General features: G+C 35.6%; 160 protein-coding genes, 17 tRNA genes and 1 riboswitch. Of the genes, 151 read left to right on the top strand and 26 right to left on the bottom strand.

The features are described from left to right. Window positions 1-135: 135 nt before the first annotated feature. The 27 genes from BUB90_RS08255 (at window position 136) to BUB90_RS08130 (ending at window position 21,320) form a co-directional block, all read left to right on the top strand. A tRNA-Glu gene (locus BUB90_RS08255) sits at window positions 136-207 on the top strand. Window positions 208-276: 69 nt separating this feature from the next. Beyond that, a tRNA-Thr gene (locus BUB90_RS08250) sits at window positions 277-349 on the top strand. 37 nt (window positions 350-386) lie between these two features. After that, window positions 387-460, top strand: a tRNA-Ile gene (locus tag BUB90_RS08245). Window positions 461-509: 49 nt separating this feature from the next. Continuing rightward, window positions 510-583 (top strand) — tRNA-Asp (locus tag BUB90_RS08240). A gap of 67 nt (window positions 584-650) precedes the next feature. Next, window positions 651-723: transfer RNA gene (locus tag BUB90_RS08235), tRNA-Val, on the top strand. Between the two features lie 5 nt (window positions 724-728). Beyond that, window positions 729-814 (top strand) — tRNA-Leu (locus BUB90_RS08230). A 17-nt stretch (window positions 815-831) separates the two neighbouring features. Continuing rightward, a tRNA-Arg gene (locus BUB90_RS08225) sits at window positions 832-905 on the top strand. 351 nt (window positions 906-1,256) lie between these two features. Next, complete coding sequence (locus tag BUB90_RS08220; protein ID WP_073285818.1) at window positions 1,257-1,730, top strand: DUF1700 domain-containing protein; 474 nt, start codon at window positions 1,257-1,259, stop codon at window positions 1,728-1,730. A 460-nt stretch (window positions 1,731-2,190) separates the two neighbouring features. Beyond that, a complete protein-coding gene (locus BUB90_RS23240) occupies window positions 2,191-2,373 on the top strand; it encodes a hypothetical protein (protein WP_139241722.1) in 183 nt (60 codons plus the stop codon). Window positions 2,374-2,612: 239 nt separating this feature from the next. Further along, entirely contained in the window at window positions 2,613-2,915 is a 303-nt protein-coding gene (locus BUB90_RS08215; protein ID WP_170865461.1) for a rhodanese-like domain-containing protein, read from the top strand. Between the two features lie 219 nt (window positions 2,916-3,134). Next, window positions 3,135-4,289, top strand: a complete 1,155-nt coding sequence (locus BUB90_RS08210; protein ID WP_073285812.1) for a THUMP domain-containing class I SAM-dependent RNA methyltransferase — start codon at window positions 3,135-3,137, stop codon at window positions 4,287-4,289. Window positions 4,290-4,320: 31 nt separating this feature from the next. Then, a complete protein-coding gene (locus tag BUB90_RS08205; protein ID WP_073285809.1) occupies window positions 4,321-4,911 on the top strand; it encodes an XTP/dITP diphosphatase in 591 nt (196 codons plus the stop codon). Between the two features lie 16 nt (window positions 4,912-4,927). Then, a complete protein-coding gene (locus BUB90_RS08200) occupies window positions 4,928-5,416 on the top strand; it encodes a metallophosphoesterase family protein (protein WP_073285806.1) in 489 nt (162 codons plus the stop codon). A gap of 476 nt (window positions 5,417-5,892) precedes the next feature. Then, window positions 5,893-5,967, top strand: a tRNA-Pro gene (locus BUB90_RS08195). 7 nt (window positions 5,968-5,974) lie between these two features. After that, window positions 5,975-6,045 (top strand) — tRNA-Gly (locus BUB90_RS08190). 31 nt (window positions 6,046-6,076) lie between these two features. Then, window positions 6,077-6,148 (top strand) — tRNA-Gly (locus BUB90_RS08185). A gap of 390 nt (window positions 6,149-6,538) precedes the next feature. Then, complete coding sequence (locus BUB90_RS08180) at window positions 6,539-7,447, top strand: AraC family transcriptional regulator (RefSeq protein WP_073285803.1); 909 nt, start codon at window positions 6,539-6,541, stop codon at window positions 7,445-7,447. A 20-nt stretch (window positions 7,448-7,467) separates the two neighbouring features. Beyond that, window positions 7,468-7,959, top strand: a complete 492-nt coding sequence (locus tag BUB90_RS08175) for a pyridoxamine 5'-phosphate oxidase family protein (protein WP_073285800.1) — start codon at window positions 7,468-7,470, stop codon at window positions 7,957-7,959. Window positions 7,960-8,297: 338 nt separating this feature from the next. Further along, window positions 8,298-8,705, top strand: a complete 408-nt coding sequence (locus BUB90_RS08170; RefSeq protein ID WP_073285797.1) for a GNAT family N-acetyltransferase — start codon at window positions 8,298-8,300, stop codon at window positions 8,703-8,705. A gap of 422 nt (window positions 8,706-9,127) precedes the next feature. Then, window positions 9,128-9,907: a lysophospholipid acyltransferase family protein gene (locus tag BUB90_RS08165; protein WP_073285794.1), complete on the top strand. Its 780-nt coding sequence runs from the start codon at window positions 9,128-9,130 to the stop codon at window positions 9,905-9,907. Window positions 9,908-9,924: 17 nt separating this feature from the next. After that, window positions 9,925-10,761 (top strand): phosphotransferase family protein, encoded by an 837-nt coding sequence (locus BUB90_RS08160; protein WP_073285791.1) that lies wholly within the window; start codon window positions 9,925-9,927, stop codon window positions 10,759-10,761. A 217-nt stretch (window positions 10,762-10,978) separates the two neighbouring features. Beyond that, window positions 10,979-13,141, top strand: coding sequence for a methyl-accepting chemotaxis protein (locus BUB90_RS08155; protein ID WP_073285788.1), 2,163 nt, complete (start codon window positions 10,979-10,981; stop codon window positions 13,139-13,141). Between the two features lie 211 nt (window positions 13,142-13,352). Then, window positions 13,353-14,831 (top strand): ABC transporter substrate-binding protein, encoded by a 1,479-nt coding sequence (locus BUB90_RS08150; protein WP_073285785.1) that lies wholly within the window; start codon window positions 13,353-13,355, stop codon window positions 14,829-14,831. 153 nt (window positions 14,832-14,984) lie between these two features. Continuing rightward, window positions 14,985-15,866 carry a carbohydrate ABC transporter permease gene (locus BUB90_RS08145; protein ID WP_073285782.1) on the top strand — a complete coding sequence of 294 codons (882 nt, stop codon included), beginning with the start codon at window positions 14,985-14,987 and terminating at the stop codon, window positions 15,864-15,866. 13 nt (window positions 15,867-15,879) lie between these two features. After that, window positions 15,880-16,791, top strand: a complete 912-nt coding sequence (locus BUB90_RS08140) for a carbohydrate ABC transporter permease (protein ID WP_073285778.1) — start codon at window positions 15,880-15,882, stop codon at window positions 16,789-16,791. A gap of 11 nt (window positions 16,792-16,802) precedes the next feature. Continuing rightward, window positions 16,803-19,121 carry a glycoside hydrolase family 65 protein gene (locus tag BUB90_RS08135; RefSeq protein WP_073285774.1) on the top strand — a complete coding sequence of 773 codons (2,319 nt, stop codon included), beginning with the start codon at window positions 16,803-16,805 and terminating at the stop codon, window positions 19,119-19,121. Between the two features lie 3 nt (window positions 19,122-19,124). Beyond that, window positions 19,125-21,320, top strand: coding sequence for a glycosyl hydrolase family 65 protein (locus BUB90_RS08130; RefSeq protein ID WP_073285771.1), 2,196 nt, complete (start codon window positions 19,125-19,127; stop codon window positions 21,318-21,320). Here the strand turns inward: BUB90_RS08130 and BUB90_RS08125 are convergent. Next, a complete protein-coding gene (locus BUB90_RS08125; RefSeq protein ID WP_073285768.1) occupies window positions 21,315-22,325 on the bottom strand; it encodes a LacI family DNA-binding transcriptional regulator in 1,011 nt (336 codons plus the stop codon). The genes BUB90_RS08130 and BUB90_RS08125 overlap by 6 nt on opposite strands. Before the next feature lie 214 nt (window positions 22,326-22,539). Here BUB90_RS08125 and pgmB point away from each other — a divergent pair, with 214 nt between their 5' ends. From pgmB to BUB90_RS08105, 4 genes are all read left to right on the top strand, one after another. Further along, on the top strand, window positions 22,540-23,190 hold the full coding sequence (pgmB, locus tag BUB90_RS08120; protein ID WP_073285763.1) for a beta-phosphoglucomutase: 651 nt from the start codon (window positions 22,540-22,542) through the stop codon (window positions 23,188-23,190). 128 nt (window positions 23,191-23,318) lie between these two features. After that, complete coding sequence (locus BUB90_RS08115; RefSeq protein ID WP_073285759.1) at window positions 23,319-24,872, top strand: glycosyl hydrolase family 28 protein; 1,554 nt, start codon at window positions 23,319-23,321, stop codon at window positions 24,870-24,872. Window positions 24,873-24,985: 113 nt separating this feature from the next. After that, complete coding sequence (locus BUB90_RS08110) at window positions 24,986-25,603, top strand: discoidin domain-containing protein (protein WP_073285753.1); 618 nt, start codon at window positions 24,986-24,988, stop codon at window positions 25,601-25,603. 200 nt (window positions 25,604-25,803) lie between these two features. Beyond that, window positions 25,804-26,850, top strand: coding sequence for a hypothetical protein (locus BUB90_RS08105; protein WP_073285749.1), 1,047 nt, complete (start codon window positions 25,804-25,806; stop codon window positions 26,848-26,850). Between the two features lie 25 nt (window positions 26,851-26,875). Here BUB90_RS08105 and BUB90_RS08100 read toward each other — a convergent pair whose 3' ends face one another. Then, complete coding sequence (locus BUB90_RS08100; RefSeq protein ID WP_073285746.1) at window positions 26,876-27,757, bottom strand: AraC family transcriptional regulator; 882 nt, start codon at window positions 27,755-27,757, stop codon at window positions 26,876-26,878. Window positions 27,758-27,950: 193 nt separating this feature from the next. On the opposite strand from BUB90_RS08100, the gene BUB90_RS08095 reads away from it, so the two are divergent. Next, window positions 27,951-29,504: an alpha-amylase family glycosyl hydrolase gene (locus BUB90_RS08095; protein WP_073285743.1), complete on the top strand. Its 1,554-nt coding sequence runs from the start codon at window positions 27,951-27,953 to the stop codon at window positions 29,502-29,504. Between the two features lie 104 nt (window positions 29,505-29,608). Here the strand turns inward: BUB90_RS08095 and argC are convergent, their stop codons facing one another. Next, a complete protein-coding gene (gene argC, locus BUB90_RS08090; protein ID WP_073285741.1) occupies window positions 29,609-30,556 on the bottom strand; it encodes an N-acetyl-gamma-glutamyl-phosphate reductase in 948 nt (315 codons plus the stop codon). A gap of 328 nt (window positions 30,557-30,884) precedes the next feature. On the opposite strand from argC, the gene BUB90_RS08085 reads away from it, so the two are divergent. The 11 genes from BUB90_RS08085 to BUB90_RS08035 all read left to right on the top strand — a co-directional run bounded on the left by BUB90_RS08085 (window position 30,885) and on the right by BUB90_RS08035 (window position 39,072). Next, a complete protein-coding gene (locus BUB90_RS08085) occupies window positions 30,885-31,205 on the top strand; it encodes a PadR family transcriptional regulator (protein ID WP_073285738.1) in 321 nt (106 codons plus the stop codon). Then, entirely contained in the window at window positions 31,206-31,748 is a 543-nt protein-coding gene (locus BUB90_RS08080) for a DUF2812 domain-containing protein (RefSeq protein WP_084139146.1), read from the top strand. 251 nt (window positions 31,749-31,999) lie between these two features. Then, window positions 32,000-32,299, top strand: coding sequence for a hypothetical protein (locus tag BUB90_RS08075; RefSeq protein WP_073285734.1), 300 nt, complete (start codon window positions 32,000-32,002; stop codon window positions 32,297-32,299). A 340-nt stretch (window positions 32,300-32,639) separates the two neighbouring features. Then, window positions 32,640-33,689 carry a bifunctional glycosyltransferase family 2/GtrA family protein gene (locus BUB90_RS08070; RefSeq protein WP_073285884.1) on the top strand — a complete coding sequence of 350 codons (1,050 nt, stop codon included), beginning with the start codon at window positions 32,640-32,642 and terminating at the stop codon, window positions 33,687-33,689. Between the two features lie 30 nt (window positions 33,690-33,719). Beyond that, a complete protein-coding gene (locus BUB90_RS08065) occupies window positions 33,720-34,805 on the top strand; it encodes a phosphodiester glycosidase family protein (RefSeq protein WP_139241721.1) in 1,086 nt (361 codons plus the stop codon). Between the two features lie 18 nt (window positions 34,806-34,823). Continuing rightward, on the top strand, window positions 34,824-35,021 hold the full coding sequence (locus tag BUB90_RS08060) for a hypothetical protein (protein WP_073285731.1): 198 nt from the start codon (window positions 34,824-34,826) through the stop codon (window positions 35,019-35,021). A gap of 122 nt (window positions 35,022-35,143) precedes the next feature. Then, the gene (locus BUB90_RS08055) at window positions 35,144-35,644 is read left to right on the top strand and encodes a flavin reductase family protein (RefSeq protein WP_084139144.1); all 501 of its coding nucleotides are present in this window, start codon (window positions 35,144-35,146) and stop codon (window positions 35,642-35,644) included. Between the two features lie 300 nt (window positions 35,645-35,944). Then, on the top strand, window positions 35,945-36,496 hold the full coding sequence (locus BUB90_RS08050; protein WP_073285728.1) for a PadR family transcriptional regulator: 552 nt from the start codon (window positions 35,945-35,947) through the stop codon (window positions 36,494-36,496). A 2-nt stretch (window positions 36,497-36,498) separates the two neighbouring features. Next, a complete protein-coding gene (locus BUB90_RS08045) occupies window positions 36,499-37,176 on the top strand; it encodes a flavodoxin family protein (RefSeq protein WP_073285725.1) in 678 nt (225 codons plus the stop codon). A gap of 76 nt (window positions 37,177-37,252) precedes the next feature. Next, a complete protein-coding gene (locus BUB90_RS08040; protein ID WP_073285722.1) occupies window positions 37,253-37,831 on the top strand; it encodes a hypothetical protein in 579 nt (192 codons plus the stop codon). A 155-nt stretch (window positions 37,832-37,986) separates the two neighbouring features. Further along, window positions 37,987-39,072 (top strand): PRK06851 family protein, encoded by a 1,086-nt coding sequence (locus BUB90_RS08035; protein WP_073285720.1) that lies wholly within the window; start codon window positions 37,987-37,989, stop codon window positions 39,070-39,072. A 159-nt stretch (window positions 39,073-39,231) separates the two neighbouring features. Here BUB90_RS08035 and BUB90_RS08030 read toward each other — a convergent pair whose 3' ends face one another. Together BUB90_RS08030 and BUB90_RS08025 are read right to left on the bottom strand one after the other, a co-directional pair. Continuing rightward, complete coding sequence (locus tag BUB90_RS08030; protein ID WP_073285717.1) at window positions 39,232-40,032, bottom strand: GNAT family N-acetyltransferase; 801 nt, start codon at window positions 40,030-40,032, stop codon at window positions 39,232-39,234. Window positions 40,033-40,242: 210 nt separating this feature from the next. Continuing rightward, the gene (locus tag BUB90_RS08025; protein ID WP_073285714.1) at window positions 40,243-40,518 is read right to left on the bottom strand and encodes a CD3324 family protein; all 276 of its coding nucleotides are present in this window, start codon (window positions 40,516-40,518) and stop codon (window positions 40,243-40,245) included. Window positions 40,519-41,047: 529 nt separating this feature from the next. Between BUB90_RS08025 and BUB90_RS08020 the strand changes: the two genes are divergently transcribed. The 4 genes from BUB90_RS08020 to BUB90_RS08005 all read left to right on the top strand — a co-directional run bounded on the left by BUB90_RS08020 (window position 41,048) and on the right by BUB90_RS08005 (window position 47,812). After that, window positions 41,048-41,539, top strand: a complete 492-nt coding sequence (locus BUB90_RS08020; RefSeq protein ID WP_073285711.1) for a QueT transporter family protein — start codon at window positions 41,048-41,050, stop codon at window positions 41,537-41,539. Between the two features lie 370 nt (window positions 41,540-41,909). After that, window positions 41,910-42,971, top strand: coding sequence for a metallophosphoesterase family protein (locus BUB90_RS08015; RefSeq protein WP_073285708.1), 1,062 nt, complete (start codon window positions 41,910-41,912; stop codon window positions 42,969-42,971). Window positions 42,972-43,002: 31 nt separating this feature from the next. Continuing rightward, the gene (locus BUB90_RS08010; protein WP_073285704.1) at window positions 43,003-44,964 is read left to right on the top strand and encodes an ATP-binding protein; all 1,962 of its coding nucleotides are present in this window, start codon (window positions 43,003-43,005) and stop codon (window positions 44,962-44,964) included. A 346-nt stretch (window positions 44,965-45,310) separates the two neighbouring features. Continuing rightward, complete coding sequence (locus tag BUB90_RS08005; protein WP_073285699.1) at window positions 45,311-47,812, top strand: transglycosylase domain-containing protein; 2,502 nt, start codon at window positions 45,311-45,313, stop codon at window positions 47,810-47,812. Window positions 47,813-47,871: 59 nt separating this feature from the next. Here BUB90_RS08005 and BUB90_RS08000 read toward each other — a convergent pair whose 3' ends face one another. The 4 genes from BUB90_RS08000 to murC all read right to left on the bottom strand — a co-directional run bounded on the left by BUB90_RS08000 (window position 47,872) and on the right by murC (window position 52,955). Beyond that, window positions 47,872-49,041, bottom strand: coding sequence for a ribose-phosphate pyrophosphokinase (locus tag BUB90_RS08000; RefSeq protein ID WP_073285696.1), 1,170 nt, complete (start codon window positions 49,039-49,041; stop codon window positions 47,872-47,874). Window positions 49,042-49,145: 104 nt separating this feature from the next. Continuing rightward, window positions 49,146-50,138: an ATP-binding protein gene (locus BUB90_RS07995; RefSeq protein ID WP_073285693.1), complete on the bottom strand. Its 993-nt coding sequence runs from the start codon at window positions 50,136-50,138 to the stop codon at window positions 49,146-49,148. Between the two features lie 15 nt (window positions 50,139-50,153). Beyond that, window positions 50,154-51,272, bottom strand: a complete 1,119-nt coding sequence (locus tag BUB90_RS07990) for a DnaD domain protein (RefSeq protein WP_073285690.1) — start codon at window positions 51,270-51,272, stop codon at window positions 50,154-50,156. Between the two features lie 291 nt (window positions 51,273-51,563). Further along, a complete protein-coding gene (murC, locus tag BUB90_RS07985; protein ID WP_073285687.1) occupies window positions 51,564-52,955 on the bottom strand; it encodes a UDP-N-acetylmuramate--L-alanine ligase in 1,392 nt (463 codons plus the stop codon). 343 nt (window positions 52,956-53,298) lie between these two features. Between murC and BUB90_RS07980 the strand changes: the two genes are divergently transcribed. The 12 genes from BUB90_RS07980 (at window position 53,299) to rpsI (ending at window position 60,599) form a co-directional block, all read left to right on the top strand. Continuing rightward, entirely contained in the window at window positions 53,299-54,570 is a 1,272-nt protein-coding gene (locus BUB90_RS07980) for a glucose-1-phosphate adenylyltransferase (protein ID WP_073285684.1), read from the top strand. Beyond that, complete coding sequence (glgD, locus tag BUB90_RS07975; protein WP_073285680.1) at window positions 54,570-55,691, top strand: glucose-1-phosphate adenylyltransferase subunit GlgD; 1,122 nt, start codon at window positions 54,570-54,572, stop codon at window positions 55,689-55,691. Before BUB90_RS07980 ends, glgD begins: the two co-directional genes overlap by 1 nt. 291 nt (window positions 55,692-55,982) lie before the next feature. After that, the gene (spoVG, locus tag BUB90_RS07970; protein WP_073285677.1) at window positions 55,983-56,264 is read left to right on the top strand and encodes a septation regulator SpoVG; all 282 of its coding nucleotides are present in this window, start codon (window positions 55,983-55,985) and stop codon (window positions 56,262-56,264) included. A gap of 181 nt (window positions 56,265-56,445) precedes the next feature. Next, a complete protein-coding gene (locus BUB90_RS07965) occupies window positions 56,446-58,071 on the top strand; it encodes a Na/Pi cotransporter family protein (RefSeq protein WP_073285674.1) in 1,626 nt (541 codons plus the stop codon). A 598-nt stretch (window positions 58,072-58,669) separates the two neighbouring features. Then, a tRNA-Gly gene (locus BUB90_RS07960) sits at window positions 58,670-58,740 on the top strand. A 53-nt stretch (window positions 58,741-58,793) separates the two neighbouring features. Further along, window positions 58,794-58,867: transfer RNA gene (locus BUB90_RS07955), tRNA-Arg, on the top strand. A gap of 32 nt (window positions 58,868-58,899) precedes the next feature. Next, window positions 58,900-58,973 (top strand) — tRNA-His (locus BUB90_RS07950). A gap of 20 nt (window positions 58,974-58,993) precedes the next feature. After that, a tRNA-Gln gene (locus BUB90_RS07945) sits at window positions 58,994-59,065 on the top strand. Between the two features lie 55 nt (window positions 59,066-59,120). Further along, window positions 59,121-59,193: transfer RNA gene (locus tag BUB90_RS07940), tRNA-Lys, on the top strand. A gap of 80 nt (window positions 59,194-59,273) precedes the next feature. Further along, window positions 59,274-59,353: transfer RNA gene (locus BUB90_RS07935), tRNA-Leu, on the top strand. A gap of 386 nt (window positions 59,354-59,739) precedes the next feature. Continuing rightward, on the top strand, window positions 59,740-60,180 hold the full coding sequence (gene rplM / locus BUB90_RS07925; protein ID WP_073285668.1) for a 50S ribosomal protein L13: 441 nt from the start codon (window positions 59,740-59,742) through the stop codon (window positions 60,178-60,180). 26 nt (window positions 60,181-60,206) lie between these two features. Continuing rightward, entirely contained in the window at window positions 60,207-60,599 is a 393-nt protein-coding gene (rpsI, locus tag BUB90_RS07920; protein WP_073285665.1) for a 30S ribosomal protein S9, read from the top strand. A 271-nt stretch (window positions 60,600-60,870) separates the two neighbouring features. Here the strand turns inward: rpsI and BUB90_RS07915 are convergent, their stop codons facing one another. Both BUB90_RS07915 and BUB90_RS07910 read right to left on the bottom strand, forming a co-directional pair. Next, on the bottom strand, window positions 60,871-61,926 hold the full coding sequence (locus BUB90_RS07915) for a tyrosine-type recombinase/integrase (protein WP_073285662.1): 1,056 nt from the start codon (window positions 61,924-61,926) through the stop codon (window positions 60,871-60,873). A gap of 80 nt (window positions 61,927-62,006) precedes the next feature. Next, a complete protein-coding gene (locus BUB90_RS07910) occupies window positions 62,007-62,441 on the bottom strand; it encodes a helix-turn-helix domain-containing protein (protein ID WP_073285659.1) in 435 nt (144 codons plus the stop codon). A gap of 154 nt (window positions 62,442-62,595) precedes the next feature. Here BUB90_RS07910 and BUB90_RS07905 point away from each other — a divergent pair, with 154 nt between their 5' ends. The 5 genes from BUB90_RS07905 (at window position 62,596) to BUB90_RS07885 (ending at window position 67,905) form a co-directional block, all read left to right on the top strand. Next, window positions 62,596-62,838 (top strand): hypothetical protein, encoded by a 243-nt coding sequence (locus tag BUB90_RS07905; RefSeq protein WP_029503033.1) that lies wholly within the window; start codon window positions 62,596-62,598, stop codon window positions 62,836-62,838. A gap of 171 nt (window positions 62,839-63,009) precedes the next feature. Further along, entirely contained in the window at window positions 63,010-63,921 is a 912-nt protein-coding gene (locus BUB90_RS07900; protein WP_330393765.1) for an AAA family ATPase, read from the top strand. A 531-nt stretch (window positions 63,922-64,452) separates the two neighbouring features. Beyond that, complete coding sequence (locus BUB90_RS07895; protein WP_073285656.1) at window positions 64,453-65,646, top strand: hypothetical protein; 1,194 nt, start codon at window positions 64,453-64,455, stop codon at window positions 65,644-65,646. 170 nt (window positions 65,647-65,816) lie between these two features. Further along, on the top strand, window positions 65,817-67,082 hold the full coding sequence (locus tag BUB90_RS07890; RefSeq protein WP_073285653.1) for an AAA family ATPase: 1,266 nt from the start codon (window positions 65,817-65,819) through the stop codon (window positions 67,080-67,082). Further along, window positions 67,057-67,905, top strand: a complete 849-nt coding sequence (locus tag BUB90_RS07885; RefSeq protein WP_073285650.1) for a DUF4435 domain-containing protein — start codon at window positions 67,057-67,059, stop codon at window positions 67,903-67,905. Before BUB90_RS07890 ends, BUB90_RS07885 begins: the two co-directional genes overlap by 26 nt. 679 nt (window positions 67,906-68,584) lie before the next feature. Here BUB90_RS07885 and BUB90_RS07880 read toward each other — a convergent pair. After that, window positions 68,585-69,175, bottom strand: coding sequence for a TetR/AcrR family transcriptional regulator (locus BUB90_RS07880; protein ID WP_073285647.1), 591 nt, complete (start codon window positions 69,173-69,175; stop codon window positions 68,585-68,587). 198 nt (window positions 69,176-69,373) lie between these two features. Between BUB90_RS07880 and BUB90_RS07875 the strand changes: the two genes are divergently transcribed. After that, the gene (locus BUB90_RS07875) at window positions 69,374-70,573 is read left to right on the top strand and encodes an MFS transporter (RefSeq protein ID WP_073285644.1); all 1,200 of its coding nucleotides are present in this window, start codon (window positions 69,374-69,376) and stop codon (window positions 70,571-70,573) included. 177 nt (window positions 70,574-70,750) lie between these two features. Here the strand turns inward: BUB90_RS07875 and BUB90_RS07870 are convergent, their stop codons facing one another. From BUB90_RS07870 to BUB90_RS07845, 6 genes are all read right to left on the bottom strand, one after another. Then, entirely contained in the window at window positions 70,751-71,137 is a 387-nt protein-coding gene (locus tag BUB90_RS07870; RefSeq protein ID WP_073285641.1) for a hypothetical protein, read from the bottom strand. A gap of 74 nt (window positions 71,138-71,211) precedes the next feature. Further along, on the bottom strand, window positions 71,212-72,462 hold the full coding sequence (locus BUB90_RS07865) for a methyl-accepting chemotaxis protein (RefSeq protein ID WP_073285638.1): 1,251 nt from the start codon (window positions 72,460-72,462) through the stop codon (window positions 71,212-71,214). 75 nt (window positions 72,463-72,537) lie between these two features. After that, window positions 72,538-72,621, bottom strand: a riboswitch (cyclic di-GMP riboswitch). 228 nt (window positions 72,622-72,849) lie between these two features. Then, a complete protein-coding gene (locus BUB90_RS07860) occupies window positions 72,850-73,587 on the bottom strand; it encodes an SDR family NAD(P)-dependent oxidoreductase (protein ID WP_073285635.1) in 738 nt (245 codons plus the stop codon). Window positions 73,588-73,599: 12 nt separating this feature from the next. Further along, a complete protein-coding gene (locus BUB90_RS07855) occupies window positions 73,600-75,225 on the bottom strand; it encodes a thiamine pyrophosphate-binding protein (protein WP_073285631.1) in 1,626 nt (541 codons plus the stop codon). Between the two features lie 15 nt (window positions 75,226-75,240). Beyond that, window positions 75,241-75,675 carry a GAF domain-containing protein gene (locus tag BUB90_RS07850; RefSeq protein WP_073285628.1) on the bottom strand — a complete coding sequence of 145 codons (435 nt, stop codon included), beginning with the start codon at window positions 75,673-75,675 and terminating at the stop codon, window positions 75,241-75,243. A 591-nt stretch (window positions 75,676-76,266) separates the two neighbouring features. Then, window positions 76,267-77,898 (bottom strand): PucR family transcriptional regulator, encoded by a 1,632-nt coding sequence (locus BUB90_RS07845; protein ID WP_242952502.1) that lies wholly within the window; start codon window positions 77,896-77,898, stop codon window positions 76,267-76,269. A gap of 170 nt (window positions 77,899-78,068) precedes the next feature. Here BUB90_RS07845 and BUB90_RS07840 point away from each other — a divergent pair, with 170 nt between their 5' ends. Both BUB90_RS07840 and BUB90_RS07835 read left to right on the top strand, forming a co-directional pair. After that, entirely contained in the window at window positions 78,069-80,879 is a 2,811-nt protein-coding gene (locus tag BUB90_RS07840) for an oxidoreductase (RefSeq protein ID WP_073285623.1), read from the top strand. Between the two features lie 214 nt (window positions 80,880-81,093). Next, window positions 81,094-81,870 carry an SDR family NAD(P)-dependent oxidoreductase gene (locus tag BUB90_RS07835; protein ID WP_073285620.1) on the top strand — a complete coding sequence of 259 codons (777 nt, stop codon included), beginning with the start codon at window positions 81,094-81,096 and terminating at the stop codon, window positions 81,868-81,870. 161 nt (window positions 81,871-82,031) lie between these two features. Here the strand turns inward: BUB90_RS07835 and BUB90_RS07830 are convergent, their stop codons facing one another. Beyond that, complete coding sequence (locus BUB90_RS07830; protein ID WP_073285617.1) at window positions 82,032-82,955, bottom strand: LysR family transcriptional regulator; 924 nt, start codon at window positions 82,953-82,955, stop codon at window positions 82,032-82,034. Window positions 82,956-83,198: 243 nt separating this feature from the next. Between BUB90_RS07830 and BUB90_RS24095 the strand changes: the two genes are divergently transcribed. The 7 genes from BUB90_RS24095 (at window position 83,199) to BUB90_RS07775 (ending at window position 95,328) form a co-directional block, all read left to right on the top strand. After that, window positions 83,199-83,333 (top strand): hypothetical protein, encoded by a 135-nt coding sequence (locus BUB90_RS24095; protein WP_278277264.1) that lies wholly within the window; start codon window positions 83,199-83,201, stop codon window positions 83,331-83,333. 129 nt (window positions 83,334-83,462) lie between these two features. Further along, window positions 83,463-84,662, top strand: a complete 1,200-nt coding sequence (locus tag BUB90_RS07825) for a sodium ion-translocating decarboxylase subunit beta (RefSeq protein ID WP_073285878.1) — start codon at window positions 83,463-83,465, stop codon at window positions 84,660-84,662. Between the two features lie 459 nt (window positions 84,663-85,121). After that, window positions 85,122-88,733, top strand: a complete 3,612-nt coding sequence (locus BUB90_RS07820) for a X2-like carbohydrate binding domain-containing protein (RefSeq protein ID WP_073285614.1) — start codon at window positions 85,122-85,124, stop codon at window positions 88,731-88,733. A gap of 362 nt (window positions 88,734-89,095) precedes the next feature. Then, window positions 89,096-92,995 (top strand): fibronectin type III domain-containing protein, encoded by a 3,900-nt coding sequence (locus BUB90_RS23070; protein WP_139241720.1) that lies wholly within the window; start codon window positions 89,096-89,098, stop codon window positions 92,993-92,995. Between the two features lie 222 nt (window positions 92,996-93,217). Next, complete coding sequence (locus tag BUB90_RS07785; protein ID WP_073285611.1) at window positions 93,218-93,703, top strand: GNAT family N-acetyltransferase; 486 nt, start codon at window positions 93,218-93,220, stop codon at window positions 93,701-93,703. A gap of 30 nt (window positions 93,704-93,733) precedes the next feature. Continuing rightward, on the top strand, window positions 93,734-94,405 hold the full coding sequence (locus BUB90_RS07780) for a YkgJ family cysteine cluster protein (RefSeq protein WP_073285608.1): 672 nt from the start codon (window positions 93,734-93,736) through the stop codon (window positions 94,403-94,405). 158 nt (window positions 94,406-94,563) lie between these two features. Continuing rightward, complete coding sequence (locus BUB90_RS07775; RefSeq protein WP_073285604.1) at window positions 94,564-95,328, top strand: tRNA threonylcarbamoyladenosine dehydratase; 765 nt, start codon at window positions 94,564-94,566, stop codon at window positions 95,326-95,328. Window positions 95,329-95,419: 91 nt separating this feature from the next. Here the strand turns inward: BUB90_RS07775 and BUB90_RS07770 are convergent, their stop codons facing one another. After that, window positions 95,420-96,316, bottom strand: coding sequence for a GNAT family N-acetyltransferase (locus tag BUB90_RS07770; protein WP_073285601.1), 897 nt, complete (start codon window positions 96,314-96,316; stop codon window positions 95,420-95,422). A 230-nt stretch (window positions 96,317-96,546) separates the two neighbouring features. On the opposite strand from BUB90_RS07770, the gene BUB90_RS07765 reads away from it, so the two are divergent. The 17 genes from BUB90_RS07765 to BUB90_RS07685 all read left to right on the top strand — a co-directional run bounded on the left by BUB90_RS07765 (window position 96,547) and on the right by BUB90_RS07685 (window position 117,098). Then, the gene (locus tag BUB90_RS07765; RefSeq protein WP_073285598.1) at window positions 96,547-97,368 is read left to right on the top strand and encodes an oxidoreductase; all 822 of its coding nucleotides are present in this window, start codon (window positions 96,547-96,549) and stop codon (window positions 97,366-97,368) included. A gap of 11 nt (window positions 97,369-97,379) precedes the next feature. Next, a complete protein-coding gene (locus tag BUB90_RS07760; protein ID WP_073285595.1) occupies window positions 97,380-98,036 on the top strand; it encodes a TetR/AcrR family transcriptional regulator in 657 nt (218 codons plus the stop codon). 189 nt (window positions 98,037-98,225) lie between these two features. Next, a complete protein-coding gene (locus tag BUB90_RS07755) occupies window positions 98,226-99,023 on the top strand; it encodes a prolipoprotein diacylglyceryl transferase (protein WP_073285592.1) in 798 nt (265 codons plus the stop codon). A gap of 196 nt (window positions 99,024-99,219) precedes the next feature. Then, window positions 99,220-101,079 carry an ABC transporter ATP-binding protein gene (locus BUB90_RS07750; RefSeq protein ID WP_242952501.1) on the top strand — a complete coding sequence of 620 codons (1,860 nt, stop codon included), beginning with the start codon at window positions 99,220-99,222 and terminating at the stop codon, window positions 101,077-101,079. Next, window positions 101,072-102,910 (top strand): ABC transporter ATP-binding protein, encoded by a 1,839-nt coding sequence (locus BUB90_RS07745; RefSeq protein ID WP_242952500.1) that lies wholly within the window; start codon window positions 101,072-101,074, stop codon window positions 102,908-102,910. Before BUB90_RS07750 ends, BUB90_RS07745 begins: the two co-directional genes overlap by 8 nt. 66 nt (window positions 102,911-102,976) lie before the next feature. After that, window positions 102,977-103,705, top strand: a complete 729-nt coding sequence (locus BUB90_RS07740) for a MerR family transcriptional regulator (protein ID WP_073285589.1) — start codon at window positions 102,977-102,979, stop codon at window positions 103,703-103,705. Between the two features lie 48 nt (window positions 103,706-103,753). After that, window positions 103,754-104,581, top strand: a complete 828-nt coding sequence (locus BUB90_RS07735) for an endonuclease VIII (RefSeq protein ID WP_073285586.1) — start codon at window positions 103,754-103,756, stop codon at window positions 104,579-104,581. Between the two features lie 515 nt (window positions 104,582-105,096). Then, a complete protein-coding gene (trpE, locus tag BUB90_RS07730; protein WP_073285583.1) occupies window positions 105,097-106,554 on the top strand; it encodes an anthranilate synthase component I in 1,458 nt (485 codons plus the stop codon). Window positions 106,555-106,568: 14 nt separating this feature from the next. Further along, a complete protein-coding gene (locus tag BUB90_RS07725; RefSeq protein ID WP_073285580.1) occupies window positions 106,569-107,132 on the top strand; it encodes an anthranilate synthase component II in 564 nt (187 codons plus the stop codon). Window positions 107,133-107,367: 235 nt separating this feature from the next. Beyond that, window positions 107,368-108,378 (top strand): anthranilate phosphoribosyltransferase, encoded by a 1,011-nt coding sequence (gene trpD / locus BUB90_RS07720; protein ID WP_073285577.1) that lies wholly within the window; start codon window positions 107,368-107,370, stop codon window positions 108,376-108,378. A 34-nt stretch (window positions 108,379-108,412) separates the two neighbouring features. Next, entirely contained in the window at window positions 108,413-109,240 is an 828-nt protein-coding gene (gene trpC, locus BUB90_RS07715; protein ID WP_073285573.1) for an indole-3-glycerol phosphate synthase TrpC, read from the top strand. A gap of 5 nt (window positions 109,241-109,245) precedes the next feature. Next, window positions 109,246-109,905, top strand: a complete 660-nt coding sequence (locus BUB90_RS07710; RefSeq protein ID WP_073285570.1) for a phosphoribosylanthranilate isomerase — start codon at window positions 109,246-109,248, stop codon at window positions 109,903-109,905. Window positions 109,906-110,009: 104 nt separating this feature from the next. Continuing rightward, on the top strand, window positions 110,010-111,194 hold the full coding sequence (trpB, locus tag BUB90_RS07705; RefSeq protein WP_073285567.1) for a tryptophan synthase subunit beta: 1,185 nt from the start codon (window positions 110,010-110,012) through the stop codon (window positions 111,192-111,194). Next, complete coding sequence (gene trpA / locus BUB90_RS07700) at window positions 111,187-111,948, top strand: tryptophan synthase subunit alpha (RefSeq protein WP_073285564.1); 762 nt, start codon at window positions 111,187-111,189, stop codon at window positions 111,946-111,948. The genes trpB and trpA overlap by 8 nt, the downstream gene beginning before the upstream one ends. A gap of 530 nt (window positions 111,949-112,478) precedes the next feature. Then, window positions 112,479-113,804, top strand: a complete 1,326-nt coding sequence (gene aspS / locus BUB90_RS07695; protein ID WP_073285562.1) for an aspartate--tRNA(Asn) ligase — start codon at window positions 112,479-112,481, stop codon at window positions 113,802-113,804. Window positions 113,805-114,183: 379 nt separating this feature from the next. Continuing rightward, entirely contained in the window at window positions 114,184-115,608 is a 1,425-nt protein-coding gene (locus BUB90_RS07690) for an MBOAT family O-acyltransferase (RefSeq protein WP_073285560.1), read from the top strand. A 35-nt stretch (window positions 115,609-115,643) separates the two neighbouring features. After that, a complete protein-coding gene (locus BUB90_RS07685) occupies window positions 115,644-117,098 on the top strand; it encodes a DHHW family protein (protein WP_073285559.1) in 1,455 nt (484 codons plus the stop codon). Between the two features lie 248 nt (window positions 117,099-117,346). On the opposite strand, the gene ymfI is transcribed toward BUB90_RS07685, so the two are convergent. Continuing rightward, entirely contained in the window at window positions 117,347-118,078 is a 732-nt protein-coding gene (gene ymfI, locus BUB90_RS07680; protein ID WP_073285558.1) for an elongation factor P 5-aminopentanone reductase, read from the bottom strand. Between the two features lie 296 nt (window positions 118,079-118,374). Here ymfI and BUB90_RS07675 point away from each other — a divergent pair, with 296 nt between their 5' ends. The 10 genes from BUB90_RS07675 to BUB90_RS07630 all read left to right on the top strand — a co-directional run bounded on the left by BUB90_RS07675 (window position 118,375) and on the right by BUB90_RS07630 (window position 129,537). Next, a complete protein-coding gene (locus BUB90_RS07675) occupies window positions 118,375-119,199 on the top strand; it encodes a CPBP family intramembrane glutamic endopeptidase (RefSeq protein ID WP_073285557.1) in 825 nt (274 codons plus the stop codon). 260 nt (window positions 119,200-119,459) lie between these two features. Then, window positions 119,460-120,605 carry a LytR C-terminal domain-containing protein gene (locus BUB90_RS07670; RefSeq protein WP_170865460.1) on the top strand — a complete coding sequence of 382 codons (1,146 nt, stop codon included), beginning with the start codon at window positions 119,460-119,462 and terminating at the stop codon, window positions 120,603-120,605. Between the two features lie 133 nt (window positions 120,606-120,738). Next, complete coding sequence (locus BUB90_RS07665) at window positions 120,739-121,473, top strand: WecB/TagA/CpsF family glycosyltransferase (RefSeq protein WP_073285553.1); 735 nt, start codon at window positions 120,739-120,741, stop codon at window positions 121,471-121,473. 11 nt (window positions 121,474-121,484) lie between these two features. Beyond that, window positions 121,485-122,360 (top strand): YitT family protein, encoded by an 876-nt coding sequence (locus BUB90_RS07660; protein ID WP_073285550.1) that lies wholly within the window; start codon window positions 121,485-121,487, stop codon window positions 122,358-122,360. A 190-nt stretch (window positions 122,361-122,550) separates the two neighbouring features. Beyond that, entirely contained in the window at window positions 122,551-123,663 is a 1,113-nt protein-coding gene (locus BUB90_RS07655) for an ABC transporter ATP-binding protein (protein ID WP_073285547.1), read from the top strand. A gap of 238 nt (window positions 123,664-123,901) precedes the next feature. After that, window positions 123,902-124,990, top strand: a complete 1,089-nt coding sequence (locus tag BUB90_RS07650) for a PucR family transcriptional regulator (RefSeq protein WP_073285544.1) — start codon at window positions 123,902-123,904, stop codon at window positions 124,988-124,990. A gap of 227 nt (window positions 124,991-125,217) precedes the next feature. Next, window positions 125,218-125,904, top strand: coding sequence for a cell division ATP-binding protein FtsE (gene ftsE, locus BUB90_RS07645; RefSeq protein WP_073285866.1), 687 nt, complete (start codon window positions 125,218-125,220; stop codon window positions 125,902-125,904). After that, on the top strand, window positions 125,894-126,802 hold the full coding sequence (gene ftsX / locus BUB90_RS07640; RefSeq protein WP_073285539.1) for a permease-like cell division protein FtsX: 909 nt from the start codon (window positions 125,894-125,896) through the stop codon (window positions 126,800-126,802). Before ftsE ends, ftsX begins: the two co-directional genes overlap by 11 nt. Window positions 126,803-126,852: 50 nt before the next feature. Next, a complete protein-coding gene (locus BUB90_RS07635) occupies window positions 126,853-128,190 on the top strand; it encodes a murein hydrolase activator EnvC family protein (protein ID WP_073285536.1) in 1,338 nt (445 codons plus the stop codon). A 96-nt stretch (window positions 128,191-128,286) separates the two neighbouring features. After that, complete coding sequence (locus tag BUB90_RS07630; protein WP_073285862.1) at window positions 128,287-129,537, top strand: S41 family peptidase; 1,251 nt, start codon at window positions 128,287-128,289, stop codon at window positions 129,535-129,537. A 68-nt stretch (window positions 129,538-129,605) separates the two neighbouring features. Here BUB90_RS07630 and BUB90_RS07625 read toward each other — a convergent pair whose 3' ends face one another. Then, window positions 129,606-130,310, bottom strand: coding sequence for a FadR/GntR family transcriptional regulator (locus tag BUB90_RS07625; protein ID WP_073285533.1), 705 nt, complete (start codon window positions 130,308-130,310; stop codon window positions 129,606-129,608). A 299-nt stretch (window positions 130,311-130,609) separates the two neighbouring features. On the opposite strand from BUB90_RS07625, the gene BUB90_RS07620 reads away from it, so the two are divergent. The 8 genes from BUB90_RS07620 (at window position 130,610) to fba (ending at window position 143,850) form a co-directional block, all read left to right on the top strand. Further along, the gene (locus tag BUB90_RS07620) at window positions 130,610-131,590 is read left to right on the top strand and encodes a DUF5692 family protein (protein ID WP_073285529.1); all 981 of its coding nucleotides are present in this window, start codon (window positions 130,610-130,612) and stop codon (window positions 131,588-131,590) included. Window positions 131,591-131,622: 32 nt separating this feature from the next. After that, window positions 131,623-132,291 carry a hydrogenase nickel incorporation protein HypB gene (gene hypB / locus BUB90_RS07615; RefSeq protein WP_073285526.1) on the top strand — a complete coding sequence of 223 codons (669 nt, stop codon included), beginning with the start codon at window positions 131,623-131,625 and terminating at the stop codon, window positions 132,289-132,291. 17 nt (window positions 132,292-132,308) lie between these two features. Continuing rightward, complete coding sequence (locus tag BUB90_RS07610; protein WP_073285520.1) at window positions 132,309-134,990, top strand: FAD-dependent oxidoreductase; 2,682 nt, start codon at window positions 132,309-132,311, stop codon at window positions 134,988-134,990. Window positions 134,991-135,009: 19 nt separating this feature from the next. Beyond that, entirely contained in the window at window positions 135,010-135,354 is a 345-nt protein-coding gene (locus tag BUB90_RS07605) for a hydrogenase maturation nickel metallochaperone HypA/HybF (RefSeq protein WP_073285518.1), read from the top strand. 493 nt (window positions 135,355-135,847) lie between these two features. Beyond that, window positions 135,848-137,833 (top strand): excinuclease ABC subunit UvrB, encoded by a 1,986-nt coding sequence (uvrB, locus tag BUB90_RS07600; protein WP_073285858.1) that lies wholly within the window; start codon window positions 135,848-135,850, stop codon window positions 137,831-137,833. An 84-nt stretch (window positions 137,834-137,917) separates the two neighbouring features. Beyond that, window positions 137,918-140,770, top strand: coding sequence for an excinuclease ABC subunit UvrA (uvrA, locus tag BUB90_RS07595; RefSeq protein WP_170865459.1), 2,853 nt, complete (start codon window positions 137,918-137,920; stop codon window positions 140,768-140,770). 271 nt (window positions 140,771-141,041) lie between these two features. Then, entirely contained in the window at window positions 141,042-142,748 is a 1,707-nt protein-coding gene (locus tag BUB90_RS07590) for an NHL repeat-containing protein (protein ID WP_073285515.1), read from the top strand. A 238-nt stretch (window positions 142,749-142,986) separates the two neighbouring features. Next, window positions 142,987-143,850, top strand: a complete 864-nt coding sequence (gene fba, locus BUB90_RS07585; RefSeq protein ID WP_073285514.1) for a class II fructose-1,6-bisphosphate aldolase — start codon at window positions 142,987-142,989, stop codon at window positions 143,848-143,850. A 133-nt stretch (window positions 143,851-143,983) separates the two neighbouring features. On the opposite strand, the gene BUB90_RS07580 is transcribed toward fba, so the two are convergent. The 4 genes from BUB90_RS07580 to BUB90_RS07565 all read right to left on the bottom strand — a co-directional run bounded on the left by BUB90_RS07580 (window position 143,984) and on the right by BUB90_RS07565 (window position 147,661). Then, entirely contained in the window at window positions 143,984-144,979 is a 996-nt protein-coding gene (locus BUB90_RS07580; RefSeq protein ID WP_073285513.1) for an SPFH domain-containing protein, read from the bottom strand. Between the two features lie 28 nt (window positions 144,980-145,007). Continuing rightward, a complete protein-coding gene (locus tag BUB90_RS07575) occupies window positions 145,008-145,808 on the bottom strand; it encodes a TPM domain-containing protein (RefSeq protein ID WP_073285501.1) in 801 nt (266 codons plus the stop codon). Beyond that, window positions 145,805-146,872 (bottom strand): TFIIB-type zinc ribbon-containing protein, encoded by a 1,068-nt coding sequence (locus BUB90_RS07570; RefSeq protein ID WP_073285499.1) that lies wholly within the window; start codon window positions 146,870-146,872, stop codon window positions 145,805-145,807. The genes BUB90_RS07575 and BUB90_RS07570 overlap by 4 nt, the downstream gene beginning before the upstream one ends. Window positions 146,873-146,986: 114 nt before the next feature. Further along, the gene (locus BUB90_RS07565; protein WP_073285498.1) at window positions 146,987-147,661 is read right to left on the bottom strand and encodes a PspA/IM30 family protein; all 675 of its coding nucleotides are present in this window, start codon (window positions 147,659-147,661) and stop codon (window positions 146,987-146,989) included. A gap of 374 nt (window positions 147,662-148,035) precedes the next feature. On the opposite strand from BUB90_RS07565, the gene BUB90_RS07560 reads away from it, so the two are divergent. From BUB90_RS07560 to nifJ, 42 genes are all read left to right on the top strand, one after another. Beyond that, window positions 148,036-148,899 (top strand): class I SAM-dependent methyltransferase, encoded by an 864-nt coding sequence (locus BUB90_RS07560; protein ID WP_073285497.1) that lies wholly within the window; start codon window positions 148,036-148,038, stop codon window positions 148,897-148,899. Window positions 148,900-149,739: 840 nt separating this feature from the next. Then, the gene (gene rpsJ / locus BUB90_RS07555; RefSeq protein WP_073285496.1) at window positions 149,740-150,057 is read left to right on the top strand and encodes a 30S ribosomal protein S10; all 318 of its coding nucleotides are present in this window, start codon (window positions 149,740-149,742) and stop codon (window positions 150,055-150,057) included. A gap of 163 nt (window positions 150,058-150,220) precedes the next feature. Beyond that, complete coding sequence (gene rplC, locus BUB90_RS07550) at window positions 150,221-150,853, top strand: 50S ribosomal protein L3 (RefSeq protein ID WP_073285494.1); 633 nt, start codon at window positions 150,221-150,223, stop codon at window positions 150,851-150,853. A 27-nt stretch (window positions 150,854-150,880) separates the two neighbouring features. Further along, the gene (gene rplD, locus BUB90_RS07545; protein WP_073285491.1) at window positions 150,881-151,501 is read left to right on the top strand and encodes a 50S ribosomal protein L4; all 621 of its coding nucleotides are present in this window, start codon (window positions 150,881-150,883) and stop codon (window positions 151,499-151,501) included. Continuing rightward, on the top strand, window positions 151,501-151,800 hold the full coding sequence (gene rplW, locus BUB90_RS07540) for a 50S ribosomal protein L23 (RefSeq protein ID WP_073285488.1): 300 nt from the start codon (window positions 151,501-151,503) through the stop codon (window positions 151,798-151,800). Before rplD ends, rplW begins: the two co-directional genes overlap by 1 nt. Before the next feature lie 124 nt (window positions 151,801-151,924). Continuing rightward, the gene (rplB, locus tag BUB90_RS07535; RefSeq protein ID WP_073285485.1) at window positions 151,925-152,767 is read left to right on the top strand and encodes a 50S ribosomal protein L2; all 843 of its coding nucleotides are present in this window, start codon (window positions 151,925-151,927) and stop codon (window positions 152,765-152,767) included. Window positions 152,768-152,786: 19 nt separating this feature from the next. Continuing rightward, window positions 152,787-153,065, top strand: a complete 279-nt coding sequence (gene rpsS / locus BUB90_RS07530) for a 30S ribosomal protein S19 (RefSeq protein ID WP_073285482.1) — start codon at window positions 152,787-152,789, stop codon at window positions 153,063-153,065. A gap of 70 nt (window positions 153,066-153,135) precedes the next feature. Further along, entirely contained in the window at window positions 153,136-153,522 is a 387-nt protein-coding gene (rplV, locus tag BUB90_RS07525; protein WP_073285479.1) for a 50S ribosomal protein L22, read from the top strand. Between the two features lie 41 nt (window positions 153,523-153,563). After that, window positions 153,564-154,220, top strand: coding sequence for a 30S ribosomal protein S3 (gene rpsC / locus BUB90_RS07520; protein ID WP_073285476.1), 657 nt, complete (start codon window positions 153,564-153,566; stop codon window positions 154,218-154,220). Further along, window positions 154,220-154,657, top strand: a complete 438-nt coding sequence (gene rplP / locus BUB90_RS07515) for a 50S ribosomal protein L16 (protein ID WP_073285473.1) — start codon at window positions 154,220-154,222, stop codon at window positions 154,655-154,657. Before rpsC ends, rplP begins: the two co-directional genes overlap by 1 nt. Next, window positions 154,647-154,856 carry a 50S ribosomal protein L29 gene (gene rpmC / locus BUB90_RS07510; RefSeq protein ID WP_073285469.1) on the top strand — a complete coding sequence of 70 codons (210 nt, stop codon included), beginning with the start codon at window positions 154,647-154,649 and terminating at the stop codon, window positions 154,854-154,856. Before rplP ends, rpmC begins: the two co-directional genes overlap by 11 nt. Window positions 154,857-154,877: 21 nt before the next feature. Next, window positions 154,878-155,132: a 30S ribosomal protein S17 gene (gene rpsQ, locus BUB90_RS07505; RefSeq protein WP_073285464.1), complete on the top strand. Its 255-nt coding sequence runs from the start codon at window positions 154,878-154,880 to the stop codon at window positions 155,130-155,132. A gap of 23 nt (window positions 155,133-155,155) precedes the next feature. Then, window positions 155,156-155,524 (top strand): 50S ribosomal protein L14, encoded by a 369-nt coding sequence (rplN, locus tag BUB90_RS07500; protein ID WP_073285459.1) that lies wholly within the window; start codon window positions 155,156-155,158, stop codon window positions 155,522-155,524. A gap of 13 nt (window positions 155,525-155,537) precedes the next feature. Further along, on the top strand, window positions 155,538-155,855 hold the full coding sequence (gene rplX / locus BUB90_RS07495) for a 50S ribosomal protein L24 (protein WP_073285456.1): 318 nt from the start codon (window positions 155,538-155,540) through the stop codon (window positions 155,853-155,855). A 22-nt stretch (window positions 155,856-155,877) separates the two neighbouring features. Beyond that, entirely contained in the window at window positions 155,878-156,417 is a 540-nt protein-coding gene (gene rplE, locus BUB90_RS07490) for a 50S ribosomal protein L5 (protein WP_073285453.1), read from the top strand. 17 nt (window positions 156,418-156,434) lie between these two features. Further along, window positions 156,435-156,620, top strand: a complete 186-nt coding sequence (locus tag BUB90_RS07485) for a type Z 30S ribosomal protein S14 (RefSeq protein WP_073285450.1) — start codon at window positions 156,435-156,437, stop codon at window positions 156,618-156,620. A gap of 24 nt (window positions 156,621-156,644) precedes the next feature. After that, window positions 156,645-157,046 (top strand): 30S ribosomal protein S8, encoded by a 402-nt coding sequence (gene rpsH / locus BUB90_RS07480; RefSeq protein WP_073285447.1) that lies wholly within the window; start codon window positions 156,645-156,647, stop codon window positions 157,044-157,046. Between the two features lie 212 nt (window positions 157,047-157,258). Beyond that, window positions 157,259-157,801: a 50S ribosomal protein L6 gene (rplF, locus tag BUB90_RS07475; protein ID WP_073285444.1), complete on the top strand. Its 543-nt coding sequence runs from the start codon at window positions 157,259-157,261 to the stop codon at window positions 157,799-157,801. Window positions 157,802-157,820: 19 nt separating this feature from the next. Next, window positions 157,821-158,189, top strand: a complete 369-nt coding sequence (gene rplR, locus BUB90_RS07470; protein ID WP_073285440.1) for a 50S ribosomal protein L18 — start codon at window positions 157,821-157,823, stop codon at window positions 158,187-158,189. A 17-nt stretch (window positions 158,190-158,206) separates the two neighbouring features. Beyond that, window positions 158,207-158,716: a 30S ribosomal protein S5 gene (gene rpsE / locus BUB90_RS07465; RefSeq protein ID WP_073285437.1), complete on the top strand. Its 510-nt coding sequence runs from the start codon at window positions 158,207-158,209 to the stop codon at window positions 158,714-158,716. Window positions 158,717-158,731: 15 nt separating this feature from the next. Beyond that, window positions 158,732-158,914 (top strand): 50S ribosomal protein L30, encoded by a 183-nt coding sequence (gene rpmD / locus BUB90_RS07460; protein ID WP_073285434.1) that lies wholly within the window; start codon window positions 158,732-158,734, stop codon window positions 158,912-158,914. 26 nt (window positions 158,915-158,940) lie between these two features. Continuing rightward, on the top strand, window positions 158,941-159,381 hold the full coding sequence (gene rplO, locus BUB90_RS07455) for a 50S ribosomal protein L15 (protein WP_073285431.1): 441 nt from the start codon (window positions 158,941-158,943) through the stop codon (window positions 159,379-159,381). 2 nt (window positions 159,382-159,383) lie between these two features. Continuing rightward, window positions 159,384-160,727, top strand: coding sequence for a preprotein translocase subunit SecY (secY, locus tag BUB90_RS07450; RefSeq protein ID WP_073285428.1), 1,344 nt, complete (start codon window positions 159,384-159,386; stop codon window positions 160,725-160,727). A gap of 114 nt (window positions 160,728-160,841) precedes the next feature. Further along, window positions 160,842-161,486: an adenylate kinase gene (locus BUB90_RS07445; RefSeq protein WP_073285425.1), complete on the top strand. Its 645-nt coding sequence runs from the start codon at window positions 160,842-160,844 to the stop codon at window positions 161,484-161,486. A 2-nt stretch (window positions 161,487-161,488) separates the two neighbouring features. After that, the gene (gene map, locus BUB90_RS07440) at window positions 161,489-162,244 is read left to right on the top strand and encodes a type I methionyl aminopeptidase (RefSeq protein ID WP_073285422.1); all 756 of its coding nucleotides are present in this window, start codon (window positions 161,489-161,491) and stop codon (window positions 162,242-162,244) included. A gap of 10 nt (window positions 162,245-162,254) precedes the next feature. Beyond that, on the top strand, window positions 162,255-162,530 hold the full coding sequence (locus BUB90_RS07435; protein WP_073285419.1) for a KOW domain-containing protein: 276 nt from the start codon (window positions 162,255-162,257) through the stop codon (window positions 162,528-162,530). Window positions 162,531-162,589: 59 nt separating this feature from the next. Beyond that, window positions 162,590-162,808 (top strand): translation initiation factor IF-1, encoded by a 219-nt coding sequence (infA, locus tag BUB90_RS07430; RefSeq protein ID WP_073285414.1) that lies wholly within the window; start codon window positions 162,590-162,592, stop codon window positions 162,806-162,808. 254 nt (window positions 162,809-163,062) lie between these two features. Further along, window positions 163,063-163,176 carry a 50S ribosomal protein L36 gene (rpmJ, locus tag BUB90_RS07425; RefSeq protein ID WP_073285411.1) on the top strand — a complete coding sequence of 38 codons (114 nt, stop codon included), beginning with the start codon at window positions 163,063-163,065 and terminating at the stop codon, window positions 163,174-163,176. A gap of 576 nt (window positions 163,177-163,752) precedes the next feature. After that, on the top strand, window positions 163,753-164,121 hold the full coding sequence (gene rpsM, locus BUB90_RS07420; RefSeq protein WP_073285408.1) for a 30S ribosomal protein S13: 369 nt from the start codon (window positions 163,753-163,755) through the stop codon (window positions 164,119-164,121). A gap of 58 nt (window positions 164,122-164,179) precedes the next feature. Further along, window positions 164,180-164,575 carry a 30S ribosomal protein S11 gene (gene rpsK, locus BUB90_RS07415; protein ID WP_073285403.1) on the top strand — a complete coding sequence of 132 codons (396 nt, stop codon included), beginning with the start codon at window positions 164,180-164,182 and terminating at the stop codon, window positions 164,573-164,575. A gap of 157 nt (window positions 164,576-164,732) precedes the next feature. Further along, window positions 164,733-165,326: a 30S ribosomal protein S4 gene (gene rpsD / locus BUB90_RS07410; protein WP_073285400.1), complete on the top strand. Its 594-nt coding sequence runs from the start codon at window positions 164,733-164,735 to the stop codon at window positions 165,324-165,326. A gap of 141 nt (window positions 165,327-165,467) precedes the next feature. Further along, complete coding sequence (locus tag BUB90_RS07405) at window positions 165,468-166,427, top strand: DNA-directed RNA polymerase subunit alpha (RefSeq protein WP_073285396.1); 960 nt, start codon at window positions 165,468-165,470, stop codon at window positions 166,425-166,427. Between the two features lie 164 nt (window positions 166,428-166,591). Next, window positions 166,592-167,128, top strand: coding sequence for a bL17 family ribosomal protein (locus BUB90_RS07400; RefSeq protein ID WP_073285393.1), 537 nt, complete (start codon window positions 166,592-166,594; stop codon window positions 167,126-167,128). Window positions 167,129-167,412: 284 nt separating this feature from the next. Continuing rightward, window positions 167,413-168,663: a DUF6709 family protein gene (locus BUB90_RS07395; protein ID WP_073285390.1), complete on the top strand. Its 1,251-nt coding sequence runs from the start codon at window positions 167,413-167,415 to the stop codon at window positions 168,661-168,663. 212 nt (window positions 168,664-168,875) lie between these two features. Further along, window positions 168,876-169,724, top strand: coding sequence for an energy-coupling factor transporter ATPase (locus BUB90_RS07390; protein ID WP_073285386.1), 849 nt, complete (start codon window positions 168,876-168,878; stop codon window positions 169,722-169,724). A gap of 15 nt (window positions 169,725-169,739) precedes the next feature. Then, on the top strand, window positions 169,740-170,603 hold the full coding sequence (locus tag BUB90_RS07385; RefSeq protein ID WP_073285383.1) for an energy-coupling factor transporter ATPase: 864 nt from the start codon (window positions 169,740-169,742) through the stop codon (window positions 170,601-170,603). A gap of 9 nt (window positions 170,604-170,612) precedes the next feature. Further along, entirely contained in the window at window positions 170,613-171,419 is an 807-nt protein-coding gene (locus BUB90_RS07380) for an energy-coupling factor transporter transmembrane component T family protein (RefSeq protein WP_073285381.1), read from the top strand. A 114-nt stretch (window positions 171,420-171,533) separates the two neighbouring features. Beyond that, entirely contained in the window at window positions 171,534-172,274 is a 741-nt protein-coding gene (truA, locus tag BUB90_RS07375) for a tRNA pseudouridine(38-40) synthase TruA (RefSeq protein ID WP_073285380.1), read from the top strand. Between the two features lie 372 nt (window positions 172,275-172,646). Then, window positions 172,647-174,353: a methyl-accepting chemotaxis protein gene (locus tag BUB90_RS07370; RefSeq protein ID WP_170865458.1), complete on the top strand. Its 1,707-nt coding sequence runs from the start codon at window positions 172,647-172,649 to the stop codon at window positions 174,351-174,353. Window positions 174,354-174,657: 304 nt separating this feature from the next. Then, window positions 174,658-176,364, top strand: coding sequence for a methyl-accepting chemotaxis protein (locus BUB90_RS07365; RefSeq protein WP_073285376.1), 1,707 nt, complete (start codon window positions 174,658-174,660; stop codon window positions 176,362-176,364). A gap of 167 nt (window positions 176,365-176,531) precedes the next feature. Further along, window positions 176,532-176,603, top strand: a tRNA-Gln gene (locus BUB90_RS07360). A 461-nt stretch (window positions 176,604-177,064) separates the two neighbouring features. Beyond that, entirely contained in the window at window positions 177,065-180,601 is a 3,537-nt protein-coding gene (nifJ, locus tag BUB90_RS07355; protein WP_073285374.1) for a pyruvate:ferredoxin (flavodoxin) oxidoreductase, read from the top strand. Window positions 180,602-180,807 lie beyond the last annotated feature (206 nt).

The following is a 180,807-nucleotide window of genomic DNA, read 5'->3' as shown; positions in this document are numbered from 1 at the left end:
GATAGCTCAATGGTAGAGCACACGGCTGTTAACCGTGGTGTTGCAGGTTCGAGCCCCGCTCGGGGAGTTAACAACAATAGTTGTTCAAAACAGAACATGTGGAACTGATTAGGTTTACATGATACAAAAATAATTGGCTCCATGGTCAAGCGGTTAAGACACCGCCCTTTCACGGCGGTAACAGGGGTTCAAATCCCCTTGGAGTCACTCAAGTCTTTCAATTAAGATTTGATGACATATTTATGTATAAGCTAAGGTTTTAGCTTAGATTTATATGCCGACGTGGCTCAATTGGCAGAGCAGCTGACTTGTAATCAGCAGGTTATCGGTTCAAGTCCGATCGTCGGCTTATATTAGCAATAAGTACGTGCTAGTATTTAGAGTTTGGACCTTTAGCTCAGTTGGTTAGAGCAACCGGCTCATAACCGGTCGGTCCTGGGTTCGAGTCCCCGAAGGTCCATTTAGTTATGAAATGAATTTTTATTAAATTGTATTAATGATTTTAGTTTGGCCTAGTGGCTCAGTTGGTTAGAGCGCCGCCCTGTCACGGCGGAGGTCGAGGGTTCGAGTCCCTTCTGGGTCGTCACATAAGTATAGTGTGAAGATATTTAAAACTTGCTTATTATAGACGACAGTTTATAATATCCCATGGGATCATAGCTCAGCTGGGAGAGCACCTGCCTTACAAGCAGGGGGTCACAGGTTCGAGCCCTGTTGGTCCCATCTATGCCGGCGTGGCGGAACTGGCAGACGCACAGGACTTAAAATCCTGCGGGCCTAATCGCCCGTACCGGTTCGATTCCGGTCGCCGGCATATCAATTAAATATTATGTGCGTTTAGCTCAGCTGGATAGAGCGTTTGGCTACGGACCAAAAGGTCGGGGGTTCGAATCCTCTAACGCACGGAACATGAACCTAGATAGTAATATCTAGGTTTTTTTTGACGTTTGTGGACGTTTTGTCAACATGATAGGAAGCTGGACTTAACTATATTTTATATAATGTAGAAACATCCTCTTTGGTAAGTGATATAATTTGTCATATATCGAGCTTAATAATACCGGATATATTTAAGAAACTGAACAATAGGTGCAATGATATATAGAATTTAATAGAAAATTAATTATCGTCTTATTTACCTAATAATTATAGTATGTTAGAATAGTAAATAATTTAACGAGAACACTTTATAATATATAATGTTCTTAGATCAAATGAAGAAGCCTTTATTATATGTAAGAAGGGAGTGAATTTATATGACAAAGGAAGAATTCATCAAAGAATTAAGAGAAAGTCTATATACAGAAATTCCAAGCATAGAAATAGAAAATAATGTCCGTTATTATAATGAATATATAGATAATCAAACAAGTAGCGGTAAGACAATGGATCAGGTGATGGAAGAGTTAGGGGATCCGAGATTAATAGCAAGGACAATAATTGAAACTTCAAAACTAGGTAAGGCTAATTATAACAGTGTACACAATAATACGTATCAAGAGACATATTCAGATACAACTGATGCGTATAGCAATAATGCAGATTATAACCACACTTATACTTTCGACGGAAAAATACCATTACGATACCGTATATTAGGCATTGCTATATTAATATTCTTTGTAATGCTTCTTATATTCTTGGGTAGCATAGCTATTAGATTGTTTATTAGCATTGGTATTCCAATTTTGTTAGTGTATCTATTGGTGAGGTTAATTACTAGAAGGTAAAAGAAATGATTTTATTAGAAATATAGTTTATATTATGTAATATATTCATTTTATATTAAAATGAAACACCGCCGAGGGGGAGCCAAGGCGGTGTTTCGATGAGGGGAGTATAAATAATTAATAAGGGGTTATATAGTGTACTAAAGAGTCCTTTTGAAGGATGAACTCAATTAATACATTCATATTATATAACAATCATTATTAAAAAGCAACAGTTAAAAACGTAAAAAGCCTTGTATTTACTAGGAAAAATATGCTAGATGGAAGCATATATAACTAATATAGTAAGTAAGTGGAAGAGATAAACAAGAGAAAAAGTCACAAATATGTAAGCGCTTACACAATTTGTTCTTTGGCTGAAATAGATTTAATAAAAATGTTAAAAAGATGAATAATTTTATTTTTTTTGAAGATACTAGTACCTGTAGTTAAAATATTTTCTTTTTAGGAGGAACTAAAAATGAACAATTACCAAAACAGCAAAAATTCTTCAAGTAATTCATCAAGCAACTCAAGCAACTACCAAAATACTAGCAGCCAAAATACTAGCAGCCAAAACACAAGCAGTCAAAACAAAGCATCAAATGCTAGTAAAGAAAAAAACTCAACAAAAAATTCTAACAGTCAAAACTACAATAAATAGTATTACTTAAACAGTATTACGTTTCTTGTATATTAGATTTTAGAAGGATGAGCTATCACATATGGTATCTTATAGGTACCGATGTGATAGCTCATTTCTTTTGATACATAGCCAAACAATATGTAATAAAGAAATAAATTTTGACATAGATATGGTCGTAAAACATAGAAATATAGTGAAATTTAATTCACCAAATGACGTTTTATGGAATAAAATATAATAGAATGGTTGGTGATATTATGTGTTTTGAAACAATCTCAGCTAAAGCGCTGAACACTTATATGCAAAGTTCTAGCTATATATTAATTGACTTAAGGGATTATGCAGATTATAGAAGAGGGCATATACCGACAGCCAGAAGCATTCCTTATGATGATTTAATGAATAATATAAATCAATTGGATAAAGGCAAGAAATACATCTTATACTGCGATAGAGGTAGCATGAGCATGCTAATGTCAAAAGAATTATGCACATTAGGATATTCTGTAATAAATATATATGGGGGAATACATGCGTATAGAGGTGTTTTGGAAAGATAATATGGAATGTTTATAATGTAAATAAAAAGATGGAATTTTGTTGACTACGGTTAAAAAGTGATTTAATATTAAGTACTAGGATATACTAAGGAACAGACAAATATATGATTTGGGCTTGCCCATTTTGTCTTTTATGGAATATATGTACTATAGAGCCCCTTGCTTAAAAACGTTAGTGTAGGGGCTTTATCTGTATGTATAAGTTAGAAGGAGATTATAATGAACCGATATGAATTTATTGCGCCGTGTCATTTTGGTATGGAAGCAGTTTTAAAACGAGAAATCATGGACTTAGGGTATGAAATTGTACAAGTTGATGATGGTAGAGTAACATTTGCAGGAGATGAAAGTGCATTTTGTAGAGCTAATATATTCTTAAGAACGGCAGAGCGTGTATTACTAAAGGTAGCTAAGTTTAAGGCAGAAACATTTGATGAATTATTCGAAGGAACAAAGGCAGTTCCTTGGGAGAAATATATACCTGTGGATGGTAAGTTTTGGGTAGCAAAAGCTACATCTATAAAAAGTAAGTTATTTAGTCCATCAGATATTCAATCTATTATGAAGAAGGCAATCGTAGAGCGTCTAAAAGGCGTTTATAAGGTGAATTGGTTCGAAGAAGCAGGGAATTCCTATCCAATCCGTGTTACCTTCTTAAAAGACGAAATAACAATAGGGATTGATACATCAGGGGAATCACTTCATAGAAGAGGATATCGTAAGTTAACAAGTAAGGCACCTATCACAGAAACACTTGCCGCAGCACTTATACTTCTTTCACCTTGGAATAAGGATCGGATCTTAGTTGATCCATTCTGTGGTTGCGGAACGATACCAATCGAAGCTGCACTCATTGGAGCGAATATTGCTCCTGGTATGAATCGTTCCTTTATTGCGGAAGACTGGACGGAGATGATTCCTAAGAAGTGTTGGTATGAAGCAATTGAAGAGGCGAATGACGTAATTAGGCATGACGTAGAGATGAATATCCAAGGCTATGATATTGATGGAGAAATCGTTAAGGCAGCGAGAGAGAATGCACAGATGGCAGAGGTAGATCAATATATACATTTCCAACAAAGAGCGGTTAAAGATTTAAGTAATCCTAAAAAGTATGGTTTTATTATCACAAATCCACCTTATGGTGAGCGTTTGGAAGAGAAGGCGATGATGCCGCCTCTATATAAGGAGATGGGGCAGGCTTTCAAGAATCTTGACACATGGACGGAATACGTAATTACAAGTTTTGAAGATGCAGAAAAATATATAGGTCGTAAGGCAGATAAGAATAGAAAAATCTATAATGGTATGTTAAAGACGTATCTTTATCAATTTATGGGCCCAAGACCACCAAAGAGAAGTAGAGAAGAATAAAGAACTGCAAAATTGGAGGGTAGTGATAATTATGAGTAAAAGAATAATCTTTGCGACAGGCAATGAGGGAAAGATGAAGGAAGTCAGAATGATTTTGGCGGATCTCGGATATGAAATCCTTTCGTTAAAGGACATTGGTTATGATAAGGAAATCATTGAAGATGGCAAAACCTTTGAAGAAAATGCGTTAATTAAAGCAAGAACAATTGCAAATGAGAGAAATGAAATTGTACTGGCAGATGATTCTGGATTAGAGGTTGATTATATGGATAAACAACCAGGCATCTATTCTGCAAGATTCTTAGGGGAAGATACCTCGTATCGTATTAAGAACCAATATATAATTGACCAATTGAAAGATGCAAAACTAGAAGAAAGAACAGCACGATTCGTTTGTGCAATCGCATGTGCATTTCCAGATGGTAAGACGCTTACAACTCGTGGTACGATAGAAGGTTATATTGGATATGAAGAGCGTGGAGAGAACGGATTCGGATATGATCCAATTTTTATGGTGCCTGAATTCAATTGTACAACGTCAGAACTTGACTTAGAACAAAAGAATAAGATTAGTCATAGAGGTAAAGCATTAGAGGCTATGAAAAAGCTAATATCTGCTTAACGAAGTGGAGGCTTATATGAAAGTATTAATCGTTAGTGATTCCCATGGAAGAACTTCTTATTTGGAGTGGGTTATTAATAAAGTGGGACATATTGATGCATTCGTCCACTTAGGAGATTTTGAGGGACAGGAGGAATACATTCGTAGTCTCGTTACTTGTGATACTTATATTGTATCTGGAAACAATGATTATTTTACTGATGTAGAGAGAGAGAAGATCGTTACATTGGGTACTTACCGAGTATTATTAACACATGGACATCGTTATCATGTTAATTATGGTACTGACTATTTGCTTGAGACAGCTCTAGAGAATGGATTTGACATTGTAATGTATGGACATACGCATATACCAAGTGTAGAGTATCGAAGAGAGACATATCTGGTTAATCCAGGTAGTATATCCTTGCCAAGGCAAGATGGACGTACTCCTTCCTATATGATTATGGAAATTGATCGTAGAGGAGAGATATGCTTTAATATCAATTATTGTAAATATAATTAAATTGGTAGCTATTCTGAACGGACGTAAGAAAGAGTCGGTACCGGAATAGCTATTGTTATGTAATTGTAGATTTGATATTTATTTCTATAAAAACTCTCATTGTAGGTAAATGAAAAGTATTATTATTTATTTATGAATGAAGATATTAGAGTTTGGAGAGAATAGTATAAGTAAATTCTTTTGAATTTTAAATCCAATTTCCAGTTGTAAAAGAATGGATTGTTAGTAGGAAAAACATTAAAATCAAGGGTTTGCAGGTTTAGATGTGACCTATAATAGTTACAAATGAATTTTTTATATTGTTTGAAAAAATAATATTTTTGAAAAAATTAAAAAAAATTAAAAAAGGTGTTGACTTTTCTTTTTGCTTATAATATAATAATTCTTGCGTTGAGGCGATACAGTAAAACAACGGATAACAAGTTACAAAATGAAACGAAGTATTTAATGTTTTTAAGTCTTAACTAAATAGAATACGGGGTGTGGCTCAGCTTGGCTAGAGCGCTTGATTTGGGATCAAGAGGTCGCAGGTTCGAATCCTGTCACCCCGACTTATATGCGGGTGTAGTTCAATGGTAGAACACTAGCCTTCCAAGCTAGATACGTGGGTTCGATTCCCATCACCCGCTTTGTATATGAATTAAATATACGAAGTAATACGCGCGAGTGGCTCAGTGGTGGAGTATCGCCTTGCCAAGGCGAGGGTCGCGGGTTCGAATCCCGTCTCGCGCTTACGAAAGAAAATCGCTAATCCTTATAAATCAGGGGTTAGCGATTTTTTGTTGCTTGTAAAACATGTATGCAGGAGGCGTGCAAGGTCATTTTTCGTTGATTCATATTATAATGACCTGTTCTTGTATGAGCGGTTCTGCTCGGTTTATGGTATTTGTTGATATAACAACGGGTAGTTTCAATATCCTCATGCCCCTGATACTGTACTTTTTTATTAATGATAAGATTTCTGTATTTTACAATGTATTGTCCATGATGAGTATGGTATAATATGGTTATGATTTATAAAGTGTAACAGTAAATGTGTATATTTTGTATTTTTGAAAAAAGAGCAGACACGGTCAAGCGCTTGCTTATTATTTTTGGTATGCTTTTTACGAGGGGGGTTATATGCATGCATGGGAAGCTATACAGAAAACGCTGAACCACATTGAGGAACGAATCGGCGAAGAAATTAAAATAGAAGAGTTGGCGGAAATCTCCGCACTTTCTTTGTTTTATTATCAGCGATTATTCACGCGGCTAGTCAAAAAACCGGTGCGGGAATACATTAAGCTGCGCAGGTTAGCTAGAGCCTGCGATGCGCTTCGTGATAAACAAAACCGTATTCTTGATGTTGCGATGGAATATGGATTCGGTAGCCATGAAACATTTACTCGGGCATTTAAGGATGCTTACGCTATTACCCCGGCGCAATACCGGGACAAGCCTGTCGTCTTAAACAATTTTGATAAGCCTAATTTATTGTTGAGCTATGTTATGGTCGATGAGGGGGTTCCACTAATTAGCGAAGGATTGGTGCTGGAATATAACCGCAAAATTCTTGACGAGCCAATAAACTTTCTCGGAGTACAAGATTTTTGGCAATTCAAGAGGGGTAAAATGCTAGGTGAAAGAACCGAAGTATCCGAACCTTCCACTATTTGGAAGAGGTTTCTCGACGTCCGTAAAGATATTCCGTGCACACCTGGTGGCCGCTGGATTAGTGTTTCATATCATGGTGATGCACCGGAGGGTTTTTCCACTTATTTTGCTGGCGCGGAGGTAGAATCGGACACGGAGGATTTTCGCTTTGCAAGCTGGCAACTGCCTGTAAGGGAATATATCGTTTGTAAGTTTGAGGCGGAAGATTTTAAGCAGTTATCGGCTTCTTTAGGTAAGATGATGAAATTTACACGATTTTGGCTCAAGAAGCATGGTTTGATTGCGGACAGTTTTTTTCCGGAGATTTATTATCAGAATTCGTACGAGATGGCGTACATGGAAATGTGGTTACCATTCAAAAAAAGAGAAAAATAATATTTTAGGAGGAAATGAAAATGAGTAGGTATGAAGAAGGATTAAAATTAATAGAAGTGACGTGTGGCAATAACAAAGACAATATGATTTCCCTCGCAACCATCGCGATGGAACTGAATGCTGACGGAAAACCTCGACCTTATGCACGTGATGTGGATGCTTATTATGAGGACGGTGTGTTCTATATTGTTACTTACGCAAAAACAACTAAAATGCAACAAGTTGAGCAAAACCCCGAAGTTGCGTTTACAGTTTGCGGGGGATGGATCTCTGGTAATGGAATAGGTGAAAATCTCGGCTGGGTTTTAGACCCGAAAAACGCCGAATTAAGGACAAAATTACGTGAGGTTTTTGCTGCATGGTACGACTATGCGAACAATGAAAATGACGAGAATTGCTGTATTTTAGCAATCCGCATCACCAAATGCACGGTAGTGAAAGATCACGGCGCTGATCGTTATTATATGGATTTTGTGAATAAAGTAGAGATGAAAGAGGGATCTATTTTATAAAACATAAAAATTTTCTAACATGTTACCTAATTGTTTTATGAACATACATTTCAGATTTTAATACATATAAATAACTGGTGCGAAATTAAGGTTTAAATCCCGCACAAGCAAACTAATTTCGTCAGAAGTTCTTATTTATAAGACTTCTGGCTTTTTTTGCTTTTCTATGTTTTTGAGTACCCTTGATCATTTCGCTTCCGTTCATCTTTGAATACCATTTGTAATAGCATTTGTTGTCTACTCCATCCCCTGATTATTTGTATATTTGGATTTATATATGTTATTTGATATGATATTATTTATTGTATTAGTAAATAAACAAGTATGTGGGGGGGCTTATGCAGATAGTATATGATACAAGAAAAGACTTACCATGTGAAGAATTACATGAATTGTTTATGGCAGTAGGGTGGTCTGATGGAACAGTAACTCCGCTCATGCTGGAGAAGTTTAATGTACCTTTTATAAATTCAACAATCGTCATTTCTGCTTGGGCGGAAGAGAAATTGGTTGGATGCGTTAGGGTACTTAGTGACAGGATGTTTAGATCTATAATATATGATTTAGCGGTTATGCCAGAGTTTCAGAATCAGGGGATTGGAAAAGAGTTGTTGAGAAGATGTAGGGATGTTTTTCCTGATTCAGAGTGGTTGGTCGAAACTAAAACAGCGACAGGATTTTATGAAAAGATAGGATTTGAGCCCAATAAAGATGTCTTTTTAAGTATTCCTTGTAAATGGTTTTAACGATAGCTCTAGATATAATTATTTTGAACTGGAGGTGAAATAGGGCTGAGATAAAACAATTTCAAGATGCTTATTGAGCACAATATCACAGAAGATTTGACATCTTACTAATCCTTAAGGGTTGGCGATTTTTAGTTGCATAAAAATGTGTGTAGGAGGTAAACTTTCGTGTTTGACTTTTTACATACAGATAAGTATAATTAAGGAAATTTATTATATAAATGTTAAAAGTTGTGAAGCTACATACATTTTGTTCCGGTTATAGGTTATGATGAAGAGAATTTTATATTGCAGAATCTCTTGAGGCGCTTAATCATACGAGAAGGCCAGAGCGATTATATGAGAAATGTGGATTTGCTAAAGAGGCACAACAAGAAGATATAATTCTTATGAGAAAAGTACTATGAATTAGGAGGAATATTATGCATTTGTTTAATGCAAGTTCATTAGTTAATGAAGATGGAATAAAAGAGCTATTAAGTACCTGGAATAAACCAGGAGAATTAAGAAATAAATTAATTGAAGCAAAGAAAATGCTTTTGAAAGTATACAATTTTAGAGCATATAATATACCAGAGGATTTTACGACTACTTCTTATGTAATCGCAGCGAATCATCTAACGGATTCTGATGGTCCGCTTATAATAAGTTTTTACTATGAACTTATGCATGAAGTTAAAGATACATATCCGGAGTTATTTGTATTTGCTAAAAAAAACTGTTTTAATGGTGTTTCCATACCGAAAGAATTAGCACCGATATTAGAGTTCGAAAAAGTTTGTTCGGTTGATCGGGAAAGTTCTGAAGGATCTATGACGGCTTTAAAAGATGCTGTAAAGTGGTTTGAGGAGGGGGAAAAACCAAAGCACTTTTTGATTTTCCCTCAAGGAACAATCTATGACATAAACAAAGATAGTTCAGAGGATATTGAGCGAGGAGCGTTCTGGTTAGCAAAATTACTTGGGATTCCCGTTTTACCAGCTTTTATTGAGCAAGCGGTGGAAGGAGACGAGAATCGTTTGGTGTTTGGAAAACCAATTGTAATACCAAAAGGATGCCGAGATTTTGATGAACATAAAAGATTATGGTTAGAAAGTGTAATTGAAGCGCAGAATGAATTAGGAATTCTTACAGGGACTCCAGCAAGAGAAGTCGTGCTTGATGAAGAACATCAAACGAGAAAAAGATTTAAACCAAAATAATAACGGGGTAAACTGAGATGATGGAATTTAATAAAGAAAAAATGATAGGTCAAGGTAATACTGCAGAGATATATAAGATAGACGATAAGAAAGTATTAAAGTTATTCAGAACTGGACTTCCGAAAGATGTCGTGGAAAGAGAATATCAAAATGGGATTATCGTGCAGAATATATTGGATTGTGTTCCAAAAGTATATGAAATGGTTGAGATGGACGGCAGACATGGAATTGTTTATGAAGAAATTAAGGGAACAGATCTGCTGAAAACGATGCTTGTTTCATTTGGGAAAATTAATCATTATGCAAAGAAATTAGCCCATTATCATCTGGATATACAAAAACCTGTTAATGATACATTGAATAGTGTAAAAGATAAATTAGAAGAAGATTTGAATCGGGTTGATGTGCTTCCAGAAGAATATAAAAAAATTATACGAAACTATTTAAAAGAATTACCAGAGGGTAATACGCTATGCCATTTGGATTTTCATCCAGGGAATATAATGATAGCAGGTAATAAGGCAGTTTTTTTGGATTGGATGACGGCTTGTAGAGGAGATGCATGTGCGGATGTTGCGCGTACATGTATTATGCTAAAGTATGGTGGAGTTGAACATGCACCTTGGATTATGAAAAAGTTAATATCGATTACTCAGCATCGTATATACAAGGTATACATAAAAGAATATCTTATGATTTCCAATAGAAGAATAGAGGATATTAACAGATGGGAATTGCCAGTTGCAGCTGCAAGATTAAGCGAATGGATTCCAGAAGATGAAAAGCGGATATTAGTTCAATTGGTAAAAGAACGGTGTGATGAATTTGAAAAAAGAGCGAGAACCTTACAGTAAGAGGTAACTCGCTTTTTCTTATGTAGTTGTTGAGGAAAGGCGAAGGCCGTAGATATTGGCTAAAACAGCACGTCGTAATGATGAGTGTTGTTTGGAGGCTTTATACATGTTTATCTTCTTTGGGAAGAGTTTCATATATTCCTATTTTATTTCCAATAAGCTCATGGTATAATCAGTAGGTGTAACGTTAAACTAAATACTTTTAGGAGGAATGTATATGGGAGTTAAGCTAGGAAAAAGAAGTCTACTAAGGAAAGCTAGTGGAAGTAAGAGGGGATTGATCCATAGTCTATTGGTTAAGATGTTAATAGCGTTTTTCATACCAGTTATCTTAATTATCATACTTGGTAGAATATGCTATAACTATGCGTCAGATACTATAATAAAGGATTATAAAGAGAATTCCGCTAATACAGTAAAGGCAATTAGTATGTATATGGATCTTTCCATGGATATGGTTTTATCAAAGACACAAGAATTGAGTAATGACTCCGATGTTGTATCTTATCTAACGAAGGGACAATTAATGGAGAAATCAAAATACTCACTTCTCTACCGAAATATTATGTCAGACTTGGTAGCAATGAAAAGCAATAATCCTAATATATTAGACTTGCATATAATTGCGGAAGGAACTACTGCAAAATCAGAGGCCAATTCCTCCAATTCTAATGTTAGTGGTACTTCTAAAACTATTTACGAGACCTATCAAATCAAACCACTTTCAACCAAGGGGGAATTATCAGTTAATATATATCAGGATTTGATGAATAGCGGGGAGGGAACAGCTTGGAGTAATGCCAAAAATCCCAACCAATGGTACGGATATCATAGGTTTTTAGATGAGCAGTTAGAAACGAATAATTTGGACTATGCATTAACACTGGTTCGCAGACTTAGCAAAGGAAAAGGCTTTATTATTGCGGATATGAAGTTAACTACCCTATATGAAATATTGGATAATATGAAATTAGGGACAGGAGCAATCGTTGGAGTAGTAACTAATGATGGAAGAGAGATTTATGCTTCTAATCAAGACGAGAAAACTACGAATATATTCAGTTCAATATCATATTCTCAAGAAGTTAATACAGGTACGAAGACTGATGGCTATGAAGAAATAGAGTATCAGAATAACAGTTACCTTTTTGTATATTCACAAGTAGGAGATTCTGGGGTAATGATCTGTAGCTTGATACCTAAGAGTACTGTGTTAGCAAGAGTAGCAGATATAAAGAAAGCGACGGTATTGGTAGTTATTATTGCATGTGTAGTAGCATTAATTATAGGACTGGGAATGTCATTTGGAATCTCTAAGGATATATCAAGTAAGAAAAAATTACTCTCGGAAGTTGCCATGGGAGATATGACAGTTATATTCAAAACCAAGAGAAAAGATGAATTAGGGCTTTTATCCAAGAGTCTCAATGAGATGACAGGAAAAGTACGGAAATTAATAGGGGGTATATTCCATGTTAGCAATGATGTAGCAGGTATCTCAGAATTGGTTATGATAAATTCAAATAATATGTTAGAAGCAACACAAAATATCTTTTACTCTATTGATGGAATTAGGCAAGGAACCTCTAAGCAGGCGGAAGATGCACAAAATTGTACCTATCAAATGAACGTGTTATCAGACAAAATTGAAGAAGTTACAATGCATGCAAAGGGGACTGAAAAAATTGCTTCCGATACAAAAGGTGTTGTATCTGAGGGAATTATATTAGTAGATGATTTAAGCGACAAAACCAATCATATTACTGATATGACACATACAATTGTAGATGATATTGTTAAATTAAAACAACAATCTGCAAGCATATATAATATCATTGATGTTATTAATGAAATATCAGAACAGACCAATCTGCTATCATTGAATGCATCGATTGAGGCAGCCAGAGCTGGTAAAGAAGGCAGAGGGTTTATGGTAGTTGCTGGTGAGATAGGTAAATTAGCAGATCAGTCAATACATGCAGCAAGCAATATAAGGGATATTATTAAAAAGATTGAAGAGCAGACAAATAATACAGTTAAATCTGCACAAAAAACAGAAAAAATGGTAGAATCGCAGAAGTTAGCATTAGAAGAAACCGTACATGTATTTCATTCCATTAACCAGAAGGTTATAAAACTTACAGATCAAATTGATTTAATTGCCATTGGTGTGGATAATATGGCTGGATCTAAGAATGATACATTAAGTGCAATAGGAAGTATTGCAGCGATTTCTGAGGAAACAGCAGCAACCACGGAGCAAATTAGTGAGACAGGACTAGTTCAAATCAATTTTGCACATGAACTAACAGATATTACACAAAAGTTAAATGAAACGGTAATCGCTTTAAAAGCCAATTTGGATAGTTTTAGTATATAGTTATACAATAGCAACATAAAATAATAAAAAAATAGCCACTTGACAAACATATTTGCTAGTGTTATTATAAGTTTAACGTTAAACCAACTGTAAAACTAGAACAAAGTAAGAGGTTTAATTAGTTTATATTAACTAGATAATAATACCTTACTAGATATATTTTAACAGAGTTTTAACGTTAAATCTAAACAGATTTTGAAGGGAGAAGTTTATGAGAAAAAGCAAAAAGTTACTTAGTATGGTACTTGTAGCTACGATGGCAGCAAACTTAATGGTAGGTTGCCAAAAGACTGACAAACAAGATGGGAAGAAAAACAACACTAATGCAACATCAACAGAAGCCAGTGATAATTCAACAACAGATACTGTGAAAGAAGATGAACCAAAGGCTGAACCAGTATCAGTTACACTTGGTATCTGGCCTGAAGATACACTTACAGAAGATATCAAAGTGTATGAGGGATACGTAGAAGCTTTGAAGGCAACAAACCCTAATGTTACTTATAAGCCAGCCTATTATAAGTATGCAGCAGATACATTTATGCCAATGGTACAATCAGGAAATACTCCTACTATTTTTGAAACATGGTTTACTGAACCACAAAAATTAATTAAAGCAGGTGCTGTTGCTGATATTACTGATGAATTACAGGCACGTGGTTGGTTAGATAAGATGAATCCAGCGATTAAAGATATCCTTTCAGATGAAAATGGAAGAGTTTATGGAGTTCCTAGAGATGGATATGCACTTGGTATGATGTTAAATGTAGAATTATTCGAAGAAGCAGGTCTTGTAGATGCAGATGGTTATCCAATTTATCCAAAAACTTGGGCAGAACTTGCTGAAACTGCAAAGACAATCAAAGATAAAACAGGCTCCGCAGGACTTTGTTTACTTGCAAAAGATGGAGCGGGTGGATGGCACTTCTCTAATATAGCATGGGCATTTGGAGCAACTTTAAGTATAGCAAACGATGATGGTACATATAAAGCAAATTTAAATTCCCCAGAAGCAATTAAAGCAATGGAATATGTTAAATCATTAAAATGGGATTATGATGTATTAACAGCAGATCCTACGAATGAAGATTGGGGTACAGGATTTACTCAAATTGGAACAGGAAATGCAGCTATGTACATTGGAGCAAACGATGCAGTTGCTCAACCAACTCAAGTAAATGGTTTACCAGTTGATAAATTGGCTATGTGTCCAATTCCAGCAGGTGATGGCGGTCAATTCTCATTATATGGTGGAACACCATATATGTTCTCTAAAGATGCAACTTCAGAAGAAATCAATGCAGCTTTAGATTTCTTAGAAGTAATGGGTAGAGCTCCAGAAGTTAATGACAATGTTATTGCAGGCTTGAAAGCAGATGCTCAAAACAGAGTTAACAATGGTGTACCTGTAATTCAACCTTTCCCAAGTTGGACAAATCAAGATTATATTGATGCACAACTTGCAGTAGTAAAAGAGTTCCAGAATGTAGATCCTAAGATGTTCCAATCATATTTTGATGCTACTTCTTCAGAAGGATTACGAGTAGAAGAACCAGGATTAACTCAAGAAATGTATGGCGAATTAACGAATGTATTACAAGCTGTGCTTACAGATAAGAATGCTGATGTAAAGGCTCTTATGGATACTGCTAATAAAAATTATCAGTCTATGTTAGATGCAGCACAATAATATTAAGTATAATGTAGTGATATAATAATTTGTGTGACTGCCATGAATGAAGACGATAAATTCTAAGTGGCAGTCACATTCATGATTTAATCAATAGAACATTCCGTATCGATATAAAGAAAGGATTCAAAAGCGTCAAGGAGGTGTCTGGCAGTGAAGGATAAAATAAAATGGAAAAAGCGTGATACGATAGGTTGGTTAGTGATGGTGCCTACACTTATCTTGTTTGCTTTCTTTGTGTGGGAACCACTTATAGAGAATATCAGACTTTCACTTCATAGTGCAGTTGGATATGAAATAAAAGAATTTGTTGGATTTGAAAATTATATAAAGGTACTAAATAATCCTACGTTTATTAAAGCATTTAAAAACACATTTTCCTATACATTATGGTCTTTAGCAATTGGGTTTATAGTACCTATTATTTTAGGTATATTAATATCAGAAACAGTACATTTAAAAGGGTTTTTTAGAACAGGTATCTATTTCCCTAATATTGTTCCAGGGTTGGCAACAGTATGGATATGGAGCTACTTTTTTATCCCAGGTAAGACAGGAGTGTTAAACATAATGCTCTCTAAGATAGGAATTGATGCACAGGCGTGGCTTACAAACCCTAAGTGGACAATTCCTCTAATTATTCTAACGATGACATGGAAGGGAGCTGGAGCAACAGCATTGATATATATGGCTAATATTAGTGGCATTAGTCCTGATTTATATGAAGCAGCTACAGTGGATGGAGCCGGTATATGGAAGAGAATCCGTCATATTACAATACCAAGCATAGCTGGAATTGGAAAGACAATGATGATACTTCAAATTATTTCAGTATTTCAGATTATGTATGAACCTATGGTAATGACCAATGGAGGACCAAATGGTGCAAGTGTATCTTTAATGATGTTAATGTATCAGTATGCGTTCAGAGACTTTAATTTTCCAGCGGCAGCAGCATTATCGGTTATGATATGTATCATATTGGTAATCTTAAGTGGATTATATATGAAACTTACCAAATCATCTGAGGAATAGGAGGTGGTGTAATATGAGTAAAAGAGATCTAGGTAAAAAACATAATAAGTTTTTCGGAAAGTATGAAGATAAAAAAGATGGTGTGATTAGAGGATTTGATGTTCATTCCACTAAAGTTAAGATTCTGTGTATTATAATTATGATTCTTTGTCTAAGTTTTGTGGTTGTTAGTGTATTCCCAATTCTGTGGGTATTCTTAGCCAGTTTCAAAGATATCAAGGAATTTACAAGAGAAGTATCTATAATTCCAAAAAGTTTTGATTTGTCAAAACTACAGGAGAGCTGGAATGCTTTAAAATTCCAAAGGTATTATATTAACTCCTTTATCAGTGTAGGAGGTAGCGTAATCTGTGCAGTAATCTTCAACGGCCTATTGGCTTATGGATTTGCTGTATTACGTCCGAAGGGATACAAGATTGCCTATGGTCTAGTTATGTGGAGCTTGTTAATACCAGCAACTACTAGTATTGTTGCAGTATTTCGAAATATCAACCTAGTTGGTTTGAATGGTACATTTGTACCACTGTGGTTAGCATTTGGTGCCAATGCATTCTATGTAGTAATTTTCAAAGAATTCTTTCAAGAGATACCAAAAGAAATTTTGGAGGCAGCCAAACTCGATGGAGCAGGTGTCTTGAAAGTATTTAGTACTATCATGATACCATTATCCAAACCAATTATTATGGTAGTAGTTATCTTTGCAATTACGGCGGCTTGGTCAGATTTCTTATTACCATACCTTGTACTGAATGGTTCAGGTAAGGAAACAGTAATGGTTAAGCTATTCTCGTTTAAAGATACGCCAACAGATGCGGTCAGTGTATTACGTGCAACGTTATTTGCGATTATACCACCTACCGTATTATTCGCATTATTTCAAAAACAAATTACAGATGGAGCAACAGCAGGTGCAGTAAAAGGATAAGAGAGGCTAGTATGGGAAAAATAGCAGACAAATATTTCAGGGTAGATCCATGGAAGATTGTAGAAGATGGATTTGACAAAAACTACAGTAAAGTAGCAGAATCGGTATACTCATTAGGAAATGAGTATATGGGAATTCGTGGATATTTTGAAGAAGGATATTCAGGAGATACGCTTTTAGGAAGTTATTTTAATGGCGTATATGAGAATGAGAAATTAGAAGGATCTTCTTACAAGGGGATTGTTGATCAGACAGATTTCATGGTGAATTCTGTAGATTGGATATATACAAGAATCTTAGTAGATGGAGAATATTTAGATCTCAATCAATCTAAGATACGTAATTACCAAAGGATTCTTGATATGAGAACTGGAATTCTTACAAGAAATCTGGTATGGATTACCCAGAGTGGAAAAGAGATTGAGATAAAGTTTGAACGATTTTTATCAATGGTTAATGCTCATATTGGAGTGCAGAAAATCACAATCAAAGCACTTAACTTTAGTGGAAAACTAGAAGTAGAGTCAGGAATGGATTTTTCTATTATCCATCAATCAAGACAAAGAAATTTCTGGGATTGTAAAAAGGTGGTAGATAAGGAAGAGTATCTAGCATTGCGAGGAACTACACTTCAATCAAAACATCAAGTGTATTCGGGAGCACGTTTTATTCCATCGGCTAATCAAGTTGAAACTCTACATAACGAGACGGTAGATTCGAAGGTTTTAACCAATACATTTGTATATGAGTTACAGCAAAATGAGACAGTAAGTCTTACTAAAATTGTAGATAACGTTGTGTATCGTGCTGAAACGGATGGAGAAGAGAGTGAATTCCAAAGAGAATGTAAGGATGTGGAGAATTACCTTCAAACGCTTACTTACGAGAAGTTATATGAGGAAAGCGCAAGTTGGTGGGAGCAGGTATGGAAGAACTCTGATATTAGAATCGATGGAGATGAAGAGAATCAACAAGGAATCAGGTTCTGTATCTTCCAGATGTTCCAGACCTATCATGGGGCTAGAATGGGAAACAACATTGGAGCAAAAGGATTAACAGGAGAAGCGTATAACGGCAATGCATTCTGGGATACGGAGACCTATTGTTTACCGTTCTTCTTGTTCAATAATCTACAAGCTGCGAAGAATCTCTTGTTGTATCGATACGTAACATTACCAGAAGCAAGGCAAAGGGCTATGGATTTGGATTGTAAGGGAGCCTTCTATCCGGTAGCAACAATTAGTGGAAGAGAATGTTGTAATTTGTGGCAGCATGCAAGCCTTCAATTACAGGCATCAACTGCAGTAGCATATGGAATTTGGTTGTATGATAAGATAACGGCAGATAAAGATTTTCTGTATGAGAACGGAATTGAAATGCTTGTGGAAGTGTGTAGAATGTTAGCAACAAGAGGAAGTTGGTCAGCAGACCAAACTCGTTATGGCTTTTATAGTGTTATGGGCCCTGATGAATTCCAGATGATGGTTAATCATAATTGTTATACCAACTATATGGCGAAATTCACGTTATCATATACCATAACAGTATTAGAGCAGTTTAAGGAAATCCACGAAGAACAGTATAGTAAAGTAAGAGAAAATCTACAAGTTACAGATGATGAATTGTCTGAGTGGAACAAGATGTGGAAATGTATGTACCTTCCGAAAGATGAAATGACAAGAATCTATGAACAACATGAAGGATTTTTTAATTTGCCTCATGTAGATGTAGATACAATACCAATTGAGGATTTTCCGCTGTATGATCACTGGTCATATGACAGGATCTATCGAAACGATATGATTAAGCAACCAGATGTTTTGATGTTTATGTTATTGTTTAACAATAACTTCACAGAGGAAGAATTAAAGGCAAATTATGAGTTCTATGAACCAAAATGTATTCATGAAAGTTCCTTATCGCCTTCCGTTCATTCCATATTAGCATCTCAATTGAAAAAACATGAGGAAGCTTATGAGCTCTTTCAATTTGCAACAAGAATGGACTTAGATAATTACAATCGTAATAGTGGGCAAGGCTTACATACAACATCAATCTCAGCAGCTTGGATGAACATTGTATATGGTTTTGGAGGTATGCGATCAGATGGAGAGCATCTAGAGTTAAATCCTTCTATACCAAAAGAGTGGCAAGGATATTCATTCCATATTACGTATAAACAACAAGTAATTTCAGTTGAAGTTGGAAAAGAGAGAATTCAGTTGTACACATTAGAAGATATACCAGTAACAATATGTGTTTACGGTAATATCTATGAAATTAACCAAAAAGCAACAGAAATCACAATTCCAGTAGAATGGAGAGGATAGCTTATGATTGCCGATTTGAAGAATTGGACCATCAAAGAAAGTGGCTTTTCAGAAGATAAAGTTACAAGCAATGGGAATAAATTCTTATGTGGTAATGGGTATCTTGGTATAAGAGGTACCCTAGAGGAATTTGATAAGGAGTATCTGCCATCTATTAACTTAGCAGGAATATACGATCAGGTTGGTAATGGGTGGAGAGAGCCTCTTAACGCACCCAATGGCTTATATACTAGAATAAAAATAGATGGAGTTTATTATGACTTGCCAAAGAATGAACCAGTAAATCATGAACAAGAAGTAAACTATCGTCACGGGATCGTCACCAGAATTACAAGGTGGGAAACGAGGCGAGGGAATATTACGGTTACTTGTGAAAGGTTTGCCCATTATGATAAGGTGCATCTTATCTGTATGAGGTATAGTATTCTTGCGGATTTCCATGCAGATGTTGAGATTCTAACTGGAATTGATGGAGATGTATGGGATATTCACGGCCCTCATTATGATCAATTGCTTTTTGAGGAAGAAGATATATTTACCGCCACAGGAATTACCCATGAGAATAAAGATCGGGTTGCTGTAGCAGAGGAGATATCTGTTAATCATCCATATGAGAGAAAACGTAAGAAAGAAGGACGTAAATTGCTACATCGGATTTGCCTTATAACAGAGGCAAATAAAAAGATAGATTTAGATAAGATGGTAGCGATATATACCAGTAAAGATTGCAAAGAGCCAGAAGAGGCAGCGAAAAAAGAAGTAAGAGAAGCTTTACAAAGAGGATATGAGGTTTGTAAGTCGACTCACATGAATATCTGGGAAGAGCATTGGAAAACAGCAGAGATATATATCGAGGGTGATCCAGAAGCCATGGAAGCACTGAATTACTCGTTATATCATCTACAATGTATCGCTCCAAGGCATAGTGATAGTTTATCAATTGCAGCAAGAGGGTTATCTGGACAGACATACAAGGGGGCAGTGTTTTGGGATACAGAAATGTTTATGCTAGATTACTTCTTATATACACAGCCAGAAGTAGCTAAAACTTTATTACGTTATCGCATTGATACTCTTGAGGGAGCAAAAAAGAAGGCTGAAAGTTATGGATATGAAGGTGCCTTTTATGCATGGGAAAGTCAAGAAGGTGGTTACGATGCATGTAGTGATTACAATGTCACGGATGTGTTTACTAAGCGCCCAATGCGAACACATTTTAAAGATAAGCAGATACATATATCTGCTGCCATTGTTTACGGAATTATGCGTTATGTTAAGATTACAGGAGATCAACGTTTCCTTGAACAGGGGGGAATTGAAACCATATTAGAATGTGCTAAGTTTTACGACTTCTTATTAGTAAAGAAAGTCCATTCTGATCAATATGAGTTACACGATGTAATTGGACCAGACGAATATCATGAACGAGTAAACAATAATGGTTATACCAATAGAATGGCGAAGTTCACCTTTGAAACCGCAGCAAAATTGTTAGATGATCTAATGAAATTCTCGAAAGAGACAATTGAGAAGATAGAAGACAATTATGATGTAGAACGTTGTAAGATGGATTATAGAGAAGCTGCAGAACGAATCTTTATACCTAAGCCAGATGAGAATGGAGTATTAGAACAATTTGATGGATATGGAAAGTTAGAAGATGCGTCTGTGGAAGAAGTTAAAGGAAGACTTCTTCATGAAAAAGAATACTGGGGTGGTGCATATGGTGTTGCCTCACAAACAAAAGTTATTAAACAGGCCGATGTAGTAACTTGGCTGACTATGTTTTCGGAGGATTTCTCGGAAGAAGTAATGTTAAAGAATTGGAGATACTATGAACCGCGTACAGAGCATGGTTCTTCGTTAAGCGCATGTATGTATGCGCTGCTGGCTTGCCGCTGTGGAATGCCACAGAAAGCATATTCTTTCTTCATGAAATCAGCAAGTGCAGATTTGCTTCCAGGAGGTAAAGAATGGGCAGGGTTAGTATATATAGGAGGTACGCACCCGGCAGCGGCTGGGGGAGCATATATGACAGCAATACAAGGATTTGGTGGAGTATATGTCGAGGATGGAGAGCTAAAAGTAAAACCTCAGCTTCCTGAACAATGGAAAAAACTGAGGTTTACGATCAAATATCAAAATCAATTATATGAAATAATAGAAACAAAGGATAGTGCAGTAATAAATCCATTATAAGGTGCGAACGCTGTTTCGCTCAACCAGATGTATGGGCAAGACGATTTCCGTTTGTGAAAGAGTCTTGCCTTCTAATTTTTGTACCATAAAATCCACGGCGACACTTCCTTTAAGATGCATATCCTGATGAATGGTAGTTAGCGTTGGTGTAATGAGTTGACAGATATTCAAGTCGTCAAATCCAATAATAGAGATATCTTCTGGAACGCGAATACCATTAGCACGTAGCCCTCTAATAATACCGGCTGCCATAATATCTGCAGAGGTAACTATGGCGGTAACTTCAGGATATTGTATAAGCTCATTACTAAGTTCTTGGCAAGAAGCAAGATCCATTTCATATTGAAAAACAATGGATTTATTGAAGGGAATTCCACCTTCTGTAAGAGCTGCTTTATAACCTAGGAACCGCTCCTGTAATACGCCACCGTCTTTAATAGAAGGTGAGGCAAAAGCAATGTGCTTATGGCCGTGTTTAATCAGATATTGGGTTGCTTGATAACTGCCCTTGAAATCCTCCAAGCCAACATTACAAAAGTTTGGATGATGAACATAACTGTCTATAAAGATAATTGGAAGATCAAGAGTAGTAAGGGCATCAAAAAAATTATCACGAAACATACCTGTGATAAAAAGCCCATCTACATTCCAGGTTTGTAAAAAGGCAAGCAACTCGTCACTGGTTTCAACAGTACGAACCATAAGATAATACCCATGTTCACGTAATACGGACTCAATGATGCCAACAAAAGTGGCTTGAAAAGGGTCGTCCATAAAATTAAGCTCTTTATCTGTAACGATATGATTAATAAGAGCAATTACCTTGGAGGAACTTGAAACGAGTGCTCTTGCAGACATGTTTGGAATATAGCCAAGTGTTTTAATGGCTTCATTAATTTTGTTCTCCGTTTCGGGAGAAACACGTGTAGATCGTCCATGAATTACATTGGAAACTGTTGTGCAACTAACGCCTGTGTATGCAGCGATATCTTTAATGGTTGCCATATTAAGAACCCCAACCTTTCACTAGTTTTGTGTTAAACCTATTTAATACAATAGCATGTAATTGGTGAATTTACAACATAACTTTAGTGTTGATAAGAATTTAGGATGAAAGAATCTGAGTGGAAGGAAAGAATGCAAACATAACACTTTCATCCCTTTTGTTTGCGCCTCAATAGAGAACGTTAGAATTTCTGCTAGAGGCAAGGTGAAAACAATGATTAAAGGAATTATTTTTGATTTAGATGGAGTTTTAGTATCCACAGATGAATTACATTATCAAGCTTGGAAGAGATTAGCGCAGGAGTTAGGAATCAAGGATTTTACAAAAGAAGATAATGAGAAACAACGAGGAGTTAGCCGAATGGAATCTTTAGAAATTGTATTAAATAAAGGGGATAAGGTTTATTCCTTGGAAGAAAAGGAGGAGTTAGCAGAGAAAAAGAATGCTTATTATGTGGATTTACTAGAGACGTTGGATAATAATGCGGTACTATGTGGAGTAGTTAAAACGATTCGTTATTTAAAACAATTAGGAATGTTAATCGGTATCGGATCAGTAAGTAAGAACACCCCAGCCATCTTACAAAAAACGGAATTAGATCAGTACATAGATAAGGTTAGCTGTGGACTAGACATTACGAATTCAAAACCAGATCCAGAAGTATTCTTAGTTGCAGCAGGAAAACTTGGATTAGAACCTGAGAACTGTTTAGTGGTAGAGGATTCTGCAGCAGGAATTGTAGCAGCAAAAGCAGCAGGAATGAAGTCATTAGGGGTAGGACCATATTATCAGAGTCTTAGTGCAACGTATGAGGCAACAGGGCTTGATACGGATATTCCATGGGAAACTATTTTACAAAATTAACTGTTTGATGATGGACATTAATTTTTTAAGATTTATTTAATAAGGATTCGGTTATCCAAAGTTTTAATGAAAGTTATTAATTATGGGGAAAGGAAAACTATCGTATCTGTGTGATAGTGGGCGTATGTATGATAAAGAAAGCAAATAAGATAGAGAATCTAATGATTATTATATTAAGTATTGCAATTCTTATCAGTATTAGTGTTATTGGTTATAGTAAAGTAAAAGAAAATAAACAAGACACCACAAAAGGAAAACTTGTATTGTATGAGGGACCAAAATCCTTAAAGGATGCAACAAAGGAGGATTTGGTCGCAACATCAGAGCAGGAACGAGATTTGACCCTAAAACATTGCGTGGATACCTTAATTACAGTTGATGGTGAAGACTGCTATGTGTACGATACGAATGTAAATCATACGAGAAAATGGGTAAGTAATTATTTGCCTCCAATCTCTCGAACACCAATTACTTATTTTGATTTTGAAGGTAGAGCAGATATTGTTATCACAGTGCTTGAAAGGGAGATTGAGAATGTTCAGATAAGCCCTCTAAGTTATGGAATTAAGCCTAAGATAAACAAGAAGGATCATACGGTATCATTTTCCATAACAACACCAGATACCTATACCATTCAATTTAATAATTCTCCAGAACGCGCGGTGCATATCTTTGCTAACGCAATTGAGCAAGATATACCAGATTTTAACGATGAGAATGTAGTATATGTTGGACCAGGGGAATGGGATATTGAATCTATATCTTTAGAAAGTGGCCAAACGTTATATATTGCAGGCGGGGCAGTCGTTCATGGAACAATTAATGCAAATTTTGTAAAAGATGTAAAGGTATGCGGTAGAGGAATCATTGATGGTTCAAAATATGAGGGCTGGAAAGGAGCGACAGCATATATACCTCTAAAATTTGACCATAGTAGCAATATTGTAGTTAAAGATGTTATCGTGCTGAATGCCAATGCGTGGGTTTGCCAGGCATTTGATTCAGAGAATGGTGTAATTGATGGTGTGAAGATTATCTCTCCAAGGCCAAATGGAGACGGAATTACGTTACAGTCTTGTAAGAATTTTGAGGTGAAAAACAGTTTTGTTCGTAGTTGGGATGATTCACTTGTGGTGAAGAATTACAGTGGGAATTCAGAAAAGATAACATTTTCTAATATGCAGTTATGGACGGATTTAGCACAATCTATGGAAGTTGGATATGAGACAAACAAAGGAAATAAAGAGAATGCGTCCATAAATGGTGTCACTTTCGAAAATATCTGCGTATTGAATAACTTTCATAAACCCGTAATATCAGTGCATAATGCGGATGATGCCATTGTGTCTAATATAACGTTCCGTAATATAACCGTAGAAAATGCACAGATGGGAAGTGGAGATGGCGATATAATGCCATATCTGATAGATTTAGACATTACACAAAGTTCCAACTGGTCAACAACAAGAGAGAGAGGACAAATCAAAGATATCCTAATTGAGAATGTAAATGTGTTATCTGGTAAGAATGCACCTTCCCGTATTAAGGGTTTTGATGAGACACATATCGTGGATGGCGTAACAATTAATAATCTTGTAATTTTAGGAAGCAAAATTAAAGATTTCTCAGAAGGCAATTTTGAAATTGACGGTTTATCTACCAATAATCTAACGATTGAATAAGAAGAGAGAGCATAGTGTGAAAGATAAATCTTTCACACGGCGATTTGGTGCCCAAAGTCAACAAGTTGACTTGCACAAAGTCGCCAGACTTTTGAAAGGTCATGGTGATTAATATGAATAAGAGAAGATTTGTGGTTATTATTTTGGCTGTAATCTTGGTGGGGTTAATTGGATATGGAGTTAGTCAGAAAAAGAAACCAAGTAAACTAATTGCTGAAATTACGAAAGTTGAAGCTCCTGATCAGACACAGAGTGAAGAAAACCCAGCATTTATAAAAGAAGAATATGTATCAGTTTTACCAGAAGGAACGAATATTGCACCAGAAGGAAAGATTGATGCCAATGGATTTAATCAAACATTTACTCCACGTAAAGCAGTTGATGGAATGACCGGAGCTGCCTCTTACTGGGAGGGAAGTCCTGATGCATATCCTAATGAATTATCAGTAACGTTCAAAGAGGATAAAACGATTCATGCCATTCGTGTTGCAATCAATCCAGATAGTGTTTGGGGAAAAAGAACGCAAACTTTTTCTGTTAAGGTAACATATGATGGTGAAGTATATGAAACCTTCCTTGATGAAAAGGCATATGAGTTTGATCCTACCACTGGGAATGAAATTATTCTTGAATTTGATGATATGCAAGTAAGAGGGGTAATGCTTAGTGTTACCTCAAACACCGGAGCTACTGGTGGGCAGGTAGCAGAATTTGAGATTTATAGTAGATAGAAGATAATACAAAAAGATGTAGGAAGAGCCTCTACGTGGTTACTTCCTACATCTTTTTATATAGTAATAGAATGAGAATCGTTGTGTTGGAGTATCCGCTTTATTACAATTAAATTAGAAAAATCAATAGAGATTGACTGAAATTGGTATATTTAGTATGATATACCTTGTGAGTATAATAGAAAGGGAGCGAATATAAAATGAAAAAAGTATTGTTTGTTATGATGGCTTTAGTAACTTCGGTTACTATAACTGCATGTAATGAAAGTAGCACATTAAGAAATACCGAGACAACAAGTAATCAAGTAACAGATGATAAACAAGTAGATGATTCTTCTAATGAGAATACAGAGGGAAAGAGTGAGGATAGTTCTGAAAGTGACAAGTTAGAAGTTGATCTTAAAAAGAAAAATTCAGTAGAAGATATTATTGAATATACTATCAAAACTATTGAGACAACATCTAAACTAGAGCCAAGTAATGTAAGTAGCTTTTATACTTATTATGAACCAGATGATGGGAATACATTATTACATATAGAGATGGATGTTAAAAACCTTTCCGATAAGGATATTGATATTGATGATGTAATGAAGGTGACTTTCACTATTGATGGTAACAAGTATAGTGCACAGCCGGTTTTAGAAGAAGAGGATGATTTTGCCTACACAACATCGATCAAACAATTAATGACAGGAAGAATACATTTCTTCACAAATATCCCTACAGATCTTGCGACAGATGAAATCAATCTAAACATTAAGATAAATGACAAATCATATGAGACTACATTTGATTTAGAGGAAGTAAAGCCAGAAAAGAATTATGTTAAAAAGGGCGATAAATTATCAAAAAAAGACTTGTCAGAAGTTACGATTAAGAGTATTAAGTTCACTGATAAAGTGGAACCAAGCAATCCTTCAAGTTACTATACTTATTACGAAGTTAAAGATACTTCGAATACTTATTTGGCTCTAAAGATTAATGTGAAAAACCTTAAAGGTGACAGTTTGGATGCTGATAAGGTAATGAATGCTAAGTTGATTTATAACGATAAATATACCTATGATTGCTTTTCAACTATTGAGAAAGATGGTACTTTTACCTATACGAATATTACATCTATAGATCCTTTAAAGAAATCGGTAATTTACTATTTGTTCGAAGTACCGAAAGAAGTGAAGGACGGAGACGTTGAATTACAGATAAATTATGCAGGTGATAAATATTTCGTAAAAGTAAAGTAAAATAATCAATTATACAATACATGAACTACTCTTCACTCTGAACTTCAGCACGATATTTAGCGGGTGTAATACCGACAATACGCTTAAAAGTTCTTATGAAATAGCTGAAGTTCTCATAACCAACTGAAAATCCAATTTCCATTACAGATAAGCCTGTATTCTTTAGTAGAATGCGGGCTTTTTCTATACGATATCGTGTGACATATTCAAGAAATGTCATGGAGAAATTCTGTTTGAAATAATGACAGAAATACTTTGGAGACATATGATATATCTCGGCAAGATCTTCAAGACTAATTGGATTAGCATAGTTCTCTTGAATGTAAGATAGAATCTGCTTCTTAATATCTGATTTTTTTGAGGTGTTAGATTGGATTAATAATGTGGGAGTGTATAGTAGTTTGGCTTGAATAAGATAACCAATTATCTTATAGATACATGCTTTGGTAGTGAGTTCATAGCCAAGAGTTTTGTTTTCATTTACATGAATAAGTTCTCGAACTTCATTTAATACATTCCCATAGATAGGGGAATCCATTGGAACAAAGGCTGGAAAATGCAACGTGTGCTTAAGAAGTGGCTCTACAAGTGTTTGACTATAGTCAGATAAAGCAAATTGTAGGGATTCTAATGGAAATACATAAGCATAATAGCAAGTGTCCTTCTCTGCTGAAGAAAACTGGTGAAGCATCTCAGAATTAATAAAATAGATATCGCCAGGTGTAAGATGGTACTCCTCTGATTCAATCCATAGAGTAAGGGAGCCAGAGTGCAGATAGATTAGTTCCACTTCTTTATGCCAATGAAAGGTAACGAATAGATTACCTGTTGTATTGAGCATATAATATTGTTCAAACGGGAACAAAACATTACCACGTGGGCGTTTCTCTTCAAATTGTTCTTTCATTAGAAGTCCTCCTCCTATAAGCGAATAGTCTTAATTTCGTAAATCTGAATAGGAAAACTTAGCATCTCTATCAATTGTGGATTTTGTGCTATTATTAGTGGATTTGATACAAGTATAACATGAAAGATAAGGATATACTACTATTATAAATAAAACTTAACAATAACATAGAATACAGGAAAGAGGGATAAATATGCCAGCATGGTTAGATAACGCAATATTTTATGAGATTTACCCACAGAGTTTTCAAGATACAAATGCAGATGGTATTGGTGACTTTAACGGAATTAAAAAACGTTTGGATTATATTAAATCTTTAGGGTGTAATGCAATCTGGATGAATCCATGTTATGAATCTCCATTCAGTGATGCCGGTTATGATGTTGCGGATTATTATAAAGCAGCACCACGTTACGGTACTAATGAAGAACTTAGAGAACTGTTCGAAGAAATACACAAAAGAGATATGCATATTATTCTGGATCTAGTTCCAGGACATACTTCAATTGAACACGCATGGTTTAAAGAGTCTATGAAAGCTGAGAAGAATGATTTCACAAGTCGTTATATATGGACAGATGATATCTGGAAAGGATTCGAAGGGTACAATAATATAGCAGGTTGCATTCGTGGAATTTCAGATAGAAATGGCTCTTGCGCGGTAAACTTCTTCTCCACACAACCGGCGTTAAACTATGGATTTGCTAATCCATCAGAAAGTTGGCAAGTAGGACCAGATTCTGAAGAGGCAACAGCGTCTAGACTTGCTATGCAGGATATTATGGCATTTTGGTTAGAGATGGGCTGTGATGGTTTCCGAGTAGATATGGCGGGTGCTATGGTGAAAGGGGATACCGATGGTGAAGCAACGATTGCATTTTGGCAGAAGGTAAGAACCTTCTTAGAAGGGAAATTCCCAGAGGCAGCTATGATTTCAGAATGGGGAGAGCCAGAAAAATCCTTAAAAGGTGGATACCATATGGATTTCTTATTACATTTTGGTCCATCTCATTATCTCGATTTATTCCGCGTTGAGGAACCTTATTTCTCAAGAAGAGGAAAAGGTGATTGTAAAGCCTTCGTGGATACGTATATGAAGAATTATGAGGCAACGAATGGAAAAGGATTGATCTGTATCCCAAGTGGTAATCATGATATGCCACGTATGCGTAAGTGGTTAGATGAAGAGGAGATGAAGATTGCCTTCGCATTCTTATTATCCATGCCAGGGGCACCATTCATCTATTATGGTGATGAGATTGGTATGCGTTATCTAGAAGGTTTAACGTCTGTAGAAGGTGGATTTGACCGTACAGGGGCAAGAACACCAATGCAGTGGGGAGATGGTGTGAATGATGGATTCTCTACGGCTAGTCCAGAGCTATTATATATTACTATGGACGAAGATGAAAATCGACCAACCGTTAAGAAGCAAGAAAAGGTTGACACCTCGCTATTAAATTGTATTAAGACGTTAACCAAGATTCGTCTTGATAATGAAGCACTACAAAGTAATGCATCTGTTACCTTTGAATATGTGGAAGATTATGCTTACCCTCTTGTTTATAAGAGAACAGGAAGAGAGCAGACAATACTAGTTGCTTTGAATCCATCTGGCAATGAAGTAACATGTAAGATTCCTACGAAAGTGGTTGATAAGGTGATATATTCTTATCCAGAGGTGGCTACTTTAGAAGATGGTAAGCTTACGGTTCCTGCAGGTAGTGTTACATTCTTTGAAGTATAGAAATAGTAAATGGTGTAGGAAGCAACCACTTATGGTTACTTCCTACATTTTTTAATCTAAAGTTATGCTGATATCAATTCGTAATAAATCATTAAGACACTAAGTTACACACTTAACCCCTTATCATCTTCACAGCCAAGCATAATATTCAAGCATTGAATGGCTGCACCAGAAGCACCTTTTCCAAGGTTATCAAACTGGGAAGTTAGAAGGATACGATCTTCGTTACCTGTTACGTAGATATTCAGTCCATCATAGCCAGTTAAGTGATTACCACTTAGAAAACCATTCGTTTCACTCTCTGCACCAAAAGGCATAACGTGAACTAGGGATTGATTGGCATAGTATTCGGTTAGATAAGTATGGACTGATTCAGGCGTTTGCTTTCCATTTAATAAATGTGTATAAAGAGGTACAGTTACAATCATGCCACTATAGTAATCTGCAACAATAGGAGAGAAGAGAGGTTCTCTGTCAAGCCCTGCTATCCATTTCATCTCCTTAAGATGTTTGTGTTGCTGTGACATAGCATATTCTCTTGGGGCAGAAAAATCAGCATGTCGATTTGCATCTTCATATTCACCAATCATCTTCTTACCGCCACCGCTATAACCAGTTAGAGAAAAGCTACTAATTGGATAATTAGAAGGTAGAATATCACTAGCTGTTAACGGATAAACAAGAGAAATAAACCCAGTTGCATGGCAGCCGGGGACAGCAACGAAACGACCTTCTTTAATTGAGTTACGATGATTTACTGATAGTTCAGGAAAGCCATATGCCCAGTCGCTCTCTGTTCGATGAGCAGTCGAAGAATCAATAATGCGAACATGGTCATTCTCTACTAATTGTACTGCTTCTCGTGCAGCTGCATCGGGTAAGCATAGGAAAGTAATATCAGATTCATTGATCTTCTTTTTACGTTCCGCTAGGTCTTTTCTAAGGTCTGGATCAATTGTAATTAGTTCGATATCGTCACGGTTCATAAAGCGCTCATTAATACGTAGGCCAGTAGTTCCTTCACTGCCATCGATAAATATCTTTGTTTTCATATGTATAACCTCCTATTAGATATGTTGCTTGTGCACAATGGCTTAGCACGAGTATGTGCAATCAAACACATTCTGTATTCTAAGCTCCTTGAATAATTATATGGATGTTGTTAATAAAAATGCATAAATACAGAATAATTATACATAATTATAACTCTATATGTTTAAAAATACAATATATAATTATTTGTGGAGATGTAAAATTTATTCATATTCTAGGATTGACAACTATAACGGCCACCGATATAATAATACTATATCGGCAGCCGTTATAGTTGTTGTCATGTGATGATAATTAGGTGGCAGAATTTAATAGGGGTACTTAAGTATGGGAAATAACGATTCAGTGGCATTAACGGAAGCAGTGTATTATATTCTACTGATATTATATGAACCAATGCACGGTTATGGTATTATGCAAAAAATTGAGGAACTCTCTAGTGGTAGAGTAAAATTAGCAGCAGGAACCTTATATGGAGCAATCAATACTATGCTAGATAAGGATTGGATTCAAGCATTACCAGAAGTCAGCAGTAGTAGGAAGAAAGAATATATTATTACGGAGCGAGGAAAACAGGTGGCAGCATCAGAATTAATACGCTTGCAAGAACTTGTATTAAATGGAGAGGAAATAATAGGAGGGGAATAGATGTCAATAATTAAGTATAAGTGGTTCTGGGCATGGGATTTTAATAAGGAAGAAGAATGGCTGAATGAAATGTCTGAAAAGGGATTACAACTTACGGATGTTAAGGCAATACGGTATAAGTTCGAGGAAGGAAGAAAGAACGAGTACACGTATCGCATTGAGATGCTAGATGAGTTCCCAAGTAACAAAAAAAGCAGAGACTATATTAGATTCTTAGAAGAAACAGGGGTAGAGATGATTGGTTGTTACCTGCGGTGGATATACCTTCGTAAGAAAAAGTCAGAAGGAGAATTTGATTTGTTTTCTGATTTAGATTCTCGTATTAACCATCTTACTAAGATACTATATTTGCTTGCATTTATTATGCCATTAGAGTTGCTTGGTGTGATAAATCTATGGCGTAGCTATAGTAGTGTTAATGATGCGTTTGGCCTAATAGTTGCCATATTAAATAGCATACTAGCAGTGACTATAATTATGGGGGGTTCTAAAATCTATAATCATCGTAAAAAACTGAAAGAGGAACGTTGCTTGCATGAATAAGATAACATAAAATCCCTTTCTTGCTGTATAACTTGTAGAATAATTCCATAGAAACTTAGGTCAAAGAGAGGTACCATGTAACTTAGATTCGTTTTGTAAGAAATGAAGTTACCGGGTACTTTTTTTATTTATATAATAGTGGTTTTAGGAGCATCGACAGTGAAAAATAGGTTATGTAATTAGCAAGAATACATAGGAGAAAGGAGTAGGTTTATACTAGTGTAATCTCTCCAAGATATTCATCTGATTAGATGCAGTTGGTATCGGAGGTTAAGGGAGAATGGTCGCAAGATATCGAGAAAGAGCAAGCTGGAAGGATCTTAGACTATATTGCTAGGAAAGACTTTGTACAATTGACTAATGAGGAGAGATATCTGTTACAATTTCGATTACGTGCAGTTTTGTATGTTCTACAAAAGAGTCATATACTTGTGCCGAAACTAAGAGAAATTAGTCTAGAGAAGATGCTACTTATGGCAAAGGATTTCGCGTATGAGAACTATGATATATATGAAGAGATGAAAGCGTTAATACAAGGGGTATTGTTATAGTGGTTTTGATAAGGATGCCAAAAGCCTATTTTAGAGCCTAAGTCTTAATGATTTCATACTTTGCTCATCGAACTATGTCCGCTATAACATTATGTAAGCTTTAAATGTGTAAATTGGCGAGGGCAAGTTTTATTCGAGGCTTTGGTATCTGAATCAATATTATATACAACAAATGGAAGATTTCACAAAATGTTCGCAGTTTAAACAAACTCCGAACATTTTTTTTCGTTATAGTAGTAGTCAAAAGTATAGTAAGGAGAGGAGACATGTGTGGCCCTTCTTTCGGCTTATTAATTGGGGCAGTATCACAGGAAAACTTGTGATATTCACGAGTATAAAAATGAGAGAAAATCCAGTGGCAATCATTATTCCAGCTTATGATCCAGATGAAAAACTATTACTATTATTAGAGGAGATTACAATTAGAATGAATAATATCCATCTAATTGTTGTGAACGACGGAAGCAAAGAAGAGAAACATGAAATATTTCGCAGTGCCGAGAAGTATGCTGTTGTGCTGAACCATAGAAAAAATTATGGGAAAGGCCGTGCGATAAAAACTGCATTAGCCTACATTCAGTTAGATGAAGCAAAAGATACCATTGTAGTAGTTGCTGATGCAGACGGACAACATACCGCCGAAGATATTGATAAGGTTGTAGAGCAAACAGGAGAAGAACAGACCTTGATTCTAGGAAGCCGTGCTTTGGTAGGCCATGTACCAGCACGTAGTCGGTTTGGGAATATGTTGACTAGAGGAATCTTTCGTTTGGCAACAAAGGTTTCCATTAAGGATACCCAGACAGGGCTTCGTGCATTTTCATACAGTATGATTCCGTATCTTATAGATATCAAAGGGGAACGATATGAATATGAGATGAATGTATTATTACAGTGTGCAAGAGATGGTATTGATATGAAAGAAATACCGATTGAAACAATTTATCTAGAGGAAAATCAATCGTCACATTTTCGAGTGATTAAAGATTCTTATCGGATCTATAAAGAAATTATACGATTTTCATGTTCCTCTTTGCTTTCATTTTGCATTGATTATGGGTTGTTTACCTTTTGGAATCTTCTATTTGGAGCATTAGGCATGCATCAAGTCGTTGCAGTAAGTAATCTAGGCGCCCGGTGCATAAGTTCTATATGTAATTACGCCATGAATAGGAGATATGTGTTCAAAGATAGAGATAGTATCCATAATTCTGCAGTTAAATATTTTGCTTTAGTTATTGCAATTTTAGGAATGAATACTATACTGCTGATGATACTCGTACATACAATAGTCCCAAATCCTTATATAGCGAAGGTAATTGTTGAAATTATGATGTTTTTGGTAAGTTATTATGTACAGAAACATTTTGTGTTTCACAGCTTGCAATGACTATTAAGGAAAGAAAGGAAATAGATCAATATGGTGAAGTTAATTCGGGTGAAGAGAAAACCTCATAAAGAAATGTCTATTCCAGCAATGATTGTGATGGATGTTGTGTTGTATCTAGTATGTATGGGAGGATTTTTGTTGTATTTTTATATATTACCACATCATTATAACGATTCAGGAAAAGTGGTCGCATCTACAGATACAAACTCACAGCAATTTACATTATCGGAGGTAGAAGATTCAACAAGCAAGGGAGAACTACGAGGCGAAAAGCCAAGTGGAAGTATGTCAGAGAGGATACCTAGTGGAATTAGTAATGAGAATACCAGCGAACAACAAGCTGATAGAAGTGCTGGTGATAGTATGAAAGGGAGTAACAAGACGAGTAAAGAGATACAAAGTTATGCAGATGATAAAGTAAGCCTAACAGTTAATCAAGTCACCGCAGGTACGGGAGCGGATAAAGTTACGTATTATGTGGCAGATGTTAAAGTTAGTAACATTGCTTATCTTCGTACGGGTTTTGCTTCTGGGGAGTACGGTAAGAATATTAGAGAATCAGTTCAAGATATGGCAGATGATAATAACGCAATCTTAGCAATGTCTGGCGATTATTATGGAAACAGTGATACCAGTGTTGTTATACGTAATGGGGTATTATATCGAGATGATATTACAGGAACGGATATATGTGTTCTATTCACAGACGGGACAATGAAAACATATTCTCCAGACGAATTCGATGTTGATGAAGTAATCGCTGCTGGGGCATGGCAAGCATGGAACTTCGGACCTTCTTTATTAGATGATAATGGAGATGTACCCTCCGCCTTCAATACAACTTCGTATCTGAATAGTGAGAATCCAAGAGCAGCTATCGGATATATAGAACCAGGTCATTATATCTTCGTAACGGTGGATGGTCGTAATGAGGGGTATAGTAGGGGGGTTACATTAAGTGAATTAGCTGGAATTATGTCCTCTTTAGGTTGTAATGTTGCCTATAATCTGGACGGAGGCAAATCATCGGCTATGGTGTATGAGGGAGAGTATGTGAATCAACCAGCAGATGGAGGAAGAACCATCAGTGATATTATCTATATTGGGGATGAATAGAAAGGTAGGTAAGAAAGAATGAGTGGAAAGATACTACCTCATATTGTCATTGTTTTGGCAGCAATGTTTATTACATTTTGGATTCTAGATCAGTTGAATCCCATTATGAACTTTATTAATAATTCCATATCAAATGTATTGCTATTATTATTTAGTATCACATCATTAGTAAATGCAATCTTTTCAATTGTTTGGTATCGTAGAAGTAAGAAGTAGTTGATGAATAGAATAGTAGCAACTTACCAATAGTATAGTATCGGTTGACAAGCTGGTAAATCTATTATACATTTGTAATAATTACTATTATTATTATTATGAAGTACGAAGGGAGAAAAGAAATGAATAAGAATGTATTCTTTAATTTATCGTATGGTGTCTATATTATCTCAACATGGGATAATGGAAGAGCAACTGGTTGTGTCGCTAATAGTGCTATGCAAATTACTTCAGAACCAGCAACAATTGCAATAAGTATAAACCATGATAATTATACTAACAAATGTATCCAAGAAAGTGGTAGATTTGCAATCTCTATTTTAACAGAAGAGGTTGATCCACAAATTATAGGAACGTTTGGTTACCAATCTGGTGAAACGGTAAATAAATTTGATTCGATTGATTATGAAATCAAAGGTATGCTACCTGTAATAAAAGATTCCTGTGGTTATATTACCTGTGAGGTTATTAATAAGATGGAGACAGATTCTCATACTGTATTCTTAGGTAAAGTTTTAGATGGCGATGTTATGGGAGAGGGTAATCCAATGACATATTCTTACTATCATAAAGTGAAAAAAGGCAAGAGTCCAAAGAACGCTCCGACCTATATTGCGGATTAACTAGTGTAATAAATTAAACAATTAAACATCGTACTCGAAGATTCTTTGGAGTAGGAAACAGCTATAGTAGGCGAAAAACCGCTCTTGCTTAGCTTCACACGTAGCAGTACTAAGAATATAACGCCAGTAAAGGGTAGAAGGTATCCTTGCTGGCGTATTTTTGTGTATATTTTACAATAAAGAAAGGGAATATTTGTTGATATAGCCGTTGTTTATATTATACAAGTGGAATATAATACTAATATAATATAAAGGATTTTACAAACCCTATATAATGATTCATCATAAGGAGGTTCTAGTATGTCTTTAAAGCACGGGTTATTAGGTTTGCTAAACTATAATAGTATGACGGGATATGATTTAAGTAAGTTCTTTTCTGATTCGCTTTCATTTTTTTGGACCGCAACAACAAGTCAGGTTTATAGGGAACTTACAACTATGGAAAGAGACGGTTGGGTAACATCGGAGGTCGAAGTACAGTTTAGTAAGCCAAACAAAAAAATATATTCAATAACAAAAGTGGGAAAGCAAGAACTGCAAGACTGGTTAACGAACCCGAATATAGAACAAGATAATCCTAGTGAACGGAATCCTATGCTAATGAAGGTTTTCTTTGGTGCGGAGGTATCTAAAGAAATTATGATGGATTACATGGCAAAGACCAAGGAATATTATGAAGGGAAATTAAAAGAGTTACATCAAGCAAAAGAAATTATAGCTTATAATGACGTGGAAAGTAGTAAAGATAAGATACTGTATTGGAGACTTTGCGAAAGTTATGGGGAGTATTGCTGCAAAGCTATTTTAGAATGGATAGAAGAAGCAGTACATAGTATTAAGGAGGAGAGTTAAGTATGAAAGTATTGGTATTGAATGCAAGTCCTAAGGGGAACGATAGTGGTACAATGAAGATTACGGAATCGTTCCTAGAAGGTCATAAGAAGATACATGAATGTGAAGTTAATACCATTGATACCTATAGTTTAGATATTAAGCCATGTAGAGGTTGTTTTGAATGTTGGCATAAGACACCGGGGATCTGTGTGATAAGAGATGATATGGCAGAATGTCTTGAAATATTAATTGAAGCGGATTTGATCATATGGAGTTTCCCTCTTTATCATTTCTCTATGCCAGCGAAAGGGAAGATGTTTCTTGAGAGGACCTTACCTACAATCCTACCGGAATTAGTAAAGACACCTAATGGTTGTGTGCATCCGGGCCGATATGACAAGGAACAGAAGGTTGTACTAATATCATCCTGTGGATTCTATAATACGGAACATAATTATGAAGGATTATTAAAGCAGTTTGAGTTACTGTATCAAGATTATACGGCAATATTATGCGCGGAAGGACCGTTGTTAAATGTTCCAGAAGTATCTTATTTTAGTGAGCAATACCTTGAGTCTGCTAAAAAAGCAGGAGAGGAGTATGCGAAGGAAGGAAAACTAAGTGAAGAGACCAAGAAGTCACTAGCTGAACCGATGATGCCAATTGATATGTATCTGGAGAATACAAACAGAAAGTGAGATCAAATTTGATTGTAAGAAAGGAAAGATAATAGTATAATAATGGTAATTGGTTTGGGGAAATGAGGTTATCATTATGGTGGAATATGTTAGCAGTAAGGACTTAATTGAAATGGGTGTTCTTTCAATTGTACTAATGATTATGTTTATATTTAGTTTAAAGGATTTCATTAAATTTATGAAATGTAGAAGAAGGTTTTATGAAGACTATATCTCCTGCTTTCAGCTGGAAGAGCATAACTTGGGGGTTAAGATATTAGGTCTTGTAATGTATTTCCTAGCTGCAGTTATAGCAATATTTAGGGGAATTCAATTATTACTACGAATAGAAGATGTATATTATCTAGAATTAATTATATATGTCACCAGTTTTACAGTAATAACATGTTCTCTGGTTATAAACCTAATTTCGGAGTTTATACATATAAGAACAACTACGGGTTTAAGTCCGGAATATATGTCGATCAATTCTTTACTTATACCAAAAGATGAGATTGTTTATGAAGAATATGAGAATGAGATTATAATATATCGAAAGAGTAAGAAGAAAATAAAGGGAAGACAACTTGCTTCTCAAGTTTATTATATCGATAAGGATCAGAAGTTTATTGACTATGTACATAGGTATTATCAAAAAGTAAAAGATACTATTTAATAGCCAAGTAGTTAAGATGCTTATATCTTCTTGACTACTTCTTTTACTAATCAAAGAAAAATACTTTCGATAATAAAGTCAAAAGTGCATAAGCACTATAAAAAATAGTCATCATACTATAGATAGAGACGTTATGAAAGAAGGATGTTTTAAATATGGCAGATAAGCATTATTTTGCATGTGGAAATACAGCAAAGGGATTTCAAAATATGTTCGATTCCAATTTACAAGGGCTTAAGAAAATCTATATTCTAAAAGGCGGACCAGGTACTGGTAAATCCACTTTGATGAAGAAGGTTGGTAAGAAATATGTGGACAAAGGTTATGATGTAGAGTATATCCACTGTTCCTCAGATCCAGATTCTTTAGATGGAGTAATCGTACGTGGAATTAGTGTAGGAATTGTAGATGGTACCGCACCACATGTAATTGAGCCAAAAGTTGCGGGGGCTATTGAAGAGTATGTGAATCTTGGAACTGCTTGGAATGTTGAATTGCTAGAGAACAAAACGGACGAGATTAGAGCATTACAAGAGCAGATTAGTTTATGTTATCCAAAAGCATATGAAGCGTTTGATAAAGCATTGAAGATTCATGATGAATGGGAAAAGATTTATATTGAAAATATGAATTTTGAAAAAGCAGATGCTTTTACAGAGAAGGTTTGCAAGAGGTTGCTTGGAAACATTGAAAAGCAAGAGAGTGGAATAGTAAGGCATCGGTTTTTTGGCGGTTCAACACCAAAGGGTGCAATGGATTATGTTGAGAATATTACGTCTAATTGTAAGAAACGATATTTTATTAAAGGTAGACCAGGTTCAGGCAAATCAACCATGCTGAAGAAGATATTACGGAGAGCAGAAGTCCTAGGTTTAGAAGTGGAAGTATATCATTGTGGTTTTGATCCAAACAGTTTGGATATGATACTTCTTCCTGAGCTTGAATTGTGTATCTTTGATTCCACTGCACCACACGAATACGAACCAAGTCGTGAAGGTGATGATGTAATTGATATGTATACAGAGTTAATTAATCCGAATACGGATGAACGTTATGAAGATGAATTGAAGGATATTAAGAAACGTTATAAAGAAACCGTTGCAGTAGGGACTTCTTATCTTAAAAAAGCTAAGGATTTACACGATGAGTTGGAGAAATATTATATAGCAGCAACAGATTACGATATAATAGAGAAAACAACGAATGATGTAATGGCACGTATAGCAGCAAGAGAAAGATAATACTTAGTATAGAAGTGAATTATGTCCTTTGGTACCTGTATCAACGATTGAATAAAATACGAATACTGTAAGCGCGAGACAATAACTTGAAGCTTACAGTATTCGTATTTTTTTATTTGTAAAGTAAACTGCGAGTGTCCACGTACGACAAAGGAAGAGTTACTCTCGAATTATATCAATCTGCCCCTCGTCTTCGCTATAGGAGAAATCGAATTGTTGATATAATGATAATGCATTGGTATTCAACACATCGGCCATTAAGAATGCTTTCCCAGCTTTGTATCTAGCACCATAAGCAAAAGCCTGGGATAATAACTGTTTACCATACCCGCTATGTTGGAATTCTGGTCGTACGGCAACTTCCCTAATCCAAAGTGTTGGACCTTCCGGTTTATCAAAGGAATAGAGAGTGACTGCAACAATTCCAGTAATAATATTCTCGTGCTTCGTTGCTAGAATTGCGCTATGTTTGCAATAACTTGCATTCGGATCTTTACCTAGAATCCAACTTTCGGCCCATTCTGTTGTTTCGCCAAGAAATCCCCTACTTTGTAGGCGACAGGATCTGGTAACGGCAGCAGCTTCTTTTGCATCTTCTATAGAAAGGACATTAACAGGACATTCCCTGTGTATATCATAGCTATACATATCTCTAAAATGAGCAAAAGACTCAAATCCATGAGAACGAAATTCATCTACATAGGCATTAGGAACAAATTGCATATAAAGAGGTTCTTTAATAGTATCAACCGCATTAAGAAGTAGAGGAATAGAATTGGTACAAAAGTAAAGTTCTATCATAGAAAGTTCTTCGTTTCTACCTAGAATCAAGATTAAATCATTTGTTTGAAGAAGAATTGTACAATCAGCAATATATTCATAAGGTGTATAGGTCAATGAGGTATAGGTGAAAGACTCCAGTTGATCGGTTATTTTATTATATTCATTTTCTGTAATCATTTAAAATGTACACTCCTTACTAATTAAGATTATGTATTACAATATTGAGTATACTTTATGTGAGGTTGCTACGTATATAGCTAGAACGGATATAGATATACTATACAGTGATATAAAGCAGAAAAAGACGGTTACAAAATGTGGTATTTCGTAACCGCCTTTTAACTTTATAGAAAATTTCGAAACTCTTCGCCGTGCATATTGGCATTACTATGCAGCTAATTTGGTTGTATAGACTATTTTCTTAACGGTCTCTACAGAGAGGGCATAGTCTGAAGAAAGTTGTTCAAAACTATGGCCATCTATATAGCGGCGTTTAATTTCTTGGTTTCTATGTAACAATTCTTTACGGATACCAGAACATTCGCCCCATTTCTTTCGGGTGGATTCTCCGTTAGGTATATAGAGCAATTCTCCCTTAAGATATTTTTGGATTTCTCGAACTAATTCTGTTGGTAATATTTCGTTTGCATTCTTATAATTCATTCTAACTCCTGCTCCTAATCATTAATAACTTAAAAGAAGTCATTAACCTATTAAATCATGACAATAAAAGTATGTAAGCTAGTATTGTCGTGGTTACAAGTTACGATTATAGGATGCAAGTGTGCAAAACCATTATGTTAGAATAAGTTATGGCGATTTATATATTTGACCTCCATGAAACTATCGCCATCTGTTACGCATACAAAGCAGTATGGTTTTGCAGACATTGCATGGAGTTAAGACTTAAATGATTTAATGTAACCATGATGGTACCTCCTATTTCTTTTTTCTGGTAATACCTAAAGTTTAACAAAAGTGGGGGGAAATGTAAAGATAGAAGTCTAGATAATACGGAGTACTCCTTTTGAAGAAAAATTGTTATAGTAAAATTATTGTTTGGGTTGAATTTTTCTTCCCATTATGTTATAGTACTAACGTTGTAAACCCTAACAAACACAGGGTTTCAAGGCTATTTAATCGTGTGTTCGAGACCTTCCACACGTTAAACAAAACTAAAGGAGAATAGAATATGAAGAGATCAAAGGTTCAGTTTTTAACGCAAGCGGCTATGATTGCCGCGATTTATGTTGTATTAACATACCTATTCCAACCGTTTGGATTCATGGATGTTCAAGTACGTGTTGCAGAGGCATTAACAATTTTACCATTCTTTACACCAGCAGCAATTCCAGGATTATTCGTTGGTTGTCTACTTGGTAATTTGCTTGGCGGTGCAGTCCTATTGGATATTGTCATAGGTAGCTTAACAACGTTAGTAGCTGCGTGTCTTTCTTATTTATTAAGAAAGAACAAGTACTTTGTAGCACTACCACCAATTATCGCCAATGCGATTGTGGTCCCATGGGTTCTAAGAATTGGATATGGCTTGGCAACGCCTATTCCCCTAATGATGGTAACCGTCGGAATCGGTGAAATTATTTCATGTGGAATATTAGGAACCATATTATTACAAGCACTTATCAAGTACAAGAATGTAATCTTTAGACAAAAAGTAGCATAGTTAAATACATTATAATTGTTTAGAACAAAAACAAGGTCAATACACAGAAGAGTGTGAGGAAAAGTACATGGCGAGTAAAATCGTTATGTACTTTTTCCCTTTTCAGAAGATACTTTGATGATGGAGGTTAATTCGTATTGATGCCACAATCTAGTTGCTAATTATTAATGAATGGTAGCTTAGTAAAGAAGCCACAGAAATAACATATTTTAAGAGTAAAATGAGTGGAATTAAGAAAATATTAAGGGAATATTAAGGAAACAAACGTTCGCTTTGCATTGTCAGTCACTTCTTAGTATGGTATAATTCTATGCATATATAGAAGATGGGAGTTACTATCTCCCAATGATATAAGTAGGGGAGTGATAGAATGCGATTTATTCATTTGGCAGATGTGCATCTGGGGATGCAGCCAGATCTTAGGAGAGATTGGAGTCAAGACAGAAGTAAGGAGATTTGGAGAACATTTGAGAATGTTGTAAACCAATGCGAGGAAGATTCCATTGATTTATTATTAATCGCTGGTGACTTGTTTCATAAACAGCCCTTACTAAGAGAGTTGAAGGAAGTGAATTACCTTTTTAAGCGCCTAACAGGGACACATGTGGTATTGATGGCAGGTAATCATGATTATATAAGTCAGACTTCTAATTATATGAATTTTCCTTGGGCAGACCATGTGCATATGTTTTATCAGGAAGAACTTACTGATTTCTATATCAAAGAGTTGAATACTAGAGTATTTGGCTTAAGCTATTTTACAAGAGATATTACAGAGCCCAAATATCATCAATCTGTTTTAATTAATAAACAAGAGATATCAATTCTATTAGCGCATGGTGGTGATGAAAAGGATATACCTATTGATCGTAAGATAATTGAATCACAGGGATATACGTATGTTGCGTTAGGTCATATTCATAAACCAGCTTTGTTTACGAATCAGATGGCATACCCAGGTTCACTAGAGCCACTAGATAAGACTGAAACCGGAGAACATGGCTATATACAAGGTGAGATTAGTAAGTTTGGGGATGAATATCAGACGGTTATAAAGTTCGTACCATGTAGTAGGAGACAATATATACCAATTGAATTTGAAGTTCAACCACATATGACGCAGCTAGAAGTTATAGATGGTATCAGGGAGCAGATTCGCCTTAAGGGAACGAATCATATATATAGTATTACGTTAGAAGGTTCTAGAGGCGTTGATATCACTTTTGATGAGGAGGAGTTTTTAACACTAGGACATATAACCCAGGTAGAGGACCACACCATACCTGATTATAATTTTGATGAGTTATATTTAGAGAATAAAGATAATATTATTGGAATGTTTATAGACAAGATTCAGAGTTTGGAGTATGACGATGAGGTTATTGATAAAGCGTTATATCTAGGGGTAAAAGCCTTAATGAAATTGAAATAGAAGGCGACTTTAGAAGGGAGCATATATTCATATGATTATAAACTCATTAGGGCTAAAGCATTTTGGTAAATTTCAGGATGAAAAGATAGAATTACAAAATGGTATTAATCTTTTGTATGGAACGAATGAGGCTGGTAAAAGCACGATACATACCTTTATAAAAGGAATGTTATTTGGTATTGATAAACAAAGAGGCCGAAAAAGCTTTGATGTATATACCAGATATAAGCCGTGGGATACACCAACCTTATATGATGGAGAATTAGAAATAACCGTTGAAGAAGTCCCGTATCTTATTAAACGAAATTTGTACAAAGAAGAAAAATCGGTTCAGATTATCAATATAGATACTGGGAGAGAAGTTCCATATAAGGAGCAGCGAGGCGGTTGTTTTATAGAAGGATTAACAGAAAGTAATTACAGTAATACGGTCTTCGTAGCGCAACAACAAGTAGCAACAAACAAAGAGCTTGCGTTTCGTATCAATGACTATATAACAAACATGTCAACGACAAAGTCCAGTGAGATTAATGTTAATCAAGCCATTAAAGAGTTACAGGCGAGAAAGAAAGAGATTGAATTAAGGCAAACGAAACAGCAAATTAAAGAATTGAATATAGAATTACACCAGATTCAGACAACAGATTTTATGTTGAAGGAATTAGAGAGGCAGATTGTTGGGTTTGATAAGGAGATACAAACGTTAAATCTAGAAAAAGAAAATTCTAAGATAGAAGGGGGATATCTTCAAAAACTGCAAATTCTAGATTCTTATATAAAAGAATATGATATAATTGTAGAAAAATATCAAAGTCTTAGGGATTGTCGAGATTATTATTACCAAGTTATGCAACATATAAAGGCTTGGGATAGTGTTAAGGTAAAGCAAGACAATCCGCTACCGATGGAGAATAGCCCTCCTAATCAGATGGACCCGAGACATAAACCAAAGAGTTACAAAGGCTATCTATTAAGTGTATGTTTATTAGTTATTAGCTTCCTAATATGTATTCTTGTGCCACTCAAGGGATTGGATAAGGGATTTATCATGGTAGCAACGGCGATCCTCTCGATTAGTATTCTACTTGTACAGTTAATTGTGAATAACAAGAAGAAGATTCCTATTGAAGAAAGGTTAGCAGAACAGCCGTTAACTGATCAAGAGAAGCTACATGTAAATCAATCGATAGAAGAATATCACGAGATAAGTAAACGTCTTCTAACAAGAATGCAAGCACAAGAAGAAGATATACTAATGTACGCAAACAAAGTTGTTGCTATGAATGAGGTTAATTCAGAAACGATGAAAGTGATGCATCAAGAAATTGATAAATTAGCAAGCCAACTTAATAAACAAAAAGATGTGATACAACAAAAGCAAGCGAGAGAAAAAGAAGTGATCCGTCTAATAGAAACTGCTTCCGCTAAGAAAGAAAAGTTACGATGGGAATTCTCTAGATTAGAAGAGAGTATTGCAGATTATGCTAAGAAAAGAGCCTTGCGTGACGAACTCATGGAGAGACGAAAGAAGGAAGATGTTGAAGTAACCGCTATTGACATCAGTATTCAGACGATACAAGATTTAGCTGCGGCTATTCATGATGATTTTGGAGAGAAGTTAAATAGATCCATATCAGAGATTTCGACTGCATTTACACTGGGTAATTGTTATGATGTAAAGGTCGATGAAAAACTAAATATGAAGATAGTGAAAGGCAGTGATTTTGTTCCTATGGAGTACTTAAGTACAGGAACCGTGGAACAATTATATCTAGCACTACGTCTTGTGGCAGCTGACCTTCTTCTGAAGGATAAAGAGATGCCCCTAATTCTAGATGATGCTTTCGTATACTATGATGATGATCGATTAGAAGAGACGATATGTGAACTAGCAGCAAGGACATCAAGACAGATTCTTATCTTTACTTGCCACAATCGAGAACGGCAAGCATTAGATAAACATCAGATACCATATAACTATATAGAATTATAAAGGAATGATAGGTAATTGCGAAACTCTTTTCCGTTCATAAAGTATACCTGTGTTTTAAGGCTGTCTACTACAGTTTGCATATAATTGTATGACTTACACATACAACAGAAAACGTTGTATGTGACGTACACACAATTCAGCAAACAGTAACGACAGACATAAAACACATTGGTATACCTTGTATGAACTACAAAGAGGTTAGCAATTTCCTATTAAAGCAATAATGTAGAAAGGAATATGCTTCAAAGTATCTTAGTGAACAAAGGGTCTAGTGTGAGAATAGTTTCACACATAATTATTGGAGCAGTATCGCGGGAATACTTGCGATACGCAAAAGGGTATAAGTATGAATAACGATAGTAGAAACAATGGAAACAAAAGCAACGGTACTCGGGGGACAAACCGCTCTACAACAAGTGGGGGGACGGCAAATCGCACTTCAACTGGCGGGAAAAAACCACCGAAAACCAAGAAACAATTAAAGAGAGAAAAAGCAATTAAGTTCAGAAAGAAACATCCTGTGCTGCATCATATGAAATTTGCAGGTAAAGTGTTATGTTTAGTACTTCTAATTGCAGTGTTAATCTTAATCCTGTTGTTTTATAACAAGTATGGTAAGAAGGTTTTGAACATGCAATCAGAGGCAAGAAAGTTTGTTAGTGAATCAACGTTAGATACGTTTCGATCCACGGAGACTAGCATTGTTTATGGTGCGAATGGAAAGATTATATCAGAATTAAAAGGAGAGAAGGATCTATATTATCTTGATTATTCTGATATACCAAAAGAAGTTGTGGAAGCTTTCATAACGATTGAAGATAAGAACTTCCTTAAACATAAGGGAGTGGATCTTAAAGCGAATTTAAGAGCGGTATTGGCATTAGTCAAGAATAGGGGTGCTATAAAGCAAGGAGCAAGTACAATAACCCAGCAGTTAAGTCGTAACATTTTCTTGACGCATACAGTCAGTTGGGAACGTAAGATTGAGGAAATCTTCATTGCAACAGAATTAGAGAAGAAGTATGAGAAATGGCAAATCCTTGAGTTTTACATTAATAACGTCTATTTTGCGAATGGATATTATGGTATTCAAGCGGCAAGTGAGGGGTATTTTAGTAAAGAGGTAGATGATTTAACATTATCAGAAATTGCCTTCTTATGTGCGATACCAAACAATCCAACGGTATTTGATCCTATGGATAATTATGATAATACGATTTCAAGAAGGAATAGGATACTTAAGCAAATGTATGAGGATGGTAAGATTTCAAAGTCAGAGTACCAGGAAGCTTATGATCAAGATATAACTTTAGATGTTAAGAAGATTAAGAAGAAAGACTATGTAGAGACGTATGTTAACCATTCTGCAACGAGGGCTTTAATGCAAGCAAATGGATTTACGTTCCGTTATGATTTTGAGTCTGAAGAAGATGAAGCAGATTATAAGGAGAGATACACAAGTCTATATAATGAATGTCAACAGTCACTATATAGATCAGGTTATCGTATCTATACATCAATCGATATGACACAACAAAAGCTTCTTCAGAATTCAGTAGATGAGGCATTAGCCAAGTTTACAGATGTAACAAAAGATGGTGTGTATAAGTTACAAAGCTCAGCGGTATGTATCGATAATGAAACTGGTTATGTAACAGCTATCGTAGGTGGAAGAAAGCAAAAGAGTACGGGGTATACTCTAAACCGTGCATTCCAAAGTTATAGACAACCAGGTAGTGCAATTAAACCTTTAATAGTATATACACCTGCCCTAGAGAATGGTCATTATCCAGAAGAAACAGTAAATGATCAGAAGTTCGAAGGAGGCCCTAGCAATTCTAATGGTGCTTATTCTGGTAAGATAACTCTTCGAAAGGCAGTAGAACAATCTAAGAATACAATAGCTTGGAAGTTGTTTGAGGAGATTACGCCAAAGGTCGGATTACGTTATCTGAAAAGAATGAATTTCGCAAAGATTGATAAGAATGATTACTACCCAGCATCAGCATTAGGCGGTTTTACAAATGGTGTCAGTGCAGTAGAGATGGCGTCTGGGTTTGCTACACTTGAAAATGATGGAATCTACCGTGAACCAACATGTATCGTAAAAATCACAGATGCAGAAGGTAAGGTAATTGTAGGTAGCGAAAAGAGTGATTATCAGGTATATGATAAGAACGCAGCAAGAATGATGACAGATATACTTACTGGAGTAGTTAAATACGGAACTGGTAGGGGATTAAGTATTCCTGGTATGGCTACTGCAGGTAAGACCGGAACAACGAATGAAAGAAAAGATGGCTGGTTTGTTGGTTATACACCATACTACACAACAAGTGTGTGGGTAGGTTATGATATGCCACAGACACTAGATGGCTTGATGGGTTCCACATATCCAGGACAAATATGGTATAACTTCATGACGCAAATTCATGAGGGACTTGAGAGTATGACATTCCCTAAATATGTGGATACAAGTCCAAAAGAAGACATCTTACAAGGGGAAACTGAGGAAGTTGTACCTGAAGAGGAAGAAGAAGATGAAATCACAGATGACCAAGGTGGAGTGATAGAAGATCCTGAGGATAATCAAGATAATGAGGATACGACAGATACACCGGATGACACACAACAACCAGATAGACCAGGTAAACCAGATAAACCAGGCAATGGAAACCAAGGTTCATCAGGAGGTTCTGAAGGTACAGATGAAGACGACGGGATAATCGATGACGGTGATGATGGAATGGATCCAGATGATGAAGATGGAGTCGTAGACGAACCAGAAGAGCCGCAACTACCGAATGATGGGAATAATGGAGCAGTTAATCAGGGATCAGGAACTTAACAGAGGTTAATAAAAGGAAGGTTGATAATTCAACCTTCCTTTTATACATTTATATGGAATTATTTTTTATATTGATTAATGATGTTTTGAATTCTTTCTGTTGGGTTTAATAAATCACTTATAGATGCATCATGATTTAAGGTATCGATTAATAGTGCAACATACTTACTCATATCTGCAGAGATATAATATTCTTTTGTTAACAATTCAGCTGGTTGATAAACAAGGTTAGTTGTAATAACTCTATAGATTAAGCCTTGTTCGTAAGCTTCATCAAATTTATCGAATCCACTAGTGAATAAACCGAATGTTGCAGCTACAAAGATTCTGCCAGCTTTTCTTCTCTTAAGTTCAGCAGCTACGTCAAGCATACTTTCACCAGAAGAAATCATATCATCAATAATAACAACATCTTTACCTTCTACATCAGTTCCTAAGAACTCATGTGCCACAATTGGGTTACGTCCATTCACGATTGTAGTATAATCACGACGTTTGTAGAACATACCCATATCTACGCCAAGAACGTTAGCAAAGTATACCGCACGTCCCATAGCACCTTCATCAGGGCTGATAATCATCATATCTTTAGCGTTTACCTTTAAGTCAGATACATTTTGAAGTAAAGCTTTGATAAATTGATAAGTTGGTTTAATTGTTTCGAAACTCTTTAAAGGAATTGAGTTTTGAACACGAGGGTCATGTGCATCAAAAGTGATAATACTTTCAACACCCATATTCGTAAGTTCTTGAAGTGCAAGTGCACAGTCTAAAGATTCTCTAGAGCTACGCTTATGTTGTCTACCTTCGTATAAGAAAGGCATAATAACGGTAATTCTTCTAGCTTTTCCACCAACGGCAGCGATAATACGTTTTAAATCTTGGTAATGATCATCTGGAGACATATGATTAACATGGCCACTCATATTATAAGTAAGGCTATGGTTACATACATCAACCAATAGATAAAGGTCAGTACCACGTACAGATTCATTGATAGAACCTTTCGCTTCACCAGAACCAAAACGTGGGCAAGATGCGTTGATTAGGTAAGAGTCTCTTTGATATCCAGCAAACGCTATTGTAGACTTGTGTTCACTCTCTCTTTCTTTTCTCCACTTTACAATGTAGTCATTTACTTTTTCTCCTAGATCTGAGCTACTTTCTAAAGCGATGATTCCCAGCGTTCCTACTGGAATTGTTTCAGTTAATTTTTCTTGTTGTGGCATTACTTCGTCCTCCATAAAATGTAAACGGTTGTATACACGTGTCATAAAATGTCCACTAAATTTATACCATTATGTTTCAAGCAAGTCAAGGCATATAATAAAAATTAAGTAGAAAATGCTTTCTTTATTCGTATATCATCTCCGACAATCTTCAAAAGACGATAATTACTTGCAAGTCTAGAGAAAATACGCTCACTGTAATTCGTATTTAGATTATCCCAAGAAAGGTTGGTTGATATTATAGTTGATTTTTTACGTAGATGACGTTCATTAATACATAAATATAATTGAGAAGTTACAAAACTATTATTAAGTTCTGTACCAAGGTCATCTATGATGAGTAAATCGCAATCTAAGATATACGCAAATTGTTCATTTGCTTCGCTTTTTTCTTGATCCTTATTAAACTTGTTTTTCTCAAGAATATCGAAGAGTTGAAAGGCGGTAAGGTAAATAACCGTATGGGAACGATCTAATAATTCTTTCGCAATACAATTAGCTAAGAACGTTTTACCCACTCCCGCATTACCATACAATAGAAGATTAGAATAAGTAGAATCAAAAGTGTCAATGTATTCTATGCAACTTGAAACTACTTTCTTAATATTGGCTAGCGGCGTTAGATTTGTTGTCTCTTCTATATAGGAATCTGTATAGAAGTCATAACGAAAGGTTGAGAAATTCTCTTGCTCCATAATTCCTTTAATATTGGATTGCGAATAGAGAAGATCAACAATGGCTTGTTTAAAACAGTGGCATTTCTCGTTTTCAATATATCCGGTATCTTTGCAATCTTTACAGTGGTAGGTTGGCATAAGATAATTGGAAGGATATCCGTTTTCAGTAAGTATCTCAATCTTGCGCATGGATAAATCCAGATTGCGGTCTGCTAATGAGTTTAGAGACTGATCATCACCCATTAAAGATAGTTTAGCACTTTGAATGGAGTTTGATACAATCTGGTCATCAATTTCTTTAAGTTCAGGCAGAATGGAATAGATGTGTTTCACACGTTCCTCTAATTCGTGTCTGTTTTCTAATTGACGTTTATCATACTCTCTAAGAATTTTATTATATTGAAAATTCTTTAATTGCATTCATTTCATCCTCCTTTATTGTTTATTTAATAAACGTTGTTCAAGAGAAGAGTAATCCGTAGCTGTATATGTTCTCTGTGGGAATGCATTGAATTTGTTGTTTGTCGGTTTAGCTGCCGAAGATTGCTTTGAGGAAGAAGCACTTGATTTTGCGTGTGCTAAATCAAGTTTTTCAACATCAGATAGATGGTGAACGCCTTTTTTAAACCAACTTTCGAGAATCTTATCCGCATATTTAAAATCTGGCTTTTGGGTAGCTAAGATTGTTCTATTACATGCCTCAATAATGATATCAATACTGAAGGCGTAATTATTGATCCAATTAGTAATGAACTTCTGTTCAATGGCACCAGGCATACGATTCATTCCAAAGGCCTTAGAAACCGCATTAAAATTAGCATTGTACGCAATAGCAGTAGCTTCTGCTTTTTCTACAGTATCAATGCCTTCTTCTGCCCATTTAAGTGCAACTGCCTCGATATAAGAAGAATTTTTCTTATTCTTTGACACACAGTATTCATATAGATACATAATTAATTCCACTGAAAAACCAACATTTTCGTATAAAAAGAGAATCAATTGAATATCAGTGGGTTTTAATAATCGTTCCAAATAGATTTCAATTATATTCATAAGCCACTTGATTTCATCGTTCTTCGTTAAAGCTTCAACTTGGGAAGGTGAATAAGTTGGCTTCTCAAATGTCTTAGGTTCTTCCACGTTGTCTTTTATAATAGTAGAAATCCGGGTAGAGTCTTCTGAATCTAAACTGTTAATATTCTCATCAATAAGAGAGGAAGATGCAGCAATTTCATTGGAAGCGGTTAGGTCAATATTTGTTAAGTCATTCAATATAATACCAATAATAGTATCTTTTCTATCTTTCTCTAATGTAAGAGCTCCAGCTTTGTCCCAGTAATTAAGCGCACGAATAATATCCTTTTCAGAATCTTCAAGGAAATCAGCAATTACTGAAACGGATACGATTTTGTCTGAGCTAGATAGGAGACGAAGGAGATAGAGATATACTTTTACAAAAGAACCACTTGCTTTTGGCATATATTCATCAATGAAGATATTTGAGATTATAGTTACATCGTTCATGTGATTGGTATGTAACGTAATAGGTTTCATACGAGCTAATCCTTTCTAAAATATATTAACAGGGGGGAGTGGATCTCCGTTGTCATCAATGTTTAAACATTATAGCATAATCCAAATATAATGCAAATAGGGGATTTTGGTATTTGTTTTTTTGACGAATGTGGATATATTTTGTGGATAATGTGGATAACTTGCAAGAGGGGAGGGATAGTACAAGGTAAGGCCTATAAATAGGGCATCCATATTGATCAAAGAGCAAAAAAATAATCCACAATCTTATCTTAAGAAAATTGTTGATAAGATTGTGGATAATGTGGATAACTATATGCCTAATAAGGATTCTCCAATAGAAACAACGTCTCCGGCGCCCATAGTTATCAACAAATCGCCGTTATTACAATTTTGTAATAAAAAGTTTTCGATTTCTTCAAATGAGGAGAAATAGTATACTTCTTTACCAAGTTGCTGTAATTCTGCTTGGAGATTCTTTGAAGATATCTCGCCAGTGTTTACTTCACGAGCAGCGTAGATATCCGTTAATACGATTTTGTCAGCTAAGGTAAGAGCCTTTGCGAAATCTTTTAAAAATGCTTTCGTACGAGTGTACGTATGCGGTTGGAATACACACCAAGTTGATTTGTGTGGATAACGTTTTGCAGCCTCTAATGTTGCTGTGATTTCTGTCGGGTGATGTGCGTAATCATCAATAATTGTAATACCAGCAACTTCACCCTTATACTCAAATCTTCGCTCTGTTCCGTGGAAAGCAGTTAAACCTCGCTTAATAACTTCTAATGGAATTTGACGTTCAAGTGCTAAACCAATCGAAGGTAACGAGTTTGATACATTATGCATACCAACTACTCCTAAAGTAATATGGTCTACAAACTCACCGTTGTGCATTAAATCATACTCACCGTATCCGTCAGCGTTGAATGAGACGTTTGTTGCACTGTAAGTGAATTGAGTCTCCGGCGAAGATGGAATACCATATGATACTACCTTACAAGGTAGGTCACGTGTGATCTCTTCATAGTTTTCAATTTCACCGTTGATGAATAATACACCATCTTCCGGAAGTCTTTTAGCAAACAAATGGAAGGAATGACGTATATCAGTGATATCTTTGAAGAAATCAAGATGATCTTCTTCAATATTCAAGATAATGCTATATCTTGGATTAAACTTGAGAAAACTGTTGGTATATTCACATGCTTCTGTAATGAAGTTATCGGATTTACCAATACGTATGTTACCATCAATCGCTTTAAGTATTCCACCAACAGAGATGGTAGGATCTAAATCGCCTTCAAGAAATATTTGTGAAATCATTGAAGTAGTAGTGGTTTTGCCATGAGTACCTGATATAGCGATTGCATTTTTATAGTTAAGCATAACTTGCCCAACCATCTCGGCACGGTCCATTCTCGGTATATTTCGCTGCAAAACAGCCTGCATTTCTGGGTTATCTTGATGAATAGCAGCAGTGTATACAACTAAATCTATATCCGGAGTAATATTACTAGCCTTTTGACCATATAATATAGTAATGCCTTTTGCTTCTAGGTGCTCTGTGATTTTGCTCTTTTTGGAATCAGAACCGCTAATTGTAAAGCCTGCTGTATGTAACAGTTCGGCAAAACCACTCATACTGATTCCGCCAATTCCAATAAAGTGAATGTGGATTGGTTCATTAAAATTGATTTTATACATGGAACGACACTTCCTATTCTAAATTAGTATATGATAATATATTGTTATTATAACCATTTCTATGAAAAAAACAAATAGAAAATCGACTATGGTTAAATTTATCAGTATTATCATAGATTAACAATACTGCAATAAGTGCTGTTTCACTGTCTGTTTTAGTAGAAAGATTAGAGGAAATGTAAGGAAAAGGAAAGAAGAAGGCAAATAATACAATGGATAGGAGGAATACAACAACTAATTAGTTGATAAGTCACAAAATAATATTTAATATTTGGGAAATTTTGTTCACATTTGAATGGATCCATGATATAATAGTAAACATAAAACAACAAGAGGTGATTACGTGATTAGAAAAGAAATGATAGCAATGTTACTTGCTGGGGGGCAAGGTTCAAGACTAGGAGTTCTAACATCGAAAGTTGCGAAGCCTGCTGTTGCATTTGGAGGGAAATATCGTATTATCGATTTTCCGTTAAGTAATTGTATTAATTCAGGAGTTGATACAGTTGGTGTACTAACACAATATCAACCATTAAGACTTAATACACACATTGGAATTGGTATTCCATGGGATTTGGATCGTAACATTGGAGGGGTATCCATTCTACCACCTTACGAAAAGAGTAATTGTAGTGAATGGTATACAGGAACTGCTAATGCTATTTTTCAGAACTTAGAATATATGGAATATTATAATCCTGAATATGTATTGATTTTAGGTGGAGATCATATTTACAAAATGGATTATGAGGTAATGCTAGAGTATCATAAATCCAACCATGCTGATGTAACAATAGCGACAATTCCGGTACCGATGGAAGAAGCAAGTCGGTTTGGGGTAGTAATCACGGACGAGCATGGGCAAATTACAGATTTCCAGGAGAAACCGAAAGTTCCGAGAAGCAATTTAGCTTCTATGGGGATATACATATTTAGTTGGAAGATTTTAAAGAATGCTTTGATTAAGCTATCAGATCAACAGGGGTGTGATTTTGGTAAACATATCATTCCATTTTGTCACGAGAATGGTAATCGTATCTTTGCTTATGAGTACAACGGTTACTGGAAAGACGTTGGCACACTAGGTGCCTATTGGGAAGCCAATATGGAATTAATTGATTTAATTCCTGAGTTTAATTTATATGAAGAGTTTTGGAAGATATATACCAAGAGCGATATTATTCCACCACAATATATTGCAAGCGATGCCAAGATCGATAGAGCGATTATTGGAGAAGGTGCGGAGATTCATGGGGAGGTATATAACTCTGTGATTGGATCGGGTGTATATATTGGAGAAGGAACTGTTGTTAGAGATTCCATTATTATGACCTCGTCTAGAATAGAAAAAAATTGTACTATCAACAAAGCTATTATTGCTGAGAATGTAGATATTGGCAATAATGTTGAACTTGGAGTTGGTGAGGAGGTACCTAATATTGTAGAACCGAACATATATTCATTTGGTTTGGTTACAATAGGAGAGAACTCTTACGTACCTGATAATATTAGGGTTGGCAAGAATACTGCTATTTCAGGAGCAACGAAGCCAGATGAATATCCTAATGGATGTTTAGCTAGTGGTGAGACTTTAATTAAGGCAGGTGATATATAATGAGAGCAATAGGAATTGTTTTAGCGGGTGGAAATAGTAGTAGAATGAAGGAACTATCAAACAAACGTGCAATTGCAGCAATGCCTGTTGCTGGTGGTTATAGAAGCATTGACTTCGCGTTAAGTAATATGTCAAATTCCCATATACAAAAAGTTGCCGTGTTTACACAATACAATGCAAAATCTTTGAATGAACATTTGAATTCTTCGAAATGGTGGGATTTTGGTAGAAAACAAGGTGGTTTGTTTGTATTTAATCCGACAATTACAGTAGATAATAGTTTCTGGTATCGTGGTACTGCAGATGCGATGTATCAAAATCTCAGTTTCTTAAAAAACAGTCATGAGCCTTATGTAATAATTGCATCAGGAGATGGTGTATATAAGCTTGATTATAATAAAGTTTTGGAGTATCATATAGCTAAGAAAGCTGATATTACAGTTGTGTGTAAAAAGCTAGATGAAGGTGAAGATGCAAGTCGGTTTGGTGTTATTAAAACCAATGAAGATGGTAGAATCGAAGAATTTGAAGAAAAACCAATCGTAACGACTGAAAACACAGTATCAGCAGGGGTATATATAATCAGAAGAAGACAGTTAATTGAGTTGATTGAAAAATCGGCACTTGAAGAAAGACACGATTTTGTTAAAGATATTCTCATACGTTATAAGAATCTGAAAAAAATCTATGCTTATAATCTTGAGAGTTACTGGAGCAACATTGCAACCGTCGAATCTTATTACAAAACGAATATGGATTTTCTGAATAAAGAAATTAGGGATTATTTCTTCAAAGAGTATCCTGGGGTATACTCGAAAATTGATGATTCACCACCAGCTAAATACAATAAAGGAGCTGTTGTTAAGAATAGCTTAGTGTCGAGTGGTTGTATAATTAATGGAGAAGTTGAAAATTCAGTCTTATTTAAGAAAGTGTATGTTGGGAATAACTGTGTAATTAAGAATTCAATCATATTAAATGATGTACATATTGGAGATAATACATATATCGAAAATTGTATTGTTGAAAGTAGGGATACGATTCGTTCAAATACAAGGCATGTAGCTGAGAAAGATGAAATCCAGATTGTCATTGAAAAGAACGAGAGGTATGTATTGTAAAAGTATTTTAGTTAAGTCGCAAAAAGAATCGTTTCTATAACGTAAGTAATTGGTAGTGGCAAGTATTTATCTGTTTAACAACTCTTACTACTTATATGCATCTGTTTCATGATGGTACAAGCTGTCGTAAAAACAGGAATATATAGTGGTAAGAGTTATGTGCTGTAAATTAATAGTTACTATTTTAATTAAGTACTTATATGGGGTATGAATTGATTCTTATAAAATAAAGCGAAAAATGTATGACTTATTAATTGACTTAAAAGTTCAAACAAAAGGGGGTTTACTCTAATGCAGATTACAGACGTTCGAGTAAGGAAGGTAAGCAAGGAAGGCAAAATGAAAGCGGTAGTGTCTATTACACTTGATAATGAGTTTGTAGTTCATGACATCAAAGTTATCGAAGGTGAAAAGGGATTATTTATCGCGATGCCTAGTCGAAGAGCTGGAGATGGAGAGTACAGAGATATTGCACATCCGATTAATTCAGAAACAAGAGATCGTATTCAAAAGATTATTCTTGAAAAGTATGAAATAGCAATATTGGAAAACGACACAGTCGACGAAGATTAATAAAGAAGCTATTGCTTCACTAGGCCTATCAGTGAAGCAATAGCTTCTTTAATTGTGAAACAGGTGGTGCTACTACAAATGAAAAATCTTAGCAGAATATTAACGTTACTTGTGCTAAGAATCCGCTATAATTGACAATGGAGTATTACGTTTATACTAGTATAAGAAAAGGAAGGTAATTATGAATATTACACAGTTTTTATCACTACTGGGTGGTTTGGCATTATTCTTACTCGGAATGAATATGATGAGTGATGGCCTAGAAAAGGCTGCCGGAAACAAGATGAAGAAGATTCTTGAGAAGCTAACAACCAATCGTTTTTTAGGAGTAGCAGTAGGTGCAGCAATTACAGCTGTAATTCAGTCCTCTTCAGCTACTACAGTTATGGTAGTTGGTTTTGTTAATTCAGGACTTATGACATTAAGACAAGCTATATGGGTAATTATGGGGGCGAATATAGGGACTACAATAACAGGGCAATTAATTGCACTTGATGTTGGAGTAATTGCACCGGTGTTTGCGATTGTTGGTGTTGTGTTTATCGTATTCTTAAAATCAAAGAAGCTATATCATATAGGACATATTATAGGAGGACTTGGAGTCCTGTTTGTTGGTATGGAGATGATGAGTGGAAGTATGAGTGGATTAAGAGATTCACAACTATTCATGGATACGGTAACGAATCTATCTAATCCATTACTCGGTATTGCTGTTGGTGCAATATTCACAGCAATTATCCAATCTTCTTCAGCTTCAGTTGGTATATTACAAGCTTTATCAATGAGTGGCGCCATAACATTGAATAACTCAGTGTTTGTTTTGTTTGGGCAAAATATCGGGACATGCATTACTGCAGTGCTTGCATCAATTGGTACAACACGTAACGCAAAAAGAACAACAATTATACATTTAATGTTTAACATAATAGGAACTGTAATATTCACATGCATATGCCTAGTACTTCCGTTTACTGATTGGATTATTAAGCTTACACCAAACAATTCGGCAGCGCAAATTGCTAACGTGCATACGATATTTAATATTGTAACAACATTTCTATTATTACCAGTAGGAACATATCTAGAAAAAATTGCGAAGAAAATCTTACCTGAACGAGAAGATGAGAATAATGGAGAGATGAAATTACAGTTTATATCTCCAACAGCAGTGATAAATCATTCTTTTGGTGGAGCAAGCGTTGCAATTTCTCAGATTCATAAAGAAGTAAATCGTATGTATGATCTAGCTGTTTATAATGTGCAGCTATCTTTTGACCAGGTATTGCACTGGGAAGAGAAGAAAGTTGCTATAGTAGAACAGAATGAAGAATATATAGATTTCCTCAATGCAGAGATATCCAAATACATTTCAAGTATCATATCAGCAGAGATGTCAGAGAAAGATGGAAAAGCAATCGGAATGTATCTGGGGATAATTGGAAATGTTGAACGTATTAGTGATCACGCTGTAAATATATCAGGCTATGCTGATTTATTAAAGGAAAAGGGTTCCATGTTGGCTGAGACAGTAGAGATGGAAGTTAGAGATATGAAGCGTGTTGCATTAGGCAATCTTAAGAATATTAACATGTTAGAGGATAATATAACAGTAACGGATCTAGATAATGTAATAGAGACAGAAGATAAGATAGATGAGATGGCAGTTATATATAGAGAAAATCAATTATGTAGATTACTAAAGAACGAGTGTAAAGGCGACATAAGTGTAATATATTCAGAACTGATTACTGATTTCGAAAGAATAGGTGATCATATCATGAATATAGCGGAATATATGGCAGACTAATTTGATGGCATTATTAAGATAGGCTAGGGGTGGAGCATACATTTAGATATGCTCCACCTTTTTCTATATGATATCTAATATAGAATTAAAGTGTTTGCAAGGGGGATATTGCTAATAAAATTTATGAAATAACCCCTTTACAAACGAATTCAACTCTGTTATACTAGTCCAAGTCAGCTGATGAGTTGTAGAAAATGAACAAACAATTCTGAAAAAAGTAAGAATTAAAACAACTCAAAAAATAATGAAAAAACATGTTGACAAACGTCGAAAGATGTTATAAGATATAACAGTCGCTTCTGACAAGAACAGAAAACAAAGATTTGAAATGAAAAATGTTTGAAAAAAGTGCTTGACAACAAGGAAGCAACATGATAAACTAGATAAGCTGTCGCAAACGACTGAGAGATGTCGAAAAGCGGTACAACTTATAGAAACATTAGGAAACAAGATTTCAATGTATTGAAATTTGTTAAAGATATTACACAATGAACATTGAAAATTGAACAGTGAAACAACCCTGAAAATTCTAAACGTGTTCACAAGTTTTACTTGATAGAATGCGAAAAAAGATTTTCTGTCGACGATAATTTAATATGCGGGTGTAGTTCAATGGTAGAACACTAGCCTTCCAAGCTAGATACGTGGGTTCGATTCCCATCACCCGCTTAAGTTTAGCAAAACTTTAGTGAAGTTAAACTGGCAATGGAAACGTTGCATGTGTGCTACTAGCTCAGTTGGATAGAGCAACGGCCTTCTAAGCCGTGTGTCGGGGGTTCGAATCCCTTGTGGCACGTTTAAGCGGGACAAGCTTATTAATAAAATATGGTGGGTATAGCGCAGTTGGTTAGCGCGCCAGATTGTGGCTCTGGAGGCCGAGGGTTCGAATCCCTCTATTCACCCTTGCTTGTATAAGCAGTATTGGGCTATCGCCAAGCGGTAAGGCACAGGACTTTGACTCCTGCAGTCGCTGGTTCGAATCCAGCTAGCCCAGTTTGAAATGAATATTTCAAAACATTTTGTAACAGACTAGTATTGTTACTGAATATGGGATATTAGCTCAGTTGGTAGAGCACTTGACTTTTAATCAAGTTGTCCGGGGTTCGAACCCCCGATGTCTCATTTGAGAGTTAGAGATAGAAAGAACCCGTGGGTTTGATCTATTGATCCCTCATCTAGAAGGAAACTTCTTAACTGAATATGCGGATGTGGCGGAACTGGCAGACGCGCTAGACTTAGGATCTAGTGGGAGACCGTGCAGGTTCAATTCCTGTCATCCGCAGTACCAATGAAAAACCATGCTTATTCAAGCGTGGTTTTTCTGCTGTAAATCATAAATTTAGTCAGTTTTCCTTTATAGGTGCTTATAAATATAATCACCGTATTAAACTAAATTTTTATAGAAGAATATTTTTTAAAATATTAACAAAACAGCTTGACACATAGAATATTAACGTCTATAATGTTTAAATGTGACGTGCTGCAGTTATGTTCAAAATTAGACATGCTAAGCACTTACAGAGCGAAAAAAGTGTGATAAATGCCTACCAAAGCCCCGGTAATGGTATTTTAACATATAGAAGAGGCTATTATAAAATAGCTGACATTAAAAAGACTATGAGTAACCAATATGTTTGGTTGTTGAAGATTATTCAAGGAGGTAAACCAATGAAAAGTTTTATGGCTAGTCCATCTACAATTGAAAGAAAATGGTATGTAGTTGACGCTACAGGACATACATTAGGTCGTCTATCATCAGAGATAGCATCAGTATTAAGAGGTAAGAACAAACCAACTTACACTCCACACGTTGATACAGGAGATTATGTAATTGTAATCAATGCAGATAAAATCAAAGTTACTGGTAAGAAAATGGATCAAAAGATCTATTACAATCACTCTGAATATGTAGGTGGAATGAGAGAAACTACATTAAAAGAGATGATGGCTAAAAAACCTTGTGATGTTATCACTCTTGCTGTTAAAGGCATGCTTCCAAAAGGACCTTTAGGAAGACAAATGCTTACTAAGTTACATGTATATGCTGGTGCAGAACATGATAATGCAGCTCAAAAACCAGAAGTATTAGAAATCAAATCTAGATATTAATCGGAAATTGAAAGGAGGAAATCACAGTGGCTAAAGCAAAATTCTACGGAACTGGAAGAAGAAAAAGCAGTATTGCTAGAGTATACTTAGTACCAGGTACTGGTAAAATTACAATCAATAAAAGAGACATGGATAACTATTTTGGTCTTGAAACATTAAAATTAATCGTTCGTCAACCACTTGTATTAACAGAAACAGCAGATAAATTCGATGTACTTGTTAACGTTCGTGGAGGTGGATTCACTGGTCAAGCTGGTGCAATCAGACACGGTATTTCAAGAGCATTATTACAAGCAGATGGTGACTACCGTCCAGCTCTTAAAAAAGCAGGTTTCTTAACAAGAGATCCAAGAATGAAAGAACGTAAAAAATACGGTCTTAAAGCAGCTCGTAGAGCACCTCAGTTCTCTAAGAGATAGTCTGTGCCGTTTGTGGAATCGTGCAAAACCGCATATTTACTGGCTTCTTGAAGTTTTGGAATGTCGTAAAATGGTGTGGATTTAGTACGGTAACTAACACACAACTAACAAGTAACTAACAAAAATATAGGATGTTTTAAGTGCTAATCAGTGCTTAGAACATCCTTTTTTGATATCGTTTTTTAGGCAAACTTCTAGGAATAAATATATTCTTCATTTTGCTCTCCTTAATTTTTCAAGTTCCTTGTGATATGGAACTTGTATTTCGGGATTAAATTTGGTTGATTGCTTTTACCAGTTCCTGTACATCAAAGTGGGTATACACTTTTTCTGTCAGAGACATGGCTCCCGAATGTCCTGCAATCTTTTTAATAATCGTTTGGTCAACTCCTGCTTCTGCAAGTAAGGAAATGCAGGTGTGTCTGCAACAGTGCGGAGTCTTTTCAATGTTTAAGTTCTGCATGAGTGGTGTGAAATAGCTGTCATAATAATTTCGGTATAGAAAATGCTTGTTATCTTCTGTATGAAGCAGATATTCACAATCTGGAGCAGAATCAAACCATGACTGATAAAATGGAAGAACTTTATCGGCAATTGGAACTTTACGGATTCCATTCTCGGTTTTGCTATCCACTACATCGAAATATTGTTCTTCCAGATGAACGTCTACTTTCTTCAAGTCTAAAAATTCTGAAATTCTTAGTCCGTTGTAAATGAGCATTAGGACAATCTGATAATACTTATCATCCTTTAATTCCCATAAACGTTTGATCTCATCTTTTGAAAATTTCTTTCGGTCATATTTATTTGGATTACGCTCCTTATATCTTACGATATCTACGAATTCTGAGTAATTCTTATTGCAGATATCATTCTTTATCGCATAATCATATAGCTGGTTAAATAAGACCTTCAGCTTTCGCAGTGTGGGATAGTTCTTGCCACAAGTGTCAACGACATGTTGTAAATCAACAAGTCGTAAGTCTTTGAATAACTTATCATTCAAAGAGGTGCATAAGCTGTAAGAAGCGGTATAACCATTTACATTAGATTTCGATACAGTCGGATATTTCTCTGCCGACCATTTCTCATAAACTTCTGCAAAGGTAACTTTGGAAGCTTCCAAGTCATAAGGATTGGTATTATAGTCTGCAAGCATTTGCAAGCCTTCCGCTCGATTGGCTGCATAACCGATAATTACATAATCTTGAACCTGTTTATCCTTCTTCTCATCAAAGTGCCATCCAACAGTCTTTTTGACGATATAAGGATTTCTTCGTTTCCCGCTTAGCTTATACACAGTGCCATAGCCATTTGGTAATTTCAATAAAACATCATCCTTTCTTTCATATAGTATTCTTCTTATTGGCTGGTAAAAAGAGTACGTTTGTCAATGTACGATGATTTCTAATCTTCGTGGGTAACTTTGGTAACACTTGGGCGAATCGTCTTCCAGATATTATAGTTATCCATGGTCTGACTTCCCATCGCTAGCAATTCTTTCATTGCTTGCCAATCCTTAAGAAATTGAATCAAGCTCTTGTCTTTAAAGAAAATCCCTGGTTCACCGTCGATATCCTTTAATTCTACGGAAAACACTTCGTCGATTGCAAAGAGAAGTGGAAGAACATCACCGTCTGCCTGAATATCAAATTCAGCTAAGGCATTTACATTCACATTCAATGCGTCTGCTATTTTCCTTAACTGGTCTGGTTTTGGAAGATTCTTTCCCAATTCATATTTACGAATTGCAACTTCATGAATTCCAGATTTGTCACCAAGTTCCTTTTGTGTTAAGCCTCGAAATGTTCGTATTAACTTAATCTTTTTACCTGTGGTCAAAATAATCACCTCCTATAGGAAAGAATATAACATACTAAAAATGAAAAGTAAACATTAAATTATTATATATTGACAGAGCATTAAAAGCACTGTATAATACAAAAACATAACAGAGCAATACTTGCTCTATATAGATATTGGGAGGTGAAGTTTCATGGGAGAAGTAAATTACCAGATTGAGCTTCCGTCATTTACTGGGCGAAATGTTCCGATTGCTGAAATAGCAAAAGCCATCGGAAAAGATGCGCAATATGTAAGAGTCGGATTGCAAAAAGGGATTCTCAAATTTGGATATGCATTCAAGATGGAGAATTCCTCAGAGTATAACTACTTTTGCCCTGACAAGAAGGTATGGGAAGAAATTGGATATTTCAAAGAAGTACCAAGGGCAGTGTAGCAAGAAGTAAAGAAGGGAGTGATTTTATTGGAATTCCAATAAAAAAGTCCTAACCCATAGGGAAAGGACTTAAAGACAACCAGCAGAGCGGATATATCTTATCTCGCAAATATTATTATATCAAAAGCTTCTGCTGGTAACAACGATATTATTTTATCAGGAGGACGATGAGTGAGTGAACAAAGGACAGCATTAAAATTAATCCATATGGAGGATGTGCAGACAAGAGAAGTGAATTGGCTTTGGTATCCGTATATCCCATATGGAAAGATAACAGTAATAGAAGGAGATCCAGGGGAAGGAAAGACAACACTTGCACTGACATTAGCAGCACTACTTAGCAGAGGCCAACCGCTTCCATGTGATGACGACATACCATATGAGCCTATCAGTATTATTTATCAGACTGCCGAAGATGGGATTGACGATACGATAAAGCCAAGACTTGAAAAGGCAAATGCAGACTGTAGTAAAATCCGTGTTATTGATGAAACGGAGAAAGAACTGAGTATGACCGATGAAAGACTAGAGCAAGCAATCGCTGAAACAAATGCAAAGCTTGTCATTCTAGATCCGATTCAAGCCTATATCGGTTCTGATGTCGATAATGCACAATGCCAACAAGTTGGCACAGCTAATGAGATAAGACCCGTATTAAAGAGATTGGGAATAATTGCCGAAAAGTATGGATGTGCCATTGTTCTTATCGGTCATATGAATAAAGCTTCTGGTTCAAAGTCAACGTACCGAGGACTAGGTTCTATCGATATTCAGATAACGGCAAGAAGTGTATTACTAGTAGCAAGAATACCAGATAAACCTAACATCCGCATTATGGCACAAGATAAATCAAGTCTTGCGGCGGCAGGAGATTCCGTTGGTTTTGAAATTTCAGAAGACAGAGGATTTGAGTGTATCGGACCATATGACATTACCGTAGATGAATTACTTGCTGGAAAAGAGGGCAGAGGGCGAGAGAAGTTAGATGTAGCCATTGCTTTTATAAAGGGATACATCGGTGCGGAAAGTGAAGTTCCTTCTAAGGATATCGAAAAGGAAGCTGCTAAAAAAGGAATAAAGTGAAAAACCTTATTATCTGCAAAGAAGAAGCTGGGGATTATGGCTGGAAATCGTGAAACTACAGATGGGACTATGTATTGGACTTGGATATTGCCTAAGAAAGAGTTTAACAATTTGACTTCTTAAGATGGCAGATTCTTAAACTCTGGCGAAGGCTTGTGAAGCGAAGCTTCACATATAACGTGATTAAGCGGCGTAACGCTTGCCCCCTAAGTTTGGGATTTCCCAAACTGATAGGGGGACATTACTTTCGGAGCAGTGCTATAAAATTCTTACGAAGGAAAGTAAAGAAGAACATGATAGCAGCGCTTTTAAAGAAGAGAAAGGAAATTAACAAATGACTGACGGATAAATAGAAAGGATGATTAGATGGGGAAATGAAAAACAATATCGGGTGCATTACACCGAATCCCAAATCTGGAACATAATAATCGTGACCACTGGCCACCCAATGCAACGCATGATAGAGAAGATAGAAATGTCTATTATGTAAATGGCACAAGAGATTTTACCATTGAGCAGGCATATGACAAATTGTTTGAAGTTTCTTATCAAGAGTGGAGACAGAAGGAGATTAAGAAAAGTCGTGGGGAACGATGTCCCGAAACTTATTATGAGAAAATCAAACAGGATAAGCAGAAGCATGAGCAGTACGAAATTATTTGGCAGATTGGAGATTTGCAAGATACGGGATATGAAAATAATTTCTATGATTCGCTATTTGCAGAACGAGCGTTGCTGGACTTTGCAGAACATATGCTGACAGAAATTCCTAATGTAACATTTCTGACAAAGGAGCGAATTGCTGATCCTGATTGGAAACCACCCTTTGAGGAAGGAATTGTAATCAATAATATGGCTTTTAACGGTGATGAATCAACACCACATCTGCATATGACATTTATCCCTTATGTGAAGAATTGTAGTCGAGGACAAAGTGTACAGAATGCTTTTTCGCAGACATTTAAGCGAATGGGATATGTAACTACCATGAAGCAAGCGGTTGATGAATCAGATAATCTTGTCTGGCAGGACACACCGCAGGGCAAAGTGCCACAAATGAAAAAAGTGGAGTATGGGGCGGTAACTTGGATTGAAGAGCAGAAAGAGTGGATTGCAGATTATATGCAAAAAGAACTTGAGTGGGAGCGTTTCTTTAAGGGTAAGAATGAACGTGGCGATTTGTTATTATCGGATTATCGAAGAGAACGAGCTGCGGAACGAGCCAAAGAAGCGGAGAAAAAAGTTGTTCTGGTGGAAACTGATTTGAAAGTGAAAGAAAAAGCAGTTACGGAGAAGGCTTCTACTATTTTTAAGCTAGATGAAATGCTGACAGATAAAAAGAAGAATTTGGAGCAGTTTGATGATACGGTTCGGTATTATGATCGAAAGTTGGATTCTGTAAAGAAAGAACTTGCAGTTGTTGAGGATGATTACAAAGTAGTTTCTGATAAACTGGAAGTGAAAAGCAGAAAGGCTGAAATAGCGGAAGAAGTATATTTCATGTATAGTGGTGCTGGTTCTGACAGGGAACATGACTTGTTTGAAGAAGTGGTTCAGCTTCGGTATGAGAATGAGAAGAAGGATGGAGAAATTAGAGGCTTAAAGCAGAAGTTGAATGAAGCCTATGAGTTTATGAAGCGGTTTATGATTGGTGAAGTGACTTTGTTTGAGAAGTTTATGCAGGGGGTGAAGGAGAAGGTAAGAGATTTTGTGGGAATAAGGTAGAAAGTCAAAAAAGAGTCTGAAAACTAGACTCTTTTTGTTTTATGTGGAATATTATGTTTATTTGTTATATAATAAATGATAAAGTTACCTCCATTTGACATTGTTTTTATCGAAAAGATAGTATATTGATGTTGGAGGTGATTAAATTGACTAAGATGAGGAGTGTACGTATGATAGCAATATCGATAACAAGACTATTTGGTCGCTTTAACTACGATGTTCGTTTGAAAAGTGATGGGTTAACAATTATAACAGGTCCAAATGGATATGGAAAATCAACAATATTGAAATGTATTGATGCCTTAAGCAGAGAGCTAGAAGGTATGTTATTTTTTTCAGCCCTAGATTTTGAATCTATGGTTATAGAATTTGAAAATAAAAAAACAGAAATAAAAAAAACACCTAAAGAACTACTTATAAATGGAATTCCGTTGAATATTCAGTTTCAGATGCAGCAATTAAAACGTAGACCTTATTTTCATCAAATAGATGAAAATAGATGGATTGACGTGAGACGTGGGGAAGAGATTGAAATTGGAGAATATTTAAGTAGAAACTTTCTTAAAGAATATGGAGAGCCGGATTTTGACAATAATAAAAAAACAGTAACTAAAAAGATATTAGTAGAGTTGAAAAAAATAAAAGAAAGCTTGGGTAAAATATACTTTATTAAAGAGCAAAGACTTATTCGAGAGCAAATCAGCTTTTCCTCTGATAATAAATTAGTAAATGTAATTGAAGAATTGCCAATCAAATTTAAGACTGTAATGTCTGATGTTATGTCTAAATATTCTTCAGTATCAAATGAATTGGATAGTTCATATCCAAATAGACTTTTTTCAAATGAAGGCGCGATAACAAAGGAAGAATATCAAAGAAATATAGAAATAATGAATACTAGATTTGAGAAATTGAATAGGTATGATTTGTCTACAATGCAAAATTTGAATAATGTTCTATTTAAAGATGAACATGCTAAGGCTTTAAAAATATATTTTGATGACTTTGAGATCAAATATAAAGTATATGAAGACTTTATAAATAAACTAGAAATGTTTACAAATATAATTAATGATAGGCTTTCTTTTAAAAGAATTGTTATTTCTAGGGAACTGGGTATATCTATTGAGGATACTGAACAACCTCAAAAAGATTTGAGTTTAATGCAATTGTCATCAGGTGAAAAACAAGAAATTGTACTTTTTTATCAACTAATATTTGAAACCGAAAATAATATTCTTTTACTTATTGATGAACCCGAAATTTCTTTGCATATTACATGGCAGAAACGATTTATGGATGATTTGATGAAAATTATTAAATATAAAAATATGAACGTAATTGTTGCAACACACTCACCTCAGATAATTAATAATCATTGGGAAAATCAAATTGACTTAGGAGAAATTTATGCAGAACAACTCGATAAAGAGTAATCTGACGAAGGATGACATTATCTCGGATATCAGGTTAACGTTAGGTGCAGATATTCATAGAAGTTTTGTATATATCATTGTTGAAGGTGAGGATGATATTAAATTTTGGAAATCTGAGTTAAATGATAATGTTTATCTATATGAATCATATGATGGCAAAAATGGTGTTGAAAAAATTGCAGGTGAAGTTTTTAAAGCAAATAAACGTGTAATTGGAATTAGAGACAGGGATTATTCTGATCTTGAAACTGGTACAGATCAAGTTTTTGCATATGATAATTCGTGTATGGAAATGATGTTTTTAGAAGATGAGGGAGCTTTGGATAAAATATGCTGTGAATTTTACCAAGGTTCTATGAAGAATCAGGAGCTTAAAGAACACGTATTATCGGAACTATGTTTTTTGAGTTGCGTAAGAAAACTTAATGAGCAAAAGAGTTGGGAACTGATTTTAAAGGGAGTCTCAGTTTCTAACGTTTGTGACAAACATACACTTAAATTATGTACTGAAAAGTTAAAAACTGAAATTAATAAAATGAATAGATCTAAATTCGATTCGGTAAAATGTAGTGAGGTTAATTCGGAAGTTATTACAAATAATTCAATTGAGGATTTCCTGTTGATTACACAAGGACATGATTTTGCGAACTTATTTGCGACAATTTGTAACTTTATCAAACCTAAATCTAAAGGGATATCGGGTAAAAATGTTGAAGAGTGTTTGAGATGTGCTTTTACGCATCAATCATTTATAAAAACGAAATTGTATGAAATGTTGGCAAGACATCAAGAGAATATTAATATAAATTTTCTGGTGGCATAAATACATATTTATAGAAACTGAATTAAACGATGTCAAGGTCTAAGAGTAACAAACACGTAACTAACATCCTAACTAAAGAATCCAGCATTCATGCGGTTCTACAGTTCTCAAACACCTATCAAAGAGATAATTGGAAACGTCATACAGAAATATTCAAACCCTTGCAAATATTATATTTGCAAGGGTTTTTTGCTTTTATTTTTTGCATTAGCAGCTACCTTCTCCCATGATTTAGGCGAACACTTCATCAATATTAATTGTTCCGACAGCATTAATTATTTAATGGTATAACCGAGGTATTAGAAAGTACGAGAAAGACTTTTCATGAATCTGATCATGAAGAGTATATAGAGATTTTAACAGCGGTTATAAAATATCTTGAAGAAAATAAGAAAACTTGTTTGAGAAAAATTTATTATACTATTATGTGAGCCTTTACGTAAAAGAAAATGATTCCTATTTAGAACGCTATATTTTTATGTATCATGCTATAGGGAGTTCTCTTGTTAGTCAGTGGTTACAGGATGAGATTCCTTATCCATCGGTAAAATTGGCAAAGTTAATTTGCGAAATGTTGAGTAGTGCAAGAAAATATCAAGATAAGAATAACTTCTAATCAAATCTTAAAACACAATATTTATTATAGGATTATATTGGAGTAGAGCATTTTAATAATGTTCTACTCCTGATTATTATCTTTTATTAGAGAGGATAAAGCAGTATCAATAATTCTTAAAATATCATTAGAATGTATTACATCACCTGTAATTAGTAATCGATAAAAAATTGGTGCAAAAATAAGATCAGTGTATAGTTCAATGTTGGTATCCTCGTATATCTCGTCACGCTGTATTCCACGTTCAAATATTTGATGTGATATTAATCGACGAGGTACAAAGTATCTGGATCTGTATTCCTTGGCAAATTCAGAATCATATTGCCCTTCTGCTATGAATTCAGCGATTATTTTCCCTTTCGGACTATTAATAAATTCGGATAAATTTTTCACCTGCTGAAATAAATCTTCTTTAATTGAACCTGTATCAGGAACAGGTAAAATGGTTTCAGTTGCATCAAAAAAGGCATCAAGTGCCAGAGAACTTTTGTTTTGCCACCATTTGTATATTGTCACTTTGCTAACGCCTGCTTTTTTTGCAATTCCTTCAATAGTCACTCCCGCAAATCCCTGTTCAAGAAGCAACTCATAGGTAGCTTGCAGAATTGATGTTTTTGCTTCCTCACTTCTTGGTCGTCCACTTTTTGGATTCATAGATAGAATCTCCTTTATAGTTGTTGTTTATTATAACTTTATTTTAGTTTGAAATGTAAGTGATGTAAGTTATGTGAAATGCTACGTTTATTATACAATATAAATTATAGAAAAAGAAGATTGACATTACTGAACGATGAGTATATTATATAAAATGAACGTAACGTTCAGTAATATATTGAAAGGTTGTGATTGTATATGAACAAGAAAATAATAGCAAAAGAAGAAATTTCAAGATGGTTAGTTTTATTATTTGCAGGTGCATGTGGGATTATAGTGGCGAATTTATATTATGCTCAACCACTGGTGGGACTAATTAGTAGTGATATTGGGTTACCACCTGATTCGGCAGGTATGATTGTCACAATGACCCAGCTAGGTTATGCATTTGGTCTTTTGTTCTTTGTTCCGTTGAGTGATTTAATAGAAAACAAGAAACTAACAATTGGTATTCTGTTAATTGCAATAGCGGGATTACTTATAGTAATAACAACGCATAATGTGCTCATCTTTTTAATAGCGATAACTATGATTGGCCTTGGTTCTGTATCAGCCCAGATTCTTGTCCCGCTAGCATCATTTTTAGCATCGGTTGCACAAAGAGGAAAGATGGTGGGTAATGTTATGAGTGGACTGTTACTTGGAATTATGTTGGCTCGTCCGATTTCAAGTTTTCTGGCAAGTATTTTTAATTGGAAGTTTGTATTTATACTTTCAGCTATTTTACTTTTGATTTTAATTTTTATTCTACAAAAGAAACTACCTTCTAGACAACCGATTCAAAATGATAAATATTCTGACATTATTAAATCTATGGGAAGATTGCTACGAGATGAAGAAATTCTTCGAAGAAGAGCACTATATCAGGCTACTTTATTTGGCACATTTAGTTTGTTTTGGACAGTCACTCCACAATGGTTAGGATCTAATTTTCACCTAAAACAACAAGGAATTGCACTATTTGCATTTGTAGGAGTAGCAGGTGCAGTAGCTGCACCTATTGCAGGGAGATTAGCTGATAGAGGAGTAACAAACAAACTAACGGGTATAGCATTTGTTACAGCATCATTGTCGTTTGCGATACCACATCTATATAATGGTAATAAATTGTTTTCGCTTATGTTACTTTGCCTCTCAGCAGTAATTCTGGATTGTTCTGTTTCCGCGAATCTAGTGCTTAGTCAGCAAAAAATATATGGTTTGGATGCCGAAAAACGGGGGCGTATGAATGGATTGTTCATGGCTATATTTTTTATTGGTGGTGCTGTCGGATCGTCAGTGGGTGGATACATATATGTACATTACGGCTGGAAGGGAACGTCTCTCTTAGGATTTGTATTGCCCTTGCTAGGATTGTTATATTTTTTAACAGAATTAAAAAGTGTAAATAGAATTTAAGAATATATTTTTAAAGCTATTTTGGTAAACAAAGCTGTCTCTCAGTCTTCTACTATACCTATTAGCGTTTCAGATGTTACTATAAAAATAAATAGGATTCATCTAAAAAACTAGATTACAACACTACATTTCTCTGTTGTAACCTAGTTTTCATCAATGTTTATTTTATTGATAGTCTTAGAATCCTTTTGATTTTAACCATACATCAGCTTCTTCTTCAGTTAAAAATGCTTGTTGTTCAAATTTAGAAGAAATTGCTCTATTTATCTGCATTTTTACGATAGCGCTATCTACGATAACTGCACCATATTTTAAGTTATTATTAGCTAGCCAGTCTGTATGTTTAGCCATAATTTCACCAAGGTCAGATACTTTGTATTTTCTTAAGTCAGAGCAAATTGCCCAAGGCTGATTGCCTAATGCAGGTCCAATTTTATTTTCGAACTGGCTATGATACTCTGCATAATCTTCTTTGGTCCAAAGACCGACTGGTGCTTCCTTAACAAGTTTTTTAACAGGGTCATAATTAATAGTGTATAGACCCTTTGGGTTTGATATTAACATTATAATATCCTCCTAATTATGTTATATTTGAGATGGAGTATTAATTCCATGATACTCTAAATGAGTTATATTTTCTAAATTCTAAAGCTTTCTATTTCTTTTTTGAGATTATCGGCAATGGAGAACATTTCGTTAGAGCATTCTGCAACCATTTGGATGAGAGTATCCTGCTCTTCAACAGATGAGGAGGCCTCCTGCGTGGCAGCAGCAGTTTCCTCAGAGATGCTTGCTATTGTAGCAATCATATCTTCGGCCTCTTTTGCATCCACTGTCAAACCAGATGTTGCATCTGAAACAGCTTTTACTTTACCAGCTATCGAAACAACTTTATCAGATATATCTCCAATCGCGACTACTGTAGAATCCAGCGCTTTTTCCTGTTCCGTTGATAAGGTGTCAGCTCTCTTAATTTGCATTACTGTATTCTCAATGCCATTTTGTACATCTTTAATAATATCGGTAATCTGCTTACTAGATTCACTTGATTGTTCTGCTAATTTACGAATTTCTTCGGAAACAACCGCAAAACCTCTACCATGTTCACCAGCTCGAGCAGCCTCAATTGCAGCATTTAATGCTAAAAGATTTGTTTGTTGTGCAACACCTTTAATTACCTCCAGAATCTTACCAATTTCTTTGGATTTTTCCATTAAATCAGATGTAGCAACTCTCATTTCCGCTGTAATCACTTTATTTTCAGCCATTTTTTCTTCTTGATAATGAATGGATTCCTTTACGCTAGACATTGCTGTAATTGCATCTTCTGCGATTCCATCAGAGGCAGTCATATCTTCACCAATACATATAATCATTTCAGTAATGCTGTTAATTCTCAAGCTACCTGTTTCTATGGATTCAGCTTGTTGGGTAACACCTTCAGCTAGTTGTGAAATTGACTGTGTAACTTTTGAAGATATGTCGCTCATATCTTCAGAGGAACGCTTTATCTCACTGGCTGAAAAAGTTACGATATCCACTGATTCACGTACAGTGCCTATGAAGTTATCAAATTTTTCATGGTCGATTGTGTTGGTATGTTCATGTAATTTTATAAAATTATTATCATAATTATCTGTTGATTTTATCTTAGATGGTAAAATAAGAAATAAACAGACCGCACATAGAATTAATACAATAAGACAAAATACTACCATGAATACTATGAAGCTACCCATTGTAACATCATTAGTGCTATTTTGAATTACAGATTTAGCCCTAATTCCCACTCCTATAGAAAAAATTACAAATCCAACTAGCATAACTAATAGTTCAGTAATAATTATATTAGTCGGGGAACCCTCTTTTTTTATTTTTAGTATTTTCAATTGCAGTACCTCCTGATTTGGAAAATTTGGTAAAAAAAATAGCAGCAGTAGTTTACCACTAACGGCTGCGCCAACTACTGCGACCCGACTATCATAGGTAATACCCTTAGACTCGTAGCTTTGCGTCCCTATTTTTCAATAGGTTTGCCTTTTAAGTTTTGATTATGATTCCTCCATTAACTGCAACGAAAATGTTATAATTTCAATACTAGATCATAAAATTAAAAACTATTTAATTAACATTTGTGCTAGTCCATTGTTTGATAAGAATCAAAAATGTTGATTTATGTCTTTTTTTGTCTAATCTGATTATACACTATAATAATTTAAAGTCAAATAAAAAAATGCACAAATTACCATAAATGAAATATTAAGTAAATTATTGTACTATAAAGATAATCCACCATCAATAACGATTGTTTGTCCAACTATATATCTAGAGATATCTTGGCATAAAAAATATGCTAATTCAGCAACTTCACTGGCTTCGCAGAATCTTTTAGCTGGAATTGATTGTTCATAAAAATCTTTTGCATCTCCTAAAGATTCTAACATATCTGTTTTTATAACTCCTGGTGCAATAGCATTTACACTAATGTTATTGCCAATTAATTCAGTACTTAGTACACGTGTAAATGCGGAAACACCTGCTTTGGTAGCCGAATATGCATAAGAAGCAGGAAGATTCTTTATAGCAGATAGAGAACTGACATTAACTATTTTTCCGTAGTTTTGTTTAATCATATAAGGAGTAACTAATTGACATAAATTAAATAATCCAGATAAATTAGTGTTAACTACATCGTTCCAATCAGTAGGATTCATATCTGTAATTGTTCCATATTTAACGATACCAGCATTATTAATAAGAATATCAATCTTACCAAATTTTTCGATAGTATATTCAACCATTTGTTCTAGTTCATCTTTTTTAGCAATATCACATTTAAATGCATAAGCTTTTCTTCCAAGTCCAGTTATTTCTTCTACTACCTTATTAGCTGCAGCTTCATTGTTTACATAATTAACTAAAACGTCTGCTCCTTCTTCTGCTAATTTCAATGCGATTGCTCTACCAATCCCTCTTGAAGCTCCTGTTACTAATGCTATTTTTTTTTCTAACATGCTTTTACTCCTTTAGTCTTGTTTTGATAATGCTTTTAATCTGTCACCATTAGGTGAGGCTTCACTTCCGTCAGTAATTAATTCAATTACAGCTGGTCCATCTAAATCCTTTAATAATTCTGTAATACCCGACATTTGTTTAATATCATTGATTTCCATTGTTCTGATGCCACATGGTGCAAGCATATTTGCAATGCTAATTCTTTCTTGCTTAAATTCTGATACTACTCTGTTAAATAGGAACTGATGTCCGTGGTCAACAAATCCTAACATGGCATTATTAACAATAAAATATATGATTGGATAGTGGAATTCTTTTGCTGTTAATATCTCCATACCATTCATAAAGAAGTCGCCATCTCCTGCAATAACGGCTATTTTTTTACCAGTGTTAGCAACATGAACACCAACTGCGCCACCAATAGCGCAACCCATGGCTGCATAATTTAGATTCGTTTCGAAATCACCTTCTGCAGGTATATGAAGATATTTAAAAACAAAGTTCATGAATTCTCCCATATCTGCCATATAGTAAGTCTCTTTTGGCATATATTCTGGAAGCTTTTCCATGAATTCTTTTAAGCTTAGACCGGTATTAGTTTTAAGTATTGGTTGATTAATGACTGGTTTTATAAAACCAATATCCCCTACAGCTTTTGTATTCTTAAGAAGTTGTGGTAATGCATATTTTAAATCCATACAGATAGTTACATCTGTTGTATAAACCTTACCTAATTCTTTTGCGTCGAAATCTATATGAATGACTTTTTTTCCTTTTATCAAGGCTTTACTAAAATTACTAGTTGCATTTTCACCCAAACTGGATCCCATTACTAATAAGCAATCTGTATTAGTATTAGTAACATAGGCATTAGCAGCCTCTGTGCTTGCAAAACCGTAGTTTCCAAGATTAAAAACAAATTCGGCTGGAATAACACCTTTACCCTCTGGAGTAGTTACGATTGACCATTGTAAATGCATACTTAATTCCATTATAGATTTTGAAAATCCTCGTGCACCTTTACCGACTAAAATTAAGCCTCTTTTTGCATTATCAATAATTTCATAAGCTTCTTTAGGAATCGGAGTATATTCTTTTTCTAGTGTAATTACAGATTCATATACAGGTATTTCACCTTCAAATTGATTCAGTTGGATGTCAATTGGAATAGATAAATGTACAGGTCCTTTTGGAACGGTATTAGCAAGTTTGATAGCATAAGCAAGTTCTTTCATAACATCTTCTTCTTTTAGAATTGTTTTACTGTATTTGGTGACTGGTTTTAGGATATCTTCGGTATTTAACTCCTGTATTGCACCTTTACCAATTTGCCATCTATGAACATAACCTGTAATTACTAAAACGGGTGCTTTAGTTCTGTATGCATCTGCAATACCATTAAGCATATTATTAGCACCAACGCCACCGGCACCCAATAACAACGCCATTTTTCCACTCACACTTGCATATCTAGCTGCAGAATAAGCAGCTCCACCCTCATTTTTAAAAACGATTGGTTTAATATCTACATCGTTTAGGGCATCCACTAGAGGACTGATGGTACCTGCAGGAATGCCAAATAAATAATCAACATTTGCAGATTTAATGTATTCTAATATTGCGTTTGCAAATCTCATCTTTTGCTCCTTAGATTAATATTGTTCTTGCAGATATTCATCTGCTAAGTCACAGCACACTTTTATTTCTTCATCTGTAAATTGATGAAGTTTTCCAATAGAGGCAATGCAAATGATTGCATTTACTTCATCATCTCTGACCACAGGAATTATCATAATGCTCTTAAGTCCAAAAAGAAAAAAAGCATCAGCTGATCTACTATCATTATCTATATCATAGATTTCGACCGGTTGCTTTTTCTCTGTAATTTCTTTTAATATATAGGTATCTTTTACATAGACAGGGTTTTGTCCATGTACAGTTATCCATTTTTCAATTCCTAAAACATCAGTTTGTGTTTTATAAACAGGACTTAAATGACCGTCTACAATATGATGGTAACCTATATCCATGACTTTTGTTATATCAGAAATTTTTTGAAATAAATTTGCTAAAATTTGTTTATCCATATTTTGTCTCCTTTCTTCGAACTTAATTAGCAATAATGAGTCAATGATACAATTAATTATATTTAATCATTTTTCGTAATTGCTTATTAATTTCATTTAAAAATAAAAATACATATTTAACCTATTATGGATAAATATGGACTCCAGATTAACACAAATTATTGGGTTTGTAAATACTTACTTATACTTACTCTCATTAATTATTACATAAAATAGCCAATAAGCAACGACAATTTGGGCACAATTTCATTTTAGTTATAAATGTAACCATTATATTTAACAAATTTTTGAAATTTTTTTGTGCTCTTTTACTCTGTTGCTTTACTCGTATACAGCGAAAAAATTTTGAGAATTTATAAATAATTTCTTATAACCGCCTAGTAAAGCAGACACTTACAAGTGATAATTATGACTTGTAAATATGGAGAATAGATGGTGAGGAAGAGTTTGTACTTAACTGGGGGAGGTCTCACATCTTATACCCATTACGTATAGGAATATAAGAGTAAGATGTGAGAAACCAATAGAAACCTAGTAGTGATAACTACTAGGTAAACTTAGAAGGAGTAAGGCTAAACAATACATATTCGATTACCAAGTCTTAAGCGCATTCAACCCGTTATAGCGATCAATTAGAAAAGACAGACGAAGTAGGAAGAGTGTATTAACATCTTCAAGGTTAATATCACATAGTTCTATAATACGATTTAAGCGATAGACTAAAGAATTACGATGAATATAAAGGCTTTCTGAAGTCAATTTAATGCTGCATCCCTTGTCTAGGTATATACATAGAGTTTCGTACAGTTGTGTGTTATTCTGATGATCATATTGCCTAAGAGTTACTAAGCATGGATGGCAAAACCGTCCTAATAAATCTGGATTCTTTACCTCAGAGAACAAATCGTAAACTTGGTAATCAAGATAACGGCAAATGAATTCCTCTGGGTTTAATTTTTGCCCAAGTTCTAAGGCTACATATGCTTGTTCGTAGTGACTGGCAAAGTTCTCTATGTTAGAGAAAGGATTACTGATACCTATTCGTACATGTTCTTTTTCTGTGAAGTCTTTTAATATGTCAAGTAGTTCGTAATCTGTTTTTGCATGTTCTTTTAATGGAATCATTGCAACAATCCCGTTTTTATGATATGTAACATGTGCTCCCGGTAACTGCATCTTCAAACTTAGATGTACAAACTTTTTTAAGTATTCGCGTCCTAGAAATCTTGTAGGCCGAATAAATAGTACTAACATGTTATCAGGGAAATGAAGTTCTGTAAGTCTTGGTAGCAGGTCCTTAGAAGGGGCTCCAATCAGTAGGTCATATAGTAATTGTTGATACAAACTACTTTCTTCAAAGAGATCTGACCTATAGTAAGCAATGGTATAACTGATAATATGACTCACTGTACTGAGCATTTCATAATGATAGGGAAGAAATTTATTCTCACTCTCTATCATCAATAGAAAACCAACTTGCATTCTATTATGAAAAACCTTACTACTTAATTTGCGATAGGGAGATACAGAGCAGGTAACTTCTACAGCAGATGTAGTTGGGGCGGCATTCTTAATCGAATCCAGTTCTTTCACTTCTTTTATAAATTCATAAGAACAGTAACCTTGCTTTATATTTTCCTTCCAAAGAGGGTCAAGGACGGGGATAGAGCTAGAACTGGCGATGATTTTGAAATTCATATCACAAAAAAGCAAAGAATTCCCTAATCTTACAGACGCGGCATCTAAAACGGTTTCAATACTATTTGTCTGATCTGCAAGGGCAGTAAGTTCCTCAAAAAGTCCTTTACTGTAGGTGGTTTCAATCAATATTTTTGCTTCGTTAAATAAGGTAAACAAAGAAGATTCTTCTACTAAAGCAAGGTTTTCCACTGAAGCAAGGTTTTCTGCTAGAGTAAGGTTTTCTGCTAAATCAAGGCTCTCTATTAAATCAAAGTTCTCCGTTACAGTAAGATTTTCTATAGAGGAAGCATTTACCCCATTGGTTAAGAGCATAGACTTGTCCATATGTGCGAGAATACATTGCGATGGAAGAGGAATTCCGTCTTGTAATTGTTTAACGTAACCAAAATAAAGGGTGCTCTTACGTTTATCATGTTTGTTGTCAATCAAAGCAATATCTTGTATCTCGAAGTCCTCTCCTTGGGATAAAATGTCTATCCTATAGTCGTTCGACAGTATTTCTACTAATTTTGAAAAGGTCATATTTTTTCCTCATTATTAACAAAAATGTTGTTGTGATATTATTACTATAGTGCATAGTAAACAAATTGTCAAATTTTTATCATTCATCATACACATTGTAAAATTAGGTGTTTCAGTGTATTCTAAGGACATAAAAACAGAAGAGTATTCCGTTAAATAAGGAGGAGAAAATGTTTAATAAATTGTTTGAACCAGGAAAAATAGGAAAGGTAGGCATTAAAAATCGTTTGGTCATGTCTCCAATGGGCTGTGGACTTGCAAATCTTGATGGAACACCATCAGAGGATATGATCGCTTTCTATGAGGCGAGGGCTATTGGTGGTGCAGGACTCATTATCCCAGAAATCACCCGTGTAAATGATGTACATGGTGCAGGTCTTATGAGACAGTTATCAGTTACAAAAAACAGACATATTGAACCACTATCAAAACTTGCAGAAGCAGTACATAAACACGGAAGTAAGATTTTTATTCAGTTGCATCATCCAGGACGTGAGACAGTTTCAGCACTCCTTGGTGGACAGCCAGTAGTTGCACCATCTCCAATTCCATGTAAATATCTCAAACAGGAAACACGTGAGCTTAAGACAGAAGAAGTAAAAGAGTTAATTAGTCAGTTTATTGATGGTGCAGTCAGAGTACAAAAAGCAGGCTGTGATGGTGTAGAACTGCATGCAGCTCATGGATATTTGTTACAACAATTTCTATCTCCATATACGAACAAAAGAGAAGATGAATATGGTGGAAGTTTTGAAAATCGTCTACGAATGATTCAAGAAATTATCGTTGGGATTCGTAAGGCATGTGGTCCTGACTTTCCTATTGGTGTAAGACTTAGTGTAGAGGAGTTTCTAGAAAAGACAGGAGTGACAGAGGAGTATATCCATATTCAAGATGGTATTAAAATTGCCATGGCATTAGAAGAAATAGGTATAGATTTTATTGATGTCAGTTGTGGATTATATGAAACAGGAATTACTAGCGTAGAACCAATTTCTTTCCCACAAGGTTGGAGACGCGATATGATTATGGCAGTTAAAAACCATGTAAATATTCCTGTCATTGGTGTTTCTGCAATAAAAGAGCCTACAGTGGCAGAGAAGTTCTTAGAAGATGGAGTAGAAGACTTTGTATCCATGGGAAGAACTTGGCTCGCTGATGAGAATTGGGGCAAAAAAGTACAGGAAGGTAGAGAAAAGGAAATACGCAGATGTGTTTCTTGTCTACGTTGTTTTGAGAGTTTGAATCAATATAATGCGGCAGGATTACCACCTGAATGTTCCTTGAATCCAAGACTTGCCAAAGAACGTAGATATGGAGATCTAATTCATGATACAAAAGGTCATACTGCAGTTGTAGTTGGCGGTGGACCTGCTGGAATGTGTGCAGCACAGACACTTGCCTCACGTGGAGTAAAAGTGACACTTATAGATCGCCAAGGTGAACTTGGAGGAACCGTAAATCTTGCTAAGAAACCACCATTAAAAGAACGTATGCAGTGGATAGCTGAATATTATCAGAATGAATTTGAGAGACTAGGAGTAGAAGTAAAACTTAATACAGAAGCTACTGCAGATATGATTATGTCTTATAAACCAGATGCAGTAATTGTTGCAACAGGTTCTACTTCCATTATTCCTAATAAAATACCAGGAGTTCATGGTAACGCAGTATATACAGTAGAAGATGTATTAACGGGAGAAGCTGTGTTACAAGGGAAAAAAGTAGCGGTAATTGGTGCTGGTCTTACCGGGCTAGAAACAGCAGAATATCTTTGTACGAATGAAAATCAAGTTGTAGTGATTGACATGCAAGAGAAAGTAGCACCAAATGCAAACCATACCAATGTTGCTGATGTCTGTGGACGGTTAGCCAAATCTGATGTACAATATATGTTAGGATATGCATTAAAAGAGATTCATGAAGATTGTGTAATATTAGAAAAACCAGAAGAACACATGGAAGAGAAGGTATCTGTGGATGCAGTAGTGTTATCTCTTGGATATCGTCCTGATCAGTCTTTAGTTTCTGAGTTAGAAGCAAAAGGAGTGGTTGTAAAACTAATAGGAAGTGCTATACAAGATGGAGCAATTGCACCAGCAGTACGAACAGGGTATGAAGTGGGACGTGAATTGTTTGTAGAGAAACATATACCAAGTTTTCGAATTAGGAAAGAAGAGCTTGCAAACTTTGGTAAAGTTTCGCTTATGGATAATCAGGAAGGCATCTATATCAGTTATTTAACTGATCCAGCGGCAATTGCAAGAATTTTACCTCCACCATTGAAACCATTTTCTATGCCAGTAGTTACGTTGTCTGTCTGTCATGTAAATAATCCTACTTTTGCAGATGATTACTATGAAGCTATATTAGGTGTTTATGCAACTTATGGAAAGACACTTGGTTTATATCCAGTAGGACTTGTGTTAGGAGGACCCGGAGCTGAGATGGCAGTGCAATGTGGTCGTGATAACGGAAGCATTCCAAAGAAGCTAGGTGCAGAGTTTGTTATTAGAAGAAATGGAGATACAGTAACAGCGGGAGTGACTAGAAGAGGAACACAACTTGTAGAGGCAACGATGAAATTAGGAGAATACAACAGTCCTCTTACAGCAGCGCTCTATCAGTTCCCAGCAGCAGGAAAGCAGACATTTGGAGGAGGTTTTTATTTTCATATTGACCGTGAACCAGATGAAGAGGGCGTATCGCATTTTAAAAACGCTTCCTTGTTGATGAATCAGTGCGAGTATAATTATCAGTCATGGGAACCAGGACTTGCAGCATTGAATCTAAAATCAAGTGTGGACGACCCATGGGCAGAATTACCAATCAATACCATTATCGGTGGTGCATATTCTAAGAACAGTTTACTAGTACATAAATTAAATTTAGTAGAGAAATTGGAAGCTGATGAGGTAGTACCATATCTATTAACAGGTCGCTATGATCGTACTGCATTCATGGAAACTGGACGAATCTAATTAAATATAATTTGATAATCACCTAAGTTATTATATTCAATTACGAAACTCTTTGTAATGGAAACAAACATATCAATATATTTTATGACTGCTGTCATAATCTGAATTGTGATTACGTCACATACAATGTTTTGGTTGAATGATATGCTATCAACATGGAAAAGAGTTTCGCAATTGACTAACTATATTATAAAAAAGAAAGGAAGTATAAAAGATGGAGAATTTATTTGATTTAACTGGAAAAGTAGCAGTAGTAACAGGTGCAAGTTCAGGCCTAGGAGCAGACGCGGCTTTGGCATATGCAAAAGCTGGAGCAGATGTTGCAGTATTAGCAAGACGTGTTGATAAACTGAATGAAGTGAAAGCAGAAATCGAGAAAACAGGTCGTAAAGCGATTGCTATCGGATGTGATGTTACCAATGAAGAGAGTGTAAAAGAAGCAATGCAGACAGTTATTGATACTTTTGGCCATATTGACATTTTATTAAATAATGCAGGTATCGCTGTTCGTGGTGGTGTAGATAGCATGACAGAAGAGGATTGGGATAAGTCCTTCGATATTAATGTAAAGGGAATCTTTTTAGCTAGTAAGTATGTTATTCCTCAAATGAAAGAAAGAGGATATGGTAAAATTGTAAATATTGCTTCTGTCAACGCAGTGATTGCAGATAAGCATGATATGTTTATCAGACATTCCTATAACGCATCTAAGTCAGCGGTTCTTGGCTTAACAAAAGGTATGGCTTGTTCTTACGCTAGATATGGAATAACAGTGAATGCTATCGGACCAGCACTTTTTGAATCCGAGATGACAGCAGGAACATTATTCAAATCAGAACAGTTCCTTAATACTTATAATGCAGTGAATCCAGCAGGACGTCCAGGCAACAAGGGTGAATTAAATGGTACTGTCTTATATCTTTCAAGTGATGCTTCTAGCTACGTACAGGGCCAGTTTATAATTGTAGATGGTGGTGGAGCTCTCGTATAAGGGTATGAGATAGATTAAGTATAAGTAAATAAAATCTTTAGGGAGTTTCAAAAACTTCTATAAGAACAAATAGTTGATATTGTAACGAATAGAGTTATACTCTACTAGTTACGATATCAACTATTTTTTATCAAGATATGTAGAAGATAGAAGATATTCTATTATGGGTTGGTGTTATCCATAGCATCAAACGTATAATTATTGATACTGGACCGAACTAATTCGATGAATTTCTTAGAAGTCGCAGAAAGCGATTTATTCTTATTGTAAATAAGGCTATAAGGATAGCTAGGGTGTTGAACAGGGAGATTCAATAGTTTTAGCAAGCCATATTGTAACTCAAATTTCACTGCAACATAGGGCATAAGAGAAACCCCTAGATTAGAGCTAACGGCTCTTTTAATTGCATCAATATTTCCTAAACACATAGTGATTTTTTCTGGAATGTTGATAGCTCTGATAAAATCGACGTAATAAGAATATAATTGGGAATCGGTTTTATGTACAATAAAATTCATTTCTCTTAAGTCTTCAACTTCAACCACTTTGAGACTACAATAGGGGTTTTGAGGAGATGCAACAATAACTAATTGATCATCAAAGAGCTTTTCTACATAGATATTATTATGATAGAAACAGTTTCCGCCATTTAGCGCAATATCTATAGTACCGCTTGTAATCAAATGAGAAATCTCTGAAGTATTTCCTATATGTAAGTTAAATTTTAAATTGGGATACTGTTTATTAAACTCTCCGATTATATCAGGAAGAATGTAAGAGCCTGGAGTATTACTTCCACCGACATTTAGGGTTCCACCGATAAAGTTCTGTGTAATAGAAATTCTATTCTCAAGTTCATGAATAATATCAAATATTCTGTTGGTATATTCTTGAAGCATAAGTCCATTTTCATTCAAAAATATTCTATTTCCAATCTTGTTAAATAGCTTTAGTCCAATTTGTTCCTCAAGTTTTTTTATTTGAATAGAAAGTGCAGGTTGACTGATATGAAGAATCTCTGAAGCTTTTTTGTAGCTTTCATACTGAGCAACCGTATTAAATAATTCAAGGTAATGTAAGTCCATGATTAACCTCCAACTTAAGTAGTTACTACCTGTTTTTATCAATAACTTTGGTATATGATTTATATTTATATATTGTATTTGAAATAAATTTATAAAAGGATACTATTTAATTACAAGGAAAAATATCATAATGGATTTTACGAATGTCTAGATAGTCAATTGCAAAAATCACAGATATGTTATTGTCATGGAGAAGAGTTGTGCAATTGCCTACAAATTCTTAAAATTAAAAGGAGAGTTAGTATGCTATTAAGTATCGGTGTTCCACTTAAAGTGATGGGAATAGGAATTGTTATATCGTATGGAATTGCGTTTCTAATTAAAATTTTATTGGTATGTATTAGAATGTTTAATAAAGGTCAAAAACATAATAACTAAAGGTATATCTGAATTATACATCATAATGTACAGAACAGGGGATAGAGTTGAAAAAACAATAGTTTTTTAGCAAAAACTTAATGTAAACATTAGATTCTCCAGATATCAGAAAGGGGTATGTTTATTGATATGAAAATTATAGAGTTGTTTCAGGGCATTAGTACAATGTTTCAACAAGAACCAAAGGTTGTTATATTGCGAGTTGTTTTAATATTTTTAGGATTTTTGCTTGTTTACTTAGGGAAAAAGGGTACATTAGAGCCGCTTATTATGATACCGATGGGGCTTGGTATGTCAGCGGTTAATGCTGGAGTTTTATTTATGGAGAATAATCAAATTGCTAATTTAATTATCAATCCGTTGTTAACTACCACGGATGATTTAATGAAGTATATGCAGATTAATTTTCTACAACCAATATATACATTAACGTTTAGTAATGGACTTATTGCTTGTTTGGTCTTTATGGGAATCGGAATTTTATGCGATATTGGTTACGTGTTAGCCCATCCGTTCATTAGTATGACCATCGCTTTATTTGCGGAACTTGGAACGATTGCAACCTTTCCAATTGCGAAACTTATGGGGCTATCTGATGGGGCAGCGGCAGCAGCTTCTATTATTGGTGGGGCAGATGGACCAATGGTGCTATTTGCAGCATTAAAACTAGCACCAGAATATTTCGTACCGATCTCGATTGTTGCATATCTATATCTAAGTCTTACATATGGAGGGTATCCATATTTAATCAAGCTTCTAATACCGAAGGAGATAAGAGGACAGGTAATCGTAGATAAAAAGCCAAAACATAATATTACATCCTCTGAGAAGTTGATCTTCGCTGTTATTGCGAATGCCTTACTTTGCTTGTTGTTCCCTGTTGCAGCACCACTGTTTTTGAGTTTCTTTATTGGTATAGTAATAAGAGAATCCGAAATTAGTAAGTATGTAAAACTTATTGAAGATGGATTTTTATACTTTGCAACATTTTTCTTGGGGTTAATGCTAGGTGTTTTATGTGATGCAAGTACGTTATTAAATCCTGTTGTACTTAAATTATTGGTTCTTGGTATTGTGGCATTAACGCTTTCAGGAATCGGTGGTATATTGGGTGGATATGTTATTTATCTATTAAGAGGGAAGAACTTTAACCCGGTGGTTGGTATTGCAGGAGTTTCCTGTGTTCCATCAACTGCTAAGGTAGCACAAAAAGAAGTACAAAAGGTTAATAAATGTGCATTCATTCTGGATTATGCGCTAGGAGCTAATATTTGTGGTGTAATTACTACGGCTATTCTTACAGCTATATACGTTACACTTTTGCAGTAATAGTAGTTATTTTTTGTATAAATAGTATGTAAATAGAGACGGACACAGTAAATTTTACCGTTTAGGCGGAATGAATTTGTTGTGTCCTTTTCATTGTGTCCCGAGATAGGACGGTTCTAAGGATAAAATAGTATGAATAGCTAAAGAAAGATTAATAAAAGAATAATAAAAAGAAAATAATAACTAATATAAAGAATTATGTTGACTTAAATAATTATAAATGATATATTAAATTTAACATAAAAAATAACAAATTAAGGTAAAAATCACTAAAAATATAAATTAATATGACTTCTAGATAAACAAGCTTGCATTGATTAAAATGAATAGCTTGTTTTTTATTAAAAATTCTTGGAAGCTTAATAACATGATTTGAGAGCTTACCAACAAAAATATATATAAATTCAATTCGTATTATTGACTTCTAAGAGTTTACTATTTTTTAAGGAGGGTATTTTTATGTTTAAGGTTCAAAAGAAACTAACATCATTGCTATTACTATTTATTATGGTGTTGGGAAGTATTTCGGGGCACTTAGTTACTGCGAAGGCGGCAGACTCAAGACCGGAAGGATTTGTCTATGCGCAGGGAACAAAATTCATGTGCGATGGCAGTCCGTATTATTATGGGGGAACAAACTGCTATTATCTAATCTACAAATCAAAAACGGAGGTAAACAATGTAATTGAAGATGCATCTGATATGGGCATTAAAGTAATCAGAGCATGGGGGCATCTAGATGTAGGTACTAAAACAGGGAAAACCAATTCTCAAGGATATCAAGTGTTTGAGAATAACAATGATGGATCAGGTGAAAAGGACGGGGTGTATTTTCAATATTTTGATTCAAAATTAAAGAAACCGGTAGTTAACGAGGGTGCAGACGGATTGCAAAGATTAGACTATGCAATCGCAAAAGCTGAGAAAGAGAATGTAAAGCTTCTTATTACCTTCACAAACTATTGGGAGGCATTTGGTGGAATGGGTCAATACGCCAAATGGGCGAAAGAAGCAGGAATAGCATCTAATCTGACAGGGGATGATTTCTATACCAATGAAACCTTAAAGGGTTGGTACAAGAATTACATATATACTTTGCTTAATCATACAAATCCTTACACAGGTAGAAAATTAAAGGACGAACCAGGTGTTTTTGCATGGGAACTTGCGAATGAGCCAAGATGTAAAACAGATGCAGGCTGTAAGAATGATGTAATATACAAGTGGGCAAAAGAGATGTCTGCATATGTAAAATCAATTGATCCCTATCATATGGTTTCTGTTGGAGATGAAGGATTTTATAATCTTCCATATAACTCAGTACAAGAATCGAGCTGTAGCTATATCTGGTATGGAGCGGAAGGTGTAGATTTTGAAAAGTTGATGACAATTGATACCATTGATTTTGGGACTCCTCATATCTATGTAGATCAGTGGGGGATGAAATATACTGGAGATGGTCAAGATGACATGCTTTGGTTAAAAAAACATGCCGAGACAACGAAGGCAAATAATAAGCCTGTTATATTAGAAGAGTTTGGTATTAAGGATAAGTCCTTAAGGGATGCTGAATATACACAATGGTACAATGTTATTGAAGGAAATACTTATGATGGGCTTGAATATGCTGGTTCTAACTATTGGATGATAGCATCGTATCTTGATGATGGAACCTTATATCCTGATTATGATGGATATACAGTTTATGGGCCTTCTGAAGCAACGCAGACAGCAACAACAAGAAGATTAATTATGAATCATAATCAAGTAATGAACAAGAAAAATATAGCGAATAGTGTAAATGTTTCGCAGGTGAATTTCGACAGAAGTAGTCCAACTGATATTGTTGTAAAGGCGGTAATGAAGACGGGAAGTATTACTGGACTTACAAGCAATGATGTAGAGATGAAGCTAGGTACAGATTATACAATTAATTCAGACACAATTACAATTAAGAAAGAATATTTCGCTAAGAAAGAACTAGCAAAATACACGTGTAAAGTATTAACTTCTGCTGGAAACAAACCAACATTTACAGTGAATGTAACCGATAGCAAGGTAGCAAACCCAGAATTATCTACCTATACAATTGCAATCGATAAAAACACAAAAGTATGCAAAGACGTTCAGGTGACAATGACACCAAATGGTAGTGAGTTCCGTGGGATTAAAAATGGTTCAAAAACATTAGTACAGGGAAGTGATTATATAGTAGACGGGAATACGGTGACTATTAAGAAATCCTATCTTACATCACTTGCTACAGGTAATGTGGTACTTGCTTTTGATTTCTATGAAGGAATTGACCGTGAACTTACTGTTAGTGTAACAGATTCCACAGGAAAAGATTCTTTTGATACATTCGATGGCTATACTTCTGTAGATGAATTGAATACAGCATATAGTAAGAATTCCAGTGGTAATAGTGTAGGTCTAAATCTAGTTACGAAGAATGGTTCACAGGCATTATCATTTGCCTATAATGTTGGAAGTCCCAATTATTGCGGTGTGAATAAGGCGATGATAAACAAAGATTTTGCTTCGTTTCTAGGTATTGAATTATGGATAGAGGGTGATGGGTCAGGTAATGAAGTGACCATTCAATTTAGAGACGACAATGACCATTACTGGGAATCCTATATTAAACTTGATTTTACAGGTGGTAAGACTGTTCAACTTCCATTTAGTGGATTCAAAGCACCAAGTTGGCAATCAGCAAGTGCAATTCCTAATATAGCAGCAATTAATCAGTTTTCTATCTATGTTGGTTCTATATCATCTAAGACAACAGGAACGATATACCTCGATGAAATTGTTGCTTATAAAAATCAGGTAGAGATTACAACACCATATATACAGAACTCCGAACTAGAATACAATATACAACAACCTTCAGATTTAGTAACAGACGTAGTTTTTTATGGAACTACACTTAAATCTATAACATATAACGGAACAGCTTTAGCGCAAGGAACAGACTATTCGATTAATGGAGGTCAGATAAGAATAAATCAGGTATTTTTAAATACTTTGGTAGAAGATGGCCAATATAAGTTAGTATATACTTTCAGTGATAACACTACGGCAGTACTTACTATAACGGTTACGGGAAATGGGATTGTTATACCAGGAGAAGAAATAGTAATTGATTCTTTTGATAACTTGGTTTCTTCTAATTATGTGAGAAATAGCAATGGGAATAGTATTACCGTTACTTCATCATCAGGTAAGGCGAAGATTAGTTATACCGTAGGTAATCCTGAATATGCTGGTATTACTAAAACATTTTCCTCTGCGATGGATTGGTCGCAAGGCGGTAAGGTTAAAATAGATCTAGTGAACGATATAGCTGGAAGAAATCTTGTAATACAATTCCGCGATCAAAGCGGTAATTACTTTGAAGCAAGAAAAAGCTTATCAGCTGGTACTTCAACCATTGAGATTCCAATAAGTGATTTTAAGACTCCATCATGGACACAAAGTGCAGTAGCTGATTTATCAAGAGTTACAGAATATTCAATCTATATAGAAAAGGGTAGTGCAAGTGCGGGAAGCGGGACCTTATATATGGATAATCTAGTACTTGTGAAAACAGACGATGAGCCAATTGTTAGCAAGATCGTAATTGATACCTTTGATAATATCAACTCATCAAATTATAGAAGGAATGAGAATGGAAATGCGATATCCATTACCTCTGAGGGAGAAAGAGCAAAGGTAAGTTATACCGTAGGTAATCCGGCTTATGCTGGTTTTACGAAAGCTTTCTCTAGTGGGATGAACTGGACTACTGGTAAGACGATGAAACTAGAGGTTACTAGTGATGCTGCGGGTAGAGATCTTGTTATACAGTTTAAGGACAAGGATGGGAGTTATTTTGAAGCAAAGAAAACCCTCTCAGGGGGAAGTAATACAGTAACAATTTCTCTATGTGAGTTCAAGACACCATCATGGGTACAAAGTGCAACACCTGATTATTCTATGATAACGGAGTATTCCATTTATATTGAAAAAGGAACAGCAGTAGAAGGGGTAGGGACTCTTTATCTAGATAATCTGATTCTTGTATAAAATTGTAATAATCTTCTTCATGGAAGATAAAAACTATAAAATTTGACCATTAGACAGGCTTGAGTATATAAAAAGGCAACAAGCCTGTCTTTTTCCTCAAATAGCACTATTATGATATAAAGCGGTAAGGTGTTAAAGCGATTAGGATAGGGGATTTTGAAAAACTTATACGGGAAAACTTATTAATTTAGGTTTCTATATTTCTTTGTTACTATAGAGAAATAATGAAATAAATAAAGTACCTTTATTAGAGGGGATTTGGATAAATCCAATTGCTCAAATTATAACAATAGAAGGGAGGATATAAGCATTTTGCTAATAAAAGGACTGAAAAAACTATAATAATATTAGGAGGTTTAAGTATGAGAAGGGGTATGTCTGTATTAATGTCAACCATCATGGTAGTTTCATTAATACTCCCAGTAAATGTAAAAGCTAAAGTGGATGCTAACTCAGTTGGGGTAACGAGTACATCAGAAATTGTTTCAAATGAGGTTTATAAGATTACCGCAAAACATAGCGGAAAGGCACTTGATGTAGAGGGGGGTTATACTCATGATGGTGCCAATGTTCAACAATGGTCAGATAATGGGAACATGCAGCAGCAATGGAAAGTAGTAAGTACTGGAGATGGGTATTACAAATTAATAGCAACACACAGTGGAAAAGCACTTGAAGTATCCGGCTGGAATACATATGACGGTGCCAATGTTCAACAGTGGACAGAGAATAGTGGGACTAATCAACAGTGGCAGATTGTAAGCGCTGGTGATGGCTACTACAAACTCATATCTAGATCTAGTGGCAAGGCACTTGATGTAGTAGGCGGTTATGCCAATGATGGTGCGAATGTTCAGATATGGTCGGATAACGGGAATGATCAACAAAGATGGAAGTTTACTCTAATTTCAAGTTCAAATGAAGATACAGACAGTCCTTCCACTCCAAATGGTCTTAGTACAGTTTCTACAACTAAAAATTCAATCACTATAAGCTGGAATGCTTCTAATGATAACGTTGGAGTAGAAGGTTATGATATTTACGTAGGTGATGAAAATAATAGTGTTGGTTCAACTACAGCAACGAGTTACACTGTAACTGGTTTAGAAGCAGGCAAAACATATACGATTTATGTACAGGCGAAGGATGCTGCAGGTAATAAATCAGGAAAAAGCAGTGTTAGTGCTACAACATCAAAGGATGAAGTTGTAGATACACAAGCACCAACTGCACCAACGAATCTTAAAGATACAAGTAAAACAGCTAACTCAATAACTCTTGGCTGGACAGCATCAACAGATAACGTAGGAGTAGTAGGATATGATATCTATGTTGGTGATACTTATGTGAGTACAACTACTGCAACAAATTATACTGTAACGGGTTTAGAAGCAGGAAAAACATATATAATCTATGTACAGGCGAAAGATGCTGCAGGTAATAAATCAGGAAAGAACAGTGTTAGTGTAACAACATCAGAGAATGAAGTTGTAGATACGCAAGCACCAACTGCACCAACGAACCTTAAAGATACTAGTAAAACTACTAACTCAATAACTCTTACATGGACAGCATCAACAGATAATGTAGGAGTGGTTGGTTATGACATCTACGTTGGCGACTCATTAGTAGGAACTACTACAAACACTAGTTATAAGATTACGGATTTAAAGGCTGATACTACATATAGCATCCATGTACAGGCAAAAGATGCTGCTGGCAATAAGTCCAATAAGAGCTCCATTACATCTACAACTAGCAAAGAATCACAACAAGTTAGCGAAGGATTCTATATTGATGGAACAACACTTTATGATGCCAATGGCAAACCTTTTGTGATGAGAGGTATTAATCATGCGTATGTCTGGTATCAAGGAGACGAAAACATTGCTATACCTGCTATTGCAAAAACAGGAGCTAACTGTATTAGACTTGTACTTGCTAATGGCCAACAGTGGACAAAAACGTCTATATCAGAATTACAGAATTTAATTCAATTATGTGAACAAAATAAATTAGTTGCTATCGTAGAAGTACATGATGCTACAGGTTCAGACAGTATTGCAGATTTAGAAAAAGTAGCACAGTATTGGATTGAAGTTAAGAATGCATTAATTGGACATGAAAAAACAGTTATCCTTAACATTGCCAATGAATGGGGCGGCAAATGGGACGGAGAAAACTGGAAGAATGGATATGCTTCTGTTATACCAAAACTTAGAGATGCCGGAATTAAGAATACTATTATGGTCGACAGTGCTGGTTGGGGACAATATCCACAATCCATCTTCGATTACGGTAAAGAAGTGGCACAATCGGATAAACTTAAAAACACAATGTTCTCAATCCATATGTACGAATATGCGGGGGGTACTGCAGCTGTTGTAAAGAGCAACATCGATGCTGCTTTAAATATTGGATATCCAGTATGTATTGGAGAATTTGGAATTAAACATACTGATGGTGATGTTGATGAACATACTATTATGAGCTATTCTGAAGAAAAATCTGTTGGATACTTAGGATGGTCATGGAAGGGTAATAATGAAAGTCTTAAGTACTTAGATATGGCTGAAGATTGGGCTGGAAATACGTTGACAGAACAAGGTCAAGCAATTGTTAATGGACAATATGGCATTAAAGCGACATCAAAAATATGTAGCGTTTTCGAGACTGAAGAAGCGGATGATTCAGTTGCACCAACAGTACCAGAAAACTTATCAGGAAAAGCAATCAGCTATAATTCTGTTGAGTTAAACTGGAGTGAATCAACAGATAACGTTGGAGTAAAGGCGTATAATATTTATCAGGACGGACAATTAATTGATATCAGTCAATCAAATAGCTATACGGTTAAATCTCTAAAAGCAAATAAAGAATATGCGTTTTCAGTTAGTGCACTAGATGCAGCTGGAAATGAATCGGCTAAAAGTAGTACAGTTACAGTTAAGACTCTGGATAGTAATGATAAAGAAGCACCTACTACACCAACTAGTCTAAGTGGTACAGCAGCTGTAACAACAGCAAGTTTGTCATGGAATGCATCTACTGACGATATTGGAGTAGAAGGCTATATTGTTTATGTGGATGGTGTTAAAGTAGCTATTTCAACTAAAACAAGTTATATTGTATCTGGGTTATCACAAAACACAGAATATACATTTACTGTTACTGCATTTGATGATGCGGGAAATGAATCTGTTGCAAGTGATGTACTTGTTTTAACTACAGGTGATAAGAGTGAGTTTCCTACAATTGATCCAGGTCTCATTGATGATTATGATGACTGGTATGTAGGTATCAATGGTAACGACGAACCAGCAACCGGTACAGTTGCAGAAATTACAACTCTCGAAACTGGTGGACTCAATATGGCATTCAATCTTCAAGTAGAGAACTATCCTTGCTTCCAAGTTGATCCAGCAACAACATTGAATTGGAATGCATACGAAAGTATAAATATCGTTGTAACGAATCCTAATGAAAAAGAGATTCAACTTCAAACAATTATTAAAGATGGTGATTGGAAATGGGTAGAACCAGGACTATATACTAAGATTCCTGCCAAAACTACAATGATGATTACAGTACCATTAACTTCTATGACTTCAAAGACAGCAAATAGAGTTATTTTCCGTGTTCAATCTGGTGGTGGCGGATTTGCAGGTAGCATTCAGTTGCATGCAGTTGATTTTGACTTAGAAGCAGGTGCTTATGCTTCAACAATTGCAGAAATGAACAGACCAAAAACTGCTAGTTACTATACTTGGAATTTTAAAGATTCTGCATTTACTCAAAACATAGAAAGTGGTTTACAAGGCGAGACTATGTATGCTACATTTTCTGACGTAACAGTTAGTAAGAATGCAGGTATTTCTACAGAAACGCAACCTGGTTTAGGAACAGGTCAAGACTGGTCTTCATACTCTAGTCTATCATGTACACTAACAAATAAAGGAACTGAGCCTATTCATGTGTCTCTAGTTTTACGTACTGGTGGTGGCTGGGTATGGCAAGAAACTGGTGGACAAACAGCTACTGATGAAACAGTAGAAAGAATAGTAGAACCGGGCGAATCAGTTGATGTAATCTATGATTTCAATGCTCCAATTTGGAAATCTGCTCTTACTGAATGGGTAAATAGTGATGCTTTGCAAACATCTACCGATGTAAAAGGCATTCAGTTTAAGATCTATACAGGTTCAGATCAAGAGTCAGTTGATGGAAGATTAGAAATTACAAACTTTAGTCTTAATTTTTAATAATAAGTAAATTTCTACAGTTCTAACTGTAAGTAATAAAAGCTCTTTGTACTGATAATGGTAAGGTCCATTAGGATTAAACCAAATGTCATGCAAAGGGCTTTTATTTATTGACATAAGGTAGATTGAGGAACTATTATGTAATAAGAATAAGTAGTGGGGATTTAACTTAGGCAATTGCATAGGAAATTTAACTAAGTAAAAGAAAAAGGGCGTGAACATATGTTAATTGAGAGAGAGATGTCTTATGAGCAATTAAGAAGCTATATCATAGATACCACTAGTTTTGGTATTGAAGAATTATCAGATGCAGAGAGAGAAGAACGCGAATTATGTGTTAAACAAGCCAAAGAAGATATGGATAAACTTCTTCCAGAAGGTATGAACACAGTAAACAATAAAATTAAAGAATATGTGGATGAAGATGGGGAAGTAGTTGGAGCGTTGTGGACAACTGTTCGAAAGGAAGAGGATTATCTGTTGTTAGCTATGATCCATGTGAAGGAAGAACAAAGAGGCAAGGGTTATGGTAAGAAATTAATGGATTTGGTTATCGAAGAAGCAAAGGAAAAAGGTCTTGAATTAGTAGCACTTGGGGTATACAAAACGAATGAGACAGCAATTTCCCTATATAAAAAATGTGGTTTTATTATCTTTGATGAAGAAGATTTACGTTATGCTATGTTACGACAATTGAATGAAGACTAAGGTAATTAGATAAAGAAGTGAGGAAATAAGATGGAAAGAAATTGTAGTTTAAATGAGATATCAGATGGGAGATTTTATGAATTAAATGATATGGTGAAGGCAGGTTGTGATGATTGTAAGGGGTGTTCCGCTTGCTGTCAAGGAATGGGGAATTCATTAGTACTTGACCCGTTAGATATTCATCGTCTTTTAATAAGCTTGAATTGTAGTTTTGAAGAATTGTTAGTAGATAAGGTTGAACTTAATCTGGTAGATGGAGCAATCTTACCGAATCTTCTTATGGTTGGGGAACAAGAGCGATGTGTATTCTTAAACCAGGAAGGCAGATGTAGTATTCATGCATTCCGTCCGGGTTTTTGTCGAATCTTCCCTTTGGGAAGATATTATGAAGATGGAAGTTTTAAATATATCTTGCAGGTAAATGAGTGTATAAAACCGGGTAAAACAAAAGTTAAGGTAAACAAGTGGATTGATACGCCTGATCTGAAAAGAAATCAGGAGTTCGTTAATGAATGGCATTATTTTTTGAAAGATGTGCAGGCTGCAATGACGACCGCACAAGACGAAACGCTTAGAAAGAAAATCACCATGTATGTGCTTCAACTATTCTATGTAACACCATTTTCAAAAGAAAAAAACTTCTATGATCAATTTGCAGAGCGATTGGAGATTGCGAAAAAAGAGTTAAGCAAGAAGAATTAAGAAAAATGAAAATCCTGTTATTAGATTAGAGGATATCTACATAAATGATTTTATAAGTACTACCAGTTGACAAAGAATAATAGACACGCTATCATATAAAACATATAGAACTAATATGAATTTGCAATAAAAGATTTTATCTATTAAGGATGGTATATATGTTAAACGAGTTTTCAAGAGCGCAATTATTACTAGGTGAAGAGCATATGCAAAGTCTTAAAGATGCAAGAGTAGCCGTGTTTGGAATTGGTGGTGTAGGTGGATATACAGTGGAGGCGCTTGCTAGATGTGGAGTGGGTGCATTTGATTTAATTGATGACGATAAGGTATGTTTAACGAATATTAATCGTCAAATCATAGCAACAAGAAAGACCGTTGGTAAATATAAGGTTGATGTAATGAAAGAGCGTATTCTTGACATCAATCCCAAGGCAGAAGTAACCGTTCATAAGTGTTTCTACCTACCAGAAACGGCGAATCAGTTTGACTTTACACAATATGCATATGTTGTAGATGCGGTAGATACGGTAACAGCAAAGCTTGACATTATCATGAGAGCCAAAGAAGCAGGGGTACCTGTGATTAGTTGCATGGGAGCGGGGAACAAATTAGATCCAACAAAATTCGAAGTAACGGATATCTATAAGACAACCATGTGTCCACTGGCTAAGGTTATGCGTAGAGAATTAAAAAAGAGAGGCGTTAAGAAATTAACAGTGGTTTATTCAAAGGAAAAACCAACTAGACCATTGGAAGATATGTCAATGAGTTGCAGAAGCAATTGTATCTGTCCACCAGGTGCACAGAGAAAATGTACGGATCGACGAGACATTCCAGGAAGTTTATCTTTCGTCCCTTCTGTTGCAGGGCTTATTATGGCAGGGGAAATTGTTAAGAATTTAGGTATTGAACAAAATATTTAGATATTCTATTTCTTTAGAAAAACTAACTATAAACTATAGTATGAAACGACGGCTACACTATATTTAAGATAGTGTAGCCGTCGTTTCTGTTTTATGGAGTATAATGCATCTCAAACAAATTATAGAATACTTGATACCCCATACCTAGGTACAAGGATATTGCAGGAATGTTTTCACCAACTACACTAAGAGTAGCTTGGGTTTCTCCAAGTTCTTTCAGGTACCTAAGTGAAGTTGCGATGGTTTCACGTGCAATATTCTTATGTCGATAGTCAGGAATGGTAAATATATTCTCTGTAGCACTTCGTCCATCACCGATTCCCCAAACGGTAACGGAGGATACAACTTTGTCGCTGTCTTTTGCAACGAAAACTTTAGTAGTATCACCATTTAGACGAAACCAAAGCTCGTGCTCACTATCCCTGACATTGTCAAAGCCCAGCTCATTAGCTTCCATATACTGCTTCATTCCATCAGCCTCAAAAGAATGAATACCGATAGAAATCGATTCAGGGATTGTATAGCTTGGAATTTCACCAGTTAAATCAAAGGATAGAACAGGAGTGATACCATGAGCAGTAAATTGTTCTTTTAATAATTGTTCCATATCTTCTAAGCTAGAATCCTCGCACCAACAACGCATAACGATTTTTTTGTCTGAGTATTTCTCTTTGTAAGTAGCAAAATGCTTCTTCAAGGCATCAATAAGAAGATGCTTTACTAACCTGAAATCGGGACGATTCTCCTGAACATGACATTCAAATTGCATATAGTATTCAGGAATATGTGTAACGTTACTCTCAATGTAGTACCAAGTGCCACCATAGGAAAGTGCTGCCACACCGATGACAGAATCATATTCATCGACGGCGACTATGGCATCTTCCTTATGAAAATCTTTTTGCCATTGTAGTTGAAGCCACATAAAAAAATGAATATTCTTAATGGACTCCAAATCTTTTACTTGAAACTCTCGTATTGATATCATAATAACAATCATACTCCTCTCAAAAGCATAGATATTTATTATCAATATTTATTATATAAGTGGGAATAATCTGATTGTATCAGAGACAAATATGAAATTCAATTCAAGGGGAGCTACCAAAACAGATATAGTTATAGTCGCCAGTTATTTTTCTTTGGTTTTTATTTGACAAATTACTTTGGCAGGAATATAATTGACTCAGAGTCAATTAAAAAGGAGCGTGTAATAGTATGAGTAAGAGAGTGGTATTGATAACAGGTGCATCATCAGGGATTGGTAGAGACACAGCGTTAGTTTTAAAGGATATGGGATATACCGTATATGGTGCTGCACGTCACATGGATAAGATGAAAGACTTAGAGAGGAAAGGAATCTATACCTTACCAGTGGATGTAACGGAGGAAGAATCCATGGTTAATTGTGTAGATAGCATATTGAAGAAAGAGGGAAGAATTGATATACTTGTGAATAATGCAGGTTATGGATTCTATGGAGCTGTTGAAGATGTTCCTATTGATGAGGCAAGAAGGCAATTAGAGGTGAATCTATTCGGCCTTGCACGTATGACACAATTGGTACTTCCTACTATGAGAAAGCAACATACAGGTAAAATTGTTAATATATCTTCGATGGCAGGTAAGATCAGTACGCCATTCGGAGCCTGGTATCATGCAACCAAGTATGCGCTAGAAGGTTTCTCGGATTGCCTTCGTATGGAGACAAAACCATTTGGAATTGATGTGATACTTATTGAGCCAGGCGCAATTAAGACAAATTGGGGTACTATTGCCGCAGACAATCTAGCTGAAGTATCAGCCAAGGGAGCATATGCAAAGCAAGCAAATCATGTCGTTAATTACTTAAGAAGATCATACACATCAAACAAGATTTCAAAACCTGAAATTATATCAAAAACAATAGCAAAGGCTGTTAGAGCTAAAAAACCAAAGACGAGGTATCTAGTTGGTTATGGTGCTAAACTTTCTGTATTTTCAAAACGTGTATTATCGGATCGAGCATTTGATAGAATGATTCAGAAGGTTATGAGATAAGGAGTGAAAACGTGGCAAAGAGAGCAAGAAGCCAAGAGGCGAAAGAAGAGAAGGCAGGAGCAATTCTTGATATGGCAGCTGAGATGTTTGCTACTAAAGAGTTCGAAAGAATTAAGATGTCGGAGATTGCGAAAGCACTAGGAATATCCAATGGAATCTTGTTTGTGTATTTTAAGACGAAAGAAATGCTGTTTTTTCAATTATTGATGCGTGAATACGCAAGGCGTCTAGAGAATATGGAACAACGAATAGAGAAAGCAGATATCGGTAATTACGACTTATTTAAGAAGTTGGTACTAGAGGAGATGGCAGTCATAATTGAAGATTCGGATATGTATATTCGCTTAGTATCTATTCGCGGGGCCATCCTTGAGAAGAATATTGATTTAGAGGTAATGATTGAATCAAAACAATGGTTTTATAATCGATTTAAGGAAGTGGCACTGATTATCTATGAACGTTGCAAGGTGTTTAAACCCGATGAGATTATGGAGATTTTCTTAGTGCAGGAATCGATTTTAGTTGGATGTAAACTATGTTCAAGTTTACCAAAGGATGTACTAAACATTATAGATAAATATCAGATGGAAGGCTTTAAGTTTGCATTTAAAGACAATGCACTAAAAACAATGTCTTATTATCTTGATGGAATGCATCAACATGATTAAATATGCAAGGTATATTCCTTGAATATACTAGTACCATGAACCAATATATGATATAATGTAAATGTTTGTATGTGGTAAAATTTACAAAACGCTTTCGAAAAGGTTGGTGATGTAGCTAAACTGCTACTGCCGGCCTAGGCTTTCTAGGAATTTCATGCTAATAAAAAAGCGTACAAAGGAGAATAGCATATGTTAAAAGATATTATTACCATTGGCGGACTTACGGTACATGGATACGGACTAATGATTGCTATAGGTTTTATGTTGGCAGTTTTTGTAGCGATGCATCGTGCCAAAGGTTATGGGTTGAACCAAGAGTCTATTATAGACATTGCATTGATAGCAATTATCTGTGGGTTCTTAGGTGCAAAACTATTATACATAATTGTTGAATTCAAAGACTTTGTCAAAGACCCAATTGGTGTAATTGGTTCAGAAGGATTTGTTGTATATGGAGGACTGATCACTGGAGTACTTTCCTGCATGTTGTATTGTATTAAGAAAAAGCTTAGCTTTATGAGCTATTTTGATATTGTGATGCCATCTATATCCATTGCGCAGGGATTCGGAAGAATTGGTTGTTTCATGGCTGGGTGTTGCTATGGTAGAGAGACAGATTGTGCAATAGGGGTAGTATTCCCAGCAGATAGTATGGCACCTGCAGGAGTGAGAGTATTACCTACTCAGTTATTCTCGGCAGCAGGAGATTTTTTAATCGCAGGAATTCTTGTGTTATATGCTAGAAGAGCCAAGTACAAAGGAAATGTTGCTGCTCTATATCTTGCTTTATATGGTGTAGGGAGATTCTTAATTGAATTCCTTAGAGATGACGAACGTGGGGCAGTTGGATTCCTTTCAACGTCGCAGTTTATATCAATTTTCTTTGTAATAATTGCCGGAGTTTTATTCTATGTGAATAAGAAGAGAGGCGTAGAAGCGGATCGATTAATAGATAAAAGTAATGAGCAACAAGAAGGTTCTCTGTAATGGAGAGCCTTTTTTATTGCTCATTGGTTATAATAGAGAGAGGTAAAGATGCTGAGGGGGAGAAGGAGGAAGAGATAGATTAAAAAAATGTTATTTATAAGCAAAATATGTAAAGATGTCTTCGGGCTTAACTGGTATAATACATCCATAATATGGACCAATTAGGGATTGGTTGATAAAAAGAGGGGGATGCAAATTGAAGGATCAGAACAAAATGGGTGTTATTCGTAGTATGAAATATACGTTACGGACCATATGGGAAGCTGATAAGGGAGCGGTAATATATTCATTCTACAAGAACTGTACAGAAGAAGTGTTTGCAACATTTTTCTTTATCTATCTACTCCAGTATATCTATTCTGCCATCGAGGAAGGGAAATCCTATGAGGGCTTAGTAAGAATGGTGGTGATTTTCTGCGGGTTACATATTGTAATCCATCTTGTATCAGCGGGGTATGCATATTACATACGACTGAGAACACCGAAGATATATGGACATGTCTTTCGAAAGGTAATAACGAAGGCAAAAACAATAGAACTAGCAAGATATGAGCAACCTGATTTCTATGATCGTTTTTCTAAAGCATTAGACGAATGTCTGTCAAAGGCAATTGAAGGAATGCAGAATTTAACCTGGGCAATTGGCTGTTTTCTAGCGGCAGTAGCTGGTCTGGGATTGGTAGCCAGAGTAGATCCTGTCTTGTTACTGTTTGTGGTACCACCTGTACTATCTTCCTTCTGGATTGGTGGAAGGCTGAATAAGTTACAGTATCAACTACGAGAAGAAGAGACAAGAGATAAAAGAATTAACGAGTATGTTAAGAGAGTTTTTTATGAAAAGAAATATGCAAGTGAGTTAAGACTTTATGATATTAAAAAATTATTATTTAGAAAACATACAAAAAGTTATGAAAATCGATTTGAAATCAATCGAAGAATCAGCCGGAAACTTAGTTGGTATTCTTTCTTACAATCCGCATTGTTTTTTGGCTTGACACTTCTTATGGCGTATCTCTATGTTACGGTTGTTCTTAAAACAAGTGGAGCAACTAAGATAGGTGCTTATGTAGCAATTCTTTCAAGTATTGAATACATCTGTTGGCGTGTTAAGGAAACCGTTAAGTTTATGAATCTAGCTGGGAAGTCCTGCATGTATATGAACAATCTCAAAGATTTCTTAGAGTATGAATCCAAGGAGCAACAGGTGGGAACTCGTGACGTGGATCAACCACTTGGTGATATTGATATGAAAGATGTTACGTTTACCTATGCAGGTGCCAAAAATCCGGTAATTAATGGATTATCATTACATATAAAGCAAGGAGAGAAAATTGCATTGGTTGGTGAGAATGGCGCGGGCAAGACAACCCTTGTAAAACTATTGATGGGGTTATATGAGATTCAGCAAGGATCAATTACAATCAATGGAATTGATATTAGGGAGTTTCAACAAGATCAGTTTCATCAACATTTTGGAACAGTCTTTCAGGATTTACAGATATTTGCACTACCGCTATCTCACAATGTTTTAATGCGAGAGCCAAAGGACGAGATGGAACGTAAGTTAGTGAAAGATGCTCTTGAAAAGGCGCAATTTGGGGATAAATTAAAGAGGCTTCCTAATGGTATAGATACGATGCTTACCAAAGAATTTGATACAGATGGTTTCGTAACTTCAGGTGGCCAAGCACAAAAAATTGCGATTGCCAGAGTATTTGCTAAGAATCCAGATATTGTTATATTAGATGAACCATCGAGTGCCCTTGATCCAATTGCAGAGTATCTTATGTACGATAATATGCTTCATGCATCGAAAGGTAAAACTGTGTTTTTTATTTCTCATCGTTTATCCTCTGCAAGAATTGCAGACCGAATCTTCTATCTTGAACATGGGCAAATCAAGGAATGCGGAAGTCATGATGAATTGATGAAGAAAAACGGAAACTATGCGAATATGTTCCGTGTACAAGCAACGCAGTACAAAGAAACGATCTCAAGTGATATTCTTGATGAATTCAAGGAACAATTCGAAGGAGAGGGGGAGTTCGATGAGTAAGAGTAAGATGGAACAAGAAGAGAGGGTTTCAATCAAACGTCTATTTTCCAATGTAAGATATAGTATCGCCTATGCATGGAAAGTTGATAAAAAGGTAGTATTAACAATCTATATTGCAATTATAAGTGGATATATCATCTACGCCTTGTACAGTACTCTCTTTTTAAAATGTTTCATAGAGATGTTATCTAATCATAATGTGTCGCTCTTTAAAACTATATTGTTTGTTTTAGGAGGAACAGGCTTAATGATCGTGGGACAGGCGTTAGAGAGTCCTACAGAAAACTGGGCTAGAGCTAGATTTGTCCGAGTAACTGGTATTATACAAAGAGAATTTATCAAGAAGGCATCAAATATTGATTTGCTATGTTATGATCAGAAGAAATACTTCGAAGATTTTGTTATAGCAGCTTCTCAATCAGATGAAATGATTATAAACACGGTAATGTGTACGGCAGAGATGGCTGGTATCATTACTGGTATTGTAACGGTGGGAACTTTAATTCTTACCATTAATCCTATTATAGCAATCTTTCCAATTGTGGGATTTTTAATTAATATGATGACTCGTTTCCGTATTACGGAATTAGAGTATCAGTATGATATGGAATATAAACGACTGATGAGGAAGGCTGATTATTCAAAACGTGTGTTTTATCAACCTGAGTATGCAAAAGAAATCAAATTATCAAGTATCGAAACTCCACTTCGTATGCAATTTGAAGGAGCACTTACCGAGATCGAGGTGAGTGCAAAGAAGATAGGAATTAGGATTGCACTACTATCACTGGTTAATTGGATTAGTGTCTTCACCATACTATCCAATGGATGTGTGCCGCTTTATCTTGGATATCTTGCATTGATTAAGAGAACTATTGCGCTTGGTGATGTGGCAGCTATGAACAACGCGCAGGGAGCTGTCAGGAATTTCTTAGATGGGATTAATTATGCCCTAGTTCAGTTCCAAAAGGTTGGTCAATTTGCAGAACGTTTTCGTAGGTTTATGGATTATGAGATACAGATTGAGAATAGTCAAGGAACGAAAGAACTGACAACGTCGAAGGAGGTTTTGGAGATTAAGGATATCTCGTTTCGTTATGAGGGAGCAGAAGAGGAAACTCTCAAACACGTATCCATGACAGTTAAACCGGGGCAGAGAATTGCCATTGTTGGAGAGAATGGAGCAGGTAAGACAACATTTGTTAAGTTATTAATGCGCTTATATGACGTAACAGAAGGACAGATTACATATGGTGGAACAGATATACGCGAATTCAATACGAAGGAGTATCGAGACAGTATCGGGGCTGTGTTTCAGGAATTCCAATTGTATGGTGTAACCCTTGCAGAGAATGTTATGATGGGTGAATATCACAAGGAACAGGAGCGAATCGTGTTAGAAGCTCTTCATCTTGCAGATTTTGATAAGAAACTTAGTCGTTTGCCAAATGGTATCCAGACACAGATGACCAAGGAATTTGCAGAAGAGGGAACGATGTTGTCTGGTGGAGAGACACAAAAAGTTGCCATTGCAAGAATGTTTGCTAAGAACAAAGATATCTCGTTAGCTATCTTAGATGAGCCATCTAGTGCACTTGATCCATTATCAGAAGCAACCTTAACAAAGAATATGATGGACAATGCAAAAGAAGCAGCAGTTATATTCATATCGCATCGTTTATCTACGACAAAGGATGCGGACCATATCTATATGTTTGAGAATGGTACCATAATCGAAGATGGAACCCATGAGGAATTGATGAAGTTGAACGGTAAGTATGCATATATGTTTGAGAAACAAGCGCATTATTATCAGGATGAGATCGCATAATACCCCTTGACTCTTACGTTACGTTATAGTATATCATGAGGTAGAAGGAATGAGGAGGTCAACACGATGAAGATACATGAAGTAGCTGAGCTTTCCGGTGTAACCGTTCGTACTCTACAGTACTATGACCAAATTGGATTGCTAATACCTAGTGAAGTAACAGAGGTGGGGTATCGCATCTATCATGAGGAAGATTTAGATCGATTACAACAGATTCTATTCTTTAGAGAATTAGAGTTTCCATTGAGAGAAATTAAAGACATCATGAATAATCCTAGTTATGATCGGTTGGAAGCGTTACGTAATCAAAAGGCTATGTTACTTGAGAAACGAAGTCGTATGGATCGATTAATCCGATTAGTAGAAGAACGATTAGGAGGACAACAAGATATGAGTTTTGAGGAATTTAGTATGGAGAGTATTGAGAATCATAAGAAACAGTATGCAGAGGAAGTAAGAAATCGCTGGGGAGATAGCGATGCATATGCAGAGTATGAGAAAAAGACAAAGGGATATTCTAAGGAAGATTGGAATTCCATCTCACAAGCCGGTGATAGTATTATGGGCGAGTTTGCAAAGCATAGGGATTTGTCACCAGAGGATGAAACAGTACAAGAATTAGTTGCTAGATGGCAAAACTTTATTACTACACATTATTATGAATGTACGAAAGATATCCTAGCAGGATTAGGTAATATGTATGTAAGTGATGAGAGATTTAGAGAAAATATTGATAAACATGGAGAGGGAACAGCTGAATTGATGTCAAAAGCAATTGAAATTTATTGTGCTTAGGGAGTAATATGTAGCCAATGAAGTTGTAATCTCAGAGGGGAGTATCTTATGTTAGAATTATCAGAAAGTTATAACATCGCAAAGCAGATGAGAGATATACTTAAGGACAAAATTGTGAGTGAGGTGGTTGTTTTGCAATCACCCCATAAGTTTACGTGGATTTGGGGCGAAAAAGATTCATTTGAGGAACTTCTAGAGGGAAAGCAGGTAACTGGAGCAAATTCTTATGGCGGAATTATTGAATTGGAACTTGAAGATGTAAGAGTGACATTTGCAGATGGTGCTTATCCAAGATATTATGATAACCCTAAGAAATTTCCTAAAAAGAGTCAACTTTTAATTCTATTTGACGATGATACATCAGTTGGAGTATCGGTGCAGATGTATGGATTTATTGGAATATTCAAAGAAGGAACTTGTAAAGAAGGCTATTATTTTGGGTCAAAAGCGAAGGTATCACCTTTAAGTGATGCATTTACGTATGAATATTTCAAGCAAGTATATGAACAAAGTAAAGGGAAAAAGGTTTCTGCAAAGGCATTCTTAGGAACGGAGCAAAGATTTCCCGGGATAGGAAACGGAACCTTACAAGATATCTTATATCAAGCAGGATTGCATCCAAGGTGCGATATGGAAAGCTTATCAGAAGAAGAGTTTCATAGATTATACACTTGTACTTACGATATCGTTCGTCAGATGTGTGAGGAAGGCGGACGTGATATAGAGAAAGATTTGCTTGGCAATCAGGGAGGATATCAGACCTGGTTAAGTAAGAAGACAGTGTGGACACCATGTACGAAGTGCGGTTATGAGCTTCGTAAGGGAAGCTATCTCGGAGGAACCATTTATTATTGTGAGCATTGTCAGAGGGAATAATTGATCATTAATACTGTATAATATTAATTCTTTACTGTGATAAAGAAAAAATCAAAAAAAGCATTGACATTTTTAGTCACATGAGTATAATAGTATTAAATTACCAGTTAAAACAATTTCATAAGATTAAACCGTTGAGGTGGAGATAAAAATGATACATGCGCTTACAGAGAGTGAGGGAGGGTGAGAACCTTACAGAGATGCCGTTCATTAAATGGACCACTGAGGGCATGGTCAAAGTTGTTCGTAAGGACTTCGAGTATTCCATGACGTGAGGGCATACGTAAGTTGCCGGGAATATGATAGTATTTCGCAGAGAGTTTGGGAAACCATAAATCAAGGTGGCACCGCGGTATAAGTATAATTATAACCGTCCTTGACTATTGCTATAGTAATAGTCAGGGGCGTTTTTTTGTACAAATTTTTATATTCATGCGTATCATAAGTTTACTTGCGATACTGCACACTTATTACCACTCCATGCGAAGATGGCAGACATGAAAAGGAGGAATACTATGATCACATTAGCAGAAGCTAAGCAATTTGCAAAAGGGTACCAAGTCGTTCCAATCCATACCGAGATTCTATCAGATATTCGGACTCCAATTGAGGTGCTACGAGCATTGAAGAAGGTGAGTCATCATTGCTATCTGTTAGAGAGCGTTGAGAATCAAGAGATTTGGGGCAGATATACGTATCTTGGTTATGATCCTAAGATGGAAATCAACTGTGTCGATGGAGTGGTAACTGTGAAGAAAGACAAAGATGTTAGGCAAATGAAAGGAAACCCAGGAGACTGTATCAAAGAAATCTTACGTCAGTATACAAGCCCAAAGATTGCTGGAATGCCAACATTTACAGGTGGGTTAGTTGGATATTTTGCTTATGATTATGCAAAATACAAGGAACCGAAGTTGAAACTGACAGCTAATGATGAAGAAGAGTTTCGGGATGTTGACTTGATGTTGTTTGATAAGGTAATTGCATTTGACAATGTGAAGCAAAAGATTTTTGTGATTACAAATGCAAGAACAGAGAATCTGGATAATGAGTATAGCCGTTGCATCGATGAGATTGATGAGATGGTTGAACTAATTAAGCATGGAGAACAGCTTATAGACAATCCAGGTAAGCTTACTTCGGAGTTTACACCGTTATTCTCAGAGAATGAATATTGCGATATGGTTACTAAAGCAAAGAGGTATATCTATGAGGGAGATATCTTTCAAGTGGTATTATCGAACCGTCTAGAAGCAAAGTTCGAAGGTAGTTTACTGAACACCTATCGTTTGCTACGTACCACGAATCCTTCTCCATATATGTTTTACTTTAGCAGTGACGATATGGAAGTGGCAGGGGCATCACCAGAGACATTAGTGAGGTTAGAAAACGGAATATTACATACATTTCCTTTGGCAGGAACAAGACCAAGAGGGAAAGATAAGGCCGAAGATGAGGAACTAGAGAAAGAGTTATTAGCCGATGAAAAGGAACTTGCAGAACATAATATGTTGGTTGATCTAGGACGTAATGATTTGGGAAAGATTAGTAAGTTTGGCAGTGTTAAGGTTGAGAAGTATATGCAGATTCAAAGGTTTTCACATGTCATGCATATTGGTTCAACAGTAGAATCGACGATCAAAGAAGATGGATGTAGTCTTGATGCTATTGACGCTGTATTACCAGCAGGAACATTGTCCGGAGCGCCAAAGATACGAGCAATGGAGATTATCAATGAACTAGAGAATAACAAGCGGGGTATCTATGGAGGCGCAATCGGATATATTGATTTCACTGGAAACATGGATACCTGCATCGCAATACGAATTGCGTATAAGAAGAATGGTAAAGTATTCGTTCGTTCAGGAGCTGGAATTGTAGCAGACAGTGTTCCCAAAAAGGAATTTGAAGAGTGTATTAATAAAGCGAAGGCAGTAATGAATGCTGTGAAGAATGGGCAGCAGGAACTGTAGAAGGGAGGGAAAACATGATTGTACTGATTGATAATTACGATAGTTTTTCCTATAACTTATATCAACTTATAGGAATGATGAATGAGAACATTACAGTTATTAGAAATGATGAAAAAACTGTAGAAGAAATCAAAGAAATGGATCCCTCACATATTATAATTTCTCCCGGACCAGGAAGACCAGAAGATGCTGGTGTGTGTAGGAATGCAATACGATACTTTGCAGGAAAGGTACCAATACTTGGAGTATGTCTAGGGCATCAAGCAATTTGCCAAGAATTCGGAGCAACTGTTTCCTATGCAAAACAACTGATGCATGGAAAACAGTCAGAGGTTCAGATAGATACCGATTGCAAGATCTTCAAAGGATTATCAGAGTATACTAAAGTTGCAAGATACCACTCATTAATTGCTACAAAAGACACCATCCCAGAAGAACTAGTAGTGACAGCCAAGACAGACGATGGTGAGATTATGGCAGTAAAACATAGAGGTTACGAAATATATGGCTTGCAATTTCACCCAGAATCCATTCTTACGCCAGATGGATATCAGATGATAAAGAATTTTTTGGGATAGTAGATAGTATCAATAGAGATTACAAGGATAGTAATTATGGAAATAGCCATAGTGTAATAAGGGATTACAAAACTCAACTTCCGAGTATATCTACATACTTCTTGTCTTGAAAGCTATGCTAAGAAACACTTAGGTGTGCAGTGTGTTTCGTGCATAGATTACAAAGAAAGAAGTATGCTTGAAAACATAGGGAGTTTTGTAATCACTTCAACAAAGTGTAGAAAGGGGATTTTATATGATTAAAGATGCAATTGCAATTTTGAGTAAGAAACAAAATCTTACACAGGAGATGACAGAAGCGGTCATGAACGAGATAATGACTAATCAAGCAACAGATGCTCAAAAGTCAGCCTTCTTAACAGCAATGGCAATGAAAGGTGAAACCATTGACGAAATCACGGCAGCGGCTAGAGTTATGAGGAAGCATTGTGAAAGATTCTTGAACGATATGGACGTATTAGAGATTGTGGGAACGGGCGGAGATGGATCAAACACATTCAATATATCCACAATGGCATCTATAGTAGTATCAGCAACTGGGATACCAGTTGCAAAGCACGGAAATCGTGCGGCATCTAGTAAATGTGGTACGGCAGATTGTTTAGAGGCACTTGGTGTAAAGATTGATATTGAGCCAGAGAAAAGTGCAGAGCTTTTGAAGGAAATAAACATCTGTTTCTTATTTGCTCAGAAGTACCACACGGCAATGCGGTTTGTGGGTCCGGTTAGAAAAGAGATGGGAATACGAACGCTATTTAATGTGTTAGGACCTTTAGCAAATCCAGCAGGTGCTAGTATGCAACTACTAGGGGTATATAGTGAAGATTTAGTAGAGCCACTTGCTCATGTATTACACAATCTTGGTGTTAAGAAAGCAATGGTTGTTTATGGAGAGGATAGTATTGATGAAATCTCTATGAGTGCTCCAACTAAAGTATGTGAATTCAAAAATGATAGGTTCAAAACATATGAGATTACTCCTGAACAATTTGGATTTACACGTTGTGAGAAAGCGGAATTAGTTGGGGGAGAGCCCAAGGAAAATGCAAAAATTGCACTTGATATCTTGAATGGTATGAAGGGGCCTAAAACAGACGCGGTTATCCTTAATGCAGGAGCTGCCATTTATGTTGCATCGGACGACTTGACGATAGAAGAGGCAATTGAGATTGCAAGAAAAACAATTGCTAATGGTACCGCAAAAAAGCAGCTAGAAAGATTCATAGCAAAAAGTCAGGCAGAGTAGAGTACATAAGTCCATATTTGTTTATAAGGAGGAGATACATGTGAATATATTAGAGGAAATAGCAGAGAAGACGAAGGTTCGAGTGGCCGCTCAAAAAGAGAGGATATCTCTAGAAGAGATGAAACAAAGAGCAATCGAATGTGTAAAAATAGATTCAGATTCTGACGGTATTAATAAAGTACAACATACACCATTTGAAGAAGCAATTGCGAAGAAAGGATTATCTTTTATCTGTGAAGCAAAGAAAGCCTCCCCTTCTAAGGGAGTCATTGCAGAAGATTTTCCTTATCTGGATATAGCAAAAGATTATGAGGCAGCAGGGGCTAGTGCAATATCGGTATTAACAGAGCCATATTACTTTCAAGGTGATAACGCATTTCTTAAAGAGATTACAGAGAATGTATCCATACCAGCACTAAGAAAGGATTTTACGGTTGACGAGTATCAGATCTATGAGGCAAAGACTATAGGAGCAGGTGCAATTTTATTAATCTGTGCCATACTAGACGATGATCAATTACGAACCTATAGAGAAATAGCGGATTCCCTCAATATGGCTACGTTAGTGGAGGCACATGATGAAGAGGAAGTAAAACGTGCCTTAGAAACAGGAGCGAGAATTATTGGAGTTAATAATAGAGATTTAAAAACCTTCCAAGTCGATATTCAAAACAGTATTCGCTTGCGTGCTTTAGTCCCGAAAGAGGTATTGTTCATATCGGAAAGTGGAATTAAGACAGCAGACGATATCAAAGAATTAGTTGCAAATGGGGTAGATGGGGTTTTAATTGGTGAAACGATGATGACAGCAACGAATCGTAGAGAACAGTTACAAGAATTGATACAGAGTAGTAGGAGGTGACTCGTTTGTCAACAACAAAAATCAAGATTTGTGGATTACGTCGACTAGAAGATACCACGTATGTGAATAACTATAAGCCCGATTATGTTGGTTTTGTGTTTGCTAAAAGCAAACGACAAGTTACTAAAGAATTGGCAGAGATACTAAAGAACGAACTTGATCCCGCTATTATTCGAGTAGGAGTATTCGTTAACCAACCGTTAGATTGGGTAGCAGATCTAGTTAACCGAGATATTATTAACTATGCACAGTTACATGGGGATGAAGATCATGAGTATATTACGAAGTTACGGTCAAGTATTAGCAGTAACGTTATTGGTGCTGATAGGGATAGGAAAACTGGAATTATTAAAGCTGTGCGAGTGCAAGAAGAATTAGATATTGATAGGGCCAATTCATATGATTGTGACTATATACTATTGGATACCTATTCCGTGGAATGCGAAGGCGGGAATGGAAAGACCTTTGACTGGAGTATGATTAAGAAGATGAATAAACCCTTCTTCTTAGCAGGTGGTATTAATGAAACGAATGTATTGCAAGCAATACAAACTGTAAAGCCATATGGAATAGATGCCAGTAGCGGTCTGGAGACAGATGGTTATAAGGACGTAGGGAAGATAAGAAACTTTGTAGAAAAGATTAGGGAGTATACCGAGAAATAAAAACATTTTGTAAAGGCAATCTTATAACACAGATAAGTTGTCGATATGGAGAAGTGTTTTGCCATTGCCTAAAGTAATAGAGTAGAAGAGGAGTGAATGAAATCATGAGTAAAGGAAGATTTGGTATTCATGGGGGACAATATGTTCCAGAAACCCTAATGAATGAATTGATTAAGATTGAAGAAGCGTATGAATTCTATAAGAACGATAAAGAATTCAATACGGAATTAACAGAGTTATTGAACGAGTATGCAGGAAGACCATCCTTATTGTATTATGCAGATAAGATGACGAAGGATTTAGGTGGAGCAAAGATTTATTTAAAAAGAGAGGACTTAAATCATACAGGTTCTCACAAGATAAATAATGTTCTTGGTCAGGCTTTACTTGCGAAGAAGTTGGGAAAGACAAGAATCATTGCAGAGACAGGTGCGGGGCAACATGGTGTTGCTACAGCTACAGCTGCAGCTTTACTAGGACTTGAATGCGAAATCTTCATGGGGAAAGAAGATACGATTCGTCAAGCCTTGAATGTATATCGGATGGAACTACTTGGTGCAAAGGTTAACCCCGTTACAACAGGAACAATGACCTTAAAAGATGCGGTTAATGATTGTATGAGAGAATGGACGAGAAGAGTGGAGGATACCTTATATGTGCTTGGTTCTGTTATGGGACCTCATCCGTTCCCTACTATGGTAAGAGACTTTCAAAGCGTTATTAGTAGAGAAGCGAGAGAACAAATAGTAGAGGTAGAAGGCAAGCTTCCGGATGTAGTAATGGCTTGTTGTGGTGGCGGAAGTAATGCTATGGGAATGTTCTATAATTTTATTAATGATGAATCGGTTCAATTAATTGGCTGTGAAGCAGCAGGCCATGGTGTGCATACTAGTGAAACTGCTGCAACGATAGCGGTTGGCACACAAGGTATCTTTCATGGTATGAAATCTTACTTCTGCCAAGATGAATACGGTCAGATTGCCCCTGTATATTCCATATCAGCAGGACTTGATTATCCTGGAATCGGGCCAGAACATGCATATCTACATGATCTTGGCAGAGCTAAATATGTTCCTGTTACGGATGAGGAAGCAGTAAATGCATTCGAATATATAGCAAAGCAAGAAGGAATTATTGCAGCGATTGAGAGCTGTCATGCCGTAGCTTATCTTATGAAGCTTGCACCCACTATGACAAAGGACCAGATTATTATCTGTTGTTTATCAGGTAGAGGTGATAAAGACGTAGCAGCTATCGCAAGATATAGGGGGGTGGATTTACATGAGTAGAATTAAGAACGCATTTGAGAATAAAAAGGCATTCATTGGTTTTTTAACAGCAGGTGATCCAAGTCTTGATAAGACAGAAGAGTTCATATTAGAGATGGAAAGAGCAGGGGCAGCTTTGGTTGAGATCGGTATTCCGTTTTCTGATCCAATAGCAGAGGGACCTGTCATTCAAGAGGCGAATATTCGTGCTTTGAGTGGGGGATGTACTACAGATAAAGTGTTTGATATGGTTGCTTCCCTTCGCAAAAAGACAAATATTCCGTTGGTCTTTTTAACATACCTAAATCCAATCTTTAAGTATGGTTCTAATCGCTTTTGTAAGAGATGCGAAGAAGTCGGGATTGATGGATTAATTATACCTGATATGCCATATGAGGAAAAAGGAGAGCTAGCCAAGATAGCAGCAGAATATTCTATCGAGTTAATTTCATTAATTGCTCCGACTTCAGCAAGTAGAATTGAGATGATAGCAAAAGAAGCGCAGGGATTTATCTATGTAGTTTCCTCTATGGGGGTTACAGGAGTTAGAAGTGATATTAAGACCAATGTAACAGAAATAGTGGAGAGTATCCGTGCGGTTACAGATACTCCCGTAGCAATTGGTTTTGGAATTCATAAAAGAGAACAAGTTAGAGAATACTTTAAAGAAGCAGATGGAGCAATTATAGGTAGTGCGATTGTTAAAATCATTGCACAATATGGTAATAAGGCTGGCGAGAAGATTTATGAGTATGTGCAGGAATTGCTGGCTTAATAAATTAAACATAATAAGCGGTTGGGAAGTAGTATTCCTAGCCGCTTTATAATTACAAAATCCCTAAAAAAGTCGTTTAAACTTTATTATTCTTACTTGACATTAAGGGAGTAAAGTGTTAAATTATAGAGAATATTTTCGTAAATTAAAAGTTTGTTTTTAGAAAAGAGGAAAATATATGACGAAGCTTAATTTTAATAAGATCAATAGGGACGACGATTTTTAGCGCTTGTAGCTGTGAAGAACCATAGGTACAAGCGCTTGTAGTGTTGTACCTATGTGGAGATTATAGATTTATAGATAAGAACCGCATTGGTAAATTATAGTTTACCCTTGTGGTTCTTTTTGCGTTTTTCGCTGGATTAATGGAACTATATATTACTTAAGGTGAAATTATATTTGTGTGTTTGTCCTATGAAGGGTGGTGATACTTTGAGACATATAGACGATGTCTTCATGGATTCATTAAAGGAACCCATAATCCGTGAAGAAATAAGAAAGGACCATGTCAGATGGTGAAGGTAAATGTTATGAAAGAAATGACAGGAATAATTGAAGAAAAAACAATAGAGCCAGAACAATTTTGTGAATATATAGGAAATACAATTAAGGTGCATGGAAGCATCTATAAGATTCGAAAAATGAGTGGATTTGCTTTTGTATTACTACGCACTAAGAGAGATATAATTCAATGTGTATATGGAGAAGAGTTTTCTAGTTTTTCGTTAAGTGAGATTGTGGAAGAATGTTGTGTTATCATTACTGCTGATGTAGTGAAAGAGGAACGTTCAAAAACAGGAGTTGAACTACGATTGGTTGATGTTGAAGTATTATCAAGACCAGTTATGGAATCTCCAATTGTAATTAATAACAAGAAGGTAGATACCTCAATAGAAAATCTTCTTAATTATAGACCAATCACATTACGTAATGAGAAAGAGAGAGCCATATTCAAGATTCAAGAAGGATTATGCCAAGCATTTCGGACATATCTTACAATGCAACGATTTACAGAAATTCATACACCTAAGATTGTATATGCGGGTGCGGAAGGGGGAGCTAATATCTTTCAGTTAGATTACTTTGGAAAAAAAGCTTACTTGGCCCAAAGCCCGCAATTTTATAAACAGATGATGGTAGGAGTGTATGAAAGGGTGTTTGAGATTGCACCGGTATTCCGAGCAGAAAAACATGATACTTCAAGGCATATTAATGAGTATACAAGTGTTGACTTTGAGATGGGATATATACAGAGTTTTGAGGATATTATGCAGATGGAGACAGGTTTAATTCAATATGCAATGAGATATCTTGAGGATGAGTATCATTATGAGCTTGAACTTCTTAAAGTAAAACTTCCAAAAGTGAGTGAGATTCCAACCATTCGATTTATGGAGGCTAAGGAATTGATTGCGAATGAGTACCACAGAGAAATGAAAGACTATGAAGATTTCGAACCAGAGGAAGAAAAATTATTATGTGAGGCAATTAAGAAGAAGACAGGAAGTGAATTCATCTTTGTTACTCACTACCCAACGAAGAAGCGTCCATTCTATGCATTTGAAGATCCAGAAGACCAAGAAGTGACATTAAGTTTTGACTTACTATTCCGTGGTCTTGAAGTTACAACAGGAGGCCAGCGAATTCATAATTATGATATGCAAGTAGCGAAGATGAAAGAGCGTGGAATGACAGTAGAATCATTCGAAAGCTATTTAATGATGCATAAGTATGGTATGCCACCTCATGGAGGATTAGGTCTGGGACTTGAACGGTTTACTAGTAAGCTTCTTTTACAAGATAATGTAAGATTATCAACATTGTTCCCAAGAGACATCAATCGAGTTACGCCATAGAAACTTGCGCTTTAAACTTGGGCTACTGTTCTTTCGATGTTACTATATAATAGGAAGTAGTATATTATTTTTATTATACTAGGTCGACGGTGCCGCCGACCTAGTATAAAATGGAAAGCAATTTCAAATAGCTGGTCTGAAACATTTACATAAGATGGTAAAAGAGTATGTCGAATTATAAATTAACTTGTATTCCCTCTTGTTTTCTTTCTTTGACTTTGCTATATTTGTAAATTGAGATAGTCAAAAATTAAGTTTATAATATGTGAAATACATATAGAAGACACATATAATAAGGGGGGGATTGGGTATAACATTCAAAGTTTTTAATAAAGTATGCTACAGAACATTAAGTAGTAAGTAGAAAAGGGGAAAAACGATGGTATTTTCTAGTTTGATATTTTTATTTTTATTTCTACCATTGTCGTTAATTGCGTATTATTTTAGCAAGAATAAAAATTGGGTCTTATTAATAAGTTCAATGATTTTTTATTCTTTTGGTGGTATTAAGTTTATATATGTGATAATTGGATTGACTTTTATTAGTTATATTGGAGGATTGCTAGTTGACTCTTCGAAGACCAATCTGACACGTCGCTTATCTTTGGTGGGGACGATCTCTCTACAATTAATAATACTAATTTTATTCAAGTATACGAATTTTATCATAGATATTATTAATAATATTTCGAATTTTGATTTAAGAGTTGTTAATATCGTATTACCAATTGGTATTTCGTTTTATACATTTCAATTGATTAGTTACGTAGTTGATGTATATAGAGAAGATTGCGAAGTGCAAAAATCTTTTGCAAAACTACTTTTATATTCAAGTCTTTTTCATCAGTGTATCGCAGGTCCAATTGTTCGTTATCAAGATATTGCAGAGCAGATGGAATATCGAAAAGTGACAGCTGGAATGATTAATAGAGGAATCAATCGATTCTGTATTGGTCTTGCAAAGAAGGCAATTTTGGCAAATCATCTTGCATCGTTAGCGGATACGCTATTGCCAACAACGATGGATGGAATGAAGACTTCGAGTGTTGTTGGTCTTTGGCTAGGTCTAGCAATGTATATGTTACAGATTTACATGGATTTTTCAGCCTATTCGGATATGGCAATCGGTTTAGGATTAATGGTAGGTTTTAAGTATAGAGAGAATTTCGACTATCCGTACATGTCGAAATCAGTGAGTGAGTTTTGGAGAAGATGGCATATCTCTTTAGGATCATTCTTTAGAGATTATGTATATATCCCAATGGGAGGCAATCAATTAGGACTAGGCAGAACGATATTAAACTTGTTCATTGTATGGGCACTAACTGGATTGTGGCATGGAGCTGCTTACAATTATCTATTGTGGGGGTTATATTTCTTTATCTTTATTACGATTGAGAAGTTATTCGCATCAAAGAGAGTTGGCAAAAGAGGAAAGGGAATTTCTCATATTTACTTGCTTATAGTAGTACTCTTCGGTTGGTTACTATTCCGTTATTCCGATTTAAACCTTATGTTTGGGGTATTGAAAGGAATGTTTGGAGCAGGCGATTTACCATTTATGGATCTTAGAACTTCATTATTATTACAGAATAATGTATTCTTTATCATGGTGGCTATAGTAGGCTCGACGGCAATTGTTAAATTATTAGATGATATACTGTCAGATCTTTCTAATAGATATGGTTGGATTGCCAATGTGACGATGACTTTTGAGGTAGTGGCTATGCCTGTAATCCTAATTGTATCGGTAATATCTTTAGTAGGAAACAGTTATAATCCATTCATCTATTTTCAATTTTAAGAGCAAGAAATTGTTGAAAGCGTAAGGGTGCTAAGATGAATTATAAAAGAAGATATATATATCATGGAATTAAAATACTTAGTTTTTTAGTTATTTTATTTGTTGGGATGGTCTTGGGAGCTATCTTTACCCTTCGACCAAAGTATTCAGAGATAGAAAAAAGAAAGTTACAAGAACTACCTAAGCCTCAATTAGTAGAGATGTGGAAGGGGCAATATTTTAGCGAATTATCAACATGGTATGCAGATACGTATCCCTTCCGTGAGAAATTAATAGAGGCAAATGGAATGTTTGATAGTCTGTATGGTTTCCAGACGGAACAAATTACAGGTTCTGCTGTGGTGGCAGATGATATACCGGAAGTTGGGGAAAGTGGAGATGTACCAGAGGATAATGTCGATTCAACAACAGAGGTAGATGATAGCCAAGCTACAGATGAAGGGGAAGTTGGTAATCAAGATAATAATCAGGATAGTAATCAAGAAACTACGCAAGAGGAGAACGAAGATAATTCTCAAACGGATAGCAATGATGAAACGGAACCTTCAGTAGACGTAACAGAGAATAATGAGGAGACCATTAGTAAGAATGATATCAATAATGGACAGACATTTGGTAGTATATATGTAACAAAAGAAAGAGCTTTTAGTTTGTATTATTTTAGCTTATCAGCAGCAAATGCTTATGCTAAGTCAATTAATAAAATTGCTAAAGATTTAGATGGTGTGGCAAATGTTTATGACTTACTAGCACCTACTAGTGTCGCGATTTATTTGGATGATGAGAAGAGCAAGATGATAGGTACGAGTGATCAAAAGGCGGCTTTTGAGTATATCCATTCTAAGCTTGGTAATGGCGTTAAAGTAATTGATGCTTTTGATCATATTAAGTCACATAATAAAGAGTATTTATATTATAGGACAGATCATCATTGGACTGCTTTAGGCGCGTATTATGCATATGAAAAGTTCTGTGAGAGTAAGGGAATAACCCCAAATCCGTTATCAAGTTTTGAAAAGAGAGAGTACCCAGGCTTCTTAGGGTCTTTTTATGCGGCGACCGATCAATTAAATGCAGTCAAAAAGAATACTGATACAATTGAAGCGTATGTGCCAAAAGGTACCAATACTATGACTTATACAGATAAAGATGGGAAAGAGTACAAGTGGCCAATCGTAAATGACGTTTCAAAATATAAAGATAACGCGAAGTACAGTACGTTTGTAGCGGGAGATAATCCTTATTCGGTTATAACGAATGAGAATAGTGCTAGTAATGAATCTTGTGTAGTCATTAAAGAGTCATATGGAAATGCCATGATACCGTTCCTTGTTGACCATTATAAGAATATCTATATAGTTGATTACCGCTATTATAAAGGAAATATTATTAACCTTGTTAAGAAGAAAAAGATCAATGATGTGGTTTTCATCAATAATGCGGAGGCAATTAACAATACGGTTGTATCATTAATCGATAAGATTAGCTAAGACAGATACAGGCCATTGTTGATAGTTTGAGTTTGATTGGTGTAATCGATTAAGCCAAACTTTTACAATATATCAAAAGCACTATAAAAAAGACAATCTTCATGGTTTTATGTGGATTCACGGATATAACATATCTGTGCTCCACACATAAAACATTTGAAAGATTGTCTTTTTATGTTGTATTTCATTGAATAATCTGAGAATTGACTTAAGTTAACCAAAGTGTTTCGGAACAGCTATTTACGTTGTTATAGCCAGGCCCCATCAAAAGGAATGATCTGACCTGTTAGATATGTGTTGCCAGTTGCAATTGCATAAACAAACTCAGCCACGTCTTCAACTTTACCAAATCGGCCAGAAGGGATCTCAGCTTCTAATTCCTCTTTGTCTTCCTTTGAGAGAAATTGGTTCATCTGTGTATCAATAGCGCCACAGGCCACTGCATTTACTTGAATGTTGCTTGGAGCAAGTTCTTTGGCTAATGCCTTAGTGAAGGAATTAATACCACCTTTTGTTGCGGAATAAGCAACCTCACAAGAAGCTCCTGATATTCCCCATACAGAAGATATGTTAACAATACGGCCAGATTTTTGATGGACCATACTTGGGATTACGGATCTAGAGCATAGGAATACAGAAGTTAGGTTGGTAGTTACAATAGAATTCCACTCGGCAAGAGAGAGATCACTTAATAGTCCAATATGGGATATCCCTGCATTGTTAATGAGAACGTCGATGTGACCAAAAGCCTCTAAGGCGCTAGCACATAATCTCGTGGCATGTTCCTCCTCGCCAATATTACCAACATAAGAGATACAACAAACCCCATGGGATTCAACTTGTAGTTTAACGGCATCTAATAAGGAAGCGTTAGAATGGCAGTTAATTGCAACGTTATAGCCAGCTTTGGCAAACTCTATAGCAATCGCTTTACCAATACCCCGAGAGGCACCAGTAACGATGACGGATTTTGGAATCATAGGAAGTTCCTTTCTATTAGACCTTATTAATTAGGATTTTAGGGTACTCCACCCGCTAGCACGTAAACATTTTGTTTGTAATTATTCTATCAGAGAATGTTTTGATATACAATTACTTTTTATTGGCTTAATTTCTGAATAGTCGTATATTATTCGATTGTGGAAAAATACCAAAATATTGTGTCATGTGAATAAATATGGTATTATATGGTATATCTTATCTGCAGAGTCATATTAAAACTTAGATGAGTAAGTTAGTTTTAGTAATAGTAAATGCGGTTAATATGGAGGGAAAAATGGAGTACACTGATAAGAGGGAACAGAATAAGAGAGAAATAGCTTTGTTAATCGTATATGCATTGGGGCTAAGTTTGTTGGCAAATATCTTTATCTTGCGAGTACTGCCTAAACTTGTATCAAATATGTCGAATTATTTTGGATATGAATTAAAGTCTTCCGATTTATTAACAAAATATTGCATGGGTATTGGGGTTAGAGTAGTTGGTATATTGATATTTCTTTATATTATTAAGAAATTTGACTTTTATAAATTGTTTACGTTCAAAATTAGTAAGCAATATATCATAATCAGCTGGTTGTTTATTGGATATATTATTGCTAATATAGAATTAGGTGATTTTAATAAGGTAAATGTCGTTACTATTATATGTATGATTATCGAAGCAATGTCAATAGGATTCTTTGAAGAGATGGTCTTTCGTGGTACCATATTACCTCTGTTTCTTGAAAAATGGGGGAAGAGTAAACGTGGAATACTTTTTTCGGTTTTAGTGAGTAGTGGTATTTTTAGTATTCTTCATTTGAGTAACTTATTTACAGGAGAACTACCTATTGCTGTGTTTTCACAAGTAATTTATACCTGTATAATAGGGATTGCTTTTTCTGCATTATTTCTTAGGACAAACAAGAATTTACTTTGGTGTTGCCTTTTGCATGGTTTCTATGACATGGCAAGTGGATTTGGTGATTTTTCAAAAGTACTAAATGCTAATCAAGAGGTATCGAAGGAGTTAGTTTCTATTGTACCTTATTTAATAAATATCTGCTTATTTATACCCTTGTTAATTTATAGTTTGTTTTTATTAAGGAAGGTTGAATAAATACGAATACAAGAAAGTGCTGCATTCAATTAGCACTTTCTTTTTGGTTTTAATCTTATATGTATCACATAGAATCATCCTAATATTAACTTCCTTAAAATGCAAGGAGCAAGAAGAAAATTCCATAGTTGATACTTTTTACTGTATCTGCTATACTACATGGTGCAGGATATGAAAACGAAACGAAAGGAATCACTATAGACGTTACGTAACTGTCTATGGTTAGCGCATTAATCAGTACGCTAGGGAATAAAAATACTATGAAACGAAATAAACATTTGCATGCATTTATAAGAGGATTTATTCGGACGGGATGTATGATGGTACTAATGTTTATTGTTGGATTTACAACATACAAACTAACTATTGGTGTCTATAAATTAACACATAAAGATGGAAAACAAACTAGTACTGAAAATAACTTGATTGCTAATGATGGTACTGCAGATAATATCTGCAAGAATTTATTATATATAACGGATGAAGATGAGAATATACAAGGTGTTATATTAGAAATTCTGAATACGTATACCAACAATTTGGATTATGTTACAATTCCAAATGATACACAGTTCCCGTTATCAACAGACTTGTATCAGAAATTGTATGCGAAGAATAAACAGATTCCTCAAATTCTATCTCTAAAGAATTTGAATACGTATTTTGATAAATCAACAAGATTTGTATTTGGGAAGCTCATAATGAATGAGCTCCTTGGAACAGAACTTAGTTGCTATACTATAATAAATAGTGAGACTGCAGATGCTATTTTCAATGAAGAAACAAGAACAATATTATTACAGACGGGAGAGCGAGTTGAGGGCTCCGTATATGTGTTGAAAGATAGTATAATTGAGTCTGTAACGGAAGATGAATCTTACTCGATGAAAGAGTACTTAGCAAGATTTTATGAGGTAGCAAAGTCCAATCTACCTTTGGAATCGAAACAAAAGTATGCATCCACATACCGTAATGTGAATAGGGATTATATATACTATCACATAATTCCTGGAGCACAGCAAATGGATTATTACGATGCGGATTTGGAACTAACGAAAGAACTTATTATGCAATTGGTTAATAATGAGGCATATACAAATACACAAGATGCAGAACAAGAAGCCGAGTCAATTTCATCCGTTGGATTAAGGATTTCTTTATTAAATGGAAGTAATATTACTGGTTTGGCAAGTAAATATAGTGATATTATTCAGAATGCGGGTTTTGGAGTTGCAGAAGTAGGTAATTATACAGATGAAATATTACAGAATACAAAGATTATTGTAGCGCAGGAAGGAATGGGAAGAGATTTATTGCCATTATTTCAAGATGCGGTAGTTGAAGTAGGAACGGTACCAGTAGGTTTTGATATACAGATTATATTAGGAGTTTCGGAAAATAGATAGGTATACCTTTTTATGTCTTACGTGCATATTTGTTGCTATGAAAGAGGTACGGTTAATAAGAACTTAATAGAAATAACCCATTAGAAATCTCAATTTAGTGTAATGATCACTAATAGTGAGTATGGAGGTTAAAATGAAAAATAAGACTAATGTAATGGGAGTTGGACTGGATGTTATATCTGTTCTAGCCTTCAGCCAAAAATTGAAAGAGTTTCTGCTTAATGATTGCTTAAATGTTGTATTCCTCATTACTGCAAAAACTCTTGAATATGCCAATGAAGAAGAAGAATTTAGAAACAGCCTTGCGTGTGCAGATTATATATTGCCGTCACAAGAGATGCTTCTAGACCTTGCATATCCACACATATATGAAAATGCTAATTATGTTAGTGACTTTCACAAATTACAGTTAAGTCTAAGAAATATGGATTGTACTAAGAAAACAGTTTTCGTTGTATCAGACATGGTTAACCAAGTGGAGAGCTTTCTTAACTATAAAAGAAGGACAGAGGAACGTTTCATCGTTGTTGGTTCTTACATGGGAGATATAACAGAGAATGAGGATCTTGTTATTAACGAAATTAATGCAGCTGCACCAGATATCTTAGTGCTTGCATTAGAAAGTCCGGAGCAAGAATTATGGATTGCAAGAAATAATACGAAGTTGAATGCAAAGCTATGTCTTGTGTTAGCAGACATTAAAGATGGTATGTTGAAAGAGTATAATGAGATTCCTACTATAATAAAGAGACTTGGTTTACAAGGGATATATCATCATGTAAAAGCATGGAAACCGCTTAAGCAGGTTAATGCAAGCCGGACATTCAAAAAGAAGCTAGAGAACTATAATAACAATAATATAAAATAGTGGGGCCGATTATGGAAGTTACGAAAAGATCTAGGGGTAAAGATTGCTTACTGATTATAATAGGTACTTTGCTAGTAGCGGTATCGGTTAATGTTGTATATGAGCCCCTCGGTATGGTAACTGGAGGGGTATCAGGTCTAGCAATTGTTATTAAGTATTTTACTAGTAATGTAATAGACGGCGGAGTTCCTATTTGGTTTAGTAACCTTGTAATTAATATTCCATTATTTATAGGAGCTATATTATTAAAGGGAAAGAAATTCGTCGGGAAGACATTGTTTGCAACGGTATGTTTTACCGTTGCTTTATACGTTGTACCTAGTTTTAATATTAATTACCAAGATTATCTGTTGGCAGCGGTATTTGGTGGTGTTATTGGTGGTGTTGGATTAGGGCTGGTATTCGTCACTAGTGCAACTACTGGTGGAACAGATTTGTTTGGTATGATAGTGCAAAAATATTTTAAACATTATACAGTACCTCAGTTACTTATTGTAATTGATGGTGCTATCGTATTAACAGGTGCTGCTGTATTCGGTTTGAACAAGGCATTATATGCAGTTATTGCTGTATATATTAACTCGAAAGTGATGGACAGTATCTTAGAAGGGCTTAAGTTTGCAAAAGTTGCGTACATAATCTCGGATCATTATGAAGAGATAGCGAAAGAGATACTATATACGATGGAGAGGGGAGTCACAGGAATATCTGCGCGTGGTATGTACTCGAATAAGGAGAAGCAGATGTTGTTTTGCGTCGTATCAAAGAAGGAGATAGCACCTGTGGTAGAAATCGTTTCTTCTATTGATAAGAAGGCTTTTATAATTGTTAGCGATGCTAGGGAAGTTATGGGAGAAGGCTTTATAGAATATAGACAAGAAAAGTAGAATTTTTCAGCTAATTTATTAACAAAACAAACTATTTTAATAAGCGTTATACAAATTATACAAAAGTCTTTTTTTTAATTTGGTAATATGGAGTATGGTTTTTAAAGGACAAATGGTGTATCATTAGCTTATCGAATTAGTGTAATATTGGTTAATAAAAACAAGAAAAATTCTAGGGAGGAACTGTTTAATGGCAAGTTTATCATTAAAAAATATCAATAAAACATATCCTAATGGTTTTGTAGCAGTAAAGGATTTCAACCTTGAAATCGCAGATAAAGAATTTATCATCTTCGTAGGTCCATCTGGTTGTGGTAAATCTACAACTCTTCGTATGATCGCAGGTCTTGAAGAAATCTCTTCAGGTGAATTATGGATCGGAGACAAATTAGTTAACGACGTAGAACCAAAAGATAGAGATATCGCGATGGTATTCCAAAACTATGCGTTATATCCACATATGTCAGTATATGACAATATGGCATTTGGTCTTAAGTTAAGAAAAACTCCAAAAGATCAAATTGACAAATTAGTACATGAAGCAGCTAAAATTCTTGATATCGAACATTTATTAGATCGTAAACCAAAAGCATTATCAGGTGGTCAAAGACAACGTGTTGCCATGGGACGTGCTATTGTTCGTGATCCTAAAGTATTCCTTATGGATGAGCCTTTATCAAACCTTGATGCTAAACTAAGAGTTCAAATGCGTATCGAGATCTCTAAATTACATCAAAGACTTGAAACTACAATTATCTACGTAACACATGATCAAACAGAAGCTATGACACTTGGTACAAGAATCGTAGTTATGAAAGATGGTCTTGTTCAACAAGTTGACTCACCAATCGCATTATATAACAAACCAAACAACTTATTCGTAGCTGGTTTCATCGGTTCACCTCAAATGAACTTCATCGAAAGCAAAGTTGTTAAATCTGGATCAGACGTAATCTTAACATTTGGTGCTTTATCTATCAAATTACCAGAAGTTAAAGCTAAATTATTACTTGAAAAAGGTTATGAAAACAAAACAGTTATCCTTGGTATTCGTCCAGAAGATATTCATGATGAAGAAATCTTCATCGAATCAAATCCAGGAAGCGTTGTTGACGCAACAGTTAAAGTATATGAATTACTTGGTGCTGAAGTTTACTTATACTTCACAATCGATCAATTTGAAGTTACTGCACGTGTTAACCCACGTACAACTGCAAGACCTGGAGATACAATTAAAGTTGCATTTGATTTAACAAAAATCCACGTATTTGACAAAGAAACAGAACAAGTTATCTGCCACTAATCAGATATTACGAAGATGCTGCTATACTGCTGATAAAAATCAGCAGTATACAGCATCTTTTTTATTATTAGGGAAAATAAATTAGTTTAGTGATTAAACTAAATAGGTTTAAGCCTGATTTGATTAAAATTGCTAAAATTTATAGTAACTTTGTAGGGATTTAGTTTACATTTAATAAAAATAGTGATAATATTAGTATAAGTTAGTTTATGAAATGTAAAAACAGAGGAGTGAATATATGATATCAAACCAAATTCTTCAAAATACAATAGAAGGCTTAAAAGTAATTACTCGTATTGACATATGCGTGATGGATACAGAAGGTAAAGCGTTAGCGTCTACTATATCAAACGCAGAAGACTATGAGAATGCTGTACTAGCATTCGTTGATTCTCCAGCAGATAGTCAAGTTGTCCAAGGATATCAATTCTTTAAAGTTTTTGATGAACATCAGTTAGAATATATTATCCTTGCCAAAGGTGATAGTGAAGATGTATACATGATTGGAAAGATTGCTTCTTTCCAAATTCAGAATCTATTAGTTGCATATAAAGAAAGATACGATAAAGATAACTTTATCAAGAATCTGTTATTGGACAATCTGCTATTAGTGGATATCTATAACCGTGCTAAGAAGCTTCATATTGATACCGATGTTAGACGTGTGGTTTTCATTATTGAGACTAAGAATGAAAAGGACATGAATGCACTTGAAACAGTTCGTGGATTATTCTCTGCGAAGACTAAGGATTTTATCACTGCTGTTGACGAAAAGAACATTATTTTAGTAAAAGAATTAAAACCAAACGAAACATACGAGGATATGGAGAAGACAGCAAAAGTAATCCTTGATATGCTTAATACGGAAGCTATGACAAAGGTTCATGTTGCTTACGGTACGATTGTAAATGAAATTAAAGATGTTTCTAGATCATATAAGGAAGCTAAGATGGCTCTTGATGTAGGAAAGATCTTCTACAGTGGCCGCAATGTAGTGGCATACAACAACTTAGGAATTGGACGTCTTATCTATCAATTACCTATGCCTTTGTGTAAGATGTTTATCAAAGAGATTTTCGATGGCAAATCACCAGATGATTTTGATGAAGAGACGTTAGCTACAATTAATAAATTCTTTGAAAATAGTCTTAATGTTTCAGAGACTTCAAGACAGCTATACATTCATCGAAATACGTTAGTTTACCGCTTGGACAAATTACAAAAGAGCACGAATCTAGATTTACGCGTATTTGAAGATGCTATAACATTCAAGATTGCTCTTATGGTAGTTAAGTATATGAAGTATATGGAAAGTCTTGAGTACTAATTAATTAAGATGTATAATAATAGAGCACCGATTTGCTCCAGTAGAGTGGTTATGCTACGGGTTCCAAATACGGTGCTACATTTATAATGAAAAGGATACATTTGTGGAAGAAGGATCTTTCCCAGGCAACTTTGAGCCTGTGACCAAAGTTTGCAGGCTGTGAAAGGCATGGTATTATTATGAAAAACGAAGTAGATGAATTATTAAAGGAGTCTATTGAGCCTCCTATTATTGTATTAGAAAACGTATCGAAATCGTATCAAAAGGACGTAGATGCAGTGAAAGATGTTAGTATAAAGATAAGAAAAGGTGAGTTTGTTTTTATCGTTGGTAGTAGTGGTTCTGGAAAATCGACTTTGATTAAAATGTTACTAAAGGAGATTGAACCTACATCGGGAAAGATTTTTGTGAACGGGAGAGATATAACAAGACTTAGAAGAAGGTTAGTACCGAAGTTCAGACGTAATCTAGGAATTGTGTTCCAAGATTTCCGTTTATTAAAGGATCGGAATGTTTTTGAGAATGTTGCTTTTGCGCAACGAGTAATTGAAAAACCAAGTCGAACGATTCAACGTAATGTACCAGCTATGCTATCACTTGTTGGACTTTCCGATAAGCTTAACGCATTTCCGAGAGAACTTTCTGGTGGAGAGCAACAAAGAGTTGCATTAGCAAGAGCACTTGTGAACAATCCTCTCATATTACTAGCAGATGAACCGACTGGAAATCTAGATCCTAAGAATTCTTGGGATATTATGTCCTTATTAGATGAGGTTAACAAAAAAGGTACAACAGTAGTGGTCGTTACACATAATGTAGAAATCGTAGATGCTATGCAGAAGCGTGTTATAACAATGAACAAAGGTATATTAGTCAGTGACGAACAAAAGGGTGGTTATTCAAATGAAAATTAGTTCAATTTTATATAGTTTTAAGCAGGGAATAAAGAATATTCACCGTAATAGAATGTTTTCTCTGGCTTCTATAGGAACAATAGCGACATGCTTATTCTTGTTTGGTATATTTTATTTCATATTAGCAAATTTTCAATATACAGTTAAGATTGAGGAAAAATCAGTTGGTGTATCCATTTTTTTTGATGAGAATATAACTGAGGAGCAGATTGAACAGATTGGAAATCAAATCAAACAGCGTGAGGAAGTTGCTACACTGGAATACATATCAGCAGATGAAGCATGGGAAAAGTATAAACAAGATACATTTGCAGATGAACAGGAGCTAATCGATACATTTGCAGAGGATAATCCGTTAGAGGATTCTGCATCATACGTGGTGTATCTAGATGAGGTTGCAAAACAACCTGAATTCGTTGAGTTTGTTCAAGGGATAGATGGTGTTCGTAAAGTCAATAATTCAGACAAGCTTGCACAGGGATTGAGTGATTTTAATCTCTTACTAGGTTACGTATCAGGAGCAATTATTATATTATTGTTAGCTGTTGCGATTTTCTTAATCAATACAACTATAACAATGGGTATATCGGTACGTAAGGAAGAGATTTCTATCATGAAATTAATAGGAGCGACAGATTATTTTGTACGGTCTCCGTTCATTGTAGAAGGAATGCTTATTGGATTGATGGGAGCCATATTCCCATTGATTTTACTATATATTATCTACAATCAAGCAATTATGTATATTGGGCAGAAATTTAGCATCTTATCAAATATCTTACATTTCTTGAATGTAAATCATGTATTCGCCACATTAATACCATTATCACTAGCGATTGGAGTGGGAATTGGTTTTATTGGAAGTATGATTACAGTGAGAAAACATCTACACGTATAAAGTAAGTAGAAGATTGCTTATTATAACGATGAGAAAGGTATGGTAACAATATGAAAAGAAAGAAGCGAATGCGACGATTTGGGATGTTGATGCTTGTATCCCTCTTAACTTTCACTTCTGTATACACCGTCTTTGCGTCAGGAATCAACGATGCTAAGTCAGAGAAGAGTGATTTAGAGAAGAAGAAAGAAGAGACAGAAGCTAAGATAAAAGAACTTGAGAAGGAGAAAGGTGACATTGTTACGTACATCGAAAAGATGGATGTACAGTTGAATGATTTGAATAAAGAAATCACTAGTTTGAATAGTCAAATTGATACTGCTAATACAGATCTTGATAAAACGAAAAAAAATCTGAAAGAAGCACAAGAAACTGAAAAAAACCAGTATGAGACGATGAAGAAAAGAATAAAGTATATGTATGAGAATGGTAATGCAAATTACATAGAAATTATTCTTGGTGCGGCAGACATGTCTGACATGTTAAATCGTGCGGAATATATAGAAAAGATAATGCAATACGACCGCACTATGTTAACGAATTATCAAGATACAAAGAAGCAGATAGAATTAACGAAAAAAGACATAGAGAATAAGATTGTCGAATTAGAGGAATTAACAGAAGAAGTTAATTACGAAAAAGACACAGTTGAAAAACTTATTGACAACAAATCAAAAGAAGTTGAAAAGTATAATGCTAACATTCAGCAATCAGAGTCGATGGTTTCTAATTATTCTAATGCGATTGTAGAACAGGAAGCCTTAATTGAAAAGCTTCTTGAGGAAGAAAGACGAAGAGTCGAGGAAGAAGAGAGACGACGAAAAGCCGAAGAGGAACGTAAAAGAAAAGAAGAGGAACGTAAGAGAAAAGAAGAGGAAGAGAAGAAGAATCAAGAGCAGAGTAATAATTCGGGGAATTCTAGTAATAATAACTCAAATGGTAATAACTCGTCTGATAATTCTTCGAATGGCTCAGATTCTTCCAATTCAGGAACACAGGGAGGATTTACATGGCCTCTACCTGCTAGTCATACGATTACCTCATATTTTGGTAACCGTGGGCAACCAACAAGTGGTGCTAGCACCTACCATCAAGGTATCGATATCGGAGCTCCTACGGGAACTTCCATTGTAGCAGCAAGTTCAGGAACGGTTGTAACAGCTTCTTATAGTGCAGGTGCGGGTAATTATATTATGATTTCTCATGGTAATAGCGTATACACGGTATATATGCATTGTTCTCAGCTGTTAGTATCGGCAGGTCAAACGGTTAGTAAAGGCGAGAAAATTGCATTAGTTGGTTCTACAGGAATCTCCACCGGACCTCATCTGCATTTTGGCGTTTCTGTTAATGGTAGTTATGTGGATCCATTAAATTACGTAAAGTAAGAATTCGTTAATTTGGTAGAAGTCTTCTGTGACTTTGAACTGGGTTAGTAAAGTAATATCGTTATAAACAGACAAAGAAAGGATATGACAGCTTTTATGAAAAATCGTTATTTTCAAGGTATGCTGGTTGGTTTGTTGGTTTCAGCACTTTTCTTTAGTGTTTTGTTTGCTGGTTATGTTAGGAGCAATTCTATACAGAGTGCAGAAGGTAATAATGGAAGTACAAATCTAACTACAGAAGCCGATTCTGATAACTCGCTAATGAGTAAAGCAGTTAAGTCAAAGCTTAATCGGATAAAATCGATTATAGATACGTATTATTTGGATGAAATAAATGAAGATAAGATGGTAGAAGGTATGTACAAGGGGTTGGTTAGTAGTTTAGAAGATCCTTATTCCGTATATTATACCAAAGATGAGTTTGCGGCTTTAATGGAGTCTTCATCAGGAAGTTATTGTGGCATTGGAGCTTATGTTAGTCAAGATGTCAAAACTGGAGTAATAACAATTGTAAAACCTTTTGAAGGGGGACCTGCGTATAAGGCAGGAATGTTGCCTGGAGATATTATCTATAAAGTCTCCGGTGAGGAGGCAACAGGGAAAGACCTTTCAGAAATCGTAAGTAAGATGAAGGGTGAAGAAGGGACGACAGTTGATCTTGAGATTATTCGTGCGGGAGAAAGTGATCCAATTAAGTTAACAATTGAAAGGCGTACGGTTGAAGTTCCAACGATATCCTATGAGATGTTAGACAATAAAGTTGGTTATATCCAGATAGCGGAGTTTGATGAAGTAACAGGACCACAATTTAGAAGTGCCATAACGGATCTTGATAATCAAGGAATGAAAGGTTTGGTAATTGACTTGAGAAACAACCCGGGTGGATTACTTGATACCGTTTGCGACATGTTAGACCGTATGTTACCAGAAGGCTTAATTGTCTATACGGAGGATAAGAATGGCACTCGTACTGAAGAGGTGAAGTCAACAGCAGAAGAATCCTTTGACAAGCCACTTGTTGTTATGATTAATGGTAACAGTGCAAGTGCATCAGAAGTATTTGCTGGAGCTATCCAAGATTATGGAATAGGAACAATTCTTGGAACAACAAGCTTTGGTAAAGGTATCGTTCAATCTGTAATTCCTCTATCTGATGGAAGTGGAGTTAAAGTAACGGTATCAAAATACTATACACCAAAAGGACGTAACATCCACGAAATTGGTATTGAACCAGATGTGGTAGTTGAATTAAAAGATAAGTTGAAGACAAAGGTTGTAATAGATAAATCTGAAGATAATCAATTGCAAGAAGCAATTAAGATTATTAATGAAAAGAGTAGTAAGTAAGACCTATTGTAATAGTGCGAGAATAAGAATCGCTCAAGTTAATTTTTCAGCTTGAGCGATTTTTATGCTTAATAATAGATTTGTCTATTCCCGTGAATGGTATCATTGATAGAAGTATTCAGCCATTCGATTGCTTTTGATGAATCTCTTTCTTCAATACATTGATATAACGTGAGTGTATTTTCATAAAGTGTTTCGATGCCGTACAGACGGCAAAACCGTTCCCAAAGGGTAATAACAGGAATTCGAAAGCTTGAAAAGATTAAGGGCATCAGCGTATTTCCTGATAGGTAAGCAAGCTCATGTTGGAATGCAAAGGCTACTGTAGAAGCTTCCTCTGGGGTTTGCGCTATCAATAATGAATTAACTTTTTCTTTTAAGCTGTGAAGCTCATCATCAGTAATCTTTGGAATACATAAGTTAATTGCTAAGGAATCTAATCCAAGTCTAAGCTCTAATATAGAGCGAATCTCGTCATCTCTCAAAATTCCACCATTATAGTTCATAATAGAAATCAGAGTATCGATAGTCCCGTTTCTACGGTAATCAGCGACAAAGGTACCTACACGTGGTTTGATTGTAAGAAAACCTTTGCGGGCAAGTTCAGCAATCCCCGCATTAATAACTGCACGACTAACTTGCATTGTTTCGGCAAGTTCACGTTCCGCTGGGAGTTTTTCTCCTACTGGTAATTTCCCTGAAAGAATCATAGTTTCTAATTGCTGAATGAATAGTTCTTTTAACGAAGGTGCGCATAATTTTTCAAATTGCATAGAGGAATCTCCTTTTTAGTATGTATTTTAGTTGATCTGTTATGGAATAAAGTTTATCAAGTGTTGTTAAAAAAAGTAAAACCATCAGTATATATGTGGTATAACCACAGACCACAAAGATATTATAATGGAATATTGACCAAAATTCAACATTTTTATTGTGCGAATAGCTGAAAAAATAAAGTAATAATGATACAATGTTGACATATTGCATATAAAAGTGTTATGTTTTTAACAAAGAGAAGTGTGTTCATCTGGTATGACCAGATGAACAGGACACTATAGGGAGGGTTATTTGTATGTTTACTTTTAATTATGCAGAAGGTGCAAGTTTACTTAGTGTTTGGCTTGTATGGCTTGCGGTATTTGTTGTTTTATTCGGTCTTAATGAATTAACAAGAAGATCGACAATAGCTGGTTTTGCTTGTTTTGTTGTATTGCCAATTGTTTTATCAGCCTTATGGTTCACGGTGTTAAGTGATACCACGTACACAGATTGGTTCCATCTTGCGAAAGTGTACTCATCCACGGCAGGGTGTATTGGATTTTGGTGTATTCGTCATCTGCATGGTAAGAACAAAAAGACTGGTAAGGAGTGGGCATTAAGGACGAACAAGATTGCATTATGTTTTCCACCACTTATTCTTGCAATTAATATATTAGAAGCAGTAGCCCGTGATATAGAAGTTGGTTTAAACTATGCAGGCGGTGGAACGCTAGCTGATGAAGCTATGTATGTTCTCGGCGGACCATGGAATTTCATGAACGCGGCTGCGGGAATTCTTAATATTATTACGATTACAGGTTGGCTTGGAATTTGTATTCGTAAGAAAACAAAGAAAGATGGAAGTCAAGATATGTTATGGCCGGATATGCTATGGTTCTGGATTATCGCATATGACTTATGGAATTTTGCTTATACATATAACTGCTTACCAGGTCATGCTTGGTATTGCGGATTTGCATTATTATTAGCACCAACGGTTTGTGCCTTTACAATTGGAAAAGGTGCTTGGTTACAACATAGAGCACAAACATTAGCATTGTGGTGTATGTTTGCTCAAACGGTACCAGCCTTTATTGATAAAGGGAGATTTGCAGTAGCATCAACATATAACGAAACGCCACTTTTTGTGTGGAGTTTGCTATCATTATTAGCTAATGTTTCAGTTTTTGCTTACATGATTTACAAAACGGTTAAGACAAAGAGAAATCCTTACAAGGGTGAGTTGTACATAGATTTGAAGAAGTATCAAGAGGTTAAGGAACTAGCAGAGTAAGTAACTAATTATTTTAAAAGAGAGAGGTATTTATGGATAAATTTAAAGTGATTGAGATCAAACAAAGTGTTTTCGAAGACAATGATGCAGATGCAAATCGATTAAGAGAAGAGTTGAAACAGGAGAATACATATTTGCTTAACTTAATGTCGTCTCCGGGATCGGGAAAGACTACAACCCTTACTAAGACGATTAATGAGCTAAAAGATGAATTTAGAATTGGTGTTATGGAAGCGGATATTGATTCCGATGTGGATGCGCAGACAATTTCGTCAACAGGTGCCAAGGTTATTCAACTACATACAGGAGGAATGTGTCATTTAGATGCGGATATGACAAGACAAGGAATTAAAGAACTAGGAACAGAGAATGTTGATCTTGTTATCTTAGAAAATGTAGGTAACTTAGTCTGTCCAGCGGAATTTGACACAGGATCTACAAAGAACGCTATGATTCTAAGCGTACCAGAAGGTGATGACAAACCACTTAAATATCCTCTAATGTTTTCTATCTGTGACGTGTTACTAATTAATAAAATTGATGTTTTAGAATATTTTGATTTTAATATTGATCTATGTACACAAAGAGCGAAAAAGTTAAATCCTAATATTAAGGTAATACCGATTTCTGCACGGACCGGAGAAGGTATTTCAGAATGGACAGATTGGCTTAGAAATCAAGTAAAAGAAGGTGTTAAGTAGAAAGGGAGAGTGTGCTTATGGAGACTAAGAAGAAGGTATTAGAGTTTGCAAACAAAGTTAGTAATAAAAAAGTTGGTGCAAGAGGGGCAATTACTGTAGATGATGCAAGATATAGAATTCTAGAACCAGTTGTTACCGATGAGATGGCGGAAGTAGCACTTGTGATGGAGTTTAGAAAACCTCAGAATGCCGAGCAATTAGCTGCAAAGTGTAATAAATCTCTAGAGCGAACGAAAGAGCTTTGCTGGGAGTTAGCAATGGCTGGTGTTTGTTTTATTAATGAGAGGGACGGAGTAGATGTATATTGGTATGATACTTGGGTTCCTGGTATCATGGAGATGATGGTAAACAACAAGGAAAATGTTGTGAAATATCCTCAAATAGCAGAAGCTTTTGAAGCATATGGCCGTGAAAACGGACCAAGATCAATAGGTAGCTTTCCAGCTGGAACAGGACTAATGCGAGTTATTCCAATTGAGATGGCAATTGATGGAGAAACAAGAAAAGCATCATACGAAGAGATATCTAAATATTTGAACGATAGTCATATCTTCTCAGTATCGGATTGTTCTTGCCGTACCTCTCGTAAGATTATGGGAGAAGGTTGTGGTCACTTAGCAGAAGATATGTGTATTCAACTTGATCATGCAGCAGAATACTATATAAGAACTGGTAGGGGGCGTGAGATTACAAAAGAAGAAGCGTTTGAAATCATTCGTAAGGCAGAAGAGAATGGTCTTATGCACCAGATACCAAACTTAGATGGGGCAGGTAAGACGCATGCAATTTGTAATTGTTGCGGTTGTTCTTGTTTGGCACTTCGTACAGCAGAGATGTTTAAGAATGTTGATATGTCACGTTCAAACTATCAAGCTCAAGTAGATGCTGAGAAATGCGTAGCTTGTGGAGAATGTGTAGAACATTGTCCAACCAATGCCGCTCAGTTAGGTCAGAAGTTATGTACAATTAATCCTCTTCCGAAGAAAAAAGTAGAAACTCCAAGAGACACCGAATGGGGACCAGATAAATGGAACGCGGATTATCGTATTAATCGAAAGAATGTTGTGGACACCGGAACAAGTCCTTGTAAGTCAGAATGTCCAGCACATATTGCAATACAAGGGTACATAAAATTGGCGTCACAAGGAAGATATAAGGAAGCTCTTGAGCTTATCAAACATGAGAACCCATTCCCAGCGGTATGTGGTCGTATCTGTCCAAGAAAATGTGAATCGGCATGTACCCGTGCTGATATAGATGATGCTATTGCAATTGATGAAATTAAGAAGTTTATTGCGGATCAAGAATTAAAATCAGAAAACCGATTTATCCCAAAACAAAGACATGAATATGGAAAGAAGATTGCTATAGTAGGAGGCGGACCAGCTGGCCTCTCCTGCGCATTCTATTTAGCAATCGACGGCTATAAAGTAACGGTATTTGAAAAACAAGAGGTGCTTGGGGGCATGCTTACATTAGGAATTCCAAGTTTTCGTCTTGAAAAGGATGTTGTGAATGCGGAGATCGAAATCCTTAGAGAACTAGGAGTAACCTTCCAAACGGGAGTAGAAGTTGGTAAAGATATTACCATTAAAGAGTTGAGAGAACAAGGATACAAAGCGTTCTATTTGGCGATAGGAGCACAAGGAGGAAGACAACTTGGTATTGAAGGGGAAGATGCAAGCGGAGTAATTACGGGTGTTGATTTTGTGCGCAATGTAAACCTTGGCAAAGCGGAACCATTACATGGTAAGGTGGTTGTAATTGGTGGTGGTAACGTAGCAATCGATGTTGCTCGTAACGCAACCAGAGTAGGTGCAGAAGCAGTTAATTTGTATTGTCTTGAAAACCGCATGGAGATGCCTGCATTAGAAGAAGAGTGCCTAGAAGCAGAAGAAGAAGGAATTGTTCTTAATACTAGCATGGGACCAAAACGTATCCTTACTGAGAATGGTAAGGTGGTAGGTGTTGAATTCATGAAATGTAAATCTGTTTTTGATGATAACCATAGATTCAACCCAGTATTTGATGAGAAAGAAACCTTGATTGTTGATGCGGATTATGTATTAATATCAGTTGGTCAATCCATTGAATGGGGAGAACTTGTTGCTGATTCGAAGGTTATGTTAAATCAAAACAAAACTATTCAAGCCGATCCATTTACCTATCAAACAGCCGAACCAGATATCTTCGCGGGCGGGGATTCCTTTACAGGTCCTAGATTTGCAATTGACGCTATTGCAGCTGGAAAGCAAGCAGCTATCTCGATTCATCGGTTTGTACAACCAGGACAAAATCTAATCTATGGTAGGGACCGCCGTGCATACCAATCGCTTGATAAGAGTAATATTGATTTTGAAGGTTATGATCGTATGCCAAGACAAAAAGCAGAACATGATCATTCTAAGGGAAAAGATGTATTCGCTGATATTCGTGTTACATTTACAGAAGAGCAGATGAAGAAAGAATCGCAGCGATGCCTTGGCTGCGGAGCGACAGTGATTGATGAGTTCATGTGTGTAGGTTGTGGCCAATGTACGACAAAATGCAAGTTTGATGCGATCAAGTTAGTTCGTGTATACGACAAAGCAGGTGTTGGATATGAAGACTTAAAACCTGTTGTCGTTAAAACCGTAATTAAGAGAAAGGCTAAGATTGCAGTCAAAAAAGTAAAAAATGCGTTTTCTAAAGCTGAGTAAAAGAAAGCGGGTATGAAAAATGCATGAATTAGGGGTATTGTTAGAAGTTGTTAAACAGGTAGAGACCATAGCGTTAGAGAATGAAGTCAATCAGATAGAGACGCTAGTACTTCAAGTTGGGGAACTGTGTTCGATGGTGCCGAAGTATCTAACAAAGCTGTATCCTGCCGCAGTAGAAGGAACCGTCTTAGCTGATTCAAAATTAGAGATTGAAATCATCCCTGGAAACGGGAGATGCAAACAGTGTGGGCAAGTATATAACCTGATCGACAATAAAGGAGCTTGTCCAGAGTGTAAGGTGATGGATTTTGAGATGTTAAGTGGGAAAGAGTTCTTTATCAAAGAAATCGTCGCATGTGAATAATTCGGTAATATAGACAAATGAACAGAGCCAAAAGTGCAGTTAATATAATGCACTTTTGGCTCTTTCTATTGCAGTTTGTGTATGAAGTTGATTTATTGGTGAATAGTATTAAGTGGAAATTATTAAATAGACTAGAACGATTGTTTTAGTATTTCCTGATTGAGGAAACAGAACAGACATTCGGAAATATGTTGATTTTAGGAAATGCATATGATATAATTGGCATCAAAGTAAGGAAACGGTCATTAGTCAATTGTGAAACTAATTGTAGTGCATACAAACGTACCAGTGTGTTTTATGTCTGTCGTTACTATTTGTTGGATTGTGTGAACGTCACATACAATGCCTTGTTTGTATGTGTAAGCCACACAATCTTAAGCAAATTGTAGTAGACAGCCTTAAAACACAGGTATGTTGTATGCACGGAGAATAGTTTCACAATTGACTAGGAAGCGGTTATGTCTATATATTGCCACAGAAGAAAGGGAAAGCCATGGATCATTTTAATTTAGTATCGGAGTTTGCTCCTACGGGAGATCAGCCAGAGGCGATACAGGATTTGGTGAAAGGTTTTGAAGAGGGCAACCAGTTTCAAACCTTGCTTGGAGTTACAGGATCTGGTAAGACATTTACCATGGCAAATGTAATACAAGCATTGAATAAGCCAACTCTTATAATTGCCCATAATAAAACACTAGCGGCGCAATTATATGGAGAATTCAAGGAGTTCTTTCCGGAGAACGCAGTTGAGTATTTTGTTAGTTATTATGATTATTATCAACCGGAAGCCTATGTTCCATCAACAGATACTTTTATAGAGAAAGATTCTGCCATTAATGATGAGATAGATAAATTACGACATTCTGCCACAGCAGCGTTAACAGAGAGAAAAGATGTAATCATTGTTGCCAGTGTATCTTGTATCTATGGTTTAGGTGCACCGGTTGACTATCAGAATATGACCTTGTCATTGAGACCTGGAATGGTTAGAGATCGTGATGACATTTTAAGAAAATTAGTAGATATCCAATATACAAGGAACGATATGGACTTTAAGCGTGGTAGCTTTCGTGTTCGTGGAGATGTCGTGGAGATTTTCTCAGTTTCTGCTACAGATACAGCCGTACGTGTTGAATTCTTCGGCGATGAGATTGAGCGAATCACAGAAATCGATGTATTAACTGGCGAAGTGAAATGTGAGCTAGAGCATGTGGTTATGTTCCCAGCCTCTCATTATGTTGTTCCACCAGATAAGTTGAATGAAGCAATTAAGAAGATTGAGGACGAATTAGAAGAGAGAGTTTTATACTTTAAGAGAGAAGGAAAACTCCTTGAAGCACAAAGAATATCCGAGCGAACGAATTTTGACATCGAGATGCTTCGGGAAACGGGATTTTGCTCTGGCATTGAGAATTATTCGGGACCGATGTCTGGACAAGCACCAGGAAGTACACCATATACATTAATGGATTACTTTCCAGATGACTTCTTGATTATCGTAGATGAATCGCATATAACGATACCTCAGGTAAGGGGTATGTACTCGGGTGATAGAGCTCGTAAAGAAACGCTTGTTAATTTTGGATTTCGTTTACCATCTGCGCTTGATAACCGCCCACTTAACTTTGGAGAGTTTGAAAGTAAGATTAATCAGATGATGTTTGTATCGGCAACTCCGAATGTTTATGAGAGAGAGCATGAATTGCTGCGTACAGAGCAAATTATCCGACCTACGGGATTACTTGATCCAGTTATTGAGGTTAAACCAGTGGAAGGTCAGATTGATGATTTGATTGGAGAGGTCAACAAAGAGGTTGCTAAGAAGAATAAGATTCTTGTTACAACATTGACTAAGCGTATGGCAGAAGATTTGACGGACTATATGCGTGAAGTTGGTATACGAGTGAAATATCTTCACTCCGATATCGATACACTAGAACGTTCTGAGATTATTCGTGATATGCGACTTGATGTATTCGATGTTTTAGTAGGAATTAATTTATTACGTGAAGGTCTTGATATTCCGGAGATCACACTTGTAGCAATCTTAGATGCGGATAAGGAAGGATTCCTTCGTTCTGAGACATCATTAATCCAAACGGTTGGTCGTGCAGCACGTAATTCAGAAGGTAGAGTAATCATGTATGCAGATAAGATTACAGACTCCATGTCGAAGGCAATATCAGAGACGAACCGTCGTCGAGAGATTCAACAAAGATATAATGAAGAGCATGGTATTACTCCGACAACCATTAATAAGAAGGTACGTGAGTTGATTAGTATCTCGAAGAAGGTTAGTAAACAAATGTATGACATGGAAAAAGATTATGAATCTATGTCTAAGAAAGAGTTACAAGCAGTAATTAAGAAGATTACCAAAGAAATGCATACGGCAGCTGCAGAGCTTAACTTTGAGATGGCAGCACAATTGAGAGATAAGTTACTTGAATTAAAGAAACATTTAAACGAGATAGAGTAGCTATCTAGCTACAAATTAGATAACGAAGTGTTTGTTCTGAGAGAACAATCTACAGTTATATTATAGAGGGAGCATGTGTTTGACATGATAAAAGAAGAGAAAGACCATAAAAAGTATATTAAGATACGAGGAGCAAAGGAACATAATCTAAAAGATATCAGTTTAAATATACCTAGAGATGAGTTTGTTGTATTAACAGGATTAAGTGGTTCAGGGAAGTCCTCGCTTGCTTTTGATACCATTTATGCAGAAGGGCAGAGAAGATATATGGAATCTTTGTCATCTTATGCTAGACAATTCCTTGGACAGATGGAGAAGCCCAATGTGGAGAGCATAGAGGGTTTGCCACCTGCAATATCAATTGATCAAAAATCAACAAATCGAAATCCTCGTTCTACCGTAGGTACAGTAACAGAGATTTACGATTACTTCCGTCTTCTATATGCAAGAATCGGTATACCACATTGTCCTAAGTGTGGTAAGGAGATTAAGAAACAAACAGTCGACCAAATGGTAGATGAGATTATGAAGTTGCCAGAGCGTACGAAGATTCAGCTACTTGCGCCTGTAGTACGTGGGCGCAAAGGAGAACACGTTAAGTTGTTTGAGCAAGCAAAGAAAAGCGGCTATGTACGTGTGATGGTTGATGGTTCTTTGTATGAACTTAATGAAGAAATTAAGTTAGATAAGAACAAGAAACACAACATTGAGATTATTGTAGACCGTCTTGTAGTGAAGGAAGGTATAGAAAAACGTTTATCCGATTCCATTGAAAGTGTATTAAAGTTGGCGGATGGTCTGCTGATTGTAGATGTTATTGATGGAGAATCATTGAATTTTAGCCAGAACTTTGCTTGTTCTGATTGTGGTATCAGTATTGATGAGATTGAACCAAGAAACTTCTCGTTCAACAATCCTTTTGGAGCGTGTCCAGAGTGTTACGGTATTGGAATTAAGATGGAGTTCGATGAAGAATTGATGATACCGAATAAGAAACTCAGTATAGTAGATGGTGCTATTGTTGTTATGGGATGGCAATCAGCAACGGATCCAAGTTCGTATACACATGCAATCTTGAAGGCATTGGCAAAAGAATATAAGTTCAGCTTGGACACACCATATGAAGAATTATCAGAAGAAGTTCGTAATATAGTAATCTATGGAACGGGTGGAAAATCTGTTAAGGTTCACTATAAGGGACAACGTGGAGAAGGTGTTTATGATGTTGCATTCGAAGGTTTAATTAAGAATGTGGAGCGCAGATATCGTGAGACAGGTTCTGAGTCTAGTAAGCAAGAATATGAGGGCTTCATGAGAACAACACCTTGTAAATGTTGCGGTGGAAAACGTCTTAAGAAGGAATCCCTTGCAGTTACTGTAGGTGATAAGAATATATCAGATCTTACAGAATACTCGATTAGAGATTTATTTGACTTTATGAATAATCTGGAGTTGACTTCAATGCAAGTAAAGATTGGGCAATTAATTCTAAAAGAAATACGTGCACGTCTCGGTTTCTTAATTGATGTAGGTCTAGATTACTTATCATTAGCTAGAGCAACTGGAACTTTATCAGGTGGTGAGGCACAGCGTATCCGTCTTGCTACACAGATTGGTTCGGGCTTAGTAGGTGTTGCGTATATCTTAGATGAACCAAGTATTGGACTTCATCAAAGAGATAATGACAAATTGCTACGTACACTATGTAACTTAAAGGATTTGGGCAATACATTGATTGTAGTTGAACATGATGAAGATACCATGTTTGCAGCGGATCATATAGTGGATATCGGCCCTGGTGCGGGAGAACATGGTGGTAGAGTGGTTGCGGAAGGAACTGCTGAGGAAATCATGGCGAATCCGGATTCTGTTACAGGTGCTTATCTAAGTGGTAGGATTCAGATTCCTGTACCTAAGGAGAGAAGAAAGCCAACGGATTACCTTAAGATAAAAGGTGCTAAAGAGAATAATCTGAAGAACGTCACAGTAGATATTCCACTAGGTATCATGACTTGTGTAACGGGTGTTTCTGGTTCGGGTAAGAGTTCGTTAGTTAATGAAATCTTATACAAACGTCTTGCTAGGGATCTTAACCGTGCGAGATGCATACCAGGTAAACATACGGATATTGTCGGTATAGATAAGCTTGACAAAGTTATTGATATTGATCAATCTCCGATTGGACGAACTCCACGATCCAATCCAGCAACATATACAGGTGTATTTGATCAAATTCGTGATTTGTTTGCTACAACACCAGATGCGAAAGCAAAAGGATATAAGAAAGGTAGATTTAGTTTTAATGTGAAAGGTGGCCGCTGCGAAGCTTGTAGTGGTGATGGTATCTTGAAGATTGAGATGAACTTCTTGCCAGATGTCTATGTACCATGCGAAGTTTGTGGCGGAAAACGTTATAATAGAGAAACGCTTGAAGTTAAGTATAAGGGTAAGAGTATCTTTGATGTACTTGATATGACAGTAGAAGAAGCATTAAAATTCTTCGAGAATATGCCAACCATTAAGAGAAAGATAGAATCCCTTAATGATGTAGGTTTATCCTACGTAAAATTAGGGCAGCCATCTACTACCTTATCAGGTGGGGAGGCACAAAGAATTAAGCTTGCTACAGAATTAAGTAAGAGAAGTACAGGAAAGACCATCTATATCTTAGATGAGCCTACAACAGGACTACATTTTGCCGATGTCCATAAGTTGATTGATATCTTAAGAAGATTGTCTGATGGTGGTAACACCGTTGTTGTTATTGAGCATAATCTTGATGTAATTAAAACTGCCGATTATATTATTGATATTGGACCGGAAGGTGGAGATAAAGGCGGAACTGTAGTGGCTACAGGTACCCCAGAAGAGCTTGCAAATTGCAAGGATTCGTATACAGGTGCATATATCAAGAAACAACTAGAACGTTTCCAGTAGAATAAGTAAAGTATGACAATGTAATGAAGAACACCATAGGAAGTTTGAATTTACCCTTTCCAAGTAGAGAGTACAAGGGGAATATTGATTGCTTCTTGTGGTGTTTCTTTTATTACTCACTAGTTAATCATTATTATATATGTTATAATGAGTGTGTCAAACTACTTAATTAATAATGTGATTAGTTAAGATTAGTCTTAAGTAGGGGAATTGGATACAGAATGTAAATCTTAGACTATTAAATTAAGATATTATAAGAGGTGAGCATGGGATGAAAAAAATTATACCAGTAATGGTACTAATTATGCTATTATGTGTAGCGTGTAAGCGCGATAATAGATTAGTGAATGATTCTGATAACAAGGGAGAACAAACTTTGTCGGAAGCAGAAAATCCTGATAAGCTACAGGAAGCTGATAAAGAAGTGCATCTAGAACTGGAACCAGATGAATGGTACTATGTTGGAGAAGGGGACTTGGATTACGGCTATGGTAAAGTAGTGTTTTTTGATTCTTCTATGAAAGTAATGAAATATTTTGATAACGCTGTACTTCCTAATAATGGTATGGGTGTTATTGATATAACTAAGCCGGTTGTTCTTGGTCAGTTAGATGAAGAAAAAAGAAATGGTACTACAATTATTGAACCAAATCAATATACCTATGGTGTTTATGATCTGAAGAATGATACGTGGATCATACCAATGGATTACAATTCGTTGGTTAAATATACGAACGGATGTTATGGAGCAGTTTTAGTGGATACTGAGTTTAATACAAGTAGTATGACCATATATAGTGAACAGGGGAACGTATTAGCAGAGGGAATTGATGTAACGAATAGTTATGTTAGTTCTGTTGGTGAGAATCTTTGGAATGTCTCTTATGATGGAACACAACCAATAGAGATCTATGATGGGAATGGAAAACGTATTAATACAATAAGTAATAGTTATGGAATGATTCATGGTGCATATTTTGTAGCATCTAATACAGAAGAAGGGGATATCATCTATAATGAAGATGGAGAACCAGCTATCACCAAAGAAATCGTAGTCGCTAATGGCAAATTAAAAGATGTTGATGATCAGCATTTCTTTGTAGTAAATTATAATGACTATAGTCAGATGATTGAGGCGCAGATTGGTAAGTATCAATTGATTTTAAATAAAGATGGTAAAATAATTAGTCAAATTAATCAAGAAGAATTTCCGGATAAATTAGTATCTGTTGTGTACTGGTTGTATTGCGTGACAGAGAATACTGTTATAGATGAGCCAAACAACAATGATACAGGTACCCAATCACCTATAGGTGACGAGGATAGAGAAGAGGAAGCTGGGGATGATGATACAGTAAATGGCGATTATGGTATCGTAACGGATAAAGAGGACACCATATATAATGTGACAAGAAAAAACAATGTCGCATCCTACTATGACGAAGAGGGAAATCATCTGGTAACATCAAAGGGGGAAGAATTCCAAGGACATTTACAACCATATGGCGTGGATTTTACTCCGCATGATTTGTTTTATCAAAAATCAAATGGTTTTGAAGTATTTGATTATGAGGGCAAAGAGACGTATCAGTTTAGTATAGGAGAGTTTGGAATCGTTGAATTACAATCTCCATTACGCAATTTTTATCTAATTACGAATGAATTAGATGAGGGAACTGTAATCTATGTGTACTATAAGAACACGTTGTTAGCAGAGGGATCAAATCTGGTAGTTCAAGTTCTTGATGGTAATCTTGTAATTACAGATTATTCGGAAGACTATGCGCTAGATGAAATTTCGCATATCTATAATGCGAATGGTGTTAAGGTGTATGATTCGCCATGTTATGAGATGATTGAGCAGATTGGAAGTAAGTATATTCTAACACAAAGAGAAGGGGTTAGAACGATTGTAGATTACACTGGTAATGTAGTATATGCATTTGATCAAAAGATACAAGTAGAAGAGGTGGAATAAAGATTGGTAGACGGATGTTAAATAAATATCAATTTAAGGTTCCTTTTTCTGAACAAATGCGTTATAATAAAACCGATATATAAATAAAATTGTTTAACAATAACGTAACGATTCAGTTACCTGGTTTATAAATCTAGTTGCACACAAAATGTGTTAAAACATTCAAATTGGGCTAGTTAACTTGATGTGGTTGAGTGGTTACACTAATTATCATAAGAAAGATATGGAGGATAAAAATATGTTAGTATCAGCAAAAGACATGCTTACTAAAGCAAAAGCAGGAAAATATGCAGTAGGTCAATTCAATATCAACAACTTAGAATGGACAAAAGCAATTCTATTAACAGCTCAAGAAAACAACTCACCAGTAATCCTTGGTGTTTCTGAAGGTGCTGGAAAATATATGGGTGGATATCATGCAGTAGTTGGTATGGTTAATGGTTTAATGCAAGATCTTAATATCACTGTACCAGTAGCATTACACTTAGATCATGGTAGTTTTGAAGGTGCAGAAAAATGCATCGAAGCTGGTTTCTCTTCAATTATGTTTGATGGTTCACACTATCCAATCGATGAGAACATTGATAAAACTACTAAATTAGTTAAAATCTGTAATGAAAAAGGTTTATCATTAGAAGCAGAAGTTGGTTCTATTGGTGGAGAAGAAGATGGTGTTGTAGGAGCTGGTGAATGTGCAGATCCTAACGAATGTAAACAAATCGCTGACCTTGGTGTTACTATGTTAGCAGCAGGTATCGGTAATATTCATGGTAAATACCCAGAAAACTGGGCTGGTCTTAGCTTTGAAACATTAGAAGCAGTTAGTGAAAAAACTGGAGATATGCCATTAGTTTTACATGGTGGTACTGGAATTCCTGAAGATATGATTAAAAAAGCTATCTCATTAGGTGTTGCTAAGATTAATGTTAATACAGAATGCCAATTATCATTCGCTGAAGCAACTCGTAAATACATTGAAGCTGGTAAAGATCTTGAAGGAAAAGGCTTTGATCCACGTAAATTACTTGGACCAGGTTTTGAAGCAATCAAAGCAACTGTTAAAGAAAAAATGGAACTTTTCGGATCAGTTAACCAAGCTTAATAAGAAATTATTTATACAGAACGTGTAATTTTTAATAGGTAAAAAGAGCTGCCACTATAGTCAAATTGACTAAGTGGCAGCTCTTTTAGTTTTGTTATAGTAGGTTGTTTTATTTGAAGTTTATCTCTGTTGGTTAATTTAGTTTATGTCCACAGTTTGAACAGAAGTTACCCTCACCTGTCTTTTGCCCACAGTTTGGACAGAAGTTCGGCTTTTCTGAGGAAGAACTAGAAGTGGCGGCGCCTGATGAAGTTTGTGTAGGTGTAGCTTGGTTCGTATTGCTTGCTTGATTTATATTCTGCATCATCTGATTGGCCATATTCATACCCATCATCATACCAGCCATATCGGAAGCAACTCCACCACCGCCAACAGCGCCAGAAGAGATTCCGTCAACCATGGAAGCTTGTTGATAGGTGTTCATGTTACCGATCATGCTGTGTGAAGCATTCTTTTCAATCATCTTTTGAACACTTTCAGGATAGTTAAAGCTCATTATCTGGAAGCTTGTAATTGTCATACCACTATCAAATAACTGCATATCTAAGTCATCTTTAATTCCTTTAGCAATATCAAAGGACATTGACTGAAGGTTGAACATATCCTTGCCTTCTTTAACGATCCATTTCATTAATAACTGATCCAATATGGAGGTAATACGAAGTTTTACATCTTCTACGAAATAAGAACTTTTAACACCTGCAATCTTGTCGATTAACTTAATATAATCATTAATCTTAAAACTGAATGTACCATTAGAGCGAATAGGCATTCCGCCTGGCAATTGAGGTGTAGGTATGTTAATCGGATTCCCAGTACCCCAACGTACAAGGAATTCTTTGGTGTTAATGAATAAAACCTCGGCACGAATTCCGCTGTTGAAGCCGAATTTGAATCCCTTTAGAGTTGAAAGGAAAGGAATGATTTGAGATTCGATATCGTAATCTCCTTCATCGGTGAAGATACCTTCTATCTTACCGTTGTATAAGAAGATAGCATCTTGGCCTGGGCGAATGATAAGGCGGCTACCTTTTTTTATTTCTTGATTAGACCATTTATAGAAAATCATATCTTCGCGGAATTCATTCCATTCCACCACATTAGAAAATTGATTTGAGAAAAGTCCCATAATTTGTTCTCCTTTTAAATATTATCGTTTAGAAACTTCTTTCGTTACCACTTGAGAAGGAACTTCCACCACCTGTAGTTCCGCTGCTACCACCACTACTGTTATTATTATCTGCTTTTTTTGTGCGAGTAGTCGTGGTCCGTATATAATGATCAAAACAACCAGTAAGTTTAGAGTTCCCATGGTCTAAGTAAGTTGCTGAATTAGTTGTTACTCTACCACCGGAATTGAATACCATGATTCCAACAGCAGTAGCTCCGATAATTACAGCGATTAAGAGTTGAAACCATAGCTTAAAGAAGATGTTATCTGGATTTGTACCAGGTTCTGCACCAAGATACAGGTTAGCCTTTTTGATGAAAGTTTTAATTGCGTCATCATAATCACTTCCCTTTAGCTTTGGAGTGACAACGTCGAGTATTTTATTACTACGTCCTGAGTCCATTCTTATTGCTGCATCTTCATAGGCAAAAATATTTGTTTTGTGATTATCTATATCGATAAGGAAAAGTACACAGTTATCATTATATCCATCATTGCCATGTATATAAGTATCATAATACATACTAGCATAGTCAGTAGTAGACAGGTTATTCGTATCATTGGTTGTTACTACCACAATGGAAGTATTATGCTTCTTGCTATATTTATTAGCCAGATCATTCAAATCTTGCTGGTCATCAGTGGATAATAGATTGGCATCATCAATGACGTAAGGAATATCTTTGTTGTTAGTAGCAGCTTGCGTTGTTGGTGCAATAATAATACTTGATAATAAACATAACATAAAAAGTATTAAGGGAAGGATATGTTGTTTACTGGTTTTCATAATAATCCACCTCCCATTAATAATGCAATGATTTTAATAATAATAAAACTGGCCACGGTGATACCACCAAACCAAGAAGCGATTTTACCTTTACTTAGAGGAGGGCGACCGACTATTTTACCTGTTTCTCCATTCATGGCAAAAACATGTTCCGAATCTTGATAATCATAGCACACTAACCATACTGGTAAAAGTGCGTAGAAGGCGTTCTTTGGTTTTATGTGAATTCTTCTATTAAACACATTTACACTACTATAGCCGGCTATGCTAGAACGTAGGTAGGTTTCCACATAGTCGGCAACACGATTTTGAACACGAGGGAACAAATCTTCATCAGTATAGTTATATTTTTCCGCTGTATATCCTGCAAGATAAGGCAAGTTAAATGGTTTCAAGTTACGATAATCAAAGGGTTCCAATTTATCCATTAGACCATCGTTCATTTTTTCTGAGGCATCTACAGGTATCTTAAGGTAAGTTAGGTCTGCGCTTCGATATACATTATAATGCTGTGTTTCGGTTACGATATAATCTCCTTGTTCATACGTTCTGACGCGAGTACATGCGGCATTCAGTTCTCCGTTACTATGTAAATCATATAACCAGAAAGGAACGTATAATCCTGTCATGCTTTTGATTCTATCAGCGGTCATGAAACCTTTTGGAGTAAGTCTGCCGTTTTTACACCATTTTTTAAAGGCTTCTTGAGCTTGTGTCTTACTAATTTGAAACGGAATTATATAGTAGGGAGAAGATTCCCCTGATAATCGATCGGCAAGAACGACAGGAGCACCGCAGAAGTTACAACTAGTCGCTGTTGTATCTGGTTCTGTAATTAATACAGCACCACAGTTATTACATACATACTGATTTACTTTAGACTCGTAAGAAGTATTATGGGTTGAATTAGTATATTCCTCAGAAGAGGTGGTGTTACCTTCTTCGTTGCGTTTCATGGTATCAATATCGCTAGTATACCCGCAACTTTCACATAGAAGTTTCCCTGTATTGCTGTCGAACTTCATATCCGCACCACAGCAAGGGCATTTGTATTGAACGACCATAGTGATTTCTCCTAATATTTACTAAGCTTGAAATAAGGTGTTGTAAAGGAACGATCAGGATTGCAAAATGCAGTCTATATGTTACTATACAACACCTTTATATTGAGCTTTCTATTATTTACCTAAGCTTGCTTTTAATGCTGCTAATTCATCGTCTACTTCTGATGCAGAATTAGCATATTTGGCAGTTAAATCAGCGATGTCATCTTTAGCACCGCGATTTAATTCAGCCATAGCATTGGCAGAATCAAGCATCTTGTTTGCTTTAGCTTCCATTCTATCGAATGCTGATATGGAATCGTTGGCACTTGAAACACTAGAACCAATTTTGTTGATGCGATCTTGAGTTTTAGCAACAGCCATTTTACCCTTGATCATATCTTTACGAGATTCTAATTCGTTTATATCATTTACAAGTTTATCGTGCATCTCTCTCATTTGAGTAGCATTAGCGCTTGCTATATTGTAAGATTCTTGAAGACCGGTTTGTTTGTTTGCTAGAGAAGATTTCTTTTCTAAGAATTTACGAGCGTCATCTTCATTACCAGCTTCAAGGGCCTTTACTGCGAAATTTTGCATTTTATTAATTTCACTAGTGCATTCATCTAATTCGCGTTTGGAACGTTGCTCTTCAGCCATGATGGAAGCTGTTTCAGCTTTCACTTTACCTAAATCACTGTTCAAATTACGTAAGCACTGGTCAATCATCTTTTCAGGATCTTCTGCTTTATCAAGGAGTGCGTTAATATTACTTGCCATAATATCTTTAAATCTTGTTAATATACCCATTTGTGGTACCTCCCTCAATTATGTATTTATAGTTTCCCTATAAATAGTTAGTAACTGTTCAGAAGTTTTGTATATAAGTTTTCCGAATGTCGTTACATTATTTTTACAATTATAGTGTAGTATCTTTTGGCTTCAACGTCAAGTTAAAAAGGGATTAGAAAGCTTAGCAGAGTCTTAAAAAATAAGAAAAAAAGCATAAAATGTGTATATTCTGCTATAGTGATTATACTTATACTAGTATACATCTTGTCTAAGTAGGGAAAAACGTGTATAATCGCTAATAGAAAATATTTATTGCAAGTATTTAAGACTGCGAATACGTAGCTAAGAATAATGCACTTTTATTAATTATAGAAGAAAGAGAGTAAAATACAATGTGGTTAGCAGATGGCTGGAAAGATTACGAAGTAATTGATACTTCAAAAGGAGAAAAATTAGAACGTTGGGGGAAATACTTATTAGTACGACCGGATCCACAGGTTCTTTGGGATACCCCTAGAAAGCATAAAGGTTGGAAGAATATGAATGGCCATTACCATAGAAGTAGTAAAGGTGGTGGCGAATGGGAGTTCTTTGATTTGCCGAAGCAATGGACAATCAATTATAAGAGCTTAACTTTTAATCTGCAGCCATTTAGTTTTAAGCATACAGGAGTATTCCCAGAACAAGCAGCAAATTGGGATTGGTTCTCTAACAAAATTAGAAATGCTGGACGTCCAATTAAGGTATTAAACTTGTTTGCGTATACAGGTGGAGCGACTTTATCAGCGGCAGCTGCTGGGGCAAGCGTTACACATGTTGATGCATCAAAAGGTATGGTTACATGGGCGAAGGAAAATGCAAAGTCTTCTGGACTTTCAGAAGCACCAATCCGTTATATCGTAGATGATTGTGTGAAATTTGTTGAACGTGAGATTCGTCGTGGAAACACATATGATGCAATTATTATGGATCCACCTTCCTATGGAAGAGGACCTAAGGGAGAGATTTGGAAGATTGAAGAAGCTATTTATCCTTTTGTACAACTATGCACAAAAGTTCTATCGGATAATCCTTTATTCTTTTTGATTAATTCATACACAACTGGACTTCAACCAGCGGTACTGGCTTATATGATGGGGACGGAATTGGTGCCACGTTATGGTGGGGTTGTAAACGCTGATGAGATAGGTTTGCCAGTTACATCGAATGGTTTAACACTGCCATGTGGTGCTTCAGGAAGATGGGAATCGAAGTAAGTATATTTTTTTGCTGTGATTCAAACATGATTGAAACTAGGTGAGAGTGGTTTTTACACAATATAACGATATAGGGGATGCTAATTAGGGACAACAAGGTGATTAACACTTTGTTGTTTCTTTTTCTTTAATCCTGTAATAGAACATAAATTTGTGGGGAGAATACTAATTAGAGCATGTATATGGTGGAGTACTAAGAATGTAGTTCGTGAGGTGAACAAAGTAAGAGCTATAATAATCTGTGTATGATAATTAAGAAAGGAATTGATAAGTAATAAGAATAAGATGTGTGAGGACATATTCCATTACTAGTTATTAATAGCAAGTTATATATAATAGGAAGAAACTCATCAAAAAGGTAAAGCGTATGAAAAAAATTATACCTCAATGCAGGTGATGTAAATAGTGATAATGGTGATATTGACAAATTCATTGTAATAATCTAGTTGTTTGGCAAAATGTAAAAAAAACAAAAGAGTATAAATAAAATATTGTATATTTTTTTGGAAAAATAATAAAAAAAAGTGCTTGCAATTCTTGTAAACCTACTGTATAATAACTATTGTTGTGACATTGATAGCGTAGAAGCGCGAGGTTGCTGTGTAAGACACAGGTTTTCCGTGGAGCGAATGTCAAGTTATAAAACTGGCGACAAGTCACTGTACAAATCAATAGCTCTGCAAATTGCAGAAGAGAGAGTGTGTGTAATTAGACAGGTTCTAATTACAGAGTAAGAAACCGCTCGTTTTACGAGATGAGTTATCTGCGATACACACGGATACGTGTACAGTCACCGCTTGTCGTACTGATATTAAGTGCGAAAAGGAGGCGACTTTTTTTATGGCAAGTCAAGTAATGAGAATTACACTTAAGGCGTATGATCATCAATTAATCGATCAATCAGCTGGGAAAATTATTGAAACTGTAAAGAAAACAGGATCTAAGGTGAGTGGGCCTGTGCCACTACCAACTAAGAAAGAGATAGTAACAATTCTTAGAGCTGTTCATAAGTACAAAGATTCCAGAGAACAATTTGAGCAAAGAACTCATAAGAGATTAATCGATATCATCACTCCAAGTCAAAAAACAGTTGATGCATTATCTAGATTAGAAATGCCAGCTGGTGTGTATATCGACATCAAAATGAAAACTAAATAGTTTTCGAAAGAAGTAAGTATTAAAAGCAAGTAATCCTTTAGGGTTTATATATAGAGACCAAGTGTCAGGGGTTCCTGACCCAAGCACTCAAAAGTAAGCCATCTAGGATGATTACACGAAATTTGTGTAATCCGCTGTAGATTAAACAGGAGGTGCATTCGTAATGAAGAAAGCAATATTAGCTACTAAAGTCGGAATGACTCAAATCTTCAATGAAGATGGAGTATTAACTCCAGTAACTGTATTACAAGCTGGTCCTTGTGTAGTAACTCAAGTGAAAACAGTTGAAAATGATGGATACAGTGCAGTACAAGTTGGTTATGGCGACATCAGAGAAAAATTAGTCAACAAACCAAGAAAAGGACACTTTGCAAAAGCTGGTGTTACAAACAAGAGATTCTTAAAAGAATTCAGATTTGACAATGCAGAAGAATATACTGTTGGACAAGAAATCAATGCAGATATCTTCGCAGCAGGAGACAAAATCGACGCAACTGCTAAGTCAAAAGGTAAAGGATTCCAAGGTGCTATTAAGAGACATGGTTTATCTAGAGGACCTATGGCACATGGTTCTAAATACCATAGACATGCTGGTTCGAATGGTGCTGCTTCAGATCCAAGTAAAGTATTCAAAGGCAAAAAAATGCCAGGACACATGGGTGCTGTTAAAGTAACAATTCAAAACCTAGAAGTTGTTAAAATAGATGTAGAAAATAACCTTATCTTAGTTAAAGGTGCTGTACCAGGACCTAAGAAATCTGTGGTTATGTTAAAGAATTCAGTAAAAGCAAACTAATTGCTTTAAGGAAGGAGGAACACACTAATGGCAAACGTATCTGTTTACAATATCGAAGGTAAAGAAGTTGGTTCAATCGAACTTAACGAAGCTGTCTTCGGAGTTGAAATAAATGAACATTTAGTTCACATGGCAGTTGTTCAACAACTTGCAAATAAACGTCAAGGAACTCAAAGCGCTAAAACTCGTGCAGAAGTTCGTGGCGGTGGAAGAAAACCTTGGAAACAAAAAGGAACTGGTCATGCAAGACAAGGTTCTACAAGATCTCCACAATGGACTGGTGGTGGAGTTGTATTCGCTCCAAAACCACGTAACTATTCATTCAAGATGAATAAACAAGAAAAATTAGCAGCAATTCAATCTGCTTTAACATCAAGAGTAAATGCTTCTAAATTAGTAGTACTTGATGAACTTAATTTCCCAGAAGTTAAAACAAAACAAATGAAAGCTGTACTTGACAACTTAAAAGTAAGCAAAGCATTAGTTGTTTTAGGAGAAAAGAATGACAATGTAGTATTATCAGCTAGAAATCTTCCAACTGTAAGAACTGCATTAACAAATACAATCAATGTATATGACATCTTAAAGTATGATACTTTAGTATTAACTAAAGATGCAGTAGCAAAAATTGAGGAGGTGTACGCATAATGGCAAATTTAAAATATTATGATGTTATACTTAAACCAATCGTTACTGAAAAAAGCATGAATGCAATGAGCGAAAAAAAGTATACATTTTCTGTTCATACAGATGCGACTAAAGGTCAAATCAAAGAAGCAGTTGAAAAAATGTTCGAAGGAACAAAAGTTGCTAAAGTAAACACTATGAATCTTGATGGTAAAAATCGTAGACGTGGTGCTGTAGTTGGTAAAACTGCTAAAACTAAAAAAGCTATCGTTCAATTAACAGCTGATAGTGCTGATATTGAAATCTTCGAAGGATTATAAGAGTAATCTTATATAACGCTTCGGCGGTAGACCGGAAATAGATTAACAATATGGCTTTTTATAGCCGATAAGAATAAAACAGACGAACAAGAGTCGTTAACACGCAGTGAAAGGAGTGCAAAACATGGGAATTAAAAAGTTTAACCCATATACACCTTCCAGAAGACATATGACTAGCTCAGATTTCGCTGAAATCACTAAATCTACTCCTGAGAAATCATTAGTAGTATCTTTAAATAAAAACGCTGGTCGTAACAATCAAGGAAAGATTACAGTAAGACACCAAGGCGGTGGATCAAGAAGAAAATATAGAATCATCGACTTTAAGAGAAAGAAAGATGGTATCCCAGCAACTGTTGTTAGTATCGAATACGATCCAAACAGAACTGCTAATATCGCACTTATCTGCTATGCAGATGGTGAAAAAGCTTATATCCTTGCTCCTAACGGATTACAAGTTGGAACTAAGCTTATGAACGGAGCTGAAGCTGAAGTTAAAGTTGGTAACTGCTTACCACTTCAAAACATTCCAGTAGGTACTCAAGTTCATAACATTGAATTATATCCAGGTAGAGGTGGCCAATTAGTTCGTTCAGCTGGTAACTCAGCTCAATTAATGGCTAAAGAAGGAAAATACGCTACACTTAGATTGCCATCAGGCGAAATGAGAATGGTACCAATCATTGCTAGAGCTACAATCGGTCAAGTTGGTAATATCGATCACGAACTTATCAACATTGGTAAAGCTGGTCGTAAACGTCACATGGGTATCAGACCTACAGTTCGTGGTTCTGTAATGAACCCTAATGACCATCCACATGGTGGTGGTGAAGGTAAGACTGGTATCGGTCGTTCAGGCCCTGTTACACCTTGGGGTAAACCAGCTCTTGGCTTAAAGACAAGAAAGAAAAACAAGAAATCTAACAAGATGATCGTAAGAAGAAGAGACGGTAAGAATATAAAGTAGTTATAAGGAGGTAGAACCTATGGGTCGTTCACTTAAAAAAGGACCATTTGCTGATGCAAGCTTACTTAATAAAGTAGACTCTATGAATGCAGCAGGTGACAAATCAGTAATCAAAACTTGGTCACGTCGTTCTACAATCTTCCCACAATTCGTTGGACACACTATTGCTGTTCATGATGGAAGAAGACATGTGCCTGTATATGTAACTGAAGATATGGTTGGCCACAAACTTGGTGAGTTCGTAGCTACAAGAACATATCGCGGACACGGAAAAGACGAAAAGAAATCAAGAAGATAATTAAAAATAAATAATCGTCAGTGGACGAAATACTGACAGAATTGTTTCACTTTGAAAGGAGGTTTCATCCATGGCAAAAGGACATAGATCCCAGATTAAAAGAGAAAGAAATGCGAACAAAGATACTAGACCATCTGCAAAATTATCATACGCAAGAGTGTCAGTTCAAAAAGCTTGTTTCGTATTAGATGCCATCAGAGGTAAGGATGTACAAACAGCACTTGGTATTTTAGCATACAATCCAAGATATGCTTCAAGTTTAGTAGAAAAATTATTGAAATCAGCAATCGCTAATGCTGAAAACAATAACGGTATGAATGTTGAAAACCTTTATGTTGAAGAATGTTTCGCAAATAAAGGACCAACTATGAAGAGAATCAAACCAAGAGCACAGGGTAGAGCTTACAGAATCGAAAAGAGAATGAGCCATATCACTGTAATTCTTAATGAAAGATAGTTTCGTGCAAAAACGAACTTATTGAATGAAAGGAGATTACAATGGGACAAAAAGTTAATCCTCATGGTTTAAGAGTCGGCGTTATCAGCGATTGGGATTCTAGATGGTATGCAGAGTCAGATTTCGCAGACAATCTTGTTGAAGACTATAAAATCAGAAAATATCTTAAAAAGAAATTATATTCAGCTGGTGTTTCAAAGATCGAAATCGAAAGAGCATCAGATAGATTAAAAATTATCATTTTCACTGCTAAACCAGGTGTAGTTATCGGTAAAGGTGGATCTGAAATTGAAAAATTAAAAGTGGAAGTTCAAAAATTCACTTCTAAAAAATTAATGGTAGACATCAAAGAGGTTAAAAAACCTGATATGGATGCTCAGTTAGTAGCAGAAAGCATTGCTGCTCAACTTGAAAATCGTATTTCTTTCAGAAGAGCTATGAAATCTACTATGGCTAGAACTATGAGAACTGGTGCTAAAGGTATCAAAACTGCAGTTTCTGGTCGTTTAGGTGGAGCTGATATGGCTCGTACTGAATTCTATAGTGACGGTACTATCCCTCTACAAACATTACGTGCGGACATTGATTATGGATTTGCAGAGGCAGATACAACTTTTGGTAAACTAGGCGTTAAAGTTTGGATTTACCATGGTGAAGTACTTCCAACTAAGGCAACTAAGGAAGGGAGCGATAAATAATGTTAATGCCAAAAAGAGTAAAGCGTAGAAAACAATTCCGTGGTTCTATGGCAGGTAAAGCCATGAGAGGTAACACTATTTCTCACGGTGAATACGGTATTGTAGCTTTGGAACCAGCTTGGATTAAGTCAAACCAAATCGAAGCAGCCCGTATTGCTATGACTCGTTATATCAAACGTGGTGGTAAAGTTTGGATTAAGATTTTCCCAGATAAACCAGTAACAACTAAACCAGCTGAAACTCGTATGGGTTCCGGTAAAGGAACACTAGAATACTGGGTAGCTGTAGTTAAGCCAGGTCGTGTAATGTTCGAAATCTCTGGAGTAGCTGAAGAAGTAGCTAGAGAAGCATTACGTCTTGCAACACACAAGTTACCAGTTAAGTGCAAGGTAGTTTCTCGCGCAGACTTAGAAGGAGGTGCGGGCAGTGAAAACTAAGAATTATGTTCAAGATTTAAATACAAAGTCAGTAGCTGAATTATCAGAAGAATTAGTAGCTGCTAAAAAGGAACTTTTTAATTTAAGATTCCAAAACGCAACAAATCAATTAGATAATACAAGCAGAATTAAAGAAGTTAGAAAGAACATCGCTAGAATTCAAACTGTACTTTCAAAGCAAGTTAAAGCTGCTGAATAATCCTAGAAAGGAGGAATTGTTGTGGAAAGAAAACTTAGAAAGACTCGTGTAGGTAAAGTAGTAAGTGATAAAATGGATAAGACAATCACTGTTGCTGTAGTGGATCACGTTAAACACCCATTATACAACAAAATCATGAAGAGAACTTATAAATTAAAAGCTCATGATGAAAATAATGATTGTAATATTGGAGATAGAGTTAAAGTAATGGAAACAAGACCTTTATCTAAGGATAAGAGATGGAGACTTGTAGAAATTATTGAAAGAGCAAAATAATTTCTGAAAGGAGTATTAATAGCATGATACAACAAGAATCAAGACTTAAAGTTGCTGATAACACTGGTGCTAAAGAATTACTTTGTATCAGAGTATTAGGCGGATCTACAAGAAGATACGCAGCTATTGGAGATGTCATCGTTGCTTCGGTTAAAGATGCAACACCAGGTGGAGTTGTTAAAAAAGGCGACGTTGTTAAAGCTGTAGTTGTTCGTACTGTAAAAGAAACTCGTCGTAAAGACGGATCATATATTAGATTTGATGAAAATGCTGCAGTAGTAATCAAAGATGACAAGAACCCAAGAGGAACTCGTATCTTTGGACCAGTAGCAAGAGAATTAAGAGAAAAACAATTCATGAAAATCGTTTCATTAGCACCAGAAGTATTATAAGGAGGTGTCGGCTGTGTCAACAACAAAAATCAAAAAAGGTGATACTGTTAAAGTAATCGCTGGTAAAGATAAAGGCAAAGAAGGCAAAGTTGTTTCTGTTAAAGACGGAAAGGTATTAGTTGAAGGCGTAAACACTGTAACTAAACATGCTAAGCCAAGTCAATCTAATCCAAACGGTGGAATTATACACCAAGAAGCACCAATTGATGCATCAAACGTTATGTACGTTGTAAAAGGAAAGACTACTAGAATCGGTTTTAAAACTGTTGATGGTAAAAAAGGCCCTACAAAAGTACGTTTCGCTAAGTCAACTGGCGAAGTTATCGACTAATTAAGAGAGGAGGTCTCATAAGTTGAGTAGATTAAAAGAAACTTATAAAAACGAAATCGTTGAAGGTATGATCAAAAAGTTCGGATACAAGAACGTTATGGAAGTACCTAAACTTAATAAAATAGTAATTAACATGGGCGTTGGTGAAGCAAAAGACAACGCAAAAGTATTAGATACAGCTGTTAAAGATCTTGAAATTATCGCTGGTCAAAAAGTTGTATTAACAAGAGCGAAAAACTCTGTAGCGAACTTCAAAATCAGAGAAGGTATGCCTATCGGATGTAAAGTAACTCTTCGTGGCGAAAGAATGTATGATTTCGCTGATCGTCTAATTAATTTAGCATTACCTCGTGTACGTGACTTTAGAGGTGTTAATCCTAATGCATTTGATGGTAGAGGAAATTATGCACTTGGTATTAAAGAACAATTAATTTTCCCTGAAATTGAATATGATAAGGTTGATAAAGTTAGAGGTATGGATATCATATTTGTAACAACAGCTAAAACTGATGAGGAAGCTCGTTATTTATTATCATTATTCGGTATGCCATTCAAAAAATAGTTAGGAGGGAAAAATTCATGGCTAAGACGTCAATGAAGGTAAAACAACAACGTCCACAGAAATTCTCTACAAGAGAATACAACCGTTGTAGAATTTGTGGTCGTCCACATGCTTATTTAAGAAAATACGGAATCTGCAGAATTTGTTTCCGTGAATTAGCATATAAAGGACAAATTCCAGGTGTTAAAAAGGCAAGCTGGTAGAATTAAGGAAGGAGGCAAAATTAAATGACAATGAATGATCCAATCGCAGATATGCTTACAAGAATTCGTAATGCGAATACTGCTAAACATGATACTGTAGATGTACCTGCTTCTAAAATGAAAGTAGCTATCGCTGAAATCCTTTTAAAAGAGGGATACATCAAAAGTTTTGAAATTGAAGAAGTAGACGGATTTAACAATATCCATATTACATTAAAATATGGTAAAGATAAGAATGTTAAGATCATCACAGGTCTTAAAAGAATTTCTAAACCAGGTCTTCGTGTATACGCAACCAAAGAAAACTTACCAAAGGTTCTTGGTGGTTTAGGAACAGCTATCATCTCTACAAGCAAAGGTGTTATCACTGATAAAGAAGCAAGAGCTTTTAATGTAGGTGGAGAAGTTTTAGCATTCGTTTGGTAATAAACGACTAGAATGTAGCTGTTATACATGAGAATCTTCGATTCTCATGTACTTCATTCCTAGAAGTAGACTTATTTAATAAGCTTTACTAAAAAGGACTAGAAGATAAGAATGTAACGTAAGTTACTGATAACTTAAAACATGTACGCGCTTGCTTCATGGTAACTGTAACGGATACAAAGCATGCGTCGTAATATTATAGGAGGTGCAACATGTCACGTATAGGAAGAATGCCTATCGCTATCCCTGCAGGCGTTACTGTAACGGTAGCAGAAAATAACAAAGTGACTGTTAACGGTCCAAAGGGAACTCTTGAAAGAGTTTTACCAGCAGAAATGGACATTAAAGTTGAAGGCGAAGAAATTGTTGTAACAAGACCAAGCGACTTAAAGAAAATGAAATCTTTACATGGTCTTACTAGAACATTAATTTCAAACATGGTAGTTGGTGTAACAGCTGGCTATGAAAAAGTTCTTGAAATCAACGGTGTTGGTTATAGAGCTGCAAAACAAGGAAAAACATTAACATTATCTTTAGGATATTCTCATCCTGTAGTTATGGAAGATCCAGAAGGCATCGAAGTAATTCTTGAAGGACAAAATAAGGTTATTGTTAAAGGTATAGATAAAGAAAAAGTTGGCCAATACGCTGCTAATATCAGAGAAAAGAGACAACCAGAACCTTACAAAGGTAAAGGTATTAAATATGCTGATGAAGTTATTAGACGTAAAGTTGGTAAGACTGGTAAAAAATAATTAAAGGAGTGTAAAAACAATGGTTAGTAAAGAATCAAGAAGTAAAGTTCGTGTTAAAAAACATAGAAAATTACGTAATCGTTTCTCTGGCACTACTCAGAGACCACGTTTAGCTGTGTTTAGAAGTAATAATCATATGTACGCTCAAATTATTGATGATACAGTTGGTAATACTTTAGTATCAGCTTCGACTTTACAAAAAGAAGTTAAGGCTGAGCTTGATAAGACAAATGACGTAGCAGCAGCAGCATATTTAGGAACTGTTATTGCGAAAAAAGCATTAGAAAAAGGTATTACTACAGTAGTCTTCGATAGAGGCGGATTCATATATCAAGGTAAAGTAAAAGCTTTAGCAGATGCAGCAAGAGAAGCTGGTCTAGAATTCTAGGGTAAGGAGGAGAATAGATGAAACGTACAATCATTGATGCTAGTCAGATGGAATTAGAAGATAAAGTAGTATCAATCAAACGTGTTACTAAAGTAGTAAAAGGTGGACGTAACTTCAGATTTACTGCATTAGTAGTTGTTGGTGACAAGAACGGACACGTTGGTGTTGGTTTAGGTAAAGCAGCTGAAATTCCTGAAGCAATTCGTAAAGGAAAAGAAGATGCAACTAAAAAATTAATCTCATTACCTATGGATGAGAATGGAAGTATTCCACATGACTTCCTTGGTAAATTCGGAAGCGCTTCTGTATTACTTAAGAAAGCTCCGGAAGGTACAGGTGTTATTGCAGGTGGACCAGTTCGTGCCGTTATCGAACTTGCAGGCCTTAAGAATATCCGTACAAAATCATTAGGATCAAATAATAAGCAAAACGTAGTACTTGCTACAATCGAAGGATTAAACCAACTTAAAACTCCTGAAGAAGTAGCTAAACTTCGCGGTGTTTCAGTTGAAGAGCTACTAGGTTAGTAGGAGGTTAATGACATGGCTGAAAAATTAAAAATAACTTTAGTTAAATCTACAATTGGTGCCATTCCAAAACACAAAGCAACTGTTGAAGCATTAGGTCTTAAAAAATTAAATAAGACTGTTGAAATGCCAGATAACGCTGCAGTAAGAGGAATGATCAATCAAGTTAGACATTTAGTAAAGGTTGAAGAAATATAATCACGAATTAGTAAGGAGGTGTACACATGAATTTATCAGAATTAAGACCAGCTGACGGTGCAAAACACAGTGATAACTTTAGAAGAGGACGTGGACACGGTTCAGGTAACGGTAAAACAGCAGGTAAAGGTCATAAAGGACAAAAAGCTCGTTCTGGAGCTCCAAGACCAGGTTTTGAAGGTGGACAAATGCCTTTATACAGACGTTTACCTAAGAGAGGTTTCACTTGTAGAAACTCTAAAGAAATCGTTGGTATTAATATTGATACTCTTAACAGATTTGAAGACGGCGCTGTTGTTACAGTTGAAGCTCTAATCGAAACTGGAATCGTTAAGAATCCAAGAGATGGCGTTAAGATTCTAGGAAACGGAGAACTTACTAAGAAGCTTGATGTTAAAGTGAATGCTTATAGCGCAAGCGCTGTTGAGAAAATTCAAGCTCTTGGTGGAAATGCTGAGGTGATTTAAGGATGTTGCAGACAATCCGAAATGCGTGGAAAATTAAAGATATAAGAAAAAAATTAATTTATACTTTTATAGCACTCGTTATTGTTCGAATCGGTTGTCAACTTCCTATCCCAGGGGTAAATGGAGATGCGATTAAGCAGTTCTTTAGTCAGCAGACTAATTTGGGGTTCTTTGATGCATTGACTGGTGGTTCTTTTACCACCATGTCAATCTTTGCATTAAATATTACACCATACATTACTTCATCAATCATTATGCAGCTTTTAACTATTGCAATACCAAAGTTGGAAGAAATGCAAAAAGACGGGGAAGATGGAAGAAAGAAGATTGCAGAGTATACACGTTATGTAACAGTTGCTTTAGCTGTTATCGAAAGTGTTGCTATGGCAATTGGATTTGGTAACTCAGGCTATTTAGACGGTGGACTTACATTTACTGGTGTTGTTATGGTAGCAGTATCATTAACAGCAGGTTCGGCTTTCCTAATGTGGTTAGGAGAAAGAATTACAGAAAAAGGTGTAGGAAATGGTATTTCAATTATCTTATTAATTAATATTATTTCAAGAATACCAAGTGATATGAGCACACTTTACAAAAAGTTTGTTGATGTCGATAGTTCAGGAAATGTAGTTAATTCGATACTTGCAGCAGCAATTATTTTAGCTGTTATTGTAGCAATGGTAGTATTCATTATCTTTTTACAAGATGGTGAAAGAAAAATCCCTGTTCAATATGCTAAAAAAGTACAAGGAAGAAAAATGGTTGGTGGACAAACTTCTAGTATTCCTTTAAAAGTAAATACTGCTGGTGTTATTCCGGTAATTTTTGCTGGTTCATTATTACAATTCCCAATTATTATTGCTAGTTTGTTTGGAACTAATCCAGCTTCTGGTGCAGGCGCAAGCTTAGGTCAGAAAATACTTAAAATTATGAATCAACAGGCTTGGTGTAACTTTACAAGTTTTGGCGAGTTTAAGTATACATTAGGTTTAGTAATTTATATTGCATTATTGATTTTCTTTGCATATTTCTATACTTCAATTACTTTTAATCCTATTGAGATTTCAAATAATATGAAGAAACAAGGTGGATTTATACCTGGTATTCGTCCAGGTAAACCTACTACAGATTACCTTACAAAAGTACTTAATAACATTATCTTCATCGGCGCAATTAGTTTAACAATTGTTGCAGTTGTACCAATTTTCTTCTCAGGTGCATTTGATGCTAATGTATCTTTCAGTGGAACATCCTTGATCATTATTGTTGGTGTAGTTCTTGAAACTATGAAACAAATTGAATCACAGATGCTTGTTCGCCACTACAAAGGTTTTCTAAACGATTAATAAGATAAGTAGTAAGCTGTAGTGATTCGTCCTGCAGCTTTTACTACTATAATGATGTACAAATGATTGATTAGAAAGTATGATGGTAATAATAGTATGTAAGGGAGGAAAATTATGAAGATTATTATGTTAGGTGCTCCAGGAGCGGGCAAAGGAACACAAGCGAAAAAAATCGCAGAAAAATATAAAATTCCACACATTTCTACGGGAGATATCTTCCGTGCTAATATCAAGAACGGTACTGAACTTGGCAATAAGGCTAAGACTTACATGGATCAAGGATTATTAGTCCCAGATGAATTAGTAGTAGATCTTGTTGTAGATCGCGTAAAACAAGATGACTGTGTAAACGGTTATGTTCTTGATGGATTTCCAAGAACAATCCCTCAAGCAGAAGCACTTGATGCTGCATTAGCTGCAATCGGTGAAACAATAGATTACGCTATCAATGTAGAAGTACCAGATGAGAATATCATTCGTAGAATGTCAGGTAGAAGAGCTTGTGTTGGTTGTGGTGCAACGTATCACTTAGTTCATATTCCACCTAAAACAGAAGGTATCTGTGATACATGTGGAAACGAACTTATCTTACGTGACGATGATAAACCAGAAACAGTTGAAAAACGTCTTAATGTTTATCATGATCAAACACAACCACTTATCGACTACTATACAAATAAGAATGTACTTGTAGAAGTAGATGGAACAGTAGATATGGCTGACGTATTTGCTGCCATCGTTAAGACCCTAGGTGAATAAAAATGTCTGTTACGATTAAATCAGGTAGAGAAATTGAGTTAATGAAAGAAGCAGGTAATATACTTGCAATCGTGCATGATGAATTGAAGCATTTTGTTAAACCAGGAATTACAACCAAGGATATTGATAAAAAAGGAGAAGAGATTATTCGAAAGTTTGATTGCATTCCTTCTTTCTTGAATTATAATGGGTATCCGGCATCAATTTGTGTATCAGTTAATGATGAAGTCGTTCATGGAATACCTTCAGAGAACCGATATATACAAGATGGAGATATTGTTAGTCTCGATGCAGGTGTGATTTATAAAGGCTATCATTCAGATGCAGCAAGAACCTGGGCAGTTGGTAATATTAGTGATGAAGCAAAGAAATTAATTGAGGTTACGAGACAAAGCTTTTTCGAAGGAATTAAATTCGCCAAAGAAGGTTATCACCTTAATGATATTTCAATTGCGATACAGGAATATGTAGAGTCTTTTGGATTTTCAGTTGTACGGGACTTAGTGGGACATGGAATAGGTACTGCATTGCATGAAGACCCAGAAATCCCAAACTTCCGACAGAAAAGAAGAGGGATTAAACTGCAGGCAGGTATGACGCTTGCAATAGAACCTATGGTAAATATTGGACGTTATGATGTGGAATGGCTTGATGATGATTGGACAGTTGTTACAGAAGATGGTTCTTTGTCAGCACATTACGAGAATACGGTTTTGATTACAGATGGTGAGCCAATTTTACTATCTGCAAAAAAGTAGGAGAGTATAGATGTATCAATTAGAAACTTTCCAGTACGGTATGCTTGCATATTCGAAAGCTGGACATGACAAAGGGAATTTATATGTAATACTTAAGACTGATCATGAATATGTATATCTAGTGGATGGTATTCGAAAGAAAATCACAAATCCCAAAAAGAAAAAAATAAAGCACATTCAAATCATTAATGATATACCTGAGATTTTAAAAGAGTGTATGTGCTCGGGTAAAAAAGTAACGGATGAGGATATTAAGAGATCCATAAAGATATTCTCGAAACAATAGATTAGTAAAGTAACCACGGGATAGGATATCCCCTTTCAAGGAATTTAGGAGGTTTATAAATGTCTAAAACAGATGTAGTTGAAATCGAAGGAATCGTTATCGAAAAATTACCAAACGCAATGTTCCAGGTTGAGTTAGAAAATGGACACAAAGTTTTAGCTCATATTAGTGGTAAATTAAGAATGAACTTCATTCGTATCTTACCAGGAGACAAGGTAACATTAGAATTATCACCATATGATTTATCAAAAGGAAGAATTATCTGGAGAGATAAATAATTAATGGTGTAATGGAGGTATAAATTAATTTGCAACTATTCAAGTATGCATCTTTCCTAGTGATAATGATGCACACAAATTGTTAAATACAATTAAAACCGAAGAAACTTGATGATTTTTTTGTGAAATCACATAAAATGAATGACAAAATAAAGGTTTTGAATAGTAACATTAATTTTATATAAATAACGCTTGCTATTTACAATTTTTAATGGTATAATGGGAGCTGACTTTTGTGAAAGGAGTGAATCTCGATGAAGGTAAGGTCATCAGTAAAACCAATTTGCGAAAAATGCAAAATTATTAAGAGAAAAGGAAGTATCAGAGTTATCTGTGAAAATCCTAGACACAAACAAAGACAAGGCTAATATCCAATAAAAAGCGGAAGGGCTTTTTATTGTTTCGTATATATATTTTCGATCATAAATAGTTCTTGCTTTTTGTGTTACAATCTGCTAGGTAACTAGCGCGTATGAGAAATTATACGCTGAATATTTGTCATATGTATTAATCATATCGACGATATTCCATTGTGATATTGTGGATAACAGGAATGTTATGCACTTTTTGCTGTGTTTGACAGTAATACAGGTGTACTTGTTATTTGATATACTATGGTATCTCTGTCTTATGATATCTATGATACCTTTAGTATAAGCGAACATAAGAATTCACTTATGTTTGTCACAATTTAAAGCGGCTGATGCAATGAAACGCCTGGGAAGGTTGTTCGTTGCGAAAACAGAATATATGGTACTGTATATTCTATTATATGTAGGGGCTACTAGTCCCGACTACAAATTAAAAGTAAAAAAGAAACTATGATTAGTTAAGAAGTTTCGTAGTATGCATTTCACCATATGTTAATCTTATATTAGTCATATGATATTACAAACGGTCTTAACAGTATAATTAATTACAAATTATGGAGGTGTAATACGCGCATGGCTCGTATCAGTGGTGTAGATTTACCAAGAGAAAAACGTGTTGAAATCGGTCTTACTTACATTTATGGAATTGGTAGAGTAAGCTCAAATCGTATATTAGCTGAAGCTAATGTTAGTCCAGACACTCGCGTTAGAGATTTAACTGACGAAGAAGTTTCAAGAATTCGTGATGTAATCGACGCAAGTCAAACTGTTGAAGGTGATTTACGTAGACAAATCGCACTTAATATTAAGACATTACAAGAAATCGGATGTTACAGAGGAATCCGTCATAGAAAAGGTCTTCCTGTTCGTGGACAAAAAACTAAGACTAATGCTAGAACTAGAAAAGGTCCTAAGAGAACTGTAGCAAACAAGAAGAAATAATAATCTTAATTTATTCGGTTAAATAATAGGAATAAAAATCCAATAGGAGGGTTTGGAAATGGCTAAAAAAATAGCAAAAAAAGTGACTAAAAAACGTGTTAAGAAAAACGTTGACCGTGGACAAGCACATATTCAGTCATCTTTTAACAATACAATTGTTACGCTAACAGATGCAGAAGGAAATGCTCTTTCATGGGCTAGTGCAGGTGGATTAGGATTTAGAGGTTCTAAGAAATCTACTCCTTATGCAGCACAAATGGCAGCTGAAACTGCAGCTAAAGCAGCAATCGTTCATGGTTTAAAATCAGTAGAAGTTATGGTTAAAGGACCAGGTTCAGGTAGAGAAGCTGCTATCCGTGCGCTACAAGCTTGCGGTATTGAAGTAACTAGTATCAAAGATGTTACTCCAGTTCCACATAATGGTTGTAGACCACCAAAACGTAGAAGAGTGTAGTTCTTAACTTACGAATAATATATAGAAACGCTGTAACAACGGTAATCTTTCATAAGAGTAACAAGGAGCGTTATTGTTACTAATAAGGTAAAAAATGTATAAAATGCATGTTTACTGGTAAAGATTTAAGTTAATAGATTAGGAGGTAACTAATAGCATGGCAAGAGACATGAGTCCTGTTTTAAAAAGATGTAGATCACTTGGTCTTGATCCTATTTACCTAGGAATAGACAAGAAATCTAATAGAGCTCCAAGAGCTGGTAAAAAATTAAGTGAGTACGGCTTACAATTAAAAGAAAAACAAAAAGCTAAATTTATCTATGGTGTATTAGAAAAACCTTTCAGAAATAATTTTACGAAAGCTAAAAAGATGAAGAACGGTACTGCCGGTGAAAACCTAATGATCATTCTTGAACTTAGATTAGATAACGTAATTTATCGTTTAGGTTTTGGTAGAACTAGAAAAGAAGCTAGACAAATCGTTGACCACAAACACGTTTTAGTAAACGGTAAATGTGTAAACATTCCTTCTTACTCAGTTAAACCAGGTGATGTTATTGAAATTAAAGAAAAGTGCAAAACTGCACAAAGATATAAAGATGTCTTAGAAGTTACTGGTTCTAGATTAGTACCAGCTTGGTTAGAAGCTGATCAAGACGCTTTAAAAGGTGTTGTTAAAGAAATGCCTACAAGAGATCAAATTGATGTTCCAGTTAACGAAATGCTTATCGTCGAGTTGTATTCTAAATAATATGTAGTTTTCATTTGTATCAATGTGGTTATGGGTTGCTTAGGTTTATACCGAGAAAAATATCCGTAACTACTATATAATGAAAGTTATATGTTATGAATGATTACCCTCAATAATTTAACCCAAAAGGAGGGTCCAATAGTGTTTGATTTTGAAAAACCAAAAATAGAGATTGCAGAGATTTCTGAAGATAAAAAATATGGACGTTTTGTAGTTGAGCCACTTGAAAGAGGATACGGAACAACTTTGGGTAATTCTTTAAGAAGGATTATGCTTTCTTCTTTACCTGGAGCAGCAGTAAGTCAAGTTAAAATTGACGGTGTTGTTCATGAATTTAGTACAATTCCAGGTGTTAAAGAAGACGTTACTGAAATAATAATGAACATTAAGAGCTTAGCAATCAAGAATACTAGCGAAACGAATGAGCCAAAAACTGCATATATCGAGTTTGAGGGTGAAGGAGTTGTAACAGCTGGAGACATCCAGGCCGATCCTGACATAGAAATTCTAAATCCAGATTTAGTCATCGCTAACTTAAGCGGTGGTGCTGATAGCAAACTATATATGGAATTAACAATTACTAGGGGTAGAGGTTATATCAGCTCTGACAAAAATAAAAATGATGATTTACCAATCGGTGTAATCCCTGTGGACTCAATCTACACACCAGTAGAACGTGTTAACTTAACAGTTGAAAACACTCGTGTTGGTCAAATCACTGATTATGATAAGCTAACATTAGATGTTTATACAAACGGTACACTTGTACCTGATGAAGCAGTTAGTTTGGCCGCAAAAGTTCTAAGCGAGCATCTTAATTCTTTCATTGATTTATCTGAAAATGCTAAGACTGCAGAAGTTATGGTAGAAAAAGAAGATAATGAGAAAGAAAAAGTACTTGAAATGAACATTGATGAGCTAGAATTGTCCGTTCGTTCATACAACTGCTTGAAGAGAGCTGGAATTAATACTGTTGAAGAATTAACTAACAGAACTTCAGAAGATATGATGAAAGTAAGAAACCTTGGCCGTAAATCCCTTGAGGAAGTACTTGCTAAGTTAAAAGAACTTGGTCTATCACTTAATTTGAGTGATGAATAAAATAACAATACTGAACTAGTATCCCGCGAGGCGTTTTTATTCTAATTAAAAACACCGTTTTAGCGGGCGCCAGATTGTGCAAAAACAATTTGTGTGCATAATTTGTGGCTATGGATCACATTGTGTTTAATAGTTGCAAATAAAAGTCATAAGGAGGTAAGAAAATGGCAGGCTATAGAAAACTTGGAAGAACTTCAAGTCAAAGAAAAGCTTTACTTCGTAATCAAGTAACTAACTTATTATATCATGGTAAAATCGTTACTACAGAAGCAAAAGCAAAAGAAATTCGTAAAATTGCTGAGGGCATGATTGCACTTGCTGTTAAAGAAAAGGATAACTTTGAAACTGTAACAGTAACTGCTAAAGTTGCTCGTAAAGATAAAGATGGTAAAAGAGTGAAAGAAGTTGTTGATGGTAAGAAGGTAACAGTTTATGATGATGTTGAAAAAACTATCAAAAAAGACAGTGCTTCAAGATTACATGCTAGAAGACAAATGCTTAAAACTCTTTACACTGTAACAGAAGTTCCAGCTGAAGCTGCTGGTAAGAAAAAGAATACTAAGACTGTTGATGTAACAGATTTATTATTCGATGAAATCGCACCAAAATATGTTGGTCGTAACGGTGGTTACACAAGAATCGTTAAGATTGGTCAACGTAAAGGTGACGCAGCTATGGAAGTTCTTATTGAATTAGTGTAAGAAAAACTATAGATAAATATTAGAAAGTAAGTGGTGGTTACCATTTACTTTCTGTTTTGAGGCTAATGTACTTATTAAGTAATAGCCTCTTTTTTTGTGTAAAAATTGTAGAATGAATGATGATTAGAAGTTAAATAGAAAAGGTACATAATGGTTAAATAGATTAATTGGCGAACAACCCCAAATAGCTATAGAAGTATGGAAAATAATGTGTTATAATCATATGGAGTATGTTATTGAGAAAATGGAGTTACAAATATTAGCTATCAATAGGAGCTAATATTATGAGTAATGAGTTGGGGGGAAAGTTTATGTTTCAAAAAGTAAGAAAGAAAATTATTAATAAGGCAATTATTAAAATAATTGTGTGTATAGCTGTAATCATAGGTACATTGGTATATACTGATATGGCACCAATCAAGTTGGTAAAAGGTCCTGAAAAAATTGATATTGACAATGTGGACTTAGATAAGTACGAGGGTAAATACATAAAAGCTAAGGTTGCATATGTTTACAATTCTTTCTTAGAAGAAGTAACCTATAAGAAAAATAAATTTGGCTCTAAATCGGCAGGAGAAGTCACTGCTAGATATTACATTACCGATGTTAATTTATCACAATATCTTGCGTTACGTGCAGATGGTGATTATTTAATGAATAAATTTGATGTCTTGATGGATAATACACAAATTTCGATTGATAAGGGTACCGAACCAGTAGCATATTCTTATAGAGGTTCCTTTGTGAAACTAAGCAAACGTGAATATTCAGAACTCAAGAGTATCATGACACAAGCTGGTTTGTCAGAAGACATGTATTCCGATTACATATTCAAAGTCAACTATGTTGGTAAGGTGGATGAAGCATATGCTATTACAGGCTGTGGAGTTATTATATTTGCTGTAATATTTGCATTACTTTCAATAATAAGAGCTTTAAGCAGTAGATATACAAAAGATGCTAGGAAGTTTGCAGTAAACAACGGTATTCCGTTTGAACAGCTTTGTATGGAGTTAGATGGGGCATATGAAACAAGTAATGTATGGATTACTACTAGGTACACGGCTTATATTAGAGGGAATAAGATTAGAGTTCTTAAGAACCAAGATTATATCTGGGCTTATTATAAAGAAACAAGAACTACTAAAAAAGGAGTTACATCTGTAACTAGACAAATAGCTCTTGCTGATCGAAATAAGAAATTCACTTTTATTACAATAGCGTCAGAAGATGATGCAAGAAATATTTTAAGTATTTATGCAGAGACTCAACCACAGATTGTACTTGGATTTAATGATGATTTACAAAAGTTATTCATGGAAAATTTTGAACAATTCTTAATGCTACCTTATCAAAAAGCAAGTAGCGAAGAAGAAACTGCACCATCAAAAGAACAAGTACCAGAAGAACAGGAATCAGAAGTGCGAGTACCAGAAGAACAAGCACCAGAAGGATATATACCAGAGGAATATGTACCAGAAGAGTACGTACCAGAAACTTATGATACCGCAGGAAAAACAACTGATAATAATTAATAATAATATTTCAATAATAGAAGTTTAAAAAGTAATATAATTCGTGTAAAGAGGCTATGATAAACTGGAGAATATGAAAATATTCAATAGTTTATTGTAGCCTTTTTGCAAATGAAAGGTTTATATACGGTAACTCTTGCATTTGCAAGCATAATACCGTACAATGTTAAAAGTAAATAATGGCTGAATTATAGATAAATGAGGAATTGCAGATGGGAATCATTAAGGCTAAACAATTAGTGCATGAATATATTCGTCGAGATGAAGAAGGGAATACGATCGGAATTAATCGGGCTCTCGATGATATTGATATTGATATAAAAAAGGGCGATTTTGTTGCTATATTAGGACATAATGGTTCAGGTAAATCAACGCTTGCAAAGCATCTGAATGCTATTCTTATGCCTACAGAAGGAACATTGTGGGTTAATGGATATGATACTAAGGAAGAAGATAATATTTGGAATATTAGGCAATCTGCTGGTATGGTGTTTCAGAATCCGGACAATCAGATCATTGGAACTATTGTAGAAGAGGACGTTGGATTTGGTCCTGAAAACTTAGGTGTTGAAACGAAAGAAATATGGAAACGCGTTGAAGAAAGTTTACAGGCAGTTGGAATGCTAGAATATCGTTCTCACTCTCCTAATAAATTATCGGGTGGACAAAAACAACGAGTAGCAATAGCAGGTATTATGGCTATGAGGCCGGAATGTATTGTATTAGACGAGCCTACAGCAATGTTAGATCCTAATGGACGTAAAGAAGTTATTCGTACCATATCGCAGTTAAATCGTGAAGAAAAGGTAACTGTACTCCTTATTACACATTATATGGAAGAAGTAATAGGGGCAGACAAAGTTATCGTTATGGATGAAGGTAAAATAGTAATGCAAGGTGCCCCAAGAGAAGTATTTACAAGGGTGGAAGAATTGAAGGAATATCGATTAGATGTGCCTCAAGTAACAGAGCTTGCTTATGAATTAAGAAAAAATGGACTAGCAATACCAGAAGGAATCTTGACAGTTGATGAACTTGTAAGTGAAATTGCTAGATTATAGACGGGCGGTGAGGAAATGTCAATTACATTAGATCATGTGAATTATAGTTATAGTGTAGGAAGTGCATATGAAAAACATGCATTGAAAGATGTTAATCTAACAATTAAAGATGGTGAATTTATTGGTCTGATTGGGCATACAGGTTCAGGAAAATCAACATTAATTCAACATCTTAATGGATTAATGAAAGCAACAAGTGGAACGATCTATTATAATGGAAAAGATATCTATGATAATGACTTTAACATGCGTGAGCTAAGAAATAAAGTAGGATTAGTTTTTCAATATCCAGAGCATCAGTTGTTTGAGACAACAGTGATTAAAGATGTTAGCTTTGGTCCAAAAAATCAAGGGTTATCCCAACTAGAAGTAGATCTACACTCTTATGAAGCATTAAAACAAGTAGGTATTGAAGAAGATTTAATTGATTGTTCACCTTTCGAATTATCCGGTGGGCAGAAGAGAAGGGTAGCAATTGCAGGTGTTCTAGCTATGAGGCCAGAAGTGTTAATATTAGATGAACCTACAGCGGGGCTAGATCCAGCAGGTAGAGATGAGATTCTTGATCAGATATCTAAGTTACACAAAGAACGGAATATAACTGTTATACTTGTTTCTCACAGCATGGAAGATGTTGCGAAATATGTGGATCGTATTATTGTAATGAATAAAGGTGAAGTTGTATATAGTGATGTGCCAAAGAAAGTATTTGCTAATTATAAAGTATTAGAGACGATAGGACTTGCTGCGCCACAAGTAACATATGTAATGAATGGATTAAGGGAACAAGGAATAATGGTAGATACAAATGCAACAACAATTCATGAAGCCAAAGAGGAGATTCTTAAGTGGGCTAGACGGGAAATAATAGAAGGGTAAGGTAAGAATATGATAAGAGACATAACGATTGGACAGTATTACCCAAGAGATTCATTCATACACAAACTTGATCCTAGAACGAAAATTATAGGAACTTTTATATATATTATATCCTTATTCTTTTTCCGTAAGTTTATCCCCTACCTTGTTGTTTTTGGCTTCCTAGGTTTAGTAATTAAGACATCAGAAGTGCCGCTTAAGCATATCCTAAAAGGGTTGAAATCTATCATGTTCTTACTTATCTTCGCAGTGGTATTCAATATTTTTCTTACCCCGGGTGATATATTATGGAAATGGGGGTTTTTGAAGGTAACAAGGCAAGGTCTTGAGACAGCAGGATTCATGGCAATCCGTCTTGTTTTGTTGATTATGGGATCATCCCTTATGACATTTACAACAACACCGAATCACCTAACAGATGGACTTGAGAAGATTATGAATCCACTAAAGAAGATTAAAGTACCCGTGCACGAGATTTCCATGATGATGTCAATTGCACTTAGGTTCATACCAATCTTATTAGAAGAGACGGATAAGATCATGAAAGCACAGATGGCAAGAGGTGCTGATTTTGAGTCGGGAAACCTAATTAAAAAGGCAAAAAGCTTAGTTCCGTTATTGGTGCCACTTTTTGTTTCGGCATTCCGTAGAGCCAATGATTTGGCTATGGCTATGGAAGCGAGATGTTACCATGGTGGAGAAGGAAGGACAAAGATGAAACCGTTGCAATATCATAAGCAAGATGGCATCGCTTATGTTATACTGTTTGGTTATCTTGCTGTACTAGTAATTGTGAAGCTTATAAGCCCATTCTAGGTCATCAATGCTAATATGAACCTGCCTCGAATTGGTTCTGTAGATTTAAATATAATAGGAATATATTAGTAGCTGATAAGAAGTAATGATATACAGTTAGGAGTTTTATAGTGTATGAAGCGTATTAAATTAGTGATTGCTTATGATGGAACGAAATATTGTGGTTGGCAAATACAACCTAATGCAATTACAGTAGAAGAGGTTATTAACAAGCAACTTACGAAGTTGCTTGATGAGGACATAGAGATTATAGGCTCAAGTAGAACGGATTCGGGGGTACATGCACTTGGTAATGTAGCAGTTTTTGACACAGAAACAAGAATACCTGCTGACAAGATAGCCTATGCACTAAATCAGCGATTACCAAAGGATATTGTAATTCAATCTTCTTGTGAAGTTCCTCTTGATTTTCATCCAAGATATCATAAGAGCTGTAAGACTTACGAATATAAGATATTAAATCGGGAATTTTTGCTTCCAACAATGCGTTTATACCATCACTTTGTATATAAGAAGTTAGATACGGATAAGATGCAGGAAGCGGCTAATTACCTGGTGGGGGAACACGATTTTAAGAGTTTTTGTTCCACAAAGATACAAGTAAAAAGTACGGTAAGAACCATTTATAGTCTAGATGTAATATGTAAAGGCGATGAGGTAATCCTACGTGTTCGTGGTAATGGATTTCTATATAATATGGTAAGAATTATTGCTGGAACACTCATTAATGTAGGATTAGGCATTATGGAACCAAGTAAGATACCTAAGGTTTTAGAGTCTCCAGAGCGTGTGAAAGTCGGTCCTAATGCTCCTGCACATGGACTAACACTTGTGAATATTGAATTTAAAGAGTAAATGGAGCTGTTGTAGTTCAAAGATAAAATTGAACTACAGCAGCTCTATTTTCGATTTTATGAAATTAGGTTAGGTAATCTATATTCGGATACTAATATAAATTAATAGTATCGGTAGTAACAGAAAACGTTTAAGTAATCTATGGTACTATAAATAGTGTTAAGACCATATTTTAAGTATAAATAGATAAGATAATGGAAATATATTGTAAGAAATGTATAATATTATAATTGGTAAACATATGATATAATGAGTATATGATAAAACATTACGAAAAAGGCATAAAAATATAATGTAATTTGATGTATGTTTACTCAGATGCGAAGTGAGTAATTTACTAGTAGGAGATAGGAAAAGGGAGGAAGGATGAGTATGAAAGTATCGTTAAGAAGCAAAATTACATTCTTAGTGTTACTGCCAACTATAGCGGTAGGCTTAGCTGCTATGATTACAAGTACGAATATTGTTACTAGAATTATTAACAGAGAAATTAAGAATCAACTTAATGCAGCTTCTATGGTAGGTATTGAGCATTATCAGAATGGAAATACGGCTGACTATTATATGAATGTTAGGGGCATTCTTTATAAAGGAGTTGTACAAATAACGGATGATTCTTCAATTGTTGACCGTATTAAAGAGTATTCGGGTATTGAGGCAACTTTTTTCTATGGTGATTCACGCTATGCTACAACGTGGAAAGGCGAAAACGGAAAACAGATGTTAGATACGAAGTTGGATTCAGATGTCTATGAAAAAGTGTATAAGCAAGGAGAAACTTACTTTCTAACGGATTCAACAATTGATGGGGTGAATTATTATGCCTACTATCAACCAGTTAAACAGCCAAGCTCAGGTGAAGTTGTAGGGTGTTTCTTTACTGGTAAGCCATCCAATCAAGTAGCAAGTCAAATTGATCAAATTCGCAAGCAGGTATTTCTAATTACATTATTTATAATCGTCATTTCTATGATCCTTGCTTCTGTAATGTTATGGTTTATAATTAAGTCCCTTAAAAAGTCAGTTAAAGATTTAGGTGCGGTTGCAGAAGGTGAACTTGCTATATCCGACCAATCAAAACAAATAAAAAAGACAGATGAAATTTCTGAGATAGCGATTACTACGGTCAAACTAAGAGAAGCGTTACGTAATGTGATTGGAGAAATCATGGAGTCAATTGATTTAGTGAAGGAATCATCAGAAAAATTAAGTGTGACGGCAGATAAAACCAAGGAAACTACGGAGGTAGTAAAAAGAGCCGTTAATGATATCTCAAAAGGAGCCATGGCACAAGCAGAAGAGACAACTACTGCTAATACACATGTTGTAGAGATGGGAAATTACATAGCGAACACAGTATCAGATGTGAATCAGTTAACTTTAAAAGCAAGTACAATGAACGAATCAAGTATGGAGGCTATTGATATTCTTGGAGAGCTGCAAGGTATCAATATGCAGACCAAGGAGGCTATTGATTTGATTTATAGCCAGACGAATACAACCAACCTATCAGCACAAAAGATTAGAGAAGCAACGAACATTATTACAGATATCGCAGATGAAACCAATCTATTGTCATTGAATGCAAGTATCGAAGCTGCAAGAGCAGGGGAACAAGGACGAGGATTTGCTGTTGTTGCCGCACAGATACAGAAGTTAGCGGAACAATCTGATAAGTCAGCTAAGGCTATTCAAGATATCATAAGTATGTTACTTAAGGATTCCAATCAAGCCGTGCAAACAATGGAAGTTGTTAAGAATACAATTCAAAAGCAGAGTGAAAAAGTTGAAGCTAGTAGAATTAAAGTGAATAGTGTTAATAGTGGAATTAAAAAGTTTACAGAGGGCATTAATGAAATTCGAAAACGTACAAGCAAACTGGATAAAGAAAGAACGCACATAGTGGATATCGTACAGAATCTAACTGCAATTGCGCAGCAAAATGCAGCAAGCGCAGAAGAAACTTTAGCGTCTACAACAGATTTAGCTTTCACTATGGAAGAGGTCGCAGATGCGATCGATTTATTAAAGACGATTACTAAAAAATTAAGCTCAGAGGTTGAAATCTTTCATATGTAAAGAAAAAGGCACTATTTTTGTTATAAAAAAATAGTGCCTTTTTCTAAGGAAATATTTAGAGTTATAAACAAATATTAATTGTTGAAATAATATATAATTTAGATTATTGAAGTGATAGTAATTGTTGGATATGATCATGATAATCAGATTAGTACTAGTAATTAACATAAAATACCAAGTAAAAGTTGTAACAAATGTCATAAATAGAAGGTTTTGGGTATGTTTTTTGTATTTGGAATTCATATTTTCCCTATGGTATACTAATTTTAATTAAGGATAAGCGGAAGAAAAGGGGGAATTAGGAATGAAATTTACGTTGCGAAAAAAGATAACCTGTATGGCTATGATTCCTATATTAATAGTAGGTATATCAGTATTAATGGCAAGCACAAGCAGTGTTACAACGATGGTAAACAAAGAAATTAAGAACCAGTTAAATGCGGCTGCTATGGTAGGAATAAAACATTACCAAGACGATAGCACGGCAGATTATTATCGAGATACTAATAATATCCTATATAAGGGAGTCGTACCGATTGATGGCAACAACACAGTTGTGGAGATGATTAAATCTTATTCTGGAATTGATGCAACATTCTTCTTTGGCGATACTAGAATTGCAACTACCATAAAAGATAAAAGCGGAACGTTACTTATCGGTACTACTATGGGCGAAGAAGCGTACGATCAAATATACAATAAGGGTGAAACATATTTTACTAAGAATTCAGAATTAGGCGGTGAGCCATACTATGGATATTACATACCAATTACACAGCCAAGTACGGGCGAAATCGTAGCTTGTTTCTTTACTGGAAAACCTACGAAAGAAGTCACTTCCCAGATCAATAAGATGACAATTAAGATTTTAATAATCATGGTAGGTGTAAGTTTACTAACGATGATTGTTGTAACTGTAGTAATCAATATAATCATAAAAGCTTTGAAGAAAACAATGAAACAGTTAGAAGCGGTTTCAAAAGGTGATCTTAGTGCTGTGGAATTCAAGAAGTCAATTAAGAAAAGTGATGAAATCTCAGAAATTGCCTTGTCGACTATGGACTTAAGACAATCTCTTCGCGGTGTAATTGGGCAGATTGGAACATCCGTAAGAGGATTAAAAGAAGCTTCCATTAAACTAAGTAATACAGCTGAGACGTCACAGAATACAATGGAAATTGTTGAACGTGCAGTGAATGATATCTCTAGAGGTGCAATGGCACAAGCAGAAGAGACTACGGAGGCTAATGATCATGTAATGGTGATGGGAAGGCATATTCAAGATACCGTTGATCATGTGAACCAGTTGAATGAACATGCTGCAGTGATGCGAGAATCTGGTGAAGAGGCACTTGTAGTTTTAGAAGAATTACGTTCAACGAATAATCAGACCAGAGATGCTATTAAGATGATTTATAATCAAACCAATACAACGAATCTATCAGCACAAAAGATTAGAGAGGCGACCAATATCATTACGGACATTGCGGAGGAAACCAATCTTTTATCACTAAATGCAAGTATCGAGGCAGCAAGAGCAGGGGAACAAGGTAAAGGCTTTGCAGTTGTAGCAGCGCAGATTCAAAAGTTAGCAGAGCAATCAGATCGGTCGGCAAAGGAGATTCAGAACATTATTGTTGCCTTACTAAATGATTCAAACAAGGCGGTTGAAACGATGAATGTTGTAACTGATATTATTGTTAAGCAGAGTGAGAAGGTCGAAATCAGTAAGAATAAGGTAGACAGCGTTAATGATGGAATTCGAACATTTACAGATGGGATTATAGAGATTAGAGAAAGAAGTATGAAATTAGATCATGAGAGGACACGTATAGTAGATGCAGTTCAAAGTCTAACAGCGATAGCACAGCAAAATGCAGCAAGTACGCAAGAAACATCTGCATCAACGGGGGAATTAACTGGTACGATGAGGGATGTAGCAGATGCAGTTGAAACATTACAAAAGATATCAGAGACGCTAACAAAGGAAGTGGAGATATTCAAGTTGTAGTAATTGCTGATAGTTAGATAGCAGAATGTGTCCATTAGGAGTAGGTTACTTAATAGACACATTCTGATTCTAAATTGTTTACAAAGAACAAAATATTTTCCTTAAGGTATTGCAAAATAAAATTCAATCGAGTATAATTGTTTTTGCTGATATTGAATCGGCAATGATGGGCCATCGCCAAACGGTAAGGCACTGGACTCTGACTCCAGCATCTCAAGGTTCGAATCCTTGTGGCCCAGTATATAGAATAAGATATTTTAGAACAGAGAATGTAGAGATACATGATCTGTTTTTTTTATATTTGCAATCAAAGAAACAGGGGACTCAATTCACTAAATCAGACAAATTAATCCAACTTATAGCTATTAAATAGAGGATAATGGAAATAAAATCGAATCGAGTATAATGTGTAAAATTAAATACAAGCTGCCAGTCACCTTTACAAAACGTTAGTGTAATGATACAATCAAGATAGCTATTCTAAGATTTTATAAGTAAACTTTCGTTCAATGCTAAGGGGGAACAAAAAGTTTAATTATAACAGTCTGAACAATAACATGAACAAAAAAACAAGCCAAGGTAAGATACATATTATTCGATGAATGAAGAAGTATGATAATGGCTATAAATAAGTTAGCAGGGATGTTGCATCTAAGAACTTGTAACATTACCTTAATTATAAAAAGGAGGATATCTTAAGATGGCAAGAAAAATGAAAACTATGGATGGTAATACTGCAGCAGCACACGTATCGTATGCATTCACAGATGTGGCAGCGATATATCCAATTACTCCATCTTCACCAATGGCAGATTATACTGACCTTTGGGCTACACAAGGTAGAAAGAACATATTTGGTCAAACTGTAGTTCTTTCAGAGATGCAATCAGAAGCAGGTGCAGCAGGTGCAGTGCATGGTTCATTAGCAGCAGGTGCACTTACAACTACCTATACAGCATCTCAAGGTTTATTATTGATGATTCCTAATATGTACAAAATGGCGGGTGAATTACTGCCTGGTGTTATTAACGTATCTGCACGTACATTAGCAAGTCATGCACTATCTATTTTTGGTGACCATCAAGATATTTATGCATGTCGTCAAACTGGTTACGCTATGCTATGTTCAAGTAGTGTACAAGAAACAATGGACTTAGGTGCTGTAGCTCATTTAACAGCAATTAAAGGACGAGTTCCTTTCGTGCACTTCTTTGATGGTTTCCGTACATCTCATGAAATTCAAAAAATTGAAGCATGGGATTATGAAGATTTAAAAGATATGTGTGATATGGAGGCAGTTGATGCGTTCCGTCGTCGTGCATTAAATCCAGAACACCCTGTTACTCGTGGTACTGCTCAAAACCCTGATGTTTTCTTCCAAGCAAGAGAAGCAAGCAACACATATTATGATGCAGTTCCAGAATTAACTCAACAATATATGGACAAAGTAAACGAAAAGATTGGTACAGACTACAAATTATTCAACTACTATGGTGCTGCTGATGCAGAACATATTATCGTTGCAATGGGTTCTGTTTGCGAAACAATCGATGAAACAATCGATTACATGATGGCAGCAGGAGCTAAAGTAGGTGTAGTAAAAGTTCGTTTATACAGACCATTTAGTGCAAAACATTTAATTGATGTAATTCCTGATACAGTAAAACAAATCAGTGTACTTGATAGAACAAAAGAACCTGGTGCAATTGGTGAGCCATTATATGTAGATGTAATTGCTGCACTTAAAGATTCTAAATTCCACAATATTCCTGTATTTGGTGGACGCTATGGACTAAGTTCTAAAGATACAACACCTGCTCAAATTATTGCAGTTTATAAGAATACAGAAAAGAAACAGTTCACAATCGGAATTGTTGATGATGTAACAAACCTTTCACTTGATATCACTGAAAATCCAAACACTACACCAGAAAGCACAATTAGCTGTAAATTCTGGGGACTTGGTGCAGATGGTACAGTAGGTGCAAACAAGAACTCAATCAAGATTATTGGTGATCATACTGACATGTATGCTCAAGCATATTTTGATTATGACTCTAAGAAATCAGGTGGTGTTACAATCTCTCACTTACGTTTTGGTAAGGAAAAGATTAAAGCAACATACCTTATTGATAAAGCAAATTTCGTAGCTTGTCACTGTCCTGCATATGTTAATAAATACAACATGGTTCAAGACTTAAAAGATGGTGGTACTTTCTTATTGAACTGTAGCTGGACACCAGAAGAGATCGAAAAACATCTTCCTGGACAAGTAAAAGCTTATATTGCAAAACATGGTATTAAGTTCTATACAATTGATGGTATTCAGATTGGTAAAGAAGTTGGTCTTGGTGGACGTATTAATACAATCCTTCAAGCAGCATTCTTTAAACTTGCTAAGATTATTCCAACAGAAGAAGCTGTTAAATTCATGAAAGATGCAGCTACTGCAACTTACTCTAAAAAGGGTGATGAAATCGTACGCATGAACCACGAAGCAATTGACCGCGGTATTACAGGCGTTGTAGAATTCAAGGTACCTGAGTCTTGGGCAAATGCTGAAGCAGAAGAAATTCTTGTTAAAGCCGAAGGAAAGAGAAAAGATGTAGTTGATTATGTGAACTCAATTCAGAATAAAATTAATTCTCAAGATGGTAATAGCTTACCAGTTTCGGCATTCGTTGATTATGTTGATGGTACTGCACCAGCTGGTTCGGCAGCATTTGAAAAACGTGGTATTGCTGTAGATGTACCACAATGGAACAAAGACAATTGTATTCAATGTAACTTCTGTTCTTATGTGTGTCCACATGCAGTTATCCGTCCTGTTCCAATGACAGAAGAACAAGCTGCAAATGCTCCAGAAGGTGCACCTATGTTAGACATGACAGGAGTTCCAGGTCATAAGTTTGCTATCAGTGTTTCTGTACTTGACTGTACAGGATGTGGCGCTTGTGTTAATATCTGTCCTGGTAAGAAGGGTGAAAAGGCATTATCCTTTAAACCAATCGAAACTATGTTAGATCAACAAAAGATGTTCGACTTTGGTGTTCAGCAAGAAGTACCAACAGCAGTTACAGAGAAATTCAAAGAAACTACTGTTAAAGGAAGTCAGTTTAAGAAACCTTTACTTGAGTTCTCAGGTGCTTGTGCTGGTTGTGGAGAAACTCCTTATGCTAAGTTAGTAACACAATTGTTTGGAGATCGTATGTATATTGCCAATGCTACTGGTTGTTCTTCAATCTGGGGTGGTTCATCACCATCAACTCCTTACACAGTTAACGCTGAAGGTAAAGGGCCAGCTTGGGCAAACTCTCTATTCGAAGATAATGCAGAGTTTGGTTATGGTATGGCATTAGCACAAAGAGCTATGAGAGCACGTTTAATCTCTTCTGTTGAAGCTCTTTCTAAAGTAGTTGACAAAGAAGATGTAAAAGCAGCTTGTGAAAAATATCTTGAAACTAAGAGCAACAGTGGTGCTAATGCAGTTGCATCAAAAGAATTAATTAAAGCATTAGAAGCATGCGATTGCGATAACGCAGACCGCGCGGCTATCTTAAGAGATAAAGATTTCTTATCTAAGAAATCTCAATGGATCTTCGGTGGTGACGGTTGGGCTTATGATATTGGTTTCGGTGGTTTAGATCATGTAATCGCTAGCGGCGAAAATGTAAACATTCTTGTATTTGATACAGAAGTGTACTCTAATACAGGTGGACAGTCTTCTAAAGCAACTCCTACAGGTGCGATTGCTCAATTCGCAGCTAATGGTAAAGAAGCTAGGAAGAAAGACCTTGCAGCGATTGCAATGAGTTATGGTAATGTTTATGTTGCACAAATCGCACAAGGTGCTGATTTCAATCAATGCTTAAAAGCGTTCATTGAAGCAGAAAATTATGACGGACCTTCAATCATTATCGCATACTCACCATGTATCTCTCATGGTATCAAAGGCGGTATGATGGGTGCTCAAAATGAAGAAAAACGTGCAGTTCAAGCAGGTTACTGGCATTTATTCCGTTTTGACCCACGTCTAGCTGATGAAGGAAAGAATCCATTCCAATTAGATTCTAAACAACCAACAGCTGATTACAAAGAATTCCTTAATAGCGAAGTTCGTTACAGTAGATTATCCCGTTCATATCCTGAAAGAGCGGAATATCTATTTGACAAAGCTGCTAAGGATGCCAAAGAAAAATATGAACAATTAGCATATAAAGCTGGCCGTGCTGAATAATTATGATACGGAGGTGAATGCAAAATAGTTTGTTGACTGTATGTTTTTCAAACGCATTGCATTCACACACCAGCAAAAAGAACACTCTTCATTCGTTGTATGTCAAGTATTGACACGATGTGTCCAGACTTGGCCTACAACTTCTATGAAGAGTGTTTTTTTGATGTTGCATTACATGCAATGTGTTTGAAAAACATGCTAGGTTC

Origin of the sequence: Anaerosporobacter mobilis DSM 15930, from assembly GCF_900142955.1 — a bacterium.
Classification (GTDB): Bacteria; Bacillota; Clostridia; order Lachnospirales; family Lachnospiraceae; genus Anaerosporobacter; species Anaerosporobacter mobilis.
Note: the sequence above shows the minus strand (reverse complement) of the source record. Positions and strands in the feature narration are given on the sequence as shown.

Coding starts and splice junctions, on each gene's coding strand:
- BUB90_RS07385 (WP_073285383.1), top strand. CDS start 169,740: ATGTCAATTACATTAGATCATGTGAATTATAGTTATAGTGTAGGAAGT.
- BUB90_RS07435 (WP_073285419.1), top strand. CDS start 162,255: ATGTATCAATTAGAAACTTTCCAGTACGGTATGCTTGCATATTCGAAA.
- hypB (WP_073285526.1), top strand. CDS start 131,623: ATGGATAAATTTAAAGTGATTGAGATCAAACAAAGTGTTTTCGAAGAC.
- BUB90_RS07605 (WP_073285518.1), top strand. CDS start 135,010: ATGCATGAATTAGGGGTATTGTTAGAAGTTGTTAAACAGGTAGAGACC.
- BUB90_RS07855 (WP_073285631.1), bottom strand. CDS start 75,225: ATGAGATTTGCAAACGCAATATTAGAATACATTAAATCTGCAAATGTT.
- BUB90_RS07485 (WP_073285450.1), top strand. CDS start 156,435: ATGGCTAAGACGTCAATGAAGGTAAAACAACAACGTCCACAGAAATTC.
- truA (WP_073285380.1), top strand. CDS start 171,534: ATGAAGCGTATTAAATTAGTGATTGCTTATGATGGAACGAAATATTGT.
- BUB90_RS07400 (WP_073285393.1), top strand. CDS start 166,592: ATGGCAGGCTATAGAAAACTTGGAAGAACTTCAAGTCAAAGAAAAGCT.
- BUB90_RS07840 (WP_073285623.1), top strand. CDS start 78,069: ATGTTTAATAAATTGTTTGAACCAGGAAAAATAGGAAAGGTAGGCATT.
- BUB90_RS07775 (WP_073285604.1), top strand. CDS start 94,564: ATGTTAAACGAGTTTTCAAGAGCGCAATTATTACTAGGTGAAGAGCAT.
- BUB90_RS07560 (WP_073285497.1), top strand. CDS start 148,036: ATGTGGTTAGCAGATGGCTGGAAAGATTACGAAGTAATTGATACTTCA.
- BUB90_RS07635 (WP_073285536.1), top strand. CDS start 126,853: ATGAAAAGAAAGAAGCGAATGCGACGATTTGGGATGTTGATGCTTGTA.
- BUB90_RS07445 (WP_073285425.1), top strand. CDS start 160,842: ATGAAGATTATTATGTTAGGTGCTCCAGGAGCGGGCAAAGGAACACAA.
- trpB (WP_073285567.1), top strand. CDS start 110,010: ATGAGTAAAGGAAGATTTGGTATTCATGGGGGACAATATGTTCCAGAA.
- BUB90_RS08170 (WP_073285797.1), top strand. CDS start 8,298: ATGCAGATAGTATATGATACAAGAAAAGACTTACCATGTGAAGAATTA.
- BUB90_RS08115 (WP_073285759.1), top strand. CDS start 23,319: ATGATAAAGAAAGCAAATAAGATAGAGAATCTAATGATTATTATATTA.
- murC (WP_073285687.1), bottom strand. CDS start 52,955: ATGTATAAAATCAATTTTAATGAACCAATCCACATTCACTTTATTGGA.
- rplC (WP_073285494.1), top strand. CDS start 150,221: ATGAAGAAAGCAATATTAGCTACTAAAGTCGGAATGACTCAAATCTTC.
- rpmJ (WP_073285411.1), top strand. CDS start 163,063: ATGAAGGTAAGGTCATCAGTAAAACCAATTTGCGAAAAATGCAAAATT.
- rpsH (WP_073285447.1), top strand. CDS start 156,645: ATGACAATGAATGATCCAATCGCAGATATGCTTACAAGAATTCGTAAT.
- BUB90_RS24095 (WP_278277264.1), top strand. CDS start 83,199: ATGCTATTAAGTATCGGTGTTCCACTTAAAGTGATGGGAATAGGAATT.
- BUB90_RS07380 (WP_073285381.1), top strand. CDS start 170,613: ATGATAAGAGACATAACGATTGGACAGTATTACCCAAGAGATTCATTC.
- BUB90_RS07835 (WP_073285620.1), top strand. CDS start 81,094: ATGGAGAATTTATTTGATTTAACTGGAAAAGTAGCAGTAGTAACAGGT.
- BUB90_RS08165 (WP_073285794.1), top strand. CDS start 9,128: ATGCATTTGTTTAATGCAAGTTCATTAGTTAATGAAGATGGAATAAAA.
- rpsJ (WP_073285496.1), top strand. CDS start 149,740: ATGGCAAGTCAAGTAATGAGAATTACACTTAAGGCGTATGATCATCAA.
- BUB90_RS07890 (WP_073285653.1), top strand. CDS start 65,817: ATGATAGCAATATCGATAACAAGACTATTTGGTCGCTTTAACTACGAT.
- BUB90_RS07780 (WP_073285608.1), top strand. CDS start 93,734: ATGGAAAGAAATTGTAGTTTAAATGAGATATCAGATGGGAGATTTTAT.
- BUB90_RS08055 (WP_084139144.1), top strand. CDS start 35,144: ATGAATAAGAATGTATTCTTTAATTTATCGTATGGTGTCTATATTATC.
- BUB90_RS07650 (WP_073285544.1), top strand. CDS start 123,902: ATGATATCAAACCAAATTCTTCAAAATACAATAGAAGGCTTAAAAGTA.
- BUB90_RS07905 (WP_029503033.1), top strand. CDS start 62,596: ATGGGAGAAGTAAATTACCAGATTGAGCTTCCGTCATTTACTGGGCGA.
- BUB90_RS07870 (WP_073285641.1), bottom strand. CDS start 71,137: ATGTTAATATCAAACCCAAAGGGTCTATACACTATTAATTATGACCCT.
- ftsX (WP_073285539.1), top strand. CDS start 125,894: ATGAAAATTAGTTCAATTTTATATAGTTTTAAGCAGGGAATAAAGAAT.
- rpsE (WP_073285437.1), top strand. CDS start 158,207: ATGAAACGTACAATCATTGATGCTAGTCAGATGGAATTAGAAGATAAA.
- BUB90_RS07365 (WP_073285376.1), top strand. CDS start 174,658: ATGAAATTTACGTTGCGAAAAAAGATAACCTGTATGGCTATGATTCCT.
- BUB90_RS07665 (WP_073285553.1), top strand. CDS start 120,739: ATGAAAAATAAGACTAATGTAATGGGAGTTGGACTGGATGTTATATCT.
- BUB90_RS08000 (WP_073285696.1), bottom strand. CDS start 49,041: ATGCCACAACAAGAAAAATTAACTGAAACAATTCCAGTAGGAACGCTG.
- rplO (WP_073285431.1), top strand. CDS start 158,941: ATGAATTTATCAGAATTAAGACCAGCTGACGGTGCAAAACACAGTGAT.
- BUB90_RS07990 (WP_073285690.1), bottom strand. CDS start 51,272: ATGAAACCTATTACGTTACATACCAATCACATGAACGATGTAACTATA.
- BUB90_RS08100 (WP_073285746.1), bottom strand. CDS start 27,757: ATGAAAGAACAATTTGAAGAGAAACGCCCACGTGGTAATGTTTTGTTC.
- BUB90_RS08015 (WP_073285708.1), top strand. CDS start 41,910: ATGCGATTTATTCATTTGGCAGATGTGCATCTGGGGATGCAGCCAGAT.
- BUB90_RS08030 (WP_073285717.1), bottom strand. CDS start 40,032: ATGATTACAGAAAATGAATATAATAAAATAACCGATCAACTGGAGTCT.
- rpsK (WP_073285403.1), top strand. CDS start 164,180: ATGGCTAAAAAAATAGCAAAAAAAGTGACTAAAAAACGTGTTAAGAAA.
- BUB90_RS08205 (WP_073285809.1), top strand. CDS start 4,321: ATGAGTAAAAGAATAATCTTTGCGACAGGCAATGAGGGAAAGATGAAG.
- rpsM (WP_073285408.1), top strand. CDS start 163,753: ATGGCTCGTATCAGTGGTGTAGATTTACCAAGAGAAAAACGTGTTGAA.
- BUB90_RS07565 (WP_073285498.1), bottom strand. CDS start 147,661: ATGGGTATATTAACAAGATTTAAAGATATTATGGCAAGTAATATTAAC.
- BUB90_RS08125 (WP_073285768.1), bottom strand. CDS start 22,325: ATGGCAACCATTAAAGATATCGCTGCATACACAGGCGTTAGTTGCACA.
- BUB90_RS08025 (WP_073285714.1), bottom strand. CDS start 40,518: ATGAATTATAAGAATGCAAACGAAATATTACCAACAGAATTAGTTCGA.
- BUB90_RS08130 (WP_073285771.1), top strand. CDS start 19,125: ATGATTGCCGATTTGAAGAATTGGACCATCAAAGAAAGTGGCTTTTCA.
- rplR (WP_073285440.1), top strand. CDS start 157,821: ATGGTTAGTAAAGAATCAAGAAGTAAAGTTCGTGTTAAAAAACATAGA.
- BUB90_RS08160 (WP_073285791.1), top strand. CDS start 9,925: ATGATGGAATTTAATAAAGAAAAAATGATAGGTCAAGGTAATACTGCA.
- BUB90_RS07655 (WP_073285547.1), top strand. CDS start 122,551: ATGGCAAGTTTATCATTAAAAAATATCAATAAAACATATCCTAATGGT.
- aspS (WP_073285562.1), top strand. CDS start 112,479: ATGAAAGAAATGACAGGAATAATTGAAGAAAAAACAATAGAGCCAGAA.
- BUB90_RS08060 (WP_073285731.1), top strand. CDS start 34,824: ATGAGTGGAAAGATACTACCTCATATTGTCATTGTTTTGGCAGCAATG.
- BUB90_RS07725 (WP_073285580.1), top strand. CDS start 106,569: ATGATTGTACTGATTGATAATTACGATAGTTTTTCCTATAACTTATAT.
- BUB90_RS08155 (WP_073285788.1), top strand. CDS start 10,979: ATGGGAGTTAAGCTAGGAAAAAGAAGTCTACTAAGGAAAGCTAGTGGA.
- map (WP_073285422.1), top strand. CDS start 161,489: ATGTCTGTTACGATTAAATCAGGTAGAGAAATTGAGTTAATGAAAGAA.
- BUB90_RS07765 (WP_073285598.1), top strand. CDS start 96,547: ATGAGTAAGAGAGTGGTATTGATAACAGGTGCATCATCAGGGATTGGT.
- BUB90_RS07620 (WP_073285529.1), top strand. CDS start 130,610: ATGTTTACTTTTAATTATGCAGAAGGTGCAAGTTTACTTAGTGTTTGG.
- rpsD (WP_073285400.1), top strand. CDS start 164,733: ATGGCAAGAGACATGAGTCCTGTTTTAAAAAGATGTAGATCACTTGGT.
- spoVG (WP_073285677.1), top strand. CDS start 55,983: ATGCAGATTACAGACGTTCGAGTAAGGAAGGTAAGCAAGGAAGGCAAA.
- BUB90_RS07785 (WP_073285611.1), top strand. CDS start 93,218: ATGTTAATTGAGAGAGAGATGTCTTATGAGCAATTAAGAAGCTATATC.
- BUB90_RS07675 (WP_073285557.1), top strand. CDS start 118,375: ATGGAGTACACTGATAAGAGGGAACAGAATAAGAGAGAAATAGCTTTG.
- BUB90_RS08140 (WP_073285778.1), top strand. CDS start 15,880: ATGAGTAAAAGAGATCTAGGTAAAAAACATAATAAGTTTTTCGGAAAG.
- BUB90_RS07630 (WP_073285862.1), top strand. CDS start 128,287: ATGAAAAATCGTTATTTTCAAGGTATGCTGGTTGGTTTGTTGGTTTCA.
- BUB90_RS08175 (WP_073285800.1), top strand. CDS start 7,468: ATGAGTAGGTATGAAGAAGGATTAAAATTAATAGAAGTGACGTGTGGC.
- BUB90_RS23070 (WP_139241720.1), top strand. CDS start 89,096: ATGAGAAGGGGTATGTCTGTATTAATGTCAACCATCATGGTAGTTTCA.
- BUB90_RS07685 (WP_073285559.1), top strand. CDS start 115,644: ATGAATTATAAAAGAAGATATATATATCATGGAATTAAAATACTTAGT.
- BUB90_RS08085 (WP_073285738.1), top strand. CDS start 30,885: ATGGGAAATAACGATTCAGTGGCATTAACGGAAGCAGTGTATTATATT.
- BUB90_RS08045 (WP_073285725.1), top strand. CDS start 36,499: ATGAAAGTATTGGTATTGAATGCAAGTCCTAAGGGGAACGATAGTGGT.
- BUB90_RS08105 (WP_073285749.1), top strand. CDS start 25,804: ATGAAAAAAGTATTGTTTGTTATGATGGCTTTAGTAACTTCGGTTACT.
- BUB90_RS07875 (WP_073285644.1), top strand. CDS start 69,374: ATGAACAAGAAAATAATAGCAAAAGAAGAAATTTCAAGATGGTTAGTT.
- rpsS (WP_073285482.1), top strand. CDS start 152,787: ATGGGTCGTTCACTTAAAAAAGGACCATTTGCTGATGCAAGCTTACTT.
- rpsC (WP_073285476.1), top strand. CDS start 153,564: ATGGGACAAAAAGTTAATCCTCATGGTTTAAGAGTCGGCGTTATCAGC.
- rplN (WP_073285459.1), top strand. CDS start 155,156: ATGATACAACAAGAATCAAGACTTAAAGTTGCTGATAACACTGGTGCT.
- BUB90_RS07735 (WP_073285586.1), top strand. CDS start 103,754: ATGTTAGAATTATCAGAAAGTTATAACATCGCAAAGCAGATGAGAGAT.
- rplD (WP_073285491.1), top strand. CDS start 150,881: ATGGCAAACGTATCTGTTTACAATATCGAAGGTAAAGAAGTTGGTTCA.
- BUB90_RS08220 (WP_073285818.1), top strand. CDS start 1,257: ATGACAAAGGAAGAATTCATCAAAGAATTAAGAGAAAGTCTATATACA.
- BUB90_RS07660 (WP_073285550.1), top strand. CDS start 121,485: ATGGAAGTTACGAAAAGATCTAGGGGTAAAGATTGCTTACTGATTATA.
- BUB90_RS07670 (WP_170865460.1), top strand. CDS start 119,460: ATGAAACGAAATAAACATTTGCATGCATTTATAAGAGGATTTATTCGG.
- rplB (WP_073285485.1), top strand. CDS start 151,925: ATGGGAATTAAAAAGTTTAACCCATATACACCTTCCAGAAGACATATG.
- BUB90_RS08035 (WP_073285720.1), top strand. CDS start 37,987: ATGGCAGATAAGCATTATTTTGCATGTGGAAATACAGCAAAGGGATTT.
- BUB90_RS08110 (WP_073285753.1), top strand. CDS start 24,986: ATGAATAAGAGAAGATTTGTGGTTATTATTTTGGCTGTAATCTTGGTG.
- ymfI (WP_073285558.1), bottom strand. CDS start 118,078: ATGATTCCAAAATCCGTCATCGTTACTGGTGCCTCTCGGGGTATTGGT.
- BUB90_RS07850 (WP_073285628.1), bottom strand. CDS start 75,675: ATGGATAAACAAATTTTAGCAAATTTATTTCAAAAAATTTCTGATATA.
- BUB90_RS08040 (WP_073285722.1), top strand. CDS start 37,253: ATGGTGGAATATGTTAGCAGTAAGGACTTAATTGAAATGGGTGTTCTT.
- argC (WP_073285741.1), bottom strand. CDS start 30,556: ATGAAAACAAAGATATTTATCGATGGCAGTGAAGGAACTACTGGCCTA.
- BUB90_RS08075 (WP_073285734.1), top strand. CDS start 32,000: ATGCAGTTGGTATCGGAGGTTAAGGGAGAATGGTCGCAAGATATCGAG.
- glgD (WP_073285680.1), top strand. CDS start 54,570: ATGAGAGCAATAGGAATTGTTTTAGCGGGTGGAAATAGTAGTAGAATG.
- BUB90_RS07770 (WP_073285601.1), bottom strand. CDS start 96,316: ATGATATCAATACGAGAGTTTCAAGTAAAAGATTTGGAGTCCATTAAG.
- nifJ (WP_073285374.1), top strand. CDS start 177,065: ATGGCAAGAAAAATGAAAACTATGGATGGTAATACTGCAGCAGCACAC.
- BUB90_RS08020 (WP_073285711.1), top strand. CDS start 41,048: ATGAAGAGATCAAAGGTTCAGTTTTTAACGCAAGCGGCTATGATTGCC.
- BUB90_RS07590 (WP_073285515.1), top strand. CDS start 141,042: ATGAAAAAAATTATACCAGTAATGGTACTAATTATGCTATTATGTGTA.
- BUB90_RS08005 (WP_073285699.1), top strand. CDS start 45,311: ATGAATAACGATAGTAGAAACAATGGAAACAAAAGCAACGGTACTCGG.
- BUB90_RS07395 (WP_073285390.1), top strand. CDS start 167,413: ATGAGTAATGAGTTGGGGGGAAAGTTTATGTTTCAAAAAGTAAGAAAG.
- BUB90_RS08095 (WP_073285743.1), top strand. CDS start 27,951: ATGCCAGCATGGTTAGATAACGCAATATTTTATGAGATTTACCCACAG.
- BUB90_RS07845 (WP_242952502.1), bottom strand. CDS start 77,898: ATGACCTTTTCAAAATTAGTAGAAATACTGTCGAACGACTATAGGATA.
- trpE (WP_073285583.1), top strand. CDS start 105,097: ATGATCACATTAGCAGAAGCTAAGCAATTTGCAAAAGGGTACCAAGTC.
- BUB90_RS23240 (WP_139241722.1), top strand. CDS start 2,191: ATGAACAATTACCAAAACAGCAAAAATTCTTCAAGTAATTCATCAAGC.
- BUB90_RS07820 (WP_073285614.1), top strand. CDS start 85,122: ATGTTTAAGGTTCAAAAGAAACTAACATCATTGCTATTACTATTTATT.
- pgmB (WP_073285763.1), top strand. CDS start 22,540: ATGATTAAAGGAATTATTTTTGATTTAGATGGAGTTTTAGTATCCACA.
- rplP (WP_073285473.1), top strand. CDS start 154,220: ATGTTAATGCCAAAAAGAGTAAAGCGTAGAAAACAATTCCGTGGTTCT.
- BUB90_RS07965 (WP_073285674.1), top strand. CDS start 56,446: ATGAATATTACACAGTTTTTATCACTACTGGGTGGTTTGGCATTATTC.
- rplF (WP_073285444.1), top strand. CDS start 157,259: ATGTCACGTATAGGAAGAATGCCTATCGCTATCCCTGCAGGCGTTACT.
- BUB90_RS07880 (WP_073285647.1), bottom strand. CDS start 69,175: ATGAATCCAAAAAGTGGACGACCAAGAAGTGAGGAAGCAAAAACATCA.
- BUB90_RS08150 (WP_073285785.1), top strand. CDS start 13,353: ATGAGAAAAAGCAAAAAGTTACTTAGTATGGTACTTGTAGCTACGATG.
- BUB90_RS07370 (WP_170865458.1), top strand. CDS start 172,647: ATGAAAGTATCGTTAAGAAGCAAAATTACATTCTTAGTGTTACTGCCA.
- infA (WP_073285414.1), top strand. CDS start 162,590: ATGTCTAAAACAGATGTAGTTGAAATCGAAGGAATCGTTATCGAAAAA.
- uvrB (WP_073285858.1), top strand. CDS start 135,848: ATGGATCATTTTAATTTAGTATCGGAGTTTGCTCCTACGGGAGATCAG.
- BUB90_RS07690 (WP_073285560.1), top strand. CDS start 114,184: ATGGTATTTTCTAGTTTGATATTTTTATTTTTATTTCTACCATTGTCG.
- BUB90_RS08180 (WP_073285803.1), top strand. CDS start 6,539: ATGCATGCATGGGAAGCTATACAGAAAACGCTGAACCACATTGAGGAA.
- fba (WP_073285514.1), top strand. CDS start 142,987: ATGTTAGTATCAGCAAAAGACATGCTTACTAAAGCAAAAGCAGGAAAA.
- BUB90_RS07860 (WP_073285635.1), bottom strand. CDS start 73,587: ATGTTAGAAAAAAAAATAGCATTAGTAACAGGAGCTTCAAGAGGGATT.
- BUB90_RS07575 (WP_073285501.1), bottom strand. CDS start 145,808: ATGAAAACCAGTAAACAACATATCCTTCCCTTAATACTTTTTATGTTA.
- uvrA (WP_170865459.1), top strand. CDS start 137,918: ATGATAAAAGAAGAGAAAGACCATAAAAAGTATATTAAGATACGAGGA.
- BUB90_RS08135 (WP_073285774.1), top strand. CDS start 16,803: ATGGGAAAAATAGCAGACAAATATTTCAGGGTAGATCCATGGAAGATT.
- BUB90_RS08200 (WP_073285806.1), top strand. CDS start 4,928: ATGAAAGTATTAATCGTTAGTGATTCCCATGGAAGAACTTCTTATTTG.
- BUB90_RS07740 (WP_073285589.1), top strand. CDS start 102,977: ATGAAGATACATGAAGTAGCTGAGCTTTCCGGTGTAACCGTTCGTACT.
- BUB90_RS07885 (WP_073285650.1), top strand. CDS start 67,057: ATGCAGAACAACTCGATAAAGAGTAATCTGACGAAGGATGACATTATC.
- BUB90_RS07755 (WP_073285592.1), top strand. CDS start 98,226: ATGTTAAAAGATATTATTACCATTGGCGGACTTACGGTACATGGATAC.
- BUB90_RS07580 (WP_073285513.1), bottom strand. CDS start 144,979: ATGGGACTTTTCTCAAATCAATTTTCTAATGTGGTGGAATGGAATGAA.
- BUB90_RS08065 (WP_139241721.1), top strand. CDS start 33,720: ATGGTGAAGTTAATTCGGGTGAAGAGAAAACCTCATAAAGAAATGTCT.
- rpmD (WP_073285434.1), top strand. CDS start 158,732: ATGGCTGAAAAATTAAAAATAACTTTAGTTAAATCTACAATTGGTGCC.
- rplV (WP_073285479.1), top strand. CDS start 153,136: ATGGCAAAAGGACATAGATCCCAGATTAAAAGAGAAAGAAATGCGAAC.
- trpA (WP_073285564.1), top strand. CDS start 111,187: ATGAGTAGAATTAAGAACGCATTTGAGAATAAAAAGGCATTCATTGGT.
- BUB90_RS08210 (WP_073285812.1), top strand. CDS start 3,135: ATGAACCGATATGAATTTATTGCGCCGTGTCATTTTGGTATGGAAGCA.
- BUB90_RS07995 (WP_073285693.1), bottom strand. CDS start 50,138: ATGCAATTAAAGAATTTTCAATATAATAAAATTCTTAGAGAGTATGAT.
- BUB90_RS07825 (WP_073285878.1), top strand. CDS start 83,463: ATGAAAATTATAGAGTTGTTTCAGGGCATTAGTACAATGTTTCAACAA.
- BUB90_RS07390 (WP_073285386.1), top strand. CDS start 168,876: ATGGGAATCATTAAGGCTAAACAATTAGTGCATGAATATATTCGTCGA.
- BUB90_RS08215 (WP_170865461.1), top strand. CDS start 2,613: ATGTGTTTTGAAACAATCTCAGCTAAAGCGCTGAACACTTATATGCAA.
- BUB90_RS08080 (WP_084139146.1), top strand. CDS start 31,206: ATGTCAATAATTAAGTATAAGTGGTTCTGGGCATGGGATTTTAATAAG.
- BUB90_RS07625 (WP_073285533.1), bottom strand. CDS start 130,310: ATGCAATTTGAAAAATTATGCGCACCTTCGTTAAAAGAACTATTCATT.
- rplW (WP_073285488.1), top strand. CDS start 151,501: ATGGCAAATTTAAAATATTATGATGTTATACTTAAACCAATCGTTACT.
- BUB90_RS07570 (WP_073285499.1), bottom strand. CDS start 146,872: ATGGTCGTTCAATACAAATGCCCTTGCTGTGGTGCGGATATGAAGTTC.
- BUB90_RS07830 (WP_073285617.1), bottom strand. CDS start 82,955: ATGGACTTACATTACCTTGAATTATTTAATACGGTTGCTCAGTATGAA.
- rplM (WP_073285668.1), top strand. CDS start 59,740: ATGAAAAGTTTTATGGCTAGTCCATCTACAATTGAAAGAAAATGGTAT.
- secY (WP_073285428.1), top strand. CDS start 159,384: ATGTTGCAGACAATCCGAAATGCGTGGAAAATTAAAGATATAAGAAAA.
- BUB90_RS07610 (WP_073285520.1), top strand. CDS start 132,309: ATGGAGACTAAGAAGAAGGTATTAGAGTTTGCAAACAAAGTTAGTAAT.
- BUB90_RS08070 (WP_073285884.1), top strand. CDS start 32,640: ATGAGAGAAAATCCAGTGGCAATCATTATTCCAGCTTATGATCCAGAT.
- BUB90_RS07745 (WP_242952500.1), top strand. CDS start 101,072: ATGAGTAAGAGTAAGATGGAACAAGAAGAGAGGGTTTCAATCAAACGT.
- BUB90_RS08010 (WP_073285704.1), top strand. CDS start 43,003: ATGATTATAAACTCATTAGGGCTAAAGCATTTTGGTAAATTTCAGGAT.
- BUB90_RS08050 (WP_073285728.1), top strand. CDS start 35,945: ATGTCTTTAAAGCACGGGTTATTAGGTTTGCTAAACTATAATAGTATG.
- trpD (WP_073285577.1), top strand. CDS start 107,368: ATGATTAAAGATGCAATTGCAATTTTGAGTAAGAAACAAAATCTTACA.